The following is a 227,388-nucleotide window of genomic DNA, read 5'->3' as shown; positions in this document are numbered from 1 at the left end:
CGATAAACTGGGGGAAGAGGGGACCGGCGCCCGGCTGCTGGAGGAGGAGTGATAAAACTAAAGCGCCACAACTGGGCGCTTTAGTTGTTTTCCGGTCTTGGTCTTTCGCATTATCTCGTTGGTTCACGAGAGGGTTTCCCCCGACGTCGACGTCCCTCAGTATTGCGCAATCTGTTGATGGAGGTTCCGGTTTGCGTCGACACTTTAACTATGGCATCTGCCGCCGTTTTTTCCTCACTATTTTGCCGAAATTTTCCCGGCAATCAGCGCCTGTTCCTATAGTTAATTTGAACAAACCACGGGAGAGGCCCATGCTGACGGTACATCATCTTAATCAGTCACGATCGCAACGCGTACTGTGGGCGCTGGAGGAGCTACAGCTGCCTTATCAGATAGTCCGCTATCAGCGGGAAAAGTCGATGCTGGCGCCAGCGGCATTGAAGAAAATCCACCCGCTGGGTAAATCGCCAGTGCTGGAAGACAACGGCAATGTGCTGGCGGAGTCCGGAGCGATCCTTGAGTATTTGCAGGAGAGCTGGGACAGCGATGGGCTGCTGAAGCCACAGGGCGCGGATGACAAACTGCAGTACCGCTTCTGGCTGCACTATGCCGAAGGCTCGCTGATGCCGCTGCTGTTAATGAAGTTGGTGTTTGCCAGCCTCGGCAAACCCCCGGTGCCCTTTGGCGTCCGCTCGCTGGGCTCGCTGCTGGGCAAAGGTATCCAGAAAGCGTGGCTCGATCCTCAGCTGGCCACCCATGCGCGGTTCATTGACGACCATCTTGCCACGCGGCCATGGTTTGCCGGCGATCGGCTGAGCATGGCCGATATCCAGATGAGCTTCCCGGTGATGGCGCTGCTGGCCCGCGGCGGCATGCATGATCTTCGCCATATTGAGGCCTGGCGACAGCGGGTGGAGCAGCGCCCGGCCTGGCAGCGGGCTATCGAGCGCGGCGGCCCCTTCACCTTACCCGGCGCCTGAAGTATCAGCGGATCCGATGACGCGGCTAAATGAAAGCAACTCACTAAAAAATTGTTAGCGGATTGCGCATGGACGATAACGTTTGCGCATCGGCTGGTTATTTTCTGTTCGTCATAAGCGAAATTTAGCGAAATACGATAAACATCGGTTGAAAAGGGTTATCTAAAGGCCGGATAATCGTTTGCCTTTCTGTTTTACTCCCTCTTTTTTCTGCTAGCCGGGGGGAGTTGATAAGGTTGACACACCGTAGTGTATGCGCGGAGTTAAACGTTTGCTTTTTTGCGGCCCCCCTGGCGCTGCGATTCGGTACAAGGAGATCGCGTTTAACTGGCAGTGGAAGGTCCACCACGCATATCAACGAACAATAAAAATTTTCAGGGGAAGTTTTCTATGTCTACGCCTTCAGCGCGTACCGGCGGTTCATTAGACGCCTGGTTTAAAATTTCGGCGCGCGGTAGCACCGTGCGTCAGGAGATTGTTGCAGGTCTTACTACCTTTCTGGCAATGGTGTACTCCGTCATCGTGGTGCCGGGCATGCTCGGAAAAGCGGGCTTCCCGCCGGCCGCGGTGTTTGTTTCTACCTGTCTGGTGGCGGGCGTTGGCTCGCTGGCGATGGGATTATGGGCAAACCTGCCGATGGCCATCGGCTGCGCTATCTCGTTGACCGCTTTCACCGCCTTCAGCCTGGTGCTGGGGCAGCACATCAGTATTCCGGTGGCGCTCGGCGCGGTATTCCTGATGGGCGTCCTGTTTACGGTGATCTCGGCAACCGGCATCCGTAGCTGGATCTTGCGCAACCTGCCGCAGGGCGTGGCCCACGGTACCGGGATCGGGATCGGTCTGTTCCTGCTGCTGATTGCCGCCAATGGCGTTGGCCTGGTGATCAAAAATCCGCTGGACGGTCTGCCGGTGGCGTTGGGGAACTTTGACAGCTTCCCGGTGGTGATGTCGCTGATTGGCCTCGCGGTGATCATCGGTCTGGAAAAAATGAAGGTACCGGGCGGTATTCTGCTGACCATTATCGGCGTGTCGATTGTCGGCCTGATTTTCGATCCTAACGTCCATTTCTCCGGGATTTTCGCCATGCCATCCCTGAGCGATGACCAGGGCAACTCGCTGATTGGCAGTCTGGATATCGTCGGCGCGCTGAATCCGGTCGTGCTGCCCAGCGTACTGGCCCTGGTGATGACGGCGGTCTTTGACGCCACCGGCACCATCCGCGCGGTGGCCGGTCAGGCGAACCTGCTGGACAAAGACGGACAGATCATCAACGGCGGTAAAGCGCTGACCACCGACTCCCTGAGCAGCGTCTTCTCTGGCTTAGTCGGGGCGGCGCCGGCGGCGGTGTATATCGAATCGGCGGCGGGTACAGCAGCCGGCGGTAAAACCGGCCTGACCGCGGTGACGGTAGGGGTCCTGTTCCTGCTGATCCTGTTCCTCTCTCCGCTCTCTTATCTGGTGCCGGCCTACGCGACCGCGCCGGCGCTGATGTACGTCGGCCTGCTGATGCTGAGCAACGTGGCGAAGATCGATTTCAATGACTTCGTTGACGCGATGGCTGGCCTGATCACCGCGGTGTTTATCGTGCTGACCTGCAACATCGTGACCGGCATCATGATCGGTTTCGCGACCCTGGTGATCGGCCGTCTGGTCTCCGGCGAGTGGCGCAAGCTGAACCTCGGCACGGTGATTATCGCTGTGGCGCTGGTGGTGTTCTACGCCGGCGGGTGGGCGATTTAAACCCTTTGTGCTCCTCACGGGCGGCTCAGGCCGCCCGTTTTATTTTTAAGCCACATCCTGTTTCCATTTGCGTTAATCTGGGTAGCGTATGATTCAAAGGCAAGACGCCTCACAGGTATAAAAGAAAACGCAGCAAACAGGGAACACATGGAAATATTCTTTACCATCCTCATCATGACCCTTGTGGTCTCACTCTCCGGGGTAGTGACGCGCGTACTGCCCTTTCAGGTTCCACTCCCACTGATGCAAATCGCCATTGGCGCGCTTCTGGCGTGGCCGACCTTTGGTTTGCATGTTGAATTTGATCCAGAGCTGTTTCTGGTCCTGTTTATCCCGCCGCTGTTGTTCGCCGACGGCTGGAAAACGCCAACTCGCGAATTCATTGAGCACGGGCGCGAGATCCTCGGCCTGGCGCTGGCGCTGGTGGTCGTAACGGTGGTCGGCATCGGCTTTCTGATTTACTGGATTGTGCCGGGCATTCCGCTGATCCCGGCGTTCGCGCTGGCGGCCGTGCTGTCGCCGACCGATGCCGTGGCGCTCTCGGGTATCGTCGGGGAAGGGCGGATACCGAAAAAAATCATGGGTATTTTGCAGGGTGAGGCGCTGATGAACGACGCCTCCGGCCTGGTCTCGCTCAAGTTTGCCGTCGCGGTGGCGATGGGCACGATGGTCTTTACCGTCGGCGGCGCCACCGTCGAGTTTCTGAAAGTGGCGATTGGCGGCGTGCTGGCCGGGTTTGTGGTGAGCTGGTCGTATGGCCGCTCGATGCGCTTCCTCAGCCGCTGGGGCGGTGACGAGCCCGCCACGCAGATCGTCCTGCTGTTCCTGCTGCCGTTTGCCTCCTATCTGATCGCCGAACATATCGGCGTCTCCGGCATTCTGGCGGCGGTGGCGGCAGGGATGACCATCACCCGTTCCGGTGTGATGCGTACCGCGCCGCTGGCGATGCGCCTGCGCGCCAACAGCACCTGGGCGATGCTGGAGTTTGTCTTTAACGGCATGGTGTTTCTGCTGTTGGGCCTGCAGCTGCCGGATATCCTCTCCAGCTCGCTGGTGGCGGCGGAAGCCGACCCCAATGTCGAGACCTGGATGCTGTTTACCGACATCATCCTGATCTATGCCGCGCTGATGCTGGTGCGTTTTGGCTGGCTGTGGTCGATGCGTAAGCTTAGCCAGCGCTTCCTGAAGAAGAAACCGATGGAGTTTGGCTCCTGGACCACGCGCGAGCTGCTGATCTCCTCCGTTGCCGGGGTGCGCGGTGCGATTACCCTCGCCGGTGTGCTCTCTATTCCGCTGCTACTGCCGGACGGGAATGTCTTTCCGGCGCGCTATGAGCTGATTTTCCTCGCTGCCGGGGTGATCCTGTTCTCGTTGTTCGTTGGGGTGATTGCGCTGCCGATCCTGCTGCGCCACATTGAATCGAGCGATAATGTGCAGCAGCGGAAAGAGGAGCGTCTGGCACGCGCGGCGACGGCGGACGTGGCGATTGTGGCGATCCAGAAGATGGAAGAGCGGCTGGCGGCGGATACTAAAGAGAATATCGATAACCAGCTGCTGACCGAAGTCAGTTCGCGGGTGATCGGTAACCTGCGCCGCCGCGCCGATGGTCGTAACGATGTGGAAACCTCGATGCTCGAAGAGAGCCTGGAGCGGCGCTTCCGCCTGGCGGCGCTGCGCTCTGAGCGCGGTGAGCTGTACCATCTGCGCGCCACCCGGCAGATCAGTAACGAGACGCTGCAGAAGCTGCTGCACGACCTCGACCTGCTGGAAGCGCTGTTGATCGAAGATCAGTGATCGTCAGACCCGGTGGCGTAGCGCCGCCGGGTGATCTCTCGTAACGCACGTGTGTCCGCGGGCAGCTGACGCCTTACCGGGCCGACAACCTCCGCGGTATCCACCCGATGCGCACCAGCCTGGCGCCGCCAGGCGTTATTCCAGCCAGAACGCTTTACTGCACGCCAGCCAGGCCTCAGCGCTGCGCGACATATACACACCTTCCCGCCAAATCATCCCCAGCTCCCAGCGCAGCTCGCTTTGCAATGGGATCCAGCAAAAGTTCTGCGGGTCGAGACGCTGGCAAATCGGCTCCGGCAGGATCGCCACGCCAATGCCGGCCTGCACCATGGCGGCGAGAAAATCCCACTGACCGCTGCGCACAGCGATCCGCGGCTTCACGTCGTGCTCGCTAAACAGGCGCATCAGCTGCTGGCTGAGGGCAAATTCCTCGTTGTAGATAACCAGCGGATGCGCCGCCAGCTCCGCCGGCGAGAGCGACGTTTTGCCTTCCCACGCCGCGGTCCTGGGCGTCAGGACGCACAGCGGGTGGTTGAATAACGGCAGGGTGGTGAGGCTGCTACCCTCTTCGATGGGCAGGGCGGTCATCGCCATATCAAGTTCGCCATTGCTGACCGCCTGCTGAACCGTCAGGCCGCCAAACTCGGCGATTTTCAGCTCGACGCCCGGGTAGCGCTGGCGGAAACGGCTGATCGGCTCCGCCATCAGCATCCCGACCATCGGCGGAATGCCAAGACGCAGCACCCCCTTATGCAGGTGATTGATATCGCTCAGCTCTGACTCCAGCTGGCTGAACTCGCCGAGGATCGCCTGGCCGCGTTCAAAAACCACGCGCCCGGTATCGGTAAGCAGCAGTTTGCGGCCGTCGCGGATCAACAGCGTGCAGTTCAGTTCATCTTCGAGATTTTTGAGCATCTTGCTGATGGTGGGCTGTGTGACAAACAGCTTTTCCGCCGCGCGAGTAAAACTCTGCTGACGAACCACTTCAACGAAATAGCGCAGCGTTCGGATATCCATAATTATTCCCTGAGACTATACCTGCGATGATTTTAATTCATTTCTGTCCGCGTCGGCGGCTCTCTATACTGCATGCCTGACTTCTTTTTTTCAGGACTATCGCTCATGGCCTTCGCGCCAGCTCGCGTGACGCCCATGGTCATGCAACGTCTTCTGGTACCCGTTCAGGTACTTATCTATGCCGGACTGTTCGTCTGCGCTGAATATTTGGTTAGCTGGCTACGCCTGCCGCTTCCGGCGAATCTGGTCGGGATGCTGATCATGCTGGCGCTGATTGTCTGCCGGGTGATTCCTTTAAACTGGGTGCGGGCCGGCGCCCGCTGGCTGCTGGCGGAAATGCTGCTGTTTTTCGTGCCGGCAGTGGTGGCGGTCGTTAACTATGTGCAGCTGCTGATGGTTGATGGTTGGCGTATTTTTCTGGTGATTGGTTTAAGTACCATGATGGTGCTGGGCGCAACCGCCTGGGTGGTTGATAAAGTGTATCGCTATGAAGTTAGCAGGATGAAACATGAGTGATTTTCAGCTGAGCGTCCTGTGCCTTCTGGTCACACTGGGGCTTTATTTTGCCAACAAGCGGCTATATCGCCGCTTCCATAAACTCCCATTGATGCCGCTGGTGTTAACCCCGATCCTGTTGGTGATGATTCTGGTATTTGGCCATATCTCCTATAAAAGCTATCTGGGAGAGACCCACTGGCTTCTGTGGCTGCTGGGCCCGGCAACGATTGCTTTCGCCGTGCCGGTATATGACAACCTGGCGATTATTAAGCGCCACTGGATGTCACTCACCGCCGGGGTGATCACCGCGTCGGTTGTTGCGGTGACCAGTTCGGTCTGGCTGGCGAGATGGTTGACGCTGCCTGATGAGATCCAGCGGAGCCTGGCTGTGCGCTCGGTAACGACGCCCTTTGCCCTTGCCGCAGCGAAGCCGCTGGGCGGCCAGCCTGATTTAGTCGCTCTGTTTGTTGTTGTCACCGGGGTATTCGGTATGGCGATAGGTGATGTACTGTTTCTGCGACTTTCTATTCGCGCAGGAATGGCGAAAGGAGCGGGGTTTGGCGCAGCATCACATGGCGCTGGTACCGCACGATCTTATGAGCTTGGCCCACAGGAGGGCGTCGTCGCCAGCCTGGTGATGATGCTTTCCGGAGTCGTGATGGTGCTGGCCGCGCCTTTGGTGCGCTGGGCACTGTTTTAAAAGTCACTCCGCGCTCATTTCAGCTATTTTTTACGGATGAACCTGGTGGCATGGTGATTAATGGAACAACTTGATTGGGGATTTATCACTATCTCTGATTGTTGCCAGGGAAAATAATCCTTAATTAGTCTTAGTTCTAATATTATTTATTGATAACCCTAGTCTGGTTTTTCTTTAATCCGCCATGATTATTCTTGATTATTTATCGATAGTTTGTAACCAAATGTTTCTATTTGAATATTGTTTTATTTACTATATTTATTTGTATGTGTTTGAATATTTTAATAATGAATATTTTGATATTATAACTCAATGATTTTATTTGCATATTTTCAATGCATATATGATGGTTATTAATGACAGACATTTATGACTTTGAATTAGCCTTTCTTCTATTGTTGAGAATACTCCTGGTTTCCGTTATCTTGTTTGCGTGAGCTTTTATTATTGAATGGATTCAAGTGGAATTAAAGCTCTTGCATTTGAACTAATGTTAAATGCAAGCCATACATTTCCCTAAGAAATATACCAGCAGTTAAGAACGTTGGTATCCAATCTCATTCGCTAATAGCTTGCCATAAACAATTGATGGATTGATTGTTATTCTGAATAAATAGGGGAATACAAATGAAAGCAAATTTCAAAACGTTAGCTAAGATTTTAGCTTTATCTTCTGGCTGCTCTTTGGTGGCAATGTCTCATGCGAATAATACTATCGACTTCACGGGGACGGTGGCCGAAACCACATGTTCCGCCAGTATTGATAATAATGCTTCATCTATTGAAATGGGGACTGTCTCTGTAGCAGATTTAACAGCGAACGTCTATAGCGCCGCGAAGAACTTCTCTTTCACACTGGCCGGTTGCCCTACGGGCGAAGGTGCTCTGACCAAAGCCCGAATTACCTTTGGTGGTGAAGCAGATAAGTTTAATAGTGATTATTTTCGAAACCAGGCTACAGGAACACCAGCAACCAATGTTGCTGTTGCTATTTTTGATGGCGCTGGCGTATTGCAAAAGAACAATACTGAAGGTTCTGATGTCGATATTTCTTCTGGGGAAGCGACCATTCCGTTTATCGTAAAAATGGCTAAGTCAGGTTCCTCTGCTCCAACTAAAGGCCCAGTGAAGACGACCGTAACCTATAACGTAACCTATTATTAATTAATCACTATATCAAGGGAAAGCAGTTTGCTTTCCCTGTTTGGACAAGGCTATGAACAGATTATTATGTTTAGTGTGTTTTTTTTTCTCTATTTCAGTTTCGCAGGCTAGCGTAGTTGTTGGCGGAACGCGCGTTATCTTTGATGGAACAAAAAAGACAACCACCGTCTCTGTTCAGAATAAAGATAATGTTACAAATATCGTCCAATCATGGTTAGCCATCGTTGATGAGACATCACCCTCGAAAGACTCCTTTATTACCACCCCGCCTCTTTTTCGCTTGAAGGCAGGAGAAAAAGGATTTGTACGCATTCTTCGTACAGGCAAACCGATGCCGGAAGATCGAGAGTCTATGTTGTGGCTCAATATTAAAGGAATTCCTGCAACGGATGACGTATCAGATAAAAATATAGTGCAATTTGCGATTAACTCAAGGATTAAACTCATTTATCGGCCTGCAGCTTTAAAAAATGCTATTCCGGAAGAATTTGCTCAAAAACTGCAATGGTCAAATGATGGCAGAGCCATTAAGGTAAAAAATGATTCTCCTCTCTATATGAATTTCTCTGAGATTTTTATTAATGGTAAAGCAGTACCCGAGGCGTGGTTTGTTGCACCCTATTCAACGATAAGAATACCGGTAGCTAATGCCTCTCCAGCTGGGAAAAAAGAAATCACATGGAGTGTGATCAATGATTATGGTATGTCGGGACCAAAATATAAGGCCATCATTCAATAGCGCTGGATGGAATGATGCATTCTCATTGAAAAGTAGCTATATCGCCATACTTTGCAGTCTTGGCGCTATCCCCTTAACGTCTTTCGCTGGGGAGTATTTTAACCCACATTTACTTGAAGTTAATGAAACTAGTGCGACAAGCGTAGATTTATCTTATATTTCTCGCGAAGCCGTACCTCCTGGTCAGTATAATCTTGATATTTATATTAACGACAAGTTTATCGCTTCTGACACTATCGTCTTTAAGCCACAAAAGGAAGGTAGTGATTCGTCTGCTGAGCCGTGTATTAGCGTTGCGCAACTAAAAGAGTGGTCAATAAAAACGCAGGATTATCCTGAGCTCACGATAGAGGGCTCCGAGTGTGCAAAACTGCCTGCAATACCAGGATGGGAAACGGCGGTTTTACTTTCACAGCAGCGAGTCGATTTTACCGTGCCGCAGGTCGCGATGCTGCGCCACTCTCAGGGCTATGTCCCCGAGAATCAATGGCAGCAGGGCATTACCGCCGGACTGCTTAACTATAATCTTTCGGGGCAAAAAAACGATCCGCGGCACGGAGGCGCATCGACATCCAGTCAGTTTCTTAGTCTGCAGCCTGGGTTGAACGTTGGGCCATGGCGTTTACGTAATTACAGCACCTTTAATCATGATAATGATGGCAACCAGTGGGACTCCGTCTATAGCTATATTTCGCGCGATATCCATGCTCTGAAAGGCCAGCTGATACTGGGGCAGACTTACACCTATCCTGGCATCTTTGACAGCCTCAGCTTCACCGGTGTGCAGATGAATGCAGACAGGGAGATGCTACCGGACAGCATGAATGGCTTTGCTCCGGTGATCAAAGGCATTGCCCGGACGACTGCAGACGTAACGGTATATCAGAATGGATACAGCATCTATAAAACCACGGTCTCTCCCGGGGCATTCGAAATAAATGATCTTTATCCAACGGGGAGTGCGGGCGATCTCTATGTTACGGTGAAAGAGTCTGATGGCGGCGAGCAGAGCTTCGTGGTGCCTTTTGCCTCGCTGGCGATTCTCCAGCGGGAAGGGCAGATAGACTATGCTTTCAGCAGCGGTAAAACTCGCTCGGCGAGCTCAGGCGGAAAGGAATACCATTTTCTGCAATCCACCCTTGCCTGGGGTGCATTGAGTAACGTTACGCTGTACGGCGGTTTTCAGCAACTTGAAGATAAATATAGCAATGCGCTGTTGGGAGCTGGGTTTAATCTGGGATCTGTTGGCGCACTCTCATTGGATGCTTCTCAGTCCTGGGCTGATATAAAAGAAAATCCAACCGCGGATAATACCACTGCCAGCGAGGGGCAGTCTTATCGCGTGCGTTTTAGTAAAGATTTTCCATTAACGGGTACCAACTTCTCCGTTGCCGGATATCGGTATTCAACCCATGGCTATTATTCTCTGCAGAATTTCATTGACCGGGCAAATGCTCATAGCGGGTGTTGTTCATTAACGGGGCGGACTAAAGATCGTTTTGACGCTTCGGCCTCCCAGATTTTCTCCGGGTTCGGTTCTCTCGCCCTCTCGCTGGTCAGTGAATCTTATTGGGATAATTCACGTATGGAGTCGCTGGGGGTGAGCTATAGCAATACCCTGGGTCGCATTTCTTACTTCATTAACTACTCCTACAGCCGAAATGTGCAGAGCACAGGCCAGAACAGCGATAGCTCTCCGACCAGCGATAATATGATATCGCTTACGATGAGCATGCCTTTTGGCGCGGATATATCGGCTAACTACAACCTGAACAGCAGCCGGACGGGCGACACGACCCATAGCCTGGGGTTGAGCGGTTCTGCGTTTGCGGACCGTTCTCTGAACTGGAACGTGCAGGAAGGCTACAACGCCAGCGATAAAAGTACCTCTGGAAACGTCAATCTGAACTATCAGGGTTCCCGGGGCGAAGTCGCCGCCGGATACGGGTATGACAGCTATAGCTCGCACTACAATTACTCGCTTCGCGGCGGGATGGTTGCCCATTCTGGCGGGGTAACCCTTTCTCGCTATCTGGGCGAGAGCGTGGCGCTGGTCGAAGCGCCGGGCGTCAGCGATGTGGCAGTTCGGGGGCAGACGAATATTACGACCGATGCTTTTGGATACGCCGTTGTGCCTTTTGTACGCCCCTACCATGAAAACAATCTCTCTCTTGATGAGCAGCAGGTCTCTGGTGCGGAAATTGATAACATTGTCAGAAAGGTAGTCCCGACGCGAAATGCGATTGTTAAAGTCAAATATGATACCTGGATCGGCTATAAGGCCATGGTCACCATCAACTACAAAAATAAAGCGGTGCCTTTTGGCGCCGTGGTGACGCTTGAGGATGAAAATCTGAATGATAAAGAGCGTCGTAGTTCGATTGTCGGCGATGCCGGGCAAGTCTATATTACCGGGTTACCCAAAAAAGGCCGGCTATTTGTGAAGTGGGGTGATACGCAAAATAGCCAGTGTTATCTCAATTATGATTTTTCATCTGATCAGTCAGTGGATGATATCGTTTTTTATGCAGAGAATTGCCGATGATGAATATCAGGATAAAGGCTTTAATTCATAATCTCAGGATAGCGGCGATGAAGAGGGGGAATGGCCGGCTATCCATAAAACCAAGTTTATTGCTTATTATTAGCATTGGGGTTTTATTCATTTTCGCAAGACCTGCCTGGCCCTTTAACGCCAATAGTGTAGTTAATTTTAATGTCAGCGGTAAGATTGAAGAGCCCGTATGTGAAGTGTCGGTAAAGCCCTCCAGTACTATCGATCTGGGAACGGTTTCCCTTCAACGTCTGACCGGTAAACCAGGCGCGAGTAGTGATGCCACGGCCGTTGCCATTGCCTTTGAGCATTGCTCAACGGGGATGACCTCGGTGACGATAACATTTAACGGTAATTCATATAGTAGTACCTATCCCAGTATTTATCAGGATGAGCTTATTTATGGTGCCAAGAACGTAGGGTTACAGCTGCTAAGTGCGGTGGATCAGAAAAGCCTGGGGCCAAATGATACTTATACCTATGCCCTCCCTGAGGGCGCTGAACGCGTTTTTAATATGATTGCCAGAATGTACACCCCTGACGGGAAAGTAACAGCGGGAAAGGTGGCTTTTACCGTTACTTTCAACGTGACCTACAAATAATAGTGCGCATAAAAACATATAAATGGAGTTAGTATGAAACGGTTTTTTTTACTGCTGCTGTGGCTGTCTCCAGTTTGTGGCTGGGCCTGCAGCAACTATATAAATGGCGGGGATGTCACCATTGCCAACCTGCCGCCAAGAATATTGCTGAGTGCGAATAACTATACGGCTGGGACCATTCTCTATGACTCCGGGAAAATCACCGGGCCGCAAACTTCGATGAATAATTGTAATGGTGGTATTTACGCACAGTTTAAATGGGCTTCCTCAATGGTGGGTTCTCACACCAGCGATCATATCTATACGACTTCAGTCCCGGGGATCGGTATCAGAATAAAAGTGTGGCTTAATGTCACAGGGCAAATGGAGGGTTACAATACCCAAATCAAACCTGACTATAGCGAACATTATATAGGAGATGCGAATTTTCTATTGGGGCAGGGGAGCTTGTTTTATTTTTATAACCACTCTCACTACAACCCTGTCTATCAATTGCAATTGATAGCCACTGGCGGCGCTATCGCCAGCGGTAGTGCTCTGACCTTGGGTAACCCAACCTCAACGGTGTCCATCAAAGATGGCGATGGCACGATGGCAGCTTCCAGTTTGCGCGTCACTGGTTCCACGCAAATCCAGCTGGTGCCGATGGGGTGCGATGTTGACGTGACAAGTCTGCTATTTCAGATGGGCAACGTCAGCGCCTCTGAATTTAATAAGGCGACAAAAGTCGGTTCTGCACAACAAAATCTGACGCTGACTTGCGAACCAGGAACGAACGTCACACTGAAGGTCTCGGCCTCTTTAGCTCAAGGAGATAATCCAGACAATAGCGTGATATCCCTGGGATGGGCTCCTGATGCGGCAACAGGTGTCGGCGTGCAATTAAATCTTAATGGGAAGGCATTACCCTTGAATACGGATCTCACATTGTTTTCATCCAGCAGAACGACAGTTTTGAATTCGGGTGCAGAGGCCAGTTACCGCGTATTCAGCAATCCGGACAACCCGGGAGGGGCTTCAGGTACAGAGAGACTTTCCTTTACGACTAACTATTATAAAACCGGTTCCGAGGTGAAGGCTGGGCAGGCGAACGCCAACGGAACCCTGAACTTTACCTACAATTAACCTAAATGCCGCGGGTTGCTTCCCCGGCCAGCAGGCCGGGGAAGCGAGCTTAATGCGCCTGACCTTTCTCGATACCAATCCCGGTTTGTGAACGAATGAACTGGGCGCGGAACTGCTCGCGCTCGCGCATTCCTTCCGGTGAGTTATCGGTCGCGGAGAAGAGCCAGATACCGATGAACGCGATAGCGATGGAGAACAGCGCCGGGTATTCATACGGGAACAGCGCTTTCTCATGACCGAGGATCTGCACCCAAATGGTCGGGCCGAGGATCATCAGAATCACCGCCGTCAGCAGACCCAGCCAGCCGCCGATCATCGCCCCGCGGGTGGTCAGCTTCGACCAGTACATCGACAGCAGAATGATCGGGAAATTACAGCTGGCGGCAATAGAGAACGCCAGGCCGACCATGAAAGCGATATTCTGATTTTCGAACAGGATGCCCAGCAGAATGGCCACCACGCCGAGGATCAGCACCGTAATTTTGGAGACCTTCAGCTCCTGACGCTCGGTCGCCCCTTTACGGAAGACGTTGGCGTACAGGTCGTGCGACACCGCCGAGGCGCCCGCCAGCGTCAAGCCAGCGACCACCGCCAGAATGGTGGCGAAGGCGACCGCGGAGATAAAGCCGAGGAACAGGTTGCCGCCCACCGCATCCGCCAGATGCACCGCCGCCATATTATTGCCGCCGATAAGCTGCCCGGCCGCGTCTTTGAACACTGGGTTCGCGCCGACCAGCATGATGGCGCCGAAGCCGATGATAAAGGTCAGAATATAGAAGTAGCCCATAAAACCGGTGGCGTAGAACACGCTTTTACGCGCTTCTTTGGCGTCGCTCACGGTAAAGAAACGCATCAGGATATGCGGCAGGCCGGCGGTACCAAACATCAGACCGAGGCCAAGGGAGAGCGCGGATATCGGATCTTTCACCAGCCCGCCTGGGCTCATAATCGCCGCGCCTTTCGGGTGGACGGCCATCGCTTCGGTAAACAGATTATTGAAGCTGAAGCCGACGTGCTTCATCACCATAAAGGCCATAAAGCTGGCGCCGAACAGCAGCAGAACCGCTTTGATAATCTGCACCCAGGTGGTCGCCAGCATGCCGCCGAACAGGACATAGAGCACCATCAGGACGCCCACCAGCACCACCGCAACGTGATAGTTAAGGCCGAACAGCAGCTGGATCAGCTTGCCGGCGCCGACCATTTGGGCGATCAGATAGAGGGCCACCACCACCAGCGAGCCGCAGGCGGAGAGGGTGCGGATCGGTCCCTGTTTGAGACGATAGGACGCCACGTCGGCAAAGGTGTAGCGGCCAAGGTTGCGCAGACGTTCGGCAATCAGAAACAGGATAATCGGCCAGCCGACAAGGAAGCCCAGCGAGTAGATCAGACCGTCGTAACCGGAGGTATACACCAGCGCGGAGATACCAAGGAACGACGCTGCCGACATAAAGTCGCCGGCAATCGCCAGCCCGTTCTGGAAACCGGTGATATTGCCGCCGGCGGTGTAGTAATCGCTGCGCGAACGCACCCGTTTTGACGCCCAGTAAGTGATGTACAGGGTCAGGGCGACGAAAATCAGGAACATGACAATCGCCTGCCAGTTGGTCGGCTGGCGCTGTACCGCGCCGGTAATGGCGTCTGCGGCCTGAACGCCGAGGGGCAGCAGCGTGGCGGCGAGCGCCGTCAGGACTCTCTTGATCATGCTTTTACCTCGTTGAGAACGCTCTTGGTCAAACGGTCGAATTCACCGTTGGCCCGCCAGACATAAATACCGGTGAGAACAAACGAAATGACGATCACCCCGATGCCCAGCGGGATCCCGCGGGTGACGCTGGTCCCGGCGTGCAGCGGCGTGCCGAGCCAGCCTGGCGCGAAGGCGATAAGCAGAATAAAGCCCACATAGATCACTAACATAATCACTGACAGAATGGCGGCAAACCGTTGCCGTGATGCCACCAGCTCCCTGAAATGCGCACTATTTTCTATCCGCTGACAAAGTTGTTCATTCATCTTAGCGTCTCCAGAGGTCTCCCTTTCGTCATCCACGCAGCGGACGCTGGCGACAGCAACCCCTCCGGCGTTAAAGGCCGGGATACGGTTCGCTGACGGCGTTCCTGCGAGTGAAATCCTGGGGGAGGGACTTATTTTTATCCTCTCCCCGGTGGGGGAGAGGGTGTAGGGAATCGGTCCTTATTTAAGAAGGCATGGTAATGGCCTGCTTCTCTTCGAGCAGTTTTTCCACTACGCCAGGATCGGCGAGAGTCGAGGTATCGCCGAGGTTGCTGGTGTCGCCCGCGGCGATCTTGCGCAGAATGCGGCGCATGATTTTGCCCGAGCGGGTTTTTGGCAACGAATCGGTCCAGTGCAGAACATCCGGCGTCGCCAGCGGGCCAATCTCTTTACGCACCCAGTTACGCACTTCCGCATACAGCTCCGGCGTCGGTTCTTCACCGTGATTGAGCGTCACGTAGGCGTAGATAGCCTGGCCCTTGATGTTGTGCGGAATACCGACCACTGCCGCTTCGGCGATTTTCGGGTGCGACACCAGCGCCGATTCGATCTCGGCAGTACCCAGACGGTGGCCGGAGACGTTCAGAACGTCATCCACGCGGCCGGTGATCCAGTAATAGCCATCTTCATCTCGGCGCGCGCCGTCGCCGCTAAAGTACATATTTTTGAAGGTGGAGAAGTAGGTTTGCTCAAAGCGCTCATGATCCCCGAACAGGGTACGCGCCTGGCCGGGCCAGGAGTCGGCGATGGCAAGATTGCCCTCGGTGGCGCCATCCAGCGGCAGCCCTTCGTTATCCACCAGCACCGGCTGAACGCCGAAGAACGGGCGGGTAGCGGAGCCAGCCTTCAGCTCAATCGCCCCCGGCAGCGGGGTGATCATAAAGCCGCCGGTTTCGGTCTGCCACCAGGTGTCCATCACCGGGCACTTCTCGTTACCGATCTTCTTCCAGTACCACTCCCAGGCTTCCGGGTTAATGGGTTCGCCGACCGAGCCGAGAATGCGCAGTGAGGAGCGGTCCGTGCCTTCGATAGCCTTGTCGCCTTCCGCCATCAGGGCACGGATCGCCGTCGGAGCGGTATACAGAATGCTGACCTTATGCTTATCGACGACCTGGCACATACGCGCCGGGGTTGGCCAGTTCGGCACCCCTTCGAACATCAGAGTGGTGGCGCCGCAGGCCAGCGGGCCGTACAGCAGATAGCTGTGGCCGGTGACCCAGCCGACATCGGCGGTGCACCAGTAAATATCGCCCGGGTGGTAATCGAAAACGTATTTAAAGGTGGTGGCCGCGTAGACCAGATAGCCGCCGGTGGTGTGCAACACCCCTTTCGGTTTACCGGTGGAGCCAGAGGTATAGAGGATGAACAGCGGATCTTCGGCGTTCATCTCGACGGGGCGGTGTTCGGCGCTGGCGTTCGCCATCAGATCGCTCCACCACAGATCGCGGCCTTCCTGCCAGTCGATTTTACCGCCGGTACGTTTCAGGACCACGACGTGTTCAATGCTGTTGACGTTCGGGTTTTTCAGCGCGTCATCGACGTTTTTCTTCAGCGGGATGGCGCGACCGGCGCGCAGCCCTTCATCCGCGGTGATCACCAGGCGCGAGCTGGAGTCGATAATGCGTCCGGCCACCGCCTCCGGCGAGAAGCCACCGAAAATCACCGAGTGGATGGCGCCGATGCGGGCGCAGGCCAGCATCGCCACCGCGGCTTCCGGCACCATCGGCATATAGATGGCGACCACGTCGCCTTTTTTAATCCCGAGGCCGAGCAGCACATTGGCGAAGCGGCAGACGTCCGCATGCAGTTCACGGTAGGTGATGTGCTTGCTCTGGCTGGCGTCGTCGCCTTCCCAGATGATGGCGGTTTGATCGCCGCGCTCGGCGAGATGGCGGTCGAGGCAGTTGGCGGCGAGGTTCAGGGTGCCGTCTTCATACCATTTGATGGAAATGTTACCCGGCGCAAAGGAGGTATTCTTCACGCGGGTGTAGGGGCGCATCCAGTCAAGGATTTTGCCCTGCTCGCCCCAGAATGTATCAGGGTCGGTTATGGATTGTTGATACTGCGCCTTGTACTGATCCGGGTTAATCAGGCAACGTTCCGCAATGTTAGCGGGAATAGGGTGTTTGTGTATTTGGCTCATGGCTTTTTTTCTCCTTTGAACTTGTTAAATATATGTCAAACAAACGTTAATAGTAGGGGTTTTGGCAGCTTTGTTTGTTAATTGGGGGGCAGATCACGCAATGATTCAACTGAGTGAAATTTCGTCAAATGAAACTTTGAAGTGAAATAATTGCGTAAATGAATTTATAGAAACGGAAGATGTGAAATATTTTTTATTACAAATACTTATGCATTGTAACTGGGGAAAATTCGTGACTTTATGCAGAAAACCAGAAGAAAGCCCTATTCTTAAAGGCTTGCGCAGCATGCCGTGCAAATGATACTGATATTGCGCGTTAAATAACCCCACAAAGCAACGCAACACAATTCATACCCCCTGCAGTGGGTACCATGACGAAAAGGAATGGTGCCTTTCATTGAGGAAGTCTGTAGTGAAGAAAACAAAAAAAGTCAGTCTGGCCTGGCAAATTTTGCTAGCCCTGGTGCTGGGTATCCTTTTGGGCAGTTATCTGCATTACCACGCCGAAAGTCGCGATTGGTTGATTAGCAATTTGCTGACGCCGGCGGGCGATATCTTTATCCATCTGATTAAAATGATCGTGGTCCCGATTGTTATTTCGACCCTGGTGGTCGGGATTGCCGGCGTGGGCGATGCCAAACAGTTAGGCCGGATCGGCACCAAAACCATTATCTATTTCGAAGTGATCACCACGGTGGCGATCGTGCTGGGTATCACCCTGGCCAACGTCTTCCAGCCGGGAACGGGCATTGATATGTCGCAGCTGGCGGCGGTTGATATTTCGAAATACCAGAACACCACCGCTGAGGTGCAGAGCCATGCGCATGGCCTGATGGGCACCATCCTGTCGCTGGTGCCGACCAACATCGTGGCGTCGATGGCGAAAGGCGATATGCTGCCGATTATTTTCTTCTCGGTGCTGTTTGGTCTGGGGCTCTCCTCGCTGCCGGCGACGCACCGTGAGCCGCTGGTGACGGTCTTCCGCTCCATCTCCGAAACCATGTTCAAAGTCACCCATATGGTGATGCGCTATGCGCCGATCGGGGTGTTCGCCCTGATTTCAGTGACCGTCGCCACCTTTGGTTTCGCCTCGCTGTGGCCGCTGGCCAAGCTGGTGCTGCTGGTTTACTTCGCGATCCTGTTTTTCGCGCTGGTAGTGCTGGGGATTGTCGCCCGCTTGTGCGGCCTGAGCATCTGGATCCTGATCCGCATCCTGAAAGATGAGCTGATTCTGGCTTACTCCACCGCCAGCTCCGAGAGCGTGCTGCCGCGTATTATCGAGAAAATGGAAGCCTATGGCGCGCCGGCGTCAATCACCAGCTTCGTGGTGCCGACCGGCTACTCCTTTAACCTTGATGGCTCAACGCTGTATCAGAGCATCGCGGCGATCTTTATCGCCCAGCTGTACGGCATCGACCTCTCCATCTGGCAGGAGATCACCCTGGTACTGACCCTGATGGTGACCTCGAAAGGGATCGCCGGCGTGCCGGGCGTCTCTTTTGTGGTGCTGCTGGCCACCCTGGGCAGCGTCGGGATCCCGCTGGAGGGCCTCGCCTTTATCGCCGGCGTCGACCGTATCCTCGACATGGCGCGTACCGCGCTGAACGTGGTGGGCAATGCGCTGGCGGTGCTGGTTATCGCCAAGTGGGAGCATAAGTTCGACCGCAAAAAAGCGCTGGCGTATGAACGCGAAGTGCTGGGCAAGTTTGATAAAACCGCGCAATAAAACACAAAGCCCGGCGCGAGCGCCGGGCTTTTTCTTATCCTTTACTGATCCTGTCAAACTCTTCGCAGCCGGTATCAAACCCCTCCAGGCAACTGACGTTAAGCCAGTGCAGCGCCTTCTGCTTATTCGGTTCGATAAAGCCTTTCTCTCCCTGCTGGAACATCATCCCGGCCCAGTATTCGGCATAGCCGGTCCGCGAGAGCGCCGAGCTGCCTTTAAAGTAGGCGCTCGCTTTCCCATCATCTTCCGGACCGTGCACGCCGCTGGCGTAGATCAGCCCCAGCAGCATCTGGGCGTCTACCGCCGCATCGCTTTCGCTGTCCCGGGCGGCATCCTGCAGAAGCGTGATGGCGTGCGCCACGTCGGTGGGGCCAGCCTGACGGTTCACCAGCACCCGCGCGAGGACGATCTCCCCGGATTTACTGCCGGCCTCGACGGCTTTTTCCGCCAGCTGGCGGGCCTGCGGATAGTCCGCCTGCTGCGGATTGCGAATTTTTAGCTGCGCCAGCAGGGCCAGCGCGTCGCCATCGCCCTGCGCCGCTGCTTTCTGTGCCCAGAATTCGGCTTTCTGATAATCGCCGGAGCTAACCCAGGTATCCGCAAGGTAATATTGCGCGCGTCGATCGCCGGCTTCCGCCTGCTGTTGATACCGGCTACCCGGTTCGGTGGCCACCGCTGCGCCGCTGGTAATGACCAGTAAAAATAAAAAGAGGTATTTCATTTGTATTTATTATCAGCAAGGAACATAGCGCGCAGTATAAAGGGAGGTGAAAAAGAAGAAAATGACAGGGATCGGTAGGTAGAGCGGATTCTCTCTACCTACCGCAGGTATGCGGACACGGCGCCGCTTGTAAGCCGGGTGGCGGCTGCGCCTGACCCGGCCTACGCATCGCGCGAGCCGGATCAGGCCGCCGAACCTTAACCCATCGCGCTTTCGCGCAGGCGGGATTTCAGCTTGTTGTACTCGTCGATCACGTACTGTTCCGCCGCGCGCTGATCGGCAATCCGCTCAACGTTGACCGCGCAGTACTTGTACTCCGGCGTTTTGGTTATCGGGCTCAGGTTCTCCGACACCAGCTCGTTACAGGCGCCAATCCACCACTGGTAGGTCATATACACCGCGCCTTTGTTCGGCCGGTCGCTGACCTGCGCGCGGGTGATGATCCGACCCTTGCGCGAATTCACCCACACCAGCGCTTCATCCTCAATGCCTAACCGTTCGGCGTCGGCGGTGTTGATCTGCGCATAGCCAGGCTCATCCGCCAGCGCCGCCAGCGCCGCACAGTTGCCGGTCATCGAACGGCACGAGTAGTGGCCGACTTCGCGCACCGTCGACAGCACCATCGGGTACTCGTCGGTGAGTTTGTCAATCGGCGCGACCCAGTCGCAGGTGAAGAACTGCGCCAGCCCGTTCGGGGTATCGAACTTCTCTTTAAACAGATACGACGTCCCCTGATCGGCGTCGGACTCATCGCGGCACGGCCACATGACGTAGCCAAGCTCACCCATTTTCTCGTAGGTGGCGCCGTAGAAGTCCGGGCACAGATGCCGCAACTCGTCCCAGATCTCCTGGGTGTTGTTGTAGTGCATCGGATAACCCATCCGGGTGGCGATTTCGCTGATGATCTGCCAGTCGGTTTTCAGATCCCACTTCGGCTCTACCGCTTTAAAGAAGCGCTGGAAGCCGCGGTCCGCTGCGGTATACACGCCTTCGTGCTCGCCCCACGAGGTGGACGGCAGGATGACGTCGGCCGCGGAGGCGGTTTTGGTCATGAAAATGTCCTGGACGATAACCAGCTCCAGATCGTCGAACGCTTTGCGCACCGCCGAGAGTTCGGCATCGGTCTGCAGCGGATCTTCACCCATAATGTACGCCGCCCGCACTTCGCCGTGCGCCGCGCGGTGCGGCAGCTCGCTGATGCGATAGCCGGTATGTGCCGGCAGGCTGTCGACGCCCCAGGCTTTGGCGAACTTCTCGCGGTTTTCCGGGAACTTAACGTACTGATAGCCCGGATAAGTATCCGGCAGCGCCCCCATATCGCAGGCGCCCTGGACGTTGTTCTGGCCGCGCACCGGGTTGACGCCGACGCTCGGTTTGCCGAGGTTGCCGGTGAGGATCGCCAGGCTGGTCAGGGAACGCACGGTCTCCACGCCCTGGTAGAACTGGGTCACGCCCATGCCCCACAGAATGGCGGCGGATTTGGCGCTGGCGTACATCCGGGCGCAGGCGCGGATCTCCTGGGCGCTGACCCCGGTGATCTCCTCCACCGACTCCGGCGTATAGCCTTCAACGATTTTGCGATACTCCTCGAAGCCTTCGGAACGGCTGGCGACGAAGGATTTATCGTACAGATCCTCTTCAATAATCACGTGGCCAATGGCGTTGAGCAGCGCGATATTCGAGCCGTTCTTCAGCGCAATGTGCATATCGGCGATGCGCGCGGTTTCAATTTTGCGCGGGTCGCAGACGATAATTTTCGCCCCGTTGCGTTTAGCGTTAATGACGTGATTCGCCACGATAGGGTGGGAATCCGCCGGGTTGTAACCGAAGATAAACACCAGATCGGTGTTATCAATCTCCGTGATGGCATTACTCATGGCGCCATTACCGACCGACTGGTGCAGACCTGCAACCGAAGGGCCGTGTCAGACGCGAGCGCAGCAGTCGACGTTATTGGTACCAATAACGGCGCGCGCGAATTTTTGCATCACATAGTTGGTTTCATTACCGGTACCGCGGGAGGAGCCGGTGGTTTGGATCGCATCCGGGCCATATTTGGCTTTAATGGCGCTGAGGCGAGTGGCGACGTAATCCAGCGCCTCATCCCAGGAGACAGCTTCCAGCTTGCCGCCACGTTGACGACGGATCATGGGGGTTTTCAGGCGCGGCGTCAGGATCTGGGTATCGTTAATAAAGTCCCAGCCATAATAGCCCTTCAGGCACAGGGTTCCCTGGTTGGTTTTCCCCTGCGCCGCTTCAGCCCGAACGATTTTGCCGTTATCGACCACCAGGTTGATTTTGCAACCTGATGCGCAATACGGGCAAACCGTGACGACTTTTTTCATCGGTCTTGCTCCAGTTATTCAATGGGCGCGTTTGCGCTATCGCGCCGTCACTATGCATCTTCTATGCCATATTTTCATTGTGGGTATTCCTTGATGATACGCGGCTTTTTTGGGCGAAATGCTGACGAAAAACAGCCTGTCGACAGATTTGACGTGTCGATACCCTGGAGATGTGACGGCGCTTGAAAAAATGTCACCGGAAGAGGAATTTGTCGGCGCAGCCTTGCAGAATCGATCAGACTGACACTAACTCCCCGCGGGCAGAGGCAAAGATGAAACCGGTCATTTTAGTGGTTGATGACGACATAGCGATGGGCGAGCTGCTCAGCGATGTGCTCGGCGCGCACGCGTTTGAGGTGCTGGTCTGCCAGACCGGCGGCGACGCGCTGGCGACGGTGGCGCAGCGGGCGGACATCGCGCTGGTTTTGCTGGATATGATCCTGCCGGATACCCATGGCCTGCAGGTGCTCCAGCAGCTGCAGCGCACGCGGCCTGAGCTGCCGGTGGTGATGCTCTCCGGCCTGGGCAGCGAGTCCGATGTGGTGGTGGGCCTGGAGATGGGCGCCGATGATTACATCGCCAAACCGTTCAGTTCGCGGGTGGTGGTCGCCCGGGTGAAGGCGGTGCTGCGGCGCAGCGGGGCGCTGGCCAGCGAGGCGCCGGGCGGCGTCGCCGGCCTGACGTTCAACGGCTGGCGGCTGGATACCACCCGCTGTGAGCTGTATAACCCACAGCAGCAGGCGATCCCGCTGACCCAGGGAGAATACGGTTTGCTGCTGGCGCTGGCGCAGAACGCCCGCCGGGTGCTGAACCGTGAACAGCTGCTGGCGCTAACCCATACCGAAAGCACCGAGGTGTTCGATCGCACCATCGATGTGCTGATCATGCGCCTGCGGCGCAAAATCGAGCTGAACCCGCATCAGCCGACGCTGATTAAAACGCTGCGCGGCCTGGGCTATGTCTTTTCCGCCGACGTGACCCACAGCGAGAAGGCGGCGTAGGGCGGGAAGCTGTCTAACCGGCCTGCCCATTGCTGGGGGAGTCAACCCTTCTAATTATTCTGCAACTGAATAAACGCCTGTAGCTCAGTGAGCGTTTTGGCGCCGTCGATCGCATTGGCAGCCTGCAGGCTGGCGCGGGCGCAGGCGTGGGCCAGCTGCAGACTGTCGGTTAACGGCCAGCGTTCGTGGCTGCCGTACAGCAGGCCGGCGCAGAAGGCATCCCCGGCGCCGACGCTGCCGACAATCTCCTCCGGCGGCAGCCGCCATGACGGCACCCAGCGCCCGGCTTCGGTACGGGAGACGCCCCATGCCCCCTCCGGACAGTGGATCACCACCCGCTGGCGCACGCCGGCGTCAAGCAATGCGCTGGCGGCGCGGGCGATATGGGCGACGTGCGGCTCGCCGTTGGGTAGACGAATCTCCAGCCCGCTAAACTCGCTGGCTTCCAGCTCATTGATGGTCAGGTAGTCAAGATGCGCCAGCGCCGGCAGGACCAGCGGGCGGTAGCGCGGGTCGCCCTTGCGCGACACCAGATCGAGGGAAACCTCATAGCCTCGCTCGCGCATCTGCGCCAGCAACCGCGCGCTGCGGGTGCCGTACTCTTCGTCGGGGCGATCGAGACTCTCAAGCAGCAGCAGATAGCCGAGATGGAAAATTTTCAGCGGCGCATCCAGCGGCTCAAAGGCCGGAAGGTCAAGCAGGCGGTTGGCGCCGGGAGAGTGAAAGAAGGTGCGCTGGCCTTCGGCGTCGGTCATCACCTGAGTCATCGAGGTGGGGGCGGAGCTGGTGCGCTGCACAAGCTGGCGATTGATATGGTACTGATCGAGCATGGCGGTAATGTAGTCGCCATCGTTATCCTCGCCAATCAGGCCGACCGCCTGCAGCGGCAGTCCGGCGTGCATTTTGGCCAGGGTCAGCAGGACATTCAGCGGCGCGCCGCCGGTGGCGCGTTCGCTGTGAATAATTTCCACCAGCCAGCCGCGCTCCGGCCACTGTCTGATCTGGTGGACATGATCGACCAGCATGTTGCCTGCGGCAATAATCCCTTTACGTTCCATGATCGCTACTCCGCGCCGTCATACCTGTTAAGCGTAGCGCACAATCGGCGGAACGATTGTGCGCCGGGTTGCGCTTATTTCACGGTCCAGCCTTTGTAGGAACTGACGTTGTTTTTGTCGATCATGGTCACCGGGATCAGCACCGGCGCGGTTGGGGCCGGTTTGCCCTGCAGGATGTTGTAGCCAATTTCCACCGCCTTCGCCGCCATCACCTGCGGATCCTGCGCCGGCGTCGCGACGAACAGCGAGTTCTTACGCTTCAGCGCCTCTTCGCCGTCCGGGCTGCCGTCGACGCCGACGATGAAGAACTCGCTGCGCTGCGCCTGTTTCGCTGCCAGATCGGCGCCAATCGCTGTCGGATCGTTGATCGCGAACACGCCGTCAATCTTCGGATTGGCCGCCAGCAGGGAGGTCATCACCTCCAGTCCGCCTTCCCGGCTGCCTTTCGCGTTCTGGTTGGAGGACAAGATTTTAATATCCGGGTGTTTTTTGAACTCCGTTTCGCAGCCTTCGACGCGGTTTTGTACGGCGGAGACCGGCGGCCCGTTGATGATCACCACGTTGCCTTTGTTGTTCAGACGATCGCTAATGTATTTACAGGCCAGCTCGCCCGCCTGGGTGTTATCGGAGGTGATAGTGGCGTCGGCCCCTTCGGCGGCAACGTCAACCGCCACCACCACGATCCCGGCCTCTTTGGCCCGCTTCACCGCCGGGCCAATGCCTTTCGAATCGGCGGCGTTGAGGATAATCATATCGACTTTAGCGGCGATAAAGTTATCGATCTGCGCCACCTGTTGGCCCAGGTCGTAGCCGCTGGAGACCAGCGTCACTTTGACGTTATCCCCCGCCAGTTTGCGGGCTTCCAGCTCCGCGCCCTTGGTGATCTGCACAAAAAACGGGTTGGCAAGGTCGCCCACCGTCACGCCTATCGCTTTCAGCTCTTTGGCCGACGCAAAGGGGGCGGCGGCCAGCAGCGCGCCAGCACACAGCGCGGTGACTATCGGTTTTAAACGCATTCGCTTTTCCTCGCAGGTAAGATGGTGTTGTTATGCACTTTGATGGTGTCGGGTACGGTATTTGTCGATCAGCACCGCAATGATGATCACCGCCCCTTTGATCACCAGTTGCCAGAAGTAGGAGACCCCCATCAGGGTCATACCGTTATTGAGGGTGGCGATAATCAGCGCCCCCACCAGCGTACCGGTGATGGTGCCGATGCCGCCGACGAAGCTGGTGCCGCCGAGAATGACTGCGGCGATGGCGTCCAGCTCGTAGCCGACCCCGAGATTGCCGTTGGCGCTGTACAGCCGGGAGGCGCTCATCACCCCGCCAAGGCCGGAGAGCAGGCCGCTCATGCCATAGACAAACAGCAGCACCAGCCAGACTTTGATGCCGGTCAGCCGCGCCGCCTGCATGTTGCCGCCCACCGCGTAGATATGCACCCCAAGGGTGGTTCGGCGCAGGATAAACCAGCACACCGCGATAACCGCCAGGGCGATGACCACCAGCCACGGCACCGGGCCGAGGTAGTCATTGCCGATCCACTCGAAGCTGATATCGGAGTTGATTACCGTGGTGCCGTCGGCCAGCAGATAGGCGGCGCCGCGCAGCGCCGTGTAAGTGCCGAGGGTGACGATAAACGGCGGTAGCCCGGCGAAGGCCACCAGCGCGCCGTTGAACAGCCCAAGCAGCAGGCCGAGCATCAGCGCCGCCGGAATCGACAGCAACGCCAACTCCGGGATCAGCGAGACCACCATTGCCGCCACCGCGGTGGTGCCGAGAATGGAGCCGACGGAGAGGTCAATGCCGCCGGTGAGGATGATAAAGGTCATTCCCGCCGCCAGCACAATGTTGATCGAGGCCTGGCGGGTGATATTCAGCAGATTGCTTTCCGTGAAGAAGTTGGGGGCGATAAAGCCGAAAACGGCGACGATCAGGATGAGGATCGGCAGAATGCCGACGGTCTGCATCAGGTCGCCCATCAGCATTTTTTTCGCCGAAGCGGATGTCGCGACCGGCGCGGAGGTCTCTTTCGGTATGCTCATAGTTGCCCTGCCTTAAGGTGAGAATCGTTCACGCCGGTGGCCAGCGTCATGATCTGTTCCTGGCTGATATCGCCGGACTGCAGCTCGCCGGCGATAGTCCCTTCGCGCATCACATAGACCCGGTCGCTCATGCCCACCACTTCAGGCAGTTCGCTGGAGATCATCAGAATAGCGACGCCCTGGCGCGCCATGTCGTTCATGATGCGGTAAATCTCACTTTTCGCGCCGACGTCGACGCCGCGGGTGGGTTCATCGAGGATCAGAATGCGTGGGCCAATCGCCACCCAGCGCGAAATCAACAGCTTCTGCTGGTTGCCACCGGACAGTCCGCCGGCGCGCACCTGGGCGTGCGGCACGCGGATGTTAAGTAACTGGATGGCGTCATCGGAAATAGTTTGCGCCTTACGGCGATTGAGCATCCCCCAGGTCGCGTCGCGCTCCAGCGTCGCCATGGTGATGTTTTCCTGGGCCGCCAGTTCGAGAAACAGGCCCTGCTCCTTGCGATTTTCGGTCAGAAAGCCGATTCCATGGTCGATGGCTTCGCGCGGCGAGTGGATCACCACCGGCTCGCCGTCGATCTCGATCACCCCGCCGGTGGCTTTGCGCACGCCAAAGATCAGCTGCGCCAGCTCGGAGCGTCCGGCGCCGACCAGCCCGGCGAGGCCGACGATTTCGCCAGCATGCACCACCAGGCTGCTGGGCTTAACCTTGCCGCCATCGGTCAGATCCTCGACCCGCAGGCGCGGCTGGCCGCGGGGAATATCGCGCTCTTTATTGAACAGATCGCTGAGCGGACGGCCGACCATCATGCGCACCAGCTCCGGCGCATTGAGCTTGTCGCGCACCAGGCTGCCGACATACTGCCCATCGCGCAGGACGCTGACCCGGTCGGAGAGCTCATACACTTCCGCCATGCGGTGGCTGATATAGATGATCGCCATGCCCTCGTCACGCAGGCGCAGGATGAGGTCGAACAGGCGCTGGGTTTCTCGCGAGGAGAGGGCGGCGGTGGGTTCATCCATCACCAGAATGCGGCTTTGACGGTGCAGAGCGCGGGCGATCTCCACCTGCTGCTGTTCGGCGATGGTCAGGGTCATCACCCGGTCGCTGGCCTTGAACTGGGCGCCGAGACGGTCGATCACCGCCTGCGCCTGGCTGAGCATCGCTTTGCGCTGCACCAGGCCACCGCGCGCCAGCTCGCTGCCGAGGAAGATGTTTTCCGCGACGGTCAGGTTCGGCGCCAGCTGCATCTCCTGGTAGATCAACGTGATCCCGGCGGCCAGCGCGTCCTTGGGGCCGCGGATCGTTTGTGGTTTCCCGTCGATCAGGATCTCGCCGCTGGTGGCGGTATAGGCGCCGGCGAGGATCTTCATCAGCGTGCTTTTTCCGGCGCCGTTTTCCCCCATCAGGGCATGGATCTCGCCGGGCCAGACCGTCAGGTCGACGCCCTTCAGCGCGTAGAATTTGCCAAAAGCTTTGGCGATATGGCGCATTTCCAGTACCGGGGTGGCGGTCATCACGGCGCTCCTGTCTGCGAGAACAATAGCTGCAGTCCACCACCGGAAAATAAATGCAGGATGTCAGAATCCATTCATATTTGTCATAGTGATAAATAGTTAACCGCGATCACAGTTACGCGGCGTCATTTTCTGCACCGTCACGCTTATCTGCCGACCGTTCCTTCACCGGAGTTGCTATGACCGCTCGCCGACACCCGTTTTTCACCAGCGCCCGTGGCCGCCTGCTCTCCTTTAATCTGCTGATGGTGGTCGTCACCCTGCTGGTGAGCGGCGTGGCGGTGTTCGGCTTTCACCACGCCAGCCAGCTGCAGGAGCAGGTGCAGCGCCAGACCCTCAACGATATGCGCGGCAGTATGGATCTGGCGCGGGACACGGCGAATGTCGCCACGGCGGCGGTGCGCCTGTCGCAGGTGGTGGGCGCGCTGGAGTACAAAAGCGAAGCGGAACGGCTGCTGGCGACGCAGCAGGCGCTGAAGCACTCGCTGGCCCAGCTGGCGGCGGCCCCGCTGGCGCAGCAGGAGCAGGCGCTGGTGGCCAGTATTATTCGCCGCAGCAACGCGCTGCAGCAGAGCGTGGCGGAGATGCTGGAGCGCGGCCAGCGCCGCCATCAGCAGCGCAATGCGCTGCTGAGTTCGCTTTACCAGAATCAGAGCAACCTGCGCCATCTCGCCGATCTTAACGATCGCGGCGGGGAGCGGGCGATCGATCCTCGCCGGCTGGCCGAGATGGACCGGCTGATCGTCGCCGCGATCCATACCGTCACGCCGCGGTCGATCGTTCTGCAGCTCGACCAGCTGCGCGGCGACCTGCCGGCCCATAGCGCCGATCCCGCGCTGGCGTTTGTTCTTCCCGACGTCACCCGGGAGCTGGCGAAACTTGCCCCGCTGTCGGCCCAGCTGGAGGAGAGCGACCTGACGATCAGCTGGTACATGTACCACATCAAAGCACTGGTCGCGCTGCTTAACGACGACATCAATCAGTACGTGACCCGGGTGGCGGAAGCCTCCGAACAGCGGGCGGCGCAGAGCCATCGGGAGCTACGCTCCATCAGCATGTTTATTCTGCTTTCCACGCTGCTGGCGCTGGCGATCACCGGCTGCGCCGGGTGGTATATCTACCGTAACCTGGGCTCTAACCTGACCGCTATCTCGCGGGCGATGTCGCGGCTGGCTCAGGGAGAGCCGAACGTCTCGGTGCCGGCCCTGCAGCGGCGCGACGAGCTGGGCGAACTGGCGCGCGCCTTTAACGTTTTCGCCCGCAATACGGCGTCGCTGGAGCACACCACCCGGCTGCTGAAAGAGAAGACCACCCAAATGGAGATCGATCGGATTAAGCGCCAGGAGCTGGAGGAGGCGCTGCTGCACAGCCAGAAGATGAAGGCCGTCGGCCAGCTGACCGGAGGCCTGGCGCATGATTTTAACAACCTGCTGGCGGTGATCATCGGCAGCCTTGAGCTGGTGGAGCCGAATGCGCAGGATGCGCCGCGCCTCACCAGGGCGCTGAAGGCGGCGGAACGCGGGGCGCTGCTGACCCAGCGGCTGCTGGCCTTTTCGCGCAAGCAGGCGCTGCATCCCCAGGCGGTGGCAATGGCGCCGCTGCTGGAGAACCTCAGCGAGCTGATGCGCCACTCCCTGCCGGCGACCTTGAGCCTGGAGATTGAGGCGCAGTCGCCGGCATGGCCGGCATGGATAGACGTCGGCCAGCTGGAAAACGCCCTGATCAACCTGGTGATGAACGCCCGCGACGCCATGGCCGGGCGCGCGGGCGTCATTAAAATTCGCACCTGGAATCAGCGGGTCACTCGCAGCAGCGGCCAGCGGCAGGATATGGTGGCCCTGGAGGTGATCGATCACGGCAGCGGCATGTCGCAGGCGGTGAAAGCCCGGGTGTTTGAACCCTTCTTCACCACCAAAGCCACCGGCAGCGGCAGCGGCCTGGGGCTGTCGATGGTGTATGGCTTTGTGCGCCAGTCGGGCGGCCGGGTGGCGCTGGAGAGCGCGCCGGGACAGGGGACGACGGTGCGGCTGCAGCTGCCCCGGGCGATGACCGAGGTCGGGAAGGCGGTGGCGCCGGTGGAAGACGAACCCATCCCGGCGGGAGAGCGGCTGGCGCTGGTGCTGGAGGATGAAGAGGATGTTCGCCAGACGCTGTGCGAGCAGCTGCATCAGCTGGGCTGGTTGACGCTGGAAACCGCTAGCGGAGAAGCGGCGCTGCAGCTGCTGGAGGCCTCGCCGGATATCGCCCTGTTGATCAGCGATCTGATGCTGCCCGGCGCCCTGAGCGGCGCCGATGTGATCCATACCGCCCGCCGCCGCTTTCCGGCGCTGCCGGTGCTGCTGATCAGCGGTCAGGATTTGCGCCCGGCGCAGAACCCGGCCCTGCCGGAGGTGGAGTGGCTGCGTAAGCCCTTTACCCGCGCCCAGCTGGCGCAGGCGCTAAGCGCGGCGTACGCGAGGATTTGAGATTCCTCCGCTACCCGGGCGGCATGCCGTTGATTAAGGTAGCGGCAGGACTCTGATGAGATTGGCCCCGATGAAACGTTACGCAACCGCACTGCTCTTTTGCACTCTGTCGCTGACCAGCCTGGCCGCTCGCGCCGATATTATCGATGACGCGATCGGCAATATTCAGCAAGCCATTAACGACGCCTATAACCCGGGCAGTAGCCGTTCCAGTGACGACGACGACAGAGACAACGACGATGGCCGTTATGATGACGGGCGCTATCAAGGGAGCCGCCAGCAGAGTCGTGACAGCCAGCGTCAGTATGACGATCGGCAACGCCAGCTGGACGATCGCCGCCGTCAGCTGGATGAACGTCAGCGCCAGCTCGATCGCGATCGCCGCCAGTTAGAAAGCGATCAGCGTCGTCTGGACGATGACTATTGATCGCCCCGCTGCAGACCGACGCTTAATCCAGTACTATTTCCATCCCGTCATAGCCCGCTTCGAAACCTTCCGGTAGCGGGTTATCCATCATCCAGACGTCAAACTGATGGCTGATATGGGTGAGGATCACTCGCGGACAGCCTATCGCCTGGTTAAGGGCGCGAACGGTAGTGAAATCGTTGTGGTTACGCGGGGTCTGCGCGCGCGGCTCATGACTGCAGTCGATGATCATCGCCTGCGGGCGATTGTTGAGTAAAAACTTCAGCGTCTTGTCCGGCAGCCCGGCGGTATCCGAGAGCCAGGCCACCCGACTGTGGGCCGACTCCAGCAGATAACCGAAGGTGAGCTTCGAATGGTTGAGCGGCAGGGGCGTCACCCGCAGGCCCTGCAGCTCAAACACCACAAACGGCGTGACGGTATGGCTGAAGTCGAGCAGGCCGGGGTGCTTGAGCAGATCGTCGCAGCCGGCGTCGTCCGGCGGGCCATAGACCGGGATCGGCCCGCCCACGCCCCAGCGCAGCGGAAACAGCCCCTGCACATGATCCAGGTGATAGTGGGTTAGCAGCACTTGCTGAAAGCTGCCGGCGGGATGATGTTCCATCAGATCCGGCCTGCCGGCGTCCAGCAGCGTCACTGCGCTGTTGAACGTCACCACCCCGCTACAGGGGCGGCGGCGATGGCTTTCCTCACGGCGGGCGCGGCGGCAGGCCGCGCAGTCGCAACCGAAGACGGGTACCAGCTGGGCGCCGCCGGTGCCGGTTAAGCGGATTGTCAGGCTCATCGTGTCACCTTTCACTCATACCGGTTGATTCTCTACGCGTGCCACGTGGCTGCGCAGCAGGCGGAAAAATTCATCGACCGATTGGCGGAGACTGCCGTCGTTATTCAACGTCAGGCAATCGTCCGGCTTATAGCGCGCGGCGCGGTCCAGACGCTGGGCGATGTCCACCGCATTTTCCCGGCCGCGCTGCTCCAGCCGCTGGCGCAGCACCGGCGGCGAGACGGCGAGACAGATCGGCACCAGCACCTCGCCGTAGCGTTCCCGCGCCAGCGCCAGATGGGCGCGGGAGCCATTGGCCACCACGTCGAAGCCGGCGTGCAGCCAGAGGTCGATCTCCACGCCAATGCCATAGTAAGTATGGTTGGCGTGCCAGCTGAGGGCAAAGAGATGCTGCTCGGCGCGGGTAAAAAATTCATGTTCGCTGAGGGCGATATGGTTTTCGTTACCGGCGTTAAAGGGCCGGGTAATGTAACGATGCGCCACCAGCAGCTGCGGGTGCTCGCGCTGGCGCAGAGCCGCCAGCAGGCTGTCTTTACCGGAGCCGGAGGGCCCCACCAGCCAAATCAGTTTCCCCGGCATTAAAAGACCCTCCTTCCCTGGCGCCAGACATGGTCGATGTGGACATGCTCGCCGCGACGGTGCGCCAGCACCAGGTCGGCGCGTTTCCCCTCGGCGATGACGCCGCGATCGTCAAGGCCCAGCGCCTGCGCCGGATGTTTGCTGACCAGACGGATCGCCTGCGCCAGGGTGAAGGCGTTATCCTCGGCGTCGGCGATGCGGAATGCGGCATCCAGCAGGCTGGCGGGGTAGTAGTCAGACGAGAGAATGTCGAGCAAACCGTGGTTCGCCAGCTGGTGGGCGGCGACGTTGCCGGAGTGGGAACCGCCGCGCACGATATTCGGCGCCCCCATCAGGACGTGCATCCCGTGCTGACGTGAAGCCTGCGCCGCGGCCAGGGTGGTAGGAAACTCGGCGATCACGCTACCCAACTGGTGGGATTCAGCCACATGCGCCTCGGTAGCGTCGTCGTGGCTGGCGAGGGCGATACGGCGGGCGCGGCACATGGCGGCGATGGTCTGGCGATTGGGCTGCGACCAGGTGGCGGCCAGGGCCATCTGCTCGGCTTCAAAACGATCCATCTCGTCATGCGTCAGATGGTACTTTCCCTGATAGTAATCGCGGTACTTGCTGCGATCGGCATACTGGCGCTGGCCCGGGGAGTGATCCATCAGCGAGACCATGCTCACCGATTCGCGCTCGATCAGCTTTTCAAACAGCGGCAGCGTGGTGTGATGCGGCAGCTCGCAGCGCAGGTGCAGACGGTGCTCGGCGCGGTTAAGACCACGCTTTTGCGTCTCTTCCACCGCATTGACCATCTTCTCCAGATTCTCAAGACGATCGCCGCCATCGCGCACGTCGCCAATCGCCACGGCGTCGAGCACGGTGGTGATGCCGCTGGCGACCATCATTGCATCGTGGCTGCTCATCGCCGAGTGGGCCGGCCAGTCCACCTTCGGTCGCGGGGTAAAGAATTTGTCGAGGTTATCGGTATGCAGTTCGATAAGGCCCGGCAGCAGCCAGCCGCCTTCGCCATCCAGCGCCTGCGGCAGCCGGCTCTGGCTTTCCGCGAAGGCGAGAATGCGACCGCCCTGGACTTCCAGCGAACCGTGTACCACGTCGTCGTCGAGAACCAGATTTACGTTATTGATAATCATGCTGTCATTCCCATGGGGTGCAGCCGGTCGGCGACCTGGCGGCGTACCCCTTCGTCATGGAAAATCCCGACGATGGCCGCGCCGCGCGCTTTGGCATCGTGGATCAGGTCGACCACGGCAGCACTGTTTTTGGCATCCAGTGAGGCGGTGGGTTCATCGAGGAGCAGGATCGGATAGTCGACCGCAAAACCGCGGGCGATATTGACCCGCTGCTGTTCGCCGCCGGAAAAGGTCGACGGCGCAAGATGCCACAGACGTTCAGGAACGTTGAGGCGGGTCAGCAGCTGGGCGGCTTTGGCGGCGCTCGCTTCACGCGGCGTCCCGAGGTCGAGCAGCGGCTGCATCACCACCTCCAGCGCCGAAATGCGCGGGATCACCCGCAGAAACTGGCTGACCCAGCCGATGGTGGTTTGACGCACTTCCAGCACCTTGCGCGGCGTGGCGGTGACCAGATCGACCCATTCGTCGCCGTGGCGGATATGAATATGGCCGCTGTCCGGCAGATAGTTGGCGTACAGCGAGCGCAGCAGGGTCGATTTGCCGCTGCCGGAGTGGCCGTGGAGCACCACGCACTCCCCGGCGTTAACGGTCAGCGAGGCGTCGGCCAGCACCGGCAGACACACGCCGTGTTGCTGGTGCAGAACAAAGGTTTTATGAATGTTTTCAACGCGGATCATGTTAGCCCTCACGGGGTTGAGTTGCCGGGTGCCGCTTCGCTGACCCGGCCTACGAATAACGCATCTGCAGGCCGGGTAAGGCGCAGCCGCCGCCCGGCAAAACAGCGTCAGTTCTGCAATACCGACGACACCAACAGCTGGGTGTAAGGGTGATGCGGATCGTCGAGCACCCGGTCGGTTAAGCCACTCTCCACCACCTGGCCCTGCTTCATCACCAGCAGTCGGTTCGCCAGCAGGCGGGCGACGCCGAGATCGTGGGTGACAATCACCACCGCCAGATTAAGCTCCACCGCCAGGCAGCGCAGCAGATCAAGCAGCCGCGCCTGTACGGACACATCCAGCCCGCCGGTGGGTTCATCCATAAACACCAGCTTCGGCTGGGTGACGAGATTGCGGGCGATCTGTAGGCGCTGCTGCATGCCGCCGGAAAAGGTGGTGGGCAGGTCGTCGATGCGCGAGGGCGGGATCTCCACCTCCTGCAGCCACTTTTCAGCGGTGGCGCGAATGTTGCCGTAGTGGCGGGCGCCGGTGGCCATCAGCCGTTCGCCGATGTTGCCCCCGGCGGAGACCTGGCGACGCAGGCCGTCCATCGGGTGCTGATGCACCACCCCCCATTCGGTGCGCAGCAGGCGGCGGCGTTCGGCTTCGCTCATGGCGTACAGCGAGCGCTGCTGGTACAGCACCTCGCCCCGCTGCGGCGTCAGGCGGGCGGAAATCGCCTTCAGCAGGGTGGTTTTACCGGATCCGGACTCCCCAACGATGCCGAGCACTTCCCCCGGCCACAGTTCGAAGGAGACGTCGCGGAAGCCTTTATCCGGGGCATAGAGATGGGTCAGGTGATTGACGGCAAGTAACGGCTGGCTCATTTTTTCTGCCCCTCGCTCTGCTGGCGGCAATAGTCGGTATCGGAGCAGACAAACATCCGCTGGCCGCTGTCATCCAGCACCACTTCGTCGAGGTAGCTGTGGCGCGAGCCGCAGATGGCGCAGGGCTCATCCCACTCCTGGACGGTAAACGGATGGTCGTCGAAATCGAGACTTTCCACCGGGGTATAGGGCGGCACGGCGTAGATCCGCTTTTCGCGCCCGGCGCCGAACAGCTGCAGCGCCGGCATCATGTGCATTTTCGGGTTATCGAATTTCGGGATCGGCGAGGGGTCCATCACGTAGCGGCCATTGACCTTCACCGGGTAGGCGTAGGTGGTGGCGATATGGCCGAAGCGGGCGATATCTTCATACAGTTTCACCTGCATCACGCCATACTCTTCCAGGGCGTGCATGGTGCGGGTTTCGGTTTCGCGCGGCTCGATAAAGCGCAGCGGCTCCGGGATCGGCACCTGATAGATCAGGATCTGATCCTCCACCAGCGGCGTCTCCGGGATGCGGTGGCGGGTCTGGATCAGGGTGGCGTCTTCAGTGCGCTCAGTGGTGGCGACGCCGGTCACGCGCTTAAAGAACTGGCGGATCGACACCGCGTTGGTGGTGTCATCGGCGCCCTGGTCAATCACCTTCAGCACGTCGTTCTCGCCGATGACGCTGGCGGTCAGCTGGATGCCGCCAGTGCCCCAGCCGTAGGGCATGGGCATTTCGCGACCGCCGAACGGCACCTGATAGCCGGGAATGGCTACCGCTTTGAGAATAGCCCGGCGGATCATGCGCTTGGTTTGCTCGTCGAGATAAGCAAAGTTATAGCCAGTCAGTGGGTTAGCCACGTTCATTCTCCCGTTGCAGGCGTTTCAGCAGCGCCAGTTCGGCCTGGAAATCGACATAGTGCGGTAGCTTCAGATGCGAGACGAAGCCGGCGGCTTCAACGTTATCGGCGTGGGCCAGCACAAACTCTTCATCCTGGGCGGGACCGGCAATCTCTTCGTCATAGTCCGCCGCCTGCAGGGCGCGGTCGACGAGGGCCATGGCCATCGCTTTGCGCTCGCTCATGCCGAAGGTCAGACCGTAGCCGCGGGTGAAGTGCGGCGGTTCATCCTGCGGGGCGACGAAGCCGTTGACCATTTCGCATTCGGTCAGCAGCAGCTCGCCAATATTGACGCTAAAGCCCAGCTCTTCCGGGACAATCTCCACCTGCACGTAGCCGCTGCGGATCTCGCCGGCAAACGGATGGTTGCGGCCATAGCCGCGCTGAGTCGAATAGGCCAGCGCCAGCAGGTAGCCTTCATCGCCGCGCATCAGCTGCTGCAGGCGCGAAGAACGCGAGCAGGGGTAGACCGGCGGGGTGCGGGTGATATCGTCGGGCGGTGTGCCGCGATCTTCCTCGGCCTTCGCCAGCCCCTGCTGCGTGAGCAGGCGGAAAACATGCGGCGAGGTCGGCGCTTCGCTATCGGCTTTCGGCACAGACGGCGCGTCGCCGTTCGCCAGCAGGGTAAAATCGAGCAGGCGGTGGGTGTAGTCGTAAGTGGGGCCCAGCAGCTGGCCGCCGGGGATATCTTTGTACACTGCCGAGATGCGGCGTTCGAGACGCATTTTGGCGGTGTCGATCGGTTCGCTAACCGCCAGCCGCGGCAGGGTGGTGCGGTAGGCGCGCAGCAGGAAGATCGCTTCGACGTTATCGCCGCTGGCCTGCTTGAGCGCCAGCGCCGCCAGTTCGCGATCGGCGATGCCGCCCTCGGTCATCACCCGGTCCACCGCCAGATTGAGCTGGTCGCTTATCTGGTCAACGCTCAGTTCGGGAAGCCGTCCATCGCCCCGTCGTTTCTGTTCCTGTAAGGCGTGAGCGGCGCGGATCGCCTTCTCGCCGCCCTTGACGGCAACGTACATTTAGCAAACCTCCACGTGGGTGGTGCGCGGGATCGCCAGCAAGCGCTCGCCGCAGGTGAGGATCAGGTCAATGCCCAGCGGGAACGGGTGCGGGCGCTCCGTCAGTTCGTCAATGATGCAGTCCGGTAGCTGAGGGGCGATCATTCGCTCTTCGGCAATGCCTGCCCCGGTCAGGCGCAGCATGCGCCCGCCGCTCAGGCTGGCGAGCTGGACGATCAGCGTGACGCCGGTCTCCGGGGCGGAGACGGTGCCCGCGGAGAGGACGTTGAGCTGCTCGGCGCTGATGCCGTCATTGGCGACCGCAAAGACCGCCTGCTGCGGCTGGTCCACCAGCGGCGCGCCGGTATGGAAGCGCAGATTCTGTCCCACCAGATCGTTATGCAGGGCGCTGGCGAGCCAGACCGGCGTTTCGTGATCGGCAAGGGTCAGCAGCAGGCTGGTGGAGGCGACGTTCAGCGGCTGCCAGCCGTGCTGCAACTGCTGCAGGGAGACAATCACCCCCGGCTCGCTCATCGCTTTCAGCAGGCGACGAAAACTGTGTTGGGCATCCTGCACAGCCAGGGTAAAAGCGGGTTGTAAGGTCATGCGTTATCTCCGCGAACCAGGGTAAAGAAGTCGACCCGGCTGGCGTTGACTTCGGCGCGTCGGGCTTCAGTGCGCGCGCTGCGTAGCGCTTCCAGCGGGGTTATCAGGGTTTCCATTAAATTGTGAAAATGGCGGGGCGACTGCAGCAGGGCGTCGATGGCCGCGCAGCGTTCGGCGTGCGGGCGGTCGCGGCCTAAGATCCAGCTGTAGCCGAGCGTACCATCGGCCAGACGTACCGCCGCCCGGGTGAGCGTGGCGTCGCCGGCGAAGAAACGGTCGCCGATACCGCCCATCCGGGCCTGAAGCTGCACCAGGCCTGTCTCGGGAGAGCGGATCAGCTCATACTCCGGCGCCAGCTGCAGGGCGTGCATGCGTGCCAGAAGATCTTGCGGTTCACTGTGGGCCAGCACGGACATCCAGCGCTGGCGGGTGGCGGTATCGAAGTGCATTCAGTGCTCCATGGTGAATTCAATCATGTCGGCGCGGGTCAGGCTGACGGAGTATTCGGTGACGGCCTGCTCGCCCTGGCGGCTGTTGAGGGTGCGCACGCAGAGCAGCGGCGCCATATTGGGGATCTCCAGCAGCTTGCTCTCTTTCGCCTGCGCGCGACGGGCGCTGATTTTGGTACGCACCCGGGTCAGTTCGACGTCAAGCCGATCGCGGAGCAGGTTGTGCAGCGAGCCGTGGCTGAAGGTCTGCAACACCGGCCAGAAGCGCAGGTCGGCGAAGTAGTGGTCAATCAGGCACAGGGCGACGCCATTGACCCGGCGCAGGGTGCGCAGGTGGATGACATTCTCGCCCTCGCTAATGCCAAAGGCCTCGGCAACGTGCGCGCTGGCGGGGCGCAGTACCGACAGCAGTTTTTCGCTGGTGGGATCGCTGCCTTGTTCCAGCAGGTTCTGGCTGAACCGCGCCTGGGCATTGAGCGGGTAATCGATCGGCCGCATCAGCACCAGCACGCCGACGCCCTGACGGCGTTGTACCCAGCCGCGCTCAACCAGCTGGTCGATAGCCCGACGCAGGGTATGGCGGTTTACGTCGAAGCGCGTCGCCAGCTGCTGCTCGGCGGGCAGATAGTCGCCGCAGCGATAGTGGTGGCGCAGCTCCTGCTCAAGCCGGGCGGCGATTTCCTGATAGCGCGTGGGATAACTGGTCGGATGTCTGGACAGGTGCATGGTCATCAAGCCTCACACAGCATAGGCGAGGAGCCTCCTCGCGTTGTGAGCCGATCCTGACCGGTTTATGTTGCAGTTCTGTTAAGTGATGATGACTAAAGGATGAAGAGTTAATGCCAGACGGATGACAGGGCGGCCAAGCCGCCCTGGCGGGGTCAGCCTTGTTTGACTACGTTGATCATCCATGGGACGCCAAAGCGATCGACGACTTTGCCGAAGCCGTGGGCCCAGAAGGTTTCCTGCCAGGCCATCTCAATGCGCCCGCCGACCGCCAGCGCGTCGAACCAGCGCTGGCCTTCAGCGACATCGTTGGGATCGAGGACGAGGGTGAAGCCGGCGTAATGCACATCGGGCCCGAAGGCGCTGTCGCTTAGCATCAGCTCGCCGTTGCCGATGCGCAGGCTGGCGTGGGCGATGGCGTCATCCGCCATCTTCTGGCCAGACGGGCAGCCGTCAGAAGCTTCCTGCGCCGAAGGCGGCATTTCGCCAAAGGTCATTTTAAACATCAGCTCGGCGCCCAGCGTCTGCTGATAGAAGGCGATCGCCTCGGCGCAGTTGCCCGCAAAGGCAAGGTAGGGACTTAAGGACATGGTGAATACCTCAGTGACCGTAACCCGTAAAGCGTAGTCGCCCACAGCGGGATTGAGCCAGACGGCAGCGCGAAAATGGGGCGGGAATAGTGCTGCAGGCGGCAGCGTAAATAGCGGCGGCTGGCGGGATAAATAACTGGATGCGCAGGGAGGCGAAGGGCAGTGAGGATATCGGGAGCGGCGACGGCGATAGGGGAAAATAATCGCGTCGCCTGCCCGGAAATAAATCAGTTCTTTTTGACGAATTCAGATTTCAGCTTCATCGGGCCAAAACCGTCAATTTTGCAGTCAATATTGTGATCGCCTTCGACCAGGCGGATATTCTTCACTTTGGTGCCGATTTTCAGCATCGATGAGCTGCCTTTAACCTTCAGATCTTTCACTACCGTGACGCTGTCGCCATCGGCCAGTAAATTGCCATTGGCATCTTTAACGATCAGAACGTCGTTTTCTTCCGTGGCTTCGGCAGGGTTCCACTCATGGGCGCATTCCGGGCAGATGTACATGCCGTTGTCTTCATAAGTGTAAGTCGAATCGCATTTTGGGCAGTGTGGCAGTTGCATGACGTTCCTCGTGATGTCGTCGAAAAACAGGACGTTGGTCCTTTAAACAGCGGCTGAGAGCCGAAAGTGGCTATGATTATAGCGCAATCACCCACTTTTGTCGGGTGTTTTTTTGCTAAAAAATAGCCGGGGCGCTATTCCGGGAAGAACCGAATAATTGCTGAAATTAACCGCCGGCGATGGAACAATATCGACGAAATAATTTCCGGGCGATCGGCAGGAAATGAACTTATTTATTTTCTGGGACTCTGTAATTAGGCGGTAAATTTATGTGAAGTTGATCGCAGATATAAACACTGTTAGGGTAAAAAAGGGGAGCAGGTCAATTTCATCAATGATGACGATGAGCCGCTCCATTTATTCACCAGTAGCCACAGCAGGCGTCAACAGGTTCGGTTGTACATTCTGTCAGCAGACAGTGCAGGCAAACCTGCTACGCTTGAAATGAGGAGCACAGCAATTCACCGCTCCTGACGCACGTTGCGAATGGCTTTGCCATTCGGCGAAGAGACGTGCATTCAAGGCGGAGTAGCAGAGGAAAAATATGCTTAAAAGGAAAAAAATAAAGCCCATCACCCTTAAGGATGTGACCATCATCGACGATGGTAAACTGAAAAAGGCGATCACCGCGGCCTCCCTGGGCAACGCGATGGAGTGGTTCGATTTCGGCGTCTACGGCTTTGTGGCCTACGCCTTAGGTAAAGTCTTCTTCCCCGATGCCAACCCAAGCGTGCAGATGATTGCCGCACTCGGTACCTTCTCCGTTCCATTTTTAATTCGTCCGCTGGGCGGCCTGTTCTTCGGGATGCTGGGCGATAAATATGGTCGGCAGAAAATTCTCGCGATAACTATCGTGATCATGTCGATAAGTACTTTCTGTATCGGCCTTATTCCTTCGTATGCCACGATAGGTATCTGGGCGCCGATCCTGCTGCTGCTGTGTAAAATGGCGCAAGGCTTCTCGGTCGGTGGTGAATATACCGGGGCGTCGATCTTCGTCGCGGAATACTCCCCTGACCGTAAACGCGGGTTTATGGGCAGCTGGCTGGACTTTGGCTCCATCGCCGGGTTTGTGATGGGGGCCGGCGTGGTGGTCCTGATCTCCAGCGTGGTGGGTGAACAGAACTTCCTTGAGTGGGGTTGGCGTATCCCGTTCTTCCTGGCGCTGCCGTTAGGCATCATCGGCCTCTATCTGCGCCATGCGCTGGAAGAGACCCCGGCGTTCCAGCAGCATGTGGACACCATGGAGCAGGGCGACCGTGAAGGTCTGCAGGACGGGCCGAAGGTCTCTTTTAAAGAGATTGCCACTAAGCACTGGCGTAGCCTGCTGACCTGTATCGGTCTGGTGATTTCCACCAACGTGACCTACTACATGCTGCTGACCTACATGCCGAGCTACCTGTCGCATAACCTGCACTACTCGGAAGATCATGGGGTGCTGATCATCATCGCCATCATGGTCGGGATGCTGTTTGTGCAGCCGGTTATCGGTATGCTTAGCGACCGTTTCGGCCGCCGCCCGTTTATCCTGATTGGTAGCGTGGCGCTGTTTGCCCTGTCGATCCCGGCCTTCATTATGATCAACAGCAACGTGACGAGCCTGATCTTCGCCGGTCTGCTGCTGCTGGCGGTGGTGCTGAACTGCTTTATCGGCGTGATGGCCTCATCGCTGCCGGCGATGTTCCCGACCCACATCCGCTTCAGCGCTCTGGCCAGCGCCTTTAACATCTCAGTGCTGATTGCCGGTCTGACGCCAACCCTGGCGGCGTGGCTGGTGGAGACCACCCAGAACCTGATGATGCCGGCATACTACCTGATGGTGATCGCGGTGGTGGGTATGGCGACGGGCCTGTCGATGAAAGAGACGGCTAACCGTCCGCTGAAAGGGGCGACCCCGGCGGCGTCGGATATTCAGGAAGCGAAAGAAATCCTTGGCGAGCACTACGATAACATCGAGCAAAAAATCGAAGATATCGATCAGGAGATCGCCGATCTGCAGGCAAAACGGTCGCGTCTGGTGCAGCAGCATCCGCGTATCAACGACTAACTGTTTTCACTGCTAATCATGCCGCCTGGGGAAACCCCGGCGGCATTTTTTATGCCTCCGGCAAGGCCAGACCGTGACGACGCTGTTGGCTAAGTTTACGGTACTGCTGCGGCGGCATCCCCACGTAGCGGGTAAAGGTGCTGTAGAAACGGCTGCTGGAGCGGAAACCGGCGGTGAGGGCGATATCCAGGATGGTCTTGTCGGTATCGCTCAGCAGCGCCCGCACGTGATTGATACGCATGGCGGTAATGTACTGCTTCATGGTTTGCTGCATCACTCTCTGGAATACCCCCATCGCATAGTTCGGGTTGAGCTTAACGTGCTCGGCGACGGCATTGACGGTCAGCGCCTGGTCGTAGTGGGCGGCGATAAATTCCAGCATCTGGCTGACATAAAACTGCGCATGGCGCGAGACGCTGTTCTTATGGGTGCGTGAGGTTTTGTTGACCAGAATCGGCTGCCAGCCGGCGAGGCTCAGCCGCTTCAGCATCAGGGCGATTTCATCGATCGCCAGCTGGCGAATCTGGTCATTGTCGTGGTTCAGCTCCTGCTGCCAGCGGCGCACCTCGAAGGCGCTCAGCTGCTGGGCGGCGAGGGATTTAATCACCATCCCGTGAGTGACGTGGTTGATCAGCTCCCGGTCCAGCGGCCATGAGAGAAACAGATGCATCGGCAGGTTAAAGATCGCCATCTGCTGGCAATCCCCCGGGCGGGTCAACTGATGCGGCGTACAGGCCCAGAACAGAGTGATATAGCCTTTCTCTATGCGCACCACTTCGTTATTAATCAAATATTCCACGTCGCCATCGAACGGCACGTTGACCTCCACCTGGCCATGCCAGTGGCTGGTAGGCATGGCGTGCGGCGGGCGCAGCTCGATATCCATACGCTGATACTCAGAGTAGAGCGCCAGCGGGCTGCGGCTCTGCTTTTCATCGCTGTTGCACATAAAGGGATCGGGGGGCAGGGAGGTGAAGCGGTATTCCATCGTTAGCGTATTCCTGAATTGTCAGAGTGGCTGCATTTTTCGCCAGAACTGACGACAGCTTAGCGGAAGAATCGGCCCATTTTCTCTCCTTTTTGCGCAATCTGTTCCCGAAAACTCAGATTTTGTGGCGCTTAATGGCCGATCTGAGCTTTCGGGAATGCTCCGGTGGGAACAGGGCAGCGCAACGCTGAACGGCGTGCCACTCTGCAAGGGTTCAATGACCTGATGGAGAGAGCGTAATGACCGCCCCAAAAATTACCTTTATCGGCGCCGGTTCGACGGTGTTCGTTAAAAATATTCTCGGTGATGTTTTCCAGCGCCCGGCGCTGAAATCGGCGCATGTCGCGCTGATGGATATCGATGACACCCGGCTGGAAGAGTCGCATACCGTGGTGCGCAAGCTGATGGATTCCGTCGGCGCGAAGGGCGAAATCAGCTGCCATCGCGATCGCAAAACCGCCCTGCAGGGCGCTGATTTCGTTGTGGTCGCCTTCCAGATTGGCGGCTATGAGCCCTGTACCGTCACTGATTTTGAGGTCTGTAAACGCCATGGCCTGGAGCAGACCATCGCCGATACGCTGGGTCCGGGGGGCATTATGCGCGCCCTGCGCACCATACCTCATCTGTGGGCTATCTGCGACGACATGACCGAGGTCTGCCCGGACGCCACCCTGCTTAACTACGTCAACCCAATGGCGATGAACACCTGGGCCATCTACGCCCGCTACCCGCATATTAAACAGGTTGGCCTGTGCCACTCGGTGCAGGGAACGGCGGAAGAACTGGCGCGCGATCTTGACCTCAACCCGGCGGATTTACGCTACCGCTGCGCCGGGATTAACCATATGGCGTTCTATCTCTCGCTGGAGAAAAAGCTCGCCGACGGCAGCTATGTCAGCCTTTATCCCGACCTGCTGCAGGCCTACGCTGACGGGCGCGCGCCGAAGCCTAACCTGCACGGCAACCCGCGCTGCGAAAACATCGTCCGCTATGAGATGTTCAAAAAGCTCGGCTACTTTGTGACCGAGTCGTCGGAGCATTTTGCCGAATACACGCCATGGTTTATCAAGCCGGGCCGCGAGGACCTTATCGCCCGCTATAAAGTGCCGCTGGATGAATACCCGAAACGCTGCGTCGAGCAACTGGCCAACTGGCATCAGGAGCTGGAGAGCTATCAGCGCGGCGAGCGCATCGAGGTGAAGCCATCCCGGGAGTATGCCAGCACCATCATGAACGCCATCTGGACCGGCGAGCCAAGCGTGGTGTATGGCAACGTGCGCAATGACGGCCTTATCGACAACCTGCCGCAGGGCTGCTGCGTGGAAGTGGCTTGCCTGGTGGACGCCAACGGCATTCAGCCGACCAAAATGGGTGCGCTGCCGGCGCATCTGGCGGCGCTGATGCAGACCAACATCAACGTGCAGACGCTGCTCACGGAGGCGATCCTCACCGAAAATCGCGATTACGTCTATTACGCCACGATGATGGATCCGCACACCGCTGCGGTGCTGGGGATCGAAGAGATCTACGCGCTGGTGGACGATCTGATCGCCAGCCACGGCGACTGGCTGCCGTCCTGGCTGCATCGTTAATCTTCTCATGCCGCCGGGGGCAACGACCCGGCGGCGTCCTGCATGCTCTATCAAACACTGAAGGAGGCGCTGGCGACAGCGACCTGTACCCTATGAGTATTTCAATGACAACAAAGCTCAGCTACGGATTTGGTGCCTTTGGTAAAGATTTCGCTATCGGTATCGTCTACATGTATCTGATGTATTACTACACCGATATTGTTGGACTGTCGGTTGGGGTGGTCGGCACCTTGTTTCTGGTGGCGCGGATCCTCGATGCGATAGCCGATCCGATCATGGGTTGGATCGTCAACTGTACGCGATCGCGATGGGGGAAATTCAAACCGTGGATCCTGATTGGCACGATAACCAACTCGGTAGTGCTGTATATGCTGTTCAGCGCCCATCACTTCTCCGGCGGGGCGCTGCTGGCATGGGTGTGGCTGACCTATCTGCTGTGGGGGTTCACCTACACCATCATGGATGTGCCGTTCTGGTCGCTGGTGCCGACCATTACCCTTGATAAACGCGAACGTGAACAGCTGGTGCCGTATCCACGCTTTTTCGCCAGCCTGGCGGGATTCGTCACTGCCGGCGTCACGCTGCCGTTTGTCAGCGCCGTGGGCGGCGCCGACCGCGGTTTCGGTTTCCAGATGTTCACCCTGGTGTTGATCGCCTTCTTCGTGGTTTCCACCCTCGTCACGCTGCGCAACGTCCACGAGGTTTACTCCTCGGATAGCGGCGTGAGCGAGGATGCCAGCCATCTCTCACTGCGCCAGATGGTGGCGCTGATCTATAAAAACGATCAGCTGGCCTGCCTGTTGGGCATGGCGCTGGCCTATAACACGGCGGCGAATATTATCGCTGGCTTTGCGATTTACTACTTTACCTACGTGATTGGCAGCGCGGAGATGTTCCCGTATTACATGTCCTACGCCGGCGCGGCGAACCTGCTGACGTTAGTGCTGTTTCCGCGGCTGGTGAAAGGGCTGTCGCGGCGCATTCTGTGGGCGGGCGCTTCGATCATGCCGGTGCTGGGCTGCGGCGTGCTGTTGCTGATGGCGCTGAGCGGGATCTACAACGTCGCGCTGATTTCGCTGGCCGGCGTGCTGTTGAATATCGGCACCGCGCTGTTCTGGGTGCTGCAGGTTATTATGGTGGCCGATACCGTCGACTACGGCGAATATACGATGAACATCCGCTGCGAAAGTATCGCCTATTCGGTGCAGACGCTGGTGGTGAAAGCGGGCTCGGCGTTCGCGGCCTGGTTTATCGCCATCGTGCTCGGTATCATCGGTTATGTGCCGAATGTGGCCCAGTCGTCCCAGACGCAGCTGGGGATGCAGGCGATTATGATAGCGCTGCCGACGCTCTTTTTTGCCCTGACGCTGTTTCTCTATTTCCGCTATTACAAGCTCAACGGCGATATGCTGCGTCGCATTCAGATTCACCTGCTGGATAAATATCGCCGGGTACCGGAAAATGTGGCTGAGCCGGAACGGCCCATTGTGGTACCCAACCAGGTGTAAAAAGCGTTCGAAAACAGCTGACGAAAGAGGGGAGGGATGCTCTCTTTTTTGGACAAAAATGAGCGTTGAAAGCGGACGAAAAGAAAAAACGTATTTCTCTAATTTGTCTCAAAATATTCTCTCTTTAGGTTCATGTAGTTGTTATTTGCTCCAATTATTCTCAATTAAAACTCAGAATTGTCTCTTTTTCGTGCTCTTGCGCTGCTTTTTAACTCTTGCTACTCTTTTTGGGTGTTACATTTTTCTCTTATTTGTCTCAGTGATGGAGCAATGCGATGCGCATTTTTATCGATGATGGTTCAACCAATATCAAAATGCTGTGGGAGCAAGATGGCGAAACTTTCACCCATATCAGCCCCAACAGTTTTAAACGCGGCTGGTCTGCCACCTTCGGTTCCGGGAAGCCCTTTAACTACACCGTGGATGATGAAAAGTACTCATTCGACCTGATCACTCCCGACGCGCTCCCGACCAATAATATTGACTGGCAGTACAGCCCGTTGAACTCCATCGCTGTCCATCACGCGCTGCTGACCAGCGGTCTTGAGCCACAGGACGTCGAAATAGTTGTGACGCTGCCGCTGACTGAATTTTATGACGAGGATGCGCAATATCGCCTCGACAACATTGAGCGTAAGAAAAAGAGCCTGCTGCGCGAAGTTAAACTGAATAAAGGCGTGGTGTTCAACATCACCAAAGTCACCGTGCGCCCGGAATCGATTCCGGCGGGCATTAGCCTGTGCGATGAACTCAAGCCCTCCCATTCGGTGCTGATTGTCGACCTCGGCGGCACCACGCTCGATATCTCGATGGTCGCCGGGCAGATGACCTCGGTTTCGCGCATTTACGGCGACCCGAAGCTGGGCGTATCGCTGGTGACCGACGCCGTTAAGCTGGCGCTGGCGCGGGCGAATACCGATACCTCAAGCTATAACGTCGACCAGATCATTATCAATCGCCATGACGAAGCGTACCTGACCGATAACATCAACGATCCGGATGCGGTTTCTGAGGTGAAAAAGGTGATCACTAACAGCATAGAACGTCTGACCACCCGCGTCCTGACGGCTATCGATAGCTTTAAAGGCTACTCGCATGCCATCGTGATTGGCGGCGGCGCGCCGCTGGTTGCCGATGCCATTCGTGAACGTATGGGCCTGCGTGAGGACCGTTTCGTGGTGGCTGAAGAGCCGCAGTTCGCCCTGGTGCGTGGTCTGAAAATTATTGGCTAAGGAGCGTCTATGACTCTGGAACGCAGAAAAGTGCTGATTTACCTGCGCCCGGATATCAGCGCCAGCGAGCGCTTCGCGGACGCAAAAATTGAGGCCCACCATCGCGGCGACCGTGGCGATATGTCGCGCACGGCGCTGCTGGCGGGGCTGGCGTTAGGGGAAGTCGATAGCCGCTTGCCGTCGATGCTGGCGGCGCTGCTGGCGGAAGACACGAAACCGGAAACGCTGCGCAAGATGCTGGCCTCGTTCCTTGAGATCCAGCCGGCCTCTTCCGCCCCGACAGCCGCACCAGCGGCCGCCCCGGCTAAGGCGCCGGAGCCGCCCGCGCCGGTCAGCGAGAGCGTTTCGGCGCGCAACCTCGCCGGTTCGCTGCCGGACTAAGCGCTATTCGCGGTTTGCGCTATCCGGGAAACTCCCCGGCTTGCGCTGCGCTTAGCCGGGCTACTGTTTACACTGTCCGGTAGCCCGGGTAAGGCGGAACGCCGCGACTGGGAAATTCCCCGGCTTGCGCTGTGCTTAGTTTGTAGGCCAGGTAAGGCGTAGCCGCCACCCGGCATACAGGCGGCTCCCTGGCTGTGGCCATGCCCGGCGGCGCTACGCTTGCGCGGGCCTACGGATCCAGTGCAATGGGGGGCCTAGTCCGGTAGCCCGGGTAAGGCGGAACGCCGCGACCCGGGAAATTCCCCGGTTTGCGCTGTGCTTAGTTTGTAGGCCGGATAAGGCGTAGCCGCCACCCGGCATACAGGCGGCTCCCTGGCTGTGGCCATGCCCGGCGGCGCTACGCTTGCGCGGGCCTACGGATCCAGTGCAATGGTGGGCCTAGTCCGGTAGCCCGGGTAAGGCGGAACGCCGCGACCCGGGAAATTCCCCGGCTTGCGCTGTGCTTAGTTTGTAGGCCGGGTCAGGCGTAGCCGCCACCCGGCATACAGGCGGCTCCCTGGCTGTGGCCATGCCCGGCGGCGCTACGCTTGCGCGGGCCTACGGATCCAGTGCAATGGTGGGCCTAGTCCGGTAGCCTGGGTAAGGCGGAACGCCGCGACCCGGGAAATTCCCCGGCTTGCGCTGTGCTTAGTTTGTAGGCCGGGTAAGGCGTAGCCGCCACCCGGCATACAGGCGGCTCCCTGGCTGTGGCCATGCCCGGCGGCGCTACGCTTGCGCGGGCCTACGGATCCAGTGCAATGGTGGGCCTAGTCCGGTAGCCCGGGTAAGGCGGAACGCCGCGACCCGGGAAATTCCCCGGCTTGCGCTGTGCTTAGTTTGTAGGCCGGGTCAGGCGTAGCAGCCACCCGGCAGTAAGACGGTACGCCGCCACCCGGGATGTCGCCCCTATCCGTGGGCGAGAAAGCGGGCCAGGCGCTGCTGCAGCAGGCGATTTTCGCGGGTCAGCCGCGCGTTCTCATCCAGCAGCGTCAGCGCCACCGCAATCCCCGGCCAGTCCAGCTCCAGCTCGTTACGCAGGCGCACCGCGCGATGGACAATCGTCACCGCGCTGTCGTCGAACAGCCAGGTGTCCGCCTGCGGCTGGTGCGGTTCAATCATGCCTAAGCCGACAATCTCCGTCAGCTCCTCTTCCGACACCCCGGTACGCAGGCACAATTCGGTAATGGTAAACGTCACTGTTACTGTAGCCATCAGGCTTTCCCCCATGTCTTACGCGGATCGAAGCTGGCTTCGGCGGTGGCCAGCTGTTGCCAGAGCTCACGCGCTTTTTCATCTGGTTTTGGCGGCATCACAATTTTAATAACGGCGAACAAATCGCCGGTGTGGGTTTTGCTCACCAGCCCTTTGCCCTTGATACGCAGGCGCTGCCCTGCCTGGCTACCCGGCGGCACCGTCAGCAGAATGCTCTCTTTCAGGGTGGGCACCGTGACTTTGGCGCCCAGCGCGGCCTCCCACGGCGCCAGCGGCAGGACGATCTCCAGGTTATGTCCCACGATGTCGAACAGCGGGTGCGGGGCGATGTGGATCACCAGCCACAGATCGCCGTTCGGCCCGCCGTTTTCGCCCGGCGTCCCCTGGCCTTTCAGGCGGATGCGCTGTCCATCGGCCACCCCGGCGGGGATCTTCACATTCAGCGTTTTCGGCGTCTCGCTTTCGATCATGCCGAACACGTTATACACCGGCAGGTTATAGCTGATGGTGCGGGTCTGCTCAGCCAGCGTCTCTTCAAGGAACACCGCGACCTCGATCTCCAGGTCGTGGCCGCGCGACGCGTGCTGACGGCGACGCTGATGCGCCTGCTGGCCAAACATGGAGGAGAAGATGTCGTCGAAATCCTGCTGGCTGTAGCTCTGCTCGTGGGTCTGCTGCTGGCGACCGAACCCGGGATCGTTGCGATGCTGCCAGAGCTGATCGTATTCCGCGCGCCGTTGCTCATCTTTCAGGACTTCCCAGGCTTCGGCGAGATCCTTAAATTTGGCTTCGGCATCGTTTTCTTTACTGACGTCGGGGTGGTACTTGCGCGCCAGGCGGCGGTAGGCGGTCTTGATGGTTTTCAGATCGTCGGTTGGTTGCACCCCGAGAATGGCATAATAATCCTTCAATTCCATGCTGTTATCTCATCTATGCTCAGTGCGGTGGTTACATATTCCCTGGATCAGGCGTCTGTATAAAGCGTAGGGCAAATGCGCCCTGAAGGGGAAGAAAAGTGGCGGAAACTTGACGTCGTCGGGGTCAACGGCGTCGTGGGCGCGGCTAATCTTTCACCTGCGGCCGCGGACGACGGCGCCAGCCTGCGAACAGCACCAGCAGCGCGCCGATGGCGCCGGCCAGGCGCGCAATGCCGTCGCCGGCGGTGGGAAACAGCTGGCGAAGGGTAGGGTCGCTGACCAGCATTGACCCGGCAATCCAGCCGATGAGCATCCCGCCCAGCAGCACCACCGCGGGAAAGCGAGTGAGCAGGGCCAGCACCAGCTTGCTGCCGGCGACGATAACCGGAATGCTAATCGCCACGCCGAGGGCGACCAGCGCAATGTGCCCTTTGCCTGCGGCGGCCACCGCCAGCACGTTATCCAGCGACATGATCACATCGGCGACGGTGATGGTGACTGCGGTGCGCCACAGGCTGCCGGAGCTGGCAACCTCGCTCTCGTCCTCCTCATTACTGACCAGCCTGATGCCAATCCACATCAGGAGCAGCGCGCCGACTATCTTCAGCCACGGCAGCGACAGGAGATACAGGGCGATCGCCAGCAGCAGGATGCGCGCCAGGATGGCGCCTACGGTGCCGATGACGATCGCTTTGGTGCGTTTTTGTGGCGGCAGTTTGCGACAGGCCATGGCGATCACCACGGCGTTGTCGCCGCCCAGCAGTAAGTCGATGGCGACAATCTGCAGCATAATCACCGCCATGTCCCATTGTTGAAGAAACGCATACATATCGAGAGAAACCACCTGAAATAAATACCACGAAAAGCCGTTGCGCCGGGGACTCCGCCCGGGGAGCGTTGACCACTGGCGCCGGACCGCGCCGTCGCGCGGGAAACCTGAGCCTGAAAAATAAAGTTACGAATCAACGCGCCGTCGGGCAAGGCTTCGGCGAAAAAGGGTGATATTTTGTCATACAGACTCACCTGCTGTTCACTTATCGCAAGGATCCCCACTATGTCTGGCCACAAGAAATACCTCTCCGTCGCCCTGCTGAGCGCTGTCTTACTGCCAGCGATGGCTTCTGCCGCTGACGCGCCGGCGACTTTCACCGCGGAACAGGAGGCGCAAATCGGCAAAATCGCCGCCGATTACCTGGTCGCCCACCCGGAAGTTCTCCTGCAGGCAAGCCAGAAACTGCAGCAAATTCAGGCTGAGCAGCAGGCCAGCGCGGCCACCCAGGCGGTGCTGAAGAATGCCGCCTTGCTGACCCAGGATAAAAATACCCCGACCTACGGCCCGGCCAACGGCAAAGTCACGGTGATTGAGTTCTTTGACTACCAGTGTGTCTACTGCAGCCGGCTGGCGCCGGTGATGGAGCAGGTGATTAAAGCGCATCCGCAGACCCGCTTCGCTTTTAAAGAGTGGCCTATCTTCGGCGGCCGCTGGGAAAGCTCGCTGGAAGCAGCGAAAACCGGCCTGCAGATCTATCAGCAGAAAGGGGCGGATGCCTATCTGGCCTACCATAACGGGATCTACGCCACCGGACATAACGAAGGCAAGCTGACGACGGCGGATATCCAGCAGCAGGCGAAGAAAGCCGGCTTTGATGCGAAGAAGGCCACCGACGTCGAACCGGTGCTGCAGAGCATTAACGACCTGGCGCAGGAGATTGGTCTCAGCGGCACGCCGGGCGTGATCGTGATGCCGACTACTGGCGCCACGGAAGCCAGCATCACCGTCTTCCCGGGGCTGGCGGATAAAGCCTCGCTCGAAGCCGCCATTAAAAAGGCCGGCGGCTGATCGGCGGCGTCGTTACCCAGTCAGGGCCGCCGGGGGCGGCCCTGCTATCATTCCTGATCCCTCTCCTCGGGCGGCGGCAGCGCGTGGCTTTTTAAATCAATAATCTGGCCAATGTGATCGTGGTAAACGGTCAGCAAATTATAGCGACTCATTTCGGAGATGATCTGCGGGGCGACGTTAAAGCTGCTGGCCAGCTCCTCATCTTGCAGGGTAAGCACCGCGGTGTGACGCCGGGTATGGGCGCGGCGTCGGTTATAGTGGTACCAGAGGATCAGCAACCAGCCGTTCAGCGCGGCAATCAATAAATACACCAGCGCCGTATTCAGGGAGTCCATCAACGACGACCAGCGCGGGGAGGGCGGCGCGATGAACTGCATCAGCAAATTGGCGTAGAGAAAGAACAGAAAACCGAGCCAGGCCAGCAGCGTTAAGCCGGCGTCCACCAGCCGGGGCAGCACGCGGTGTTCGGTTAAGATGAGCGTATTTTCATTCATCGCAGGCTTCCTTTTCCCCGGTCCGGGCTCACCCAGCGCGCGCGGGAACGTTGACGTTTCAACATCACTTTCGGAAAAGCGACCAGCGTGGTCAGCAGGCCGATCATCCAGTAAACCATCGGGAACCAGATCACCCAGAACAGGGATTTGGCGACCTTTTTCTCATAGCGCCGTTCGATATACAGGCTGGCGACGAACTGCAGCAGGCACATCAGGCCGAGCAGCATGCCGGTGAACTCAGGCGGAAACAGGCTGTGCACTGTCAGGTTGTCCGGCAATGGCATCAGGCGGCTGAGGATAAACAGCAGGATGGTGACCGCGTAGGCAAAGGCCCACAGCGTGGAGCAGGCATACTCCAGAAACAGCGGCCACATCCGATGATGCTGCCAGTGAAACAGGCGGCGCAGGTTGACCAGAAAGACTTCGGCCCCGCCCTGGGCCCAGCGCAGACGCTGCTTCCATAACCCTTTTAGGGTCTCAGGCATCAGGATCCAGCACAGCGCCCGCGGCTCGAAAAAGATGTCCCAGTGGCGGAGCTGAAGCTTCCAGCTGATATCAATATCTTCAGTGATCATATCCGGGCTCCAGTAGCCGACGTCCGCCAGAGCCTGACGCCGGAAGGCGGCGATCACGCCGGAGACAGTAAAGACCCGGCCATAGATCCGCTGCGTCCGCTTGATAAGGCCAATGATCGACGAGAATTCCCCTACCTGAATGCGGCCGATCAGCGTGGATCGGGTGCGGATCCGCGGATTGCCGGTGACCGCCCCGACGTGCGGGTAGTGGATCAGCGGGGCGACCAGCCAGGCCGCGGTATCCCGGTCCAGCAGGGCGTCGCCATCGATGCAGACCAGCAGATCGCCGCGCGCGGCGGCGGCGCCCGCTTTGAGCGCCACCGCTTTTCCCTGATTGGCGGCCAGGTGGATCACCCGCAGCCTTGGCTCCTCCTGCGCCAATTGCTGGAGCACCTGGGCAGTGTTGTCCGAAGAGCCGTCGTTAATCGCGATCACTTCGAGGTTGGCGTAACGCTGGGCCAGTGCCGCGCTGATGGTCTCCCGGGCGTTTTTCTCCTCGTTAAAGCAGGGGATCAGGATCGAGATCAGCGGATTGCCCGGCAGCGACGGCGGCGGGGTTTCCTCTCCCCACGGCCAGTGGCGCTCCAGCTGGAACCAGAAGTACAGACCCCCGGTGATCCATAGCACCGACATAAACAGCGGCCAGAAAAAGACAAAGTCGAGGATAAGCTCGCCGGTAAACACCGCTGCGACGCCTAACGGCAGCCCGAAAACGAGGCATAAAATGCACAATGCGATAATGCGATCAGTCATGGTCAGGGTACCACCAGGAAGAAAATTGCGGTCTGATACGGGAGATATCAGGCTGATTGTTAATGAAATCGTCTGGGTAGTAGCCGTAGTTTTTGACGCCGTTTAGCCGCAGCAAATGCATCCAGTCCGCCAGCTGTTGGTCGGGAATGGCGTTGCGTTGGCGTCGATTCCAGTCTCTGGCCTGTAGCTCAAAGATGGTTTTCTTCAGCGCGCCCGGGCGGCGGGCGACGGCCTGCACCAGCCGCGTCAGCCAGGCCTGGCTGGCGTCAATCGGCACGGACTCCATCAGCGGCATCGCCATGGGGACCGTCCAGTCATAGGCGGCAAGGAAGTCATCCAGATTTTGCGCAAACCAGGCTTCGCTCTGCGGCTCAAGGATCGGCAGGGCGAAGAGATTACGCGCCGTTTTTACCTGCGGGCCGCGGATGGCCTGCACCGACTGGCGCAGCTGCAGAGTGAAGCGGGTCAGGGTTTGGCTTTTGAAACGCATCCATGCCTGGCGCTCTTGCGGACTTTGGGGCACCGGGCCGGCATCGTGCGCCAGGCCACTCTGCCGCCAGGCGGCGACCGCCTCCGGGCTCACGTCTTCAAAATCGGTCAGCACGGCGTCGTCGTGGAACAGAATCCCGCTGAAGCTGGCGTGCCGGGCCAGATCCTCATAGATGTCGGTGATCTGCTGGCGAACCCGGGGATCCCATGGCGACAGGCGGACATAGGGCTGACGGGCAAGTAACGCCTTCCCGGTTTGCGGATCCCAGCGCTGAACGCGCGGCAGATCGGACGAGAGATCGAAGGCCAGCACCGGCATCCAGGCATAAACCTTCACCCCGCCGCGGGTTTGCAGCTGCCAGGAGACGAAGTTAAACAGGTCGGCGCGCATCGGCAGCCAGCGGTTGGGGAAATAGAGCGACTTGACCGTGCCGTCACCCTGCGGGTCGGAGAAGGCCTGCAGAAAGACGTGGCTGATTTTCATGTCATAGACGCGCTGCACCAGCTTATCGATATTCTTTGCCTGCTGGACGGGATTGGGGTCATAGACATAGTCCAGATCCACATGCATCACCCGAACAGGATCGGCTTCCTGGATCTGGGTTACGGCGTTAGCAAAGGCCTTGATCGACGGGTTACCGGCGATCAGCATGCGCGGAATATTGTCCAGATCCTTCACGTTGCCCAGGCCGTCGTTCAGCGTAAACGCCAGCTGATACCCCTGCTGTTTGGCGATGGCCAGGGTGCTGCCGCTGGCGGCACCGTAGGGCCACACCCAGGCGCGCGGCGCTTTCCCGGCGACGTCGTGGATTTTCGCCGTTACTTTCTGCACGTCATCGGTCATTCGCTGGGTAAACTGCGCGTCGCTTTCATAGCGGCCGGTGGTTTTATCCCAGCCTCGGTTGGCGGCGGCGGGCTCGCGGCTGCCTTGCGGATTGGCCGGCAGGCCGTAATGCGAGGCCCAGGTGTGCGCGCCGATCTCCACCAGCGGCGAGCGGCTGAGCTCGCGCACCATCTCCCAGGTGGCGAAGCGATCGCGCGGCGTCATCAGGCCACCAAAATTAACGGGCTGGTTGGCGGGGGTGTCCACCCAGCTGCCCACCGGCGCCCACAGCGCCGGAACGTTCCAGGCTTTAAGCAGCGGCCAGACGCGGGTATAAAAACTGCTATAACCATCGTCGAAGCTGAGAAGAAAAGCCTTAGGCGGAAGCGACTTAAGGCCATGATGCGCGTCCAGAATGTCCTGAACGCTCACGGCATGGTAGCCATGATGCAGCAGCCAGGCGATCTGCTCATTAAGCGCGCTGGTCCGCACCGAAAGATAACGCTGATCGGCGGCGTCGTCTTCGACGTCATGATAGGCCAGCACCAGAAAGCGATCCGCCGGCCAGGGGTTATTGGCCTCCAGCTGGGGTCGTTGCTGCGGGGCGAGGAAGGGGACCTCCTCAGCACGCACGCTGAAGATAAGGCACAGCCAGCCGAGAAGCATCAGGCCGTTGCGCAGGGTCGTGTTCAGCATGGTCATCCTTAAAACCGTATGTTTGCATCAACAGTGATAGCGAGGTTGTTTTCACGTTTACCGTCGTAGGGGCGTTTGTCCCAGTTCAGCATCACCCCGGCGTCGACGAGGTTGTTCCAGCGCAGACGCTGCCCGTAGCCCAGCGTCGTTATCGCGCCGGCGGCGTGATTTTTTTGCCAGTAGCTGCCGCCGCCGGCGAGCAACTGCTGACTCCAGACGGTGTCATACCGCTGGTAAAGCGTGTGATCGACCGCCAACGCCGCGGTGGCCGCGAGGTCGCGGGCCGGACTGTAATACGCGGTGTCGGTGCGGCTATTGGCGCTGGCCGACAGACCGGGCTGTAGATCCAGCGTTAGCCACGGGGTCTGCCAGAGGCGCTCTTTACCGGAGAGGGTGTACTCCTGACGACGGTTGTGGTCGGTAAAGCGGCTGGCGGCCGCGCTGACGCGGTACTCCCGGCGCTCGTTTTGATACCAGCGCAGCCAGCCTTCGCCGCGGTTGGCGCTGACGCCGTTGCGTAACGCGCGCAGCGGCGTCTGCTGCGAAATCCGCTCCAGCTCGCCGCCCAGCTGCCAGCGATCGTTGACGTCGTGCGCGGCGGAAAGGCGGACGCCGGGCTTATTCTCGCCGTGAAAATTGACGCTGGAGAGTTCAAGTTCTCCCCAGGCGTCGCGCGGACGCCATTCAATACCGGCGAACAGCTGGCGACGGCTGCCTTTCCCCTCTTCAAAATTGCCTTGGGCAAAGCGGTGGCCGCCGAACAATCGCCAGCTGTCGGCTATCGGCGGGCTGTAGATCGCCGTCTCAAAACTGAGGTCGTGGGTACCGCTCACCGGGTTGTCGGAATGCAGCCCTTTGCCGACGCTCAGGCGCAGCTCGGAGAAATGATGGATTTCGCGGGCTCTGGCCAGGCGCTGGGTATTCAGATCTCGTGGCGAGCGGGCGATAACGTCGTCGGTCAGCAGATCCATCTGCCGCCACTCCTGCAGATCGAGGGCGACCCAGGCCTGCTGGCGCTCCAGCTGCAGGCTGGCGGGCTCCAGGGCTTCCGCCGCTTTCAGCTGGCGTTCGGCTGCCCGCGGCAGCCCTCTGTCCTGCAGCAGGGCGGCATAGTCGATCTGCAGCCCCTGGTTGCCGGGGGCCGTCGCCGCCAGGCGCTGCATACGGGCTTCGGCCTGTGGCAGGGCGTTGGTGGCGGAGAGATAGTGCACGTTAAGCGACTGCGCGGTGAGCCAGTCGTCGTTCGGCTGGGGCGTCGGCGAGCCATAGAGATGACGGATATAGGGCGCATTCCGGGTGAGTCGGGCGACATACCGTTGCGCCGCCGGGTACTGAGCGGTGTCCAGCAGGGCGTAGAAAAGCTCATGTTCTTCATTCTGTTGGCTCGTCAGCCACGAGGGATGCTGATGAATAAGCGCCAACGCAGGCTCAATCTGCTTAAGCGCGATATAAGAGGAGATAACCCAGCCGATAGCCCAGTCGGGAACCGCCTGCTGCTGCGCCATCAGGCTTTGGTATTCGCGGATAACCTGCGCGTAGTCTGCGTTGGCGTACAGCGCGCCCAGACGGTCAATGCGCGCCCGGGTGATGTCCGGGGCGGCCTGCGGGTCGGGACGCCAGGCGGCGATCATCGCATCGTATTGCGCCAGCGCCGTGCGGGCCAGCGCGTAACGCGCCTTTTCTTCACGGGAAGGTGTATCGGCAAGGCGCACCAGTTCGGCGGCGGCGTTCAGCTGCAGGTTGCGCTTTTCCGCGGGCGTCAGTTCGACGCTATTCGCGAGGCCGAGGGCGGGGGAGTCGATCCGGTTGCGGGTCAGGGTCGCCATCAGGCTCGCCAGCGCGGCTTTATTCTGCGGTTCGCGATCGAGGATCTGCGTGTCCACCAGCAGCTGGTCCCAGCTCTTGCCAAGCCGCAGGTAGACATAAGAGAGGGTCTGCAGGTGGGCAATGCTCGCCTGCTCCGCCACCAGGCGACGCGCTTCGCTGAGCGCCTCGCCGTCCTTGCGGGCATCGGCCAGCGTCTTGATATAGCCGATACGATAGTCGTCACTGTCGGCGGCCTGGCTGAGAGCCTGCTGCCAGAGGAGGAGCGAGGCTTGCCACTGTTTCTGGTTGCGCATCGCCTGCGCCGCGGCGGCGGTGCCCCGTGCGGGAAGCGGCATATAGACCTGATAGCGTCGCCAGACTTTCACCACCTCGTCGTCCTGGCCGGCCCAGAGGGCTACCTGCAGCCAGTCTGCAACCTGAGAAGGGGTTAAGGCATGCCGCAGCTGGTATTGCTGAAGATATGAGAGAAAGGGGGCGTACTGGCCTTGACGCGCTTGCAGGATCTGCTGGTCATAGAGCGAGTCCGCTCCCTGAACCAGCGTCGGGAAGAGCAAAAGCACGCCGATTGACAGCGAGAGTTTCGTGTTGCGATTAAACAATAACGTATTTGAATAAGGTGATCTTTCCATTTCTATTTGCCATATGTTCATCAAGAATCCATTGCACAACACGACCGTCCTTTGACGGTGAGTTAAAGGATGAGGATGGTCCCATTTAGCTGACTGGCACTGCGGGTGAATGACTTATTGCAAAGTAATAAACATATCTCCTGTGGATAATTGAATGGATAATTTATACCCGATACCGCAGCGGATAAATATGGTTAAATGACGAACTGCGTTTTAAGATAAATCTGTAAAAATGGTTTAATTCGAATCGCCATGTTGAAGCGAGTTCCTTTAACTTACTGAAATAAATAAAAAATGGAGTTGGCTGAAATTTTGTTTTAATTTTGTTGGGTGGCTTATATTGCAGTGAGGAGAAAGGTTTTTCATGGATATTTAAGATGATTTCTGACAAAAATTCTCAATAGCAAAAAAAGCATCTTTTCTGTGGGATTTTTTTATTTATAATTAATCCGTTTATTTTCTGTCCGCACCCAGGGAGGTTTTTCACAGCCAGATTCAGATGCCGCGCTAATGATAAATCACAGATCTCGTTATTTTTACCGCCATGCGGAGCGTTCCCCAGGGGCAAGGAAAATGTCTGGTTGACGAGAATTTGTTGATTAAATGTTAAAGGGAAGACTTGTGGCAAATTCAATGATATTAATTACCCAGGATCACTATCTTTTTCAAGGGGTTAAGAATTTCTTTCCTGATATCATTCAGTTAGATTCTAGCGGAAAAGCGATTTTAGATAATGAGGTTGATGAACTCTCTCTGCTGGTTGATAGCCGTTCGCCGCTTTGTCATTACGATTATCTGGTCATGGAGGCGGCACAATCCAGAAAGCGAATATGCTGTATTGTCCTCGATATGCGCCATCGGGAAGAGCATTTACTCAGTCTGAAATCGTTTTTAAACATGTCATTATCACCCGCCGATATGGCGACCTTATTTGGGCTTTTTCTGGAGATGAAGAGCAAGCGGCTGACCAAAGAGTGGTTCGACAATCTGCGCTTAAGTATGACAGAGCAGCTGATGCTGCGTTTTCTTGGGGCGGGGATGACAATGGAGGAGGTGGCAGTGAATCTGAATACTTCGCTAAAAAGCCTTTACCGCAAGCGGACCGCGCTTTATGAGCGACTGGGGTTAGATAATTTTAATGAAGCCTGCTTATTTATCTTCAAAAATAAACTGCTGGACCAGTCCGGTCGATCGCCATAAGGCGTGGTTGTACAGGGAACAGGTGATATCGCAAGGTATGTGACGATGGAAATGTAATAAATTAAATAGATATTGATAGGTACAACCGTCGATACCAGTCGGTATCCAGGGCGGCGCCCGGCATATAATTCCGGAGCTCTTTGGAAGTAATTACCGCCATGGCGGTTTGCTATGCACAGCGATTATTATAATGATTATATTCCTTGCGCCGCAGAGGAATAGTTTTGTCATAAATTAACTCTACCATGGTATTCCGACTCACACGTCGGAATACCATGAGATATCGTGAAAGCATCAGAGGAGCGAGGTGGATGAGAATAAGGGACAGTATTGCGGAGCGGTTAGAAGCCTGCGGGCTCTACCGTCGGGCGGCATCCAGATGGATTGAGGTGATGCAGCGTTGCCTGGACGATGAGGACCGCGAGTGGATCCGCCACCATCGCAATCAGTGTCTGAAAAAGGCGCAACGTCCGCCGGCGCCGAAAGAGGAGTTCGCCGATCTCCACCAGGCGGCAAAGGAGACGCAGTATCGCATGGGCATTGCGAAGCCCTATGGCGAAGCGTTCAGGCTGCCCGGCAAAGGGAAAACCGCCGCCGAGTAATACCTTTCTTCACTGCGTTTGCGCAGACGTTTCATTGACCCCCAGGCCCGCGCAAGCGCAGCGCCGCCGGATGATATACATCAGACGCCGTACCCGCGGTTGTGCCGGATGGCGGCATAAATGCCTTATCCGGCCTACGGGTCCTCCCGCAGGCTCCAACAGCGTAGGCCCGCGCAAGCGCAGCGCCGCCGGATGATATACATCAGACGCCGTACCCGCGTTTGTGCCGGATGGCGGCATAAATGCCTTATCCGGCCTACGGGTCCTCCCGCAGGCTCCAACAGCGTAGGCCCGCGCAAGCGCAGCGCCGCCGGGCGATATACATCAGACGCCGTACCCGCAGTTGTGCCGGATGGCGGCATCAATGCCTTATCCGGCCTACGGGTCCTCCCGCAGGCTCAAAAAGCGTAGGCCCGCGCAAGCGCAGCGCCGCCGGGCGATATACATCAGACGCCGTACCCGCGGTTGTGCCGGATGGCGGCATCAATGCCTTATCCGGCCTACGGGTCCTCCCGCAGGCTCAAACAGCGTAGGCCCGCGCAAGCGCAGCGCTGCCAGGGGATCTACATCAGACGCCGTACCCGCGTTTGTGCCGGATGGCGGCATCAATGCCTTATCCGGCCTACGGGTCCTCGCGCAGGCTCAAACAGCGTAGGCCCGCGCAAGCGCAGCGCCGCCGGGCGATATACATCAGACGCCGTACCCGCAGTTGTGCCGGATGGCGGCATCAATGCCTTATCCGGCCTACGGGTCCTCGCGCAGGCTCAAAAAGCGTAGGCCCGCGCAAGCGCAGCGCCGCCGGGCAGGGGATCATAGAGTGGAGTTCGATGAAGAGTCCGGATGCAGAAAAGCAAAAACCCGCCTTTTGGGCGGGTTCTTTAAATAGTGGTGCCCGGACTCGGAATCGAACCAAGGACACGGGGATTTTCAATCCCCTGCTCTACCGACTGAGCTATCCGGGCAACGGGGCGCATTAAACCGTAATCCGCCCACCCCGTCAACCAAATTTCTTAAATTACTTGTCGATTGCTTATCTTTGCGGCAATTCCGCGTTCAAAGGCGCATTTTGACTCAATATCACTGCATGCCGTTATCGCCTTCACGGCTTTTCCAGCCGCTGGTGACGGAGATAACGTGGCGCAACCCGGAGATCAGGTAATCACCAATGACCTCTTCATCTTCCCGCGGCGAGCTCAGCGTAATTTCCGCATCCACGCCGTGACGATAGGCGCCATGATGGCTGAAAATGGTGCCGATATAACATTTTCCGTTCAGCCAGACCGGAATATAGGCCACCGTCTCATAGATATAGTTAACGGCAACGCCGCTGTAATAGTTGTCCGCCTCGTCGGCGGAGGCGCCGGGCGGAATGGGGCAGATCGGCGCATCGTTGTCGCTGGCGGGTTTGTCTTTCAGCAGGTTGCCCTGCATCACCTCCAGCGAGCGCAGCAGATCCGCTTTATCGCTGTCGCTCAGGCTGGGGGTCAGCGGTTGGTCTTTCTCCGGGGAGCGGATGCTGTTCAGCGTATAGCGGTAGCGAACCGTCACCGCGGGCGTCTGGCTGGCGGTGCTGAACGGGCGCAGCAGATAGAGATTATCTTCGCCAAACTGGCCGTTGTACCACAGGGCATACACCTGGCCGTTGATTTTGACCCAGTGGTTCCATTGGTTGGCCCCGCGGCCATTGATCGAAAAGAGGGCGCCGGGCACCCCGGCATCGAAATCATCGCCGTTATCACTGTCGCTATCGTTGACGGCGGCAAAATCATCATCGCCGCGCCGGAGCACCCCGGTGTAGCTGAAGAGCCCGGTGCCGCCCACGTAGCTGTCGATGATCAGATCGCGTTTGCCGTCGCCGTCGAGGTCGATAAGCGTAAAGCTGACTTTACCGTTTTCTGAATCTGCGCTAATTGCGGAGCGCAGAAACGCCTGCCACTCGTCATCGCTGATATCCGGGGACGGTTTGCTGGTCGTCACCAGGCTGTCATCGGCGTAAGTGAGCGTGAAATCGGTAATATGGCCGGTTAACGGAAACTGCTCGGCGACCCGGTTCAGCGCCAGTTCCGGATCGCTTTTTTGCGCTTTCAGCACCGCGTTGTACAGCGTTCGCAGGGCCAGGTTATCCGCTTCTTTCTGCTGCTTCGGGATCACCTGGCTGACAAAGGTCGGCAGCATCCAGGTGCCGCCCGGGGTGATTTCCCGGCACATACCGGTGCTGTACTTCAGGCTGGGAACGAAGGTTTTACCCTCCCAGACGCGCGTCTCGCCGGTTACGCAGTCGGCCATGCCCCGCTCTTTGTGCAGGAAGACCAGCGTGCCGTTGGCGTAGCTGGAGGCCTCGGTAGTGAGCAGCCGCGGTTTGCTCAACTGGGCGTTATCGACCAGCCACAGGGCATAGCCATCGTTATAGGGCGCTCGCCAGCAGAGCGCCTGCGCCAGCGAATGGGTTTTATCCAGCGCGGTGAGGGTGATCTGGCGCTCTGCCGCCGGAATGGCCGGGTTCTGCCAGTCTTCACAGCGCTGGTTCAGCAGCGGCGTCAGGGCGGGCAACAGCTTCTGGCGCTGGAGCATGCTCAGCGGTACAGGTTGCGCGTTGTGGATCACCGGCGCGGCGATGATTTCCGGGGCGGGGGCAGCGGGCAAAATGGCATCGTCGCCCGCGTCGCCTTTATCCAGCAGCGCGTCGGCGGTGCCGGTTCGTCGCTGAAACGCATCCATTTTACTCAGCACCTCGCGGCTGCCGGCGCTGGAAAGCGGCAGGTGCTGGCCGTTAAGCGTGAATTCGATTTTGCGCTGGTTCGCCAGGGCCTGCAGCACGGCGGAGGTCTGATCGCTGTCCAGACGGAAGTGGCTGTCATCCACGGCATCCAGCGAGCCGAGGTCCCGGTCGTCGATCAGCAGGCTGGCGGTGGAGTCGGCGGGGATATCGTGTTCGATCTGCGCGAAGGTGGCCGTGGCGGTGAGGTGCTGTTCGCTGCCGGCGTTGCGGGTCAACAGCACGCTGACCTCGCCCATGCGGACGCCGTAACCTGCCGCCCGGCAGGTGCCAGTGTTATCGCAGGCGAGCTCCCAGTCTTTTTGCGCAAAGGAAAAACCTTGCAGGGGCGCCGCCAGCAGAGGTGTGGAGCACAGCCCCAGCCAGGCAGCCCAAAAGAACGCGCGCATATCAATCCCTGTCAGCAATCAGTGAGGGGGAAATTATAGGCGCGACGTGGCGGTTAGGATATCAGAATCAGGTTAAGGCCCCGCCCATACGGCACTGGGCGAAGCGCAGAATATCTTCTGCCAGCCGCCGCGCCGTATCGACATCCGTCTGGCTACGCTTGATCAGCAGACGGCTCAGACAGCCCTCGACAATCAGCTCCATCTGCTTGGCGACCATTTCCGGATCATCCACCTCCAGCTGGGTCAGCAGCTCATGGGTGTAGGCCAGCGAAGCCTGCTTCTGCTGTTCCGCCAGCTGGTGGATCGGGTGCTGGGCATCCGGATAGAAGGTGCAGGCGGCGATAAATAAACAGCCGGGGTAGCGCTGGTTGCTGACGCAGGTGGTAAGCGCGCTATAGCGCGCCAGCAGCTTTTGCTCTGCGCTTAAGGTGTCGTCCAGCAGCAGCTGACGGCGCCAGGCATCCACCTGGTGGCTCAGATAGCGAAGCGCGTCGTAGAGCAGCGCTTCGCGATCGGGCCAGAAGCGTTTCAGGTCGCTCGTCGGACAGGACACGCGCTCAGCGACCATCTCCAGCGACGTGTTGGCGATACCTTCAATTTCAAGAATTTTAATGGCTTCTGCCAGGACGTCTTCACGTAGCACGGTGTTCTCCTCCATCTTTCCTCCTAAAGTGTCGCTCACGCTTGCCAATCGCGCAAATGGGCGCTGAATGCCGCAGCATCCATAAAGCCGGTGACCCGCCGGTCGGGTTGTTCCTGGCCCTGCGCGTTGAAGAACAGGATCGTCGGCAGACCGAGCACCTGCAGGCGCTTCAGCAGCGCCGCGTCTTGCGGACTGTTTTTTGTCACATCAACCTGTAATAACACGACGCCTTTCAGCGCCTGCTGCACGTCAGGTGAACGAAAGGTGTATTTTTCAAACTCTTTGCAGGCTACACACCAGTCGGCGTAGAGATCGAGCATCACCGGCTGGCCTTTTGCCTGCGCCAGCGCCCGATCAAGCTCGGTTACCGAGCTGACGCGGGTGAAGGCCAGATGCGCCTGCTGCTCGGGCGCCGGGGCGCCAAACGCCCAGTCCTGCAGCGGACGGGCGCTGACCAGCGCGGCGGCAAGAAGAATGATTTGCGCCAGCCGCATCCACGGCCGGGTCGCGCCCAGCGAGGTGATAAACGCCCAGCTGAAGAAGGCGACGCCAAGCATTGACCACAGACGTAATCCCCACTGGTCGCCGAGGATGCGCTCCAGCAGGAAAACGGGCAGAGCCAGGATCACGAATCCGAAGGCGGTCTTCACATGGCTCATCCACGGGCCGCTCTTCGGCAGCAGACGGTTGCCAAACACGGTGACGAGAATCAACGGCAGGCCCATGCCCAGCGCGTAGAGGTACAGCGTGCCGCCGCCCAGCCACAGATTACCGCTCTGGGCGATATATAACAGGATGGCGCTCAGCGGCGCAGTGGTGCAGGGGGAGCAGATCAGCCCGGCAATAGCACCCATCGCAAAGACTCCGCCGGGCGAGCCGCCCTGGCGCTTATTGCTGAGCAGCGCCAGCCGCGTCTGCAGCGAGGAGGGTAGCTGTAGCGTGAACAGGCCGAACATGGAGAGCGCCAGCAGTATAAACACTGCCGACAGACCCACCAGCACATACGGGTGCTGCAGGGCCGCCTGGAACTGCAGCCCGGCGGCGGCCACCACCAGCCCCAGCGCGGTATAGGTTAAGGCCATCCCCTGGACATAAATAAAGGCCAGCAGCAGGGCGCGCGCGGTGGAAAGCCGCTGTTTGCCGCCCAGCACGATGCCGGAAATCAGCGGGTACATCGGCAGCACGCAGGGGGTGAAGGCGATACCAATGCCTATCAGCAGCGCCCACAGGGCGGTGAAAGGCAGGCGGGCGGGGGCGTCAGCGGGCGGCGCTGAGGCAGGCGCAGGTGAAGTGGCGACCTCCGGGGCCGGACGCGGCTCAACCGGCAGCGGCGGGTTGAACGCCGGACGGCTGCTCGCCGGCGGCGCAGGGTCAATGGTGGTCGCCCGGCCATCTGCCGAAGCCGCCAGCACGGCGCTCAGCGGGATCACTTTGGTCTCCGGCGGATAACAGAATCCGGCATCGGCGCAGCCCTGCCAGGTGACGGTGAGGGTGGCGTCTTTGTCCGCCTGCTTCACCGTGACCGGGATAGTCAGGCGCTGACGAAAGATCTCGCTTTTGCCGTAAAACTCATCCTCATGCCACTCGCCCGCCGGCAGCGCCGGTTCGGCGATCGTCGCCCCGGCGGCGTGGAAGGTAAATTGTTGACGATAAAGATAGTAACCATCCTTGATTTGCCAGCTCAGGTTGAGGTCATGCTGTTGCTGCTGAAAGTCAAAGGCGAAGGCCTGGTCAGCAGGCACAAAGTTCGAGCGCCCCGGCGCGTCGAATAACCCGGCGGTGGCTGACGCGCTGCACAGCAGCAGGATCAGCGTAAAGATGCGGTAAGCCATGAGAGGTAATCGTTGTCTCCATACGTGACGGGCAGAACCAGCAGTTCAGGGGTTTGATACGGGTGGTGAGACTTCAGGCAGTCCAGCAGCGCCTGCTGATGGGCAAGATCGGTTTTGAGCAGCATCTGAACTTCATACTCCTGCTCCAGCTTCCCTTCCCAGTAATAGAGCGAGGTGGCGCCCGGCAGGAGCGTGGCGCAGGCGGCCAGCTTTTCGGCCAGCGCTTTTGCCGCCAGATCCTGGGCGGTCGCTTCATCCGGCGCGGTACAGAGCACAACAACAGCATCAGGCGTAGTCATCATGAACCTCGTATCAGCGAAAAGAGGCACTATAGCACGCAAGGTGGGGAGGATTAACGAAACGGGCCAGGATCTGGCCCGAATTTGAAGAGATTTACAGCATGATGCCGCCAAAAATAAACCCGAGGATCACGCACAGCGTAATGGCGATGACGCCGGGGATCAGGAAGGCGTGGTTGAAGACGTATTTACCGATGCGGGTGGAGCCGGTGTCATCCATTTCGACCGCCGCCAGCAGGGTGGGGTAGGTCGGCAGAACGAAAAGGGCGGAGACGGCGGCAAACGAGGCGATGGCCGTGAGAGGGCTCACGCCCAGCATCAGCGCGGCGGGCATCAGCGCTTTGGTGGTGGCCGCCTGCGAGTAGAGCAGCGTGGCGGCAAAGAACAGCACCACCGCCAGCAGCCACGGGTAGTTATGCAGCAGGTCGCCGGCCACGGCCTGGATATCGCTGATATGCGCTTTAACGAAGGTATCCCCCAGCCAGGCGACGCCGAGCACGCAGACGCAGGCGCTCATGCCGGACTTAAAGGTGCTGGCATTGAGCACTTCGCCGGTGTCGATTTTGCAGGTGATGCTGATCAGCGTGGCGATGGTCAGCATAAACACCACGATCGCCTCGTTACGCGGTAGTACCGGGTTTTTGATCAGACCGACGGTATCGCTGATGGCCGTGGCGTAGAACATCACCGCCACGATGCCGATCAGAAACAGCAGAACGGAACGTTTGGCGTGCGGCTTCAGCTCAAAAACCTGGCTGCCGCGCAGTCTGACCTCACCCTTGGCCAGCCGCTCCTGGTAAACCGGGTCATCTTTCAGTTCGCAGCCGAGGAAATTGCAGACGATAGCGGTGAGCATCACCGCCAGCAGGGTGACCGGAATACAGATGGCCAGCAGCATCAGGTAGCTAACGCCCAGCGGCTCCAGGATCCCGGCAAAGAACACCACCGCGGCGGAGATGGGCGAAGCGGTGATCGCTATCTGGGAGGCCACCACCGCAATCGACAGCGGACGGGACGGACGGATGCCTTGCTCTTTGGCCACTTCGGTGATCACCGGCAGCGTGGAGAAGGCGGTATGGCCGGTGCCGGCGAGCACGGTCATAAACCAGGTCACCAGCGGGGCAAGGAAGGTAATATATTTCGGGTGGCGACGCAGCATCCGTTCGGCGAGGCTGACCAGGTAATCCATTCCGCCTGCGACCTGCATGGCGGCGATAGCGGCAATCACCGCCATAATGATTTCAATAACGTCGAAGGGGATCGCACCCGGTTTAATTTGAAAAATAAGCGTCAGGACAAGGACGCCAAGGCCACCGGCAAAGCCGATACCGATGCCGCCGAGCCGGGCGCCGAGATAAATCGCCAGCAGGACAATAACCAGTTCTGCACCAAACATATATGCCTTCCTTGTTTTTTAACAAGTTGATATTGGATTGTTGTATTTTAGTAAAACTAAAAAGCAAAAAGGCATGTCATCGCTGACATGCCTTTGAATGACTATCCGGAAAGATTACTGTTCGCTTTCATCGGTATAACGCTTCGCTTTATAAGCGGGATGCATCAGGTTTTGCGCGGAGAAAATGTCATCCAGCTCCGCCGCCGTCAGCAGCCCACGTTCCAGCACCACTTCCCGCACGCTCTTCCCGGTTTCGGCGCAGATCTTGCCGACGATATCGCCATTGTGGTGGCCGATAAACGGGTTGAGGTAGGTGACGATGCCGATGGAGTTATAGACGTAACCTTCGCACACCGCTTTGTTGGCAGTAATGCCGTTGACGCATTTCTCCAGCAGGTTGTAGCAGGCGTTGGTCAGAATGTGGATAGACTCGAACATCGCCTGGCCGATCACCGGCTCCATCACGTTCAGCTGCAGCTGCCCGGCTTCTGAGGCCATGGTCACCGTGGTGTCGTTGCCGATCACTTTAAAGCAGACCTGGTTGACCACCTCCGGCACCACCGGGTTAACCTTCGCCGGCATAATAGAAGAGCCAGCCTGCAGCTCAGGCAGGTTAATTTCGTTGAGGCCCGCGCGCGGTCCGGAAGAGAGCAGGCGCAGGTCGTTACAGATCTTGGACAGTTTCACCGCCAGGCGTTTCAGCGAGCTGTGAACCATGACGTACGCCCCGCAGTCCGAGGTGGCTTCAATCAGATCTTCCGCCGGAACGACCGGTAAGTTGCTCACTTCCGCCAGCTTCTGCACCGCCAGCTGTTGATAACCGTCCGGGGTGTTGAGGCGTGTGCCGATGGCGGTTGCGCCAAGGTTCACTTCCAGCAGCAGCTCCGCGGTGCGCAGAATGCTTTTGGTCTCTTCATTGAGCAGCACATTGAAGGCATGGAACTCCTGACCGAGGGTCATCGGCACTGCGTCCTGCAGCTGGGTGCGGCCCATCTTGAGGATGTCCTGGAACTCCTCGGCTTTCGCCTGGAAACCTTCGCCCAGCTGCTTAATCGCATCGATTAACTTGAGGATAGAGGCATACACCGCAATGCGGAACCCGGTCGGGTAGGCATCGTTGGTGGACTGGCATTTGTTGACGTGATCGTTTGGGTTCAGGTACTGGTATTCGCCTTTCTGGTGGCCCATCAGCTCGAGGCCGATGTTTGCCAGGACTTCGTTGGTGTTCATGTTTACGGAGGTGCCGGCCCCGCCCTGGAAGACATCGACCGGGAACTGGTCCATGCATTTGCCGTTATTCAGGACTTCGTCACAGGCGGCGATAATCGCATTTGCCGCGCTTTTGGGAATGGTCTGCAGCTCCTTGTTCGCCAGCGCGGCGGCTTTCTTCACCATCACCATGCCGCGCACGAATTCTGGTATGTCGCTGATTTTGCTGTTGCTAATGTAGAAGTTTTCAATCGCTCGCAGAGTATGAACGCCGTAGTAAGCGTCCGCGGGAACTTCCCTGGTGCCCAACAGATCTTCTTCGATACGAATGTTGTTTAACATGTGAACCTTCTTTTCAAGCTGCCAATGAATTCACCAAATACACAGAATATCCAGGATTCAGTATATTTTCTGGCCGACGATTATTTCCTTAACCGGCCCGGTGCCCAAGATCATATGCTGATGATAGCGAATATCAGTAAGCTTGATCACTTATTACATCGCGGGTGCGAGAAGATTTATTAATCTGTGAAATGGGTCACCGCTTTCCTATTCTTGGAAAAAATAAGCATTTCCGCTGATTGAAAAGCCGCTCAGCATCCCCATCTTAGTGGGATGCGATCAGCAAATTGATGACTACGGGGGCCGAATTCGGCGCCTGTCGATGAAGGAGACGCCGGTGCGTTGGATTCCGTTTATTGCCTTTTTTCTTTACGTTTACATTGAGATATCGATCTTTATCCAGGTCGCGCACGTGCTGGGCGTCTTTATGACGCTGATCCTGGTGATCTTTAGCTCGGTGGTGGGGATGTCGCTGGTGCGCAACCAGGGCTTCAAAAACTTCCTGCTGATGCAGCAGAAGATGGCCGCGGGCGAGAGCCCGGCGGCGGAGATGATCAAGAGCGTCTCGCTGATTATCGCTGGCCTGCTGCTGTTGATCCCGGGGTTCTTTACCGACTTCCTCGGCCTGCTGCTGCTTTTGCCCCCGGTGCAGAAGCACCTGACGATGAAGCTGATGCCGCATTTGCGCTTCAGCCGGATGCCGGGCGGCGGCTTTAGCGCCGGGACTGGCGGCGGAGAGACCTTCGAAGGGGAATACCAGCGCAAGGATGAACAGCGCGACCGTCTGGACCACAAGGACGATCGCCGCGATTAACGTTTATCGGCCCGGTCTGCAGACGCGACCGGGCCGCTTTCTTTTTGCGCCTATACGCTTCCTGTCGCCAGCTTACGTCTCGGTAAAAACAACCACAGCACCGCCAGCATCACCAGCGCGTACAGACTCTTCCAGCCGACCATCGCCAGCAGCAGCAGACAGAGAATGCTGCCCACCGCCGCCAGCAGCCGATAGCGGCCGCGCAGCAAACGACAGCCCGCCAGCATGCACAGCAGATAGATCATGATGAAAATGCCGTTGGCATAGACGATCAGCGCGTCCAGATTGATATCGAGAAAATAGATACACAAGGTGCTGACCACGCAGGAGCCCAGCACGGCGTTGAGGGCGTTGCGCGGGATCTGCCGCGGCGACAGCCTCGCGAGGTAGCTCTGTGGCTTATGCTGCGCCTGCGACCAGACCAGGCGGGCGAAGCTCTGAATATAGATGTTGAGGCTGGCGAAACAGGCGAGGTAACCGATGACGCAGGCCACCCACAGCGCTTCGACGCCGAACAGGCGGACCACGATATTCGGTAATGACGCCGCCGCCGCCATCTCCTCGCCAAAGGCGTGGAAGTGCAACACCAGCACGGTGCAGGCCCAGTAGACCGAACCGGCAAGCAGCAGGCCTATCATCAGCGCGCGGGGAAAATCGCGCTCGGGGTGTTTAAACTCCGAGGCGAGGTGGGCAAAGGCTTCCAGGCCGACAAAGCACCAGAACATCACCGACAGCGCGGAGAAGAGCTGGCCGCGGTCGATCTCCGCCGGGGCGGGGAAGGGGATCTGCGCCGGACTTATCCCGCCGCGCCACCAGACGGCGACGATCAGCGCCACGATCAGCACGGCAACCAGCGTCTGCAGGTTGGCGCTGGAGCTGGCGCCACGTGAACCGACCCACCAGACGATGGCCAGGGTACCCAACTCCGCCAGCAGCAGCTGCGCATCATGCCAGCCGAACAGCGCCTGGCCGAAGCCGGTGGCGATGTGCAGGGCGGCGGGGAGCCCGACCGGGATAACCGATAAAAACAACCAGCCGGTGACGCTGGCCAGACGTGGGCCAAAGGCCATATCGACAAAGTGGGCCACGCCGCCCGCGCTGGGGAAATGGCGGCCCAGCAGGGCGAAGACGATGGCAATCGGAAAAACAAGGAGGATAAGCAACGGCCATGCCCACAGGCTGTTATCGCCAGCGACCAGCGCCGCCAGCGCCGGAACGGCGAAAACGCCGGTGCCCAGCAGTGAGGTGGAAAGCAACCCGACTCCCTGTCCCAGCCCTAACTCCTGTTTTAAACCACTCATGATTCCATCCTGCGCCAGTGAAAAGAAAGAGAGTATCACAATCGCTTTTCCTTATGACCGGTTGCCCGGTGGCGCCGCTTTTTGCGCGCCAGCGCAAAGGTAAAAATTTTTTTTAATTTTGCCCTTGAAGCGGGAAATGGCCATCCCCATCTCTCTCTGCACTAGCCGGTAAACCGCGTTCGGCCCGGCGTCACCCATAACTGATAATGACTTTCTCGAAGGAGAGCTATCAATGAGTATTCGTCCGTTACATGATCGTGTGATCGTCAAACGTAAAGAAGTTGAAACCAAATCTGCGGGCGGCATCGTTCTGACCGGTTCTGCAGCAGCTAAGTCAACGCGTGGCGAAATCATCGCTGTCGGTAAAGGCCGCATCCTGGAAAACGGGACCGTGCAGCCGCTGGACGTTAAAGTTGGTGACATCGTGATTTTCAACGATGGCTACGGCGTGAAGACTGAAAAGATTGACAACGAAGAAGTGCTGATCATGTCCGAAAGCGACATCCTGGCAATTGTTGAAGCTTAATTCGCACGACCCTGAACGAATTTGAGGAATATAAGAAATGGCAGCAAAAGACGTAAAATTCGGTAACGACGCTCGTGTAAAAATGCTGCGCGGCGTAAACGTACTGGCAGATGCAGTTAAAGTGACCCTGGGCCCGAAAGGCCGTAACGTGGTTCTGGACAAATCCTTCGGCGCGCCGACCATCACCAAAGATGGTGTTTCCGTTGCACGTGAAATCGAGCTGGAAGACAAGTTCGAAAACATGGGCGCGCAGATGGTGAAAGAAGTTGCCTCTAAAGCGAACGACGCGGCAGGCGACGGTACCACCACCGCAACCGTGCTGGCGCAGGCTATCGTGAACGAAGGCCTGAAAGCGGTTGCTGCAGGCATGAACCCGATGGATCTGAAACGTGGTATCGACAAAGCTGTCGTTGCCGCTGTTGAAGAACTGAAAGCGCTGTCCGTTCCGTGCTCTGACTCCAAAGCTATCGCTCAGGTAGGTACCATCTCCGCTAACTCCGACGAAACCGTCGGTAAACTGATCGCGGAAGCGATGGATAAAGTCGGCAAAGAAGGCGTGATCACCGTTGAAGACGGTACCGGTCTGGAAGACGAACTGGACGTGGTTGAAGGTATGCAGTTCGACCGCGGCTACCTGTCTCCGTACTTCATCAACAAGCCGGACACCGGCGCCGTTGAGCTGGAAAGCCCGTTCATCCTGCTGGCTGACAAAAAAATCTCCAACATCCGCGAAATGCTGCCGGTTCTGGAAGCCGTAGCGAAAGCTGGCAAACCGCTGGTTATCATCGCTGAAGACGTTGAAGGCGAAGCGCTGGCGACCCTGGTGGTTAACACCATGCGCGGCATCGTGAAAGTGGCTGCGGTGAAAGCGCCGGGCTTCGGCGACCGTCGTAAAGCCATGCTGCAGGATATCGCGACGCTGACTGGCGGTACCGTTATCTCTGAAGAGATCGGTATGGAGCTGGAAAAAGCGACTCTGGAAGACCTGGGCCAGGCAAAACGTGTGGTTATCAACAAAGACACCACCACCATCATCGATGGCGTTGGCGAAGAATCCGCAATCCAGGGCCGCGTTGCTCAGATCCGTAAGCAGATCGAAGAAGCAACCTCCGACTACGACCGTGAAAAACTGCAGGAACGTGTCGCTAAACTGGCTGGCGGCGTTGCCGTAATCAAAGTCGGCGCGGCAACCGAAGTTGAAATGAAAGAGAAAAAAGCACGCGTCGACGATGCCCTGCACGCCACTCGTGCTGCGGTTGAAGAAGGCGTGGTGGCTGGCGGCGGCGTAGCGCTGGTTCGCGTTGCAGCGAAACTCGCTGGCCTGACCGGTCAGAACGAAGATCAGAACGTCGGTATCAAAGTTGCGCTGCGCGCAATGGAAGCGCCGCTGCGTCAGATCGTGTCCAACGCCGGTGAAGAGCCGTCTGTTGTGGCGAACAACGTGAAAGCCGGCGACGGTAACTACGGTTACAACGCGGCAACTGAAGAATACGGCAACATGATCGACTTCGGTATCCTGGACCCAACCAAAGTTACCCGTTCTGCACTGCAGTACGCGGCTTCCGTGGCTGGCCTGATGATCACCACCGAGTGCATGGTGACCGACCTGCCGAAAGGCGATGCGCCTGATTTAGGTGCTGCTGGCGGTATGGGCGGCATGGGCGGTATGGGCGGCATGATGTAATCGTGCGCTCTACGGCATAAAAAAGCAGAAACCCCTGGCCAGTAATGGCTGGGGGTTTTTCTTTTGGCGCGCTTTTTAGTATAAGGCTTATACATAAAAATCATTTAAGCTGCATCAGAGCGGCAAGCACCTCCGTATCGGAAGCGACTAACTAGCGCGACCGGCTAAGGAATGAAAGCGGCTCATGCCGACGCAGTTTGAAGGATGACAGGTTTACATCCGGGCCAGTGCGTCCAGCTCATCGATCATGGGGATTAACATGCAGGTAAAATATTTAGCAGGGATTGTCGGCGCAGCCTTACTGTTGGCAGGTTGCAGTTCCAGCAATGAATTAACCTCTGCCGGCCAGAATGTGCGCTTCGTGCAGGAGAAGCCGGGCGCAGAGTGTCAGCTGTTAGGGACCGCGACGGGTAAACAGAGCAACTGGCTCTCCGGCCAGAATGGCGATGAGGGTGGCTCCATGCGCGGTGCGGCTAACGCCCTGCGTAACCAGGCGGCAGCCATGGGCGGCAACGTGATTTATGGCGTCAGCAGCCCGACGCAAAATCTGTTGTCGAGCTTTGTGCCCACCGACAGCGAGATGAACGGCCAGGTTTATAAGTGCCCGAACTGATGCGCGATGCCTCTCTCTGCGAGCGTAGAGAGAGGCGTGACCGGTAGAAGAGGGTCAGGCGTTAAGCTCCGCTTTCTTCTCCAGATAGAAGGCATGCAGGGGACGCAGACACTCTTCCAGGCTGAGCATTCTTCCTGGCTGGGAAGGAATAATGGTACTGAAGATTTGGCATGGCGCCAGCGCCGTGTGCATCGCCTTGAGCTTGGGGCTTTTCTCGATAAGCTGCATCACGACGTTATTTTCCAGTTCCGATAAATGCGGCGCACTGGTTTTGATCACAGCTCCGGAGACAATTTTCTTCCCTTCCTCCGTCTCGCAGCAGTACAGCACGCCCAGGTAATGGGAAAACAGGTTTAGTTTCCAGTCTTCCTGCGGATACTGTTGATAATCAATATTTGGCTGGGTGGTTAAGTCCACGGCATAGCACATTAAAAAATCCATATTTGAACTTAAATACTGGATAAGTTCCTGATCGCCGACTGTTTTTAATGCCTGTTGAATACCAATTATCAGGGCTTCAACCTGTCGGTCATCAATAGTTAACGTCTTAATTTGCTCATCCTGAAATACCAGGATCAGCGTCGACTGCGTTTCGCCAGGTTTAAGCGTAATAGACATTATACGCCGCTCAGGAGAAGGCTGTTGTATTTCAGCCATTTCTACCGTGGGGATATGGGTAACAAGTGTTTCGTTATAAGCGATAATCTCATCTTTGTAAGCCTCGCCTTTATTTTCAAGTCGCTGAAAAATTAAGGCCATTCTACTTTGCAGTATCAGAAGCAGGTCGGCCAGTACGGGTGCCTGAAGATAGAAAATCTCACAGGTATCATTCGCTTTCTTGACCTTAAGTAACAGCGCCAGGAAACGCTCTTCAAAAGTAATTCCTGCAGTATTAAAACCAATAAACGTTCCTTGCATAATCTTCTCCTTTATTAAGCGGTAGCCATCGACTTCGATTGTGAGAGGTCAATAACGCGATCGGCAGATGCAATGGTTGATGGCCGGTGCGCGACAATAATTCGGGTGATACTTAATGATGAGATGGATTGGTTGATAACCGACTCATTTTTTAAGTCGAGGTGACTGGTGGCCTCGTCCATAAACAGGATACTCGGTTTACGGTACAAAGCACGAGCGATCAGGATACGTTGCTTTTGACCGCCGGAAATGCCCAGCCCCAGTTCGCCGACAATGGTTTCGTATCCCATCGCCATCTTCATGATTTCATCATGGATGTTGCAATGTTTGGCACATTCCATTACGAATTCCAAATCGGGGTTATCATCAAAACCACTGATATTATCGATAAGTGAACCTGAAAAGAGACGATCCTCCTGAAGTACGCAGGCGATACCGAGACGATAGTTATTTAAACCAATTTTTTGAATCTCCAGATTATCCGCCAGTATTTCGCCGGAGTCAGGTGAAAGCAAACCGCACATGACTTTCAACAGCGTGGTTTTGCCAACGCCAGATGGGCCAATTAGCGCGACAGACTCTCCTGGGGCAACCGTTATATTCAGATTGGTAAAAATGGGTTGTGAAAAAGGATCGTATTGATAACTCAGGTTCCTGACTTCAAGCATCACGCCGGTGTTTTCTGTAAACACACGTCGGGATGGAAGTTCTTTTTCCGGTTCGCTAAAGGCGATTTCAGATAGACGTTCATTATGAAGCGAGAGCATACGAAGCTGCATCACCAAATCAATGAGATTCGATGCACGTTGAGAAAACTGGCCTCGATAAGCATTAAATGCCATAAACATACCGAGCGTCATCTCGTTATCAATTACCATAATGGCACCCAACCACAGTACCACCACCTGATCGATAGAGGTGATAAAGGTATTAATCCCACCAAACATCATATCAAAGCGAGTTTGCTTAATACCTGCGTTACTGGCATCAACGTTAAGATTCAGCCAATGCTGCGAGCGACGTTCTTTTAAATTTAATGCTTTGATCGTGGAAATGCCATAAAGCGACTCCATAAAGTGAGAGTTAGCACGCGCCCCCTTAACGACCTGCTCTTCCGTTACGCGCCGATAAAAACTATAGGTAGCGAAGCGCATAATCGCATAGCAGACGGTAAAGCCAATGACGACCCAGACTAACCAGCCGCCATATAATGTCAGCATGACTAACAAACCGATCGTCATTATCGAATCGATGATGCCAGTGACGATACTGTTGGTAAAAATTGAACGAATGGTATCCAGAGACGAGAAACGAGACTGGATATCACCTAAGTGTCTCTTCTCGAAAAAAGATAATGGCAAACTTGCTAAATGATCGAATAGCGTTGTTTTCCATTGAATGTTTGTCAACGTATTCAACGTTAACGACGTCCATGCTCGGAGCATGCTAATAAACGTGCGGAATAGCGTGAAAAATATTAAACCAATACAAATAACAGAGAGTAAACTTTCATCGTGCGCCATAATCACATGGTCAGTTACTAACTGTGTACCAATAGGCAACAGGAGGCCAATCGCTTCTACCACAACAGAGAAAGCAAAGATCTTAATCAGCGCCGATTTTAAACCAACAATTTTATGCATTAAATCCAGGAGTCGTAAACGGGATTTCGCCTCCTCTTGTTGGAAGTTATGGTCAGGCCAGAGTTCAAGCGCAACGCCGGTAAAATTATTTGACATCTCACTGATGCCAATGATTCGTTTACCCAGCGCGGGATCGTGAATCACAAATCCGTTTTTCTTTACTTTTGTAAGGACTACATAGTGGTTCATTCCCCAGTGGATGATGCAGGGAAGCTTAAGCTGTTTTATTTCATCGAGGTCGAGCGCTAGCGCACGGTTTTTTAAACCAGCCTGCTCGGCTGTTTTGCTTAGAGACAGCAGTGAGGAGCCCTGTGAGGGGCTACCGAATCGTTGACGAAAATTAAATAAATCGATATTTAACCCATAATAACCACAGACCATCGCCAGACAGGCAACTCCACATTCCGATGATTCTGACTGTAGAATAACAGGCGTTTTGTTAACCAGAGAAAAATTTAGTTTTGCAACAATGGTTTTGAACAATTCGTTAGTCATGGATTGGCCCAGTAATGCTTTGAGTTATCTTATACACAGGGGTAAACATCCACATATAAAGTGGGCGCTCTTCGAGAAATACAACGGCTTGAGCCTTCAGTCCATTAGAAAGCGAAAGCGTTTTACCATTGTAATTAAAGGTTTTGTTTTCAATTTTGACAATGGTTTTATAGAGTGCCAGTTCCTGCTGATTCGTTCCATTATTAACATTAGTGTATTCAGACAGTTCCTGTCGGGATGTCGGGACCGAAGATATTGAAAGTATTTTTCCCGGGAATTGCCCAAATTTATCGGATGGGAACGCATCATAGCGGATGTTAATGACATCACCCGGTTTGACATAAGGTATGCTATTATTAGGTAACCATAAAATAAGATAATACTCTATATCACCAGTGGGTTTGATTTGCGCTAAACTGCTGCCTTTGTCGACCATTTGTCCTTTTGTTACAGCCAGCGATTCAATGCGTCCTTCTGTGGTTGCTTTAATGATGACATTACCATTGGCATTTGATTCAACCAACTGGTTTTTGTAATCATTTATCTGGTTTTCCTGAGATGATATTTGGTTGTCAAAATCTGCCGTTTTTGTGATTTTATCGCTATTCAACTGGGTTACCTGGGATTCCAGTTGCATTTTCTGACTGACCAAAGACTGATAGGTGCTCTGTTGTTGAAAGTATAATGAATGCTGATAGTTATACTGATCTTTGGTGATAAGGCCATCACGAAGATATTTATCGTAACTGGAAAGATTATCATGCATTTTCTTTAAACCAGTCTGCGCATTAACCAGCATGCGGTTAGTTTCTTTTAACGAATCAATGATGGTTTTTAGCTGTTTATCTAAAGATAATCGGGTTTCTTCTTTATTATGAGAAAGTTTGGTGATGATATCTTCAGCGTTCGCAATCTTTTCATTAATGACTTCTATTTGCGCCGTACTGACGTTGCCTGTTGTTGTATTGCGGGAGATGTCAATTTCATATAAAGACTGTCCTTTGGCGACAAGGTCACCGACTTTGGCATATTGGGAAATAACAAATCCTTGCTGTGGCGCATAAACATTGACAGAATGAGGTAAAGTAATAACTTCCCCACGAACATCAATGCGTTGGGTAAAGGTACAAAATATTGTGGTGATTATTAGAATGGCTAGAAAGGCAAATGAAAGTAATGCAATAAGCCATGCCGGAAGCCCTGCTAGCAGCAAAGCCTTTCCTTTCCAGTGATGCTTTTTGTATTCGATCGCTTCCTTGCGATAGATTTTTCTTAACATAATTATCACTTACATAATGAAATGAAAAGGCCCGATATTTCAGGCCCTATTTACTTAATAAAGAATGTCAACAAAACGTTGAGCAACCAGCTGAGGCGTAAATTAATTGCTCCAGAAGTTTAATGTGCCATCATAAACGGCATCCATTACACCTGTTGCATAATCCAGAGTCATATCCCAGCCAACGATACCCGCAGCAATACCAAAACAGACGCCACCAGCTACTAAGCCAAACAACATACCTACACCCTGACCGATTGCGCCAAAGCCGAGAAGACCACCACCAGCCCCGCCCCAACGTCCAGCGAAAGCTGTCCCAAAAATCGCCCCCAGAGAGGCGCCCAGAGCGACGGCGCCTGCTTCTTTAGCAGCCCAGGTCATAATATCGGTAAGAGTATCAGTCAGCGCGCCGCCAGAAATCTCTTCCATTTCAAATACAGTTAATTGATGCATGATTAGTCCTTTAACTAAAATTAAAATTATATGTTCAATCCAGACCAGAAGTTGGTCCGCAGAGAAGATAGTCGTTGCTGTAGTATGAATCAACTCAACTTAATGTGAATTGTTGATGAAATTTCAGATTCATTCTGAATCTAATCTAATTATTTTACAGATTCATAAAGTAATATTAATTTTAGCAAGTTAAATTAAGCTGTTATTATGGGTGTGATTCAAATTGTAGTGTGTTACTTTCATACGTACATATCATAATGCTTTTGATTATGTATGGGCAAATAAAAAAGGTGGATATCATTATCCACCTTTTATGAGATTATGGTTCTCTTTATTCCTCCTGAACTACTACCTCTAGTATCGCTTTTACATGCCCGGCCGAGACTTCAGCGCTGTTGTCGCTCATTCGGTAATAATCGGCGGTAAAGTTAATTTTTTGTGATGCTTGAGCGCTGGCAAAACTGTATGTCTCTGCGTCATAAAATATAACGGGACTATTGTCTTTTTTGAAGATAATGCCAACGTTGCTTGCTGCTCCGCCTCCTGTTAGCAGATTATCGATGATGCCATCCCCCGCAGGACTGGTGCCGCTAACTGGGTTAAACCAATAGTAAAGTTTATTACCAATTGAACCCGCTGGGCATGAAACGTCCATTGTGATAGTTTTCTGTGATGGGGTTGTGCCACCCCGTGGGATTGACATTAATGTGTTTTTTTCAATTGTATTTAAAGTGATTTGGCTCGGTCCAGACACAGAAATATCACAGGAGGTCGCCTTGTAAGAAATACTCTTGAATTTCAGAGACGCAGTCATTAACAGACGATCTGCCGCCCTGGGGTTGGTGCTTAAGTTACCCGCTGAGAATTTAAATACTGGATTGGTACTGACGCCGGATGTATCAATGACAGGTTTTGTTTTTATTAACCATACTGTCATAAATTTGTAGTCATCATTCGACTCTAAAATTGGCACAATCGTAGATTGTGCCACTGCGGGTTTAATTGAACCATGCTTGCTGTCCAGAATATCTGAAAACTGAAAACCAATACCATCAATCCCCGTTTCATAGACCGGTTTTCCCATTATACCCGTGACACCAGAGACCTCGGGTGCGGATGAGGTAATGATATACTGATCACCCATTATCTTGCTGCATTCAAAGGTTTTATAGTGTCCGGTACCAACTTTTTTGGTATACAAAACTGTACCTACGGGTATTGTTGGATCCGTTGCGATTTTAGGACTTAAGTTAAATACTGCTTGCCCAGCGGAACCATCATAATCGCATTTGGCAGCTGCTTCACAACAACATAATAATATAGATAGAAAAATCAGTGTTTTTCTCATTCTTTATTGTCCTTGGTCAATATTAGCGACAAATTGTTTCGATTTGACTGATGCCAGCCGCTTTGCCTTCCCTGGCCGGTAAAGTAAAGGAAGCATTGCACTGCTGCGCCGCGCTTTTGCCCCATTGCACGTTAAGTATTCCGGTTTGCTGCAGGCCGGACATATAGACCATCCCGGCGTCGCTGACGATGCTTGGCTGTGCCTGGCTGCTCCCGGCGAGTAACACCATCGCACCATAAGGTACGTCCTGGCCGCTGGCCGTTTTCAGATGGACAAATGCGCGCTGGCCGATATTACCGGCATAATTGGCCCGTACGATGGCGCCGCGTGTCGGAACGACGCTCTGCGTGGTTTCCGGAAGCTCCATATCTTCGCCAAGCGAAGTACTATCGAGGGTGATATCGGTGCGACGATAAGGCGTGACATAAGGTACGATGGCGTAACCACGATAGTCGGTGGTGATGGTGTTATCGTTGGCCAGCTTGACGTTATCCAAACCTGGGGCCTTAACCAGTACGGCGGCATCGGTGATGTCCTGACCAAGCGTGACCCCATCGGCATGAGCGACAATGCTGCCGTTGGCGCCATAGTCTATACGCTCGCTACCGCGATCGTAGCTGTAACCGGCATTGACGCTGCCGCGAGCACCGTTATAGGTTGCGCGCATATCGCCGCTGTAGTATTCCCGGTTGCTGTATCCTTGCTGCAGGCTCCACTCCAGGCTGTCGTTATCCAGCGCGTTACCACCGATGGAGACCGACTGATCGGTAGACCCCGGATTACTGTTGGTTAACTGATAACTGGTATAGGTGCCCGGTAGCCAGTTGCTCAGCGGCAGCGTGACGGTCAGCGAGATACGCTGATCGTCCTGGGCGTCTTTCCCGGAGTTATTCCCGCTCCAGGTATAGCGGTTATAGCTGTACCCAAGGTAATAGTTTACATTGCGGAAGCCACCGTTGTACCCCACGCTGATCGACTTGTTGGTGCGCTTATCGTCCCAGTAATCTTCAATCAATCCACTGATAGACAGACTGCCGAGGCCTTTACCCAGGCTTTGATTCAGCGTCAGATTGGTGCGGTTGCGCAGCGAGCGAGGCGTATACTTGCCATCATTAGAATAGCTATCTAACACTTCAGAGAGGGTATTAAATCCGCGGGTGGAATAGCGGTAGCCAGCGATAGTCACGTTTGTACCGGTTTCGATAATATTTTTCCCGTAACGGACACGCCATGACTGCCCAGAGGTCTTTTCGTCGTCTTTCATTTTTGACCAGGCCTGGGTGACGTCTGCCGAGGCGGCGCCAAGCTCGCCGAGGTTATAGCCGAGGCCTGTTGACAGGGCCTGATAGCGCGATGCGGCCTGCACCCCGCCATAAAGCGTCAGGCTGCTGGAGACACCGTAGGTCGCGGTAGCTTGCGTAAAGGGCGTTTCATCGACCCCGCCGTCGTAAGGACGATATTTACCAGACGTAATTTCATATTCCAGCTGATCTTCACGGACCATCACCGGCAGCGTAGCGAACGGTACGACGAACTCCTGCTTAGAACCGTCGGACTCTTCCACGGTGACGTAAAGGTCGCCGCTACCGCCGCTCGGGTACATATCGGTGATTTCAAACGCGCCAGGCGCCACGTAGGTCTGGTATACCTGGTAGCCGTTTTGTTTAATGAAGACACGGGCGTTGGTTTTGGCGATACCACGGATAATCGGCGCATAGCCGCGCATACTTTCCGGCAACATTGATGTATCGGTGGCCAGTTGAATACCGGTAAACGGTACACTGTCAAAGATGCCTGAGAGTGACGAGCTCTCACCCATCAGCAGGTTACTGTTGATGGGACGAATGCTGCGCTGCATGTAGAGATAGGCTGAGTCCCAATCACCCGCATCGCCGTTGTTTTTATTCCAGGTGCTGAGATTACGGATACGCCATGGGCCAACGTTGAGGCCAGACTGCAGGTTCAGGCTGTAGTATTCGTCATTGGCCTGCATGTCGTTTGAGCCGCTGAACTGATAGTTCACCAGCAGGGCGTTGATGCCGTCATCAAACTGTTCCGGTGGAATATATCCCTGCGCGGTGGTAGATAGTGCCGCCTGCGGAATGGATATATTCAAGCGCTGGACGGTAAAGTCGAAATCCGCTTTGGTATCCGGGATGACTGAAAGATTGGCGCAGCCGTTTTTATCCTCGACCAGTTCGGGAAAGGCTTTAACCCGTACGCCATACTCTGCCAATGTTTTCAGGCTCAAACAGGGCACCAGGGCGGGCTCTCGATTATTCCCAGTGGCACGGCTATTCGCAACAAACTTCATTGTCCTGGTATCCAGATAGCGACCATTAAACATGATATCTACCCGATAATCCCCTGGCGCCTGTGCGTTCTGCGTCTGGAAAATAGATAAGTCGGGAGTGGTTGATGGATCGCTACCATTCAATGAGCTAATGAATGAGGGATCGAAAAAGTCACGTGCTTGCGCTTTATTATTCAAACCAGAAAGCAATGCCGGAAGCATTGCGAGGAAGACCGCGGATAGTTTGAATAATCCATTATTCTTATTTGGCATAGACACATCCCTATAATGATAAAATAAAATTCTTATTACAGCGATGAGGAATAGAGCGATCCTGCTCCGCCATAATCATTAACTACTTTCCAGTTGACGCTGGAGGCATTGATATTTTCTTTTAATGTCACTTCTTTGGTCGTCATTGGAGCGACCGAGTTGACTTCCGGCTTCACTTCTTTGCTACCAATCTGAACACTATGGAAATAGAAGAAAAACGGTGTCGGATTTTTAATCGTCAGTTTTGTGCCTGATTTCCGCCATTCGAGTTTTTTGGCTTCAATGTTTGGAGAAAGGTCGAAAAGTGCTTTTGGACGATAGACCAGACGCATGCGGTGGCGGACCGCCAGTTGAATAGTATTGGCGTTGGCTTTCTCATCGTCCGCCGGCGGGATGGCCATCACGTTAAAATAGTATATGGATTCCCGGTCGTTCGGGGCATTGACGTTTCCGGTAGAAAATAGACGCACGGTATTCTGCTGCTTACCCTCAAGGCGGAATAACGGAGGTGTAGCCATAAAAGAGGGCGTTTTCCCTGCCGGCGCTTCAACCCAGGATTTAATCAGATAAGGGATGTCATCTTTATTTTCGATTTGCGCGGTGATTTCACGCGCACCTTCTTTATAGAGGTAGCGTGTGGATTCAATCACAATACCAGCATGGGCAATACTACTGAGGAGTAATGCACAGGATGCGGTGATATTTAATAAGTTCCTGAACATGGTTTTTCTCTGAATGCGAAAAAGGGCCCGCTGTGAAGCGGAGCCCTTCGGGGAAAAATTAGAGGGTATAATCGATAGTAAAGGTCGCAACACCTTTAACCGGACCTTCGGTAACCGGAGTCGCGGAGTTCACTTTCACATAACCAGTGGTGTACTTCAGCTGAGTGCCGCCAGCTGCAGTGTAGCTTTCGGTCATGAGGTCAGAACCGTCGAAGCCTACGCGGTGTGCATCACGTACGCGCTGGATACCGATACCAATGCCGGTAGCGCCGCCAGGTGCGGTGTTGTCCAGGATGTTAGCGTTGCTGGAGGCACCGGTCACATTGACGGTTACAGCAGTAACCGGAGTGGCGCTACCCTGTGCGCAGTCTTTCACGTCAAAACCGAAGTCCTGAGTTTTAAACAGAGCACCAGCCGCTTCAGCATTCGCTTCGGTAGTGGTCACGGTCATCAGCTGAACGATACCGTTGTTCAGGGTACCCGTCGGAGTCACGACGCAAGAGTTAGCTGCATCAGAGACTTCACCCAGTACAGTTACCTGAGCGGTGTTGGTTGCCATTACCTGAGCACTCAGAACTGCAGAAGCAGCGACCATTACAGCTACGATTGTCTTTTTCATTTAATTAATCCATATATAGATACTTAGTCCTGTGTAGAATCGATAACAGTTATCATGGGAATGGAGTATACATTCCTATTGATATTGAAAATAAGCGCCAGCATTCCTTATATAGTGCTGAGACCTACCTTCCTGTTGAACGACGCTACAATATCACTTGCCATAGCGAACCATGGAGAAGCGGGGGTAATTTAAAAGTCTGGTGCAAAAAATGCTTGTGAATTCTTGATGAAGTACACGTGAATTTAATAATGACCTTTTCTAATGAGATGTTGAGTTAGGTTGAGATAAATTTAATCCGAAAATGTGGCTTTTAAACAAGATAACTATCGCTTGTCATTTTTTATGCGGTATCCTCAAAGCTGAAGTTCAATGTGAACTGACCCCGCTTCTGTCTGAAGCGATAATGTTCACGCCATGGTTTAGCTGGGATTATTTATTTTTGTTATGGATAATAGGGTTGCGTGGGGCAAGGATATGGATGACATTGCATTATTTAATGGCTGTATAATTAATCAGGAGATTATATTTAATGCCAATATGAATGAGCTGCGACCGCTTGCCGGGAATGGGGAGAGCATCAGCCTCAATGCGCCTACCGCCAGATGCTTGCTGCTGCTATTGCAGAATTGCGGCAAAGTGATTTCTCGGGATGAATTTCTGGCGGCTGTATGGGAAACACGGGGAGTGGTAGTTTCGCAAAATACATTTTATCAAAATATCTCTTTGTTGAGAAAATCGCTGCTCAAAGCCGGACTCTCTGAGGATATCATTATCACCGTCAGGCAAAAAGGCTTTAGCGTCGCCCCGGATACTTTGGTTATCCCGCTCTCGGATGAAGAGTGCGAGAATATGAATCGGGAAAGATTAACGCATTTTCACAGTAGTAAAACTGCTGATATCATTTTCAATGATACGGGAAAAACTGACCATAAATTAAGTCTTCAATTACCAGTGAATTTAGCAATCCAGGAGAGTGGTAAGCGGGAAAATAGTGTAAAGGTGGCAGAGAAAGTATCGGAACGATTACATATAACCTTTAAAGTTCCCACCTGGTTAATCGCGCTGATTGTCGTGATGATAGTTATTAATGTTATCGTACTGATCGTGTTACATCGATAATACGCCGCCATTGGGGTTTATATTGAGAAGGTAACGGTAAAGTGGATTGCCGAGTATTTTAGTCCCAACCTGACGGTGTATTCATATTAAGATGTCTGCCAGCACGACCTGGCAGACAAAGGAGGGGGAGCTAACGCTGCTTCAGTCCTAAATCCAGCGGCGTCTTGCTGGGTTCGCCACCGATCTCTCGCGCCAGCTTCGGCACCATATAGCCGGAGATGAGGGTCAACAGTTCACGCATGATTTCACGGGCTTCATCATCGCTGACCATAAAGTGTGCCGCCCCTTGTACCCGGTCCAGCACGTGCAGGTAGTAGGGCATTACCCCGGCATTGAACAGCGCATTGCTGAGATCGGCCAGGGTTTGCGCGTTATCGTTCACCCCGCGCAGCAGCACGCTCTGATTAAGCAGCGTGACGCCCGCCTGACGCAGCATGGCCATCGCCGCGCGAAACTCGCCGTCAATTTCATTAGCGTGGTTGACGTGGTTAACCAGGATCACTTGCAGCGACGAACGGTGGAAGCGGCTGGCCAGCGTCTCGGTGATGCGCGCCGGGATCACGATTGGCAAGCGGCTGTGAATACGCAGACGCTTAACGTGCGGAATGGCTTCCAGCTGGGTCATTAGCCAGTCAAGCTCATGGTCCTTCGCCATCAGCGGGTCGCCGCCGGAGAAGATGATTTCATCAAGCTGCGGATGCTCAGCGATATAGTTCATTGCCGTCTGCCAGTTGCGCCTGGTGCCCTGATTTTCGGCATAAGGGAAGTGGCGGCGGAAGCAGTAACGGCAATTGACCGCGCAACCGCCTTTCACCAGCAGCAGGGCCCGGTTGCGATATTTGTGCAACAGGCCGGGCACGACGCTGTGCTGTTCTTCCAGCGGATCGGTGGAGTAGCCGGGGGCGACGATAAACTCCTCTTCGGCGGTAAGTACCTGACGAAGCAGCGGATCGTCAGGGTTGCCTTTCTCCATTCGGGCAATAAACGCGCGCGGGACGCGCAGCGGGAACAGGCGTCTGGCCTCACGTCCGGCGAGCAGTTTTTCATCAGCGTCTACATTTAAAAGACGCAGCAGTTCATCAGGACTGGTCACAACATTGGCAAGTTGCGTTATCCAATCTTCTCTGGATGGGGTATTTAGGGTTACAATATGCGCCATTTTGTGGCTTAGCTACCAGTTAAACAATTTCAGAGGGCCTTATGGCGACTTACTATAGCAACGATTTTCGTGCTGGTCTTAAAATCATGTTAGATGGCGAACCTTATGCGGTAGAAGCCAGCGAATTCGTTAAACCAGGTAAAGGCCAGGCGTTTGCGCGCGTTAAGCTGCGCCGTCTGCTGACCGGCACCCGCGTTGAGAAAACCTTCAAATCTACTGATTCTGCAGAAGGCGCGGACGTTGTCGATATGAACCTGACTTACCTGTATAACGACGGTGAGTTCTGGCACTTCATGAACAACGAAACCTTCGAACAGCTGTCTGCTGACGCGAAAGCGATCGGTGACAATGCCAAATGGCTGCTGGATCAGGCTGAGTGCATCGTGACCCTGTGGAACGGCCAGCCGATCGCGGTCACCCCGCCGAACTTCGTTGAGCTGGAAATCGTTGAAACCGACCCAGGTCTGAAAGGCGACACCGCGGGTACCGGTGGTAAACCAGCGACCCTGTCTACTGGCGCTGTGGTTAAAGTGCCGCTGTTCGTCCAGATTGGCGAAGTAATCAAAGTGGATACTCGCTCTGGCGAATACGTATCCCGCGTGAAGTAATTTCACGTCATGATGACTGGCGCAGCCTCTGTGCTGCGCCGCTCTTTCTGTACTGGCACGACGAGCACGACACATGAAGCGCAGCGTAAAACTCCTGGCGTTACTGTTTCTGAGCAGCGCACTGCTGTCTGGCTGCAATACCGCCCGCGGTTTCGGTGAAGATATTCAGGGCCTGGGTCACGCCATCTCTCGCGCTGTAAGCTGACTTCCTTCCGTTTCGCCTGCCGCGATCGCCTTTCGGTGCGCCTGCTTCCTTCACGAATACTCCTTTTCTCTTAAAAAACGCAAAGATCCCTTCATCTGTGGACGGTTTGTCTATGCTTATAGGGCATGAAAACAAAACTGACACTAAGGATGACATTATGGTGAAAAAAACGATTGCAGCGTTCTTTACGGTTTTGGTCCTCTCTTCAGCACTGACCGCTTGTAACACCACGCGCGGTGTGGGTCAGGATATTTCAGAGGGCGGCAGCGCAATCTCTGGCGCAGCAACCAAAGCTCAGCAATAACAGCCTTCGACGGTACGGTTTTGCGCCGTACCGTTCTTCACTTCCCCCATCCTGTTGGATATACTCACTACGACTTTTCATCCACCTTACGGGACGACCCGTAAGCGTTTCTCATCCGGGGACGGCCCCAGCAAAGGAGCCTTATGTCCTGGATAGTCTTATTTATCGCTGGCCTGCTGGAAGTAGTGTGGGCCGTCGGCCTGAAATATACCCATGGCTTTAGCCGCCTGGTTCCCAGCGTCATCACCATCGTCGCGATGGTCGTCAGCATGGCGCTGCTTTCATGGGCGATGAAAACCCTGCCGGTGGGTACCGCTTACGCCGTCTGGACGGGGATCGGCGCCGTGGGCGCCGCTGTGACCGGTATCGTACTGTTAGGTGAATCCGCCAGCGCTATGCGTATCGCCAGTCTTGTCTGCATCGTGGTCGGCATCATTGGCCTGAAGATCAGCGCGCACTAGTTGTAGCGCTGATTGACCCAGACCAGTTTGCTGATATCAAAACCCTGCCGGGTGGCAATATCCAGCATCTGCTGCCTGACTTCCGGGGCGATGGTGGGGGCTCGCGCCAGTAGCCAGAGATAGTCGCGGTCGGGGCCGCAGACCAGCGCGTACCGATACTCCTTATCCAGCGCAATGACGTTATAGCTGCCATAGAAGGGGCCGAAGAAGGAGATCTTCAGCGCGGCGCGGCTGGGCTCGCCGGTAAAATACGCCACCCCGTCCGTTTTCTGCCACATGTCGCGGTCGGGGTTATAGCCTTTATTGACCACGTCCAGACCGCCGTCATCGCGCGGCTGCCAGGCGATCGTGACCTTTTCAAGCCCGCTTTCAAAAGGATGGTCGAAGCGGGCGATTTCGTACCAGGTACCCAGATAGCGCTGAACGTCGAAGGGGGTGACCACGGTGACGCCCGGCGGCGGGGCAGGGGTGCTGCAGGCGACAGACAGGAACGAGACGGCGACCGCGGTGATTATCGGCAGGATACGCATGGTATGCTCCTTGCTGGCTTTTAAGCTAAGTGTAGAGTCCGGCAGGGCAAAGGCGGCAAGATTTTTCTATGAAGCGAGCCCGGTAGCAGAATTGCTGCCGGGCTCTTGCAGGATCAGATAAACAGTACGCCAACGAGAGTAATGACGCTGAGGATCGCCGCCAGACCGTAGAAGACCCATTTGCCGTTTGGCACATGGATTTTCAGGTCGTGCATGGCGTGGTGAATACGATGCAGCCCACACCACAGCGGCAGGACAATCATCAGAAAGATGAACGCGCGGCCGATAAAGCTTTGGGCAAAGGCCAGCACGCGCTCATAGCTGAAGGCGTCGGCCGGGGCGAGCCCCAGCGGCAGCAAAATGCCCACCAGCAGCACCATCACCGGCGCGACAATCGCGCCCCACATGCCGCCTGCGCCAAACAGCCCCCAGAAAACGGGTTCATCGGAACGTTTCGGATTGGGATTAATCATCTCAGCCTCCTTACCAGAACAGGGCGACAAACAGGATCACCACGGTGACCACCGCCGTCACCACCCAGAGTCCTTTAATCACCGGCTCTGGCCCCATTTTTTCGCCTTTGATGATGACGTTGGCGGCTTTCGGCGCCAGCTCGAACCAGGTTTTGGTGTGCAGCAGCGCCGCCGCCAGGGTGATCAGATTGAGGATCACCACCACTGGATTTTGCAGGAATCCGATATATCCCGCCCAGCTTTCGGCGCCGTGCTTGAGGGCAAACAGCCCGTAAATCAGCACAATGCTAAACCAGACCGTCGGTACCGCCGTGCCTTCCCGCACCATGTAGAAGCGATAAAACGGCAGCTTTTTCCACCAGGTGGAGGTCATCGGCCGCACGTAGGGTTTGCGTTTCGTCGTCATAATGCACTCCTTAGCGTGGTTTCAGGGTGGCGATAAGAAAGTCTTTCGAACTTTCCACCTTGCCCTGCTGGATCGCGGCCGCCGGGTCGACGTGCTTCGGACACACTTCCGAGCAGTAGCCCACGAAAGTACAGGTCCAGACGCCGTTCTGGCCGTTAAGCTGCGCCATGCGTTCCTTTTTGCCGTGGTCGCGGCTGTCTTCGTTATAGCGGTGGGCGAGGGTGATCGCCGCCGGGCCGATAAACTCCGGATTCAGGCCGAACTGCGGACAGGCGGCATAGCACAGTCCGCAGTTGATACAGCCGGAGAACTGATGGTATTTGGCCATCTGGGCCGGCGTCTGCTTGTTTGGTCCCTGGTCCGGGGTGCGGTTATTGCCGATGATATACGGCTTAATGGCCTCCAGACTTTCGATAAAGTGGGTCATATCCACCACCAGATCGCGCTCGATCGGGAAGTTGGCCAGCGCTTCAACCTTGATGCCTTTGGTGTAATCCCGCAGGAAGGTTTTACAGGCCAGCTTCGGTACCTTATTGACCATCATGCCGCAGGAGCCGCAGATCGCCATCCGGCAGGACCAGCGGTAGCTCAGGTCGGGCGCCAGGTTGTCTTTAATGTAGCCCAGCGCGTCCAGCAGCGAGGTCTGCTCATCGTAAGGCACGTCATAGAACGCGCTGTGCGGTGCCGTGTCGACCTCCGGGTTGTAACGCACCACTTCGACTTTCAGGTTTTTCATCTCAGCCATGGGTGGTCTCCTTCTTCTCAGCCGCTTCCGCCTCAGCGCCATAAACACGTTTCGCCGGCGGCAGCGTGGTGATCTTCACATCGCCATATTCCAGGCGGGTGGTGCCATCAGCCTCGCGGAAGGCGAGCGTATGTTTGAGGAAGTTGACGTCGTCGCGTTCGGTACAGCCTTCATCCAGACGCTGGTGCGCACCGCGCGATTCTTTACGGGCGATGGCCGAGTGCGCCATACATTCGGCAACGTTTAAACCGTGCCCCAGCTCAATGGTGTAAAGCAGATCGGTGTTGAATACGCTGGAGTTGTCGGTAATGCGCACGCGCTTAAAGCGCTCCTGCAGCTCAGCCAGCTTGTCGATAGTTTTCTGCATCAGCTCTGGCGTCCGGTAGATGCCGCAGCCTTCCTCCATCGAGAGCCCCATTTCGTCGCGGATTTTCGCCCAGTTTTCGTTACCCTCCTGGTTGACGAGATCTTTCAGACGACGCTCCACATCGGCAGCCTGCGCATCAAGGGCGGAGCCGTTCGTCTCGCCCGCTTGCGCGGCGCGCTGCATGGCCTGTTCCCCGGCCAGGCGGCCGAAGACCACCAGCTCGGCCAGCGAGTTGGAGCCCAGGCGGTTGGCGCCGTGCAGACCAACGGACGAGCATTCGCCCACGGCAAACAGCCCTTTGATGCGGGTTTCGCACTGTTGATCGGTTTCGATGCCGCCCATGGTGTAGTGCGCGGTCGGGCGTACCGGAATCGGTTCTTTCACCGGGTCGACGCCGACGTAGGCTTTCGCCAGCTCACAGATAAACGGCAGGCGCTCCAGCAGCTTTTTCTCGCCGAGGTGGCGCAGATCGAGGTAGACCACGTCGCCGCGCGGCGTGGGAATGGTGTTCCCTTTCCGCCATTCGTGCCAGAAGGCCTGGGACACTTTGTCGCGTGGGCCCAGCTCCATATATTTGTTCTTCGGTTCGCCGAGCGGGGTTTCCGGGCCCATGCCGTAATCCTGCAGATAGCGATAGCCGTTTTTGTTGACCAGAATCCCGCCTTCACCGCGGCAGCCTTCGGTCATCAGGATCCCGGAGCCCGGCAGGCCGGTCGGGTGATACTGCACGAATTCCATATCGCGCAGCGGCACGCCGTGGCCCAGCGCCATACCCATCCCGTCACCGGTAACGATGCCGCCGTTGGTGTTGTAGCGATAGACGCGTCCGGCGCCGCCGGTGGCCAGCACCACCGCGTTGGCGCGGATCTGCACCAGCGTGCCTTCCATCATATTCATCGCCACCAGGCCGCGGGCCTGGCCGTCATCGACCAGCAGATCAAGGACGAAATGTTCATCAAAGCGTTGAATTTGGGGAAACTGAAGGGAGGTCTGGAAGAGGGTATGCAGCATGTGGAAGCCGGTTTTATCGGCGGCAAACCAGGTACGTTCGATCTTCATGCCACCGAAGCGCCGGACGTTAACGCTGCCGTCAGGGCGGCGGCTCCACGGGCATCCCCACTGTTCCAGCTGGGTCATTTCCGTCGGGCAGTGGTGAACGAAATAGTCGACGACATCCTGCTCACACAGCCAGTCGCCTCCAGCGACGGTGTCGTGAAAATGGTACTCAAAGCTATCGTGATCCTGGGCAACGGCTGCGGACCCCCCTTCTGCAGCGACCGTATGGCTGCGCATCGGATAGACTTTAGAAATCAGGGCGATTTTGGCATTGGGGTTGGCCTGGGCGGCGGCGATAGCGGCGCGAAGGCCTGCCCCGCCGGCGCCAATTACGGCGAGATCGGCTTGAAAAGTGTGCACGACATTCCTCCAGTTTTAGTGTATTTCGCCGCCGGGCTGGCGAAAAAGTATCACTGCTCCTTTATAGGTACAGGAGTATAGCCGTAGGGTCAGTATGGAAAATTGACGTGTTCGATTTTTTTATCGATATGTGCGGTTATTTATCAGTGATATTTATGCATTTAGGTTAACGATAGATTAATGGCATGTAATCTGCCGGGGATTGCACAAAATTTGTTTCACTCGCCGGTTGCGAGTAGACTTCGTGCCCTTGTTTGCAATCGGAGAAAGTACCATGAGCGAGACGGCAACCTGGCAGCCGAGCGCACCCATTCCCAATCTGTTGAAACGCGCGGCGGTGATGGCGGAAATCCGCCGGTTCTTTACCGATCGCGGCGTGCTGGAGGTGGAGACGCCTTGCATGAGTCAGGCGACGGTAACGGATATCCATTTGTTCCCGTTTGAAACCCGTTTCGTCGGCCCGGGCCACTCACAGGGACTCAATCTGTACCTGATGACCAGTCCGGAATACCATATGAAGCGCCTGCTGGCGGCGGGCTGCGGCCCGGTTTTCCAGCTGTGCCGCAGCTTCCGTAATGAAGAGATGGGGCGGCATCACAATCCGGAATTCACCATGCTGGAGTGGTATCGTCCGTGCTATGACATGTATCGTCTGATCAACGAGGTGGACGATCTGCTGCAGCAGGTGCTGGAGTGCCAGCCGGCGGAAAGCCTCTCCTATCAGCAGGCGTTTCAGCGTCATCTGGATATTGACCCGCTCTCTGCCGATAAAGCGCAGCTGCGCGAAGTCGCGGCGAAGCTGGATCTGAGCAATATCGCCGATACTGAAGAAGATCGCGACACGCTGCTGCAACTGCTGTTCACCATGGGCGTGGAGCCGCACATCGGCAAAGATCGGCCGACGTTCATTTATCATTTCCCGGCGACTCAGGCCTCTTTAGCGCAGATCAGCCCGGAAGATCATCGGGTCGCTGAGCGCTTCGAGGTCTATTACAAAGGAATTGAGCTGGCGAATGGTTTCCACGAGCTGACCGACGCCCATGAGCAGCGCCTGCGCTTTGAGCAGGACAACCGCAAGCGGGCCGCGCGCGGCCTCCCGCAGCAGCCCATCGATAACAACCTGCTGGCGGCGCTGGAGGCAGGTCTGCCGGACTGCTCCGGCGTGGCATTGGGCGTTGATCGCGTGGTGATGCTGGCGCTGGGCGCTGAAAGCATCGGCGAAGTGATCGCCTTTACGGTCGACCGCGCCTGATGGCGCTGTCACCTCCCGCCGCCTGCGGGCGAGGGAGGTGACAGGCCTCTCCTGACCTATCCCTCGCACGGTATCCCGGCATTCGCCCGAATACCCACAATCTCTCTCCGTGCTTTTGCTACTATCCGCGCTCTTTTTATGAGACCAGGCGTTGCCCGTCGGGCGATGCTCACGTTTGGATAGGTTTATGCATCAACAACTCAAGAAGATGAGCCTGATTGGGCTGATTCTGATGATCTTCACCTCGGTGTTTGGCTTTGCCAACAGCCCGTCGGCGTTTTATCTGATGGGCTACAGCGCTATGCCGTTTTATCTTTTTTCCGCACTCTTTTTCTTCATTCCGTTTGCGCTGATGATGGCGGAGATGGGCTCAGCCTTTCGTCGGGAAGAGGGCGGCATTTACTCCTGGATGAACCACAGCGTCGGGCCGCGCTTTGCGTTTATCGGCACCTTTATGTGGTTTGCGTCGTACATCGTCTGGATGGTGAGTACCGCGGCTAAGATCTGGGTGCCGCTATCTACCTTTTTGTTTGGCGCCGACAAAACCCAAAGCTGGGCGCTGGGTAGCCTGACCCCGACGCAGACGGTGGGCATTCTGGCGGCCTGCTGGATGGTCGTCGTGACCTTTATTGCCGTCAAAGGGATCAATAAAATCGCCAGGATCACCGCCGTCGGCGGTATCGCGGTGATGGGGCTTAATCTGGTGCTGCTGCTGGTGAGCGGGGCGATCCTGCTGCTCAACGGCGGCCATTTCGCCCAACCGTTAAACTTCGCCCTTTCGCCTAATCCGGGCTATCAGTCGGGTATGGCCATGCTGTCATTTGTGGTATTTGCCATCTTCGCCTATGGCGGAATTGAGGCAGTCGGCGGCTTAGTGGATAAAACCGATAAACCGGAAAAGAACTTTGCCAAAGGGATTATTATCGCGGCGATCGTGATCTCGGTTGGTTATTCGCTGGCGATTGTGCTGTGGGGCGTGAGCGCTAACTGGCAGCAGGTGCTCGGTGCGCGTTCAACCAACCTCGGCAACATCACCTATGTGCTGATGACCAGCCTCGGGAACACGCTCGGCCAGGCTCTGCACATGACGCCAGAGGCGGCAGCCCTGACCGGGATCTGGTTCGCCCGTATTACCGGGCTGTCGATGTTTCTCGCCTATACCGGCGCGTTTTTCACTCTCAGCTATTCGCCGCTGAAAGCGATTATCCAGGGCACGCCAAAAGCGCTCTGGCCATCGGTGATGACCCGTCTCAACGTTAATGGTATGCCCGCCGCGGCGATGTGGCTGCAGTGTTTGCTGGTCGGGGTGTTTATTGTCATGGTGTCGTTCGGTGGGGACAGCGCTTCCGCGTTTTATAACAAACTGACGCTGATGGCCAATGTCTCCATGACTTTGCCTTACCTGTTCCTGACCATCGCCTTCCCGTTCTTCAAGTCAAAAGCGCATCTCGATCGGCCGTTCGTGATTTTCAAAAACCGCCAGTCGACGCTGCTGGCGACCGGCGTGGTGCTACTGGTGGTGACCTTCGCCAATATCTTCACCATTATTCAGCCGGTCATCGACAGCGGGGACTGGAACAGCACGCTGTGGATGGTCGGTGGGCCGATCTTCTTCTCGCTGCTGGCGTTGGCCATTTACGAAAGCTACCGTCGGCGCCTGGCGTCCGGTGTGCTGGTAATGGAGAGCTAGAAAGCCTGCCCGGCGCCGCCGCCGGGCAGGGTATGGCCTACAGGCTGCCAGCCGTACGTCGGCTGGTTTTCCCGGCCGAGGTCATGGTTTTACTGCTTTGCCTGCCGTCGATACTTTCCAGCCGCATCTGGAACGGAGGGAACGGCATATCAATGCCATGCTCGCGGAAGCCCGCCAGGATCAGCTGATGCATCTCATGGCGTAGCGGCATGCGGTGCCCCATCTCGGCGGCAAAAATACGCAGCTCGAAAATCTGGATCCCCTGCTGCAGGTCGACGAGAAACGCCTCCGGCGCCGGGGTATCGATAACCAGCGAACAGCGATGCGCCGCGGCGATGAGGATCTTGGTCACCTCTTCGGTATCGGCGTCCACCGGAGCCGGCACCGTCAACACCACGCGGGTGACCGAGTCCGACAGCGACCAGTTGATAAACTGTTCGGTGATGAACGCCTTGTTCGGCACGATAATCTCTTTCCGGTCCCAGTCGCTGATGGTGGTGGCGCGGGTATTAATGCGGGTGACGCTGCCCGTCAGGTCGCGGATGGTGACCGTATCGCCGATGCGGATCGGCTTTTCAAACAGGATAATCAGGCCGGAGATAAAGTTAGCGAAGATCTCCTGCAGGCCAAACCCGAGACCCACACCCAGCGCGGCGACCAGCCACTGCAGCTTCGACCACTCAATGCCAATCATCGAGAAGCCCACCAGCCCACCGATCAGCATCAGCAAATACTTGGTGATGGTGGTGATGGCGTAGCCGGTGCCGGGCGTTAAATCGAGGTGCTGGAGGATCGCCAGCTCCAGCAGCGCCGGCAGGTTGCGCACCAGCTGAGTGGTGATGATCAGCACCAGAATGGCAATCAGCACTGCGCCAAGGGTGATGGGCTCGAGGCTTTCCACCCCCTGCACCGTCGAGGTGACGTCCCACAGCGAGATATTCTCGAGGAAGCCAAACGCCGAGTGAATTTCCGACCACAGCACGATGACTGACAGCAGCGCGATCAGCATCAGCAGAGAGCGCACGAGACGCAGCGACTGGGTACTGATGGCATCGAGATCGACCTCGCTGACCTCCGTCTCCACCGACCCTTCCGGGCTGCTGACGTGAACAGGCTCATCTTCGCCGCGGGCGCGCTGGGCGAGAATTTCCGCGCGACGATGGCGGGCCCGGTCGAAGGCCAGTCGGCGCCGCTGGATCAGCATCCAGCGGCGGATAATGTGATAGACCACCAGCAGCAGGAACCAGATGGCGACGGAGGTTTCCAGACGCGCCAGCAGCGCCTGAGCGGTGGCGAGGTAGCCGACGGCGGCCGCCAGCATGGCCACCAGCGGGGCGCCAAGCATCAGGTTCCACAGCAGGCGGTTCACCATGTTGTCGCCATTCCCCTCTTTATCCAGGTAGAGCGGGATGCCGGCATGCTTAAGGCTGAGGGTGACCACCGCCAGCGCGCCGCAGATCAGCAGGAAGCACAGACGGCCCAGCGAGGCGGAAAACTCGCGGTCGTTAAGATTATCGAACATGATCAGCGCCATTATCAGCGGCACAATCAGTCCGATGCTCATCAGGTAGTAGCGCATCGCTTTCGCCACGCGGTTACGCGGCCAGCCGAAGTGGGCGATAAACAGCCCGTTTGGCCGGGCGAAGGTGGCGCAGATCATCACCACCCACAGCAGAGGCACCGTCGCGGTGACCCCATCGCCAATCGCCACCGCCAGCGGGAAGGGCCAGGCGGACTGCAGACCATAGCCGAGCGTCATCCACAGCACCGGCAGCGGCGAAGCCACCAGTATCGACCAGAAGACCGTGCGCAGCGTCAGCCAGAAGTGATCCTGGGTGACTTTCCCCACCCGAGCGCTGGAGCGCTCAAGGAAGCGGGTGAAATGGCGCCGGGAGCTGATGCTGAAGCCAACCAGCAGCAGGGCGGCAAACAGCGGTAGCAGGGTCTCTTTGCTGGTGAGCATCATCGCGCTGGCTTTACCCAGCTCGCTGATGGTATCCAGGGAGATCAGGCGCCGCAGATCCTGGACGATCTCCAGCGGCCAGGAGAAGCCGATGGGGCTGACGTCCGAAGTCCAGAACAGATAGCGGTGGGTGGCTTCGTTGATCTCCTTCAGCGCGTCTTCCAGCTGGCCGTTGGCGACCTTCAGCTTGGTGAGCTCCAGCATCAGGGTATCGCCGCCGCGCAGCAGCGAGTTCAGCAGCTCGTTCTGCGTGCGTAGCTGCGCCTGCAGGATCTTGTTCTGCTCGCTGGTCAGCGGTTCGCCGTCGGCCTGACGGATCTGCCGCAGCTGCGGCTGCTTACTGAGTAAATCCTCAAAGCGCAGACGCTGCACGCGCAGCTGCGCCATCTCCGTATCCAGCTGCTGCGGGCGAGGGCGCTCCGGCAGCCGCGCCACCTGGGCGCGCAGGGCTTCGCCCAGCAGATTAGAGGAGCCCAGCCACTGCGACTGCTCGCGCAGGGTGTTTAACGCCTGGCGCACCTGCAGCGTTTGATTCGTCGCCTGCCGCTGCTGGGACGCCACCAGATCCATACGCTGCGCCTGCTGGTTCAGCGCCTGGGAGAGTTCGCGGTTGACTTTAAACTGGGCGGTGATGTCCGGCGGCAGGTTTTCACTGTTCTCCGCCAGCAGTTCGGTACTCTCCAGCGCTTTTTCCGCCTCCCGCTGGCGCTGGCTGTTCTGCAGATTACGCAGCGCCTGCAGATAGGCATCCAGCTGCTCGCTCTGCTTTTGCGCCAGTTCAGAACGGGCGCGCGACAGCTCCTGGCGGTTATTGGCGGAAAGCTGGGCAAGGTCGAGCTCATCCACCAGCGCCTTCAGGCGTGCCGATTCCGCCTGCAGGGCAAGATTTTGCGCCTGGGCGAGGGCATTGTTGCCGGTTTGCGTGCCGATGCGGCGCTCAACCTCATTGAGCTGACGCCGGGCGTCGGTTTGCTGCTGCGGCAGCTGGTTCAGGGAGTCGGCGATTTCACGCGCGCGATCCTGCTCCTGCTGCGCCTGACGGCTTGACTCCAGCAGCTGGCTGCTGACCTGGAGGATCTCCTGGTTCAGCGCATCGGCGGTCAGGCCGACTGGCACCTGGCGCGGCTCTTCGCTCAGATTGTTGAGCTGGGCACGCAGGCTTTGAAACAGTTTGGGGAAATTGTCGATAACGTCCTGATACTGACGGGCGCGCTCGAGAGACGATTTTCGCTCCTCAAGCGCGTTCAGGGCGGACTGCAGAACTTCAACGGTTTCAGGCTGGGCGGGCTTTGCCGCCTTCGCCTGTTCCAGTTCCTGGGTTATCTGTTTAGCATCCGGGGCTGTCGCAGCGTACGCCCCGAAACTGAGGCTCAAGGCCAACAGGAAAGTGTATATCAGGCGCACGGCATAACCCTTTTGCTGAAGAATTAACCTTGGTCTTGTTTATCGTCAACCAGCGGGCTGGCGCGATGTTCGGCGCGGATCTCTTCTTCCGGTAACGGCGCCGGTTCAGCGGCGGTGGTTGCTTCCACCGTTGTCGCCAGCGGTTGGCCGATTTTAGTCACGGACAGGCTTTGCAGCGTGTCGACCAGCTTCACCTGGCCCGGGGCAAACAGGTTGATCACGGTGGAGCCCAGTTTGAAGCGGCCCATCTCCTGGCCTTTCAGCAGGGCGACGGAGCCTTCGCTGTCGCCAGCGGGCCAGGTCCAGCGTTTAATAATGCCTTCGCGCGGCGGGGTTACGGTGCCGGACCACACGGTCTCGATGCTGCCGACGATAGTCGCGCCCACCAGAATTTGCGCCATCGGGCCAAACTCAGTATCAAACAGGCAGATGACGCGCTCGTTACGGGCGAACAGGTTCGGCACGTTCTGCGCCGTCAGATGGTTAACGGAGAACAGGTCGCCAGGAACGTAGATCATTTCGCGCAGGATACCGTTGCACGGCATGTGCACGCGGTGATAGTCGCGCGGCGACAGATAGGTGGTGGCGAAGCTGCCGTTACGGAACAGGTCGGCCATCTGGTAGTTGCCGGCCAGTAAGGCTTCCAGGCTGTAGTCGTGGCCCTTGGCCTGCAGAATTTTATCGTTCTCAATGGCACCAAGCTGGCTGATCACGCCGTCGGCCGGCATCACCAGTACGTTAGGATCGGTATTCAGCGGGCGAACGTCGTCGCGCAGCGGGCGCACAAAGAAATCGTTGAAGGTGCGATAGGCCGCGGTATCCGGCTTCTGCGCCTCTTTCATATCGACCTTGTAGTATTTCACGAACAGATCGATGACCAGCTTCGTCAGCCAACCTGCGCGTTTGCTCGCACCCCAGCCTGCGAGGCGGGTAAGCCACAGTTTAGGCAGAATGTATTGCAGTGAAAGTTTAAGATCGTTTAACAAAGTAGCCTCCAGGCCATGATATGTCGTTCCTGACCCCGCCTGCGGGCGGGGACCTGAAAAAAGGGGACGATTCTATACGTAAAACTCGCCAAATGGCATCCGCGTAAGCCGCGTCATCACCGCTACCCGGCAGCGCCTGACGTGACGCTCAGCTTAATGGTCAGTCATCGGTCGAGGAAAAGTTTTTACGCGTTTTTACCTGTACCTGCGCCATGCTTTCCAGGATGCGGTGGTAGTTCTCGAAACGGCTTTCGGCGATCTTGCCGCTCTCTACCGCTTCGCGAAGCGCACAGCCAGGATCGGTATCGTGTTTACAGTCGCGATATTTGCAACGGCCTAAATAATCATGGAATTCGACAAAGCCGTTGGTGATTTGTTCCGCTTCCAGATGCCACAGGCCGAACTCACGTACCCCCGGTGAATCAATCACATCGCCGCCGTGCGGGAAGTGGTAGAGGCGCGCCGCGGTGGTGGTGTGCTGGCCTAAGCCGGAAACGTCCGAGACATCATTGGTGAGGATCTGATCCTCATTCAGCCCCAGCAGGGCGTTCAGCAGGCTTGATTTACCCACCCCGGACTGCCCGGCGAAGATGCTGATGCGGTCGGTCAGGGCCGCTTCCAGCGGCTTGAGGCCGTCCTGAGTACGGCTGGAGACCAGCAGTACGCGGTAACCGATGTTGCGGTAGATGTCCATTTGCTCATTGACAAAGCGCAGGCCATCGTCATCCAGCAGATCGATTTTGTTCAGGACGATTAACGGCTCGATATCCTGCGCCTCGCAGGCCACCAGATAGCGATCGATAATATTCAGCGACAGCTCAGGCAGGATCGCGGAAACCACCACGATCTGGTCGATATTGGCGGCGATAGGCTTCACGCCGTCGTAAAAATCCGGGCGCGTCAGGACGGAGGCGCGATCGTGAACCGCTTCGACGATCCCTTTGACGCTTACGCCGTCGGCGGCGTCTTTACCCGGCCGCCAGACCACGCGGTCGCCGGTGACCAGCGAACGGATCGTCCGGCGGATATTGCAGCGATGCACGCTGCCGTCAGCGGATTCGACGTCGGCATGCATGCCAAAGCGACTGATGACAATGCCTTCCGACGTATCGCCAAACAGGTTGTCATCGTAGTCGGCCTTCTCCGCAGTGGTTTTCAGACGGCGCTGGTGGTTGGCTTTGACGCGGCGCTGCTGGCCTTTGGAGAGTTTATTTTTACTCAATCGAACTGGCTCCTGGTCGCCCTGATGGGGCAAAACCTCTATGATACACGCTATTTTAGATGAATATAGTCACGCAAGAAGGGTGGAAAATAGCATGAGTGCAAATGAAAACAACCTCATTTGGATCGATCTTGAGATGACAGGGCTGGATCCGGAGCGCGATCGCATTATTGAAATCGCCACCCTGGTGACCGATGCCAACCTGAACATTCTGGCCGAGGGGCCGACCATCGCGGTGCATCAATCGGATGCCCAGCTGGCGCTGATGGACGAGTGGAATGTGCGGACGCATACCGGCAGCGGGCTGGTGGATCGCGTGAAGGCCAGCGCCGTCAGCGAGCACGACGCCGAACTGGCGACCATTGAGTTTCTTAAGCAGTGGGTGCCGGCGGGCAAGTCGCCGATCTGCGGCAACAGCATCGGCCAGGATCGTCGCTTCCTGTTTAAGTACATGCCGCAACTGGAAGCCTATTTCCACTATCGCTATCTGGACGTTAGCACGCTGAAAGAGCTGGCGCGTCGCTGGAAGCCGGAAATTCTCGACGGCTTTAAAAAGCAGGGTACCCATCAGGCGATGGACGATATCCGCGAGTCAGTCGCCGAGCTGGCTTACTACCGCGAGCATTTCATTAAGCTGTAAACCGCGACCGGGCCCTGTGCGCGGCCCGGTACACCTTTCTGCGTTATTTAAACCACTTCTGCTGCATCTGCTGGAAGTCAGGCGTCGCCATGACCGCAGTCAGGGCATCGTTGATCGCATTCAGCAGCTCCGGATCGTCTTTGCGCACCGCAATTGCATACTGCTTACCGTAATAAACCGGGTCGGTGGCCCGTTCATCCATGATGGCGTAGTCAGGGTTCTCCTGCTGCCAGGCGTCGAGGGTGGCGAAGTCGCCCATGACGCCGGTTATTTGCCCGGCCTTCAGCGCGGCCAGGGCGCTGGCGACGTCGTCGTAAGGAACAGCCTGTACGGCTTTCTGTTTATCACGCAGATAGTGTTGATGCAGTGTGCCTTTCACCACGCCGACTTTTTTGGCTTTCAGGTCGGCAAAGGTATGGGCGACATCTTTGTTGACGATCACCACACCGGAGAGCGCCTGGCGATAGGGACGGCTGAAGGCGACCTGCTTCTCACGCATCGGGATCACTTCCATGCCGGCAATCACCGCGTCAAATTTCTTGAAGCGTAAAGCCGGGATCAGCGTATCGAAACGCTGCGCCGTGAACTGGCACTGCGCCTGCATCTGCTGGCACAGGGCCTGGGCAAGATCGATATCGAAGCCGACAGGCTGATTTTTGCCGTTGGCGGTGACAAACGGCGGATTGGCCGTGCTGGTGCCAAAATGGAGCGTCTCGGCTGACGCGGTTCCGATGGCCAGCGTGCTCAGCAGCAGGACGGTGAGGACTTTTCTCATGCTAATTCCCTGTTTGGCGGCGTGGTGGCCTCGTTTTACGTCGCGCCACCGCTGTATGATGCGAGCGATTTTGCGTCATTCAGGCGGGCGGAAAAAGCGATTTTGCCCGAAATGACGCTTATTTATACAATTCAGCGGCGTAGGTGGCGAGAAAATATCCATTTAAACAAAAAACGCAAAAAAGTGATGAACAGGGGGTTGCAGGGGCATCGAATTCTCGTATAATGCGCCTCCCGTAACGACGCAGAAATGCAAATTACGACGCCATCGAAATATGGCAAAAAATGCAGTAACGCGGGAATAGCTCAGTTGGTAGAGCACGACCTTGCCAAGGTCGGGGTCGCGAGTTCGAGTCTCGTTTCCCGCTCCAAAATTTGAAAGCACCATCCTGATCAAAGGATTTCATCTCGCAGATGCGGGGCGAAAGCCAAAGATTAAGCGGGAATAGCTCAGTTGGTAGAGCACGACCTTGCCAAGGTCGGGGTCGCGAGTTCGAGTCTCGTTTCCCGCTCCAAAATTTGAATGACACACCACACCAGTCGCAGTTTTCAGGTTGCTACACAGTAGCTTGAATGACGATGATTAAGCGGGAATAGCTCAGTTGGTAGAGCACGACCTTGCCAAGGTCGGGGTCGCGAGTTCGAGTCTCGTTTCCCGCTCCAAATTTTCTTCCATCTCTTATTTATCCACAGTGCAATCCAGCGCCGGGGATGATTTTCATTTGGTCTGCAGAAATACTGTGAACAGAGTTATCCACAGGTTGTCGTTTCGTCTCTGACGGCGTAAATGCTTCGCTTTGTAAATAATATCTTTATATCTAATTGAAATTTAACAATTAAATTTCATTTCGAAATGTTAATCCGATCACTTGACCTCGGTCTGCGCCTTGAAACGCAATGTGTTTTAGATTTTATTCACAGCCTGTGAATGAATCAGGCGTCGCGCGGCAGCCCTTTCTCTACCACCCTGACCAGACGTAATTTTTTCGGCAGCTGTACTTCAACGGCGTCGGCGCTCCGTTTTTTCAGCTGCTGGGCCATCGCCCACTCAATGTGTTCGTCGAGAAGCGGGTGCTCGCCCAGGCGACTCTCCAGCGCGCGAAGATGGGCTTCATCCCAGGGCGCATTACCCAGCGCGACGGCGATATTACGCAGCCAGCGCAGGTGACCAATGCGACGAATCGCCGACCCTTCGGTCACCTTCAGAAACCACGATTCGCTCCAGGCGAACAGCTCCACCAGCGGCGGGGCATGCAGCGCCTGGCGCGGACTGAAATCCTCTTCATCGGTGAGCTGTGAGAAACGGTTCCACGGGCAGATGAGCTGGCAGTCGTCACAGCCATAGATCCGGTTGCCGATGAGCGGACGGAATTCCTCCGGGATCGCGCCTTCCAGTTCGATGGTGAGATAGGAGATGCAGCGGCGGGCGTCGACGGTATAGGGCTCGACGATGGCCCCGGTGGGGCAGATGGTCATGCAGGCGACGCAGCGTCCACACTCCTCCGCGACCGGGCTGTCGACCGGCAGGGGCAGGTCAATCAGCAGTTCGCCGAGGAAAAAGAAGGATCCGGCGTCGCGGCTTAAGATAAGTGAGTGCTTACCTGTCCATCCAAGGCCCGCTTTTTCTGCGATGGGCCGTTCCAGGATAGGCGCGGAATCGACAAAAGGTCTAAAATTGAGCGAAGCACACTGTTCCTGAATCTTCTCACCCAGTTTTTTCAGGCGATTACGTAGCAGCTTATGATAATCACGCCCAAGGGCATAACGGCTGACGTAACCCAGCGCGGGATCTTTCAGGGTGCGGGCAAAGGCGGCGTTTGCGGGCAGATAGTTCATCCGCACGCTGATGACGCGTAACGTACCGGGCAGCAGTTCGTGGGGGCGGGCGCGCATCATACCGTGACGGGCCATCCACTCCATTTCGCCGTGGTATTGTTTATCCAGCCATGCCTGCAGTTTGGGTTCACTGGCGCTAAGGTCGGTATCGGCGATACCGACCTGCTGGAACCCGAGCTCTGTGCCCCATTGTTTGATTTGTTGCGCTAACTGAACGAGATCGAGGGGCTGTGACATGATGGACCATACAATGACGAAAAACCCTGACAGTATACCATACAACATTTGGCCTGCGGAGGCGCTGCGCCTGGCCGAACGAGAGGCGGCGGACAGCCTGGGACTGACGCTGTTTGAACTGATGCAGCGCGCGGGCGAGGCGGCGTTCCAGCTGGCCAGCCGCGCTTTTCCTGACAGCGCGCACTGGCTGATCCTCTGCGGGCATGGCAACAACGGCGGCGACGGATATGTCGTCGCGCGTCTGGCCCAGGCCGCCGGGCGGCGGGTGACGCTGCTGGCGGTGGAGAGTGACAGCCCGCTGCCGGAAGAGGCGCAGGCGGCGCGGGAGGCATGGCTTAACGCCGGCGGCGTGATCCATGCGGCCACTGTCCCCTGGCCAGACGATATCTCACTGATTATTGACGGCCTGCTTGGCACCGGGTTGCGCAGTGCGCCGCGCGAATCCATCGCGGCGCTCATCCACCAGGCGAACCACCATCCTGCGCCGGTGGTGGCTCTGGATATCCCTTCCGGCCTGAATGCGCAGACCGGCGCGACGCCGGGGGCGGTCATTCAGGCCGACCATACGCTGACGTTTATTGCGCTCAAGCCGGGGCTGCTGACCGGCAAGGCGCGGGATGTCGTCGGGCAGCTCCACCATCATGCGCTGGGGCTTGAGCGCTGGCTCGCCGGACAAAGTACTCCCCTGACGCGATTTTGCGCCGCCCACCTTGCCGACTGGCTGCCGCCGCGTCGGGCTACCTCCCATAAGGGCGATCACGGCAAGCTGGCGATCGTCGGCGGCGATCGCGGCACGGCAGGCGCGATTCGCATGTGCGGTGAAGCGGCTTTACGCGCCGGCGCAGGGCTGGTGCGAGTACTCACTCACCCTGAGAACGTGGCGCCCATTGTCACCGCCCGGCCGGAATTAATGGTGGATGAACTGACGCCGCAGACCCTGAAAGCCGCGCTGGAATGGGCGGATGTGGTGGCGATTGGCCCGGGCCTGGGGCAGAACGAGTGGGGACGCAGCGCCCTGCGCATGGTGGAAAGTGTTAACAAACCGATGGTCTGGGACGCAGACGCGCTGAACCTGCTGGCATTCAATCCCGATAAACGTCACAATCGCGTGCTGACGCCGCACCCCGGCGAAGCGGCCCGTCTGCTGAACGTCAGCGTGGCAGAAATTGAAAGCGATCGCTTACTTTCTGCGCAGCGTCTGGTAAAACGGTATGGCGGCGTGGTCGTGCTGAAAGGCGCGGGCACGGTGGTGGCCAGTGAAAGCGGGGCGATGGGCATTATCGACGCCGGCAATGCCGGGATGGCCAGCGGCGGAATGGGCGATGTGCTCACTGGCATTATTGCCGCATTGTTAGGACAGCACCTGACGCCGTATGATGCTGCCTGTGCCGGGTGCGTCGCGCATGGCGATGCCGCCGACCGACTGGCCGCCCGCGAGGGCACCCGCGGCATGCTGGCGACCGATCTCTTTTCCACGCTCAGGCGTGTTGTTAACCCGGATGTGATTGACGTAGACCATGATTAACCGAGTGATTCCTTTACCCGATGAGCAGGCCACGCTGGCCCTGGGCGACCGTATTGCGCAGGCCTGTACCGGCGCCACCGTGATTTACCTGTATGGTGACTTAGGCGCGGGGAAAACCACCTTTAGCCGCGGCTTTTTACAGGCGCTCGGTCACCGCGGCAATGTCAAAAGCCCAACCTATACCCTGGTGGAGCCGTACACCCTCGACAAACTGATGGTGTATCACTTCGATCTCTACCGCCTGGCGGATCCTGAGGAGCTGGAATTTATGGGGATCCGCGATTATTTTGCCGACGATGCCATCTGCCTGGTGGAATGGCCGCAGCAAGGCGCAGGTGTCCTGCCTGACCCGGACGTTGAAATTCACCTTGATTACCAGGCACAAGGGCGTGAGGCGCGCATTACCGCGATCTCCTCACGGGGTGAGTCTTTACTGGCGCGTTTAGCCATTTAGCCTGAAGGATGACGGGATGAAGTATCGCATAACCACCTGGCTTGCCGCTGCGCTGATGCTGTCGAGTCTTCACGCCACTGCGGCGAGTTTATCCGATATCCAGGTCTCCAATGGAGACCAGCAGGCCCGTATTACTCTTAGCTTTGTCGGTGAACCGGAGTATTCCTTTACCCCGCAGGGCAAACGACTGGTGGCGCTGGATATCAAGCAGACCGGCGTATTGCAGGGACTGCCGCTGAAATTTAGCGGCAGCAACCTGGTGAAGAGTATTCGCGCCGGTACGCCGCAGGATACGCAGACGCTGCGTCTGCTGGTGGATCTGACGGAAGATGGCAAAACCCGGGCGGTGAAGCAGCAGAACGGGGCGAATTACACGGTGGTCTTTACCATCAACGCCGACGCGCCGCCGCCGCCACCGCCGCCGCCTCCTGTGGTGGTGAAACGGGCCGATCCGCCGCCGGTAATGCCTTCCCGGACGGCGACGGCGGGACGCAATCCGTTTAGCTCGTCGGGCCACGATCGGCAGACGGTGATGACCCCCTCTCAGCCGGCGATGACCAACAATCAGACCGTGACCCGTCCGGCGGCCCGCACGGTGTCGGCGCAGGATAAGGTGATTATCGCCATCGACGCCGGGCACGGCGGTCAGGATCCTGGCGCGATTGGCCCGAATGGCACCAAAGAGAAGAACGTGACTATCGCTATCGCGCGCAAGCTGCGGGCGCTGCTGAACGCCGATCCGCAGTTTAAACCGGTGCTGACCCGTGACGGGGATTACTTTATTTCGGTAATGGGGCGCTCGGATGTGGCGCGTAAGCAAAACGCCAACTTCCTCGTCTCAATCCATGCCGACGCCGCGCCAAACCGCGATGCCACCGGCGCCTCGGTATGGGTGCTCTCGAACCGTCGCGCCAACAGTGAAATGGCCGGCTGGCTGGAGCAGCATGAGAAGCAGTCTGAACTGCTCGGCGGCGCGGGCGATGTGCTGGCGAACAGCCAGGCCGATCCCTACCTGAGCCAGGCGGTGCTGGATCTGCAGTTCGGTCACTCCCAGCGCGTCGGCTACGATGTGGCGACCAACGTACTCAGCCAGCTGCAGCGGATTGGCAATCTGCATAAGCGCCGTCCTGAGCATGCCAGCCTCGGCGTACTGCGCTCGCCGGACATTCCATCGATTCTCGTGGAAACAGGCTTTATCAGTAACAACGGGGAAGAACGGCTGCTGGGGAGCGATGATTACCAGGAGCAGATTGCGGAGGCGATTTACAACGGTCTGCGCAACTACTTTATGCAGCATCCGCTGCAGTCGGCGCCTCGCGGCGAGGCGGCGCAGACCGCCAGCGCCGCAGCGCCAGACGGGATGTTGATTAACTAAGGAGCAGGGGATGCCGATTCAGGTTCTGCCGCCGCAGCTCGCCAACCAGATTGCCGCCGGCGAAGTGGTGGAACGGCCCGCGTCGGTGGTGAAAGAGCTGGTTGAAAACAGCCTTGATGCGGGCGCCACGCGAATTGATATTGATATCGAACGCGGCGGCGCGAAGCTCATTCGCATTCGCGATAACGGCTGCGGCATCAAAAAAGACGAGCTGGCGCTGGCCCTGGCTCGCCACGCGACCAGCAAAATCGCCTCGCTCGACGATCTCGAAGCCATTATCAGCCTCGGTTTTCGCGGCGAAGCGCTGGCCAGTATCAGCTCGGTGGCGCGTCTGACGCTCACCTCGCGCACGGCGGAACAGCAGGAAGCCTGGCAGGCGTATGCCGAAGGCCGCGATCAGGCGGTGACGGTGAAGCCGGCGGCGCACCCGGTCGGCACCACCCTGGAAGTCCTCGATCTGTTCTACAACACCCCGGCGCGGCGCAAATTTATGCGTACCGAAAAGACCGAGTTCGGCCACATTGACGAGGTGGTCCGCCGCATTGCGCTGGCGCGCTTCGACGTCACCATCAACCTCAGCCATAACGGCAAGGTGATGCGCCAGTATCGGGCAGTCGCTCAGGATGGCCAGCGGGAACGGCGGCTGGGAACCATCTGTGGCGCCGCCTTTCTTGAACATGCCCTGGCGATTGAGTGGCAGCATGGCGATCTGACCCTGCGCGGCTGGGTCGCCGATCCGCTGCATACCACCCCTGCGCTGGCGGAAATTCAGTATTGCTACGTTAACGGGCGGATGATGCGCGACCGGCTGATCAACCATGCTATCCGCCAGGCCTGTGAAGACAAACTGGGGGCCGATCAGCAGCCGGCGTTTGTGCTGTATCTGGAGATCGATCCCCATCAGGTGGATGTGAACGTCCACCCGGCCAAGCATGAGGTGCGTTTCCATCAGTCGCGCCTGGTGCATGACTTTATCTACCAGGGCGTACTGAGCGTGCTGCAGCAGCAACTTGACGCGCCGCTGGCGGAAAAAGACGACCCGCCGGCGCCCCGTGCGATGCCGGAGAACCGGATCGCGGCGGGCGGCAACCAGTTTGCGCGGCCGTCGGAAGCGCGTGAACCGGCAACCCGTTTCAGCATCACGCCATCGCGTGAGCCTGCGGCCTCCAGCGGCAGGCCGGGCGGCGCGAGCTGGCCGCACGCGCAGCCGGGTTACCAGAAGCAGCAAGGGGCGCTTTATCGTCAGTTGCTCGACACGCCAACGGCGCCAAAGCCCGCGTTACAGACTCCGGGCACGGCGGAACTGGCCGGTCACAGCCAGAGCTTTGGCAGAGTGCTGACGATTGTGAGCCGCGACTGCGCGCTGCTCGAGCGCGAGGGCGGCCTGGCGCTGCTGTCGTTGACCGTTGCCGAGCGCTGGCTGCGCCAGGCGCAGTTAACCCCGGGAGCAGAGGCCGTCTGTGCCCAGCCGCTGCTGATCCCCCTGCGGTTAAAAGTGACGGAAGGGGAAAAACAGGCGCTGGCCGCCGCGCAGCCGGCGCTGACGCAGCTGGGGATCGATATGCATACCGATGCCCTGCACGTGACAGTGCGCGCGGTCCCTTTACCCTTAAGACAACAAAATTTACAAATCTTGATTCCTGAACTGATAGGCTACCTGGCGCAGCAAAACGCATTTGACGTCGGCAATATCGCCCAATGGATGGCGCGTAATCTGACGAGCGAACAGACGTCATGGAATATGGCGCAGGCGATTGCGCTGCTGGCGGACGTTGAGCGTCTTTGCCCGCAGCTGGTGAGAACGCCGCCGGGTGGCCTGTTACAACCTGTAGATCTCCATTCGGCGATGAATGCCCTGAAAGATGAATGATGTAACCGAGGCGAGCCTGCCCAAGGCAATTTTTTTAATGGGCCCGACGGCCTCCGGCAAAACCGCGCTGGCGATATCCTTACGTAAAGTTTTGCCAGTAGAGTTGATTAGTGTTGATTCCGCCCTCATTTATCGGGGAATGGATATTGGCACCGCCAAACCGGATGCCGCAGAGCTGAGCGCCGCGCCGCACCGGCTGCTGGATATTTTAGATCCTGCAGAGGCCTATTCCGCGGCGGATTTTCGCCGCGATGCGCTGGCGGCGATGGCGGAAATTGTCGCCGCCGGGCGAATTCCGCTGTTAGTCGGCGGGACGATGTTGTATTTCAAAGCGTTGCTGGAAGGATTGTCGCCCTTACCGTCCGCTGACCCAGAGGTCAGAGCGCGGATTGAGCAACAGGCCGCAGAGCAGGGGTGGAACGCGTTACATCAGCAGTTACAGGAGATCGATCCCGTGGCGGCTGCGCGTATTCATCCAAATGATCCGCAAAGGCTTTCCCGGGCACTGGAAGTTTTTTTCATTTCGGGTAAAACTTTAACGGAACTGACGCAAACGTCAGGAGACGCTCTGCCATATCAGGTGCATCAGTTCGCCATCGCCCCGGCGAGCCGTGAACTGCTCCATCAACGCATAGAACAGCGTTTTCATCAGATGTTAGCTTCAGGTTTTGAAGCAGAAGTACGGGCGCTTTTTGCCCGCGGAGATTTGCATACGGATATGCCTTCCATCCGTTGTGTCGGATACCGCCAGATGTGGTCATATCTCAATGGCGAGATCCCATATGATGAGATGGTTTATCGAGGTGTTTGCGCCACGAGACAGTTAGCCAAACGTCAGGTCACCTGGCTGCGCGGTTGGGAAGGTGTGCACTGGTTAGACAGTGAACAACCTGAACAAGCGCTCAACAAAGTATTACAGGTTGTTGGTGCGAGCCAGAACTGAACGTGTACAATTAAACGGTATCGTGCGTAATTTTTTTTGAGAATCGTAAGGTTCTGAGTACAAAACAAGCATACATATAAGGAAAAGAGAGAATGGCTAAGGGGCAATCTTTACAAGATCCGTTCCTGAACGCTTTGCGTCGGGAACGCGTTCCGGTTTCTATTTATTTGGTGAATGGTATCAAGCTGCAAGGGCAAATTGAGTCTTTCGATCAGTTCGTGATCCTGTTGAAGAACACGGTCAGCCAGATGGTCTATAAGCACGCAATTTCTACTGTTGTCCCGTCTCGCCCGGTGTCTCACCACAGCAACAATGCTGGCGGCGGTTCCAGTAACTATCACCACGGTGGTAGCGCGCAGGGCTCTTCTGCGCCACAACAAGACAGCGACGACGCCGAATAAGGCTAGTGCTGTTTTTCCACGCCGGGGAGCCAGGTTTTCTGCGTTCCCCGCTGGTATTTTATAAGGGGTTTACGCTTGTTTGACCGTTATGACGCCGGTGAGCAGGCGGTACTGGTACACATCTATTTTTCGCAAGACAAAGATATGGAAGACCTCCAGGAGTTTGAAACTCTGGCCTCTTCCGCCGGTGTCGAAGCAATGCAGGTGATTACCGGTAGCCGTAAAGCACCGCACCCGAAGTATTTTGTTGGTGAAGGTAAGGCAGTCGAAATTGCGGAAGCCGTTAAAGCGACCGGCGCTTCGGTCGTGCTCTTCGATCATGCCCTGAGTCCGGCGCAAGAACGCAACCTGGAACGCCTGTGCGAATGCCGGGTTATCGATCGTACCGGTCTTATTTTAGATATTTTCGCTCAGCGCGCGCGCACCCATGAAGGGAAACTGCAGGTCGAGCTGGCGCAGCTGCGCCATATGGCGACCCGCCTTGTCCGCGGCTGGACCCACCTTGAAAGACAAAAGGGCGGGATCGGTTTGCGTGGCCCGGGTGAAACCCAGCTCGAAACTGACCGTCGTTTATTGCGTAACCGCATCATGCAGATCCTGTCGCGGCTGGAAAAAGTCGAAAAACAGCGTGAGCAGGGGCGGCGGTCGCGCGCGAAAGCCGATATTCCAACCGTGTCGCTGGTGGGCTACACCAACGCCGGAAAATCAACGCTCTTTAACCAGATCACCGCCGCCGAGGTCTATGCCGCGAACCAGCTGTTCGCGACCCTGGACCCGACGCTGCGCCGCATTGACGTCCCTGACGTCGGCGAAACGGTGCTGGCCGATACCGTCGGCTTTATTCGCCACCTGCCGCACGATCTGGTGGCCGCGTTTAAAGCGACGTTGCAGGAGACGCGTCAGGCGACGCTGCTGCTGCATGTGATTGACGCGGCGGATGTCCGCGTGCAGGAAAACATTGATGCGGTAAATACGGTTCTCGCTGAAATTGAGGCCGATGAGATCCCGGCGCTGCTGGTGATGAACAAAATCGACATGCTGGACGATTTTGAACCGCGCATCGATCGCGACGATGAAAATAAACCGATTCGGGTCTGGCTTTCCGCTCAGACCGGGGTTGGCGTACCACTGCTTTTTCAGGCGTTAACGGAGCGCCTTTCCGGTGAAGTGGCCCAGCATACGCTGCGCTTACCGCCGAAAGAAGGGCGACTGAGAAGCCGTTTCTATCAGCTTCAGGCGATAGAAAAAGAGTGGATGGAGGATGACGGCAGCGTGAGTCTGCAGGTGCGCATGCCGATCGTTGACTGGCGGCGCCTCTGTAAGCAAGAGCCAACGCTTGTTGACTATGTGGTTTGACCTTGCAGCTTGCCTGAAGATATTGACCCCTGTGGGGATATCAAAAACAAATATGGAGCATATACATGGCGTGGAATCAGCCCGGTAATAACGGACAGGACCGCGACCCGTGGGGGAGCAGCAAACCTGGCGGCAACTCTGAGGGAAATGGCAACAAAGGCGGTCGCGAGCAGGGGCCGCCGGATCTGGATGATATCTTCCGCAAGTTAAGTAAAAAACTTGGCGGGCTCGGCGGCGGCAAGGGCGGACTGGGCGGCGGCAATAGCGCGCAGGGACCTCGCGGACCGATGGGCGGGCGTATTGTCGGCATCGTTGCCGCGGCGGCAGTGATTATCTGGGCGGCCAGCGGTTTCTATACTATTAAAGAAGCCGAACGCGGCGTGGTCACCCGTTTTGGTAAGTTCAGCCATCTGGTTGAGCCGGGCCTGAACTGGAAGCCGACCTTTATCGATAACGTGCAGGCAGTAAACGTGGAGTCGGTACGTGAACTGGCGGCGTCCGGCGTCATGTTGACCTCTGACGAAAACGTGGTGCGCGTTGAGATGAACGTGCAGTACCGCGTCACCGATCCGGAGCGCTATCTGTTTAGCGTCACCAGCGCGGACGACAGCCTGCGTCAGGCCACCGACAGCGCGCTGCGCGGGGTGATCGGTAAATACACCATGGATCGCATTCTGACCGAAGGTCGTACCGTGATCCGTAGCGATACTCAGCGTGAGCTGGAAGAGACGATTCGCCCGTACAACATGGGCATCACTCTGCTGGACGTCAACTTCCAGACGGCACGTCCGCCGGAAGAGGTGAAAGCCGCGTTTGACGATGCCATTGCCGCGCGTGAGAACGAACAGCAGTACATTCGTGAAGCGGAGGCTTACACCAACGAAGTCCAGCCGCGCGCGAATGGTCAGGCGCAGCGTATCCTCGAAGAGGCACGCGCCTATAAGACCCAGACCGTCCTGGAAGCCCAGGGTGAAGTGGCTCGCTTTGCTAAGATCCTGCCGGAATACAAAGCCGCGCCGGAGATTACCCGCGAGCGTCTGTACATCGAAACGATGGAAAAAGTGCTGAGCCACACCCGTAAAGTGCTGGTTAATGACAGCAAAAACGGCAATCTGATGGTTCTGCCGCTGGACCAGATGCTGAAAGGCGCCGCTGCGCCGGCAGCAAAGAGCGATAGCAGTGACGCCAGCGATCTGCTGCGTCTGCCGCCTGCATCCAGCACTGGCAGCGCCAGCACCTCATCAACCTCGAGCTCAACCGGGGGTAGCATTATGGACCAACGCCGCGCTAACGCGCAGCGTAACGACTACCAGCGTCAGGGGGAATAACGATGCGTAAATCTGTTATCGCGATCATTGTCATCGTGCTGGTAGTGCTCTACATGTCAGTCTTTGTCGTGAAGGAGGGCGAGCGCGGTATCACGCTGCGTTTCGGTAAAGTTCTGCGCGACGACGAAAACAAGCCGCTGGTATATGCGCCAGGCCTGCACTTCAAGATCCCGTTTATCGAATCGGTGAAAATGCTGGATGCGCGTATTCAGACCATGGATAACCAGGCTGACCGTTTTGTCACCAAAGAGAAGAAAGACCTGATCGTCGACTCCTATATTAAATGGCGCATCAGCGACTTCAGCCGTTACTACCTGGCCACCGGCGGCGGCGACGTCTCCCAGGCAGAGGTGCTGCTGAAGCGTAAATTCTCGGACCGTCTGCGTTCTGAAATCGGCCGTCTGGATGTGAAAGACATCGTCACCGACTCCCGTGGTCGCCTGACGCTGGAGGTGCGTGATGCGCTGAACTCAGGGTCGGCCGGTACGGAAGATGAGGTTAGCACGCCGGCAGCTGACGACGCGATTGCCAAAGCGGCAGAGCGCGTGGAAGCTGAAACCAACGGCAAAGTGCAGGTGATCAACCCGAACAGTATGGCGGCGCTGGGTATTGAAGTCGTCGACGTGCGTATCAAGCAGATCAACCTGCCGGCGGAAGTGTCGGAAGCGATCTACAACCGTATGCGCGCGGAGCGTGAAGCGGTTGCTCGTCGCCACCGTTCACAGGGTCAGGAAGAGGCGGAAAAACTGCGCGCGACCGCGGACTATGAAGTCACCAAGACGCTGGCGGAAGCCGAGCGCCAGGGCCGTATCCTGCGTGGTGAAGGCGATGCGGAATCGGCAAAACTGTTTGCCGACGCGTTCAGCCAGGATCCGGGCTTCTATTCCTTTATTCGTAGCCTGCGCGCCTATGAGAAGAGCTTCCAGAGCAATCAGGATGTCATGGTCCTGAGCCCGGATAGCGATTTCTTCCGCTATATGCGTTCACCGGATTCGGTGCGTAAATAAGTCGAAGATGACGGTAACCTACAGTGGTTAATGCAAAAAGGCGCCTGAGACAGGCGCCTTTTTTATGCTACGACGGCATGAATTAGTTGCCGAGCAGCTTGTTCAGCAGGCCGCCGATCACCGGCAGGCCCGCCAGCGTACTTTCGATGGTGCCGCCGATAGATGAGCCAACGCTTTCGCCCAGGGTTTTGCCCAGGTCCGGCGCCAGATCGGCCAGATTAATGGTGCCAATCAGCGGCAGGTTAATGCTCAGGGCATCGGTGCCCATCGTCCATACGGCGGCACCAACCTTACTGCCTAAGGTTGCCAGGCCATCCTGTAACCAGCCAGCGCCGCTCACATTTTCGATTTCAACTGCGGTTAATTCTCTCATGATAATCTTCCTGATTATGTAGACGTACCGGGTTGTAGTACGCGACGGCATAGTTGCAATTTAAAAAATAGACAGCAATACAACTGGTTATGAATTTTGTTTCACCTTTCCGGTTCATAATGAAGAGGAAATACGGGACAATGTGAATTGAGTGAATGAATTCACTATGCTGGCCGATGACGCCTGCGAAGGCGGCGATGATACTTTTCAATTAGGGTTGACGATGAACTCCACCATTTGGCTGGCGCTGGCGCTGGTTTTAGTACTCGAAGGGCTTGGCCCGCTACTTTATCCGCGCGCCTGGCGCAAGATGGTCGCCAGCCTGAGCCAGCTTCCGGATAATTTATTGCGGCGCTTTGGCGGCGGACTTGTGGTTGCCGGGATTGTGATCTACTACATGTTGAGGAAATCGATTGGCTGATCAAAAAGTGGTCGGATTTGCCTTATTTTGGATGCAAAAAGTGCTGTAACTCTGAAAAAGCGATGGTAGAATCCATTTTTAAGCAAACGGTGATTTTGAAAAATGGGTAACAACGTCGTCGTACTGGGCACCCAATGGGGTGACGAAGGTAAAGGGAAGATCGTCGATCTCCTGACAGAACGGGCTAAATATGTTGTGCGCTACCAGGGTGGTCACAACGCCGGCCATACTCTCGTAATCAACGGTGAAAAAACCGTTCTCCATCTTATTCCATCAGGCATTCTGCGTGAAAACGTCACCAGCATCATCGGTAACGGCGTCGTGCTGTCTCCTGCTGCGCTGATGAAAGAGATGAAGGGCCTGGAAGACCGTGGTATCCCGGTTCGCGAGCGTCTGCTGCTCTCTGAAGCTTGCCCGCTTATCCTTGACTATCACGTGGCGCTGGACGTGGCGCGTGAAAAAGCGCGCGGCGCGAAGGCGATCGGCACCACCGGTCGCGGCATCGGCCCGGCTTACGAAGATAAAGTCGCTCGTCGCGGTCTGCGCGTTGGCGATCTGTTCGATAAAGCAACCTTCGCCGATAAACTGAAAGAAGTGATGGAATATCACAACTTCCAGCTGGTGAACTTCTACAAAGCAGAAGCGGTTGACTACCAGAAAGTGCTGGACGATGTGATGGCGATTGCCGACATCCTGACCGGCATGGTGGTGGACGTTTCCGACCTGCTGGATCAGGCGCGTAAACGTGGCGACTTCGTAATGTTCGAAGGCGCACAGGGCACGCTGCTGGATATCGACCACGGTACCTATCCGTACGTAACCTCTTCCAACACCACCGCGGGTGGCGTGGCGACCGGCTCCGGCCTGGGCCCGCGTTATGTGGATTACGTTCTGGGTATCATCAAAGCTTACTCGACTCGCGTAGGCGCGGGTCCGTTCCCGACCGAGCTGTTTGATGAAACCGGCGAGTTCCTCTGCAAGCAGGGTAACGAATTCGGCGCCACCACTGGTCGTCGTCGTCGTACCGGCTGGCTGGACGCCGTCGCGGTTCGTCGCGCGGTGCAGATTAACTCCCTGTCCGGCTTCTGCCTGACTAAACTGGACGTCCTCGACGGCCTGAAAGAAGTGAAAATCTGCGTTGGCTACCGTATGCCGGATGGCCGCGAAGTGACCACCACTCCGCTGGCAGCCGACAACTGGGAAGGTATCGAGCCTATCTACGAAACCATGCCGGGCTGGTCTGAAACCACCTTCGGCGTGAAAGAGCGCAGCGGCCTGCCGCAGGCAGCGCTGAACTACATCCAGCGTATTGAAGAGCTGACCGGCGTTCCGGTTGATATCATCTCTACCGGTCCAGACCGTACCGAGACCATGATTCTGCGCGACCCGTTCGACGCATAATCACTCGCAAGGGGCGCCGTTCGGGCGCCCTTGTTTTTGCTGTTCGCCCGCCCCATTTCAAATAAATTAGCGGCCTGAGCGCTGGCTGGTTTATCATCAATAATAATGATGTCGCTCGACATACCCTGTTTTCTTTTCCCTGAGGTTTATGTGCAGTTAACGAGTTTCACCGATTACGGACTACGGGCGCTGATTTATATGGCGTCGCTGCCGGAAGGACGGATGACCAGTATCTCGGAAGTGACCGAGGTCTATGGCGTCTCCCGTAATCATATGGTTAAAATAATCAATCAGTTAAGTCGCATGGGCTACGTAACTGCCGTGCGGGGGAAGAACGGGGGCATTCGCCTCGGCAAACCAGCAGGACAGATCCGCGTCGGTGACGTGGTGCGCGACCTTGAACCCTTATCGCTGGTCAACTGCAGCAGCGAGTTTTGCCACATTACACCAGCCTGTCGTTTGAAACAGGCGCTAGCTGAAGCCGCGCAGAGTTTTCTCAAGGAACTGGATAACTATACGCTGGCTGATTTGGTTGAGAAGAATCAACCGCTTTATAAATTATTGCTGGTGGAGTGACGCCACTCTGCCGGAGATGACAACGGAGGAACCGATATGTCACAAGATCCATTCCAGGAACGCGAAGCTGAGAAGTACGCGAACCCAATCCCGAGCCGGGAATTTATCCTCGAACATTTAACCAAACGGGAAAAGCCTGCCAGCCGCGATGAGCTGGCCATCGAGTTAAATATCGAGGGCGAAGAGCAAACCGAAGCGCTGCGCCGCCGCCTGCGCGCGATGGAGCGCGACGGTCAGCTGGTCTTCACCCGCCGTCAGTGCTATGCGCTGCCGGAGCGCCTTGATCTCCTCAAAGGAACCGTTATCGGCCACCGTGATGGCTATGGTTTCCTGCGCGTTGAAGGGCGCAAAGACGATCTCTACCTGTCGTCAGAGCAGATGAAAACCTGTATTCATGGCGACCAGGTGCTGGCCCAACCGCTGGGCGCGGACCGCAAGGGCCGCCGCGAAGCGCGCATTGTCCGCGTCCTGGTGCCGAAAACCAGCCAGATTGTTGGCCGCTACTTTACCGACGCTGGCGTCGGTTTCGTCGTCCCGGACGACAGTCGCCTGAGCTTCGATATCCTGATCCCGCCGGAAGAGATTATGGGCGCGCGGATGGGCTACGTGGTGGTGGTCGAGCTGACCCAGCGCCCGACCCGCCGCACCAAAGCCGTGGGGAAAATCGTCGAAGTGCTGGGCGACAACATGGGTACCGGCATGGCCGTCGATATGGCGCTGCGCACCCATGAAATTCCATACGTCTGGCCGCCGGCGGTAGAAAACCAGGTTTCCGGCCTGAAAGAGCAGGTGCCGGAAGAGGCGAAAGCCGGGCGCGTCGATCTGCGCTCCCTGCCGCTGGTCACCATTGACGGCGAAGATGCCCGCGACTTCGATGACGCGGTGTACTGCGAGAAGAAACGCGGCGGCGGCTGGCGCCTGTGGGTAGCCATTGCCGACGTCAGCTACTACGTGCGTCCAGGGACGCCGCTGGACGCTGAAGCGCGCAGCCGCGGAACCTCGGTCTACTTCCCGTCGCAGGTGGTGCCGATGCTGCCGGAAGTGCTGTCTAACGGTCTGTGCTCGCTGAACCCGCAGGTCGATCGCCTGTGCATGGTGTGCGAGATGACGATTTCGTCAAAAGGCCGTCTGACCGGTTATAAATTCTATGAAGCGGTGATGAGTTCACATGCTCGCCTGACCTATACCAAGGTGTGGCATATGCTGCAGGGCGACCAGGAGCTGCGTGAGCACTACGCGCCGCTGGTGAAGCATATTGAAGAACTGCATAACCTCTACAAGGTGCTGGATGGCGCCCGCGAAGAGCGCGGCGGTATCTCATTTGAAAGTGAAGAAGCTAAATTCATCTTCAACGCCGAGCGCCGTATCGAGCGTATCGAACAGACCCAGCGTAACGATGCGCACAAGCTGATTGAAGAGTGCATGATCCTGGCGAACATCTCCGCTGCGCGCTTCGTTGAGAAGGCGCAGGAGCCGGCGCTGTTCCGTATTCACGATAAGCCGAGCACCGAGGCGATTACCGCGTTCCGCAGCGTGCTGGCGGAGCTGGGTCTGGAACTGCCGGGCGGCAACAAGCCGGAGCCGCGCGATTACGCCGAACTGCTGACCTCCATCGCCGATCGCCCGGATGCGGAAATGCTGCAGACGATGCTCCTGCGGTCGATGAAGCAGGCGGTCTACGATCCGGAAAACCGCGGCCACTTTGGCCTCGCGCTGCAGTCCTATGCCCACTTCACCTCGCCGATCCGTCGTTACCCGGATCTGTCGCTGCACCGCGCCATCAAATATCTGCTGGCCAAAGAGCAGGGGCATAAAGGCAATAGCACGGAGACCGGCGGCTGGCACTACAGCATGGAAGAGATGCTGCAGCTGGGCGAGCACTGCTCGATGACCGAACGTCGTGCCGATGAAGCGACGCGCGAAGTCTCCGACTGGCTGAAGTGTGACTTCATGCAGGATCAGGTAGGCAATATCTTCTCCGGGGTTATCGCCAGCGTGACCGGCTTTGGCTTCTTCGTTCGTCTCAACGATCTGTTTATCGACGGCCTGGTGCATGTTTCCTCCCTGGATAACGACTACTATCGTTTCGACCAGGTGGGGCAGCGTCTGATCGGCGAGTCCGGCGGGCAGACCTATCGCCTGGGCGACCGCGTGGAAGTCCGTGTGGAAGCGGTCAACATGGACGAGCGTAAAATCGACTTTACCCTCATCTCCAGCGAGCGCGCGCCGCGTAATGTCGGCAAAACCGCCCGTGAGAAAGCGAAAAAGAGCACCTCCGGCAAACCGGGCGGCCGTCGTCGTCAGGTTGGTAAGCAGGTGAACTTCGAGCCGGACAGCGCGTTCCGCAAAGAAAAAGACCAGGCGAAAGCGAAGCCGAAAGGCGAGAAGAAAGCGAAAAAACCGTCGGCGAAAACGCAGAAAATCGCCGCCGCGACCAAAGCCAAGCGCGCGGCAAAGAAGAAGAGCGCCGAGTGATTGACCACCCTTCACTCTGAAGTCTGCTGACGCAGGACGGGGTGAAGGGCGGATAACAGAACCTAAAACGAGTACATCAATGAGTGAAATGATTTACGGCATCCATGCGGTGCAGGCACTGCTGGAGCGCGCACCTGAGCGTTTTCAGGAAGTTTATATTCTGAAAGGCCGTGAGGATAAGCGCCTGCTGCCGCTGATCCACGCGCTGGAAGCGCAGGGCGTGGTGATTCAGCTGGCCAACCGCCAGTTCCTCGATGAGAAGAGCGAAGGCGCGGTACACCAGGGGATCATTGCCCGTGTGAAGCCGGGGCGTCAGTATCAGGAGAACGATCTGCCGGATCTGCTGGCGCAGCTCGATCAGCCGTTCCTGTTGATCCTTGACGGCGTGACCGATCCGCATAACCTCGGCGCCTGCCTGCGCAGCGCCGATGCTGCCGGCGTGCACGCGGTGATTGTGCCGAAAGATCGTTCCGCGCAGCTGAATGCGACGGCGAAGAAAGTGGCCTGCGGCGCGGCGGAGAACGTCCCGCTGATCCGCGTCACCAACCTGGCGCGCACCATGCGCCTGCTGCAGGAGGAGAACGTCTGGATCGTCGGAACCGCAGGTGAAGCCGACCATACGCTGTTCCAGAGCAAAATGACCGGGCCGATGGCGCTGGTGATGGGCGCGGAAGGCGAAGGTATGCGCCGCCTGACCCGCGAGCACTGTGATGAGCTGATCAGCATCCCGATGGCGGGCAGCGTCTCCTCGCTGAACGTCTCGGTGGCCACTGGCATCTGCCTGTTTGAGGCGGTACGCCAGCGCAGCTAAGCTGATCCGCTGACGGAACTGAAAAGCCATCCTCCGGGATGGCTTTTTTGTGACCGCTCTCGCGGGCGAGTATCTCCCTGGATAACCATACTTATGGTTATCGCCATTGATGGAGGGAGACACGATGCACTGGCAAACGCACACCGTTTTTAATCAACCGACCCCGCTGAATAACAGCAATCTGTTCCTGTCCGATACCGCCCTGCGTGAAGCGGTGGTCCGTGAAGGCGCCGGCTGGGATGGCGATCTGCTCGCCAGCATTGGCCAGCAGCTGGGGACCGCAGAATCGCTGGAGCTGGGACGCCTGGCCAACAGCAACCCGCCGGAGCTGCTGCGCTATGACGCCACCGGCGCCCGACTGGACGACGTTCGCTTCCACCCCGCCTGGCACCTGCTGATGCAGGGGCTGTGCGCGAACCGGGTGCATAATCTCGCCTGGCAGGAGGAGGCCCGTGAAGGCGCGTTTGTCGCGCGCGCCGCTCGCTTTCTGCTCCACGCCCAGGTAGAGGCCGGAACGCTGTGCCCGATTACCATGACCTTCGCCGCGACGCCTCTGCTGCAGCACGCCCTGCCTGCGCCTTTTGGCGACTGGCTGTCGCCGCTGCTGAGCGACCGTTACGATCCCCACCTCGCGCCGGGCGGCCAGAAGCGCGGCCTGCTGATTGGCATGGGGATGACCGAGAAGCAAGGGGGCTCCGATGTGCTGAGCAATACCACCCGCGCGGAGAAAACGGCCGAAGGGTTTTACCGGCTGGTGGGACACAAATGGTTCTTCTCGGTGCCGCAGAGCGATGCCCACCTGGTGCTGGCCCAGGCGCCTGCGGGCCTGTCGTGCTTCTTTGTGCCGCGCCTGCTGCCCGACGGACAGCGCAACGGCGTGCGGCTGGAGCGCTTAAAAGAAAAGCTCGGCAACCGCTCCAACGCCAGTAGCGAAGTGGAGTTTTATGACGCCTGCGGCTGGCTGGTGGGCGACGAGGGCGACGGCGTGCGGCAGATCCTCAGGATGGGCGGCCTGACCCGCTTTGACTGCGCGCTGGGTAGCCATGCCCTCATGCGCCGGGCCTTCTCGGTGGCGCTGTATCATGCGTTACAGCGCCAGGCGTTCGGTAAAAATCTGGTCGATCAACCGATGATGCGCCAGCTGCTGGGGCAAATGGCGCTCCGTCTTGAAGGACAAACCGCGTTCCTGTTTCGTCTGGCGCGGGCCTGGGACCGTCGGGATGATGCCCGGGAAAGCGCCTGGGCGCGTCTGTTTACGCCTGTGGCCAAGTTTGCCATCTGCAAGGCAGGCATCCCGTTCGTCGCTGAGGCGATGGAAGTCCTGGGAGGGATCGGCTATTGCGAGGAGAGTGAGCTACCGCGGTTGTATCGCGAGATGCCGGTCAACAGCATCTGGGAAGGCTCCGGCAATATTATGTGCCTCGATGTGATGCGGGTGCTGAGCAAGCAGCCGGCGGCGATGGAGCTGCTGGCCGCGGAGTGTGCGGAGGTGAAAGGACAGAACCGCCATCTCGACCGCGCATGGCGTCAGCTGCAGCAATTGCTGAAACGACCCGCCGAAGAGCAGGGCAGAGAGATTGCCCGGCTGGTCTATCGTCTGGGGGCGGGGGCGCAGATGCTGCGTTTCGCTTCGCCGCCGCTGGCCGAAGCCTGGTGCCGGATGATGCTCGACACGCGCGGCGGCATACGTCTTGACGCGCCGACCCTCGACGACCTGCTGCTGCGGGCCATGGGGCGGGGGCGCCAGGCGCCTCAGGCGTAGAGAATGGCCTGCACGCGCCAGCTGTCCGGCTGTTGTTCCTCGTACATCTGAATAATGCGATACCAGGAGGCGCCTTGCTCGTCCGCTTTGCGGGCAATGGCGTGCTCCACATCCTGTTGGCTGCCGGAAAGATTAGCGACGGAGATCAGACCGATTTCATTCAGGCCGGTGACGCAATCCGCGCTGGCGAATTCGGCTGACTGCGCGGAGGTGTTGGCCGTCGCAGTGGTTAACAGCAGGCTGGATAGGGTAAAAGATCGTTTCATCGTCAGCTCCATTTCACGTAGTCCCAAGGGCAGTCCGTTGCTAACGTCCTGCCAGGTGGCTGGCCGAACGTTATTATGCACAGGAGAACGTGAATGGACGCAAAGCTGTGTAAAGCAGATTTAAAGACGCCGTCTCGTCATCGACGATAGAGGATCGCCTGCGAATACCACTGGCCGGGTACCATGGTGTCATCGATCATGATGATGACGTAGTAATCGGCTTTGGCCGCTTCTGCTTTGGCCTTCAGCGCCGCTTCGACATCCATCGGCGAACCGTACATCAGTACGCTCACCGTGGCCATTTTCTGCAGGCCAGCCGTCTGGTTGCGCTGGATCTCCTGCGGATGGTCGGTGGCGGGCGGCGGGGCTTCCGGCGTTCCCTGCAGAGCGCTACACCCGCTGAGGACGATAGCCAGTAACCACGGACAAAACCTGCGCATAACCATATCTCGTTTCCTGATAGTGATAGTGTAGTGGTAGCCTTAACAGGATTTCCGGGGAATGTTCCCGAACTGTTATCTCTGACGCGATTTTCGAATGAAAATGTTGTGAAAGCGTAACCGGGTTCTCAACATTATGAATCGTAGCAAACGGGGTTGCCTGGTGAATGCATTTTCCCATGCCGCCTAACCACCATAGAGAAGGGAGACGATAAATGATTGCACTCGAAATGCGCAACCTCGGCGGTGGCGAAATTTTGCATGCCTGCCCGCAGGAGAGTCTGGATAAGCCACTGCCCTGTATCGTCTTTTATCATGGCTTTACTTCGTCAAAACTGGTTTACAGCTACTTTGCGGTGGCGCTGGCCCAGGCGGGTTTCCGGGTGATTATGCCGGACGCGCCGGAGCATGGCGCGCGCTATCACGGTGATGAGACCGGGCGGATGCAGCGCTTCTGGCCGATCCTGCAGCAGAATTTCAGAGAGTTTCCCGCGCTGCGCGAGGCGATTATCGCCGAAGGCTGGCTGGAAGGAGAGCGACTGGCGGTGGCGGGGGCGTCGATGGGGGGAATGACGGCCCTGGGTATCATGACGCATCATCCCGAGCTGAACAGCGTCGCCTGCCTGATGGGGTCGGGCTATTTTCGTTCGCTGTCGCAAACCCTGTTTCCCTCGCCTGGCTTTGATGGCGACAGCCTCAGCGAGTGGGATGTCAGTCATCAGCTGGCGTCGCTCGCCCGGCGGCCGCTGCTGCTCTGGCATGGCGATGCCGACGATGTGGTGCCGCCGGCAGAGACCTTCCGGCTTGAGCAGGCGCTCAGGCAGGGCGATCTTGCCGCCAGGCTGACCTGCGTCTGGCAGAAAGGCGTCCGCCATCGCATCACCCCGGAGGCGCTGGCCACGACGGTCGCCTTTTTTCAGCAGCATCTTTAAACGCGGATTACGCTGGCGTCCCTCCTCTGATACCGCTACCCATCTGGCGCTCTATCGCCGTTATCCCGGCCTTGGCGGGGTGGTGCATATCCATTCGACGCACGCTACCGCCTGGGCGCAGGCGGGGCTGGCGATCCCGGCGCTCGGCACCACCCATGCGGACTACTTTTTCGGTGATATCCCTTGCACCCGGGCGCTTAGCGCGCAGGAGGTGGATGAGGCCTACGAGCTGAACACCGGGAAGGTGATTATCGAAACGCTGGGCGAGGCAAACCCGTTGCATACGCCGGGGATCGTCGTCTATCAGCACGGGCCGTTCTCCTGGGGGAAAGACGCCCACGAGGCGGTGCACAACGCGGTGGTGATGGAAGAGGTGGCGCGCATGGCGTGGATTGCCCGCGGCATTAATCCGCGGCTGCAGCCGATTGACAGCTGGCTGATGGAAAAACATTTTCTGCGTAAACACGGGCCGAACGCCTACTACGGGCAGAAGTAAACGACGCGCTCCGGGGCTTTCACCGTCACGGTGAAGCAACTGGTCTGGCCCCGGAGCCGTTTTTAGCCCTGACGATAAGCCGACGGCATAGCGCGCATGCCGATGAGCGTGACCACGCAAATTATCGCGCCAGCGTAAAACGTCGAAGCGGCGCCGAAGGTTTCCCACAGCACGCCTGCGCCGGTACTGGCCAGCAACAGCGCCAGGCCGCTCATCAGGTTGAACATACCGAACGCCGTGCCGCGTAGCGCCGGCGGCGCCGTACGGGCGACCATCGCCGCCAGCAGCCCCTGGGTCATCCCCATATGAATTCCCCACAGCGCGACCCCGACCAGCAGCGTGCTCCAGTGGGCGCTGAGGGCCAGCACGATATCGGCGAGGATCAGCACCAGCAGTCCCCACTGCAGCAGTTTGCTGTGGCTCATGCTGTCAGAGAGCTTGCCGAACGGGTAGGCCGTAACGCTGTAGACCAGGTTCATCGCCACCATGACCAGCGGAATGGTAAACAGCGGGATCTCCATCTGCTGGGCGCGCAGCACCAGAAAGGCTTCGCTGAAGCGGGCGAGGGTGAAGATGCTGCCGATGGCGACCACCCACCAGTAGGCGGCGGAGAGCTTTTGCAGATTTTCGCGCTTCAGCGGATTACTGCGTTGATGGTCGATGGCGGATTTTGGCTCCTGCAGGCCAAAACCCAGCAGGAGAATAGAGAGCACGGCGGGAATAACCGCCACCCAGAATATAGCGTGAAAATCGTTGGCCCAGATAAACATCAGCAGCACCGCCAGCAGCGGGCCGAGAAAGGCGCCAACGGTATCCAGCGCCTGACGTAGCCCGTAGGCGGCGCCGCGGATCTCTGGTGGGGTGACGTCGGCGACCAGCGCGTCGCGCGGCGCGCCGCGAATGCCTTTGCCTACGCGGTCGATCATGCGGGCGCTAAACACCACGCCGGCGGTCGGGGCGATGGCAAACAGCGGCTTGCTGAGCGCGCCCAGGCCGTAGCCCAGCAGCGCCAGCCCTTTGCGCTTACCGACGTAGTCGCTGATCGCGCCGGAGAAGATTTTCAGGATCAGGGCGGTGGCTTCCGCCAGCCCCTCGATAAGACCGATGATAATCACGCTGGCGCCGAGGGTGGTGGCCATAAACAGCGGTAAGAGACTGTGGATCATCTCGGACGACACATCCATCAGCAGGCTGACGCCGCCGAGCACCCAAACGCCTTTGGGGATGCGGCCTAAGGTGGCGAAACGCGGAACCATCAATCACTCCTGAATATCAAATGGCGAGTGGCTGATTAAATCAGGTTGCGATGACGCTGATAAGTTGGTTTATAAAATAATTCTCAATTGCGTTTAGCCGCTGGCCTTGCTTCGCCCCTCGCGAGGAGAGGCGAAGAATTGACTTGGCGTTAGCGGTAAATCACCGCGCTGGCGCGAAGCGGGCCGTTGGTTTCTGGTTCGTGCATCAGGATGGGCTGAAAATATTTCGCCCCCTGCGCATCGCTCAACTGGCTAAGGGCCTGTTCGGCCTCGTGCTCAGTGGCCATATTGTGATTGATATAGATAACGCCGAGGCTCTGCACATCGTCCATGTTGCGGGCCTGTCGTTCGGTGATTTGGATAGCTGCCAACGCGTTGGCGCTGAAGAAAAGCGCAGCCATCATGGCGATGATTTTCAGTTTCATATACTACGCTCCTGACTGACAGTCCTGACGCTGACTCGGGGCTCTCCTGTGGTCATTGGGTTTCTGATTTAAGTGTAATCGCTGATTGAACGGCGTATCGCGACCTTTTCTGATGCAGTTGTTCAAAAAAATGCCGCTTCCTTTGCTGGTTAATTTTAAATCACCCACTTAGCGCCACTTGGCGCTTAGTGCGAATTATTTGTGCAAATGCGCTTGTGTTCCTGGGGGGCCGCCATTAGAATGACGCGTCAATTTTTCAGCCGCCCTTTAACACGTTCCTTGCCTCCATGGGCCGCGGCTGACCCAGACAGGAGGCTGAATAATCCGTAAGGAGCAATTCGATGCGTCATTACGAAATCGTTTTTATGGTCCATCCTGACCAGAGCGAACAGGTTCCGGGCATGATCGAACGTTACACTGGTGCAATCACTGCAGCAGCAGGTACGATCCACCGTCTGGAAGACTGGGGCCGCCGTCAGCTGGCTTATCCGATCAACAAACTGCACAAAGCTCACTACGTTCTGCTGAACGTTGAAGCGCCGCAGGAAGCGATCGATGAGCTGGAAACTAACTTCCGCTTCAACGACGCCGTTATCCGCAGCATGGTAATGCGTACTAAGCACGCTGTTACCGAAGCATCTCCGATGGTTAAAGCGAAAGACGAGCGCCGTGAGCGTCGCGAAGATTTCGCCAACGAAACCGCAGATGATTCTGAAGCTGGGGATTCTGAAGAGTAATCCTGATGACCAACCGTCTGGAGCTGTCCGGCATTATTTGCAGGACTCCACTTCGTAAGGTCAGCCCGTCAGGAATTCCTCACTGCCAGTTCGTGCTTGAGCATCGTTCAGTGCAGGAGGAAGCCGGTTTTCACCGGCAGGCATGGTGTCAGATGCCCGTTATTATTAGCGGTCACGAGAACCAGGCCATTACTCACAGTATAACGGTCGGTAGCGCAGTAACCGTTCGAGGGTTCATCTCTTGCCATAAGGCAAAGAACGGCTTGAGCAAAATGGTTCTGCATGCCGAGCAGATTGAATTGATAGATTCTGGAGACTAGCCATATGGCACGTTATTTCCGTCGTCGCAAGTTCTGCCGTTTCACCGCGGAAGGCGTTCAAGAGATCGACTATAAAGATATCGCTACGCTGAAAAACTACATCACCGAAAGCGGTAAGATTGTCCCGAGCCGTATCACCGGTACCCGTGCAAAATACCAGCGTCAGCTGGCTCGCGCTATCAAACGCGCTCGCTACCTGTCCCTGCTGCCGTACACTGATCGTCATCAGTAATCGGTCACGGTCCATTAATACGACTTTGAGAGGATAAGGTAATGCAAGTTATTCTGCTTGATAAAGTAGCAAACCTGGGTAGCCTGGGTGATCAGGTTAACGTTAAAGCGGGCTATGCTCGTAACTTCCTGGTCCCGCAGGGTAAAGCTGTTCCTGCTACCAAGAAAAACGTTGAATTCTTCGAAGCACGTCGCGCTGAACTGGAAGCCAAACTGGCTGACGTTCTGGCAGCTGCTGAAGCTCGTGCTGCGCAGATCAACGCCCTGGAATCCGTAACCATCGCGTCTAAAGCTGGCGACGAAGGTAAACTGTTCGGTTCCATCGGTACTCGCGACATCGCTGATGCTGTCACTGCAGCAGGCGTTAAAGTTGCTAAGAGCGAAGTTCGCCTGCCGAACGGCGTTCTGCGTAACGTTGGCGAGCACGAAGTGGACTTCCAGGTTCACAGCGAAGTTTTCGCTAAAGTTATCATCAACGTGGTTGCTGAGTAATCGGCCTCTGACGTTCTGGTAACAACAAATCGCCGGCCTTGTGCCGGCGTTTTGCTTTTTAGCGCCCTTCATTTTGCGGCGGCGTAACGCTCGCTGTCGTCTTCGCTGCTAGCGCGCACGCACAAAGCTGCCGTTCGACTGGCGGGTAAACAGCACCTGCTGGCCGTTGCCGGTATCAATAGTGAGCCCGGTGACCACGCCGTTGGCGTTCTGCCGAATTTGCACCGTCTGTCCGCTCTGCAACGTGCTTAATGGTTTACCTGCGCCTTCAACCTGCGCCATGGCGTAAACGTCGGTGGCCGGCAGCCCATGATCGCGGAACAGCTGGGCCAGGGTTTTGCCTGACTCGATGCGATAGGTCCGCCATTGCTGTTCAATACCCGGCGCGGACTGCTGCGATGAGGATTGATAGGGCTGGGAGGCGGCGGGCTGCTGCGTCTGCGCCTGATCCGGCTGCTCATCCTGAATCGGCTCCGGGGCGACCGGCGCCATCTGGTCGGCATCGCTCACGGTAGGCGTATTGGTGATCGGCGGCAGCGGAACGGCCTGATTGCCGCCAGCTTGCGGTTGGGACTGCGACTGCAGATTCAGGTTTGCTTCACGGCTGGTGGACGCCGGGTTTTGGCTATCGTCTGAGGGAAGCAGAATGCCGATAATCACCAACAGGAAGCCAGCGATAATTCCCCGGCGGTGCATCGGGGGCAGTGGGTCCAGGAGGCGAAAATGATCCGGGGCGTGCCAGATTTTCGCCAGGGTAGATGTCAGTTCAAAGCGCCCGGGCATGGCTTTCCTCCTGCTCCGCATATTTTTATCCTGCCTATGAGTATAGATGGCTAACGTTCTGATGACCGGAACAAAGTGAAGTTAACCTGATGCCGCCTATTGTTTCTTTTTCGCTGAGATTTGTCATCATCCGCCGACAAAGTTTTACCCATTTCGCTATGGCTGTTATGCTTCCGGACGCTTTTCTCTTGATGTTTATCACCCAAAAAAGGAACAAAGATGGCAACCCCAACTTTTGACACTATCGAAGCGCAGGCAAGTTACGGTATCGGCTTGCAGGTTGGACAACAGCTGAGCGAATCCGGCCTGCAGGGGCTGCTGCCGGAAGCGTTGGTGGCGGGTATCGCCGATGCGCTGGAAGGTAACCAGCCGCAGGTGCCGGTAGAAGCCGTCCACCGTGCGCTGCGTGAAATCCACGAGCGCGCCGACGCCGTGCGTCGCGAGCGTTTCCAGGCGATGGCCGCTGACGGCCAGAAATACCTTGATGAAAACCGCGAGAAAGAGGGTGTGAACAGCACCGAGTCCGGTCTGCAGTTCCGCGTGCTGACCCAGGGCGAAGGCCCGATCCCGGCCCGTACCGACCGCGTACGCGTGCACTACACCGGTAAACTGATCGACGGCACCGTCTTCGACAGCTCCGTCGCCCGCGGCGAACCGGCAGAGTTCCCGGTGACCGGCGTAATCGGCGGCTGGATTGAAGCGCTGACCCTGATGCCGGTAGGTTCCAAATGGGAACTGACCATCCCGCACAACCTGGCCTACGGCGAGCGCGGCGCTGGCGCGTCGATCCCTCCGTTCAGCACTCTGATCTTCGAAGTTGAACTGCTGGATATTATCTAAACAGCAGAGGCTTCCTCTTCCCCGGCGGCGGGGGAAGCCACAAAAATAGCGTAAAATCCTTAAGTTAAAAATTAATTGGAATTATGTTTTGCATTCATCGCGTATGGGTGTATTTTTGTGAGCTATTTCGCGTTAGATGAGTGATATAACACTCACTTTAAACATAAAATTAACATTATATCTAAATCATAGTATTCATCCCTCCGATTCTTACCTAATATCGACTAGCCCTTGCTGGGGTTAATGACAGACGACAGGCCATCAGAGCCTGAACAACACAGACAGGTACAACAGGAAGAAATCACATGGTAGATCAGGTTAAAGTCGCTGCTGTCGAGCAGGAGCCGACTGAACAGTCGCTACGGCGAAATCTCACAAACCGACATATTCAGCTGATTGCAATTGGCGGGGCGATCGGCACTGGATTATTTATGGGTTCTGGCAAAACCATCAGCCTTGCCGGGCCATCCATTATTTTTGTTTATATGATTATCGGTTTTATGCTGTTTTTCGTTATGCGAGCCATGGGCGAATTACTGCTGTCGAACCTCGAATATAAATCCTTCAGCGACTTTGCGGCCGATCTGCTGGGTCCCTGGGCGGGCTACTTTACCGGCTGGACCTATTGGTTCTGCTGGGTGGTGACGGGGATGGCGGACGTGGTGGCGATCACCGCCTACGCGCAGTTCTGGTTTCCCGGACTCTCCGACTGGGTCGCGTCGCTGGCGGTGATCCTGCTGCTGCTGGGCCTGAACCTCGCCACCGTTAAAATGTTTGGCGAAATGGAGTTCTGGTTCGCGATGATCAAAATCGTCGCCATCGTGGCGCTGATCGTGGTCGGCCTGGTGATGGTCATGATGCATTTCAAATCGCCGACCGGCGTCGAAGCCTCTTTCGCGCATCTGTGGAATGACGGCGGCTGGTTCCCGAAAGGGCTGAGCGGCTTCTTCGCCGGCTTCCAGATTGCGGTATTCGCCTTCGTGGGGATTGAGCTGGTCGGTACAACCGCGGCCGAAACCAAAGACCCGGAAAAATCCCTGCCGCGAGCGATTAACTCCATCCCGCTGCGTATCATTATGTTCTACGTCTTTGCGCTGATTGTGATTATGTCGGTGACGCCGTGGAGCTCCGTGGTGCCGAGCAAGAGCCCGTTCGTTGAGCTGTTCGTGCTGGTTGGTCTGCCGGCGGCGGCGAGCCTGATTAACTTCGTGGTGCTGACTTCCGCAGCCTCATCGGCCAACAGCGGCGTCTTCTCCACCAGCCGTATGCTGTTCGGTCTGGCGCAGGATGGTCAGGCGCCGAAGATGTTCGCCAAGCTGTCGAAGCGTGCGGTGCCGGCGAAGGGCTTAACCTTCTCCTGCATGTGCCTGCTGGGCGGTGTGGTGATGCTGATGGTCAACCCGAGCGTGATCGCCGCGTTCACCATGATCACCACGGTGTCGGCGATCCTGTTCATGTTCGTCTGGACCATCATCCTTTGCTCTTATCTGGTCTACCGTAAACAGCGTCCGCAGCTGCACGAGAAGTCCAAATATAAGATGCCGCTGGGCAAATTAATGTGCTGGGTGTGCATGGCCTTCTTCGTCTTTGTACTGGTGCTGTTGACCCTCGAAGATGACACCCGTGAAGCGCTGATGGTCACCCCGCTGTGGTTCGTTCTGCTGGGTGCGGGCTGGCTGTTTGCCGGCAAAAAACGTCTGGCGAAATAAAAGAACATTTTAACGTTGCTTGCAACGGACCGTCATAAAAAAGGCCACCCGGAGTGGCCAAATAAGACGGACAATGTCGAGGGCGCCTGCGGGCGCCTTTTTCGTTATTCTCCTGCGAGGGCACGCGGGAACAGCACGTTATTTTCCAGGCTGATGTGCTCCATCAGATCGTCAATCATCTCGTTGATACCGTTATACATCGCTTTCCAGGTGGTGCACGCTTCCGGCGGCGGCGTCACGTTATGGGTGATATGTTTGATCACCTCCAGCAGTTCACCCGCTTCGTCATGTTCGCTTTCCATCACGCTGATGGGGCCCCCGGCCTGGGCGCCCATCCCCTGTTTGATCATCGGGAACAGGATCTGCTCCTCTTTCATCATGTGGCTGGAGAGCTCCTGCTGCAGCATGGTCAGGTACTTCGTCAGCCCTTTCGGCACGTTCGGTTTATCGGCATGGACCCGTTCCACCTTGGTGGCCTGCAGGATCAGCTCCGGCAGCTGTTCGCGGTGCCGATCATGATAGCGAACGATGATATGGTCGATAATCTCCGCGAGAGGCGCCGCGCGCCAGTCGTGGGTGACGGGCTGCTCGGCCAGTTTCGCCAGCTCGGCTTCAATCACCGCGACATCCAGCGCTTTACGCGATGCGGCGCGCGCCAGCGTCTGTTTGCCGCCGCAGCAGTAGTCCATATCGTATTGACGGAACAGGGCGGAGGCGCGGGGGATGGACAGCGCCAGCTCGCCTAAAGGTTGGTCACGGAAAGCCATAGCAGTTACCTCGTCATCAGGAATATAAGGTGCATTTTAAATGCATCTTTATGGCGAGGGAATACCCCTTAAGAGGGCCCGGCTACTTTTTTTCGTGCGTCAGCGGTTGCAACGTCGGTTTGTCCGGCCTGGCGCGTACGGCGGAGACCACGCCGAGCACCAGCAGCAGGATACCGCTCAGGGTCAGCAGCGGTGGTAAACTTTGCCGCAACAGAAAGGTATACAGTAGCCCGGCCAGGGTTTCGAAAACGATAAGCGGCCCGAGGATCACCGTCGGCAACCGTTGACTGGCAATATTCCAGCACAGCGCGCCGACCCATGAGCAGAGCACCGCGATGGCCAGCATCAGCGTAATGAACACCGCCGGGCGCGGGCCGAAGGGCAGGGGGAACCCGGCCTGCTGACCGTGCAGCCAGGCGCAGGCGGCGAGATAACCTGCCAGCGAAACCGGAAGCGTCACCAGCGCCTGAGCGGTAGCCCACATCATCGGCGGTTGATGCGGATTCTCCCGCAGCCAGCGGGCGTTGCGCAGCGCATACCAGGCCCAGCAGACCACCGACCCCAGCGCCAGCGCAATGCCGGAGCCGTAGCGCCACGGACTAAAATCAGGCAACCCCTGGCGCAGTTCCGCGACGTTAACGCAGATCAGGCCGACGGCGATGCAGACCAGCGCCGGAAACAGGCGCCGCCACGGCAGCTTTCCGTCGCGCTGGCTGTAGAGCAGATTGGCGAAGACCGGCAATACCACCGGCAGCGTGCCGATAATCATGGTGGAGACCGGCGCCCCGGTGCGCTGAATGGCGCTGGCCAGACAGACGTAATAGATAAGATTTCCCATCATCGTCAGACCCAGCGCGGTCCACCAGTCGTTCCGGCTCAGCTGGCGCAAACGCGCGCGCCCGAGCCATGCCAGCGGCAGGGCGATCAGACCCAGCGCCAGATAGCGTCCCATCGACTGGAGCATCGCCGGATACTCGGGCACCAGCAAAGGCCCGACAAAGATTAATCCCCACATCAGCCCCGCCAGCAGGGCGTACAACACACCACTAATCATCATTGCATCCATTGTCATCACGGTTGTCTGCAGTGTAGAAGGAGGGCGGGCGGGAATATTGTATGAGATTGCGCATCAGCGCCTGGCGACCTGCTTCTGATAGCGTACCGGCGTAATGCCGTAACGCTGGGTGAAGGCGCGGGTCAGATGAGACTGGTCGGTAAGGCCGACGGCTATCGCCACCTCGGCGGCGGGCATGCCGTGGGTGAGAAACGCCTTGGCGCGCCACAGGCGGATGGCCATCAACATCTGATGGGGCGTCACATGATAGTGGGCTTTAAACTGGCGCTGAAAGTGGTACGGGCTAAGCGTCGCCACCTGAGCCAGCTCGTCGAGGGTGATGGGGCGCATATAGTTATCGTGCAGGTAGTCGCGCACGCGGTCGAAGCGATGTCCTGTCTCGCCCTGCGCCGAGGCATGGTGGGCCAGAGGGCGGAAGGTGTCGATGAGGTCGAGCAGCATTCCCTGCTGGGCCAGCGCATCGTCGCTGTGCCACAGGCCATATATTAGCTGGCCAATCCGCCGGGACCGCAGGGGATCCTCGCGGACCACCTCGCTGAACCACCAGTCGCGCACCCCGGTGATGGCCTCCAGACGGTCCGGCTCCAGATAAATCATCCGGTAGCGCCAGCCGTCGGCGGTTTCCGCTTCGCCGGTGTGCAGCTCGTCGGGATTCATGGTAACAATGGCGTTCGCGGCGGCGATATGCTGGCTGCCACGGTAGCGAAAGCGCTCGGCGCCTTGCTCAATCACGCCGATGCCGAAGGCTTCGTGAGTATGAGGTTCAAAGGCGTAGCGGGAGATATGGGCGTGGTAAAGCTCCACCCCGGGCAGCTGTTCGAGATGGCGAAAGCGCGCACGATCTTTTTCATCACTAAATTGGGGTGGTACGCCCTGCATGCCTGCCTCCCGACGGTTGATCTCTTCAATATGAGAGAGGAACCGCCGGGACGCAACCGCAAAAGCTGAGAGGGGCGGTTACAGCATGCCTTTCACGCTTTCGGCAAGGGAAGTGGTCGGACGGCCGATCAATGTACTCAGGGTGTGGCTGTCGTCAAACAGCCCGCCTTTCGAGGCGCCGACGTCGGAGTCCGCCAGCATATCCGCCAGACCCGCCGGCAGGCCGACGCTTTTCAGCGCGGCGGCGAAGTCGGCTTCGCTGAGGTTCTGATAGACCACGTTTTTCCCGCTGTGCGTGCTCAGCTCGGCAGCCAGGTCGCTCAGCGTCCAGGCGTTATCGCCCGCCAGTTCGTAAACTTTCCCTGCATGGCCTTCACCGGAGATAACGCGGGCAGCCGCGGCGGCATAATCCGCGCGGGTAGCGGAGGCAATTTTACCTTCGTCGGCGGCGCCGATAAACACGCCGTGCTCCAGCGCCGGCGGCGCGCTGGCCAGATAGTTTTCGGTATACCAGCCATTGCGCAGCAGGGCGTAAGCGATGCCAGAGTCGGCCAGCATCTGCTCGGTTTCAATATGCTCTGCGGCCAGGCCCAGCGGCGAAGTGTCGGCGTGCAGCAGGCTGGTATAGGCGATGAATGTCACCCCAGCGGCTTTGGCGGCGTTGATGACGTTGCGGTGCTGTACGGCACGCTGGCCGACTTCGCTGGAGGAGATTAACAGCAGTTTATTCACGCCCTGCAGCGCGGCGGTCAATGCCGCTTCGTCGCTATAATCGGCCTGGCGGACGACGACGCCCTGCTGGCTGAGCGCCTGGGCCTTGGCCGGGTTGCGGACAATCGCCACAATCTGGCTGGCAGGGACGGTTTTAAGCAGGTCTTGCAGAACGTAGTGGCCAAGCTGGCCGGTGGCACCGGTAAGGGCGATCATGAGGCTTCTCCTTCGTGTTTATTGGCAGTTGTGGTAAGCTAACACCTTAACTAACTTTTAGTAAGTACGTACAAAAAGGTAAGTATGAAAATGGCCGAACCGACGCTGAGCGATAAACTGCGCAACGGCAATCTGTTTGCGGAACAGTGCCCGTCGCGCGATGTGCTTAAACATGTCACCAGCCGCTGGGGCGTGTTGATTCTGGTGGCGCTGCGCGAGGGGACCCATCGCTTCAGCGATCTGCGGCGCAAAATGGGCGGGGTCAGCGAAAAGATGCTGGCGCAGTCGCTGCAGGCCCTGGAGCAGGATGGTTTTATCGACCGCGTCTCTTATCCGGTGGTGCCGCCGCACGTTGAATATAGCCTGACGCCGCTCGGTCTGCAGGTGAGCGATAAGGTGGCCGCCCTGGCGGACTGGATCGAGGTTAATCTGCCCGCGGTGCTGGCGAGCCACGGGGAGTGAAAATGTATCACTCCCTGTAGCCCCGGTAAGCGCAACGCCACCGGGGAACAGGCATTACTGACTCAAATCCAGCTGATAAATGGCGAAGCCGATATCATCGGCGGCCACCTGGCGCATCGGATACTGGGCTTTCTCTTTGATAAACGCCGCGGCTTTGTCGCCAGGCGAGGTCTCAAAACGAATATCCAGCGGCGTCTTACTGTGGATCGGCGCCAGGCGCCAGTTGTTATCCGCCGCCGGATAGATCGCGCCATCCTTCTTCGATTGCGCGCCAATCCACGCCGCCAGCACCGAACGGTTTTCATCCGGCGAGGCAAAGGCGATATGGTTTTCGCCGGTGCCGGCGAATTTACCGCCGTAGGCGCGATAGTTATTGGTGGCGACCAGGAAAGTGGCCTGCGGATCGACCGGTTTGCCATTGAAGGTCAGGCCCTTGATGCGCTCTGCCTGCGGATGGATCATCTGGCACTCGCCGTCGTAGCGGGCCGGCTGGCTAACGTCGATCTGGTAGTTCACCCCGTCAATCACGTCGAAGTTATAGGTGCGGAAGCCGTCCCAGTTGATCAGCGACTGCGGCTTGCTGCTGGCCGGGTCTATCTGGTTAAACTGCCCGGCGGAGCACTCAAGCCACTCCTTGACCTCCTTCCCGCTGACCTTCATCACCACCAGGGTGTTCGGGTAGAGATAGAGGTCGGCGGCGTTGCGGAAGGTGAGCTGGCCTTTTTCCACTTCCACGAAGCTCGCCGGATCGTTTTTACGCCCGCCGACTTTAAACGGCGCGGCGGCGGAGAGCACCGGCAGTTTCGCCAGATCCGGGTCGCCCTGAATGTAGTGTTCGACGTAGGCTTTTTGCGCCATGTTGACCACCTGCACCGTCGGGTCGTCCTGCACCAGCGCCAGATAGCTGTACATGTTGTCGGCGGACTTGCCGATCGGCTGACTGACGAACTCGCGAGTGGCGTCGTGATCGGCTTTCAGCACCGCCACCAGCTTGCCGTCTTCCGCCGCCAGCGATTTCTTCGCCACCGCGTCGTAGATTGGCCGCGCTTCCGCTTTACTCTGAGTCACCTGCCATTTTCCGCTGTCGTTGTTCAGCACCAGATCGACCACCCCGAGGTGATCGCCCCACATTCCCGGCATTACCGCCGGCACGCCGTTCAGCGTCCCTCTGGCGATATCCGCGCCTTTAATGTTGGCGAAGTCTTTGCCGGGGAACACCGCGTGGGCGTGGCCGAACATGATGGCGTCAACGCCGGGCAGTTGGCTTAGGTAGTAGACCGAGTTCTCGGCCATCGCCTGATACGGGTCGGCGGAGAGGCCGGAGTGCGCGACCACCACGACCACGTCAGCGCCTTTCGCCCGCATCTCCGGGATATATTTGCGCGCGGTTTCGGTAATGTCGTTGACCGTCACTTTGCCGCTAAGATTGGCTTTATCCCAGGTCATGATCTGCGGCGGCACAAAGCCGATATAGCCGATGCGCAGGGTGTGGGTTTGACCGTCGCTGTCCTGAACCGGGGTGTCCTGGATCAGGTAGGGGGTGAACATCGGTTTGCCGGTTTTGGCATCGATGATATTGGCGTTCACGTAGGGGAATTTCGCCCCGGCCAGCGCTTTGTGCAGGAAGTCGAGGCCGTAGTTGAATTCATGGTTGCCCAGGTTGCCGACGGCATAATTCAGGGTGTTCATCGCCTTATACACCGGATGAACATCGCCCTCTTTCAGCCCCTTAGCGGCCATGTAGTCGCCCAGCGGGCTCCCCTGGATCACATCCCCGTTATCCACCAGTACGCTGTTTTTCGCTTCTGCCCGCGCCTGTTCGATCAGGGTGGCGGTACGCACCAGGCCGAATTTCTCCGTGGCGGCATCTTTGTAATAGTCAAAGTCCATCATATTGCTGTGCAGATCGGTGGTTTCCATGATCCGCAGGTCGACCGTTGCGGCGCTGACGCTGGCGGCGATCAGCGTGGCCAGGAGCGTTGCGCTAAACTTCATCATCAGAGGCGTCCTTTTTTTATGAGCGATAGCACAGAAGAAAATGTATTTATATTCTGTTGCTTACAGAAATGTGAATCTTGCCAGAAAAGTGGGCAGCGAAACCGCCATCGTTATCACAGATAGCGGAACTTGCGGTGATGCGATATAAATAAAACAACGAGTTAACGCCACTGTAACCAGACGAGGTGGAGAATGTTAGAACAAGTATGTCAGCTTGCACGGAACGCGGGCGATGCCATCATGGAAGTTTACGATGGAAACCAACCGATCAACGTCGCCAGCAAGAAAGATGATTCTCCGGTCACGGCGGCGGATATCGCGGCGCATAAAGTCATTGTCAGCGGCCTGCAGGCGCTGGATGCCACCATTCCTGTTTTGTCGGAAGAGGACCCGCCGGCCTGGGAAGTGCGTCAGCACTGGCAGCGCTACTGGCTGGTCGACCCGCTGGACGGCACCAAAGAATTTATTAAGCGTAACGGCGAGTTCACTGTCAATATCGCGCTGATTGAAAACGGCAAGCCGACGCTGGGCGTGGTCTACGCGCCGGTGATGAAGGTGATGTACAGCGCGGAAAAAGGCAAAGCCTGGAAAGAAGAGTGCGGCGTGCGCAAGCAGATCCAGGTCCGCGATGCCCGCCCGCCGCTGGTGGTGATCAGCCGCTCCCATGGCAACGATCCCGAGCTGCAGGAGTACCTTGAGCAGCTGGGCGAGCACCAGACCACCTCTATCGGCTCCTCGCTGAAGTTCTGCCTGGTGGCGGAAGGTCAGGCCCAGCTCTATCCGCGCTTCGGGCCGACCAGCACCTGGGACACCGCCGCCGGCCATGCGGTCGCGGTCGCCGCCGGGGCGCATGTTCACGACTGGCAGGGGAAAACCCTCGACTACACGCCGCGTGAATCCTTCCTCAACCCCGGCTTCCGGGTCTCTATTTATTAAGCAGCTTACGCAGCAGGTCGATCACCTGCTGCACCTCCTGCTGGGTGAGCGCGCCGTCTTTGGCCCACTGTACGCGCCCGCTCTTATCCAGCACCACAATCGCGGAGCTCTTCTCGTCCAGCTGCCAGGCTTTTCGCACCAGCCCGTTGCTGTCGACGATAAATTGCGACCACGGGAAGAGCTGTTTATTACTCTCGATACTGTTGCGCACGAACATGCCGGTGCCCGGAATGGCATCGTCGGTATTGACAATGGTGGTGGTCTGATAGCGATCGTGTGGGAAGCTCGCCGCTTTAATTGCCTCGATCAGGTTGGCATTTTTCTCTTTTGCTGACGAGCGACCAGCGATGTGCTGGATGACTCGCACTTTTCCCACCAGCTGCGAGCTATTCCAGTTTTTATAGCTAAACTTATCATTATCCAGAATAAGTTCGCCCCGATCCGCGACGCCGACCGGCGCCACGCGCTGGCCGTCGACAAAGTTATGCGCTGAGGCCAGCAGCGGGAAGAGGAGTAACGAGGCGGCCAGTATGCTACGTAGGGTCATGCGGAATCCTTAATCATTTTTGTGCAGGTGATCCGACCACTTGGTCTCGTTTAATGATAAGTGCGATTGGCGACGATTACCCGCAATGAGGATGCCAGTTTGCGTGTTGACGCACAAATTAGTCGAAAAACGGCGACTTATACTTACTTCATCGTATGTCCGAAACGAAAATTCTGAATTATTGTCATCAAACGGTAAATAAACTTATACACACTGGGTCCCTCTGAGATTCTGGACTATAGTTTTAGGGCATTAAAATTTGCGCTCCCGATACGTGGGCTAACTGTGGCACCACAGGAGCGTAACCCTGGCAGGAGAGAAGAATGAAAATTTTCCAACGCTACAATCCGCTGCAAGTGGCGAAGTACGTGAAGATCCTGTTTCGTGGACGGTTGTACATCAAGGACGTTGGCGCATTTGAATTTGATAAGGGCAAAATCCTTATCCCGAAGGTCAAGGACAAGCTGCATCTGTCAGTGATGTCCGAAGTCAATCGTCAGGTGTTGCGTCTGCAAACTGAGATGGCATAACCTGACACGTAGCAGTACGTAGTAGGTAAAAGACGGCTCCCGATGGGGGCCGTTGATGTTTTCAGCCCTTCATCTCCGCATAGCGTTTGCGATACTCCCCCGGTGGAATGCCGTTGTGTTTACGAAACAAGCGGGTGAAATAGACCGGATCGCTGTAACCCACCGATAAGGCAATCTTGTTAAGCGGGAGTGTGGTGCTCTGAATGAGCCACCTGGCGCGGTTGATGCGCTGAGCTTCACGCCAGGCGTAAACCGTCTGCCCCAGCTCATTTTTGAAAAGGTGCGCCAGACGTGAAGGAGAGATAAATACCATCGCCGCCAGGGTCTCGATTTTTACCTCTTGCGCGATATGGGCGTTAAGGTAGTCGCAGACGGCGTTAATTCGCGGATCGTGGGCGTGGCGGTTGCTGATGGGCTGTTGCTGAAAACAGCGGAGGATCAACCTTTCCAGGGCGTTCATCGCCAGCGCTTCCGACAGCGGCGCGGAGGCCGAGTGGTGGCGTATCACTTCATGGAACAGATCGCGCAGGTGCTGGAGCTGGTCGGGGTCAGCAACGGTCGTTTTGCCGATGCCGTGCGTGGTTTGGTCCCATTTTAGCCAGTCTATCCAGTAGGGGCGGGGAATAAAGTAGATCCAGAGATGGTCCCAATACTCGCTGTGTTCGTCTCTGCCGTAATGATGAGGCACGCCGGGGGGAAACAGCAGCAGATCGTTTTCCCGACACAGAAGAAAGCCATCGCCCGCTTTCGCCCGCGCCTGGCCACGCAGGGTCAGATTGATGATGTAACCTTTCATCCCCTGCGGACGATTAATGTAGTAGTCCAGTTTGGAGCCGCGGGTTATCGGCGTGAAGCCCGCGACAACCCAGGCATTGAAGGTAAAGGTTTTCATCAATGGCGAGAAATTAAGTAGCTCATTGATATCAAGTTCCATTCTCTCCCCCACCTGAGCGTCGCAGCGTCATTACCTTTCGATGATAGTAAATTCCCATGCCCTGAGGCGCAACGGCTGGCCGCAGCGCACTGTTTCCCCGCTCAGCAGGTCGTTCCCCGCCGTTTCGCTACCGAAATCGAGCGTCTCGCCAGAGTAATTGAACAGGAAGTGGATGGTTTTCCCGGCACGATTACGCATCTTTTTGACCACTAATGGGTAGCGATAGGCGGAAGTGCGCGAGCGCAATGCGAGATCGGCAGTGAGTACATCAAACAGCTGGCTAATCAATCGCTTCTGCGGCAGGAAGCCAACGTACATCGCTCGTCCCCGGCCATAATCCGCTTCGGTGGCGGCCGCGTACTCGCCCCATGCCGGATGCTGATAGCGCAGCAGAGTGCGGGTCCCGGCATCGGGCGTCAGCAGCTCCATCCACAGCTCAGCCTGATTGTCGTTGCGGCAATCAATATCCGCGCAGCATGAGCTTACCGTTGTCCCTTCCGGCAGGGTGAACTGGCTGTAGCTGACGCCGCAGCTCTGCCGCAGGATCCCAGGCTGCGCGCTGCGGCGCACTTTGACGTTTTCATCGCTAAAGCCCGATTTAAAGCCGATAAGCGCTCTGCCGCCCTCGGCGATATAGTGGTTGATACGCGCCAGCAGGCTATCATCGGCAGCGTACAGGCCGGGAACGATCAGCACCCGGTAGCGAGAGGTCTCCTCGTTGACGTCGTGGATGATATCGAGGCTGATATTGTGGTCATACAGCGCATCGTGGAAGCGGCGGAAAATATCGTTATAAATATTGCCCTCGGCGTCGCCGGGGCGGAACTGGTTAAGGGCGTCCATTGCCTCATTGCTTATCAGCAGCGCAACGTCGTTTTCGGCCTTCAGCTCCGCCAGCTGCGGCGACAGGCGGGCAAAGTCAGCCCCGATAGTGGTGGCCTCCTGCCAGGTCGGATTACGCGAGAAGTCGTGGCTGAGCAGCCCCTTCCAGTAGGTTTCGAAGGCGTTATGAATCGAATGCCAAAGCCAGTAGGAGACCATGGCGGCGCCGGAGGCGATATGGCTGAACGCCTGCAGGCGCAGCTGGCCCGGGAAGGGAGTCCACTGGGCGAAACCCTGCGCCTGCGTTTCCAGCACGAAGTAGTTCTGGCCCGGCTTAAGCGAGCGGGTGATGGCGCCGCCGAAGGCGATTTCCCGCCCGGTCAGGTGCGCCTGGCTCGGGTGATAGATATCAACACCGGCGATATCCAGTGCCTGCGCTGCCGCAAAATGGTCGACCCGCGGCTGCACGCCGTAAGAGTAACCGCGCCATTCAAAATCGAAGTTGTGGGTGACGAACTGGTGCGGCTGGGCGTACTCGCGCACGATCTCCGCCTGCCAGGCCAGATACTCGGTGACCTGCTGGCGCTGATAACGGAAAAAGGCGCAGGCGAGGCTGGCGTTGATGGTATTTTCCACCGGCGGAAAATCCTGCCAGCGGTCAATGCGGTTGCTCCAGTAATCCAGACCGAAATCGTGATTTAGCTGCCGGAGGTCAGGATATTTCTCCTGCAGGCTGCGCACAAAGCCCTCCTGCATATAGCGGCCGATATTGTCGTAATGCTTGGTTTCGTTATCCAGTTGCCAGCCGATAATTGCCGGATGGTGCTGCACATGCGCCATCAGCGTGCGGATAATTTTTTCGGCATAGCGGCGAAAGGTCGGGTTGACGATATCCATGATCTGCCGTGGGCCATACTTTTGCTGCCCTGTGACGGTGGTGACCAGAATATCGGGATGTTTCGCCGCCAGCCAGGCCGGGACCGCGTAGGTCGGCGTCCCGACGATGACCGCGATGCCGGCCTCATGCATCGCCGCCAGCACCCGGTCGATATGGTAGAAATTGTACTGGCCCTCTTCGGGTTCCAGCGTACTCCATGTGGACTCGGCGATACGCACTACGTTAATGCCGGTTTCGCGCATTAAGGCAATATCCTTGGCCAGCCGATCTTCCGGCATATATTCATCGTAATACGCCACGCCATAAAATAACTGAGACATGCAGACTACCTCCTGACATTAATTTGCGGGCACAGGTTGTGAAGAGAACACGCGCGCTTTATCCAGCGTGATAAACGAAATGAGCGTGAAGCACAGGGCGATACTTCCCAGCACGATATAGCTGCTGGTAAAGCCCATTCTCTGGTACATATGGCCGATGCCGGTGGAGAGGAAAATAGAGCTAAAGCTTTTTGAAAACTGAAAACCAATTAAGTAAACCGTCGCAGAAAGCAGGGGGTTAAAGTTAGCGGTAATATATTTAAGCGCCGCGACGAGTAACACCGAGCTTTCGAATCCATGGAGAAGTTTAATCAGGCTGATGGATATCGGGCCAATAGCCCACGCGGAACCGATAATGCGCAAGCTCATAATCAGCCCGCAGTATAACAGCGCATTTTTGGGGCCGATTTTATTCACAAACCACGGCGCAAAGAACATGACGACGGCATCAAGGAAAATCTGCCCTGTCGTTAAATAACCGAAGACTTCTGCGCCCCGGGCTTTACTCTCAAAGAAGTGGCTGTAGTAGATAGCGAACTGCTGGTCATAGGTTTCATAGACCGCGCCCACGCCAATCACATAGAGCGCGAAGAACCAGAATTTTTTAATTTTCAGCAGCGAGGCGGCATCGCGGAGGGTGACCGGAGACGTTTTGCCAGACAGTAGCCCCTGCTGCTGATGGGTGCTGATCTGCATTTTCCAGACAATCACCAGCAGGCAGACACCTGCCGCGCTGGCCAGCCAGAAAATCATGTTCTGATCGATGCCGTAGAGCTTTCCTGCCGCAAAGGTGCCGATCGCGGCGCCGATGCCGCCGAACATCCTCGCCCGACCAAATTCGAAGCCGGAGGCGCGGCTGACCTTATCGATGTAGGCTTCGCAAATCCCGCAGCCTGCGCCGTAGGCCATGCCAATATAGAGGCCGCCAGCCAGTGCGCCGAGGAACACATTTATTTTTAACAGAGGCGCGAAGACATAGATCCAGTATGGGGCGAATAAGGTGATAATGATCGCCAGCATCCACATCAAATTCTTACGATACACCAGCTTATCCGATATAAAACCGAATAATGGCTGAACGCAGACGGCCACAATGGCGGTGAAAGAATAAACCAGACCGACGTCCGTGTAGTTAATACCGATGGTTTCCGTTAACCACAGTGATAAATAGGGGTAGCAGCATCCCCAGCCTATAAAGAAAAACAGGAAAAACAGACAGCTGATAAAGTAATTTTTATTCGACGTTATCATGGTAACCCTCGCTTCCTTTATTCAGGAATATGATCGTGTAGACGCGAGCAACGTTACCTTTTTGCGCACGGGGGAGTCATGAACGTTTCGCTATGGAGCAGTAATAATCTGCTATCGGCAGAGGGGCGTGAGCCGCTTCACATTCGGGCAATAAAAAGGGCGGATGATCATCCGCCCTTAAGAGAGAGAAAAGATGACGCTCAGGCGTTCTGGCTTTCCACCGCTTCCGACTGCTTGGGCACCAGCACCGTTGGCTTGTTATCGATGCGGGTCACCAGCAGCTGGTCGATACGGTAGTTGTCGATATCCACGACCTCGAACTTATAGCCGGAGAACTTCACCGCGTCGGTGCGCTTGGGGATTTTACGCAGCATAAACATCATAAAGCCGCCGATGGTCTCGTAGTTCCCGGACTGCGGAAACTCGTCGATATCCAGCACGCGCATCACGTCATCAATCGGCGTACCGCCATCGATCAGCCACGAGTTTTCATCGCGAGCGACGATCTGCTCTTCCAGCCCCTGGCCGACGAGATCGCCCATCAAAGTCGTCATCACGTCGTTAAGGGTGATGATCCCGACCACCAGCGCATATTCATTCATGATCACCGCGAAGTCTTCCCCGGCGGTTTTGAAACTTTCCAGCGCTTCGGAGAGGGTCAGGGTATCCGGGACGATCAGCGTGTTGCGGATCTGCACGCCGCCGGTCAGCACCAGGCTCTGGTTCGCCAGCACGCGGTTCAGCAGATCTTTGGAATCGACGTAGCCGATAATATGGTCGATATCTTCATTACAGACGAGGAACTTCGAGTGCGGATGCTCGGCCACTTTATTCTTCAGGCTCTGCTCGTCTTCATGCAAATCAAACCAAATGACGCTTTCACGTGGGGTCATGGAGGAAGGAACGGTGCGGGACTCCAGCTCGAACACGTTCTCAATCAGCTCATGCTCCTGCTTGCGCAGCACCCCGGCCAGCGCGCCGGCCTCAACCACGGCATAGATATCGTCGGAGGTGATATCGTCTTTCCGCACCATCGGCAGTTTGAAGATGCGGAAGATCATATTAGCCATGCCGTTAAACAACCACACCAGCGGGCGGAAGACTAACAGGCAGAAGCGCATCGGGTTGATGATGCGCAGGGCCACGGTTTCGGGCGCAATCATACCGATGCGTTTCGGAGTCAGGTCAGCAAACAGGATGAACAAGCTGGTGACCAGGGTAAAAGAGATGATGAAGCTCAGCTGCTCGGAGAGCTCCGGTGACATATACCCGCTGAGCAGGCTATAAAACGCCGGGGAGAAGGCCGCGTCGCCCACGATACCGCCCAGAATGGCGACGGCGTTAAGGCCAATCTGCACAACGGTAAAGAAGGTGCCCGGGTTCTCCTGCATCTTCAGCACCCGCTGTGCGTTGACGTTGCCTTCATCGGCCAGCAGTTTCAGTTTGATTTTACGTGAGGCGGCCAGTGAGATTTCCGATATCGAAAAAAAGGCACTGACGGCTATCAGACAGAGTATTACTAAAATACTGTTTAACATATCTTTTCTGACCGTTGAGGTCAGATCCTCGGAAGGGAAGTTGATAACTCAAATGTGGAATACATAAAAAACCGGTCCGAAGGCGCTGGACCGGCTGTCACACTGGGTAGTATAGCGTAAGGGAATGTAAAGCCGCCAGAGCGTTCATTAACCGCCTCGCTGTTGAGGCGGAAATCAGAATTACGCCTGAGGCGGCAGGCAGACGCCAATGCCGCCGATGCCGCAATAGCCGTGCGGGTTCTTATACAGATACTGCTGGTGATCGTCCTCGGCATAGTAGAACGGTTTGGCGGTGGCGATCTCAGTGGTGATGTGCCGGGTATCGTGCGCGTCGTTCATCGCCGCCTGGAAGCGCGCGAGGCTGGCCTTTGCCGCTTCCGTCTGTTCCGGCGTCAACGGGTAAATCGCCGAGCGGTACTGGGTGCCGTGGTCGTTACCCTGTTTCATTCCCTGCGCCGGGTCGTGATTTTCCCAGAACACCTGCAATAACTGCTCATAGCTGATGACCTGCGGATCGTAGACCACGCGAACCGCTTCCGCGTGACCGGTCTGGCCGCTGCACACTTCGCGATAGGTCGGATTGGGCGTATAGCCGCCAGTGTAGCCGGCGGCGGTGCTGTAAACCCCCGGCAATTGCCAGAACAGACGTTCAACTCCCCAGAAGCAGCCCATGGCGAACAGCGCGACTTCCATCCCCGCCGGGACGTTGGTCATCGAGTGGCCGTTAACTGCGTGGAGCGTCGCCACAGGCATTGGGGTATTGCGTCCAGGCAGCGCATCCGCCTGGGCGACAAGATGCGTTTTATCAAATAGACTCACGGTGGGCCTCTCAATACAGAAATCGTCGTTAAGGTTGTAACGAAGCGTGTCTTTTAACACAATAAATACGCGTAATACGTCTAGATTAATACATAAGAATTATTTGGGTTATTGCCACTTTTTCAACCCTACGTTGTTAGGGTTTTGTTAAGCCGTGGAGCGGCGCCAGTGTTTCCTGTAGGGGGAAACAGGGATATTCAGGAGAAAATGTGCTAAAAATCCGCCAATTATGTGTCACCAGCCTTTTGCTGGTCAGCGGGATCGCCAGCGCAGCGAATGTGCGTTTGCAGGTTGAAGGATTATCCGGGGAGCTGGAGAAAAACGTTCGCGCCCAGCTTTCCACCATCCAGAGTGATGAGGTCACGCCGGATCGTCGCTTTCGCGCGCGCGTCGATGACGCCATTCGCGAAGGTCTGAAAGCGCTGGGGTATTACGAGCCGACGATTGAATTTGATCTTCGTCCGCCGCCGAAAAGGGGCCGTCAGGTGCTGATCGCCAAAGTGACCCCGGGTGAGCCGGTGCGCATTGGCGGCACCGAGGTGATTCTGCGCGGCGGCGCCCGCACCGACAGCGACTATCTGGCGCTGTTGAAAACCCGCCCGGCCATCGGGACGGTGCTCAACCACGGCGATTACGACGGTTTCAAGAGCTCCCTGACCCGCGTCGCCCTGCGCAAAGGCTACTTTGACAGCGAGTTCATTAAAAGCCAGTTGGGGGTCTCCCTCGACCGCCATCAGGCGTTCTGGGATATCGATTACGACAGCGGCGAACGCTATCGCTTTGGCCACGTCACCTTCTCCGGATCGCAAATCCGTGATGAATACCTGCAAAACCTCGTACCGTTTAAAGAGGGCGACTACTACACCTCTCAGGACCTGGCCGAGCTAAACCGCCGCCTGGCGGCGACCGGGTGGTTCAGTTCGGTGGTGGTGGCGCCTGATTTTGCTAAGTCACGGAAAACCAAGGTGCTGCCTCTGCAGGGCGTTGTCTCGCCACGCAAAGAGAACACCGTGGAAACCGGGGTAGGGTACTCCACAGACGTCGGTCCGCGGGTAAAAGCCACGTGGAAAAAACCGTGGATGAACTCCTATGGCCACAGCCTGACCTCCAGCGTCAGCCTCTCCGCCCCGGAGCAGCAGTTCGACTTCACCTATAAAGTCCCGCTGCTCAAGAGCCCGCTCGAGCAGTACTATCTGATGCAGGGCGGCTTTAAGCGTACCGATCTCAATGACACCCAGGCTGACTCCACCACCCTTGGGTTGTCGCGTTTCTGGGAGATGTCGAGCGGCTGGCAGCGGGCGATCAACCTGCGCTGGAGCCTGGACCACTTTACCCAGGCGAACGTCACCAACACCACCATGCTGATTTACCCCGGGGTCTCGGTGAACCGCACTCGCTCCCGCGGCGGCCTGATGCCCACCTGGGGCGATTCCCAGCGCTACTCGGTGGACTACTCCAACACCATGTGGGGCTCGGACATCAACTTCATCGTGATGCAGGCCCAGGATGTCTGGATCCGTACCCTCTATGACCGCCACCGCTTTGTGGTGCGCGGCAACCTGGGCTGGATCGAAGCGGACAACTTTGACAAGGTGCCGCCGGACCTGCGCTTTTTCGCCGGGGGCGATCGCAGTATTCGCGGCTATAAATACAAATCCATCTCGCCGAAGGACGATGACGGCAAGCTGATCGGGGCCTCGAAGCTGGCCACCGGCTCGCTGGAATATCAGTACAACGTCAGCGGCAAATGGTGGGGCGCCGTGTTTGTCGATAGCGGCGAAGCGGTCAGCGATATTCGCGAAAGTGATTTTAAAACCGGCGCCGGGGTGGGCGTGCGCTGGCAGTCGCCGGTGGGGCCGATCAAGCTGGATATCGCCCGGCCAATCGGCGACAAAGAAGAGCATGGTTTACAGTTTTACATCGGTCTGGGGCCTGAATTATGAGTTTATGGAAGAAGATAAGCCTCGGCGTCTTAATCGTGTTGGTCCTCCTGCTGGGCACCGTCGGGTTCCTGGTGGGCACCACCACCGGCTTGCATCTGGTGTTCAAAGCGGCGGATCGCTGGGTACCGGGGCTGGAAATCGGCAAAGTGACCGGCGGCTGGCGTGATTTAACCCTCGATAATGTCCGCTATGAGCAGCCTGGCGTGGCGGTCACCGCCGGCCAGTTTCATCTCAGCGTCAGGTTGCGCTGCCTGTGGGACAGCAGTCTGTGCGTAAACGACATCTCGCTGCGCGATATTTACGTCGCCGTCGATACGAAGAAGATGCCGCCCTCTGCGCCGGTCGAGGAAGAGGACAGCGGGCCGCTGAATCTCTCCACCCCTTATCCGATCGCCCTTAGCCGCGTCGCGCTGCATAACGTCAACGTCAAAATCGACGATACCGCGGTCTCTGTGCGCGATTTTTCCACCGGCCTGAACTGGCAGGAGAAAAACCTGACCCTGACGCCGACCTCGCTGCAAGGGCTGCTGATCGCCCTGCCGAAGGTGGCGAAAGTGGCGCAGGAGCAGGTGGTTGAACCGAAAATCGACAACCCGCAGCCGCAGGAAAAACCGCTCGGCGAGACGATGACCGACCTCTTCTCGCAGCCGGTGCTGCCGGCGATGACCGACGTCCATCTGCCGCTGAACCTCAATATTGAGGCGTTCCGCGGCGAACAGCTGCGCCTCACCGGCGATACCGATATCACCGTGTATAACCTGCTGCTGAAAGTCAGCAGTATCGACGGGCAGATGAAGCTCGACGCCCTCGACATCGACTCCGATCAGGGCAAAGTCACCGCCTCGGGCAGCGCCCAGCTGCAGGATAACTGGCCGGTAGACATCACCCTCGCCGGAACGCTGAACGTCGACCCGATGAAAGGGGAGAAAGTGCAGCTGAAGGTGGGCGGCGAGATACGTAAAACGCTTAAGGTCGGGGTGGACTTAAGCGGGCCGGTAGCGGCCACGCTGCGGGCGGACGCGCAGCTGGCGGAGGCCGGGCTGCCGCTCAATATGGAGCTGAAGAGCAAGCAGCTCGCCTGGCCATTCAGCGGCGAGAAGCAGTTCCAGGCCGACGACGTCCAGCTGAAGTTCAGCGGCAAAATGACCGACTACGCGCTGGCCTTCTCCACCGCGGTGAAAGGCCAGTCGCTGCCGCCGGCGAAAATTGCCCTCAACGCCAAAGGCAATGAGCGGCAGATCAATCTCGACAAGCTGACGGTCAATGCCCTCGAAGGGAAAACCGAGCTGAAGGCGCTCCTCGACTGGCAGCAGGCGATCAGCTGGCGCGGCGAGCTGACCCTCGACGGCATCAACACCGCCAAAGAGGTGCCGGACTGGCCGTCGAAGCTCAACGGCAGGATCAAGACCCAGGGCAGCCTGTACGGCGGCAGCTGGCAGATGTCGGTGCCGGAGCTGAAAATTACCGGCAACGTGAAACAGAACAAGGTGGATGTCTCCGGCTCGCTGCAGGGCAACAGCTATCTGCAGTGGAAGATCCCGGGGCTGCATCTGGCGTTAGGCCCGAACAGCGCCGATATCAAAGGCGAGCTGGGGGTGAAGGATCTGAATCTCGACGCCACCATCGATGCGCCGCACCTGGATAATGCGCTGCCGGGGCTCGGCGGGACGGCGAAGGGGCTGGTGAAAGTGCGCGGCACTGTCGATGCGCCGCAGCTGCTGGCGGACATCACCGCCCGGGCGCTGCGCTGGCAGGAGCTGAGCATCGCCCAGGTTAACGTCAAAGGGGATGTGAAATCCACCGATCAGATTGGCGGCAACCTGGACGTGCGGGTGGATCGCATCAGCCAGCCGGGGGTGAATATCAGCCTGGTGCAGCTCAATGCCAAAGGCACTGAGAAGCAGCATGAGCTGCGACTGCGGGTGCAGGGCGATCCGGTTTCCGGCCAGCTGGCGCTGGCGGGTAGCTTCGATCGTCAGGCCGAGCGCTGGAGAGGCGCGCTAAGCGATACCCGCTTCCAGACGCCGGTAGGGCCGGTAGCGCTGACGCGCAGTATTGCGCTGGACTACCGTAACCAGGAGCAGAAAATCAGCATCGGGCCACACTGCTGGACCAACCCGAACGCCGAGCTCTGCGTGCCTGAGACCATTGACGCGGGCGCCAGCGGGCGGGCGCGGGTGAATCTCAACCGCTTCGACCTGGCGATGCTTAAGCCGTTTATGCCGGAGGCGACCCAGGCCAGCGGCGTGTTTACCGGTAATGCCGATGTCAGCTGGGACACCACCAAAGAGGGACTGCCGCAGGGCAAAGTGACCCTCAGCGGGCGCAACGTCAAAGTGACCCAGGTGGTCAATGACGCCCCGCTGCCGGTGGCGTTCGATACGCTGAACCTCAGCGCCGATCTGCACAACAATCGCGCGGAGCTGGGCTGGCTTATCCGCCTGACCAACAATGGCCAGCTGGATGGGCAGGTGCAGGTCACCGACCCGCAGGGGCGGCGTAATCTCGGCGGCAACGTCAATATCAGCAACTTCTCGCTGGCGATGATCAACCCGATTTTCGCCCGCGGTGAAAAGGCGGAGGGACGGCTCAACGCCCGTCTGCGCCTGGGCGGCAACGTGAAAAGTCCGCAGCTGTTCGGCCAGATGCAGCTAAGCGGGGTGGATATCGACGGCAACTTTATGCCGTTTGATATGCAGCCGAGCCAGCTGGCGATGAACTTCAACGGTACGCGCTCGACCCTGCAGGGGACGGTGAACACCCGTCAGGGGCAAATCGCCCTTAGCGGGAACGCCGACTGGACGCAGATCGATAACTGGCGGGCGCAGATTGCGGCGAAGGGCAGCCGGGTGCGGATCACCGTGCCGCCGATGGTCCGTCTTGATGTATCGCCGGACGTGGTGTTTACCGCCACGCCAAGCCTGTTCAACCTCGATGGCAAGGTGGATGTGCCCTGGGCGCGGATCGTGGTCAACGAGGTGCCGGAGAGCGCGGTCGGCGTGTCGTCGGACGAAGTGATGCTCGACAAAAACCTCAAGCCGATTAAGCAGCAGAGCGCCGGGATCCCGATCAACAGCAACCTGACGATCCACGTCGGCAACAACGTTCGTCTGGAAGCCTTCGGTCTGAAAGCGCGTCTGACCGGCGATCTGAAAGTGGCGCAGGACAAGCAGGGGCTGGGACTCAACGGGCAGATCAATATTCCGGACGGCCGCTTCCACGCCTATGGCCAGGATTTGATTGTGCGCAAAGGGGAGCTGCTGTTCTCCGGTCCGCCGGATCAGCCGTTGCTGAATATCGAAGCGATTCGTAACCCGGATGCCACCGAAGACGACGTGATCGCCGGCGTTCGCGTCACCGGCTCCGCCGATCAGCCGAAAGCGGAGATCTTCTCCGACCCGGTTATGTCCCAGCAGGAAGCGCTGTCTTATCTGCTGCGCGGACAGGGTTTGAGCAGCGGACAGAGCGATAGCGCCGCGATGACCTCAATGCTTATTGGTATGGGGGTTGCACAAAGTGGTCAGGTTGTGGGTAAAATCGGCGAGACGTTTGGCGTAAGCAATTTGGCGTTGGACACCGAAGGGGTAGGCGACTCTTCCCAGGTGGTGGTCAGCGGCTATGTACTGCCGGGTCTGCAGGTAAAATACGGGGTCGGTATCTTCGATTCCCTGGCGACGCTGACTTTACGTTATCGCCTGATGCCTAAGCTATATGTGGAAGCGGTGTCTGGCATCGACCAGGCGCTCGATTTGCTCTATCAGTTTGAGTTTTAGCAATGCGAATATTTGTTTACGGCAGTTTACGACGCAAACAAGGCAACAGCCACTGGATGACCAACGCCCAGTGGCTGGGCGCTCATAGTGTCGACGATTATCAGCTGTACAGCCTGGGCCACTATCCAGGCGCGGTGCCCGGCGAAGGCACAGTACATGGTGAAGTTTATCGTATTGATGCATCGACGCTGGCCGAACTGGATGCGCTCCGCACCAAGGGGGGCGAGTATGCGCGCCACCTGATTCAGACGCCTTACGGCAGCGCATGGATGTATGTCTATCAACGTTCCGTTGAGGGTTGTACGTTGATAGCGAACGGCAACTGGTTGGATCGCGACCAGTATTAACCACGACAGCGCCACCTTCGGGTGGCGTTGTTTTTTCTGCGCCCGCCTCTTACCAGAGCGGCAGATAATCTCTCGCCAGCCACATCGTGGAAGCCAGCGTCGTCAGCGCGAGGAATAATAATCGTCGTGTTGAGGTGCTGAACATTACATGACCTCCTCGGGCGTGGTTTGGGGGGCTGCCTCCCGCAGGTAACGCCGCATCGCCGATCGCAGCTTCAGCCAGTCAGCCACCCGGTGTGACAATAACCAGGCCGTTGGGCCAATCAGCTCCAGTACCGCCAGCATTCCGCCAAAGCAGAGTAACAATAAGGACAGCATGTCCAGCGAATCCTGAACCTGCCACCAGACGCGCCGGCCTGACTGAAGGGCGCTGATGATTTCTATCCCGAGAAATAGCAGATACATCACCAGCGCGAGGCCGTAAAACAGGTAATAAAGCAGCGACAGCTGTCTGCGTCCAGGATAGAGCGGATGGTTTTTTACATAAGCCGCGCCGTCGCTGGCATTGTATAGCGCATGGATCGCCCGGCTGTCGCGCTCGTATACGGCGACGATACGATCGCCAGTGGCAAGAAACGGTGGCTGACGACGATAGAGAACAGGATGCAGCGCGAAATTAGCGCAGCCTGCCTGCCACCAGAAGGCCAGCGGCAGGGAACCGCATTGTATCCCGAGGCCGTGATATTCCCGCGTAGGACTGCCCGCATACCACTTCTTAAAGTGGGTATCGGTGATGATGTCGGTCTTAACCGCATAGCGTTCCGGCAGGGCATGCGTAAAAGGCATTGCCGACCGGCGGACGGCCCGCGGCGTTGCGGGTAGCGGCTGGCAAAAAGAAAAGTCGCGGCGGCGGGCCCGCGCCATCTTCGCCAGCAGATCGCGCATGGCGGGGTGCCGTTTTAGCGCCGGGTGGAACAGTCGCTCGCAGAGCCCGGTTAACAGCGCGATGAAGGCCAGTACCGCGATAATGCCGCAGCCGAACTTTGCCCATTCTGAGGCGCTCACCAGGAGCGGAATAAGGGAGACGATGAGCGTCAGCAGGCTGATAATCAGCAGCGGCCGGGCCCAGCGCTTGACGCGTTGACTGGGCTCAAGGAGCGTTTCACCATCGCTGAGCCAGTGGATCCAGTAACTGCCGTTGTCCAGGCGGCGGGCGCCGAGATACAGAGGCTGATGGGTCTTCAGGCGGTCAAAAAGCGAGGGGTCGTTAAAATAGCGTTTATCGGTATAAAAGACATGGTCGCCGGCGATAAGGCGCAGATACCCCTGTTTTTCAGAGGCGGCGGTTGTGAAGCCAGAAAAGTTAAGAGTGAAATAGCGAACGCTTTTCACGGGACACCCTCCATGGTGTTATCGCGGCTATCCGTGCCGCAATCAGGCAGGGTATGACCCTGCCTGAGACAGAATTACTTCTGCTTAGCGCGCTCGAAAGAGGCAACGATTTCAGCTTTCGCCGCTTCTGCGTTGTCCCAACCGTCGACTTTAACCCACTTGCCTTTTTCCAGATCTTTGTAGTGCTCAAAGAAGTGAGTGATCTGGGCTTTCAGCAGTTCCGGCAGGTCGTTCACATCGTTGATGTGATCGTATTCTTTGCTCAGCTTGGTGTGCGGTACCGCAACCAGTTTCGCATCTTCACCGGATTCGTCGGTCATCTTCAGAACGCCAACCGGACGGCAGCGGATCACGGAGCCCGGCTGCAGCGGGTACGGGGTCGGGACCAGCACGTCAACCGGGTCGCCGTCCAGGGACAGGGTGTGGTTGATGTAGCCGTAGTTGCACGGATAGAACATCGCTGTGGACATGAAACGGTCAACGAACAGTGCACCGCTCTCTTTGTCGACTTCGTATTTGATGGGATCTGCGTTCGCCGGGATCTCGATCACGACGTAGATGTCTTCCGGCAGATCTTTGCCCGCAGGTACGTTGAGTAAGCTCATGTCTGTTTCCTTTAAAATGTATGGCAAACAAGTGCTCGGTATTATAGCCAACTCACATCGAATGTCTTCGCTTCTTTTTCCCGATCTCGCCGTGGAGTGCTCTGAATTTTGCGCGCAATAATGGCATGAAAATCCATAAACATAGCCACATCATGAATAAATTTATGTAACCGTTTTCATTGCATGTGATTGATTTATCAAACCGCTTAAAAAAACGTCATAAACCGCAACAGCCGCGCTCCCTGCGAAGCCTTATCGGCTCTCCACTGGGCAATGGGGCCGTCATTAACATCTCATTTACTTTTTTGAAGTGTGATGTAACGCATTCAGTTACATCACCGATTGTCTATAGTTTGTCCGCAGGTGAGATTTTAACCAACAATAACCCTACGAGGATACCCTTATGTGGAAGCGCTTACTTCTTGTCACAGCAGTTTCCGCAGCTATGTCGTCTATGGCGATAGCTGCCCCGCTAACCGTAGGTTTTTCGCAGGTCGGTTCTGAATCCGGCTGGCGTGCGGCGGAAACCAGCGTCGCGAAAGAGGAAGCCGCCAAGCGCGGTATCACGCTGAAGATCGCCGATGGTCAGCAAAAACAGGAAAACCAGATCAAAGCGGTGCGCTCCTTTATCGCCCAGGGGGTAGACGCGATCTTCATTGCGCCGGTGGTGGCTACCGGCTGGGAGCCGGTGCTGAAAGAGGCGAAAGAGGCCAAAATCCCGGTCTTCCTCCTCGACCGTTCCATTGATGTGAAAGATAAAGATCTCTACATGACCACCGTGACCGCCAACAACGTGCTGGAAGGTCAGCTGATTGGCGACTGGCTGGTGAAAACCGTCGACGGTAAGCCGTGTAACGTCGTGGAACTGCAGGGCACCGTCGGGGCCAGCGTGGCCATCGACCGTAAGAAAGGCTTCGCTGACGCCATCGCCAAAGCGTCGAATATCAAAATCATCCGCTCTCAGTCCGGCGACTTCACCCGCAGCAAAGGGAAAGAGGTTATGGAGAGCTTTATCAAGGCTGAGAATAACGGCAAAAACATCTGCATGGTATTCGCTCATAACGACGATATGGTCATCGGCGCCATCCAGGCCATTAAAGAAGCTGGCCTGAAGCCGGGCAAAGATATTCTGACCGGCTCCATCGACGGCGTGCCGGATATCTATAAAGCGATGATCGCCGGCGAAGCCAACGCCAGCGTCGAGCTGACGCCAAATATGGCCGGCCCGGCGTTTGATGCGCTGGAGAAATACAAAAAAGACGGCACCCTGCCGGAGAAGCTGACCATTACCAAATCGACGCTGTATCTGCCGGATACGGCGAAAGAAGAGTTAGAGAAGAAGAAAAATATGGGCTACTGAGTGAATAGCCCCTCATCCCGACCCTCTCCTCAGCCGGAGAGGGTAACAGGCAGCGTTCCAGCAACCCCGGCAAGCACAGCGCGAACCGGGGCAACCTGACATCATTTGAAGGTGATATCGATTATGAGCGCCGAGGCACACCAGGAGATCCTTCGCACCGAAGGACTCAGTAAATTCTTCCCCGGCGTTAAGGCGCTGGATAACGTCAACTTTAGCCTGCGGCGCGGCGAAATCATGGCCCTGTTGGGCGAAAACGGCGCCGGGAAATCGACGCTGATCAAAGCGCTTACCGGCGTTTACCATGCCGATCGCGGCACTATCTGGCTGGAAGGCCAGACCATTTCCCCGAAAAATACCGCCCATGCCCAGCAGCTGGGGATCGGCACTGTCTACCAGGAAGTGAACCTGCTGCCCAATATGTCGGTGGCGGATAACCTGTTCATCGGCCGTGAGCCGCGGCGGTTTGGCCTGCTGCGGCGGAAAGAGATGGAGGCCAGGGCGACGGCGCTGATGGCCTCCTACGGCTTTTCCCTCGATGTGCGCGAGCCGCTGAACCGCTTTTCAGTGGCGATGCAGCAGATCGTCGCTATCTGCCGGGCCATCGACCTGTCGGCCAAGGTGCTGATCCTCGACGAGCCCACCGCCAGCCTCGATACCCAGGAGGTGGAGATGCTGTTTACCCTGATGCGCCAGCTCAGGGATAACGGCGTCAGCCTGATCTTCGTCACCCATTTTCTCGACCAGGTCTATGCGGTCAGCGACCGCATTACCGTGCTGCGCAACGGCAGCTTCGTCGGCTGCCGCGAGACCCGAGAACTGCCGCAGATTGAGCTGGTGAAAATGATGCTGGGCCGCGAACTGGACCACAACGCCCTGCAGCGGGCGGGCCGAACCCTGCTGAGCGATAAGCCGGTGGCGGCATTTGAAGGCTACGGTAAAAAAGGCACCATCGCCCCGTTCGACCTGCAGGTGCGTCCGGGCGAAATCGTTGGCCTCGCCGGCCTGTTGGGTTCCGGCCGCACAGAAACCGCCGAGGTGATCTTCGGTATTAAAACGGCGGACAGCGGGAAGGCGTGGATCAAAGGCAAACCGCAAACCCTGCGTTCTCCGCATCAGGCCTCCTGCCTCGGGATCGGCTTCTGTCCGGAGGATCGCAAAACCGACGGCATTATCGCCGCCGCCTCGGTGCGGGAAAATATCGTCCTCGCCCTGCAGGCGCAGCGCGGCTGGCTGCGGCCGATACCCCGGCGCGAACAGAACGAGATCGCCGAGCGCTTTATTCGCCAGCTGGGGATCCGCACCCCCAGCGCGGAGCAGCCGATCGAGTTTCTCTCCGGCGGCAACCAGCAGAAGGTGCTGCTTTCCCGCTGGCTGCTGACCAAACCGCAGTTCCTGATCCTCGATGAGCCGACCCGCGGCATCGACGTTGGCGCCCATGCGGAAATCATTCGCCTGATTGAAACCCTCTGCGCCGATGGCCTCGCGCTGCTGGTCATCTCCTCTGAACTGGAGGAGCTGGTGGGTTACGCCGATCGGGTCATTATCATGCGCGATCGCCGGCAGGTGGCCGAGATCCCGCTCGCCGAGCTCTCTGTACCGGCGATCATGAACGCAATTGCGGCATAAGGAGTAACCCATGATGCCTCGATCTCTTTCGCAAACCGGCCCGGAGAAGCGACGCTTCACCTGGCCGAAGGGCACCCCGCAGATCATTGCCCTGCTGCTGGTTCTGCTGGTCGACAGCCTGGTGGCGCCCCATTTTTATCAGGTGGTGCTCCAGGATGGCCGCCTGTTTGGCAGCCCAATCGATATTCTCAACCGCGCCGCCCCGGTGGCGCTGCTGGCCATCGGCATGACGCTGGTGATCGCCACCGGCGGCATCGACCTGTCGGTGGGGGCGGTGATGGCGATAGCCGGCGCGACGGCCGCCTCGATGACCGTCGGCGGTCACAGCCTGCCGGTGGTGCTGCTGGCCTCGCTGGCGGCGGGCGCGCTGGCCGGGCTGTGGAACGGCATTCTCGTGGCGGTCCTGAAGATCCAGCCCTTTGTGGCGACGCTGATCCTGATGGTGGCCGGACGCGGGGTGGCGCAGTTGATCACCGCCGGGCAGATCGTCACCTTTGATTCCCCGGCGCTGGCGTGGCTCGGCAGCGGATCGTTCCTCCTGTTTCCGACGCCGGTGATCATCGCCGCCGCGACCCTGCTGCTGTTCTGGCTGTTTACCCGCAAAACGGCGCTGGGCATGTTTATCGAAGCGGTAGGGATCAATATCCGCGCGGCGAAAAACGCCGGCGTCAATACCCGCATCGTGGTGATGCTGGCCTATGTCCTGAGCGGCGTCTGCGCGGCGATCGCCGGGATCATCGTGGCGGCGGACATTCGCGGCGCGGATGCCAATAACGCCGGGCTATGGCTTGAGCTGGACGCCATTCTGGCGGTGGTCATCGGCGGCGCTTCGCTGATGGGCGGGCGCTTCAACCTGCTGCTGTCGGTGGTGGGGGCGCTGATTATCCAGGGAATGAACACCGGGATTTTGCTCTCCGGCTTCCCGCCGGAGCTCAACCAGGTGGTGAAAGCGGTGGTGGTGCTGTGCGTACTGATTGTCCAGTCGCCGCGCTTTATCGGTTTACTGAAAGGGGTACGCGGCCATGATAAAACGTAATTTACCGTTGATGATCACCCTCGCGGTGTTTGTGCTGGGCTATCTCTACTGCCTGACGCAATTCCCCGGCTTTGCCTCGACGCGGGTGATCTGCAATATCCTGACGGATAACGCCTTCCTCGGGATCATCGCCGTGGGCATGACCTTCGTGATCCTCTCCGGCGGGATCGATCTGTCTGTCGGGTCGGTGATCGCCTTTACCGGCGTCTTTCTCGCCAAAGCGATTGGCTTTTGGGGAATATCACCGCTGGTGGCGTTTCCGCTGGTGCTGGTGATGGGCTGCGCCTTCGGCGCGTTTATGGGGCTGCTGATTGACGCCCTGAAGATCCCGGCCTTTATCATCACCCTCGCCGGCATGTTCTTCCTGCGCGGCGTGAGCTATCTGGTGTCAGAGGAGTCGATTCCGATTAACCACCCGGTGTACGACACCCTGTCCGGGCTGGCATGGACTATTCCCGGCGGCGGACGCCTCAGCGCCATGGGGCTGCTGATGCTGCTGGTGGTGGTGGCCGGTATTTTTGTCGCCCACCGCACCCGCTTCGGCAACCAGGTGTATGCCATTGGCGGCAACGCGACGTCGGCGAATTTAATGGGGATTTCCACCCGCAGCGCCACGATCCGTATCTATATGCTCTCCACCGGGCTGGCGACGCTGGCCGGGATCGTCTTTTCCATTTATACCCAGGCGGGCTATGCGCTGGCGGGCGTCGGCGTGGAGCTGGACGCCATTGCCTCGGTGGTGATCGGCGGCACGCTGCTCAGCGGCGGCGTCGGCACTGTGCTGGGAACCCTGTTCGGGGTGGCGATCCAGGGGCTGATTCAGACCTACATCAACTTCGACGGCACCCTCAGCTCATGGTGGACCAAAATCGCCATCGGCATTTTGCTGTTTATCTTTATCGCGCTGCAGCGTGGGCTGACCGTGCTGTGGGAAAACCGGCAGAATGCGGCGGTCACGCGGGTGAGCGGGGCGGGGAGTCGCTAAGAGAGAGGATCCTCCCGCAGGCGCGGGAGGAGCGGGCAGGGCGCTTAGGCGTCCGGGAACGACTTAATAAAGTTCTCGACGTCTTCCACCATGTGGTTGTTGCCGACGAAGAAGGAGCGGCGCTGGTGCAGGCTTTCCGGAACAATATCCAGAATACGCTCTTTACCATCGCTGGCCTTACCGCCCGCCTGTTCGGCGAGGAAGGCCATCGGGTTGCATTCATACAGCAGGCGCAGCTTGCCGTCCGGGTGGCTGGCGGTGCTTGGATAGAGGTAGATGCCGCCTTTCAGCAGGTTGCGGTGGAAGTCCGCCACCAGCGAGCCGATATAGCGTGAGGTATAAGGACGCTGAGTCGCTTTGTCCTCTTCCTGGCAGTACTTAATGTACTTCTTCACGCCCTGCGGGAATTTGATGTAGTTGCCTTCGTTAATGGAGTAGGTATTGCCCTTCTCCGGGAAGCGCATGCGCTCCTGGCACAGACAGAAGACGCCGAGGGACGGGTCGTAGGTGAAGGCGTGGACGCCGCAGCCGGTGGTATACACCAGCATCGTCGAGGAACCGTAAACCACATAGCCGGCGGCGACCTGGCGGTTACCCGGCTGCAGGAAGTCTTCTTCTGTCACCGGCGTGCCAACAGGCGTCACGCGGCGGTAGATAGAGAAGATCGTACCAACAGAGACGTTAACGTCGATGTTAGAGGAGCCATCCAGAGGGTCCATCAGCACCACGTATTTGGCGTGTTCACACCCTTCGAAGACGACAATCTCATCTTCTTCTTCAGAGGCGATCCCGGCAACAATATCGCGTGCTCGCAGTGCGGCTTTTAATTTTTCATTCGCGAACAGATCGAGTTTTTGCTGCACCTCGCCCTGAACGTTTTCAGCACCGCTGGCACCCAGGATATCGACCAGACCGGCCTTGTTGATATCGCGGTGGATGATCTTGGCGCCCAACTTTATTGCTGACAACAAAGCAGTCAGCTCACCGGTGGCGTGGGAGAACTCGTGCTGCTTTTCAACAATAAACTCACCTAACGTTTTCATAACTCGTTCCCTGCATTTTTATGTTGAGTAAAACGAACGCAACAATCTTAACAAAGAATCAAAAAAGTGCGCACTAGTGAATCGCGCCAGCAAAATACAGATTCGCCTGAAATGCATTTCGCCAGGGCCCGGGATATGGGTAAAATGTGCCCCGGATAAGAGAAGGAAATGACGAATGCGCATTCATATTTTAGGAATCTGTGGCACGTTTATGGGGGGCCTGGCCATGCTGGCGCGCTCCCTCGGTCATGAGGTAACGGGGTCGGATGCTAACGTCTATCCGCCGATGAGCACCCTGCTGGAAAACCAGGGGATCGATTTAATTCAGGGCTATGACCCCAGCCAGCTGGAGCCCCGGCCGGACCTGGTGATCATCGGTAACGCCATGACTCGCGGCAACCCGTGCGTTGAAGCGGTGCTGGAAAACAATATTCCCTATATGTCCGGCCCGCAGTGGCTGCACGACTTCGTGCTGCGCGATCGCTGGGTGCTGGCCGTCGCCGGGACCCACGGCAAAACCACCACCGCCGGCATGGCGACCTGGATCCTTGAAGCCTGCGGTTACCAGCCGGGCTTCGTGATCGGCGGCGTGCCGGGCAATTTTGACGTCTCTGCGCGCCTGGGCGACAGCCCGTTCTTCGTCATTGAAGCGGATGAATACGACTGCGCCTTCTTCGACAAGCGCTCCAAATTTGTTCACTACTGCCCGCGGACGCTGATCCTCAACAACCTTGAGTTCGACCACGCGGATATCTTTGACGACCTGAAGGCGATTCAGAAGCAGTTCCACCATCTGGTGCGCATCGTGCCGGGCAAAGGCAAAATTATCCTGCCGGAGAACGACATCAACCTGAAGCAGGTGATGGCGATGGGTTGCTGGAGCGAGCAGGAGCTGGTGGGCGAGCAGGGCCACTGGCAGGCGAAGAAGCTGAACGCTGACGCCTCGCAGTGGGAAGTGCTGTTCGACGGTGAAAAGGTCGGCGAGGTGAAGTGGGCGCTGGTCGGCGAGCATAATATGCATAACGGCCTGATGGCCATTGCCGCGGCGCGTCACGTCGGGGTACTGCCGGCGGATGCCGCGAACGCGCTGGGCAGCTTTATCAACGCCCGCCGTCGCCTGGAGCTGCGCGGCGAAGCCAACGGCGTCACCGTGTATGACGATTTCGCTCATCATCCGACGGCCATCCTCGCTACGCTGCAGGCGCTGCGCGGCAAAGTGGGCGGCACCGCGCGCATTCTCGCCGTGCTGGAGCCGCGCTCTAACACCATGAAAATGGGCGTCTGCAAAGACGATCTGGCGCCGTCTCTTGGCCGCGCCGATGAGGTGTTCCTCCTGCAGCCGCAGCATATCCCGTGGCAGGTGGCGGAAGTGGCGGAAGCCTGCGTCCAGCCGGCTCACTGGAGCGCCGACGTCGATACCCTGGCGGAGATGGTGGTCAAAACCGCCCATCCTGGCGACCATATCCTGGTGATGAGCAATGGCGGCTTCGGCGGCATTCATCAAAAGCTGCTGGATAAACTGGCGCAAAAAGCGGCCGCGACAGAGTAACGTCCCGCCTCCGGTCACTGCCCTCCGCGTGAGGGCAGTTTTGTTTTTACCAACAGGGATGGTGTGATGCTTACCCGCGAAAGCGTACTTTCTACCGACTCGCCCCATTTCGCCATGCTGGACGCGCTCTACGCGCGCGCCTTTCCGTGGCACGAGCAGCGCGAAAGCGAGGCCAAACGTCAGGCGCTCAGCAACGCGCACTACGCGCTGGAGGCGTGGTTCGATGAGGACGTATTTATCGGCCTCAGCGGCTGCTGGCAGTTTGCCGGCTACTGTTATGTCGAACATTTGGCGATCGACGATACGCTGCGCTCCCGCGGCTATGGTAAACAGCTGCTGGCGCAGATCCTGACGCGCGCGCCGCTGACCATTCTGGAAATCGATCCGCTGAGCAGCGAGATCGCCCATAAACGGCTGCGCTTTTATCAGTCGATGGGATTCCACGCTAACCCCTGGGCGCATCGTCATCCGACCTATCATCAGGGCATCGCGGATCATGAGCTGCTGGTGCTGAGCTACCCGCAGCCGATCGATGAGCGACAGTATCAGCAGTTTGCACGGGATCTCGGGCGCGAGGTGATGGGGCGGGCGTAGCCCGGCGCGGCGTACCGCTCCGGGCGTTCGGCTGGGGTATTTTTACTCTTTGGCGATCGGCGTGTCGTTCTCCGCCACTTTATTGTCGTCCTGAATCTGCGCGATTTTCTGCTCGACGGCGGCCACCTGGGCACTGTCATGCAGCAGGGTGTAGGTCAGATCAAACTGCGCGCTGGCGCCCGGCTGCAGCTGTTTTACGCGTTTTTGCTCGCGTTCAATGGTCACCGGATAGGCGTAGCTGGTCCCCGGCTCGATACCGGTGACATAGCCCTGTTTGACGGTGTCGGTGTTTTTCCACAGCGTCAGGACCGGCAGCTGGCGGGTGTCGAACTGAATGGAGGCTCCTTTATCGCCCGCTTTGTTGACCACGGCGGCCAGCGTCTGGTGATTTTCATCGGCCAGCGGCTGAATATTAAACACCATCTCGTCAAAGTCTTTGGTCGGCCCCTGATAGGTTTGCCAGGTTTTTAATCCGCTCTTAGCGTAATCATTGAACGGGCTGATGCTGGACATCGGGGCGAGGAAACGCGCGCCTTCTTCCAGAATCGGGGTGCCGAAGTTGCTGTGGTAGATGATCTGGTAATCATGCGGATAGTCGGCGTGATTGGTTAAGACATCGTGCAGGCTGAAGCTGTTGCTGCCCGGGATATAGCGCAGCTCGGTCATGGTTTGCAGATCGGCTTTTTTGAAGGTGCTCTCTTTCACCAGCCCGCGGACGCGAATTTCATACGGCGCGCTGTCGGCCACCTCTACCTCCACCAGAGAGGCCGGCGTGTTGCCTGCCTTGCCGTGCAGGGTATAAATTTGCCCGTCCGCGGTCACCGGATGGCCGGTCCACTCATAGCCGCAGCGGACCATCATTTCGTTGAACCCTTCCAGCCAGCCGAGCCCGTTGCGACTCTCCAGGTTGATAAACGCCGGGTTAACAACCTCTTTGACCGGCGAATCCCAACCCATCCGGCTGCCGAAGCCTTCCACTCGCAGCAAGTTCATGCCGCGCGTCGGGCTGAGGGTGATGGTCAGGCCGTCTTTACTGCGAATGGTGAGGATTTTGCTGCCTTCCTGCTTGCCGCCGTGCAGGACTTTCTGCTCAATGCTGAACGCATGGTCTTTCACCTTCAGCTGATCGCTGCCGATCTGCCAGTTTCCTTTATCCATGCCCTCTTCAGCATTCGTCAGCACCCATGTTTTTGCCGCGGCGGAGCCAGAAACCAGCAGAGCGATAGCCGTCAGAACCAATGTCTTTTTCATTTTATTCCCTTTTTGCTGAATCGATTGTGTCATTGACGTGTGAAATCTACCGGCATGGGGGTGATTAAAATGTGAAGCGCCTCACCTGGTGAGAAAGTGGCCGTTTTTAAGATGTTAAATGCGATGATCGTCGTATTATTGTGCTAAACCATGCTTAATTATCACCACAAGATGTGATCTGCATTGCTTTTAGCTTTAACGATTCAGCTGAAGGGAAGGCAATAAACGACAGTCTCTTTGTGCGGACTTGGGGGCTCAGGGGAGGCAGCGGGGAACCCCCTGCTGGCGCGATGCTTGCGTTGAAGAAGGGGAAGGTGGGCCGGATACAGCCTGCCCGGCGGCGCGGCGCTTGCGCGGGCCTGCGGAGTCGAGCAACTGTTTGATAACTCAGGTTCAGCAGCCTTCCGTAGGCCGGATAAGGCGTTAACCACCCACCAGACAAAGCGGAGTAGCCCGGATAAGGCGCAGCGCGCCGCCATCCGGGTGACTTGAGCGGCAAAAGCGGCGGGAATTAGCCTTCGTTTTCCGCCAGTTCGCGCAAATACTGGAAGATCAGGCGCGCGGATTTCGGCGGTTTGTTGCCTTCTTTCTCTTTCTTCGCATTGCGGATCAGGGAACGCAGCTGCTGACGGTCAGCATCTGGCCACAGGTTCAGCACTTCAGCTACGGCGTCATCCCCGTCGTCAATCAGTCGGTCACGGATCTGCTCCAGCTTGTGGAACAGCGCAACCTGCTGGTTGTGGCGGTTTTTCAGCTTATCCAGCGCCTGACGAATCGGATCGACATCGCGATTGCGCAGCATCTTACCGATAAGCTGCAGCTGGCGGCGGCGACCCTCTTTTTTGATTCGCTGGGCGAGTTCGATGGCGTCGCGCAGGTCAGTATCCAGCGGAATTTTATCCAGCGCGTTTTTCCCCAGGTCAACGAGTTCCGCGCCAAGACGCTTCAGTTCTTCCGCGTCGCGCTTAATTTCACTCTTACTGACCCAGATAATTTCATCGTCTTCATCCTCGATATCATCACCGGGAACGTCGTCGAGCCAGTCTTCGGGCTGCTTTGTCATCTCAGGCTCCTTAAAAAAAGAGGCTAATGTTACCAGTTAAGGCGCGCACTGAAAAACGGTTCTCTGTTAGACTTCAGTTAACTCCTTCTTACATTATGGCATTAGCAATGAAAGTGATCTCTCAAGTTGCCCAGCAACGTAAGACGCTGGAAGAGGCCGTGACCACGGCGCTGGAACTGGCGGCAGGTAAATCCGATGGCGCGGAAGTCTCCGTCAGCAAAACGACGGGCATCGGCGTCAGCACCCGCTATGGCGAAGTGGAGAATGTAGAATTCAATAGCGATGGGGCGTTAGGCATCACGGTTTACCACCAGAACCGCAAGGGCAGCGCCTCTTCCACCGATCTCAGCCCGGACGCCATCGCCCGCACCGTGCAGGCGGCGCTGGATATTGCCCGCTACACCTCCCCGGATCCCTTCGCCGGCGTGGCGGATAAAGAGCTGCTGGCCTTTGACGCCCCGGATCTGGACCTGTTCCACCCGGCGGAGGTCTCCCCGGATGAGGCCATCGAACTGGCCGCCCGCGCAGAGCAAGCGGCGCTGAAGGCCGATAAACGCATCACCAACACCGAAGGCGGCAGCTTTAACAGCCACTACGGCATCAAAGTGTTCGGCAACAGCCATGGCATGCTGCAGAGCTACTGTTCGACTCGCCACTCCCTTTCCAGCTGCGTGATCGCGGAAGATGACGGCGACATGGAACGCGACTACGCCTATACCATTGGCCGGGCGATCGAGGATCTGCAGTCCCCGGAATGGGTCGGGGAAGAGTGCGCCCGCCGCACCCTGTCGCGCCTCGCGCCGCGTAAGCTGTCGACCATGAAGGCGCCGGTGATTTTCGCCAATGAAGTGGCGACCGGGCTGTTTGGCCACCTGGTCGGAGCGATTGCCGGTGGTTCGGTATACCGCAAATCCACCTTCCTGCTCGATTCGCTGGGCAAACAAATTTTGCCGGAGTGGCTGACCATTGAAGAGCATCCGCACCTGCGTAAAGGACTGGCCTCCACGCCGTTCGACAGCGAAGGCGTGCGCACCGAGCGTCGCGATATCGTCAAAGACGGCGTGCTGACCCAGTGGCTGCTGACCAACTACTCCGCTCGCAAGCTGGGGATGAAAAGCACCGGCCACGCCGGCGGCATCCATAACTGGCGCATCAACGGCCGCGGCCTGAGTTTTGCAAAGATGCTTAAAGAGATGGGCACCGGTCTTGTGGTTACCGAACTGATGGGGCAGGGTGTCAGTGGCGTCACTGGCGACTACTCACGCGGCGCATCCGGCTTCTGGGTAGAAAATGGCGAAATTCAATATCCTGTCAGTGAGATCACCATTGCAGGAAATCTGAAAGAAATGTGGCGTAATATCGTGACCATCGGCGATGATATTGAAACGCGCAGCAACATTCAGTGCGGTTCTGTGCTGCTGCCGGAGATGAAAATCGCCGGGCAATAACACCTGTTTGCTTAAATAATAAAAAGGAAGTGAGCAATGCGTAAAAAACTGTTAGCGATGCTGGCTGTCTCTGCTTTTGCGCTCGGTTCAGCCTCGGCCTTCGCCGACCTGGGCGAAGACATGGACACTCTGGCAGAAAATCTGCAAGTGGTACAGAAAACCTCTGACGCCGGCGAGCTGAAAGCGGCGCTGAATAAGATGCGTACCGCCGCGGTTGATGCCCAGAAAGAGACCCCGCCGAAGCTGGAAGGCAAAGCGGCCGACAGCGCTGAGATGAAAGATTACCGTCACGGTCTGGATATTCTGATCGGCCAGATCGACGGCGCGCTGAAGCTGGCGAATGAAGGCAAGGTGAAAGAGGCGCAGGCCGCCGCGGAGGAGTTTAAAACCACCCGCAACACCTACCATAAGAAGTACCGCTAACTGTTCTTTTCGGGAGGCATCAGCCGATGTCTCCCGCCTGAAAACCTACCTGTATCACATTTTTCCCTTTTCTTTTTCCGGCCTTTCCGCAGCCGCGGGCGGCTCATTCGCGCGCATTGTTGTGATACGTCTCACGCCATAATTGCTGTTTTTTCATTTTTCCAGTGAATGTGTGGTGTCGATCACGCCTGCCGTCTCCCTTTCCACTTCGAAGTGGAAAACAACTCGCTACAAACTCCCATCCCCCGGCGCTACTTTGATTCCCAGAGACATCAGCGGGGTATCAGAAGTGAATAACGGAGCGGTAATACACGACGTAGGGGAGCAGGCAGCGCAGACCGAACGCCTGGCTGACAAGATGCTGCAGCAGGTTTTTGCCCTGTTAAGCCGTCACGGCATCGTCCCTAACGACGTTCAGGAGCAAATGCTGACCTCCCACGTGCGGGCGATGGCCCACCGGTCAATCAGCGGGGAACCGCTGCCGGAAGTGGATGCCAGCCTGTTCGAAGAGATTTCACCAGATTCAATGACGTTGGCCCGCGAAGTGGTCGCGCAGTTCGGCAACCTGCCTGATGAAGAGGCCTGGCTGCTCTCCGTCCATTTCGAAGTCGCAAAAGAAAACCTGTAAGGAGCAAAACATGGAACAAATCACCGTAGTTATTGGCGACCGTCTGGGTAAAGGCCAAAAAGTCGCCGCAGGCGCAGAGAAAGCCGGCGCACGTGCAGTGGTCGTCCCTGGCGTTGCTGCCGACATGAAGCTTGGCGACATGATGAAAGCGGAAAACGCCACCTTCGGCATCTCCTTCTGCGGCAGCGGCGGCGCCGGCGCCATCACCGCCCAGACCAAATACGGCTACAAAGCGAAATACGGCATGCGTTCCGTGGAAGAGGGCGTCACTGCCATCAACGAAGGCTGCAACGTACTGGGCTTCGGCTTTATGGATAAAGAAGAGCTGGGCGAGCGGCTGGTAGAGGCCTGGAAAAAGAAATACGGCGCATAAGTATGAAAGAGCAATTCACCACCACGGTAAGGGTTGCCGGCAAAGGCGAAAGCAAATCACGGGCCTTCGCCGATGCCCTGAACCATGTGCAGGCTGCGGTGATGAAAACGTCATCGCACATTCTGCTGCGTATTGAGCCACAGGACGTGACGGTTGTTCATGCGCGCGAAGCGGTACGAAAAGAGGCCTTCCTGTTTTTCTTTTTGCGCCGTGAACGACGGACCTACAGCGTGGAGCTGGACGTCACCGTCAACGTGACCGCCATCGATCTCGATAAAGTGGATTTCGTCACGCAAACCTGATTGTTAGCAAAGGGTCTGACTATGTTCCTGATAATATTAATAAAATCGCTTATCATCGGCGGCCTGGTCGGCGTCGGCGTGGGCGCCGGAGCGGCACGCATGTTTCATGCCCCTACCACCCAGGGGATGGGGGCGTTTCGAACCCTGGGCGAGCTGAACTCCTGTGAGGGCGATCCGGCTTCCCACTTCTCCTTTGGCCTCGGTTTCTTCTTTAACGCTTGGGCCTCTTCCGTTGCAGCAGGCTCCTTCACCCAGGATGTTGACCACCGCATTATCCCCAACTGGGGCGCGGCGGCGCTGATGCTGAAAAATCGTAACGTCGGCGAAACGCTGCACGATCCGAAAAAAATGGCCATCTCCTGCGGCATCATCGGCATGATCGTCGTCGCCTTCCTTAACCTCACCGCCTCGTCCGTACCGGAAGCGCTGCAGGTGACCGCGGTTAAGGTACTGGTCCCGGCGGCAAACCTGCTGGTGAACACCGTGATGCCGGTGATCTTCTGGCTGGCGGCGATCGACGCCGGTAAAAAATCAGGCTTCTGGGCGACCATCTTCGGCGGCGCGGCGCAGCTGATTATGGGCAACGCCGTACCGGGGCTGGTGCTGGGCATCCTGATCGGCAAAGGCGTTGAAGAGAGCGGCTGGAACCGGGTCACCAAAGTGATGATGGTGGCCATTGTCGCCCTGTTCGTCCTCAGCGGCTTCTTCCGCGGCTTCGACATGAAGATGATCGAATCCTTCCATCTGACCGTGCCGAACTGGCTGGACATGATCCACAACTCACTCAGCGGCAAGTAACGGGAGCCTGATAATGGAACAGAATAAAGGTTTTTGGTATGCCGACTGGTCGTTCCCGATCTTCGTTGGCCTGCTCTCCTCCGGCGTCTTCGCCGGGACCCACATGTACTACCTGTACGGCATCGGCGCCTTTAACGAAGTCGCCTTCGTGGCGATGCTGAAGTCGGGGATTGATACCGGCGTTTACGGCGCGGTGGCGGCGTTTGGCGCCAGCTTCCTGTTCGCCCGCATCATCGAAGGGTCGCTGGTGGGGATCCTCGATATCGGCGGCGCTATTCAGACCGGGATCGGTCTTGGCGTCCCGGCGCTGCTGCTCGGCGCGGGCTTTGTCTTCCCGGTGGCGAACTTCGCCGCCTCGCTGGCAACCGGCCTGATCCTCGGTCTGGCGGTGGGCTACATCATCATTCTGGCGCGTAAGTTCACCATCAACCAGAGCGACTCCACCTACGGCGCCGACGTGATGATGGGGGCCGGTAATGCCTCCGGCCGCTTCCTCGGCCCCTTGATCATCCTCAGCGCAATGACCGCCTCGATTCCTATCGGGATCGGCTCGCTGGTTGGCGCCCTGCTGTTCTACATCTGGCAGAAACCGATCACCGGCGGCGCCATCCTCGGCGCGATGATCCTCGGCTCCATTTTCCCGGTGGCGATTAGCTAATCGCCCGATGGCGCGGCGCCTATCGGGCCTACACGTCAGCGCGATTGGTAGGCCGGATAAGGCGGTACGCCGCCATCCGGCAACAGATACACTCTTTCATCAGGAGATAGCTATGTTTGATTTACTCCTGCGCCGCGCGCGCCTCGTCGACGATACCCTGACTGATATCGCCATTCAGGACGGGAAAATCGCGGCGCTGGGCGAGATTAGCGCGCCCTCCCGCAAAACCCTCGAACTGCAGGGCAACAGCTACGTCAGCGCCGGCTGGATTGACTCCCACGTTCACTGCTACCCGAATTCGCCAATTTATCACGATGAGCCGGACAGCGTCGGCATCGCCGCCGGCGTCACCACCGTGATTGATGCCGGCAGCACCGGCGCCGACGATGTCGATGAGTTCTATCAACTGACCCGTAAAGCGGCGACGGAAGTCTATGCCCTGCTCAATATCTCCCGCGTCGGGCTGATTGCCCAGAATGAACTGGCCAATATGACCAATATTGACGCCGAGGCGGTGAAGCAGGCGGTGCAGCGTCATCCCGATTTTATCGTTGGTCTGAAGGCGCGGATGAGCAGCAGCGTGGTGGGGGAAAACGGCATTACGCCGCTGGCGTGCGCCAAGGCGATTCAGCAGGAAAACGGCGATCTGCCGCTGATGGTGCACATTGGCAACAATCCGCCGAACCTCGATGAAATCGCCGATCTGCTGAGCCGCGGCGACATCATTACCCACTGCTATAACGGCAAACCGAACCGCATTCTGAATCCTGCCGGCGAACTGCGCAGTTCGATTACTCGCGCCCTGCAGCGCGGCGTGCGCCTCGACGTCGGCCACGGTACCGCCAGCTTCAGCTTTGAAGTGGCGCGCCGGGCGATTGCGCTGGGCATTCTGCCGCACACCATCAGCTCGGATATTTACTGCCGTAACCGCATCGACGGCCCGGTGCGTTCGCTGGCGCTGGTGATGTCGAAATTTCTCGCCATCGGCATGACCCTGTCGCAGGTGATTGCCTGCGTGACCGTCAGCGCTGCCGAGGGGCTGCGCCTGTCGCGTAAAGGGCGGCTGGAAGTGGGTTTCGACGCCGATCTCACGCTATTTCGCCTGGAGCGCCAGCCAACGCTGCTGGTGGATGCCGAAAAAGAGAGCCTCCAGGCAGACAACATTTTGGTGCCGCTGGCCGCGATCCGCGCGGGCAAAGGCTATCTGACCGAACAAGGGAGCGCGGAACATGCCTTCGATTTTTGAAAAATACCATTTAAAACAAGTTATTAACACTTCTGGCCGGATGACGGCGCTGGGCGTTTCCACGCCGCGTCCGGAAGTGGTGGACGCCGCGATGGCCGGCATGAACCAGTACTTTGAAATGAAAGATCTGGTGAATAAAACCGGCGAGTACATCGCCAGGCTGCTGGACGTGGAAGGGGCGACCGTGGTCTCCTGCGCCTCGGCAGGGATTGCCCAGTCGGTGGCGGCGGTGCTGGTGAAAGACAGCGACTGGCTGCTGGAGAACCTGCACGTCACGCCGATAGAGCATAACGAAATCGTCTTGCCGAAGGGCCACAACGTCAACTTCGGCGCGCCGGTCGGCACCATGGTGGCGCTGGGCGGCGGCAGGCTGGTGGAAGCGGGCTACGCCAACGAATGCTCTGCCGAACAGCTGGCGGCGGCGATCACCCCGCGCACCGCGGCGATCCTCTACATCAAATCCCACCACTGCGTGCAGAAAAGCATGCTCAACGTGGCGCAGGCCGCGGAAGTGGCGCGTCAGCATCATTTACCGCTGATCGTCGACGCGGCGGCGGAGGAAGATCTGCAGGGCTACTACCGCATGGGCGCCGACCTGGTGATCTACAGCGGCGCGAAAGCGATTGAAGGGCCGACCAGCGGGCTGGTGATCGGCAAAACGCAGTACGTCGAGTGGGTTAAACGCCAGTCGATGGGGATTGGCCGGGCGATGAAAGTGGGTAAAGAGGGGATCCTCGGCCTGACCTGCGCCATTGAACACTACCTGACGGCAAGCAAAGAGAGCGGCCAAGAGATGGTGGCGAAGATGACGCCGTTTATCGAACAGCTCAATACCCTCAACGGCGTCACTGCCCGCGTGGTCTGGGACAGCGCCGGCCGCGATATCGCCCGCGCCGAAATCAAATTCGACGAAGCGGTGACCGGCGTGAAGACCGGCGATCTGGTTAACGCGCTGAAGCAGGGCGAATACGCCATCTACTTCCGCGGCTATAAAGCGAATGAAGGCATTATCGAAGCCGATGTCCGCAGCGTTGACGCCCAGCAGCTGGCGGTAGTCGCCCGCCGTATCGCGGAAGTTCTGAACAAGGAGAAACAAGCATGAAACTGACCCCAAACTTTTACCGTGACCGCGTGTGCCTGAACGTCCTGGCGGGTAGCAAAGACAACGCCCGGGAAATCTATGACGCGGCGGAAGGTCATGTCCTGGTCGGCGTGCTCTCCAAAAACTACCCGGACGTCGCCAGCGCGGTGGCCGATATGCGCGACTACGCGAAGCTGATTGATAACGCCCTCTCCGTCGGGCTGGGCGCAGGGGATCCGAATCAGTCGGCGATGGTGAGCGAGATTTCGCGCCAGGTGCAGCCGCAGCACGTCAATCAGGTCTTCACCGGCGTGGCCACCAGCCGCGCGCTGCTCGGGCAGAACGAAACGGTGGTCAACGGCCTGGTCTCGCCCACCGGCACCCCGGGTATGGTGAAGATCTCCACCGGCCCGCTGAGCAGCGGCGCGGCGGATGGGATTGTGCCGCTGGAAACCGCCATCGCGCTGTTAAAAGATATGGGCGGCAGCTCCATCAAATACTTCCCGATGGGCGGCCTGAAGCACCGCGACGAGTTCGAGGCGGTGGCCAAAGCCTGCGCCGCGCACAATTTCTGGCTGGAGCCGACCGGCGGTATCGATCTGGAAAACTACAGCGCGATCCTGAAGATCGCCCTTGATGCCGGGGTGAGCAAAATCATCCCGCATATCTACAGCTCGATTATCGATAAGGCCAGCGGCAACACCCGCCCGGCCGATGTTCGCCAGCTGCTGGAGATGACCAAACAGTTAGTGAAGTAGTGCCATCGCCCCTCGCCCTCAAAGGGTGAGGGGCAGCTTATCCCACTGAACCATCAAGGAGTTGCTATGCCTGTCGCTCGTCATCTGCTTGTCGCTTCACTGTCCCTGTTTGCCGCCGCCGGCGCCGCGCAAACTCACTATGCCTGGGTAGGCACCTATAATCCCAATGGCGAAGGTCTGTACCGCTTTACCGTTGATAGCCAAACCGGCGCGCTACGTGACAGGACGCTGGTGAGCTCGTTGCCGAACGCCGCGCAGCTGACCGTCTCGCGCGATGGCAAAACGCTGTATGCCGCCAGCGAAGTGGAGAAAGGCGTGGTGCAGGCGTGGCGCATTGAGAAGAACGGCGAGCTGACCGCACTCAATCAGGTCGCCTCCGGCGGCGCCGGTCCGGTTTATCTCTCCCTGACGCCGAACGGTAAACAGCTGCTGGTGGCCAACTACGTCAGCGGCAGCATCGCCGTGCTACCGGTGAAAGAAGACGGTAGCCTGGGCGAGGCGGTGGACAGGCATCAGGATGAAGGCCCGGCAGGGGCCGAACGCCCGGCGGCGGCCGTCGAGGGCAGCTTCGCCATCAGCGATCACAATGGCCCGCACGCCCATATGATCGCCGCCGATCCCAGCGGGAAATTTGTTTACTCCACCGATCTGGGACTGGATCGGATCTATCAGTATCGGCTGGATAGCGCCAGCGGCAAGCTGACGCCGAACGATCCGCCGTTTATCGCCGCCTCGTCGCCGGGAGCCGGCCCGCGCCACTTCGTCTTCACGCCAAAGGGCGACGGTCTGTGGCTGATTAACGAGGAAGCGTCGACGCTGACCTTCTATCATCTGGATCAGCAAAGCGGCCTGCTGCGCGAAGGCAAAACTGTCTCCGCGCTGCCCAAAGAGTATAAGGGCACCAGCTTTGCCGCCGGCCTGGCGCTGAGCAACGACGGCAAACAGCTGTACGTCGCCAACCGTCTGCATAACAGCATCGCCCACTTTACGGTGCAGGCCGACGGCCGCCTGCGCCACCAGGAGGATATCTGGACGCGCGGAGATTACCCCCGCACGCTGACCCTGGATAATCAGGGGCAGTGGCTGTACGTCATGAACCAGCGTAGCGATAATATTACCCGCTTCAGCGTGGCGCCGAAGGATGGCAAATTGACCTTTGTCTCAGACTACACGCCGGTCGGCAGCCCATCGCAGATGGTGATTTCCGCCCAACCCTGAGCCGTAACCACAAGGAACTGACATGCGATTTCCCAACCAGCGCTTAGCGCAACTCTTCACCCTGCTGCGGAATGAAACGCTGCCGCAGGATGAGCTGGCGCAACGCCTGTCGGTTTCCACTCGTACCGTGCGCGCCGATATTACCGCCCTGAATGCGCTACTGGCGCAGTATGGCGCGCAGTTTATCCTTAACCGCGGCAGCGGTTATCAGCTGAAAATTGATAACCCGGCGAGCTTCCAGGCGCTGGAGGAGACGGCGCCGAAGGCGCAGCATGTCCCGCGTACCGCCCAGGATCGCATCACTTTCCTGCTGGTGCGTTTTCTGACGTCGGCGTTCTCGATCAAGCTGGAAGACCTGGCGGATGAGTGGTTCGTCAGCCGCGCCACGCTGCAAAACGATATGGTCGAGGTGCGCGAGCGCTTCCAGCGCTATCAGCTAACCCTTGAAACCCGCCCGCGCCACGGCATGAAGCTGTTCGGTAGCGAGGTATCGGTTCGCGCCTGCCTCACCGACCTGCTGTGGGAGCTAACCCAGCAGGGCGGTATCGCGCCGCCGATCGGCGCCGAGGCCTTTGCAGAGGAGGTGCCTGCGCTGCTGGAGCCGGTGCTGCAGGAGACGCTCACGCGCCACCATATTCGTCTCACCGACGTCGGCGAGCGCTTTATCTGCCTGTACGGGGCGGTGGTGGTGCGTCGCGTCAGCGAAGGCTACCCACTGGCGGATTTTAGTGCTGAAGATGTGGCGCAGAACGTCCGCGATGCCGCTCACGATCTGGCGGGAGAGCTACAGCGGCTGGCCGGAAAACCTTTATCGCCCGCGGAAGAAGAGTGGCTGTGCGTGCATATCGCCGCCCGTCAGGTACAGGACGTGGACCCGGAAACCATCAGCGCCGACGATGACGAAGCGCTGGTCAACTACATCCTGCGCTACATCAACAGCCAGTATAACTACAACCTGCTGGACGATGCCCAGCTGCACGCCGATCTGCTAACCCACATAAAGACCATGATCACCCGCGTACGTTACCAGATCATGATCCCCAATCCGCTGCTGGATAACATCAAACAGCACTACCCGATGGCCTGGGATATGACCCTCGCCGCGGTCTCCAGCTGGGGCAAATATACTCCGTACACCATCAGCGAAAACGAAATCGGCTTTCTGGTGCTGCATATCGGCGTCGGGCTGGAGCGCCACTACAACATCGGCTACCAGCGTCAGCCGCAGGTGCTGCTGGTGTGCGATACCAGCAATGCGATGGTGCGGATGATCGAGGCGATCCTGCAGCGCAAATATCCGCAGCTGGAGATCGCCGCCACCATTTCCCAGCGCGAATACGAACAGCGGGACGCGATCGAGGCGGATTTTGTTATCTCCACGGTGCGGATCAGCGAAAAAGACAAGCCGGTAGTGACCATCGCGCCGTTCCCCACTGACTATCAACTGGATCAGATCGGCAAGCTGGTGCTGGTGGACCGTACCCGTCCATGGATGCTGAATAAGTACTTCGATGCCGCCCACTTCCGGGTGGTCGATACGCCGATGGATCAGCAAACGCTGTTCGCCGAGCTGTGCCAGCAGCTGCTGGAGGAAGGCTTTGTTGACGCCGAGTTTCATGCTTCGGTGGTGGAGCGTGAAGCGATTGTCAGCACCATGCTCGGCGATGGCATTGCGCTGCCGCACTCCCTGGGGCTACTGGCGAAAAAGACGGTGGTCTATACCGTCATTGCCCCGCAGGGCATCGCCTGGGGTGACGAAACCGCCCATATCATCTTCCTGCTCGCTATCAGCAAGCGCGAGTATGAAGAGGCGATGGCGATCTACGATATTTTCGTGACTTTCCTGCGCGAGCGCGCTATGAGCCGCCTCGCCGCGACCCGCAGCTTCGATGAGTTTAAAACGGTGGCGATGGAGTGCGTCAGCCGGTTTTGAGAGGCGTTTTCCAGATTCGAGTGTAATGCAAATGTAATGCTATAATGCATTACAAAATATCCCTTTCTGGAGGCATAATGGCCACGCTCAACGTTCGACTGGACGATAAACTCAAAAAAGAGGCTTATGCCGTGCTGGAGAAACTCGATATGACGCCAACGGAGGCGGTGCGCCTGCTGTTTCAATACATTGCGGAAAATGGCCGCATGCCAGTGAAAAGTATGACTATCAGCGATAGCGAAGCGGCATTATTACGCACCGTCCGCGAGCGGCTGGAAAACCCGCAGCCGGAGGTGAAGGTGAGTCTGGATGACCTATGAACTGGCGTTTGATCCGCGTGCCTGGCGCGAATGGCAGAAGCTTGGCGAGACGATCAAAAAACAGTTCAAAAATAAGCTCCAGCAGGTTGTGCAGAATCCGCGAATTGCATCGGCCAGTCTGAGTGATTTACCGGATTGCTACAAAATCAAGCTTAAGGCGTCAGGTTATCGGTTGGTGTATCAAGTACGGGATAGTGTGGTGGTGGTTTACGTTATTGCCATTGGCAAAAGAGAGAAAGCGGCCGTTTATCATCAGGCGAATAAACGGCTCTAAACGCTATCGCAAATGATGTACCACCTGGTTGCTGCTGCCGCGCCAGATCAGCGCCGGGTCTTTTAAATCCTGCACAAACTTACCGTCGACCAGCACGTTGATCAGGTTCACCACCTGCATCTGCGCCTCATTCAGCTCATCCAGTTTATAGCCGGTCCAGACCCAGATATCTTTGCCGGGGCATTCGGCACGCACGCGCTGAACCAGTTTGAGGATCTCCGCGACGTTCTGCGGATGCAGCGGATCGCCGCCGGAGAGTGAAATCCCCTGGCGTTTGATGCGGGTATCGTTGAGGTCGGCAATGATGCGGTCGGCCATCTCGGCGGTAAACGGCATGCCGGAGTTCACCCGCCAGGTGCTTTTGTTGTAGCAGCCGGGGCACTCATGGACGCAGCCGGAGACAAACAGGGTGCAGCGGGTGCCGGGGCCGTTGACAATATCTACCGGGTAGTACTGATGGTAATTCATTGTTTCCTCTTCTCATTTGCCGATGTAGCGGCGTTGGCTGCGCTCGCTCGCCCGGGTCACTTACTCCAGTAAGCTCCCCGGGACTTACTCGTTTGCCGCCTTGCTACAACGCCAACTGATTTGAGGAAACCCACCTGGCTGTTTGGGATCCCCTCGTTTGCCGCCTTGCTCTGACGCTAATGGCTTTGCGAAAACGGAGGTGCTGTGCATTTGTAAAGGGAACGGCTCCCGGCGTCGCTGCGCTCGCCCGGGCTACGAAAAGCCGCATACGCGGTTGTAGCCCGGATAAGGCGCTTTGCGCCGCGATCCGGGAACGGCGCCTTAGTGGCCAAACGGCTACGGGGCCGGTCCCTTCTCCCCGTTGGGGAGAGGGGGAGGGGCTAAACCAGCTGGAATTAACCGATCTGCCCGTTGCCCAGATGCTTCACGCGGCGCTTCACTTCTTCCTGCTTGCCGGCGTTGAACGGACGCGCGTCCGGACTGCCAAGGTAGCCGCACACCCGACGGGTAACGGAAACGCGGGAGGCGTCGTGGTTACCGCATTTCGGGCAGGTAAAGCCCTTGCTGGTGCACTCGAACTCGCCGGTGAAACCGCACTCGTAGCACTCATCGATCGGCGTGTTAGTGCCGTAGTACGGCACATGCTGATAGCTGTAATCCCATACGTCTTCCAGCGCCTTCAGGTTGTGCTGGATGTTTGGGTATTCGCCGTAGCAAATGAAGCCCCCGTTAGCCAGCGGCGGATACGGCGCTTCAAAATCGATCTTGTCGTACGGGTTGACCTTCTTCTCCACGTCGAGGTGGAAGCTGTTGGTGTAGTAACCTTTGTCGGTCACGCCCTCCACCACGCCAAACTCGGCGGTGTCGAGACGGCAGAAGCGGTCGCACAGGTTTTCGCTCGGCGTGCTGTACAGGCTAAAGCCGTAGCCGGTCTCTTCTTTCCACAAATCGACGGCGTCGCGCAGGCGCTGGACGATGGCCACACCCTTCTCGCGCAGCGCCTCGCTGTCGTACATATGCTGGTTGCCGTACAGCGCATTGATAGTTTCATGGATACCGATATAGCCCAGCGAAATCGACGCCCGGCCGTTTTTAAAGATCTCGGAGACGTCGTCGTCGGCTTTCAGCCGTACGCCGCAGGCCCCTTCCATATAGAGGATCGGCGCCACGCGCGCTTTTACCCCTTCCAGGCGGGCAATGCGGGTCATCAGCGCTTTGCGCGCCAGCTGCAGGCGCTCGTCCAGCAGCGCCCAGAAGGCGGCTTCGTCGCCTTTCGCTTCCAGGGCGATGCGCGGCAGGTTGAGGCTGATGACGCCGAGGTTATTGCGCCCATCGTGCACCTGCTCGCCGTTCTCGTTTTCCCACACCCCGAGGAAGCTGCGGCAGCCCATCGGCGTTTTGAACGACCCGGTAACCTTCACCACCTGGTCGTAGTTGAGGATATCCGGGTACATGCGCTTGCTGGCGCACTCCAGCGCCAGCTGTTTGATGTCGTAGTTCGGGTCGCCGAACTTATGGTTCAGGCCGTCACGGATCGCGAACACCAGTTTCGGGAACACCGCGGTCTTACGGTTTTTACCGAGGCCGGCAATGCGGTTGCGCAGAATCGACTGCTGGATCAGCCGCGATTCCCAGCTGGTGCCGAGACCGAATCCGAAGGTGACGAACGGCGTCTGGCCGTTGGCGGTATGCAGCGTGTTAACCTCATACTCCAGCGACTGGAAGGCGTCGTAGCACTCTTTTTCGGTACGGGCGCGGGCATAGCCTTCGGCATCCGGGATCTGCCACTCTTCGGCGATTTTACGATGCTTGTTAAAGCTTTCGCTGACGAACGGCGCCAGCACTTCATCGATTCGGTTGATGGTGGTGCCGCCGTAAATATGGCTGGCGACCTGGGCGATGATCTGCGCGGTCACCGCGGTGGCGGTAGAGATAGACTTCGGCGGCTCGATCTCCGCGTTGCCCATCTTAAAGCCCTGGGTCAGCATGCCTTTCAGGTCGATCAGCATGCAGTTAAACATCGGGAAGAAGGGCGAGTAATCGAGGTCATGATAGTGGATCATGCCGCGTTCGTGGGCCATCACCACATCGTGAGGCAGCAGGTGCTGCCGGGCGTAGTGCTTGGCGACGATACCGGCCAGCAGGTCGCGCTGGGTCGGGATGACTTTACTGTCCTTGTTGGCGTTTTCGTTGAGCAGCGCGGAGTTGGTCTGCTCGACGAGGCCGCGGATCTCCTGATTGAGGCGGCCGCGCTTCTCACGCTGGCTATCGCGGTCATGGCGATACTCAATGTAGGCGCGCGCCAGCTGCTTATAGGGGCCGGACATCAGCTGGTTTTCCACCGCGGTCTGGATCTCGTTGATGTCGACCTGAGCGCGGCCCTGCATTTGTTGGCTAACGACTTCTGCGACGGTGGCGCAATAGTCTGCGTCATCGACTCCCGCTGCTTTAGCTGCACGCAGAATTGCTTCCTGAATGCGCTCTGACTTGAACGGCACTTTACAGCCATCACGTTTCATCACATGCGGTGTCATGATCACTCCATATATAGAACAGGTTATCCACAGAGGCGGAGGTTATCCCGAAGGCGCTGTACGCTACGGCTCGTGCTGTTTGCCTTCAGATCCGGCCCGTTTTATCCACATCTCATCACCGCCAGACATCGACAAGATATGGTGACATAATAGACGATTAATACAACATGTAGGGCCGGGACGCATTTTAAGTTCTATATGTAGTGATTTGCATCAAAGATGTTTGCGATTTTATTGACCCAGAACAAGGTAAAAAGGTGAGAGTACGGATGATGGGCGCTGGCGATAAATGTAAATTTATCTGGCTGGAAAATAAGCAAAAATGCCTGGCGTTCGCCACCGGCGCCAGGCATGACCTTCTCATTTCGGGAGGGCAGGGGACACCTTACGCCTGCAGCCACCATACCGCTTCGAACGGCCGCAGCGTCAGCCCGGTTGGGCGGGGCGTGGTCTCGGCATAGTTGCTGATGATCATCTTCCACTCGCCCGGGACGTCCTCAGGCTGCCAGGCCTGCAGGTCGCGGCTTAGGTTGGCGGCGACCACCAGCGTTTGTCCCTGCCACTGACGGCGATAGCACCACAGCGACGGATGGTCAGGCAGGAGATCCTGATAATCGCCCCAGGTCAGCAGCGGCAGGGTTTTACGCAGCGTAATCAGCTGCTGATAGGCATAAAACACCGAATCAGGGTCCGCCAGCGCCGCCTCGACGTTGATCTCCCGGTAGTTATCGCCAAGGCCGATCCACGGTTCGCCATCGCTAAAGCCACCGTTCTCGCCACCATGCCACGGCATCGGCGTGCGGCTGTTGTCGCGCGACTTGCTGGCAAGGATCGCCAGCAGTTCGTCCGGACTTTGCCCCTGCGCCGCACGTTCGATAAACATATTGTGGCTCTCAACGTCGCGATAATCGCTGATGCTGTTGAAGTGCGGATTGGTCATGCCGATCTCTTCGCCCTGATAAATATAGGGCGTGCCCTGCATGCCGTGCAGCACCATCGCCAGCATCTTCGCCGCCGGCACCCGGTACTCGCCTTCGTCGCCAAAGCGCGAGACGATGCGCGGCTGATCGTGATTACACCAGAACAGCGCGTTCCACGCCCGGTTGTGCATCCCCTGCTGCCAGTGGCGGAACAGCGCCTTCAGCGCCACATAGTCCGGGCGGGCGAGGGTCCACTTCTCCCCACCGGGATAATCGACTTTTAAATGGTGGAAGTTAAAGGTCATCGACAGCTCGCGGCCGTCCAGCGCGGCGTACTGCTGGCAGTGTTCCAGCGAGGTGGAAGACATCTCGCCGACGGTCATCAGATGACGCGGCGTGAAGACATCGCGGCTCATCTCCTGCAGGAACTCATGCACCCGCGGGCCGTCGGTGTAGAAGCGGCGGCCATCCCCGTCCGCATCGCAGGGAAAGGCCTGATCTTTCGAGATCAGGTTGACCACGTCGAGGCGCAGGCCGTCGACGCCGCGGTCGGCCCAGAATTCGCAGACCTTTTTCAGCTCGGCGCGCACCGCCGGGTTCTCCCAGTTGAGATCCGCCTGCTCAATGGCGAACAGGTGCAGATAATACTGACCGCTGTCGGCATGCCACTGCCAGGCGTTGCCGCCAAATTTGGAGCGCCAGTTGTTCGGCAGGGCGTCCGGTTCGCCGTCGCGCCAGATATAGAACTGACGGTAGGGGCTCTCCTTATTCAGCGACTGACGGAACCACTCGTGTTCGGTCGAGGTATGGTTCAGCACCATATCCAGCACGATGCGGATCCCGCGGGCCTTCGCTTCCGCCACCAGGGCGTCAAAATCGGCCATCGTGCCGTAGGAGGGATCGATGGCGGTGTAGTTTGCCACGTCGTAGCCGTTATCCACCTGCGGTGAAACGTAGAACGGCGTCAGCCAGATGGCGTCGACCCCAAGCTTTTGCAGATAGTCGAGGCGGGAGGTGACGCCGCGCAGGTCGCCGGTGCCGCTGCCGGTGGTATCCTGAAAACTCTTCGGATAGATTTGATAAATAACGCCGTTTTGCCACCAGTGGGGGAGATGATTCATAGTACTTTCCTGCTGCAACGAGGGGCGCCAAAGGCGCCCCGAAAGAAGAAGTTAGACAATCTGCAAGGTGCCCTGACGGTACTTGCGCTGATACACCACGGTGGTGAGGATAATCGGCACCACCACCGCGATGGCCATCGCCATGGCGTACACCTGCCAGTAGCTCGGCTGGATGGAGAGGATCCCCGGCAGGCCGCCGACGCCGATGCCGTTCGCCAGCACGCCGTTCAGGCCGCACAGCAGGCCGGCGAGGCCGGAGCCGATCATTGCGCACAGCATCGGGAAGCGGTACTTCAGGTTGATACCGTACATTGCCGGCTCGGTGACCCCGAGATAGGCGGAGATCGCCGCCGGTACTGAGATTTCACGTTCATTCTGCTTGCGGCTGGCGATGATGATGCCGACCACCGCCGACGCCTGGGCAATGTTGGACAGCGCAATCAGCGGCCACACCGGGGTCCCGCCCATGCTCTGGATCATCTGCATATCGATGGCGAGGGTGGTCTGATGGACGCCGGTAATCACCAGCGGCGCGTAGAGGAAGCCAAACAGCGCGGCGCCGATCGGCGCGAAGCTGCCGGTTAACAGATGGCGCACTGCGAAGGCCACGCCGTCGCCGATCAGGCGGCCGAACGGACCGATAATGGCATGCGCGAGGAATACCGCGAGGATCAGCGAGCAGACCGGCACAATGACCAGATAGAGGTAGTCAGGCACAATGCGCTTGAGGCGCGTCTCGATAAAGCCTAAGGTCAGGCCCGCCAGCAGGGCCGGGATGACCTGCGCCTGGTAGCCGACTTTAGCAATGGTAAACAGGCCGAAGTTCCACACCTCCGGCACCTGCTGGCCGAGGAGATAGGCGTTCATCAGCTGCGGGGATACCAGGGTCACGCCCAGGACGATCCCAAGGATCGGCGTACCGCCCATCTTCTTCACCGCCGACCAGCAGATCCCCACCGGCAGATAGAAGAAGATCGCCTCGCCAATCAGCCACAGGAAGTCATAGATGGTTTTCAGCGACGGGTGCATCTGGGCCAGCGTCTGGCCGTTGCTCATGGGTAAGTCGCCGATGACGTTGCGGAAACCGAGGATCAGACCGCCGCTGATCAGCGCCGGCAGCAGTGGGAAGAAGATCTCGGCGAAGTGCGAGATCAGCTGTTCATGCCACTTCATATTTTGCCGCGCGGCCTGTTTGACCTGCTCTTTATCGGCGGAAGTCTGACCGGTGGTCGCCAGCAGGGCCTTGTAGTAATCACCCACCTCGGTGCCGATGACCACCTGGAACTGACCGGCGTTAGTGAAGCATCCCTTCACCATGCGCAGCTGCTCAATCTCTTTTGGTCTGGCGATGGCCGGGTCGTTCAGCACAAAGCGCAAACGGGTAATACAGTGGCTGACGGTGGCGATATTGCCGCGCCCGCCCACCAGTTCGATCAGTTTATCGATGTCCTGCTGGTTTACTTTGCTCATGATGAAGCCTCAAAAACAGAGGGGAGAGATGCCGTTTTTACCTTGAGGGCATCCTAACCGTTCCGCTTGATTTGCAAAATGGGAACGTTCCCGAAACCCGGCGACGATCACATAAATCGCCCGAACGAGATTAATTGAGGGCGGCGGGAATGACGATCTGGCGGGGATCGACGCTGCCGGCGATCTGCTCGATCAACTGCCGGGCGGCCCGGCGTCCGGACTCGGCATAGCCAGGATCGACGGTCAATATTTCCGGGTGGAGAAACTTCATCAGCGGCGTGCTGCCGACGCTGGCGAGCTGCAGCGCATCGCGGCCCTGCTGCTGGAGATATTTGCTGGCGCCGAGGGCGAGGGTATCGGTGGCGCAGACCAGGGCGCTGGTCTCGGCCGTCAGCACGCTGGCGACGGTGTCATACCCCTGCTTCATGCCCAGCCCCGGCAGGGCGGCGGTGGGCGTCAGGCGATGCTTTTTACAGAAGGCGAGGTAGGCGAGATGGCGGCGTTCGCCGGTGGTGACGTCGCTGTGCGGTACGCCAAGGAAGCTGATGTGGCGATGTCCGCGCTCGTAGAGCCGCTGCATCAGCAGCGTGATGGCCCCCTCGTCGTCATAGCACACCGAGGCGAAGCCGGGGGCGTCGCGGGCCATCAGCACCAGGGTGTCGCGCCAGGGAGCGAGCATCGCCTCGTCTATGCCGGTAAAACCGAACAGCACCACGCCGTCAATATTACGCCGGGCGAGCATGCCGAGATGCTCCTCCACCAGCCCAGGGGAGAACTGACTCTCCATCATAATCGGGTCGTAACCCTGCTCATAAAAGGCGGGCAGCATGGTCTGCACGGCGAGGTTTTCCGACAGCGAATCGAGACGGGTGACGATAATCGCCACCACTTTATCGCTCTGGCCGCGCATGGCGCGGGCGGAGCGGGAGGGCGAGAAACCGTGCTGCTGCATCACCGCTTCGACGCGCTCGCGGGTCCGTTCGCTGACCCCGCTCTCGTTGTTGAGGACGCGGGATACCGTTGATTTCCCTACGCCGCTTAAGCGCGCGATATCTTTGATGGTCAGCCGGTTCTGCATGCGGAATTCTCGTCAGGGTGGGTAGAAGTGAGCCTAATGCTACTCAACCAAACCGCAATGAGCAAAGTCTGGTTTACGTTCGGTTTAGTTGCGCGGGTTTATCATCGCCATTATTGCCACACAATCCTCAACGAGGGCGCTATAATCCGCGCCGTTTAAATTCACTTACCGGAGATAGTTATGGACCCCGATCCCACTCCTCATCCTCGATGGAGCAACCTTTCTTTCCGGTAAGCCTGTTTAACACTGCTTTACCGGAAAGCGTAAAGCAGTGACGTCCTTGATGTCCCTGCCATAAAAATAACATGCCTGACAGGTAGGTTTTGCTACGCCCGTCGGCAACGCTGCGTTCGCTTGCGCGAGCGCGGAGGGACTGTTTATGCTGAAAAATTATACCCGGCAGCTGTTCGCACAGCTTAGCCGCCATCTGCCACGCCGTTTAGTCCAGCGCGATCCGCTGCCGGACGCCCGCCATCTGGCGAGCGGCCCCATTCCTGAGTCGCTGGGCAAACAGTGCCTGGACGTGGCGGCGATGGACGACCAGGAGATCTGGCGCGCCTTTGACAGCCACCCTGAAGGGCTCAATGAAGGCGAAGTGGCGGCGAAAATCCTTAAACACGGCGACAACCAGATCCCGGCGCAGAAGCCCTCGCCGTGGTGGGTGCATCTGTGGACCTGCTACCGCAACCCGTTCAATCTGCTGCTGACGGTGCTCGGCATCGTCTCCTATTCCACCGAAGATCTGTTCGCCGCCGGGGTGATCGCCCTGATGGTGGGGATCTCGACGCTGCTCAACTTCATCCAGGAGGCGCGCTCGACCAAAGCGGCGGATGCGCTGAAGGCGATGGTGAGCAATACCGCCACCGTGCTGCGGGTGGTCAACGAGCAGGGGGAGAGCCGCTGGCTGGAGCTGCCTATCGACCAGCTGGTGCCGGGCGACATCATCCGGCTGTCGGCGGGGGACATGATCCCGGCGGACCTGCGTATCCTGCAGGCGCGGGATCTGTTCGTCGCCCAGGCCTCGCTGACCGGCGAATCGCTGCCGGTGGAGAAAGTGGCCCACAGCCGCGATCCGCTGCAGCAGAACCCGCTGGAGTGCGACACCCTGTGCTTTATGGGCACCAACGTGGTGAGCGGCTCGGCGCAAGCCATCGTCTTCGCCACCGGCGGCCACACCTGGTTTGGTCAACTGGCCGGCCGCGTCAGCGAGCAGGAGAGCGAGCCGAACGCCTTCCAGAAAGGCATCAGCCGGGTGAGTATGCTGCTGATCCGCTTTATGCTGGTGATGGCCCCGGTGGTGCTGCTGATCAATGGCTATACCAAAGGCGACTGGTGGGAGGCGGCGCTGTTCGCGCTGTCGGTGGCGGTCGGCCTGACGCCGGAGATGCTGCCGATGATCGTCACCTCGACGCTGGCGCGCGGGGCGGTAAAGCTGTCGAAGCAAAAGGTCATCGTGAAGCACCTCGACGCCATTCAGAACTTTGGCGCGATGGACATCCTCTGCACCGATAAAACCGGCACCCTGACTCAGGATAAGATTGTGCTGGAGAACCATACCGACGTCTCCGGCAAGGTCAGCGAGCGCGTACTGCATGCCGCCTGGCTGAACAGCCACTACCAGACCGGGTTGAAAAATCTGCTCGACACCGCGGTGCTGGAGGGCGTTGAGCTGGAGGCCGCCCGCGGGCTGGCGGCGCGCTGGCAGAAAGTGGATGAGATCCCCTTCGATTTCGAACGCCGCCGCATGTCGGTGGTGGTGAAAGAGGAGGACGCCGCGCATCAGCTGATCTGCAAAGGGGCGCTGCAGGAGATCCTCAACGTCTCAACCCAGGTGCGCTACAACGGCGATATCGTGCCGCTGGACGACACCATGCTGCGCCGCATTCGCCGGGTCACTGACACCCTCAACCGGCAGGGGCTGCGGGTGGTGGCGGTGGCGACCAAGTACCTGCCGGCCCGCGAAGGCGACTACCAGCGCGCCGATGAGTCGGACCTGATCCTTGAAGGCTACATCGCCTTCCTCGATCCGCCGAAAGAGACCACCGCCCCGGCGCTGAAAGCGTTAAAAGCCAGCGGCATCACGGTGAAGATCCTCACCGGCGACAGCGAGCTGGTGGCGGCGAAGGTGTGCCATGAAGTGGGGCTGGATGCCGGCGAAGTGGTGATTGGCAGCCAGATTGAAGCCATGAGCGACGACGAGCTGGCGGCGCTGGCGAAACGCACCACGCTCTTCGCCCGCCTGGCGCCGCTGCATAAGGAGCGCATCGTGACGCTGCTGAAACGCGAAGGCCACGTGGTGGGCTTTATGGGCGACGGCATCAACGACGCCCCGGCGCTGCGCGCGGCGGACATCGGCATCTCGGTCGACGGCGCGGTGGATATCGCCCGCGAGGCGGCGGATATCATTCTGCTGGAGAAAAGCCTGATGGTGCTGGAGGAGGGGGTGATCGAAGGCCGCCGCACTTTCGCCAACATGCTTAAGTACATCAAAATGACCGCCAGCTCCAACTTCGGCAATGTCTTCAGCGTGCTGGTGGCCAGCGCCTTCCTGCCGTTTCTGCCGATGCTGCCGCTGCACCTGTTGATTCAGAACCTGCTGTACGATGTCTCCCAGGTGGCGATCCCGTTCGATAATGTCGACGATGAACAGATCCGCAAGCCGCAGCGCTGGAACCCGGCCGACCTCGGACGCTTTATGGTCTTCTTCGGCCCGATCAGCTCGATTTTCGATATCCTCACCTTCGGCCTGATGTGGTGGGTGTTCCACGCCAATACCGTGGAGATGCAGACCCTGTTCCAGTCCGGCTGGTTTATTGAAGGGCTGCTGTCGCAAACGCTGATCGTGCACATGATCCGCACCCGGCGCATTCCGTTCGTCCAGAGCCGCGCCGCCTGGCCGCTGTTCGCCATGACCCTGGTGGTGATGGCGGTGGGGATCGCGCTGCCGTTCTCGCCGCTGGCGGGCTATCTGCAGCTGCAGGCCCTGCCGCTGAGCTACTTCCCATGGCTGGTGGCGATCCTGGCGGGCTATATGGTGTTGACCCAAACGGTCAAAGGCTTCTACAGCCGCCGCTACGGCTGGCAGTGAGGGGAAGGTTTGCGGATGACCCACGTAAAAAAGGCAGCCTGCGGGCTGCCTTTTTTCATGCCGGAGTTCGCGATCAGCGACGCACGGCGATGGCTTCGATCTCGATCTTCACGTCTTTCGGCAGACGCGCCACTTCAACGCAGGAGCGCGCCGGGAAGGTGGCGTTGTGCTCGGTGAAGAACGCTTCGTATGTGGCGTTAACGGTAGCGAAATCGTTGAGATCTTTGACGAAAACGGTGGTCTTGACGATATCGCCGACGGTGAGGCCTGCGGCTTCAACGATGGCTTTCACGTTGTTCAGCGACTGGCGCGCCTGCGCGGACACGTCTTCCGGGACGCTGCCGGTTTTCGGGTCGACCGGGATCTGGCCAGAGGTGATGATCATGCTGCCCAGGTCAACGCCCTGAACGTAGGGGCCAATCGCTGCTGGTGCATTTTCCGTCGCAATAGTTTTGCTCATGTTATCTCCAGATGAACTGAGTAATGTTACGCAAAATCATTCAGGTGGCCGCCAGGCGGTAAGCGCTGTGCCGCCGGGCGCAGACGCCGCCTGAAGGACGAAGCGTAGGGTGGTAGCCATTATAGGGAGGCCTACCACCAATACCAACCGCATTTAGTTGGCCAGCACCACATAATGAGAAAACTCTTTTTCGCAGTATTTACATTTGAGTGCGATGTCATCAGCGCGTTTTTTCACTGCAAAACTGGAAGAAACCGGTTCGGCGTGGCTGATACAGTTGCTGTTCGGGCACACCAGCACGCTGTCGATGCGATCCGGCAGGCTCGGGCGGGATTTGCCCACCACTTCGTAATCATCAATGCGGTTTACCGTCGCCTGCGGGGCGTACAGCGACAGCTGGTTAACCTGCTCGTCGGTCAGGAAGGTGTTCTCGATTTTAATCAAATCTTTGCGGCCCATCTCGCCGGAGGGCAGGTTCAGACCGATGGTGATGCGCTGGTCGGTTTCGGTCAGTTTGAACAGGGTGAGCAGCTTAAAGCCGACCTGCGCCGGAATGTGGTCGATCACGGTGCCGCGTTTGATCGCTTCTACCTGCAGTTTATTGTCGTGTGTCATCTCTCATTTCCCCTTACAGTGCCAGCTCGCTATTCAGTACCAGTGCCAGTAACGCCTGGCGGGCGAAGATGCCGTTACCGGCCTGCTGGAAGTACCAGGCGTGCGGCGTTTTATCGACATCGGTGGTGATTTCATCAATGCGCGGCAGCGGGTGCAGCACCTTCATATTGGCGCGTGCCCCTTCGAGGTCGGCGGCGCGCAGGACGAACTGCGCTTTGACGTTGGCGTATTCCGACGGATCCAGACGCTCTTTCTGCACGCGGGTCATGTACAGAATATCCACTTCCGCCATCACGTCGTCGATGGCGCTATGCAGGCTCCAGGCGATACCTTTTTCATCCAGCATATCGAGGATGTACTGCGGCATGGCCAGCGCGTCCGGGGCGATAAAGTAGAAGCGGTTGCCGCTGAATTTGGCCAGCGCCTGGGTCAGGGAGTGGACGGTACGGCCATACTTCAGATCGCCGACCATCGCCACGTTGAGGTTTTCGAGGCGGCCCTGGGTCTCCTGAATGGTGAACAGGTCGAGCAGGGTCTGGGTCGGGTGCTGGTTGGCGCCGTCGCCGGCGTTCAGTACCGGCACGCCGCCGGAAAATTCGGTCGCCAGACGGGCGGCGCCCTCCTGCGGATGACGCATCACGATGGCGTCAACGTAGGTGCTGATGACGGAGATGGTATCCGCCAGCGTTTCCCCTTTTTTGCCCAGCGAGGTGTTGGCGCTGTCGGAGAAGCCGACCACGCTGGCCCCCAGGCGGTGCATCGAGGTTTCAAAAGAGAGGCGGGTGCGGGTCGAGGCTTCAAAGAAACAGCTGGCGATAACCTTATGCTTAAGCAGCTCGGGTTGTGGATTAGCTTTCAGCTTTGCCGCCGTCGCCAGCACCAGTTCGAGGTCTTCGCGGCTGAGATCGTTTATGGAAATGATATGTTTTTGATATAGCGGGTTAGCCATGCTTATCTCCTGACGCCTGGGCAAAAAAAAAGCCCCTTAAATAAGGGGCTTCGGGAATCCAATGAGCAACGGAAAGAAAAACGGCAGGCCAGCGTCTGCATTGAGACGCGCTAAGACAGAATGTCGTACGCAATTGGCCATGCTTCCTCCCGGCAAAACGACTGGCATTATACGCAGACCGTTATGACGATCAAGCGATTCATTCACAAACAGGTAATCGTTTGCCTGCAGAAAAGTGCGCCAGCGCAAAGAACCGTGAAACTGCACTGGTATGGCAGCGACGATGGGGGTATAAAACGCAAAAATGAAATGTTGTTTTATATTTGAGGTAAGCGATGATTATTGGCAATATCCACCATCTGCAGCCATGGCTACCTGCCGCGCTGCGCGAGGCTATCGAACACATTATCGCCCATGTCAGCGAGGCGACGCCGCTGGGTAAACACGATATCGACGGCAACAACCTGTTTTATCTGATTTCCGAAGACACCACCGAGCCGCAGGCCGCGCGTCGCGCGGAATATCATGCCCGCTATCTTGATATCCAGATTGTGCTCCGCGGCAGCGAGGGGATGACCTTCAGCACCTTGCCGGCAGGAGAGCCGCAGACCGACTGGCTGGCGGAGAAAGACATCGCTTTCCTGGCGGAGGGGGCGCAGGAGCAAACGGTGATCCTTAACGAAGGGGACTTTGTGGTGTTTTATCCCGGCGAAGTGCATAAACCGCTGTGCGCCGTGGGCGCCCCGGCGAAGGTGCGCAAAGCGGTGGTGAAGATGCTGATGGCGTGACAAAGCGTCCTGACGAGCGGTATCCCGGATACGCGCCAAGCGATCCGGGATTTGACGGCGAACGAAGGACTATTTGCTCAGCGTCGCCACCATCACCGCTTTGATGGTGTGCATCCGGTTTTCCGCCTGGTCGAAGACCACGCTTGCCGCCGACTCAAACACCTCGTCAGTCACCTCCATGCCGCCGTGCAGGCCGTAATCGGCAGCCATCTGTTTGCCCAGCGTGGTCTGGTCGTCGTGGAACGCCGGCAGGCAGTGGAGGAATTTGACCTGCGGGTTGCCGGTCAGCGCCAGCATCGCGCTGTTAACCTGATAGTCGCGCAGCAGGGCGATACGTTCGGCCCATTTTTCCTTCGCCTCGCCCATTGAGACCCAGACGTCGGTATAGATAAAATCGGCGCCTTGCACCCCCGCGGCGATATCTTCCGTCAGGGTGATGTTGCCGCCCTGCTGTTTCGCCAGCGCGGTACAGGTTTCCACCAGCGCGGCCTCCGGCCAGCAGGCCGAGGGCGCCACCAGGCGCAGATCCAGACCGGTCAGCGCCGCAGCTTCCAGCATCGAATTGCCCATGTTGTTGCGCGCGTCGCCGGCGTAGACCAGCGTCATCTGGTTAAAGGCTTTGCCCGGCAGGTGCTCTTTCATGGTCAGCAGGTCCGCCAGCAGCTGGGTAGGGTGGAACTCGTTGGTGAGGCCGTTCCACACCGGCACGCCGGCGTATTGCGCCAGGGTCTCCACCACTTCCTGGCCGTGGCCGCGGTACTGAATGCCGTCGTACATCCGTCCGAGCACGCGGGCGGTGTCCTTGATCGACTCTTTATGGCCAATCTGGCTGCCGCTGGGCCCCAGGTAGGTCACGCGGGCGCCCTGATCGTATGCGGCAACTTCGAAAGAGCATCGTGTACGGGTTGAGTCTTTTTCGAAGATGAGCGCGATGTTTTTCCCTGCCAGTTTCTGGACTTCGATACCGTTTTTCTTATCGGCTTTCAGCTTTGCCGCCAGCTCGAGCAGGGCGGTGATTTCTGCAGGCGTAAAATCGAGTAACTTTAAAAAATGCTTCTGGTAAAACGCAGACATGGTTCCCTCACCTGGCATAGGCCACTAATTGAATTAAAATTCAATTTATATGTATGAATATTCATTTGCAAGTCTGTGATCGAAATCTTTCACTGAGAAGTGGAGGCAATGACGGCGGTATGTGACAATAGGGATAACTGCCGCACATTATGAGGAACGAGCCATGGCAAACCCGGAACACCTGGAAGAACAGCGTGAAGAGACGCGTCTGATTATCGAAGAGCTGCTGGAAGATGGCAGCGATCCGGACGCACTGTACACGATTGAGCATCACCTCTCTGCAGACGATTTCGAAACCCTGGAGAAAGTGGCGGTGGAAGCGTTTAAGCTGGGCTACGAAGTGACCGAGCCCGAAGAGCTGGAAGTGGAAGAGGGTGAAGTGGTCATCTGCTGCGATATTCTGAGCGAATGCGCCCTGAACGCAGAACTGATCGATGCCCAGGTGGAACAGCTGATGACGCTGGCAGAAAAATTTGACGTCGAGTATGACGGTTGGGGCACCTACTATGAGGACCCGAACGGTGAAGAAGATGGCGAGGATGACGAAGATTTTGTCGATGAAGACGACGATGGTGTTCGTCACTAAGTCGCAGAAGATGTAGATGATACGGCGGCGCCAGCCGCCGTATAGCAAGGAACCTCCATGGATTACCCGCAGATACTCTCCCCGATTATCAACTTCCTGCACTGCCCGACGCCGCAGGCGTGGATTGACGAAGCCCGCAAGCCGGAAAACCTGCCGCTGCTGCTGACCGACCATATGGTGTGCGAACTGAAAGCGGCGCAGAACGCCATGCTGCTGGTGCGTCGCTATGTCGCGGATAAAGCCGACGCCGACGAGCTGCTGGCCTGCCTGAAGCCGTATGAAGACTTCACCTACCGCCGGGGGCCGGAGCCGGATTTTGTCGCCCTGCATAAGCGGATCAACAAAAGCGCCATGCCGCAGACCGACGACCCGTGGGGCCGTCAGCTGCTGGACAGCATGATTTTGCTGATTAAAGAGGAGCTGCATCACTTCTGGCAGGTGCGGGAGATGATGCTGGCGCGCGATATCCCCTACGTCAAAATCACCGCCAGCAACTATGCCCGCGGCATGCGACGGGAGGTGCGCTCACATGAGCCGGTGATGCTGATCGATAAGCTTATCTGCGGCGCCTATATCGAGGCCCGCTCCTGCGAGCGCTTTGCGGCGCTGGCGCCGTGGCTGGACGACGATCTGCAGAAGTTCTATCTGTCGCTGCTGCGCTCGGAAGCGCGTCACTATCAGGACTACCTGGATCTGGCGCAGAAGATTGCCGGAGAAGATATCAGCGAACGGGTCCGCCAGCTCGGCGAGGCGGAAGCGGCGCTGATCCTCCGTCCGGAGGCCGAGTTCCGCTTTCACAGCGGCGTGCCGGCGGCGGCGTAGCCCACGCTGTTCGGCTCCCGTCGCCCCGGTCGCCACTCACGCCGGCAGTCTCAGTAGCCATGGGGGAGAGATAGCGTTGAGAGCTTCAGCTCGCCATGGTACGGGCCGTAGGTCGGGTAAGGCGTTAGCCGCCACCCGACAAAAAAACGGCACCGCGAGCACGGGTAAGGTGCAAGCGGTGCCATCCGGGACATACCCCGGCTCGCGCTACGCTTAGCCGGGCTACCGGGGAGGCCCAGGGTAGTGATGCGTTACAGCGTTTTCAACATCCGCACTTCGCAGTCCACGTGGCCGGTGCAGCCCAGCGGACCGTCAATATGTTCGAAGCCAAGATGCTCATATAAGCCGATCGCCTCCGTCAGGAAGGCGGTGGTTTCCAGATAGCAGCGTTTAAACCCTTGCTCGCGGGCGTAGTCCAGCGCCAGCAGCGCCAGCTTCTTCGCCAGCCCCTGGCCGCGGGCGCTGGTCATGAAATACATTTTCTGCAGCTCGCAGATATCCGGCTCGCTGCAGGCGAGCGGCGCGACGCCGCCGCCGCCAACCACTTCACCCTCTTTCTCCACCACCCAGTATGCGGAGCCCGGCTGGCTGTACAGCTCATACAGTTCATCGAGATTCGGGTCGGCGACCGTATAGCCTTTATCGGCGGTCAGGCCATATTCTGCGGATACCTGGCGGATGACGGCCGCTATCGCAGCGTTATCCTGTACCGCGATACGGCGTAAAGTAAAGGTCTGTGGCGCGGCAAGATTCATAGAATCACTCAATTTTAGCTTAAATAACCATATATTTCTTTAATACCATTATTCGTTTACAGGCGCAAGGTGCGCGTGAAATGTATTGCCGGGAAAATTCAAAATAATATATTCTGCTCGCTTAATGCCGATGCGCATTATTTATTATTTTTATATATGGTTTAAAGTACAAGGACGACTTTTTTATGAGTATGATTTCAGGGCAATTGCAGCGTTCTGGCCATTCTTTTGTTTTTCATGGTCAGGTCGGGCGCTATTTTATTATTTGTCTGGTTAATATTATTTTTTCTGTAATAACTTGTGGGTTATTTATTCCATGGGCATGGGTACGGAGTCGCCGTTATCTTTGTGAGAATATGGAGGTTAATGGCGCCCGCTTTGCCTATCACGGGCGCGGTATCACGATTTTACTCAGCTGGCTATTGATATTTGTCGTGCTGGTTTTACTCAGCTTAGCGCTTGCCATTTTCTCTCCCGGTAGCGAAGGGCTGGAGACGCTGGCATTTCTTATCCTGCTGCCGGTAATGATAATTAAGGGGTTAAGCTACCATGCGACGATGACCTCTTTCGCGAATATTCGCTTTGGGGTTCAGTGTCATCTGCTGCGCGGATGGTGGATTATGCTCGGCTTACCTTTGCTGATATACGTGCTAACAGCGGTGGTGTTCGCCATGCTGGGAAGTCGGCTCTTTTACAATGGCCTAAATAGCATGCTGCTGGGGATCGTTGTTCTGCTTTTGCTGGCGCTAGTTATTATGGCAATAACCAGCGGTGTGGTTTACAGCCACTGGCTTGATCTCATCGGCAAAGGCGCAACCTTAGGCAAAAATAAATTTAATATTTATGTGAGTACTAAGCGTTGTGTGGTGATTTTTTTATGGGCAACGGCTATTTTGTTGCCGTTTATCGTCATTTTTATTGGCTTTTTATTTTCCGCATTCGCTCAACTGCTGACGGGCTGTATGTTTGGTCTGTGCAGTGAAGGTTCGGCACTGTTTATGGCATTGCGGCATCTTGGGGCGATATTAGGGGGATATATATTCCTCACTATCGGTATCGTGTTATCCATGGCATACCTTCGTGTGGCTTTACGTAATCACGCGATGAATAACCTGGTGCTGGGGGACAGCGTTCATTTTCGTTCCACCCTGACGTTTTTCGGTCTTGCTCCGCGTTTACTGGCGTTGACGTTTCTCACGCCGCTGACGCTGGGGCTGGCCTATCCCTGGTTTAAGATTGATTTGCTACGCTATATTGCTGAAAACACGACGATGGTCGGTGAGCTCGATTCGCTCGATCTGCAGCCGGCGGCGCCACCGCAGCCGACGGTATCTGACAAACTATGCGGCGGTTTTTTTCCGATGCTGCCGTTCCTGTAATGTAAAAAGGCCGGAGCAAGCTCCGGCCTTTTTTCTATCGCGAGCAATTACAGCGCGGCGATCACCGCCTGCTGCTCAATCAGCTTCGCTTTCGCTTCCGCGTAGCCTTCCAGCTTCTCGCGCTCTTTGGCGATCACCGCTTCCGGCGCGCGGGCGACAAAGCCTTCGTTAGCCAGCTTGCTTTCGATGCGGCCAATTTCGCCTTCGATTTTGGCCACTTCTTTCGCCAGACGCGCCAGCTCATCTTCTTTGTTGATGAGGCCCGCCATCGGGATCAGCAGCTCGGCGCCGTCGACGATCTTGGTCACGGAGACCGGACCTTTATCATCGGCAGGCAGCACGGTAATGCTTTCCAGACGCGCCAGATTCAGCAGGAAGCTGCGGTTGTCGTTCACGCGACGCTCGGCCTCTTTGCTGCAGCCGCGCAGCAGCAGTTCCAGCGGTTTGCCCGGGGCGATGTTCATTTCCGCACGGATGTTACGTACGGCGACGATCGCCTGCTTCAGCCATTCGGTGTCGGCCAGCGCCGCGTCATCCACCTGAGAGGCATCATACTGCGGGAACGGCTGCAGCATGATGGTGTCGGCGGTGATCCCGCAGATGACCTTCACGCGCTGCCAGATGGTCTCGGTGATGAACGGAATGATCGGATGCGCCAGGCGCAGCAGACCTTCCAGCACAGTCACCAGCGTATGGCGAGTGCCGCGCAGCTCCGCTTCGCTGCCGCCGTTCATGACCGGCTTGGTCAGTTCCAGGTACCAGTCGCAGAACTGGTTCCAGGTGAACTCGTACAGGATGCCGGCGGCGATATCGAAGCGGAAGTTATCCAGCGCTTCGCGATACGCTTTGACGGTGTGGTTGAATTCCGCAAGGATCCAGCGGTCGGCCAGGGAGAGCACCCTCTCGCCGCCGTTGAAGCCGCAATCCTGATCTTCGGTGTTCATCAGCACAAAGCGGCTGGCGTTCCACAGCTTGTTACAGAAGTTACGGTAACCTTCCAGACGCTTCATATCCCAGTTGATGTCGCGGCCGGTAGAGGCCAGCGCCGCCAGGGTGAAGCGCAGGGCGTCGGTGCCGTGCGGCTCGATGCCGTTCGGGAACTGTTTCTCGGTGCGCTTACGGATTTTCTCCGCCAGCTGCGGCTGCATCATGTTGCCGGTACGTTTCTCCAGCAGCTCCGGCAGGGTGATGCCGTCAACCATATCCAGCGGGTCGATAACGTTACCCTTGGATTTGGACATCTTCTGGCCCTCGTCATCGCGGATCAGACCGGTCATGTAGACGGTCTTAAACGGCACCTGCGGTTTACCGTTTTCATCTTTGATGAAGTGCATGGTCATCATGATCATGCGGGCGATCCAGAAGAAGATGATGTCGAAGCCGGAGACCATCACGCTGGTCGGGTGGAACTGACGCAGGGCGTCGGTGTTTTCCGGCCAGCCGAGAGTGGAGAAGGTCCACAGCGCGGAGGAGAACCAGGTATCCAGCACGTCTTCGTCCTGGCGCAGCGCCACCTCGGCGCCGAGGTTATTTTCCTGGCGTACTTCGTCTTCGGTGCGGCCCACGTAAACGTTGCCGTCGTTGTCATACCATGCCGGGATGCGGTGACCCCACCACAGCTGACGGGAGATACACCAGTCCTGAATGTCGCGCATCCAGGAGAAGTACATGTTTTCGTACTGCTTCGGCACGAACTGAATGTCGCCGTTTTCAACGGCTTCCACCGCCGGCTTGGCCAGCACGTCCGCGCGCACGTACCACTGGTCGGTCAGCATCGGTTCGATAACCACGCCGCCGCGGTCGCCGTAAGGCACGGTCAGGTCGTGCGGTTTGATCTCTTCCAGCAGGCCGAGGGCGTCAACCGCCGCAACGACGGCTTTACGCGCCGCGAAGCGTTCCAGTTTCTGGAACTCCGCCGGGATCTCGCTGGAGTAGACGTCGGATTCATTGCCTTTGGTGTCGTACACTTCCGCGCTTTCGCGGATGTCGCCGTCAAAGGTCAGGATGTTGATCATCGGCAGCTGGTGACGACGACCCACTTCGTAGTCGTTAAAGTCGTGCGCCGGGGTGATCTTCACGCAGCCGGTGCCTTTCTCCATGTCGGCGTGTTCGTCGCCCACGATCGGGATGCGGCGGTTAACCAGCGGCAGCACCACGAATTTGCCAATCAGATCTTTGTAGCGCGGATCTTCCGGGTTTACGGCCACGCCGGTATCGCCCAGCAGGGTTTCCGGACGGGTGGTGGCGACCACCAGGTAGTCTTTACCGTCAGCGGTTTTCGCGCCATCGGCCAGCGGGTAGCGGATATGCCACATGGAGCCTTTCGATTCGCGGTTTTCCACTTCGAGGTCGGAAATGGCGGTGCGCAGTTTCGGGTCCCAGTTAACCAGGCGTTTGCCGCGGTAGATCAGGTCTTCCTTGTACAGGCGAACGAAGACTTCTTTCACGGCATTGGAAAGGCCTTCGTCCATGGTGAAGCGCTCGCGTTCCCAGTCAACGGAGTTGCCGAGACGGCGCATCTGACGGGTAATGGTGCCGCCGGATTCCGCTTTCCACTGCCAGATTTTGTCGATAAAGGCATCGCGGCCGTAGTCGTGACGGGTTTTCCCTTCTTCAGCGGCAATCTTACGCTCAACCACCATCTGGGTAGCGATACCCGCGTGGTCGGTCCCCGCCTGCCACAGGGTGTTTTTGCCCTGCATGCGCTGGTAGCGAATCATGGTATCCATGATGGTTTGCTGGAAGGCATGACCCATATGCAAACTGCCGGTGACGTTCGGCGGCGGGATCATGATGCAGAAGCTCTCCTGGCTTTCATCACCATTCGGTTTGAAATAGCCCTGCTTTTCCCAGTGCTCGTAAAGCGGCTGTTCGATATCTTGTGGGTTGTATGTCTTTTCCATTATTTCCAGGTTGCCGTGTTCAGGTTGAAACCAGCCATGCGGTACGCCTTATAGCGTTCGCGCGCCAGTTGTTTCAGATTTTCTTCGTAAGGGACAAAGTCTATCACTTCTGTGAAAGCGGTGGCAAAATCTGCAAAGTTAAGCCGCAGGCTGATAAGAATATCCCGCGGGCTGCTGTTGCGCTTTTGCGGCCAGGCAATCTCTACCGGCGCGCCGCCTCGCGGGCCTTCGCCCGCCAGATTGTGCGGCACAAAGCTCTCCGGTGGTCGCGACCACAGCGCCTCATCGAGACGAATCGCCTGCTGCTCATCTTCACAGGCGATCAGGACGCGCTTGCCGTTGCGCCAACGTTCTGCGGCAATGTCACACACCAGCTGCTCGACGGCGCTCAGGCCTTCGACGGTGTCTTCGTTGTCCAGAAGATAGAACGTTGCGTTTTTCATATATGGGGCTTCTTGTTGTGGATTTAAATGTAAAGCCGGGCGGCGCTACGCTTACCCGGCTTACAAACGGCATCTTTCCGTAGGCCCGGTAAGCGTAGCGCCACCGGGCATCAGACGGCAATCACTCTTCGCCGTTAAAACCCGCGCGATTGAGCAGGAACTGCGACAGCAGCGCGACCGGACGACCGGTGGCGCCTTTGGCCTTACCGGAACGCCAGGCGGTGCCGGCGATGTCGAGGTGCGCCCAGTTGTACTTGCGGGTGAAGCGCGACAGGAAGCAGCCGGCGGTGATCGCGCCGCCAGGACGGCCGCCAATATTCGCCATATCGGCAAAGTTGGATTCCAGCTGATCCTGGAACTCGTCGGCCAGCGGCAGACGCCATGCGCGGTCGCCCGCCAGTTCAGAGGCGCCGATCAGCTCATGGGCCAGCGGGTTATGGTTCGACATCAGGCCGGTGATGTGATGGCCGAGGGCAATCACGCAGGCGCCGGTCAGCGTCGCGACATCGATAACCGCTTCCGGCTCGAAGCGCTCAACGTAGGTCAGCACGTCGCACAGCACCAGACGGCCTTCGGCGTCGGTGTTGAGCACTTCCACCGTCTGGCCGGACATGGTGGTCAGAACATCGCCCGGGCGATAAGCGCGACCGCCAGGCATGTTTTCACAGCCCGCCAGCACGCCGATCACGTTCAGCGGCAGCTGCAGCTCAGCAACCATCCGCATCACGCCGTACACCGCCGCAGCGCCGCACATGTCGTACTTCATCTCGTCCATGCCTTCGGCCGGCTTGATGGAGATACCGCCGGAATCGAAGGTCAGGCCTTTACCGACCAGCACGATAGGGCGCGCGTCTTCCGACGGGTTGCCTTTATACTCGATGACCGACATCAGCGACTCGTTCTGCGAACCGTTGCCGACGGCGAGGTAGGCGTTCATTCCCAGCTCGCGCATCTGCTGTTCGCCGATTACCCGGGTGATAACATTTTTGCTATAGGTATCGGCCAGCTGGCGCGCCTGGGAGGCCAGATAGGCGGCGTTACAGATGTTCGGCGGCATGTTGCCGAGATCTTTCGCCGCTTTGATGCCGGCGGCGATCGCCAGCCCGTGCTGAATGGCGCGTTCGCCGCTGGTCAGCTCGCGACGGGTCGGCACGTTAAAGACCATTTTACGCAGCGGGCGACGCGGCTCGCTTTTGTTGGTCTTCAGCTGGTCGAAGCTATACAGCGTCTCTTTGGCGGTTTCCACCGCCTGGCGAACTTTCCAGTAGTTGTTACGACCCTTGACGTGCAGCTCGGTCAGGAAGCAGACTGCCTCCATTGAACCGGTATCATTCAGGGTATTGATGGTTTTCTGGATGACCTGCTTGTACTGACGCTCATCCAGTTCGCGCTCTTTGCCGCAGCCAATCAGCAGAATGCGCTCAGACAGAATGTTCGGCACATGGTGCAGCAATAACGTCTGGCCAGGTTTGCCTTCCAGCTCGCCGCGACGCAGCAGGGCGCTGATGTAGCCGTCGCTGATTTTATCGAGTTGTTCGGCGATGGGGGAGAGGCGACGTGGTTCAAAGACGCCGACCACGATACAGGCGCTCCGCTGCTTCTCCGGGCTACCGCTTTTTACACTGAACTCCATGCACTATGCTCCTGAATCTTAAAGACAACAGTGGTGGCTACGGCTATACTCGTCGCCTTTCAAGTTGCAGATGCGCCGGCTGCGCCTGCTTACCCTGACGTGGCACATTGTGCGCGCCAGGGGCCACAGCCCTGCTGCCTTCTTACAACTCGAAATCCATTGAGTATATAATTGCAAGCTTTCGTAACTCATGTCCGCTGTTGCGGTGACTTCGTGTTAATCTTAACGTTAATAAGGCCTGGGTTCGTCAGAAAAGATCCTGACATGCAGAACCGATGAGTCATTTAATCTTAGCGACGTTTTCGACGACCAAAGAGAATAAATGACGTTTAAGCCATGAAACAAGCAATTTTCCTGCACTAAAACGGGTTTTTACGGGCGTATTTATAGTGATAATCATAAGATATCTGGTTCGTGAGACGCTGAAAAGCCAGTTGGCGATCCTATTCATCCTGTTACTGATTTTCTTTTGCCAGAAATTAGTCAGGATCCTCGGCGCTGCGGTGGATGGCGATATCCCAACCAATCTGGTGCTCTCGCTGCTGGGGCTCGGCATCCCGGAGATGGCGCAGCTTATCCTGCCGTTAAGTCTGTTCCTTGGCCTGCTGATGACCCTCGGCAAGCTGTACACCGAAAGCGAAATTACGGTGATGCACGCCTGCGGCCTGAGTAAAGCCGTATTGATCAAGGCGGCGATGATCCTCGCGCTGTTCACCGGCGCGGTGGCGGCGGTCAACGTGATGTGGGCGGGGCCGTGGTCGTCGCGCCATCAGGATGAAGTGCTGGCGGAAGCCAAGGCCAACCCCGGCATGGCCGCGCTGGCCCAGGGCCAGTTTCAGCAGGCCAGCGATGGTAACGCGGTCATGTTTATCGAGAGCGTCAACGGCAACCGCTTCCATGACGTCTTCCTTGCCCAGCTGCGCCCGAAAGGCAACGCGCGCCCCTCCGTGGTGGTGGCGGATTCCGGCGAGCTGTCGCAGCAGAAAGACGGTTCGCAGGTGGTGACCCTCAATAAGGGCACCCGCTTTGAAGGCACCGCGATGCTGCGCGACTTCCGCATCACCGACTTCAATAACTACCAGGCCATTATCGGCCACCAGGCGGTGGCCGCCGATCCGGACGACACCGAACAGATGGATATGCGCACCCTGTGGCAGACCCACACCGATCGTGCGCGCGCCGAACTGCACTGGCGCTTCACGCTGGTGGCGACCGTCTTCATTATGGCGCTGATGGTGGTGCCGCTCAGCGTGGTCAACCCGCGCCAGGGCCGCGTGCTGTCGATGCTGCCGGCGATGCTGCTCTACCTGGTGTTCTTCCTGCTGCAGACCTCGATTAAGTCGAACGGCGGCAAAGGCAAAATGGACCCGGCTATCTGGATGTGGGCGATTAACCTGCTCTATTTTGCGCTGGCGGTGCTGTTAAACCTGTGGGACACGGTGCCGATGCGCCGCTTCCGCGCCCGTTTTAATAAAGGAGCGGCCTGATGCAGGCGTTTGGCGTACTTGACCGTTATATCGGTAAGACGATTTTCAACACCATCATGATGACCCTGTTCATGCTGGTGTCGCTCTCCGGCATTATCAAGTTTGTCGATCAGCTGAAAAAGTCCGGGCAGGGTAGTTACGATGCGCTGGGCGCTGGCCTCTACACCATCCTCAGCGTGCCGAAAGACATCCAGATCTTCTTCCCCATGGCGGCGCTGCTTGGCGCGCTGCTGGGGCTGGGGATGCTGGCCCAGCGCAGCGAGCTGGTGGTGATGCAGGCGTCCGGTTTCACCCGGCTGCAGGTGGCGCTGGCGGTGATGAAAACCGCGATCCCGCTGGTGCTGTTGACCATGGCGATCGGCGAGTGGGTGGCGCCGCAGGGCGAACAGATGGCGCGCAACTACCGCGCCCAGCAGATGTACGGCGGTTCGCTGCTTTCCACCCAGCAGGGGCTGTGGGCGAAAGATGGCCATAACTTTGTCTATATCGAACGGGTAAAAGGTAACGATGAGCTGGGGGGCGTCAGCATTTATGCCTTCAACCCGGAGCGTCGTTTACAGTCGGTGCGCTATGCCGCCTCGGCAAAATTCGATAGCGAGAATAAAGTGTGGCACCTGTCGCAGGTGGATGAATCCGATCTGACCGATCCGAAGCAGGTGACCGGGTCGCAGATGGTGAGCGGCACCTGGAAAACCAACCTGACGCCGGACAAGCTCGGCGTGGTAGCCCTGGATCCGGACGCGCTGTCGATCAGCGGGCTGCACAACTATGTGAAATACCTGAAGTCCAGCGGCCAGGATCCGGGACGCTACCAGCTCAATATGTGGAGCAAAATATTCCAGCCGCTGTCGGTGGCGGTGATGATGCTGATGGCGCTGTCGTTTATCTTTGGCCCGCTGCGTAGCGTGCCGATGGGCGTCAGGGTGGTGACCGGGATTAGCTTCGGCTTTATCTTCTACGTGCTGGATCAGATTTTCGGCCCGCTGACCCTGGTGTACGGCATACCGCCGATCATCGGCGCCCTGTTGCCAAGCGCCAGCTTCTTCCTGATAAGCCTCTGGCTGATGATGCGCAAGGCCTAGCGGACTCGGCCACGGAACGTAAGCCCCCTCAACGATGAGGGGGCTTTTTTTTAGCGCTTGCGGCCGCCCAGCAGACTGCCCAGCATGCCGCGGACGATCTGATTGGTGACCTGGCGAACCGCGCTTTTCGCCGCGGTCTGCACGATACCGTCGCGTTTGCCGCCGCGCGGGCCGGTGCTGCCGAACAGGATATCTTTCAGGCCGCCAAGCAGACCATCGTCATCCCCGCTCTGCTGACCCTTCGCCGGCGGAGTAGACTGCTGTTCCGTGGCGACCTGGACCCCTTGCTGCAGCATTTCGAAGGCCGACTCGCGGTCCACTTCCTCTTCATACTTGCCGTACAGCGGCGAGTGATTCAGCAGGCCATTGCGCTCATCATCGCTGACCGGCCCCATTCGCGAGCAGGGGGCGATAACCATCGCCCGCTCGACCACCGAGGGGCTGCCTTTCTCATCGAGGAAGGAGATCAGCGCCTCGCCGGTGCCCAGCTCCTGGATCGCCTGCTCGGTACTGAAGGCCGGGTTGGCGCGCATGGTCTGGGCGGCGGTTTTCACCGCTTTCTGATCCTTCGGCGTAAAGGCGCGCAGCGCGTGCTGTACGCGGTTGCCCAGCTGGCCGAGCACGGCGTCGGGTATATCCGCCGGGTTCTGCGAGACAAAATAGACGCCGACGCCCTTGGAGCGAATAAGACGGATCACCTGTTCGATTTTATCCAGCAGCACCTGCGGCGCGTCGTTGAACAGCAGATGCGCCTCATCGAAGAAGAACACCAGTTTGGGCTTGTCGAGATCGCCCGCCTCCGGCAGACGCTCGTACAGCTCGGAGAGCATCCACAGCAGGCTGGCGGCGTAGAGCTTCGGCATCTGGTAGAGCTTTTCGGCGCTGAGGATATTGATTATCCCTTTGCCGCTGGCATCGACGCGCATCCAGTCGGCAATATCCAGCATCGGCTCGCCGAAGAAGTGCCCGGCGCCCTGTTGCTCCAGGGTCAACAGTCCGCGCTGGATGGCGCCGACCGAGGCGCTGCTGATATTGCCATACTGGTTCTGGAAAGATTTGGCGTTGTCGCCGATAAACTGGGTGATGGCGCGGAGGTCTTTGAAGTCGAGCAGCAGCAGACCGCGGTCGTCCGCGATGCGGAAAATAATGTTCAGCACGCCGCTCTGCACCTCATTGAGATTGAGCAGGCGCGCCAGCAGCAGGGGGCCAAGATCGGAGACCGTCGCCCGAACCGGGTGGCCCTTCTCGCCAAAGATATCCCAGAGCACCACCGGGTTGGCGTGCGGCTCCCAGTCGCTGACGCCGATCTTCTCCAGCCGCGCCTGCAGTTTCTCTGAGCTCTGCCCCGCGGCGGCAATGCCGGTCAGGTCGCCCTTGACGTCCGCCATAAATACCGGCACGCCAATTTCCGAGAACGACTCAGCCAGCTTTTGCAGGGTGACGGTTTTACCGGTGCCGGTCGCACCGGTGATCAGCCCATGGCGGTTGGCCATCGCGGGCAACAAATAGAGCGCGTTATCCAGCGTGCGCGCAATCAACAGGGGTGAGCTCATGATCGATTCCTCCATTTATCCTGCGACGATTATAGGCAACCTCGTCGTCCGGCGTTGGGGAAATCGTCACGCGCCGCGCACGCTGTCGCGAGAGGCCTCAGGCGCAGTGGCGTTGGATAAGCGCAATGCTCTGCTCAATTTCGCGCTCGATATCCGCTTCGCTCCACTGCGCCAGCTCGGGGGCGAAGGGTTCAAAAGCGTATACCCCCTGATAGCCGCGGGCTTCCAGGGCTTTAACCTGCTCGCAGGTGCCGAGGCGATCCTGCGGCGTCAGCATGATGCGCTCGGCATCGGTGAGCTGCTCGCGCGGACGGGTATCGTCCACCCCGGAGAGGTGCACCAGACCGATGTCCGCCACCTCCACCTGGCTGAACTCGTCCGCCGCCTGCGGGTAGAGATGGTGATGGAAGGTGTCGATCAGCAGCTTAAACGGCACGCGGGCGTCATGGATCAGCGTCTGCGCCTGGTGCGCCGATCGCAGCGAGCTTTGCGGAAAGCCCAGCGGCTCCACCAGGCCGTGGATGCCGTAGAAGGCGAACAGCGGCGCCAGGTCGCGCAGGGCGCCTAAGGTGTCGCTGGCCGGCACCTCGCTGCCGTCGTTGAGCGGGCAGAGCACCAGCGATTTGGCGCCGATGGCTTGGGCCTCTTTCAGCAGCGACTCGGTCAGTTGCCGCACCTCTTCGCTACGGCGGTTAAAGGGATAGACCGCGTTAATCGTCAGGATCTCGATGTGGTAACGCGCCGCCAGCTCGCGCACCTGCTGATGGCTCAGATCGTCGGTCACTTTCCCGCTGGGTAAATCGTTGCGCAGCTCGACTTTATTCAGGCCCAGACGGTTCACCAGACGGAAAAACGCTTCAATGCTGAGCGCTGGCGCGATTTTGCGGTTAATACAAAAACGTTGCATTGCGATGGCCATAGGACACTCCTGACGGAAGAGGGTTGGGTTCGTTCAATTGGCTAACAGTCAAAACGTTTATTCCAAAATAAGCAAGAATGAAAATGATGATTGTTTGAGCTGCCTCGCAAAATATTCCCTGCTTTCGCGGCGGGAGCGACCGGGACCGGGAGCCAGGTATCGCGAGGCGGCGCGGCTCGATGGGGAAAGCGCGTAAGCGATGCGTGATCGCAAAATGCGACTGTTATCACCAAAATGGAATTTCATTTCACAACAATGTTGAAATATAAATTTCATTTTACTACGGTTATAGCACAGCAGAATCAGCGACGGGCCGGCGTGCGCTGGCCCTCTTCACTATGAGGCGAGAACATGACGATCACAGGAAACTTTATTGGCGGGAAAACCGTTATCAGCAGCAGCAACGAAACGATGCCGGTGTACGATCCGGCGACGGGCAAAGCGGTGCGCGAAGTCACGGTATCGACCGCGCAGGAAGTCTCTGAGGCGATTCAGGTTGCTCGCGATGCGTTTGACAGCTGGTCTCGCACCACGCCGCTGCGCCGCGCCCGCGTGCTGTTCAACTTTAAAATGTTGCTGGAGCAGCACGTGGAAGAGCTGGCGGGGATCATCGTCAGCGAGCACGGCAAAGTGTGGTCGGATGCGCTGGGCGAGCTGACCCGCGGCATGGAAGTGGTCGAATTCGCCTGCGGGATCCCGCACCTGATTAAAGGCGAATACTCCTCTGACGTCGGCACCGGCGTCGACAGCTACTCGCTGATGCAGCCGCTGGGCGTGGTGGCCGGGATCACCCCGTTCAACTTCCCGGCGATGGTGCCGATGTGGATGTTCCCGCTGGCGCTGGCCTGCGGCAACAGCTTCGTCCTCAAGCCGCCGGCGCTGGCGCCGACGGCCGCCGTGCGTCTGGCAGAGCTGCTGAAAGAGGCCGGTCTGCCGGACGGCGTGTTTAACGTCGTGCACTGCAGCAATGAAGATGCCGAGCAGCTGTACACTGACCCGCGCATTGCGGCGGTGAGCTTCGTCGGCTCCTCCGGCGTGGCGGAGTATATCTATAAGACCGCCAGCGCCCACGGCAAGCGCGTGCAGGCCTTCGGCGCCGCCAAAAACCACGCGATAGTGATGCCGGATGCCGATCTCGACGCCACCGTTAACGCCATTATGGGCGGCGCCTTCGGTTCCGCAGGCGAGCGCTGCATGGCGCTGCCGGTGGTGGTGGCGGTGGGAGATGAAACCGCCGACAAACTGATCGCTCGCCTGAAGCCGCTGGTGGAAGCGCTGAAAGTGGGCCCGGGCTGCATGCGCGGCCAGGAAGAGAACGAGATGGGGCCGGTGGTTTCTGATACTCACCAGAAAAAAGTGCTCGGCTATATTGATAAAGGCGAAAGCGAAGGGGCAAAACTGGTGGTCGATGGCCGCAAACTGCGCGTGCCGGGCTACGACGCGGGCTATTATATCGGCGGCACCCTGTTCGATCACGTCACCCCGGAGATGACCATCTGGCGCGAAGAGATCTTTGGCCCGGTGCTGGGGATTGTACGCGCGGCGGACTATGACAGCGCCCTTGAACTGGTCAACAGCCACGAGTTTGGCAACGGCAGCGCCGTCTTCACCAGCAACGGCCACACCGCGCGTGAATTCGTCCACGACGTGCAGGCGGGGATGGTCGGGGTGAACGTGCCGGTCCCGGTGCCGATGGCGTTCCACAGCTTCGGCGGCTGGAAGCGCTCAGTGTTTGGCGCGCTGAACGTCCACGGGCCGGATGGCGTGCGCTTCTACACGCGCATGAAGACCGCCACCGTACGCTGGCCGGCAGGGCAGCAGACCGTATCTGAATTCAGCATGCCGACCTTAGGTTAATCGGCGAAGGAGAGCGCCATGTCGTTACTGGCTAAATCGCGAAAAGAGGGACAGATCCAGCATATTACGCCGCAAAGCGCCGGTTGGCGCTATATCGGCTTTGATGTCTGGATGTTGAAAAAAGGGCAGACTGTGACGCTGGAGAGCGGCGATCGCGAGCTGTGCCTGGTGCTGGTTGCTGGCCTGGCGTCGGTGAAAACGCAGCAGGCCGATTTCCCGAATCTCGGTAAACGGATGTCGCCGTTTGAACGTACCCCGCCGTGGTCGGTATACGTGCCGCCGCAGGATCGGGTCGAGGTGACCGCCGATTCCGATCTGGAGCTGGCGGTGTGCAGCGCGCCGGGCAAAGGCAGCTTCCCGGCACGCCTGATTCGGCCGGAAGACGTCGGCGTGGAGCACCGCGGGAAAGGGCGCAACCAGCGCCGGGTGCATAATATTCTGCCGGACAGCGCCGAGGCGGATTGCCTGCTGGTGGTCGAGGTCTACACCGACGAAGGGGCCACCAGCTCGTGGCCGTCGCATAAGCACGATACCGCCCAGCCGGGCAAAGAGACGCAGCTGGAAGAGACCTACTATCACCGCTTCGATCCGCCGCAGGGCTTTGCCTTCCAGCGGGTCTACACCGACGACCGCAGCCTGGACGCCTGCATGGCGCCCTATAACCACGATGTGGTGATGGTGCCGCGCGGTTACCATCCGGTGGCGGCGATTGCCGGTTACGACAGCTACTATCTGAACGTCATGGCCGGGCCGGATCGGAAATGGCTGTTCACCTGGGAAGAGGACCACGCCTGGATCAACACCCCGGAATATCCGCGCCACGACTAACGTGACGCGCAGACGCCGATAAAAAAGGCCGGTTAGCGATGCTAACCGGCCTTCTTGTCTATGGGCTGCGGGTGTTTTTTAGCGAAAGGGTCCGCGGAATCCCACCCCCAGGCCCGGCAAGCGCAGCGTCGCCGGGCAGTCAGGCACCGTACCCGTGGCTGTGCCGGATGGCGCTACGCTTATCCGGCCTACGGGGTCCTCTCACTGGCTCATACCTCGTAGGCCTGGCAAGCGCAGCGCCACCGGGCAGGACACCGCAAACACCGTCGCCGTTTTTATGCAGGATGGCGCTACGCTTATCCGGCCTACGGGGTCCTCTCACAGGCTCATACCTCGTAGGCCCGGTAAGCGCAGCGCCACCGGGCAAGATATCAGGCTCGATACCCGTCATGTTGCCAGGTGGCGGCTGCGCCTGACCCGGCCTGGAGGGTTCGTGCGACCTGTCCTTGATTTACCCACTTGCGCGACTGAAACTGCCGGTGCTGACGGCCTCAAAATCGCTGAGACGTTCCCGGAAGGCCGGGGCAGCCCGCATGGATGCGGGCTGAGGGCCGTGTTTTGCACGGACGCTGCCTCGGCCCGACCCGAAGCCTGCAGGGATAAGTCGAAGGTACCGCGCAGCGGCGATTTTGCTGGCCGGAGCCCGGGGGTACAGGGGGCGGCGGCGACTGGCCGCCCCCTGTGCGCTCCCTGCGCCATGCCAGGCATAACGCAGAAAATTAACCGGGAGCGCAAATTTCACTGAAGTTACACGTGATAAACGCTTTGTCTGGCCGGGAAAGTTGCAAACCGAAAACAGTGTCTACGGCGACCCGCAGGCGCATATATCACACGCCCGGCAAGCGCAGCGCCGCCGGGCAGGACACCTCCGGCGCCATACCCGTCTTGTGCCGGATGGCGCTACGCTTATCCGGCCTACGGGGGGCCTCTCACAGGCTCATACCTCGTAGGCCCGGCAAGCGCAGCGCCGCCGGGCAAGATATCAGTCACGGTATCCGTGGTGTTGCCTGGTGGCGGCTGCGCCTGACCCGGCCTGGAGGGTTCGTGCGACCTGTCCTTGATTTACCCACTTGCGCGACTGAAACTGCCGGTGCTGACGGCCTCAAAATCGCTGAGACGCTCCCGGAAGGCCGGGGCAGCCCGCATGGATGCGGGCTGAGGGCCGTGTTTTGCACGGACGCTGCCTCGGCCCGACCCGAAGCCTGCAGGGATAAGTCGAAGGTACCGCGCAGCGGCGATTTTGCTGGCCGGAGCCCGGGGGTACAGGGGGCGGCGGCGACTGGCCGCCCCCTGTGCGCTCCCTGCGCCATGCCAGGCATAACGCAGAAAATTAACCGGGAGCGCAAATTTCACTGAAGTTACACGTGATAAACGCGTTGTCTGGCCGGGGAAGTTGCAAACCGAAAACAGTGTCTACGGCGACCCGCAGGCGCATATACCCCAGGCCCGGCAAGCGCAGCGCCGCCGGGCGATGAGCGCTGGCACGCAACCTCCTTTGTGCCGGATGGCGGCTTCGCCTTATCCGGCCCACAACGACTACGCTTATCCGGCCTACGGGGTCCCCCCGCAGGCTTATCCCGCTCCGCCGCGCAACCGACGCCAGGCGGCCTATCTCACGCCTTCTGCTTGGCCTCGGACTCCTGACTGCTGTTCAGCGCCAGCGAAACCGCCAGCGTCTGGGCCAGGCACAGGGAAGCAACCTGCGAGCGGAAGCCATCCACCTGCGCTTCCCGCACCACAAAGCAGACATCGCTGAAGGCCGCCAGCGGGCTGACCTGGCTGTCGGTAATGGCGATCTGCCGCGCTTTGCGCTGCGCGCCCAGCTCCACCAGCTCGACCACTTCCCGGGCGTACGGCGAGAAGCTCACCGCCACCACCACGTCTTTCGGGCCGACCAGACTCAGCTGTTCGGTGAACATGCCGCCGAGGCCGTCGATCAGAAAGGCTTTGCGATCGAGGTGGCGCAGCGCATAGGTCAGATAGGAGGCGACGCTGAACGACCGGCGCAGGCCAATGACGTAGATATTTTCCGCCTCGCCCAACAGGGCCACCGCGCGCTCCAGCTCATCGCTGGAGGTCTGCATCGCCAGCTGCTGCAGCGCCTGGTTGTTCACCATTGTGAACATATTGAGGATTTCCGTCGGCGTTTCCGGCGGGCTGGACTCATCGCTGGTGGTCTGGCGGAACAGACGGGCACGCTCGGTATAGTTGGCGGTCTCTTCCATCAAATGCTGCTTGAACATCTGTTTCATTTCGTTAAAGCCGCTGAAGCCGAAGGCGTTGGCAAAACGAATCAACGTGGAAGGGGGAACATCCGCCTGTTGCGCAATGGAGGCCACGGTATCGAAAGCCACGCTATTGCTGTTATCAAGGATATAGCGGGCGACCTGTTTCAGACGTTTGCTTAACGTATCGTACCGACGCCTGATTTCATCCTGCAGGATGGTCAGCTGTGTTGGGTTATTGGCCATAGAGTGCGCTCTGAGAAAATGGAAGGAATATGGCTTCCAGTGTACCAAATGAAGCGAATTTTTCATTTATTGCGACGAAATACGCGATTCATTTCACGAAGAAACAGAAAAACGCCCGCTCCGCAAGGTGACGGAGACGGGCGTTGGGGGATCAGCGGCGGGCTTCGCGCCAGTAGCCAATGAGCGTCAGGTAGTTGCGTTTCACTTCCTCTATCAGCGCCTCATCGCTGAGCTCGCCCTGCATCCAGCGCCGCGACGGCTGGCCAAAGATGGTGCGCCCGACGGCGAAACCTTTGATCATCGGGTGTGCGGCCGCCTCGGCGAAACCGGCGCGCAGTTTGTCGGAAGGCGCGTCGAGGCCGAGGATCAGGATCCCGCGGCTCCACGGATCTTCGCGCTCGATAAGGGCGGTGATCTGCTGCCAGCTGGCGCTGGAGAGCGGCGGCAGCTTCCACCAGTCCGGCTTGATCCCCAGCTGATAGAAGTGCTCCAGCATGGTGTGGTAATGGCGCTCGTCTTTGTCCGGGCCATTTTCCGGGAGGATCACCTCCAGCAGCAGCTCGTGGCCTGATTTGTTACAGGCCTGCCACACCTCGAGCAGCAGAGCGTCCTGCTCTTCTCGCAGCGTCGCCGGGTCGTCCGGGTGATAGAAGACCAGACATTTGACGACATGCTCCAGCGGCCAGTCGATCAGCTGCGAGCCGATGTTGCCATGCTCCAGACGCAGCGGGCGCGAGCTGGGCAGTTCGATAGGGCGCCCGATCCACCAGCCCTTGCCGGTAATGGCGTTCAGCGCACGCTGGCCGTAGGTGCCATCGGCCAGAATGCCGCTGCGCTGGTCAAGACCCGCCTGCTGCGCCGCCGCTTCGGCCGCGGCCAACAACAGCAGCTTGAGCTGCGGAATGCAGGCTTCATCGCGCCCGGTCTCCCGCGCCAGGTCGGCCAGCTGTTTGCGATGGTCGAAGGCGAAAATGCATAGCTCCGGCCACTGCTGGCGGCGGCTGGTCACCCGGTGCAGATGGTTGAGGCGCTCGTCGACGTCCGGGCGCGGCACCGATTCGGCGCGCTGCAGGTAGTCATCGAGTTCGACTTTGGTCGGCATCGCCGGCGCGCAGCCGTGGCGGGAGACCACCAGCGCCCCGCAGGCGTTGGCGTAACGGCAAGCCTGCTCCCAGCCCTCGTCGTTAAGCCAGCCGCGCAGCAGGCCCGACATAAAGGCATCTCCGGCGCCCAGCACGTTGAGCACTTCCACGCGCACGCCCTGCTGCAGCGGCACCTGGTCCCAGCTGTCCGGGATGTCGCCTTCCAGCACCACGCAGCCCATCGGTCCGCGCTTGCAGACGAGGGTGGCTTTGGTGGCATGGCGCACATTTTTTAACGCGGTCAGGGTATCGGTGCTGCCCCCGGCAATATGAAACTCTTCTTCGGTTCCCACCACCAAATCGAACAGATGCAGCACTTCCTGCAGCTGGCTGGTGACCGGCCCGGACTCAATGAAACGGGTTTCGCCATCGCCGAGCGAGGTGAGCCCCCACAGCACCGGACGGTAATCGATATCCAGCGCGGTACGCAGTCCGTGACGGCGAGCGTACTCCAGCGCCTTCAGCACCGCGGCGCGGGTGTTGGCGTGCGACAGGTGGGTGCCGGTCACCGCCAGCGCCCGGGAGGAGGCAATATACTCCTCGCTGATGTCGTCAGGCGTTAAGGCCATATCGGCGCAGTTATCGCGGTAGAAAATCAGAGGGAAGGTCTCCTGATCCTTGATCCCCAGCATCACCAGCGCGGTCAGGCGGGATTTGTCGGTAATCAGATACTCGGTATCCACCCCGGCGCGGTTGAGCGTTTCACGTAGGAAACGGCCGTTGTGTTCATCGCCAACGCGCGCCAGCATGGCCGATTTCAGCCCCTGAATCGCGGTGCCAAAGGCCACGTTGCCGGAGGAGCCGCCCAGATATTTCGAGAAACTGGCAACGTCTTCTAGCCGCGAACCGATCTGCTGGGCATAGAGGTCGACGGCCACCCGACCTATACAGATGACGTCGAGCCGCTTTACTGCTGCATTCATAGCTAGGATTTCCTTTTTGGTGTCTGCTGCCTGGAAGGGTCGGGATCCCGACGTCGACTCCGTGAACAGCCTGAGGGTTATTGGTTACCCTTAGTTTGAGAAATAAATATTTCATTTGCAAACTCGTTCGAAATTAAAAAACCAAAAGTGTGAGGGATCTACCACTCTGCCGCACTGAGCCTCGCGTTAGCGCGGATCGCCCCCTCTGTCGACCCGGAGAAAAATGAAACGCCAAACGACAGCCATTTACCTATGATTTTTAAGGGGATATTGCCGTCTGGCGCCGCCAAAAAGCGCCCGAAAACGTGTCAGGAATGTAAGTGAAACGTATGAAATGGGTAGAGAGTTTGATCCTTCTCGCAAAATGAAATATTTCTTCTGTATTTGTATTTAATGAAAAAAATGTTTGCCTATAATCCACAGGTATTCCAGTGACGTGAACGACGGCCCCGGCGGCATCGGCGCGACGCCACACACAAATACTGAACAATAAGGATTGTGCAACATGGGCAAACTGAGACTGACAACGGCGCAGGCGCTGGTGAAGTTCCTCGATAACCAGTACCTGGAAGTGGATGGCGAAGAGCTGAAGTTCGTGAAAGGCATTTTTGCGATTTTCGGCCATGGCAACGTCCTGGGGCTGGGGCAGGCGCTGGAGCAGGATAGCGGCGACATGCGCGTCTATCAGGGGCGCAACGAGCAGGGGATGGCCCATGCGGCCACCGGTTTTGCCCGCCAGGCCCTGCGCCGGCAGATTATCGCCTGCACCTCCTCCATCGGCCCGGGGGCGGCCAACATGATCACCGCCGCCGGCACCGCCAGCGCCAACCGCATTCCGCTGCTACTGCTGCCGGGCGATGTCTTCGCCACCCGCCAGCCGGACCCGGTGCTCCAGCAGATTGAACAGAGCTACGATCTCAGCATCAGCACCAATGACGCCTTCCGCGCGGTCAGCAAATACTGGGACCGCATTACCCGCCCGGAACAGCTGATGAGCGCCTGCATCAATGCCATGCGCGTCCTGACCGACCCGGCGGAAACCGGCGCGGTGACGCTGTGCCTGCCGCAGGATGTGCAGGGCGAAGCCTGGGACTACCCGGAATCCTTCTTTGCGCGTCGCGTACACCGTCTCGATCGCCGCCCGGCCAGCGCCGCGCAGCTGGCGGACGCCGTGGCGGCCATCAAAGCCAGCCGTAAACCGCTGATCGTCTGCGGCGGCGGGGTGAAATACTCCGGCGCGGGCGAAGCGCTGTCCCGTTTCGCCGAGCGCTACGGAGTGCCTTTTGCCGAAACCCAGGCCGGGAAGGGGACGGTGGTCTCTTCTCACCCCCTGAACGTCGGCGGTGTCGGCGAGACGGGCTGTCTGGCGGCGAACCTGCTGGCGAAAGAGGCCGACCTGGTGATCGGCGTCGGCACCCGTTTCAGCGATTTTACCACCGCCTCGAAATGGATCTTCCAGCACCCGGAGGTGCGTTTCCTGAATATTAACGTCAGCAACTTCGACGCCTGGAAGCTGGACGGCATAGCCATGCTGGCGGACGCCCGGGAAGCGATGACCGCCCTCGACGCGGCGCTGGTGGACAGCGGCTGGCAGGCCGGCTGGGGCGCGCAGATCGAGAGCGTGCAGAGCCGTCAGTTAAAAGAGACCCAGCGCGTGTACCAGGCGGTGTGGCAGGAGAAATCCTTTGTGCCGGAGATCGACGATCATCTCGATCGCGAATCGGTATATCGCGAGTTCCGCCAGATCACCGACTCCACCCTGACCCAGAGCAGCGTCCTCGGGGTGCTGAATGAAACGCTGCCGGCCGAGGCGGTGATCGTCGCGGCGGCGGGCAGCCTGCCCGGCGATCTGCAGCGCGTCTGGCGTAACCGCGCGGAAAACACCTATCACGTGGAGTACGGCTACTCCTGCATGGGATATGAGGTCAACGCCGCGCTGGGGGTGAAGCTGGCGCAGCCGCAGAGCGAAGTCTACTCCCTGGTCGGCGATGGCTCGTTCATGATGCTCCACTCTGAACTGGTCACCTCCCTGCAGGAGCGGGCGAAGATCAACGTCGTGCTGTTCGACAACATGGCCAACGGCTGCATCAACAACCTGCAGATGGAGCACGGGATGGACAGCTTCGGTACCGAGTTCCGCTACCGCCAGCCGGAAACCGGCCAGCTGCAGGGCGGTCTGGTGCCGGTGGACTTCGCCACCATCGCCGCCGGCTACGGCTGCAAAACCTGGCGCGTCACCACCCTGGACGAACTGCGCCACGCGCTGGACGCCGCCCGCCGCGAAACGGTCAGCACCCTGATTGATATTAAAGTGCTGCCGAAGACCATGGTGCACAAATACGGCAGCTGGTGGAACGTCGGGGTCGCCCAGACGGCGCTCTCAGAGCGGATCCGCAAAGTTGCGCAAATGATTAATGAAAAGCGCGCCCAGGCGCGTGATTACTAAAACGAACATCCACCCTGAATCCTACAGACTTACGGAGAAAACCATTATGTCGCTCAAATTAGGTGTCATCGGCGCTGGCGCTATCGGTAAAGAACACATCCGTCGCTGCACCCAGGTTCTGCAGGGCGCCACCGTTGTGGCGGTGTCTGATATCAATGCCGACAACGCCCGCGCGGCGGTTGCGCTGCCGGGCGTGCAGGCGGAAGTCTACGCCGACGGCCACGACGTGATTAACGCCAGCGATGTCGATGCCATCCTGGTCACCTCATGGGACCCGACCCACGAAGAGTACACCCTGGCCGCCATTGCCGCCGGTAAGCCGGTGTTCTGCGAAAAACCGCTGGCGATGTCTGCGGAAGGCTGCCGCCGTATCGTCGATGCTGAAATGAAGGCCGGCCGTCGCCTGGTGCAGGTTGGCTTTATGCGCCCATACGACGAAGGCTATCTGGCGCTGAAAAAAGTGATCGACGATGGCGATATCGGCGCGCCGCTGATGCTGCGCTGCGCCCACCGCAACCAGGCGGTTGGCGAGAACTACACCACCGATATGGCGATCACCAACACCCTGATCCACGAGCTGGACGTGCTGCGCTGGCTGCTGAACGATGACTACCGTTCCGTGCAGGTGCGCTTCCCGCGCTCCACCTCGCACACCCATGCGCGCCTGAAAGATCCGCAGATCGTCTCCTTTGAAACCAAAAAAGGCACCCTGATCGACGTCGAGGTGTTCGTGAACTGCCAGTACGGGTATGACATCCAGTGCGAAGTGGTCGGCGAGACCGGGATTGCCCGTCTGCCGGAGCCGTCTGCCGTCCAGATGCGCAAGTCCGCCAGCCTGTCGACCGCTATTCTGACCGACTGGAAAGACCGCTTTATCAAAGCCTACGACGTCGAGCTGCAGGCCTTTATCAACGACGTCAAAGCCGGTCAGCTGCACGGCCCGTCGGCCTGGGACGGCTACGCGGCGTCGGTAGCGGCGGACGCCTGCATTAAAGCGCAGGGAACCAGCGAGCCGGTTGAGGTGACGCTGCCTGAGTGCCCGGCATTCTACAAACGTTAAGCACGCTTTGCCGACGGAACTTCTTTGCACAGGTAACGACGATGAAAATTGCCTTTGATGTGGATGTGATTAAGGACCTCGGGATCACCCGCATGGTCCATCAGGTAGCGGAGTGGGGCTACAAGTACATTGAACAGTCGCCGCACCCGCAGATAAACCCGTTCTACAAGCACCCGCGCGCCAGCCGGGAGATCATGGCCGAGTACAAGCAGGCGCTGCGCGATACCGGCCTTGAGCTGTCGTCGTTTATCTGCGTCTACCGCTGGTCCGGCCCGGACGAACTGCGCCGCCAGGCGGCGGTGAAAAACTGGAAACGGCTGGTGGAAATTGCGGTGGAGATGGGCGTTCAGGTGATCAACACCGAGTTCTCCGGCGATCCGAATCAGCCTGAGATCTGCGATGAAATGTTCTATCGCTCGATGGAAGAGCTGTTGCCGATTTTTGAGCGGGAAGGCATCCGCGTGGAGATCCAGGCGCATCCCTGGGATTTCTGCGAAGAGAACAATGAAACCGTCGATATCGTGAAGTCGTTCCGCAGCGATAACGTGAAGTACGTCTACAGCGTGCCGCACACCTTTTTCTACGACAAAGGCGTCGGCGACGTGGCGAGCATGCTGCGCTATGCCGGGAGCGATCTCTCCCATGTCCTGATTGCGGATACCCGCAATCATACGAAACATTGCCGCTATATCGTTAACCCGCCGGGCGTGGATGCCGTGGTGCACCAGCACGTAGGCGTCGGGGAAGGGGATGTGGATTTCGACGCGCTGTTCCGCACCCTGCGCGAAATGAAATTCGCCGAGCAGACCTTCAAGGTCGGCGGGGAGCCGATTGTCGCCACCTCGCTGTTTGGCTACCCGGAAAAAATGAAATACCAGGCAGTGGAAACCCGTGAACTTATTGAACGTGAATTGCTGCGCCGGTAAGGCGCAGCGGCAGGAGCCCTACTATGAACAAAGATAACGTCAAACTGGCTATCGCCCCGATCGGCTGGACTAACGATGATATGCCGGAGCTCGGCAGCGAAAACACTTTCCAGCAGATCGTCAGCGAAATGGCGCTGGCCGGCTTTACCGGCAGTGAAGTCGGCAGCAAATATCCGCGCGATCCGGCGGTTCTCAAGCCGATGCTGGACATCCGCGGCATTCAGATCTGCAACGCCTGGTTCAGCACCTTTTTCGCTAACGGCCAGCGGGAAAAAACCATTGATGAATTCGTCAATCACATGAACTTCCTTCATGCGATGGGCGCGAAAGTGATTGGCTGCTCGGAGCAGAGCGGCAGCATCCAGGGGCTGGATAAACCGATCCTCGGCGATGCGAAGCCGTGCTTCAGCGACGAAGAGTGGCAGCGGGTGGCGGAAGGCTACAACACCCTTGGTCGCCTGGCGGCGGAGAAGGGGATGCAGGTCTGTCTGCACCACCACATGGGCACCGGCATCCAGACCACTGCGGAAATCGACAAGTTTATGTCGCTGGTGGACGAGCGCGTCTTCCTGCTGTTCGACACCGGCCACGCCTGGTACTCCGAAGGCGGCGAAGCGCCGATGCTGGCGATCCTCAAAAAGTATCTGCCGCGCATCAACCACGTTCACCTGAAGGACGTCCGCCCGCCGGTGATCGACCAGGTGCGCCGCGACGGCCTGTCGTTCCTCGACGGCGTGAAAAAAGGCACCTTCACCGTCCCGGGCGATGGGGTGATCGATTTCCGTCCGGTGTTCAAGCTGCTGGACGACTTTGGCTATAAAGGCTGGATGGTGGTGGAAGCCGAGCAGGATCCTGCCCTGGCCAATCCTTTCGAATACGCCGTAAAAGCGCGCAAATATATCCGCGAAACGGCAGGGATCTAATCGTTGTGACATTTTCAGGCCATACCGGGTATGGCCTGCTTTTTTTCCTTTCTCAATCCCTGTTCCCGCTTGCAAACCGCCTGACTGGATCTTAACCCCGGCGCCGGACTGTCCCCTTTCTCTCAGGGAGAGGGCCGGGGTGAGGGGGACAATGACGGGTAAAGCGTCACTTCACTTCCGCCAGCGCGGTTTTATCCACATAAGGTTTCATCAGCGCGTCGGCTTCCTTCTGCGCCGCCTGAACCGCCGCTTCCGGCGTCACTTTGGCATCGTTAACCACCGCCGCCAGCTGGTTCTCCATCGCCTTACGCACCGCCACGGTCTCCCAGGTGGAGTACCACGGATGGGCGTACTTCAGCTGCTCAAGCGCGATCGCCGCCCGCGGATCCTGCTGCAGATAGGCCTTCATCTCCGGCGTATCGTATGACGCCTTGCGCGGCGAGAAGTAGCCGGTAAAGCGGCTCCACGCGCCGTTCACGTCGGGGCTCACCAGATAGGTCAGGAACTGATACGCCGCTTTCTTCTGCGCCTCGTTGATGCCTTTAAAGCTCACCAGGCTGGCGCCGCCGATCGGCACCGCGCGCTGCTCTTTGGCCGGCAGCATCGCCACCCCAAGCTCAAAGTCTTTGCTGTTCTCGCGCATAAAGCCCAGCGCGCCGGTGCTGAGCATCGCCATCCCGAGCTTGCCGGAGAAGAACGCAGCGCTGATCTGCTTCGAGTTCAGCACTCCGGACGGCATCACCTTGTCCTTGTAGATCAGATCCTGCCAGAAGCGCAGGGCGCCGATGGCGGTCGGCGAGTTGTAATAAACTTCGCCCGGATAGTCTTCGTTAAAGTATTTCCCGCCGTTGGCGCGCACCAGCGCCGAGAAGATCCAGCCGCCGTAGTCGTCGTTGGTCGACGGCAGCATGATACCCCACTGGCCGGTGCTCTCGTCGGTCAGCTTTTTGGCATCGGCCAGCAGCTCGGCCCAGGTCTGCGGCGGCTGTTTGATCCCGGCCCGATCGAACATCGTCTTGTTGTAGTAGAGGATCGGCGTCGAGTTATGGAACGGGATCGCATAAGTGGTGCCCATCACCTGGGCGTTCTTATGCATCGCGGGCCAGAATTCCTTTTGCAGAAAATCGCCGGCCTGTTGATCGCCATATTTAAACAGCTCATCCATCGGCAGGATCTCATCCTTCAGCGCCAGATCGGTGGTGAAGTTGGCGGACATGATCACCAGCGCCGGCGGCTGGCCGGCCTTCTGCGCCGATTCGGCTTTGATCTTGGTGGTGTCGTAGTTGCCGGTGAAGATCCCGCGCACATCCACATCCTGCTGGGAGTCGTTGAATTGCTTAATGACGCGGGTCATCTCCATGGTCAGCTTGCCGTCTACCGGCGCCGGGAACATGAAGTCTATTTTCTCTTTCGCCAGCGCCGCGCCGCTCAGGGCGAGGCTGAGGCTAACCGCGACTACCGTAAGAGGTTTAAACATGATTACACTCCATCAGTAAATTATGCTGGGTCTCAGCATGAAAAAGATGCACATCGCCAGGCGAGAAGCCGATCGGTAGCGACTCGCCTTTCTCCGGCACCGTGCCGCGGTGGCGGCGGCTAAAGCGCAGGGTGCCGATCGGGGTGCTGACGTGGAGCAGGTAGTCGGCCCCCATCAGTTCTCGTTGCAGAACGGTGGCCGGCAGGCGCAGATGGCCCTCCTCCACGCGGTCGGTAATATGTTCCGGGCGAATGCCCAGCCAGACGCGGGTCTGATCCCGGTGGCGCGGCGGCAGCGGATGACGCTGTTCTCCCAACAGTACTTCACCGTTGGCGCAGGGCAGCGACAGCAGGTTCATCGCCGGCGAACCGATAAATCCGGCGACGAACAGGTTGGCCGGGTTGGCGTAGAGATACTCCGGGCGCCCGACCTGCTGCACGTGGCCGCCGTTCATCACCACGATGCGGTCGGCCATCGACATCGCCTCGGTCTGGTCGTGGGTCACATAGATGGTGCTGGTTTTCAGCTGCTGATGGAGCGCCATAATGCTGTCGCGCACTTCGCTGCGCAGGCGGGCGTCGAGGTTGGAGAGCGGCTCGTCCATCAGGAACAGCCGCGGATTACGCACAATCGCCCGGGCCATCGCCACCCGCTGGCGCTGGCCGCCGGAGAGCTTCGCCGGTTTGCGATCGAGCAGCGCCTCCAGCTGCAGCATCTGCGCCACGTTGTCCACCCGCGGCTGCCAGCTGCTTTTCTCTTCCTTGCGCACCTTCATGCCGAAGGTGATGTTGTCGCGCACCGACAGATGCGGAAACAGGGCATAGTTCTGGAAGATCATCGCGAAGTTGCGCTCGCGCGGCGTGGTGGCGGTGATGTTCTCATCATGCAGCCAGATTTGGCCTTCGCTGACCGGCTCCAGGCCGGCGAGCAGGCGCAGCAGGGTGCTTTTCCCGCAGCCCGACGGGCCGACCAGCACCACGAATTCGCCTTCGTGAATATCCAGCGACAGGGCGCTGAGCGCCGGCTTGCCGTCGAAACGTTTACTGATGTTTTGCAGACTGAGCATGGCGGTTAGCGCTCTTCCGTTGGGCAACTGATGTTTTCGTCGTACAGCCACGGCCCGGCGTAGTGGGCCAGCGAGTGCTGGTAGCTCACCCACTGCTCGCCGACCTGGCGGTGCATCAGACACGAGGCCGGAGAAAGGTCGTAATAGGGCCGGGTGTCTTCGTGGCAGTACGGCACCTGATGGACGGTGCCGGGGATAGTGGAGATCAGCGCCTGGCGATACTGGGTCATGGTCAGGCTGTGGTTGTGGCCGCAGAAGATGCGCGTCAGCGACGGGAAACGCTCCACCAGCGCCAGCAAACGGTGGCCGTTTTCGCAGGCGATCGGGTCCATCTGCGCATTGCCCAGCGGCAGCGGCGGGTGGTGCATAAACACCGTTGCCGGTTTGTCGCCGCCCTCGAACAGCTGGGCTTCCAGCCAGCCGATGGTCTCGTCGGTCAGCCAGCCCTTCGAGGTGCCGGCGCGGCTGGAGTCGATAAACAGCAGGCGGGTGGCGAAGTCATCCACCGCATAGCGCATATTTTGCGCATCGTTGCCCAGCTGCGGGCACAGCGGGTGAAGATGCTCCAGAAAATGGGCTTTGTCGTCGTGGTTGCCGGGGATCAGATACAGCGGATAGTTCAGGCTGCCGAGGATCTGGCGGGCCACCTGATACTCCGCCGGGCGGCCGCAGTTGACGATATCCCCGCTCACCACCACCGCGTCCGGGCGCTCGCGCAGCGCGTTAAGCTGGGAGACCACCTCGGCGTTGGCGGCGTTGACGTCGATAAAGCCGTACAGCTTTTCGCCGCGGCTGCGGAAATGGGTATCGGAAATGTGCGCTAACAGCATGAATCACTCCTTATTTGATCCCGGAGAAGCCGAAGCTCCGCAGGAACTGTTTCTGAAAAAGGATGAACGCCAGCATCAGCGGCAGACAGACCATCAGCGTGCCGGCGCCGATGGTGCCCCACTGGCCGCCGGATTCGGCGCCCATGGCGAAGGAGACCAGCCCGACGGTCAGCACCTGCTTATCGGGATCGTTGAGCATCATCAGCGGCCACAGGTATTCGTTCCAGTGGTAGGTAATGCTGACGGTGGCGAAGGCCAGCACCGACGGCCAGGACATCGGCAGCAGCACGCGGAACAGCACCTGCCACCAGCGGCAGCCCTCCATCAGCGCCGCCTCCTCCAGCTCTTTCGGAATGGCGAGAAACGCCTGACGCATCAGGAACACGCCGAACGCCGAGGTGAAGTAGGGCATCATCACCCCGGTGAGGGTGTTGAGCAGGCCGAAGGTTTTCAGGGTCAGCATGTTCGGCACCATCATCACTACCGGCATGATCATCAGCTGCACCAGGAACAGGAGAAACAGCGTCTGCTTGCCGCGAAACTCGTGGCAGGCGAAGACGTACCCGGCGGTGGTGATGGTCAACAGCTGCACGAAGAAGGTGCCGAAGGTGAAGATAAGGGTGTTGGCGTACAGGCTCAGCCAGTCGGCGCTGTTCCAGGCGTCGCGGAAGTTATCGAGGGTCAGCGGCAGGCGCGGCAGCAGCGAGGCCATATCTTCCCCGAAGGTGGTGGCGCTGAACGAGGTGGCCAGCATCCAGATAAACGGGCTGATCCACAGCAGCGCCAGGCAGCACATTAATACCGTCAGCGTAAAGGGCGACGAGCGGCGCAGGCGCAGCCACAGCGGACGGGCGGCGGCGGGCGTGCGGACCAGCAGCGGCGAGATGTCAGCGCTCATAGTGGGCTCCTTTCTCCAGCAGTTTCAGGTTAATCAGCGAGAAGGCGAACAGCCCGGCCAGGGTCAGGAAGGTGGCGGCGGAGGCTTTACCGAGGTCATGGGTATCCCAGGCGAGATTCTGGATGTAATAGAGCAGCACGGTGGTGGCGTTGTCCGGCCCGCCGCGGGTCATCACCGCCACGTGGTCGATCTGGGTGATGGAGTAGATCAGCGCGGTGGTGATCACAAAGCTCAGGGTCGGGCGCAGCAGCGGTAGCGTAACCTTAAAAAAGACCTGCGTGCGGGTAGCCCCCTCCATCAGCGCCGCTTCCCGCGTCGAGGCCGGAATGCTCTGCAGCCCGGCGAGGAAAAACAGCATGTAGTAGCCAGCGAACTTCCATACGCCGATCAGCGCCAGGGCCAGCAGCGCGCTGTTGCTGCGCCCCAGCCAGTTGTTGTTCATCGGCCCGAACAGCTTCGCCAGATAGTGGTCGAGCAGGCCGAGGCCGGGCATAAAGATAAACAGCCACAGCGCGGCGGCGCTGACCATCGGGATAATCATCGGGAAGAAAAAGGCTGTGCGCAGCCAGCGGTTGACGCGATGGTTCTCGCTCAGGGCGACCGCCAGCAGCAGGGCGAGGGTCACCCCGGGCACCACCGTCAGCAGGATATAGAGCAGGTTATTGCCCAGCGACTGCCAGAAGACGTTATCGGCAAACAGGCGGGCGAAATTATCCAGCCCGACGTACTGCGCGCCGTCGCTGGCCATGCGGGTATCAAACAGGCTGTCATACACCGAACGCCCCAGCGGGAACCAGGTAAACAGCAGTAAAAACAGCAGGGAAGGCGACAGGATCAGCCAGGGAAGCCAGGTCTTTCTCATGGTGACGCGCATCTCGTTCAGCCATTTATCGAAGCCCGGATTGTGGGAAGCAATGACTACAGAGGCATGGCGGGGAGATGACGGTTTGATGAAGCGACGGGAAAAACGCCGGGCGAGCGGGCCGCCCGGCGGGAGAGAACCATCAGAAGTCGGCTTTCAGCACCGCGCGGTAGCGGGCTTTGCCTTCGCGAACGTGCTTCAGCGCTTCGTTAATCTGCGACATCGGGAACAGCTCGGTGGTCGGGGCCACCTTGCTGCGCCCGGCGAACTTCATCAGCGTGCGCAGTTCGGACGGGTTACCGGTCGCCGAGCCGGAGATGCTGCGGTCGCCGCCGATAAGGGTAAAGGCCGGCACCGGGAACGGCTTCATTACCGCGCCGACGGTGTGGAAGTTGCCGCCGTACGCCAGCGCTTCAAAGTACGGCTGCCAGTCGAGGTCGACGGCGACGGTGTTGATGATCAGGTCGAACTGACCGGCCAGCGCCTTTAAGGCTTCCGGATCGCGGCTGTTCACCACGCGATCGGCGCCCATCGCCAGCACTTCCTGCTCTTTGGCCGGGTTGGAGCTGAAGGCGGTCACTTCCGCGCCCATCGCCCGCAGCAGCTTAATGGCGATATGGCCGAGGCCGCCGATGCCGATCACCCCGACGCGGCTGGTGGCGGTGACGTGGTGGGTCAGCAGCGGTTTAAAGACGGTGATGCCGCCGCACAGCATCGGGCCGGCGGACGCCAGATCGATGCTCTCCGGCAGGGGGATCACCCACTGCCAGTCGGCGCGCAGCTTATTGGCGAAGCCGCCGCGGTTGAGAATGGTCGGCACCGAGCCTTCCAGACAGTTGATCTGGTTGCCGCTGATGCAGGCGTCGCAATGGCCGCAGCTGCGCGCCGTCCAGCCGATGCCGACCTTCTGGCCAATCTTCAGCCCTTTATCCTGCGCCGCGCTGCCCAGCGCCGCCACCCGGCCAATCACCTCGTGACCGGCCACCAGCGGGTAGCTCGACATCCCCCATTCGTTGTCGATCATCGACAGATCCGAATGGCAGATCCCGCAGTATTCAACCTCAACTTCGACATCTTCCGGCTGCAGCTCGCCGGCATCGTATTCCCACAGCGACAGATCGGCGCCCGCTTCTTTGGCGGCGTAGCTTTTAATGATGCTCATGTTTATTTCCTTGGGGTTGGCGTGATAACCCAGAAAGTGTAGAGCATGGTATTCCCCGGCGCTTGGCAATCGGAGGGGTCGCGAAGCGGGCGGACCAGCCGCCCGTTAAGGTCAGCGGCTGGCCAGCGGCCACTGATTAAGGCGGATGCCGCGCTGCGGGGCGTTCTCGGCAAAATCATCCAGCACCGCCTGCACGTCCGGGTCGAGATAGCCGACGCTGTCGTGCTCGACGATCACCACGCTCTTTTCCGGAATTTTCGCCAGCAGGGCCAGCAGATGCGGATTGTGCATAAAGGTCAGATTCTGCTGGATGCGCAGCACGTAGTGGTCATCGTAGCGCGCCAGCTGCAGCGAGTGGCGATGGCTGCGCCAGAGGCTGAACGCCATCTGGGTGGCAAGACCAATCCCTATCCCCGCCAGCATGCCGAAGGCGATAATCCCGCCGATGGTGGCGAGGAAGGGGACGTACTGCGCCGCCCCCTGGCGGAACTGCTCGATGAACAGCCGCGGCGTCGCCAGCTTATAGCCGGTATAGAGCAGCACGGCGGCGAGGCTGGCGAGCGGGATCAGGGTCAGCAGGCCGCTGAACCACAGGCCGCAGATCAACAGCAGCACGCCGTGGATAAAGATCGACAGTTTGCTCTGCGCGCCGTTGCTGACGTTCACCGAGCTGCGGACGATCACCGCGGTGATCGGCATCGCCCCCAGCACGCCGGAGAGCAGGTTGCCGACGCCCTGGGCGACCATTTCGCGGTTCGGCGAAGGGGGCGGATTTTGCGGGCGCAGCTTTTTCAGCGCCTCCTGGCTGAGCAGGGTTTCGAGGCTGGCGACCAGCGCCAGGGTCACCGCCACCACCCACACCGACGGATTGCGCCACGCGCTCCACGCCGGAGACTCCAGCTCGCCCAGCAGGTCGCCGAGGCTGCCGAACGCCGGCAGGGTAATCCGCGGCAGAGCGACCAGCTGCTGCGGCGCAAAATGGGTCAGCAGCAGGGTGGTCACGCAGCCGAGCAGGACGGCGATCAGCGGCCCGGGGATCCAGCGCAGGCTCTTCACCCGGCGGATAAGCGGCGAGCCCCAGAGCCAGAGCACCAGCAGGCCGCCCGCGGCGACGGCAATCGCAGTGACGGAGAAAGCGGCATTGCCCTGAACCACATCGGCAAGCCCGGTCTCTTCCGCCGTACCGAGCGCGACGGGGATCTGCTGCATAATCAGCAGGATGCCGATCGCCGCCAGCATGCCTTTGATGACGCTGGCGGGAACCAGCGAGATAAAACGCCCGGCCCGCAGAATACCGAACAGCAGCTGCAGCACGCCGGCCAGCACCAGCGCCATCAGGAAGACGGAGAAGGAACCCAGGGATTCGATGGCGGCGACGACGATGGTGACCAGTCCGGCGGCGGGGCCGCTGACGGCGAAGCGGGAGGGGCTGAGGGCGGTGACGACCAGGCCGCCGATGATGCCGGTCAGCAGGCCAACGAAGGGCGGTAAGCCGCTGGCCTGGGCGATGCCGAGGCACAGCGGCAGGGCGACAAGGAAGACGACGATGCCGGCGAGGGAGTCCTGACGAAGTGTGTTCATGGGGCGTGCTCCTGCAGTGAGAGGTGTTCGACGAGGGTGGTTAAATGGCCGGAAGCCAGATCGTAGACGCAGCCGTGCAGGCTGAGCGGCCGCCCGCTGGCGAGCACCGTCTGCACCGGTTCACTCTCCAGCAGACGGGCGAACTGGGCGCGAACGTTGGCTTCCACCAGGGCGTCCAGCGCGTGGCGAGAGGGCTCCGAATCGGTGCTGGCGCTGGCGCCAACACCGGGGGAGGCCGCAACACCACATCCATCGGCGATCTGCGCAATTTCTTGATGCAGGGTGTGGCGCAGCTGGCCGATGCGGCGAGCCAGCGCCGAGGATTCCTGCGCCAGCGGCAGGGTGGGCAGAGAGAGCGCCGCCTGCACGCCGCCGCAGCCGTAGTGGCCGCAGAGCACCACCCGCTCCACCTCAAGGTAGTGGAGGGCATACTGCAGGACGCTCATGACGTTGTCGTCGGCGGGATCGAGCATGTTGGCGATATTGCGGTGGACAAAGAGCTCGCCGGGCTGGCTGCCGGTGAGCACCTCGGCGGGAACGCGGCTGTCGGAGCAGCCGATCCACAGCGAGTGGGGCCGCTGCCCGTCGACCCATTTTTCGAAATAGTCCGGGTCATGCTGACACTTCTGCAGCGCCCAGCTGCGGTTGCGGGCCAGCAAAGGTTTTAACGTCGTCACAAGTATTCTCCTGAGTTAATTCATCGAGTGAATATGTCCATCAAGACTCGTACAGCGACTAGTAAAAATAGTGTTTACCGGAACCCTTCACGCCTGAGGAAAATCCTGGAATAAACGGCAAAAAGAAAACTTTTCATTAATGTAAAGTTATAAAAATATTGATGAAATTAATATTCTGCTGCGGAGCGAGTGAATAACAAAAAGGTATTGGCTAAAACTTTCTGGAATATATGGGAATGGTGGTGGGTGGGGTTGGGGGAATAGTTGGGGAGTGGATTTTGGGGATTTGTTTGGGGAGAGATGGATTGTGATGGGGATGCGGGTGAGAGTGAGGTGAGAAAAATTTGAGATAAGTTTGAGTGGGGTTTGGGAGTGCTGGGGGAGAAGGTTGATGGCTGGAAGGTGGAGTTGGGTTTGCGGGAGGGGGAGAGGAGGGTTGCTGGTGGCCGTCGCGCGATGGAACGGCGGCAAAAGGTGACGCCGCGCAGGATAGCGCTGTTTTTTTCAACACTTAGCGCAATGACGACACGCTGTCGCTTGCATGACCGCCGCCGACAGGTATAATCCAGAACGTTTCCGCATCCCCTTCAGTGCCGAAGTGGCGAAATCGGTAGACGCAGTTGATTCAAAATCAACCGTAGAAATACGTGCCGGTTCGAGTCCGGCCTTCGGCACCATCGGAACATCAATAGACGTCAACGGACGTCTTTTTTTGTGCCTGAAATCCAGTATCCGCAAGGCTTTCCTCGCTTTTTCACTCAACCTAAGTCAACCTGATTCAATCTACATCAACTTACTGATGCGGGTACAACTGCGGGTATATCCCGGTTCGATAATGTTTGTACCCACACAGAACCCTTGAAAGGATACTCATCATGGCTCTGAGTGATGTGAAGGTTCGTTCGGCTAAGCCTGAAGCTAAAGCCTATAAACTTACTGACGGTGAAGGCATGGTTTTGCTGGTTCACCCTAACGGCTCCAAATACTGGCGGCTTCGTTATCGCTTCGGCGGCAAAGAGAAAATGCTGGCATTGGGAAAATATCCTGAAGTTTCGCTGGCGGATGCGAGGGCACGCCGGGATGAAGCCCGTAAGCTGTTAGCTAATGGTGTCGATCCCAGTGAGAACAAGAAAGCCGTTAAGGTAGAGCATGAACAAGATGCGATAACGTTTGAATTGGTTGCCAGAGACTGGCATGCCAGCAATCAGAAGTGGTCTGCATCGCACAGTACCCGTGTTTTGAAAAGCCTTGAAGATAATCTCTTTGCTGCTATTGGTAAGCGGAACATTGCGGAGCTGAAGACACGAGATTTGCTTGTACCCATTAAGGCGGTGGAATCATCCGGACGACTCGAAGTTGCCGCCCGTTTACAACAGCGTACTACCGCGATTATGCGCTTTGCTGTGCAGAGCGGCTTAATCGACTATAACCCCGCGCAAGAGATTGCCGGTGCGGTTGCTACGGCGAAAAGACAGCATCGTGCTGCATTGGAACTTAACCGCATTCCTGAATTACTTCACCGCATCGATCACTACTCTGGCAGACCGTTAACCCGACTGGCTGTCGAACTCACGTTGTTAGTTTTCATCCGTTCAAGCGAACTGCGTTTTGCCCGCTGGTCAGAAGTGGATTTTGATACTGCCATGTGGACGATTCCAGGGGAGCGTGAACCGCTGGAAGGCGTTAAACATTCTCAGCGTGGTTCAAAGATGCGGACTCCACATCTTGTTCCTTTGTCGCGGCAGGCTCTGGCTATTTTGGAAAAGATCAAAAGCATGAATGGGAACCGTGACCTGATCTTCGTAGGAGATCACGATCCGCGTAAACCCATGAGTGAGAACACGGTGAACAAGGCTCTACGAGTGATGGGTTATGACACAAAAACAGAAGTATGTGGACATGGTTTCAGGACGATGGCTTGTAGCTCATTGATTGAGTCGGGGCTGTGGTCGAGGGATGCGGTGGAGCGGCAGATGAGTCATCAGGAGCGTAGCTCTGTGCGAGCAGCTTACATTCATAAGGCGGAGCATCTTGGGGAGCGTAGGCTGATGTTGCAATGGTGGGCTGATTATCTTGATGCTAATCGGGAGAAGGCAGTGAGTCCGTTTGATTTTGGGAAACTAGAGTCTACATGGTAGCACCGGCTGTCCTGGGATAAATTTCCGCTGAGGATTAAGTACTCTGAGCAAAGCCTGCCGCCTTGCGGTGGCAGGCATAGGACTAAAGTTATTTATTTTTTTGATACACCCCAAGTAACGCATTGGAACTACTTGATAAAATTTTCTTCGGTTAGAATGAGTGCATCATCCTCTACGGGTACTGTATTTTTTAGGAAAAATAATGGCTGTTAATCAGGCGAAAATTTTTGAACATCTCGAACAACTGGTTGAAAACCCTGAGCAAGACGAATTTATCTACGGCTTTTTAACTGCTTTTGAGTTCCCTAAATCTACCCTGAGTCAGATTCGGCAAGGTGGGACGCGTAATGTTGCGAAAGAGCCAGGACACGTTGCATTAAAAAATAAACTTTACTACCAGCCAGTGGCGGATACTGATGATTTCGAATCTGCTTTTGAGCAACGTATTGCCGATTCTGCTGTAGCAAAAAATAAGATCCGCTTTGTTCTAGTAACAAATTTTGTTCGCTTTTTAGCATTGGACACACTGACACAGGAACGTCTCGATATTGAGTTTGAAGAGTTACCACGTAACTACGGTTTTTTCTTACCGCTGGTAGGGTTGGAAAAGGCTATTCTCAATAGTGAAAACCCGGCCGATGTAAAAGCCGCTGAGAAGATGGGAAAGCTGTTTGATCTTATCAAGGAGCGTAATGATTTAAGCAAAGCAGAAGATATTCACGCTCTTAATGTTTTCCTCACTCGTTTGTTGTTTTGCTTTTTTGCCGAAGACACAGGAATCTTTGAAAAAGGTCAGTTTACTTCCTCAGTTAAGAGCTACACCGCCGAAGATGGCAGTGATTTAGATCAGTTTCTGACAGACCTTTTTGCCGTGATGAACAGCAAACCGAATAGTAAATTACGCCTGTCACTTCCGATTCATTTAACCGCATTCCCTTATGTTAATGGTGGCTTATTTGACAGTGATGAGCCTGTTCCAGAGTTGGGGTTGAAGGGTAGACGTATCTTACTTGAATGCAGTGCAATGGACTGGAGCGAGATTAACCCTGACATTTTCGGCAGTATGTTCCAGGCCGTGATTGATGTGGAGCAGCGTAGCCGTTTAGGACAGCATTACACTTCATACAGCAATATCATGAAGGTTATACAACCATTATTTCTTGAACCATTGCGTTCAGAGCTTGAAAAACAACGCACAAATACGAATGGTCTCAAACGGTTGCTTCTCCGTCTGGGGAAAATGAAAGTTTTTGATCCTGCGTGTGGTTCAGGGAACTTCTTGATTGTCGCCTATAAAGAACTACGTCTTTTGGAAATGGACGTGATTCAAGCTCTTTTGCAATGCGATCCACAATCCATTTTTATGAGCGGTATCCATCTCGACCAGTTTTACGGCATTGAGATTGATGATTTTGCCTGCGAAATAGCCCGCCTTTCCCTGTGGCTTGCAGAGCATCAGTTAAATAAACAGTGGGAAGAACATATTGGTTCAGCACCACCAGCGTTGCCGTTGCGTTCATCCGGTAAAAGGTTTTGTTGAATAAATCGAACTTTTGCTGAGTTGAAGGATCAGATCACGT

205 protein-coding genes, 5 tRNA genes and 2 pseudogenes (1 of these 212 only partly in view) are annotated in these 227,388 nt (G+C 58.0%); 105 read left to right on the top strand and 107 right to left on the bottom strand.

Going from position 1 to position 227,388, the window contains the following annotated elements:
- The 4 genes from soxR to ACOI7Z_RS19075 all read left to right on the top strand — a co-directional run.
- Positions 1-52 carry the final stretch of a redox-sensitive transcriptional activator SoxR gene (gene soxR, locus ACOI7Z_RS19090; protein ID WP_004206331.1) on the top strand. It extends 407 nt beyond the left edge of the window, so the window shows 52 of its 459 coding nt (coding positions 408-459); the start codon falls outside the window, past its left edge; the stop codon is at positions 50-52.
- A gap of 259 nt (positions 53-311) precedes the next feature.
- The gene (locus tag ACOI7Z_RS19085) at positions 312-980 is read left to right on the top strand and encodes a glutathione S-transferase family protein (protein WP_080901798.1); all 669 of its coding nucleotides are present in this window, start codon (positions 312-314) and stop codon (positions 978-980) included.
- 390 nt (positions 981-1,370) lie between these two features.
- Positions 1,371-2,720: an NCS2 family permease gene (locus tag ACOI7Z_RS19080; protein ID WP_004206333.1), complete on the top strand. Its 1,350-nt coding sequence runs from the start codon at positions 1,371-1,373 to the stop codon at positions 2,718-2,720.
- A gap of 147 nt (positions 2,721-2,867) precedes the next feature.
- On the top strand, positions 2,868-4,514 hold the full coding sequence (locus tag ACOI7Z_RS19075) for a Na+/H+ antiporter (RefSeq protein WP_004206334.1): 1,647 nt from the start codon (positions 2,868-2,870) through the stop codon (positions 4,512-4,514).
- 135 nt (positions 4,515-4,649) lie between these two features.
- Here ACOI7Z_RS19075 and ACOI7Z_RS19070 read toward each other — a convergent pair whose 3' ends face one another.
- On the bottom strand, positions 4,650-5,531 hold the full coding sequence (locus ACOI7Z_RS19070) for a LysR family transcriptional regulator (protein ID WP_017900105.1): 882 nt from the start codon (positions 5,529-5,531) through the stop codon (positions 4,650-4,652).
- Positions 5,532-5,636: 105 nt separating this feature from the next.
- On the opposite strand from ACOI7Z_RS19070, the gene ACOI7Z_RS19065 reads away from it, so the two are divergent.
- The 7 genes from ACOI7Z_RS19065 (at position 5,637) to ACOI7Z_RS19035 (ending at position 12,913) form a co-directional block, all read left to right on the top strand.
- A complete protein-coding gene (locus tag ACOI7Z_RS19065; protein ID WP_017900104.1) occupies positions 5,637-6,047 on the top strand; it encodes a CidA/LrgA family protein in 411 nt (136 codons plus the stop codon).
- Positions 6,040-6,729, top strand: a complete 690-nt coding sequence (locus ACOI7Z_RS19060; protein ID WP_087848890.1) for an LrgB family protein — start codon at positions 6,040-6,042, stop codon at positions 6,727-6,729. Before ACOI7Z_RS19065 ends, ACOI7Z_RS19060 begins: the two co-directional genes overlap by 8 nt.
- 627 nt (positions 6,730-7,356) lie before the next feature.
- The gene (locus ACOI7Z_RS19055) at positions 7,357-7,893 is read left to right on the top strand and encodes a fimbrial protein (protein ID WP_017900102.1); all 537 of its coding nucleotides are present in this window, start codon (positions 7,357-7,359) and stop codon (positions 7,891-7,893) included.
- A 52-nt stretch (positions 7,894-7,945) separates the two neighbouring features.
- Positions 7,946-8,632, top strand: a complete 687-nt coding sequence (locus ACOI7Z_RS19050; RefSeq protein ID WP_087848889.1) for a fimbrial assembly chaperone — start codon at positions 7,946-7,948, stop codon at positions 8,630-8,632.
- Complete coding sequence (locus ACOI7Z_RS19045; protein ID WP_087848888.1) at positions 8,586-11,177, top strand: fimbria/pilus outer membrane usher protein; 2,592 nt, start codon at positions 8,586-8,588, stop codon at positions 11,175-11,177. Before ACOI7Z_RS19050 ends, ACOI7Z_RS19045 begins: the two co-directional genes overlap by 47 nt.
- Positions 11,174-11,788 (top strand): fimbrial protein, encoded by a 615-nt coding sequence (locus ACOI7Z_RS19040; protein ID WP_087848887.1) that lies wholly within the window; start codon positions 11,174-11,176, stop codon positions 11,786-11,788. The genes ACOI7Z_RS19045 and ACOI7Z_RS19040 overlap by 4 nt, the downstream gene beginning before the upstream one ends.
- Before the next feature lie 33 nt (positions 11,789-11,821).
- Complete coding sequence (locus ACOI7Z_RS19035; protein ID WP_087848886.1) at positions 11,822-12,913, top strand: type 1 fimbrial protein; 1,092 nt, start codon at positions 11,822-11,824, stop codon at positions 12,911-12,913.
- A gap of 49 nt (positions 12,914-12,962) precedes the next feature.
- Here the strand turns inward: ACOI7Z_RS19035 and actP are convergent, their stop codons facing one another.
- The 3 genes from actP to acs all read right to left on the bottom strand — a co-directional run bounded on the left by actP (position 12,963) and on the right by acs (position 17,069).
- On the bottom strand, positions 12,963-14,615 hold the full coding sequence (gene actP, locus ACOI7Z_RS19030) for a cation/acetate symporter ActP (protein ID WP_025999225.1): 1,653 nt from the start codon (positions 14,613-14,615) through the stop codon (positions 12,963-12,965).
- A complete protein-coding gene (locus ACOI7Z_RS19025; protein ID WP_004206350.1) occupies positions 14,615-14,926 on the bottom strand; it encodes a DUF485 domain-containing protein in 312 nt (103 codons plus the stop codon). Before ACOI7Z_RS19025 ends, actP begins: the two co-directional genes overlap by 1 nt.
- 184 nt (positions 14,927-15,110) lie before the next feature.
- Complete coding sequence (acs, locus tag ACOI7Z_RS19020) at positions 15,111-17,069, bottom strand: acetate--CoA ligase (RefSeq protein ID WP_004206352.1); 1,959 nt, start codon at positions 17,067-17,069, stop codon at positions 15,111-15,113.
- Between the two features lie 100 nt (positions 17,070-17,169).
- Between acs and ACOI7Z_RS19015 the strand changes: the two are divergent.
- Together ACOI7Z_RS19015 and gltP are read left to right on the top strand one after the other, a co-directional pair.
- Positions 17,170-17,370: pseudogene (locus ACOI7Z_RS19015) on the top strand (hypothetical protein).
- Between the two features lie 111 nt (positions 17,371-17,481).
- Positions 17,482-18,795 carry a glutamate/aspartate:proton symporter GltP gene (gene gltP, locus ACOI7Z_RS19010; RefSeq protein ID WP_087848885.1) on the top strand — a complete coding sequence of 438 codons (1,314 nt, stop codon included), beginning with the start codon at positions 17,482-17,484 and terminating at the stop codon, positions 18,793-18,795.
- Positions 18,796-18,829: 34 nt separating this feature from the next.
- On the opposite strand, the gene ACOI7Z_RS19005 is transcribed toward gltP, so the two are convergent.
- Positions 18,830-19,516: a tetratricopeptide repeat protein gene (locus tag ACOI7Z_RS19005; RefSeq protein WP_023291654.1), complete on the bottom strand. Its 687-nt coding sequence runs from the start codon at positions 19,514-19,516 to the stop codon at positions 18,830-18,832.
- A 197-nt stretch (positions 19,517-19,713) separates the two neighbouring features.
- Positions 19,714-21,861: a formate dehydrogenase subunit alpha gene (fdhF, locus tag ACOI7Z_RS19000; RefSeq protein WP_077598907.1), complete on the bottom strand. Its 2,148-nt coding sequence runs from the start codon at positions 21,859-21,861 to the stop codon at positions 19,714-19,716.
- A 272-nt stretch (positions 21,862-22,133) separates the two neighbouring features.
- On the opposite strand from fdhF, the gene ACOI7Z_RS18995 reads away from it, so the two are divergent.
- Entirely contained in the window at positions 22,134-22,862 is a 729-nt protein-coding gene (locus ACOI7Z_RS18995) for a response regulator (RefSeq protein ID WP_044525150.1), read from the top strand.
- 50 nt (positions 22,863-22,912) lie between these two features.
- On the opposite strand, the gene ACOI7Z_RS18990 is transcribed toward ACOI7Z_RS18995, so the two are convergent.
- The 4 genes from ACOI7Z_RS18990 to ACOI7Z_RS18975 form a co-directional block, all read right to left on the bottom strand.
- A complete protein-coding gene (locus tag ACOI7Z_RS18990) occupies positions 22,913-23,920 on the bottom strand; it encodes a carbohydrate kinase family protein (protein WP_086075954.1) in 1,008 nt (335 codons plus the stop codon).
- Positions 23,921-23,994: 74 nt separating this feature from the next.
- On the bottom strand, positions 23,995-24,936 hold the full coding sequence (locus ACOI7Z_RS18985; protein ID WP_023319512.1) for an ABC transporter substrate-binding protein: 942 nt from the start codon (positions 24,934-24,936) through the stop codon (positions 23,995-23,997).
- A gap of 30 nt (positions 24,937-24,966) precedes the next feature.
- On the bottom strand, positions 24,967-25,965 hold the full coding sequence (locus tag ACOI7Z_RS18980; RefSeq protein ID WP_023291658.1) for an ABC transporter permease subunit: 999 nt from the start codon (positions 25,963-25,965) through the stop codon (positions 24,967-24,969).
- Positions 25,962-27,482, bottom strand: a complete 1,521-nt coding sequence (locus ACOI7Z_RS18975) for a sugar ABC transporter ATP-binding protein (protein WP_048296446.1) — start codon at positions 27,480-27,482, stop codon at positions 25,962-25,964. Before ACOI7Z_RS18975 ends, ACOI7Z_RS18980 begins: the two co-directional genes overlap by 4 nt.
- Before the next feature lie 179 nt (positions 27,483-27,661).
- On the opposite strand from ACOI7Z_RS18975, the gene ACOI7Z_RS18970 reads away from it, so the two are divergent.
- Complete coding sequence (locus ACOI7Z_RS18970; protein ID WP_087848884.1) at positions 27,662-29,947, top strand: ATP-binding protein; 2,286 nt, start codon at positions 27,662-27,664, stop codon at positions 29,945-29,947.
- Between the two features lie 70 nt (positions 29,948-30,017).
- Entirely contained in the window at positions 30,018-30,374 is a 357-nt protein-coding gene (gene yjdP / locus ACOI7Z_RS18965) for a DDRRRQL repeat protein YjdP (RefSeq protein ID WP_032429059.1), read from the top strand.
- A 22-nt stretch (positions 30,375-30,396) separates the two neighbouring features.
- On the opposite strand, the gene phnP is transcribed toward yjdP, so the two are convergent.
- The 12 genes from phnP to ACOI7Z_RS18905 all read right to left on the bottom strand — a co-directional run bounded on the left by phnP (position 30,397) and on the right by ACOI7Z_RS18905 (position 39,228).
- A complete protein-coding gene (phnP, locus tag ACOI7Z_RS18960; protein ID WP_086075957.1) occupies positions 30,397-31,155 on the bottom strand; it encodes a phosphonate metabolism protein PhnP in 759 nt (252 codons plus the stop codon).
- A 15-nt stretch (positions 31,156-31,170) separates the two neighbouring features.
- The gene (gene phnN / locus ACOI7Z_RS18955) at positions 31,171-31,734 is read right to left on the bottom strand and encodes a ribose 1,5-bisphosphokinase (protein ID WP_087848883.1); all 564 of its coding nucleotides are present in this window, start codon (positions 31,732-31,734) and stop codon (positions 31,171-31,173) included.
- Complete coding sequence (gene phnM, locus ACOI7Z_RS18950; protein ID WP_072421210.1) at positions 31,734-32,870, bottom strand: alpha-D-ribose 1-methylphosphonate 5-triphosphate diphosphatase; 1,137 nt, start codon at positions 32,868-32,870, stop codon at positions 31,734-31,736. The genes phnN and phnM overlap by 1 nt, the downstream gene beginning before the upstream one ends.
- Entirely contained in the window at positions 32,867-33,547 is a 681-nt protein-coding gene (gene phnL / locus ACOI7Z_RS18945; protein WP_087848882.1) for a phosphonate C-P lyase system protein PhnL, read from the bottom strand. Before phnL ends, phnM begins: the two co-directional genes overlap by 4 nt.
- Before the next feature lie 107 nt (positions 33,548-33,654).
- Positions 33,655-34,413, bottom strand: a complete 759-nt coding sequence (gene phnK, locus ACOI7Z_RS18940; RefSeq protein ID WP_080901634.1) for a phosphonate C-P lyase system protein PhnK — start codon at positions 34,411-34,413, stop codon at positions 33,655-33,657.
- Entirely contained in the window at positions 34,410-35,258 is an 849-nt protein-coding gene (locus tag ACOI7Z_RS18935) for an alpha-D-ribose 1-methylphosphonate 5-phosphate C-P-lyase PhnJ (protein ID WP_002885202.1), read from the bottom strand. The genes phnK and ACOI7Z_RS18935 overlap by 4 nt, the downstream gene beginning before the upstream one ends.
- Positions 35,251-36,315 carry a carbon-phosphorus lyase complex subunit PhnI gene (locus ACOI7Z_RS18930; RefSeq protein ID WP_087848881.1) on the bottom strand — a complete coding sequence of 355 codons (1,065 nt, stop codon included), beginning with the start codon at positions 36,313-36,315 and terminating at the stop codon, positions 35,251-35,253. The genes ACOI7Z_RS18935 and ACOI7Z_RS18930 overlap by 8 nt, the downstream gene beginning before the upstream one ends.
- On the bottom strand, positions 36,316-36,900 hold the full coding sequence (gene phnH / locus ACOI7Z_RS18925; protein ID WP_087848880.1) for a phosphonate C-P lyase system protein PhnH: 585 nt from the start codon (positions 36,898-36,900) through the stop codon (positions 36,316-36,318). It lies immediately after the preceding gene.
- Positions 36,897-37,349: a phosphonate C-P lyase system protein PhnG gene (gene phnG / locus ACOI7Z_RS18920; RefSeq protein ID WP_080901631.1), complete on the bottom strand. Its 453-nt coding sequence runs from the start codon at positions 37,347-37,349 to the stop codon at positions 36,897-36,899. Before phnG ends, phnH begins: the two co-directional genes overlap by 4 nt.
- Complete coding sequence (gene phnF / locus ACOI7Z_RS18915; RefSeq protein WP_023291670.1) at positions 37,350-38,075, bottom strand: phosphonate metabolism transcriptional regulator PhnF; 726 nt, start codon at positions 38,073-38,075, stop codon at positions 37,350-37,352.
- Positions 38,076-38,230: 155 nt separating this feature from the next.
- Entirely contained in the window at positions 38,231-38,665 is a 435-nt protein-coding gene (gene yjdN / locus ACOI7Z_RS18910) for a VOC family metalloprotein YjdN (RefSeq protein ID WP_023291671.1), read from the bottom strand.
- Positions 38,666-38,892: 227 nt separating this feature from the next.
- Positions 38,893-39,228: a zinc ribbon domain-containing protein YjdM gene (locus ACOI7Z_RS18905; protein ID WP_023291672.1), complete on the bottom strand. Its 336-nt coding sequence runs from the start codon at positions 39,226-39,228 to the stop codon at positions 38,893-38,895.
- A 544-nt stretch (positions 39,229-39,772) separates the two neighbouring features.
- On the opposite strand from ACOI7Z_RS18905, the gene proP reads away from it, so the two are divergent.
- The gene (proP, locus tag ACOI7Z_RS18900; protein ID WP_023291673.1) at positions 39,773-41,275 is read left to right on the top strand and encodes a glycine betaine/L-proline transporter ProP; all 1,503 of its coding nucleotides are present in this window, start codon (positions 39,773-39,775) and stop codon (positions 41,273-41,275) included.
- Between the two features lie 49 nt (positions 41,276-41,324).
- On the opposite strand, the gene melR is transcribed toward proP, so the two are convergent.
- Complete coding sequence (gene melR / locus ACOI7Z_RS18895) at positions 41,325-42,263, bottom strand: transcriptional regulator MelR (protein ID WP_087848879.1); 939 nt, start codon at positions 42,261-42,263, stop codon at positions 41,325-41,327.
- A gap of 239 nt (positions 42,264-42,502) precedes the next feature.
- On the opposite strand from melR, the gene ACOI7Z_RS18890 reads away from it, so the two are divergent.
- The 4 genes from ACOI7Z_RS18890 (at position 42,503) to ACOI7Z_RS18875 (ending at position 46,976) form a co-directional block, all read left to right on the top strand.
- Positions 42,503-43,855 carry an alpha-glucosidase/alpha-galactosidase gene (locus ACOI7Z_RS18890; RefSeq protein ID WP_086075961.1) on the top strand — a complete coding sequence of 451 codons (1,353 nt, stop codon included), beginning with the start codon at positions 42,503-42,505 and terminating at the stop codon, positions 43,853-43,855.
- Between the two features lie 92 nt (positions 43,856-43,947).
- The gene (gene melB / locus ACOI7Z_RS18885) at positions 43,948-45,363 is read left to right on the top strand and encodes a melibiose:sodium transporter MelB (RefSeq protein ID WP_087848878.1); all 1,416 of its coding nucleotides are present in this window, start codon (positions 43,948-43,950) and stop codon (positions 45,361-45,363) included.
- 275 nt (positions 45,364-45,638) lie between these two features.
- The gene (gene parM / locus ACOI7Z_RS18880) at positions 45,639-46,595 is read left to right on the top strand and encodes a plasmid segregation protein ParM domain-containing protein (protein ID WP_080901628.1); all 957 of its coding nucleotides are present in this window, start codon (positions 45,639-45,641) and stop codon (positions 46,593-46,595) included.
- Positions 46,596-46,604: 9 nt separating this feature from the next.
- Positions 46,605-46,976, top strand: coding sequence for a plasmid partitioning/stability family protein (locus ACOI7Z_RS18875; protein WP_017900087.1), 372 nt, complete (start codon positions 46,605-46,607; stop codon positions 46,974-46,976).
- Between the two features lie 945 nt (positions 46,977-47,921).
- On the opposite strand, the gene cbpM is transcribed toward ACOI7Z_RS18875, so the two are convergent.
- The 3 genes from cbpM to ACOI7Z_RS18860 all read right to left on the bottom strand — a co-directional run bounded on the left by cbpM (position 47,922) and on the right by ACOI7Z_RS18860 (position 49,973).
- Positions 47,922-48,227 (bottom strand): chaperone modulator CbpM, encoded by a 306-nt coding sequence (cbpM, locus tag ACOI7Z_RS18870; RefSeq protein ID WP_002885324.1) that lies wholly within the window; start codon positions 48,225-48,227, stop codon positions 47,922-47,924.
- Entirely contained in the window at positions 48,227-49,144 is a 918-nt protein-coding gene (gene cbpA / locus ACOI7Z_RS18865) for a curved DNA-binding protein (protein ID WP_023291678.1), read from the bottom strand. The genes cbpM and cbpA overlap by 1 nt, the downstream gene beginning before the upstream one ends.
- A gap of 145 nt (positions 49,145-49,289) precedes the next feature.
- Positions 49,290-49,973, bottom strand: coding sequence for a TerC family protein (locus tag ACOI7Z_RS18860; protein WP_032454594.1), 684 nt, complete (start codon positions 49,971-49,973; stop codon positions 49,290-49,292).
- A gap of 225 nt (positions 49,974-50,198) precedes the next feature.
- On the opposite strand from ACOI7Z_RS18860, the gene ACOI7Z_RS18855 reads away from it, so the two are divergent.
- Positions 50,199-50,984, top strand: a complete 786-nt coding sequence (locus ACOI7Z_RS18855) for a DsbA family protein (protein ID WP_023291680.1) — start codon at positions 50,199-50,201, stop codon at positions 50,982-50,984.
- Positions 50,985-51,031: 47 nt separating this feature from the next.
- Here the strand turns inward: ACOI7Z_RS18855 and pgaD are convergent, their stop codons facing one another.
- From pgaD to pgaA, 4 genes are read right to left on the bottom strand one after another with little or no spacing between them, the layout of a single operon-like run.
- Positions 51,032-51,478, bottom strand: coding sequence for a poly-beta-1,6-N-acetyl-D-glucosamine biosynthesis protein PgaD (gene pgaD / locus ACOI7Z_RS18850; protein ID WP_080901627.1), 447 nt, complete (start codon positions 51,476-51,478; stop codon positions 51,032-51,034).
- On the bottom strand, positions 51,475-52,806 hold the full coding sequence (gene pgaC / locus ACOI7Z_RS18845; RefSeq protein ID WP_080901626.1) for a poly-beta-1,6-N-acetyl-D-glucosamine synthase: 1,332 nt from the start codon (positions 52,804-52,806) through the stop codon (positions 51,475-51,477). Before pgaC ends, pgaD begins: the two co-directional genes overlap by 4 nt.
- Positions 52,799-54,814 (bottom strand): poly-beta-1,6-N-acetyl-D-glucosamine N-deacetylase PgaB, encoded by a 2,016-nt coding sequence (pgaB, locus tag ACOI7Z_RS18840; RefSeq protein WP_087849578.1) that lies wholly within the window; start codon positions 54,812-54,814, stop codon positions 52,799-52,801. Before pgaB ends, pgaC begins: the two co-directional genes overlap by 8 nt.
- An 8-nt stretch (positions 54,815-54,822) precedes the next feature.
- Positions 54,823-57,270 (bottom strand): poly-beta-1,6 N-acetyl-D-glucosamine export porin PgaA, encoded by a 2,448-nt coding sequence (pgaA, locus tag ACOI7Z_RS18835; protein WP_165476249.1) that lies wholly within the window; start codon positions 57,268-57,270, stop codon positions 54,823-54,825.
- A 633-nt stretch (positions 57,271-57,903) separates the two neighbouring features.
- On the opposite strand from pgaA, the gene ACOI7Z_RS18830 reads away from it, so the two are divergent.
- Together ACOI7Z_RS18830 and ACOI7Z_RS18825 are read left to right on the top strand one after the other, a co-directional pair.
- A complete protein-coding gene (locus ACOI7Z_RS18830) occupies positions 57,904-58,470 on the top strand; it encodes a helix-turn-helix transcriptional regulator (RefSeq protein ID WP_087849579.1) in 567 nt (188 codons plus the stop codon).
- A gap of 245 nt (positions 58,471-58,715) precedes the next feature.
- Positions 58,716-59,072 (top strand): PerC family transcriptional regulator, encoded by a 357-nt coding sequence (locus tag ACOI7Z_RS18825; protein ID WP_305953346.1) that lies wholly within the window; start codon positions 58,716-58,718, stop codon positions 59,070-59,072.
- Positions 59,073-59,958: 886 nt separating this feature from the next.
- Here ACOI7Z_RS18825 and ACOI7Z_RS18820 read toward each other — a convergent pair.
- The 7 genes from ACOI7Z_RS18820 to aspA form a co-directional block, all read right to left on the bottom strand.
- Positions 59,959-60,034 (bottom strand) — tRNA-Phe (locus tag ACOI7Z_RS18820).
- A 115-nt stretch (positions 60,035-60,149) separates the two neighbouring features.
- Positions 60,150-62,237, bottom strand: coding sequence for a DUF1176 domain-containing protein (locus ACOI7Z_RS18815; RefSeq protein ID WP_048336471.1), 2,088 nt, complete (start codon positions 62,235-62,237; stop codon positions 60,150-60,152).
- Positions 62,238-62,304: 67 nt separating this feature from the next.
- A complete protein-coding gene (locus ACOI7Z_RS18810; protein ID WP_032429251.1) occupies positions 62,305-62,880 on the bottom strand; it encodes a transcriptional regulator in 576 nt (191 codons plus the stop codon).
- A gap of 35 nt (positions 62,881-62,915) precedes the next feature.
- Positions 62,916-64,712, bottom strand: a complete 1,797-nt coding sequence (locus ACOI7Z_RS18805; RefSeq protein WP_087848654.1) for a protein-disulfide reductase DsbD — start codon at positions 64,710-64,712, stop codon at positions 62,916-62,918.
- Positions 64,688-65,011: a divalent cation tolerance protein CutA gene (gene cutA / locus ACOI7Z_RS18800; RefSeq protein WP_004206404.1), complete on the bottom strand. Its 324-nt coding sequence runs from the start codon at positions 65,009-65,011 to the stop codon at positions 64,688-64,690. The genes ACOI7Z_RS18805 and cutA overlap by 25 nt, the downstream gene beginning before the upstream one ends.
- Before the next feature lie 94 nt (positions 65,012-65,105).
- Positions 65,106-66,407, bottom strand: coding sequence for an anaerobic C4-dicarboxylate transporter (locus tag ACOI7Z_RS18795; RefSeq protein WP_023291690.1), 1,302 nt, complete (start codon positions 66,405-66,407; stop codon positions 65,106-65,108).
- A gap of 114 nt (positions 66,408-66,521) precedes the next feature.
- On the bottom strand, positions 66,522-67,958 hold the full coding sequence (aspA, locus tag ACOI7Z_RS18790) for an aspartate ammonia-lyase (RefSeq protein WP_004177762.1): 1,437 nt from the start codon (positions 67,956-67,958) through the stop codon (positions 66,522-66,524).
- A 337-nt stretch (positions 67,959-68,295) separates the two neighbouring features.
- Between aspA and ACOI7Z_RS18785 the strand changes: the two genes are divergently transcribed.
- The gene (locus ACOI7Z_RS18785; RefSeq protein ID WP_023291691.1) at positions 68,296-68,772 is read left to right on the top strand and encodes an FxsA family protein; all 477 of its coding nucleotides are present in this window, start codon (positions 68,296-68,298) and stop codon (positions 68,770-68,772) included.
- Positions 68,773-68,822: 50 nt separating this feature from the next.
- On the opposite strand, the gene yjeH is transcribed toward ACOI7Z_RS18785, so the two are convergent.
- Entirely contained in the window at positions 68,823-70,073 is a 1,251-nt protein-coding gene (yjeH, locus tag ACOI7Z_RS18780; RefSeq protein WP_086075967.1) for an L-methionine/branched-chain amino acid transporter, read from the bottom strand.
- Between the two features lie 232 nt (positions 70,074-70,305).
- On the opposite strand from yjeH, the gene ACOI7Z_RS18775 reads away from it, so the two are divergent.
- From ACOI7Z_RS18775 to ACOI7Z_RS18765, 3 genes are all read left to right on the top strand, one after another.
- Positions 70,306-70,599 carry a co-chaperone GroES gene (locus ACOI7Z_RS18775; protein WP_004152420.1) on the top strand — a complete coding sequence of 98 codons (294 nt, stop codon included), beginning with the start codon at positions 70,306-70,308 and terminating at the stop codon, positions 70,597-70,599.
- A 37-nt stretch (positions 70,600-70,636) separates the two neighbouring features.
- Positions 70,637-72,283 carry a chaperonin GroEL gene (gene groL / locus ACOI7Z_RS18770; protein WP_023291693.1) on the top strand — a complete coding sequence of 549 codons (1,647 nt, stop codon included), beginning with the start codon at positions 70,637-70,639 and terminating at the stop codon, positions 72,281-72,283.
- 259 nt (positions 72,284-72,542) lie between these two features.
- The gene (locus tag ACOI7Z_RS18765; protein WP_004152419.1) at positions 72,543-72,896 is read left to right on the top strand and encodes a DUF4156 domain-containing protein; all 354 of its coding nucleotides are present in this window, start codon (positions 72,543-72,545) and stop codon (positions 72,894-72,896) included.
- A gap of 54 nt (positions 72,897-72,950) precedes the next feature.
- Here ACOI7Z_RS18765 and yjeJ read toward each other — a convergent pair whose 3' ends face one another.
- The 8 genes from yjeJ to ACOI7Z_RS18725 all read right to left on the bottom strand — a co-directional run bounded on the left by yjeJ (position 72,951) and on the right by ACOI7Z_RS18725 (position 82,939).
- Positions 72,951-73,814, bottom strand: a complete 864-nt coding sequence (gene yjeJ / locus ACOI7Z_RS18760) for a YjeJ family protein (protein WP_080901619.1) — start codon at positions 73,812-73,814, stop codon at positions 72,951-72,953.
- Between the two features lie 14 nt (positions 73,815-73,828).
- Entirely contained in the window at positions 73,829-75,952 is a 2,124-nt protein-coding gene (locus ACOI7Z_RS18755) for a peptidase domain-containing ABC transporter (RefSeq protein WP_087777365.1), read from the bottom strand.
- The gene (locus ACOI7Z_RS18750) at positions 75,945-77,231 is read right to left on the bottom strand and encodes an HlyD family secretion protein (protein WP_087848684.1); all 1,287 of its coding nucleotides are present in this window, start codon (positions 77,229-77,231) and stop codon (positions 75,945-75,947) included. The genes ACOI7Z_RS18755 and ACOI7Z_RS18750 overlap by 8 nt, the downstream gene beginning before the upstream one ends.
- A gap of 102 nt (positions 77,232-77,333) precedes the next feature.
- On the bottom strand, positions 77,334-77,684 hold the full coding sequence (locus tag ACOI7Z_RS18745; RefSeq protein ID WP_023291697.1) for a hypothetical protein: 351 nt from the start codon (positions 77,682-77,684) through the stop codon (positions 77,334-77,336).
- A gap of 331 nt (positions 77,685-78,015) precedes the next feature.
- Complete coding sequence (locus ACOI7Z_RS18740) at positions 78,016-79,032, bottom strand: fimbrial protein (protein WP_080901616.1); 1,017 nt, start codon at positions 79,030-79,032, stop codon at positions 78,016-78,018.
- Between the two features lie 22 nt (positions 79,033-79,054).
- Positions 79,055-81,598 (bottom strand): fimbria/pilus outer membrane usher protein, encoded by a 2,544-nt coding sequence (locus ACOI7Z_RS18735; protein WP_087848655.1) that lies wholly within the window; start codon positions 81,596-81,598, stop codon positions 79,055-79,057.
- Between the two features lie 35 nt (positions 81,599-81,633).
- Complete coding sequence (locus ACOI7Z_RS18730) at positions 81,634-82,320, bottom strand: molecular chaperone (RefSeq protein ID WP_004206417.1); 687 nt, start codon at positions 82,318-82,320, stop codon at positions 81,634-81,636.
- Positions 82,321-82,378: 58 nt separating this feature from the next.
- Positions 82,379-82,939 (bottom strand): fimbrial protein, encoded by a 561-nt coding sequence (locus ACOI7Z_RS18725; RefSeq protein WP_004206418.1) that lies wholly within the window; start codon positions 82,937-82,939, stop codon positions 82,379-82,381.
- A gap of 477 nt (positions 82,940-83,416) precedes the next feature.
- On the opposite strand from ACOI7Z_RS18725, the gene ACOI7Z_RS18720 reads away from it, so the two are divergent.
- Positions 83,417-84,061 carry a winged helix-turn-helix domain-containing protein gene (locus tag ACOI7Z_RS18720; protein WP_087848685.1) on the top strand — a complete coding sequence of 215 codons (645 nt, stop codon included), beginning with the start codon at positions 83,417-83,419 and terminating at the stop codon, positions 84,059-84,061.
- A gap of 130 nt (positions 84,062-84,191) precedes the next feature.
- Here the strand turns inward: ACOI7Z_RS18720 and epmB are convergent, their stop codons facing one another.
- A complete protein-coding gene (gene epmB / locus ACOI7Z_RS18715) occupies positions 84,192-85,220 on the bottom strand; it encodes an EF-P beta-lysylation protein EpmB (protein WP_023291702.1) in 1,029 nt (342 codons plus the stop codon).
- Between the two features lie 41 nt (positions 85,221-85,261).
- On the opposite strand from epmB, the gene efp reads away from it, so the two are divergent.
- From efp to sugE, 4 genes are all read left to right on the top strand, one after another.
- Entirely contained in the window at positions 85,262-85,828 is a 567-nt protein-coding gene (efp, locus tag ACOI7Z_RS18710) for an elongation factor P (protein WP_004206421.1), read from the top strand.
- 73 nt (positions 85,829-85,901) lie between these two features.
- Positions 85,902-86,033: an entericidin A/B family lipoprotein gene (locus tag ACOI7Z_RS18705; RefSeq protein WP_004206422.1), complete on the top strand. Its 132-nt coding sequence runs from the start codon at positions 85,902-85,904 to the stop codon at positions 86,031-86,033.
- Positions 86,034-86,190: 157 nt separating this feature from the next.
- Positions 86,191-86,337: a lipoprotein toxin entericidin B gene (gene ecnB / locus ACOI7Z_RS18700; RefSeq protein WP_004206423.1), complete on the top strand. Its 147-nt coding sequence runs from the start codon at positions 86,191-86,193 to the stop codon at positions 86,335-86,337.
- Between the two features lie 143 nt (positions 86,338-86,480).
- Positions 86,481-86,798 carry a quaternary ammonium compound efflux SMR transporter SugE gene (gene sugE, locus ACOI7Z_RS18695; RefSeq protein ID WP_004206425.1) on the top strand — a complete coding sequence of 106 codons (318 nt, stop codon included), beginning with the start codon at positions 86,481-86,483 and terminating at the stop codon, positions 86,796-86,798.
- Here sugE and ACOI7Z_RS18690 read toward each other — a convergent pair.
- From ACOI7Z_RS18690 to frdA, 5 genes are all read right to left on the bottom strand, one after another.
- Complete coding sequence (locus ACOI7Z_RS18690) at positions 86,795-87,328, bottom strand: lipocalin family protein (RefSeq protein WP_032454621.1); 534 nt, start codon at positions 87,326-87,328, stop codon at positions 86,795-86,797. The genes sugE and ACOI7Z_RS18690 overlap by 4 nt on opposite strands.
- Before the next feature lie 113 nt (positions 87,329-87,441).
- Positions 87,442-87,801 (bottom strand): fumarate reductase subunit FrdD, encoded by a 360-nt coding sequence (gene frdD / locus ACOI7Z_RS18685; protein WP_002885526.1) that lies wholly within the window; start codon positions 87,799-87,801, stop codon positions 87,442-87,444.
- A gap of 10 nt (positions 87,802-87,811) precedes the next feature.
- Positions 87,812-88,207: a fumarate reductase subunit FrdC gene (frdC, locus tag ACOI7Z_RS18680; protein ID WP_002885530.1), complete on the bottom strand. Its 396-nt coding sequence runs from the start codon at positions 88,205-88,207 to the stop codon at positions 87,812-87,814.
- Positions 88,208-88,217: 10 nt separating this feature from the next.
- Positions 88,218-88,952: a fumarate reductase iron-sulfur protein gene (gene frdB, locus ACOI7Z_RS18675; protein ID WP_004177729.1), complete on the bottom strand. Its 735-nt coding sequence runs from the start codon at positions 88,950-88,952 to the stop codon at positions 88,218-88,220.
- Entirely contained in the window at positions 88,945-90,735 is a 1,791-nt protein-coding gene (gene frdA, locus ACOI7Z_RS18670) for a fumarate reductase (quinol) flavoprotein subunit (protein WP_032454622.1), read from the bottom strand. The genes frdB and frdA overlap by 8 nt, the downstream gene beginning before the upstream one ends.
- Before the next feature lie 274 nt (positions 90,736-91,009).
- On the opposite strand from frdA, the gene epmA reads away from it, so the two are divergent.
- Together epmA and yjeM are read left to right on the top strand one after the other, a co-directional pair.
- On the top strand, positions 91,010-91,987 hold the full coding sequence (gene epmA / locus ACOI7Z_RS18665) for an elongation factor P--(R)-beta-lysine ligase (RefSeq protein ID WP_004206428.1): 978 nt from the start codon (positions 91,010-91,012) through the stop codon (positions 91,985-91,987).
- Between the two features lie 187 nt (positions 91,988-92,174).
- Positions 92,175-93,677, top strand: a complete 1,503-nt coding sequence (gene yjeM, locus ACOI7Z_RS18660; RefSeq protein WP_048336483.1) for a glutamate/gamma-aminobutyrate family transporter YjeM — start codon at positions 92,175-92,177, stop codon at positions 93,675-93,677.
- Positions 93,678-93,714: 37 nt separating this feature from the next.
- Here yjeM and mscM read toward each other — a convergent pair whose 3' ends face one another.
- The 3 genes from mscM to rsgA form a co-directional block, all read right to left on the bottom strand.
- Positions 93,715-97,044: a miniconductance mechanosensitive channel MscM gene (gene mscM, locus ACOI7Z_RS18655; RefSeq protein WP_017900929.1), complete on the bottom strand. Its 3,330-nt coding sequence runs from the start codon at positions 97,042-97,044 to the stop codon at positions 93,715-93,717.
- A gap of 23 nt (positions 97,045-97,067) precedes the next feature.
- Positions 97,068-98,030, bottom strand: coding sequence for an archaetidylserine decarboxylase (gene asd, locus ACOI7Z_RS18650; RefSeq protein ID WP_004206431.1), 963 nt, complete (start codon positions 98,028-98,030; stop codon positions 97,068-97,070).
- 160 nt (positions 98,031-98,190) lie between these two features.
- Positions 98,191-99,252, bottom strand: coding sequence for a small ribosomal subunit biogenesis GTPase RsgA (gene rsgA / locus ACOI7Z_RS18645; RefSeq protein ID WP_023291707.1), 1,062 nt, complete (start codon positions 99,250-99,252; stop codon positions 98,191-98,193).
- Positions 99,253-99,346: 94 nt separating this feature from the next.
- Here rsgA and orn point away from each other — a divergent pair, with 94 nt between their 5' ends.
- Positions 99,347-99,892 carry an oligoribonuclease gene (orn, locus tag ACOI7Z_RS18640; RefSeq protein WP_004206435.1) on the top strand — a complete coding sequence of 182 codons (546 nt, stop codon included), beginning with the start codon at positions 99,347-99,349 and terminating at the stop codon, positions 99,890-99,892.
- A 43-nt stretch (positions 99,893-99,935) separates the two neighbouring features.
- On the opposite strand, the gene ACOI7Z_RS18635 is transcribed toward orn, so the two are convergent.
- The gene (locus tag ACOI7Z_RS18635) at positions 99,936-100,667 is read right to left on the bottom strand and encodes a transporter substrate-binding domain-containing protein (RefSeq protein ID WP_086076015.1); all 732 of its coding nucleotides are present in this window, start codon (positions 100,665-100,667) and stop codon (positions 99,936-99,938) included.
- A gap of 294 nt (positions 100,668-100,961) precedes the next feature.
- Between ACOI7Z_RS18635 and ACOI7Z_RS18630 the strand changes: the two genes are divergently transcribed.
- From ACOI7Z_RS18630 to ACOI7Z_RS18620, 3 genes are all read left to right on the top strand, one after another.
- A tRNA-Gly gene (locus ACOI7Z_RS18630) sits at positions 100,962-101,037 on the top strand.
- 68 nt (positions 101,038-101,105) lie between these two features.
- Positions 101,106-101,181: transfer RNA gene (locus ACOI7Z_RS18625), tRNA-Gly, on the top strand.
- A gap of 72 nt (positions 101,182-101,253) precedes the next feature.
- Positions 101,254-101,329, top strand: a tRNA-Gly gene (locus ACOI7Z_RS18620).
- 270 nt (positions 101,330-101,599) lie between these two features.
- On the opposite strand, the gene queG is transcribed toward ACOI7Z_RS18620, so the two are convergent.
- Entirely contained in the window at positions 101,600-102,739 is a 1,140-nt protein-coding gene (gene queG, locus ACOI7Z_RS18615) for a tRNA epoxyqueuosine(34) reductase QueG (protein ID WP_080901610.1), read from the bottom strand.
- Positions 102,740-102,752: 13 nt separating this feature from the next.
- Between queG and nnr the strand changes: the two genes are divergently transcribed.
- The 9 genes from nnr (at position 102,753) to hflC (ending at position 112,998) form a co-directional block, all read left to right on the top strand.
- A complete protein-coding gene (gene nnr, locus ACOI7Z_RS18610) occupies positions 102,753-104,264 on the top strand; it encodes a bifunctional ADP-dependent NAD(P)H-hydrate dehydratase/NAD(P)H-hydrate epimerase (RefSeq protein ID WP_170927804.1) in 1,512 nt (503 codons plus the stop codon).
- Positions 104,257-104,718 (top strand): tRNA (adenosine(37)-N6)-threonylcarbamoyltransferase complex ATPase subunit type 1 TsaE, encoded by a 462-nt coding sequence (gene tsaE, locus ACOI7Z_RS18605; RefSeq protein WP_004206439.1) that lies wholly within the window; start codon positions 104,257-104,259, stop codon positions 104,716-104,718. Before nnr ends, tsaE begins: the two co-directional genes overlap by 8 nt.
- A 16-nt stretch (positions 104,719-104,734) precedes the next feature.
- Entirely contained in the window at positions 104,735-106,093 is a 1,359-nt protein-coding gene (gene amiB / locus ACOI7Z_RS18600) for an N-acetylmuramoyl-L-alanine amidase AmiB (RefSeq protein WP_080901608.1), read from the top strand.
- Between the two features lie 10 nt (positions 106,094-106,103).
- The gene (gene mutL, locus ACOI7Z_RS18595; RefSeq protein ID WP_086076019.1) at positions 106,104-107,963 is read left to right on the top strand and encodes a DNA mismatch repair endonuclease MutL; all 1,860 of its coding nucleotides are present in this window, start codon (positions 106,104-106,106) and stop codon (positions 107,961-107,963) included.
- Positions 107,956-108,906: a tRNA (adenosine(37)-N6)-dimethylallyltransferase MiaA gene (gene miaA, locus ACOI7Z_RS18590; protein ID WP_087848657.1), complete on the top strand. Its 951-nt coding sequence runs from the start codon at positions 107,956-107,958 to the stop codon at positions 108,904-108,906. Before mutL ends, miaA begins: the two co-directional genes overlap by 8 nt.
- 92 nt (positions 108,907-108,998) lie before the next feature.
- A complete protein-coding gene (gene hfq / locus ACOI7Z_RS18585) occupies positions 108,999-109,307 on the top strand; it encodes an RNA chaperone Hfq (RefSeq protein ID WP_002885659.1) in 309 nt (102 codons plus the stop codon).
- Between the two features lie 75 nt (positions 109,308-109,382).
- Positions 109,383-110,663: a ribosome rescue GTPase HflX gene (gene hflX / locus ACOI7Z_RS18580; protein ID WP_004146725.1), complete on the top strand. Its 1,281-nt coding sequence runs from the start codon at positions 109,383-109,385 to the stop codon at positions 110,661-110,663.
- Between the two features lie 65 nt (positions 110,664-110,728).
- A complete protein-coding gene (gene hflK, locus ACOI7Z_RS18575) occupies positions 110,729-111,991 on the top strand; it encodes an FtsH protease activity modulator HflK (RefSeq protein WP_004206443.1) in 1,263 nt (420 codons plus the stop codon).
- A gap of 2 nt (positions 111,992-111,993) precedes the next feature.
- Positions 111,994-112,998, top strand: coding sequence for a protease modulator HflC (hflC, locus tag ACOI7Z_RS18570; protein ID WP_004192484.1), 1,005 nt, complete (start codon positions 111,994-111,996; stop codon positions 112,996-112,998).
- 82 nt (positions 112,999-113,080) lie between these two features.
- On the opposite strand, the gene ACOI7Z_RS18565 is transcribed toward hflC, so the two are convergent.
- Positions 113,081-113,371: a hypothetical protein gene (locus ACOI7Z_RS18565; protein WP_087848658.1), complete on the bottom strand. Its 291-nt coding sequence runs from the start codon at positions 113,369-113,371 to the stop codon at positions 113,081-113,083.
- 223 nt (positions 113,372-113,594) lie between these two features.
- Between ACOI7Z_RS18565 and ACOI7Z_RS18560 the strand changes: the two genes are divergently transcribed.
- The 6 genes from ACOI7Z_RS18560 (at position 113,595) to ACOI7Z_RS18535 (ending at position 120,817) form a co-directional block, all read left to right on the top strand.
- Positions 113,595-113,792: a DUF2065 domain-containing protein gene (locus ACOI7Z_RS18560; RefSeq protein ID WP_002885664.1), complete on the top strand. Its 198-nt coding sequence runs from the start codon at positions 113,595-113,597 to the stop codon at positions 113,790-113,792.
- Positions 113,793-113,894: 102 nt separating this feature from the next.
- Entirely contained in the window at positions 113,895-115,193 is a 1,299-nt protein-coding gene (locus tag ACOI7Z_RS18555; protein ID WP_012543110.1) for an adenylosuccinate synthase, read from the top strand.
- A gap of 150 nt (positions 115,194-115,343) precedes the next feature.
- Positions 115,344-115,769 (top strand): nitric oxide-sensing transcriptional repressor NsrR, encoded by a 426-nt coding sequence (gene nsrR / locus ACOI7Z_RS18550; RefSeq protein ID WP_002885667.1) that lies wholly within the window; start codon positions 115,344-115,346, stop codon positions 115,767-115,769.
- A 36-nt stretch (positions 115,770-115,805) separates the two neighbouring features.
- On the top strand, positions 115,806-118,244 hold the full coding sequence (rnr, locus tag ACOI7Z_RS18545) for a ribonuclease R (RefSeq protein WP_023291716.1): 2,439 nt from the start codon (positions 115,806-115,808) through the stop codon (positions 118,242-118,244).
- Between the two features lie 79 nt (positions 118,245-118,323).
- Positions 118,324-119,055 (top strand): 23S rRNA (guanosine(2251)-2'-O)-methyltransferase RlmB, encoded by a 732-nt coding sequence (rlmB, locus tag ACOI7Z_RS18540; RefSeq protein WP_002885669.1) that lies wholly within the window; start codon positions 118,324-118,326, stop codon positions 119,053-119,055.
- 124 nt (positions 119,056-119,179) lie between these two features.
- Entirely contained in the window at positions 119,180-120,817 is a 1,638-nt protein-coding gene (locus ACOI7Z_RS18535; RefSeq protein WP_087848660.1) for an isovaleryl-CoA dehydrogenase, read from the top strand.
- Here ACOI7Z_RS18535 and yjfN read toward each other — a convergent pair.
- A complete protein-coding gene (gene yjfN, locus ACOI7Z_RS18530; protein WP_004206450.1) occupies positions 120,808-121,083 on the bottom strand; it encodes a DUF1471 family protease activator YjfN in 276 nt (91 codons plus the stop codon). The genes ACOI7Z_RS18535 and yjfN overlap by 10 nt on opposite strands.
- Positions 121,084-121,220: 137 nt before the next feature.
- Positions 121,221-121,529 carry a biofilm peroxide resistance protein BsmA gene (gene bsmA / locus ACOI7Z_RS18525; protein ID WP_023291718.1) on the bottom strand — a complete coding sequence of 103 codons (309 nt, stop codon included), beginning with the start codon at positions 121,527-121,529 and terminating at the stop codon, positions 121,221-121,223.
- A gap of 209 nt (positions 121,530-121,738) precedes the next feature.
- On the opposite strand from bsmA, the gene yjfP reads away from it, so the two are divergent.
- A complete protein-coding gene (gene yjfP / locus ACOI7Z_RS18520) occupies positions 121,739-122,455 on the top strand; it encodes an esterase (RefSeq protein ID WP_085551707.1) in 717 nt (238 codons plus the stop codon).
- Between the two features lie 10 nt (positions 122,456-122,465).
- Positions 122,466-122,951, top strand: a pseudogene (locus tag ACOI7Z_RS18515) (L-ribulose-5-phosphate 4-epimerase); the annotation flags it as partial.
- A 62-nt stretch (positions 122,952-123,013) separates the two neighbouring features.
- On the opposite strand, the gene ACOI7Z_RS18510 reads toward ACOI7Z_RS18515, so the two are convergent.
- Together ACOI7Z_RS18510 and ACOI7Z_RS18505 are read right to left on the bottom strand one after the other, a co-directional pair.
- Positions 123,014-124,207: an MFS transporter gene (locus ACOI7Z_RS18510; RefSeq protein ID WP_087848661.1), complete on the bottom strand. Its 1,194-nt coding sequence runs from the start codon at positions 124,205-124,207 to the stop codon at positions 123,014-123,016.
- A 149-nt stretch (positions 124,208-124,356) separates the two neighbouring features.
- Complete coding sequence (locus ACOI7Z_RS18505; protein ID WP_004206463.1) at positions 124,357-124,632, bottom strand: DUF1471 domain-containing protein; 276 nt, start codon at positions 124,630-124,632, stop codon at positions 124,357-124,359.
- A 341-nt stretch (positions 124,633-124,973) separates the two neighbouring features.
- Between ACOI7Z_RS18505 and rpsF the strand changes: the two genes are divergently transcribed.
- Genes rpsF through rplI form a run of 4 tightly spaced genes read left to right on the top strand, consistent with a single transcriptional unit; the run spans position 124,974 to position 126,412 of the window.
- Positions 124,974-125,369, top strand: a complete 396-nt coding sequence (rpsF, locus tag ACOI7Z_RS18500; protein WP_008807174.1) for a 30S ribosomal protein S6 — start codon at positions 124,974-124,976, stop codon at positions 125,367-125,369.
- 5 nt (positions 125,370-125,374) lie between these two features.
- On the top strand, positions 125,375-125,689 hold the full coding sequence (gene priB, locus ACOI7Z_RS18495; protein WP_002885722.1) for a primosomal replication protein N: 315 nt from the start codon (positions 125,375-125,377) through the stop codon (positions 125,687-125,689).
- A 4-nt stretch (positions 125,690-125,693) separates the two neighbouring features.
- Positions 125,694-125,921, top strand: coding sequence for a 30S ribosomal protein S18 (rpsR, locus tag ACOI7Z_RS18490; protein WP_000135199.1), 228 nt, complete (start codon positions 125,694-125,696; stop codon positions 125,919-125,921).
- Between the two features lie 41 nt (positions 125,922-125,962).
- Positions 125,963-126,412, top strand: a complete 450-nt coding sequence (gene rplI, locus ACOI7Z_RS18485) for a 50S ribosomal protein L9 (RefSeq protein WP_004206464.1) — start codon at positions 125,963-125,965, stop codon at positions 126,410-126,412.
- A gap of 108 nt (positions 126,413-126,520) precedes the next feature.
- On the opposite strand, the gene ACOI7Z_RS18480 is transcribed toward rplI, so the two are convergent.
- A complete protein-coding gene (locus tag ACOI7Z_RS18480; RefSeq protein WP_023291729.1) occupies positions 126,521-127,195 on the bottom strand; it encodes a LysM-like peptidoglycan-binding domain-containing protein in 675 nt (224 codons plus the stop codon).
- Between the two features lie 219 nt (positions 127,196-127,414).
- On the opposite strand from ACOI7Z_RS18480, the gene fklB reads away from it, so the two are divergent.
- Positions 127,415-128,035 (top strand): FKBP-type peptidyl-prolyl cis-trans isomerase, encoded by a 621-nt coding sequence (gene fklB, locus ACOI7Z_RS18475; protein WP_002886687.1) that lies wholly within the window; start codon positions 127,415-127,417, stop codon positions 128,033-128,035.
- A gap of 305 nt (positions 128,036-128,340) precedes the next feature.
- Positions 128,341-129,744, top strand: a complete 1,404-nt coding sequence (gene cycA / locus ACOI7Z_RS18470) for a D-serine/D-alanine/glycine transporter (protein ID WP_080901605.1) — start codon at positions 128,341-128,343, stop codon at positions 129,742-129,744.
- A gap of 104 nt (positions 129,745-129,848) precedes the next feature.
- Here the strand turns inward: cycA and ytfE are convergent, their stop codons facing one another.
- The 4 genes from ytfE to ACOI7Z_RS18450 form a co-directional block, all read right to left on the bottom strand.
- A complete protein-coding gene (gene ytfE / locus ACOI7Z_RS18465) occupies positions 129,849-130,511 on the bottom strand; it encodes an iron-sulfur cluster repair protein YtfE (RefSeq protein ID WP_048296476.1) in 663 nt (220 codons plus the stop codon).
- Positions 130,512-130,593: 82 nt separating this feature from the next.
- A complete protein-coding gene (locus tag ACOI7Z_RS18460; protein ID WP_044525189.1) occupies positions 130,594-131,565 on the bottom strand; it encodes a DMT family transporter in 972 nt (323 codons plus the stop codon).
- 75 nt (positions 131,566-131,640) lie between these two features.
- Positions 131,641-132,465, bottom strand: coding sequence for an AraC family transcriptional regulator (locus ACOI7Z_RS18455; RefSeq protein ID WP_085551701.1), 825 nt, complete (start codon positions 132,463-132,465; stop codon positions 131,641-131,643).
- Positions 132,466-132,543: 78 nt separating this feature from the next.
- Entirely contained in the window at positions 132,544-133,392 is an 849-nt protein-coding gene (locus ACOI7Z_RS18450) for an SDR family oxidoreductase (protein WP_087848662.1), read from the bottom strand.
- Positions 133,393-133,482: 90 nt separating this feature from the next.
- Between ACOI7Z_RS18450 and ACOI7Z_RS18445 the strand changes: the two genes are divergently transcribed.
- Complete coding sequence (locus tag ACOI7Z_RS18445; RefSeq protein WP_032429258.1) at positions 133,483-133,854, top strand: winged helix-turn-helix transcriptional regulator; 372 nt, start codon at positions 133,483-133,485, stop codon at positions 133,852-133,854.
- 54 nt (positions 133,855-133,908) lie between these two features.
- Here the strand turns inward: ACOI7Z_RS18445 and cpdB are convergent, their stop codons facing one another.
- Positions 133,909-135,852, bottom strand: a complete 1,944-nt coding sequence (cpdB, locus tag ACOI7Z_RS18440) for a 2',3'-cyclic-nucleotide 2'-phosphodiesterase (RefSeq protein WP_087848663.1) — start codon at positions 135,850-135,852, stop codon at positions 133,909-133,911.
- Positions 135,853-136,044: 192 nt separating this feature from the next.
- Between cpdB and cysQ the strand changes: the two genes are divergently transcribed.
- A complete protein-coding gene (cysQ, locus tag ACOI7Z_RS18435) occupies positions 136,045-136,788 on the top strand; it encodes a 3'(2'),5'-bisphosphate nucleotidase CysQ (RefSeq protein WP_023291737.1) in 744 nt (247 codons plus the stop codon).
- Here cysQ and ACOI7Z_RS18430 read toward each other — a convergent pair.
- Positions 136,778-137,335, bottom strand: coding sequence for a YtfJ family protein (locus ACOI7Z_RS18430; protein ID WP_023291738.1), 558 nt, complete (start codon positions 137,333-137,335; stop codon positions 136,778-136,780). The genes cysQ and ACOI7Z_RS18430 overlap by 11 nt on opposite strands.
- A 323-nt stretch (positions 137,336-137,658) precedes the next feature.
- On the opposite strand from ACOI7Z_RS18430, the gene ACOI7Z_RS18425 reads away from it, so the two are divergent.
- Positions 137,659-137,865 (top strand): DUF1107 domain-containing protein, encoded by a 207-nt coding sequence (locus tag ACOI7Z_RS18425; RefSeq protein WP_002886707.1) that lies wholly within the window; start codon positions 137,659-137,661, stop codon positions 137,863-137,865.
- A gap of 61 nt (positions 137,866-137,926) precedes the next feature.
- On the opposite strand, the gene araC is transcribed toward ACOI7Z_RS18425, so the two are convergent.
- The 5 genes from araC to msrA all read right to left on the bottom strand — a co-directional run bounded on the left by araC (position 137,927) and on the right by msrA (position 144,447).
- Positions 137,927-138,799 (bottom strand): arabinose operon transcriptional regulator AraC, encoded by an 873-nt coding sequence (araC, locus tag ACOI7Z_RS18420; protein ID WP_023291739.1) that lies wholly within the window; start codon positions 138,797-138,799, stop codon positions 137,927-137,929.
- Positions 138,800-138,829: 30 nt separating this feature from the next.
- The gene (locus tag ACOI7Z_RS18415) at positions 138,830-140,839 is read right to left on the bottom strand and encodes a beta-galactosidase (protein WP_087848664.1); all 2,010 of its coding nucleotides are present in this window, start codon (positions 140,837-140,839) and stop codon (positions 138,830-138,832) included.
- Positions 140,840-140,857: 18 nt separating this feature from the next.
- Positions 140,858-142,090, bottom strand: a complete 1,233-nt coding sequence (locus tag ACOI7Z_RS18410) for an oligosaccharide MFS transporter (protein WP_032454642.1) — start codon at positions 142,088-142,090, stop codon at positions 140,858-140,860.
- 200 nt (positions 142,091-142,290) lie between these two features.
- Positions 142,291-143,628 (bottom strand): hemolysin family protein, encoded by a 1,338-nt coding sequence (locus ACOI7Z_RS18405; RefSeq protein WP_086076026.1) that lies wholly within the window; start codon positions 143,626-143,628, stop codon positions 142,291-142,293.
- A gap of 180 nt (positions 143,629-143,808) precedes the next feature.
- Positions 143,809-144,447 carry a peptide-methionine (S)-S-oxide reductase MsrA gene (msrA, locus tag ACOI7Z_RS18400; RefSeq protein WP_087848665.1) on the bottom strand — a complete coding sequence of 213 codons (639 nt, stop codon included), beginning with the start codon at positions 144,445-144,447 and terminating at the stop codon, positions 143,809-143,811.
- A gap of 209 nt (positions 144,448-144,656) precedes the next feature.
- Here msrA and tamA point away from each other — a divergent pair, with 209 nt between their 5' ends.
- Genes tamA through ACOI7Z_RS18385 form a run of 3 tightly spaced genes read left to right on the top strand, consistent with a single transcriptional unit; the run spans position 144,657 to position 150,510 of the window.
- Positions 144,657-146,390, top strand: coding sequence for an autotransporter assembly complex protein TamA (gene tamA / locus ACOI7Z_RS18395; RefSeq protein ID WP_032454648.1), 1,734 nt, complete (start codon positions 144,657-144,659; stop codon positions 146,388-146,390).
- On the top strand, positions 146,387-150,163 hold the full coding sequence (gene tamB / locus ACOI7Z_RS18390) for an autotransporter assembly complex protein TamB (protein ID WP_048296487.1): 3,777 nt from the start codon (positions 146,387-146,389) through the stop codon (positions 150,161-150,163). Before tamA ends, tamB begins: the two co-directional genes overlap by 4 nt.
- A 2-nt stretch (positions 150,164-150,165) precedes the next feature.
- Positions 150,166-150,510, top strand: coding sequence for a gamma-glutamylcyclotransferase family protein (locus ACOI7Z_RS18385; RefSeq protein ID WP_002886724.1), 345 nt, complete (start codon positions 150,166-150,168; stop codon positions 150,508-150,510).
- A gap of 144 nt (positions 150,511-150,654) precedes the next feature.
- Here the strand turns inward: ACOI7Z_RS18385 and ACOI7Z_RS18380 are convergent, their stop codons facing one another.
- Together ACOI7Z_RS18380 and ppa are read right to left on the bottom strand one after the other, a co-directional pair.
- The gene (locus ACOI7Z_RS18380; RefSeq protein ID WP_087848666.1) at positions 150,655-151,842 is read right to left on the bottom strand and encodes a hypothetical protein; all 1,188 of its coding nucleotides are present in this window, start codon (positions 151,840-151,842) and stop codon (positions 150,655-150,657) included.
- Between the two features lie 74 nt (positions 151,843-151,916).
- Entirely contained in the window at positions 151,917-152,447 is a 531-nt protein-coding gene (ppa, locus tag ACOI7Z_RS18375) for an inorganic diphosphatase (protein ID WP_002886766.1), read from the bottom strand.
- Positions 152,448-152,850: 403 nt separating this feature from the next.
- Between ppa and ytfQ the strand changes: the two genes are divergently transcribed.
- The 4 genes from ytfQ (at position 152,851) to yjfF (ending at position 157,454) form a co-directional block, all read left to right on the top strand.
- Positions 152,851-153,807, top strand: a complete 957-nt coding sequence (ytfQ, locus tag ACOI7Z_RS18370; RefSeq protein WP_008807147.1) for a galactofuranose ABC transporter, galactofuranose-binding protein YtfQ — start codon at positions 152,851-152,853, stop codon at positions 153,805-153,807.
- A gap of 123 nt (positions 153,808-153,930) precedes the next feature.
- Positions 153,931-155,433, top strand: a complete 1,503-nt coding sequence (ytfR, locus tag ACOI7Z_RS18365; protein WP_032736727.1) for a galactofuranose ABC transporter, ATP-binding protein YtfR — start codon at positions 153,931-153,933, stop codon at positions 155,431-155,433.
- 10 nt (positions 155,434-155,443) lie between these two features.
- Positions 155,444-156,469 (top strand): galactofuranose ABC transporter, ATP-binding protein YtfT, encoded by a 1,026-nt coding sequence (gene ytfT, locus ACOI7Z_RS18360; protein WP_087848667.1) that lies wholly within the window; start codon positions 155,444-155,446, stop codon positions 156,467-156,469.
- Positions 156,456-157,454, top strand: coding sequence for a galactofuranose ABC transporter, permease protein YjfF (gene yjfF / locus ACOI7Z_RS18355; protein WP_002886825.1), 999 nt, complete (start codon positions 156,456-156,458; stop codon positions 157,452-157,454). Before ytfT ends, yjfF begins: the two co-directional genes overlap by 14 nt.
- Before the next feature lie 44 nt (positions 157,455-157,498).
- On the opposite strand, the gene fbp is transcribed toward yjfF, so the two are convergent.
- Positions 157,499-158,497, bottom strand: a complete 999-nt coding sequence (gene fbp / locus ACOI7Z_RS18350; RefSeq protein ID WP_065882706.1) for a class 1 fructose-bisphosphatase — start codon at positions 158,495-158,497, stop codon at positions 157,499-157,501.
- Positions 158,498-158,672: 175 nt separating this feature from the next.
- Here fbp and mpl point away from each other — a divergent pair, with 175 nt between their 5' ends.
- Both mpl and ACOI7Z_RS18340 read left to right on the top strand, forming a co-directional pair.
- Positions 158,673-160,046: a UDP-N-acetylmuramate:L-alanyl-gamma-D-glutamyl-meso-diaminopimelate ligase gene (gene mpl, locus ACOI7Z_RS18345; protein WP_048296492.1), complete on the top strand. Its 1,374-nt coding sequence runs from the start codon at positions 158,673-158,675 to the stop codon at positions 160,044-160,046.
- Positions 160,047-160,112: 66 nt separating this feature from the next.
- Positions 160,113-160,640, top strand: coding sequence for a GNAT family N-acetyltransferase (locus tag ACOI7Z_RS18340; RefSeq protein WP_023291749.1), 528 nt, complete (start codon positions 160,113-160,115; stop codon positions 160,638-160,640).
- A gap of 42 nt (positions 160,641-160,682) precedes the next feature.
- Here ACOI7Z_RS18340 and ACOI7Z_RS18335 read toward each other — a convergent pair whose 3' ends face one another.
- Both ACOI7Z_RS18335 and yjgA read right to left on the bottom strand, forming a co-directional pair.
- A complete protein-coding gene (locus tag ACOI7Z_RS18335) occupies positions 160,683-161,891 on the bottom strand; it encodes an aldose 1-epimerase family protein (RefSeq protein ID WP_087848668.1) in 1,209 nt (402 codons plus the stop codon).
- A 511-nt stretch (positions 161,892-162,402) separates the two neighbouring features.
- On the bottom strand, positions 162,403-162,954 hold the full coding sequence (gene yjgA, locus ACOI7Z_RS18330) for a ribosome biogenesis factor YjgA (RefSeq protein WP_004206498.1): 552 nt from the start codon (positions 162,952-162,954) through the stop codon (positions 162,403-162,405).
- 95 nt (positions 162,955-163,049) lie between these two features.
- Between yjgA and pmbA the strand changes: the two genes are divergently transcribed.
- From pmbA to ACOI7Z_RS18260, 14 genes are all read left to right on the top strand, one after another.
- Positions 163,050-164,402, top strand: a complete 1,353-nt coding sequence (gene pmbA, locus ACOI7Z_RS18325; RefSeq protein WP_032429082.1) for a metalloprotease PmbA — start codon at positions 163,050-163,052, stop codon at positions 164,400-164,402.
- Positions 164,403-164,438: 36 nt separating this feature from the next.
- The gene (cybC, locus tag ACOI7Z_RS18320) at positions 164,439-164,825 is read left to right on the top strand and encodes a cytochrome b562 (protein WP_002886893.1); all 387 of its coding nucleotides are present in this window, start codon (positions 164,439-164,441) and stop codon (positions 164,823-164,825) included.
- A gap of 289 nt (positions 164,826-165,114) precedes the next feature.
- Positions 165,115-165,453: a PRD domain-containing protein gene (locus tag ACOI7Z_RS18315; protein WP_004206500.1), complete on the top strand. Its 339-nt coding sequence runs from the start codon at positions 165,115-165,117 to the stop codon at positions 165,451-165,453.
- A 10-nt stretch (positions 165,454-165,463) separates the two neighbouring features.
- On the top strand, positions 165,464-165,826 hold the full coding sequence (locus ACOI7Z_RS18310) for an SFCGS family glycine-rich protein (protein ID WP_004206501.1): 363 nt from the start codon (positions 165,464-165,466) through the stop codon (positions 165,824-165,826).
- A 2-nt stretch (positions 165,827-165,828) separates the two neighbouring features.
- On the top strand, positions 165,829-166,128 hold the full coding sequence (locus tag ACOI7Z_RS18305) for a DUF4312 family protein (protein WP_004206503.1): 300 nt from the start codon (positions 165,829-165,831) through the stop codon (positions 166,126-166,128).
- 21 nt (positions 166,129-166,149) lie between these two features.
- Positions 166,150-166,926: a DUF4311 domain-containing protein gene (locus ACOI7Z_RS18300; protein WP_002886897.1), complete on the top strand. Its 777-nt coding sequence runs from the start codon at positions 166,150-166,152 to the stop codon at positions 166,924-166,926.
- Between the two features lie 13 nt (positions 166,927-166,939).
- Positions 166,940-167,584 (top strand): DUF4310 family protein, encoded by a 645-nt coding sequence (locus ACOI7Z_RS18295; protein ID WP_004206504.1) that lies wholly within the window; start codon positions 166,940-166,942, stop codon positions 167,582-167,584.
- Positions 167,585-167,696: 112 nt separating this feature from the next.
- The gene (locus tag ACOI7Z_RS18290; RefSeq protein WP_087848669.1) at positions 167,697-168,830 is read left to right on the top strand and encodes an amidohydrolase/deacetylase family metallohydrolase; all 1,134 of its coding nucleotides are present in this window, start codon (positions 167,697-167,699) and stop codon (positions 168,828-168,830) included.
- Positions 168,814-169,932 (top strand): DgaE family pyridoxal phosphate-dependent ammonia lyase, encoded by a 1,119-nt coding sequence (locus ACOI7Z_RS18285; RefSeq protein ID WP_086075671.1) that lies wholly within the window; start codon positions 168,814-168,816, stop codon positions 169,930-169,932. The genes ACOI7Z_RS18290 and ACOI7Z_RS18285 overlap by 17 nt, the downstream gene beginning before the upstream one ends.
- A complete protein-coding gene (gene dagF / locus ACOI7Z_RS18280) occupies positions 169,929-170,669 on the top strand; it encodes a 2-dehydro-3-deoxy-phosphogluconate aldolase (RefSeq protein ID WP_087848670.1) in 741 nt (246 codons plus the stop codon). The genes ACOI7Z_RS18285 and dagF overlap by 4 nt, the downstream gene beginning before the upstream one ends.
- A gap of 66 nt (positions 170,670-170,735) precedes the next feature.
- Positions 170,736-171,887 (top strand): lactonase family protein, encoded by a 1,152-nt coding sequence (locus ACOI7Z_RS18275; protein ID WP_087848671.1) that lies wholly within the window; start codon positions 170,736-170,738, stop codon positions 171,885-171,887.
- Positions 171,888-171,909: 22 nt separating this feature from the next.
- Positions 171,910-173,820, top strand: a complete 1,911-nt coding sequence (locus tag ACOI7Z_RS18270) for a BglG family transcription antiterminator (RefSeq protein ID WP_087848672.1) — start codon at positions 171,910-171,912, stop codon at positions 173,818-173,820.
- A 77-nt stretch (positions 173,821-173,897) separates the two neighbouring features.
- A complete protein-coding gene (locus tag ACOI7Z_RS18265; protein ID WP_023291757.1) occupies positions 173,898-174,140 on the top strand; it encodes a type II toxin-antitoxin system RelB/DinJ family antitoxin in 243 nt (80 codons plus the stop codon).
- Complete coding sequence (locus ACOI7Z_RS18260) at positions 174,130-174,414, top strand: type II toxin-antitoxin system RelE family toxin (RefSeq protein ID WP_048336510.1); 285 nt, start codon at positions 174,130-174,132, stop codon at positions 174,412-174,414. The genes ACOI7Z_RS18265 and ACOI7Z_RS18260 overlap by 11 nt, the downstream gene beginning before the upstream one ends.
- A 3-nt stretch (positions 174,415-174,417) precedes the next feature.
- Here the strand turns inward: ACOI7Z_RS18260 and nrdG are convergent, their stop codons facing one another.
- The 5 genes from nrdG to treR all read right to left on the bottom strand — a co-directional run bounded on the left by nrdG (position 174,418) and on the right by treR (position 182,005).
- Entirely contained in the window at positions 174,418-174,882 is a 465-nt protein-coding gene (nrdG, locus tag ACOI7Z_RS18255) for an anaerobic ribonucleoside-triphosphate reductase-activating protein (protein WP_012969085.1), read from the bottom strand.
- A 395-nt stretch (positions 174,883-175,277) separates the two neighbouring features.
- A complete protein-coding gene (gene nrdD, locus ACOI7Z_RS18250; RefSeq protein WP_004206513.1) occupies positions 175,278-177,416 on the bottom strand; it encodes an anaerobic ribonucleoside-triphosphate reductase in 2,139 nt (712 codons plus the stop codon).
- A 385-nt stretch (positions 177,417-177,801) separates the two neighbouring features.
- Positions 177,802-179,457, bottom strand: coding sequence for an alpha,alpha-phosphotrehalase (gene treC / locus ACOI7Z_RS18245; protein ID WP_087848673.1), 1,656 nt, complete (start codon positions 179,455-179,457; stop codon positions 177,802-177,804).
- Between the two features lie 51 nt (positions 179,458-179,508).
- A complete protein-coding gene (gene treB, locus ACOI7Z_RS18240) occupies positions 179,509-180,927 on the bottom strand; it encodes a PTS trehalose transporter subunit IIBC (protein ID WP_023291762.1) in 1,419 nt (472 codons plus the stop codon).
- 130 nt (positions 180,928-181,057) lie between these two features.
- Positions 181,058-182,005 (bottom strand): trehalose operon repressor TreR, encoded by a 948-nt coding sequence (gene treR, locus ACOI7Z_RS18235; RefSeq protein ID WP_004206520.1) that lies wholly within the window; start codon positions 182,003-182,005, stop codon positions 181,058-181,060.
- A gap of 180 nt (positions 182,006-182,185) precedes the next feature.
- Between treR and mgtL the strand changes: the two genes are divergently transcribed.
- Together mgtL and mgtA are read left to right on the top strand one after the other, a co-directional pair.
- Positions 182,186-182,239 (top strand): mgtA regulatory leader peptide MgtL, encoded by a 54-nt coding sequence (gene mgtL / locus ACOI7Z_RS18230; protein ID WP_219340445.1) that lies wholly within the window; start codon positions 182,186-182,188, stop codon positions 182,237-182,239.
- 145 nt (positions 182,240-182,384) lie between these two features.
- Positions 182,385-185,093, top strand: coding sequence for a magnesium-translocating P-type ATPase (mgtA, locus tag ACOI7Z_RS18225; protein WP_065805916.1), 2,709 nt, complete (start codon positions 182,385-182,387; stop codon positions 185,091-185,093).
- A gap of 73 nt (positions 185,094-185,166) precedes the next feature.
- Here the strand turns inward: mgtA and ridA are convergent, their stop codons facing one another.
- From ridA to ACOI7Z_RS18200, 5 genes are all read right to left on the bottom strand, one after another.
- A complete protein-coding gene (gene ridA, locus ACOI7Z_RS18220; protein WP_002886926.1) occupies positions 185,167-185,553 on the bottom strand; it encodes a 2-iminobutanoate/2-iminopropanoate deaminase in 387 nt (128 codons plus the stop codon).
- Positions 185,554-185,706: 153 nt separating this feature from the next.
- Positions 185,707-186,168 (bottom strand): aspartate carbamoyltransferase regulatory subunit, encoded by a 462-nt coding sequence (gene pyrI, locus ACOI7Z_RS18215; RefSeq protein ID WP_002886927.1) that lies wholly within the window; start codon positions 186,166-186,168, stop codon positions 185,707-185,709.
- Between the two features lie 13 nt (positions 186,169-186,181).
- Positions 186,182-187,117 (bottom strand): aspartate carbamoyltransferase, encoded by a 936-nt coding sequence (pyrB, locus tag ACOI7Z_RS18210; protein WP_004206522.1) that lies wholly within the window; start codon positions 187,115-187,117, stop codon positions 186,182-186,184.
- Between the two features lie 2 nt (positions 187,118-187,119).
- A complete protein-coding gene (locus ACOI7Z_RS18205; RefSeq protein WP_227650304.1) occupies positions 187,120-187,179 on the bottom strand; it encodes a pyrBI operon leader peptide in 60 nt (19 codons plus the stop codon).
- The gene (locus tag ACOI7Z_RS18200; RefSeq protein WP_002886930.1) at positions 187,154-187,258 is read right to left on the bottom strand and encodes a pyrBI operon leader peptide; all 105 of its coding nucleotides are present in this window, start codon (positions 187,256-187,258) and stop codon (positions 187,154-187,156) included. The genes ACOI7Z_RS18205 and ACOI7Z_RS18200 overlap by 26 nt, the downstream gene beginning before the upstream one ends.
- A 194-nt stretch (positions 187,259-187,452) precedes the next feature.
- Here ACOI7Z_RS18200 and ACOI7Z_RS18195 point away from each other — a divergent pair, with 194 nt between their 5' ends.
- Positions 187,453-187,905 (top strand): YhcH/YjgK/YiaL family protein, encoded by a 453-nt coding sequence (locus ACOI7Z_RS18195; protein WP_087848674.1) that lies wholly within the window; start codon positions 187,453-187,455, stop codon positions 187,903-187,905.
- A 69-nt stretch (positions 187,906-187,974) separates the two neighbouring features.
- On the opposite strand, the gene argF is transcribed toward ACOI7Z_RS18195, so the two are convergent.
- Together argF and argL are read right to left on the bottom strand one after the other, a co-directional pair.
- Positions 187,975-188,979, bottom strand: coding sequence for an ornithine carbamoyltransferase (argF, locus tag ACOI7Z_RS18190; RefSeq protein ID WP_048296511.1), 1,005 nt, complete (start codon positions 188,977-188,979; stop codon positions 187,975-187,977).
- The gene (argL, locus tag ACOI7Z_RS18185; protein ID WP_370736902.1) at positions 188,949-189,044 is read right to left on the bottom strand and encodes a putative translational regulatory protein ArgL; all 96 of its coding nucleotides are present in this window, start codon (positions 189,042-189,044) and stop codon (positions 188,949-188,951) included. Before argL ends, argF begins: the two co-directional genes overlap by 31 nt.
- Positions 189,045-189,142: 98 nt before the next feature.
- Between argL and rraB the strand changes: the two genes are divergently transcribed.
- Positions 189,143-189,565 (top strand): ribonuclease E inhibitor RraB, encoded by a 423-nt coding sequence (gene rraB / locus ACOI7Z_RS18180; RefSeq protein ID WP_023291768.1) that lies wholly within the window; start codon positions 189,143-189,145, stop codon positions 189,563-189,565.
- 57 nt (positions 189,566-189,622) lie between these two features.
- Positions 189,623-190,387 carry a tRNA isopentenyl-2-thiomethyl-A-37 hydroxylase MiaE gene (gene miaE, locus ACOI7Z_RS18175; RefSeq protein ID WP_023291769.1) on the top strand — a complete coding sequence of 255 codons (765 nt, stop codon included), beginning with the start codon at positions 189,623-189,625 and terminating at the stop codon, positions 190,385-190,387.
- A 251-nt stretch (positions 190,388-190,638) separates the two neighbouring features.
- On the opposite strand, the gene ACOI7Z_RS18170 is transcribed toward miaE, so the two are convergent.
- A complete protein-coding gene (locus tag ACOI7Z_RS18170; protein WP_032454663.1) occupies positions 190,639-191,142 on the bottom strand; it encodes a GNAT family N-acetyltransferase in 504 nt (167 codons plus the stop codon).
- A 185-nt stretch (positions 191,143-191,327) separates the two neighbouring features.
- Here ACOI7Z_RS18170 and ACOI7Z_RS18165 point away from each other — a divergent pair, with 185 nt between their 5' ends.
- Complete coding sequence (locus tag ACOI7Z_RS18165; protein WP_087848675.1) at positions 191,328-192,521, top strand: YjgN family protein; 1,194 nt, start codon at positions 191,328-191,330, stop codon at positions 192,519-192,521.
- 47 nt (positions 192,522-192,568) lie between these two features.
- Here ACOI7Z_RS18165 and ACOI7Z_RS18160 read toward each other — a convergent pair whose 3' ends face one another.
- From ACOI7Z_RS18160 to pepA, 3 genes are all read right to left on the bottom strand, one after another.
- Positions 192,569-195,424, bottom strand: a complete 2,856-nt coding sequence (locus ACOI7Z_RS18160; protein WP_087848676.1) for a valine--tRNA ligase — start codon at positions 195,422-195,424, stop codon at positions 192,569-192,571.
- Positions 195,424-195,867 (bottom strand): DNA polymerase III subunit chi, encoded by a 444-nt coding sequence (gene holC, locus ACOI7Z_RS18155; RefSeq protein WP_048296514.1) that lies wholly within the window; start codon positions 195,865-195,867, stop codon positions 195,424-195,426. Before holC ends, ACOI7Z_RS18160 begins: the two co-directional genes overlap by 1 nt.
- A gap of 121 nt (positions 195,868-195,988) precedes the next feature.
- Positions 195,989-197,500, bottom strand: a complete 1,512-nt coding sequence (gene pepA, locus ACOI7Z_RS18150) for a leucyl aminopeptidase (protein ID WP_004206531.1) — start codon at positions 197,498-197,500, stop codon at positions 195,989-195,991.
- A gap of 389 nt (positions 197,501-197,889) precedes the next feature.
- On the opposite strand from pepA, the gene lptF reads away from it, so the two are divergent.
- Both lptF and lptG read left to right on the top strand, forming a co-directional pair.
- Positions 197,890-198,987 (top strand): LPS export ABC transporter permease LptF, encoded by a 1,098-nt coding sequence (lptF, locus tag ACOI7Z_RS18145; RefSeq protein WP_023291773.1) that lies wholly within the window; start codon positions 197,890-197,892, stop codon positions 198,985-198,987.
- A complete protein-coding gene (lptG, locus tag ACOI7Z_RS18140; protein WP_087848677.1) occupies positions 198,987-200,069 on the top strand; it encodes an LPS export ABC transporter permease LptG in 1,083 nt (360 codons plus the stop codon). The genes lptF and lptG overlap by 1 nt, the downstream gene beginning before the upstream one ends.
- A 50-nt stretch (positions 200,070-200,119) precedes the next feature.
- Here lptG and ACOI7Z_RS18135 read toward each other — a convergent pair whose 3' ends face one another.
- Together ACOI7Z_RS18135 and ACOI7Z_RS18130 are read right to left on the bottom strand one after the other, a co-directional pair.
- On the bottom strand, positions 200,120-201,622 hold the full coding sequence (locus ACOI7Z_RS18135) for a helicase HerA-like C-terminal domain-containing protein (RefSeq protein ID WP_087848678.1): 1,503 nt from the start codon (positions 201,620-201,622) through the stop codon (positions 200,120-200,122).
- Positions 201,623-201,719: 97 nt separating this feature from the next.
- Positions 201,720-202,541, bottom strand: coding sequence for a TIM barrel protein (locus ACOI7Z_RS18130; protein WP_017900562.1), 822 nt, complete (start codon positions 202,539-202,541; stop codon positions 201,720-201,722).
- Between the two features lie 351 nt (positions 202,542-202,892).
- Between ACOI7Z_RS18130 and ACOI7Z_RS18125 the strand changes: the two genes are divergently transcribed.
- Together ACOI7Z_RS18125 and iolB are read left to right on the top strand one after the other, a co-directional pair.
- Positions 202,893-204,398 (top strand): CoA-acylating methylmalonate-semialdehyde dehydrogenase, encoded by a 1,506-nt coding sequence (locus tag ACOI7Z_RS18125; RefSeq protein ID WP_023291776.1) that lies wholly within the window; start codon positions 202,893-202,895, stop codon positions 204,396-204,398.
- A gap of 18 nt (positions 204,399-204,416) precedes the next feature.
- On the top strand, positions 204,417-205,226 hold the full coding sequence (gene iolB / locus ACOI7Z_RS18120) for a 5-deoxy-glucuronate isomerase (RefSeq protein ID WP_023291777.1): 810 nt from the start codon (positions 204,417-204,419) through the stop codon (positions 205,224-205,226).
- Positions 205,227-206,839: 1,613 nt separating this feature from the next.
- Here the strand turns inward: iolB and ACOI7Z_RS18115 are convergent.
- Complete coding sequence (locus ACOI7Z_RS18115; RefSeq protein WP_004206536.1) at positions 206,840-207,697, bottom strand: MurR/RpiR family transcriptional regulator; 858 nt, start codon at positions 207,695-207,697, stop codon at positions 206,840-206,842.
- Positions 207,698-207,848: 151 nt separating this feature from the next.
- A complete protein-coding gene (locus ACOI7Z_RS18110) occupies positions 207,849-209,762 on the bottom strand; it encodes a bifunctional 5-dehydro-2-deoxygluconokinase/5-dehydro-2-deoxyphosphogluconate aldolase (RefSeq protein WP_087848679.1) in 1,914 nt (637 codons plus the stop codon).
- Between the two features lie 505 nt (positions 209,763-210,267).
- On the opposite strand from ACOI7Z_RS18110, the gene iolD reads away from it, so the two are divergent.
- From iolD to iolE, 4 genes are read left to right on the top strand one after another with little or no spacing between them, the layout of a single operon-like run.
- Positions 210,268-212,208, top strand: coding sequence for a 3D-(3,5/4)-trihydroxycyclohexane-1,2-dione acylhydrolase (decyclizing) (gene iolD, locus ACOI7Z_RS18105; RefSeq protein ID WP_087848680.1), 1,941 nt, complete (start codon positions 210,268-210,270; stop codon positions 212,206-212,208).
- Positions 212,209-212,254: 46 nt separating this feature from the next.
- A complete protein-coding gene (locus tag ACOI7Z_RS18100) occupies positions 212,255-213,268 on the top strand; it encodes a Gfo/Idh/MocA family protein (RefSeq protein ID WP_032454672.1) in 1,014 nt (337 codons plus the stop codon).
- Between the two features lie 41 nt (positions 213,269-213,309).
- Positions 213,310-214,194 carry a sugar phosphate isomerase/epimerase family protein gene (locus ACOI7Z_RS18095; protein ID WP_004152193.1) on the top strand — a complete coding sequence of 295 codons (885 nt, stop codon included), beginning with the start codon at positions 213,310-213,312 and terminating at the stop codon, positions 214,192-214,194.
- A 23-nt stretch (positions 214,195-214,217) separates the two neighbouring features.
- Positions 214,218-215,117, top strand: a complete 900-nt coding sequence (gene iolE / locus ACOI7Z_RS18090; RefSeq protein WP_002886970.1) for a myo-inosose-2 dehydratase — start codon at positions 214,218-214,220, stop codon at positions 215,115-215,117.
- 166 nt (positions 215,118-215,283) lie between these two features.
- Here iolE and ACOI7Z_RS18085 read toward each other — a convergent pair whose 3' ends face one another.
- The 8 genes from ACOI7Z_RS18085 to ACOI7Z_RS18050 form a co-directional block, all read right to left on the bottom strand.
- The gene (locus ACOI7Z_RS18085) at positions 215,284-216,594 is read right to left on the bottom strand and encodes an ABC transporter substrate-binding protein (RefSeq protein ID WP_087848681.1); all 1,311 of its coding nucleotides are present in this window, start codon (positions 216,592-216,594) and stop codon (positions 215,284-215,286) included.
- On the bottom strand, positions 216,587-217,660 hold the full coding sequence (locus ACOI7Z_RS18080; RefSeq protein WP_065882694.1) for an ABC transporter ATP-binding protein: 1,074 nt from the start codon (positions 217,658-217,660) through the stop codon (positions 216,587-216,589). The genes ACOI7Z_RS18085 and ACOI7Z_RS18080 overlap by 8 nt, the downstream gene beginning before the upstream one ends.
- A 5-nt stretch (positions 217,661-217,665) precedes the next feature.
- Positions 217,666-218,490, bottom strand: coding sequence for a phosphodiesterase (locus ACOI7Z_RS18075; protein ID WP_064155463.1), 825 nt, complete (start codon positions 218,488-218,490; stop codon positions 217,666-217,668).
- A 10-nt stretch (positions 218,491-218,500) separates the two neighbouring features.
- Positions 218,501-219,388: a carbohydrate ABC transporter permease gene (locus ACOI7Z_RS18070; protein ID WP_048294078.1), complete on the bottom strand. Its 888-nt coding sequence runs from the start codon at positions 219,386-219,388 to the stop codon at positions 218,501-218,503.
- Positions 219,378-220,262 carry a carbohydrate ABC transporter permease gene (locus ACOI7Z_RS18065; protein ID WP_004146807.1) on the bottom strand — a complete coding sequence of 295 codons (885 nt, stop codon included), beginning with the start codon at positions 220,260-220,262 and terminating at the stop codon, positions 219,378-219,380. The genes ACOI7Z_RS18070 and ACOI7Z_RS18065 overlap by 11 nt, the downstream gene beginning before the upstream one ends.
- A 130-nt stretch (positions 220,263-220,392) precedes the next feature.
- Positions 220,393-221,412, bottom strand: coding sequence for an NADPH-dependent aldehyde reductase Ahr (ahr, locus tag ACOI7Z_RS18060; protein ID WP_004178400.1), 1,020 nt, complete (start codon positions 221,410-221,412; stop codon positions 220,393-220,395).
- 111 nt (positions 221,413-221,523) lie between these two features.
- Positions 221,524-222,993, bottom strand: a complete 1,470-nt coding sequence (locus ACOI7Z_RS18055) for a SulP family inorganic anion transporter (protein ID WP_087848682.1) — start codon at positions 222,991-222,993, stop codon at positions 221,524-221,526.
- Positions 222,990-223,670, bottom strand: coding sequence for a carbonic anhydrase (locus tag ACOI7Z_RS18050; RefSeq protein ID WP_087848683.1), 681 nt, complete (start codon positions 223,668-223,670; stop codon positions 222,990-222,992). The genes ACOI7Z_RS18055 and ACOI7Z_RS18050 overlap by 4 nt, the downstream gene beginning before the upstream one ends.
- Before the next feature lie 592 nt (positions 223,671-224,262).
- Here ACOI7Z_RS18050 and ACOI7Z_RS18045 point away from each other — a divergent pair.
- The 3 genes from ACOI7Z_RS18045 (at position 224,263) to ACOI7Z_RS18035 (ending at position 227,348) form a co-directional block, all read left to right on the top strand.
- Positions 224,263-224,347 (top strand) — tRNA-Leu (locus ACOI7Z_RS18045).
- Between the two features lie 198 nt (positions 224,348-224,545).
- A complete protein-coding gene (locus ACOI7Z_RS18040) occupies positions 224,546-225,808 on the top strand; it encodes a tyrosine-type recombinase/integrase (protein WP_087849749.1) in 1,263 nt (420 codons plus the stop codon).
- Between the two features lie 202 nt (positions 225,809-226,010).
- Positions 226,011-227,348 (top strand): DNA methyltransferase, encoded by a 1,338-nt coding sequence (locus ACOI7Z_RS18035; RefSeq protein ID WP_420702433.1) that lies wholly within the window; start codon positions 226,011-226,013, stop codon positions 227,346-227,348.
- Positions 227,349-227,388 lie beyond the last annotated feature (40 nt).

This window comes from Klebsiella sp. C283, assembly GCF_048822555.1.
Lineage (GTDB): Bacteria > Pseudomonadota > Gammaproteobacteria > Enterobacterales > Enterobacteriaceae > Klebsiella > Klebsiella quasipneumoniae.
This window is presented reverse-complemented; position numbering and strand designations above follow the sequence as displayed.

Excerpts from the sequence above, each read along its gene's own strand:
- miaE (WP_023291769.1), top strand. The coding sequence starts at position 189,623 with ATGGATTACCCGCAGATACTCTCCCCGATTATCAACTTCCTGCACTGC.
- phnG (WP_080901631.1), bottom strand. The coding sequence starts at position 37,349 with ATGCACTTCGATACCGCCACCCGCCAGCGCTGGATGTCCGTGCTGGCC.
- hflC (WP_004192484.1), top strand. The coding sequence starts at position 111,994 with ATGCGTAAATCTGTTATCGCGATCATTGTCATCGTGCTGGTAGTGCTC.
- yjdP (WP_032429059.1), top strand. The coding sequence starts at position 30,018 with ATGAAACGTTACGCAACCGCACTGCTCTTTTGCACTCTGTCGCTGACC.
- ACOI7Z_RS18055 (WP_087848682.1), bottom strand. The coding sequence starts at position 222,993 with ATGAACACACTTCGTCAGGACTCCCTCGCCGGCATCGTCGTCTTCCTT.
- ACOI7Z_RS18705 (WP_004206422.1), top strand. The coding sequence starts at position 85,902 with ATGAAGCGCAGCGTAAAACTCCTGGCGTTACTGTTTCTGAGCAGCGCA.
- iolD (WP_087848680.1), top strand. The coding sequence starts at position 210,268 with ATGGGCAAACTGAGACTGACAACGGCGCAGGCGCTGGTGAAGTTCCTC.
- ACOI7Z_RS18285 (WP_086075671.1), top strand. The coding sequence starts at position 168,814 with ATGCCTTCGATTTTTGAAAAATACCATTTAAAACAAGTTATTAACACT.
- rpsR (WP_000135199.1), top strand. The coding sequence starts at position 125,694 with ATGGCACGTTATTTCCGTCGTCGCAAGTTCTGCCGTTTCACCGCGGAA.
- fklB (WP_002886687.1), top strand. The coding sequence starts at position 127,415 with ATGGCAACCCCAACTTTTGACACTATCGAAGCGCAGGCAAGTTACGGT.
- cycA (WP_080901605.1), top strand. The coding sequence starts at position 128,341 with ATGGTAGATCAGGTTAAAGTCGCTGCTGTCGAGCAGGAGCCGACTGAA.
- rnr (WP_023291716.1), top strand. The coding sequence starts at position 115,806 with ATGTCACAAGATCCATTCCAGGAACGCGAAGCTGAGAAGTACGCGAAC.
- cybC (WP_002886893.1), top strand. The coding sequence starts at position 164,439 with ATGCGTAAAAAACTGTTAGCGATGCTGGCTGTCTCTGCTTTTGCGCTC.
- phnN (WP_087848883.1), bottom strand. The coding sequence starts at position 31,734 with ATGCCGGGGAAACTGATTTGGCTGGTGGGGCCCTCCGGCTCCGGTAAA.
- ACOI7Z_RS18765 (WP_004152419.1), top strand. The coding sequence starts at position 72,543 with ATGCAGGTAAAATATTTAGCAGGGATTGTCGGCGCAGCCTTACTGTTG.
- ACOI7Z_RS18875 (WP_017900087.1), top strand. The coding sequence starts at position 46,605 with ATGACTCTGGAACGCAGAAAAGTGCTGATTTACCTGCGCCCGGATATC.
- rplI (WP_004206464.1), top strand. The coding sequence starts at position 125,963 with ATGCAAGTTATTCTGCTTGATAAAGTAGCAAACCTGGGTAGCCTGGGT.
- ACOI7Z_RS18405 (WP_086076026.1), bottom strand. The coding sequence starts at position 143,628 with ATGTTAAACAGTATTTTAGTAATACTCTGTCTGATAGCCGTCAGTGCC.
- dagF (WP_087848670.1), top strand. The coding sequence starts at position 169,929 with ATGAAACTGACCCCAAACTTTTACCGTGACCGCGTGTGCCTGAACGTC.
- hflK (WP_004206443.1), top strand. The coding sequence starts at position 110,729 with ATGGCGTGGAATCAGCCCGGTAATAACGGACAGGACCGCGACCCGTGG.
- ahr (WP_004178400.1), bottom strand. The coding sequence starts at position 221,412 with ATGAGCATCATTAAAAGCTACGCCGCCAAAGAAGCGGGCGCCGATCTG.
- ACOI7Z_RS18985 (WP_023319512.1), bottom strand. The coding sequence starts at position 24,936 with ATGCGTTTAAAACCGATAGTCACCGCGCTGTGTGCTGGCGCGCTGCTG.
- ACOI7Z_RS18460 (WP_044525189.1), bottom strand. The coding sequence starts at position 131,565 with ATGATTAGTGGTGTGTTGTACGCCCTGCTGGCGGGGCTGATGTGGGGA.
- pyrB (WP_004206522.1), bottom strand. The coding sequence starts at position 187,117 with ATGGCTAACCCGCTATATCAAAAACATATCATTTCCATAAACGATCTC.
- orn (WP_004206435.1), top strand. The coding sequence starts at position 99,347 with ATGAGTGCAAATGAAAACAACCTCATTTGGATCGATCTTGAGATGACA.
- ACOI7Z_RS19045 (WP_087848888.1), top strand. The coding sequence starts at position 8,586 with ATGATTATGGTATGTCGGGACCAAAATATAAGGCCATCATTCAATAGC.
- ACOI7Z_RS18905 (WP_023291672.1), bottom strand. The coding sequence starts at position 39,228 with ATGCAACTGCCACACTGCCCAAAATGCGATTCGACTTACACTTATGAA.
- ACOI7Z_RS19050 (WP_087848889.1), top strand. The coding sequence starts at position 7,946 with ATGAACAGATTATTATGTTTAGTGTGTTTTTTTTTCTCTATTTCAGTT.
- ACOI7Z_RS18995 (WP_044525150.1), top strand. The coding sequence starts at position 22,134 with ATGAAACCGGTCATTTTAGTGGTTGATGACGACATAGCGATGGGCGAG.
- cpdB (WP_087848663.1), bottom strand. The coding sequence starts at position 135,852 with ATGATGAAGTTTAGCGCAACGCTCCTGGCCACGCTGATCGCCGCCAGC.
- queG (WP_080901610.1), bottom strand. The coding sequence starts at position 102,739 with ATGTCACAGCCCCTCGATCTCGTTCAGTTAGCGCAACAAATCAAACAA.
- ACOI7Z_RS19040 (WP_087848887.1), top strand. The coding sequence starts at position 11,174 with ATGATGAATATCAGGATAAAGGCTTTAATTCATAATCTCAGGATAGCG.
- ACOI7Z_RS18410 (WP_032454642.1), bottom strand. The coding sequence starts at position 142,090 with ATGATAACGTCGAATAAAAATTACTTTATCAGCTGTCTGTTTTTCCTG.
- ACOI7Z_RS18110 (WP_087848679.1), bottom strand. The coding sequence starts at position 209,762 with ATGAATGCAGCAGTAAAGCGGCTCGACGTCATCTGTATAGGTCGGGTG.
- ACOI7Z_RS18720 (WP_087848685.1), top strand. The coding sequence starts at position 83,417 with ATGGATGACATTGCATTATTTAATGGCTGTATAATTAATCAGGAGATT.
- ACOI7Z_RS18275 (WP_087848671.1), top strand. The coding sequence starts at position 170,736 with ATGCCTGTCGCTCGTCATCTGCTTGTCGCTTCACTGTCCCTGTTTGCC.
- ACOI7Z_RS18415 (WP_087848664.1), bottom strand. The coding sequence starts at position 140,839 with ATGTCTCAGTTATTTTATGGCGTGGCGTATTACGATGAATATATGCCG.
- ACOI7Z_RS18115 (WP_004206536.1), bottom strand. The coding sequence starts at position 207,697 with ATGGCCAATAACCCAACACAGCTGACCATCCTGCAGGATGAAATCAGG.
- frdC (WP_002885530.1), bottom strand. The coding sequence starts at position 88,207 with ATGACGACGAAACGCAAACCCTACGTGCGGCCGATGACCTCCACCTGG.
- ACOI7Z_RS18795 (WP_023291690.1), bottom strand. The coding sequence starts at position 66,407 with ATGTTTGGTGCAGAACTGGTTATTGTCCTGCTGGCGATTTATCTCGGC.
- ACOI7Z_RS18830 (WP_087849579.1), top strand. The coding sequence starts at position 57,904 with ATGATATTAATTACCCAGGATCACTATCTTTTTCAAGGGGTTAAGAAT.
- cutA (WP_004206404.1), bottom strand. The coding sequence starts at position 65,011 with ATGACTACGCCTGATGCTGTTGTTGTGCTCTGTACCGCGCCGGATGAA.
- phnK (WP_080901634.1), bottom strand. The coding sequence starts at position 34,413 with ATGAGCCAGCCGTTACTTGCCGTCAATCACCTGACCCATCTCTATGCC.
- holC (WP_048296514.1), bottom strand. The coding sequence starts at position 195,867 with ATGAAAAACGCAACGTTCTATCTTCTGGACAACGAAGACACCGTCGAA.
- parM (WP_080901628.1), top strand. The coding sequence starts at position 45,639 with ATGCGCATTTTTATCGATGATGGTTCAACCAATATCAAAATGCTGTGG.
- melB (WP_087848878.1), top strand. The coding sequence starts at position 43,948 with ATGAGTATTTCAATGACAACAAAGCTCAGCTACGGATTTGGTGCCTTT.
- treR (WP_004206520.1), bottom strand. The coding sequence starts at position 182,005 with ATGCAGAACCGGCTGACCATCAAAGATATCGCGCGCTTAAGCGGCGTA.
- epmB (WP_023291702.1), bottom strand. The coding sequence starts at position 85,220 with ATGGCGCATATTGTAACCCTAAATACCCCATCCAGAGAAGATTGGATA.
- ACOI7Z_RS18860 (WP_032454594.1), bottom strand. The coding sequence starts at position 49,973 with ATGTATGCGTTTCTTCAACAATGGGACATGGCGGTGATTATGCTGCAG.
- groL (WP_023291693.1), top strand. The coding sequence starts at position 70,637 with ATGGCAGCAAAAGACGTAAAATTCGGTAACGACGCTCGTGTAAAAATG.
- nrdG (WP_012969085.1), bottom strand. The coding sequence starts at position 174,882 with ATGAATTACCATCAGTACTACCCGGTAGATATTGTCAACGGCCCCGGC.
- yjfN (WP_004206450.1), bottom strand. The coding sequence starts at position 121,083 with ATGAAACGATCTTTTACCCTATCCAGCCTGCTGTTAACCACTGCGACG.
- ACOI7Z_RS18740 (WP_080901616.1), bottom strand. The coding sequence starts at position 79,032 with ATGAGAAAAACACTGATTTTTCTATCTATATTATTATGTTGTTGTGAA.
- ytfQ (WP_008807147.1), top strand. The coding sequence starts at position 152,851 with ATGTGGAAGCGCTTACTTCTTGTCACAGCAGTTTCCGCAGCTATGTCG.
- rraB (WP_023291768.1), top strand. The coding sequence starts at position 189,143 with ATGGCAAACCCGGAACACCTGGAAGAACAGCGTGAAGAGACGCGTCTG.
- ACOI7Z_RS19080 (WP_004206333.1), top strand. The coding sequence starts at position 1,371 with ATGTCTACGCCTTCAGCGCGTACCGGCGGTTCATTAGACGCCTGGTTT.
- treC (WP_087848673.1), bottom strand. The coding sequence starts at position 179,457 with ATGAATCATCTCCCCCACTGGTGGCAAAACGGCGTTATTTATCAAATC.
- ACOI7Z_RS18855 (WP_023291680.1), top strand. The coding sequence starts at position 50,199 with ATGTCTGGCCACAAGAAATACCTCTCCGTCGCCCTGCTGAGCGCTGTC.
- frdB (WP_004177729.1), bottom strand. The coding sequence starts at position 88,952 with ATGGCTGAGATGAAAAACCTGAAAGTCGAAGTGGTGCGTTACAACCCG.
- yjeJ (WP_080901619.1), bottom strand. The coding sequence starts at position 73,814 with ATGCAAGGAACGTTTATTGGTTTTAATACTGCAGGAATTACTTTTGAA.
- yjeM (WP_048336483.1), top strand. The coding sequence starts at position 92,175 with ATGCATCAACAACTCAAGAAGATGAGCCTGATTGGGCTGATTCTGATG.
- efp (WP_004206421.1), top strand. The coding sequence starts at position 85,262 with ATGGCGACTTACTATAGCAACGATTTTCGTGCTGGTCTTAAAATCATG.
- cbpM (WP_002885324.1), bottom strand. The coding sequence starts at position 48,227 with ATGGCTACAGTAACAGTGACGTTTACCATTACCGAATTGTGCCTGCGT.
- ACOI7Z_RS19055 (WP_017900102.1), top strand. The coding sequence starts at position 7,357 with ATGAAAGCAAATTTCAAAACGTTAGCTAAGATTTTAGCTTTATCTTCT.
- ACOI7Z_RS18165 (WP_087848675.1), top strand. The coding sequence starts at position 191,328 with ATGAGTATGATTTCAGGGCAATTGCAGCGTTCTGGCCATTCTTTTGTT.
- phnP (WP_086075957.1), bottom strand. The coding sequence starts at position 31,155 with ATGAGCCTGACAATCCGCTTAACCGGCACCGGCGGCGCCCAGCTGGTA.
- tsaE (WP_004206439.1), top strand. The coding sequence starts at position 104,257 with ATGATTAACCGAGTGATTCCTTTACCCGATGAGCAGGCCACGCTGGCC.
- ACOI7Z_RS18535 (WP_087848660.1), top strand. The coding sequence starts at position 119,180 with ATGCACTGGCAAACGCACACCGTTTTTAATCAACCGACCCCGCTGAAT.
- ACOI7Z_RS18040 (WP_087849749.1), top strand. The coding sequence starts at position 224,546 with ATGGCTCTGAGTGATGTGAAGGTTCGTTCGGCTAAGCCTGAAGCTAAA.
- pyrI (WP_002886927.1), bottom strand. The coding sequence starts at position 186,168 with ATGACACACGACAATAAACTGCAGGTAGAAGCGATCAAACGCGGCACC.
- ACOI7Z_RS18310 (WP_004206501.1), top strand. The coding sequence starts at position 165,464 with ATGGAACAAATCACCGTAGTTATTGGCGACCGTCTGGGTAAAGGCCAA.
- ACOI7Z_RS18200 (WP_002886930.1), bottom strand. The coding sequence starts at position 187,258 with ATGGCCAATTGCGTACGACATTCTGTCTTAGCGCGTCTCAATGCAGAC.
- ACOI7Z_RS18135 (WP_087848678.1), bottom strand. The coding sequence starts at position 201,622 with ATGAGCTCACCCCTGTTGATTGCGCGCACGCTGGATAACGCGCTCTAT.
- treB (WP_023291762.1), bottom strand. The coding sequence starts at position 180,927 with ATGAGCAAAGTAAACCAGCAGGACATCGATAAACTGATCGAACTGGTG.
- ACOI7Z_RS18290 (WP_087848669.1), top strand. The coding sequence starts at position 167,697 with ATGTTTGATTTACTCCTGCGCCGCGCGCGCCTCGTCGACGATACCCTG.
- ACOI7Z_RS18160 (WP_087848676.1), bottom strand. The coding sequence starts at position 195,424 with ATGGAAAAGACATACAACCCACAAGATATCGAACAGCCGCTTTACGAG.
- ACOI7Z_RS18300 (WP_002886897.1), top strand. The coding sequence starts at position 166,150 with ATGTTCCTGATAATATTAATAAAATCGCTTATCATCGGCGGCCTGGTC.
- ACOI7Z_RS19025 (WP_004206350.1), bottom strand. The coding sequence starts at position 14,926 with ATGAATGAACAACTTTGTCAGCGGATAGAAAATAGTGCGCATTTCAGG.
- ACOI7Z_RS18775 (WP_004152420.1), top strand. The coding sequence starts at position 70,306 with ATGAGTATTCGTCCGTTACATGATCGTGTGATCGTCAAACGTAAAGAA.
- araC (WP_023291739.1), bottom strand. The coding sequence starts at position 138,799 with ATGGAACTTGATATCAATGAGCTACTTAATTTCTCGCCATTGATGAAA.
- ACOI7Z_RS18745 (WP_023291697.1), bottom strand. The coding sequence starts at position 77,684 with ATGCATCAATTAACTGTATTTGAAATGGAAGAGATTTCTGGCGGCGCG.
- ACOI7Z_RS18450 (WP_087848662.1), bottom strand. The coding sequence starts at position 133,392 with ATGATCGCCCTTACCGGTGCCACCGGCCAGCTTGGCCACTACGTTCTG.
- ACOI7Z_RS18095 (WP_004152193.1), top strand. The coding sequence starts at position 213,310 with ATGAAAATTGCCTTTGATGTGGATGTGATTAAGGACCTCGGGATCACC.
- ytfT (WP_087848667.1), top strand. The coding sequence starts at position 155,444 with ATGATGCCTCGATCTCTTTCGCAAACCGGCCCGGAGAAGCGACGCTTC.
- argL (WP_370736902.1), bottom strand. The coding sequence starts at position 189,044 with ATGAATATTCATACATATAAATTGAATTTTAATTCAATTAGTGGCCTA.
- ACOI7Z_RS18555 (WP_012543110.1), top strand. The coding sequence starts at position 113,895 with ATGGGTAACAACGTCGTCGTACTGGGCACCCAATGGGGTGACGAAGGT.
- hfq (WP_002885659.1), top strand. The coding sequence starts at position 108,999 with ATGGCTAAGGGGCAATCTTTACAAGATCCGTTCCTGAACGCTTTGCGT.
- pgaB (WP_087849578.1), bottom strand. The coding sequence starts at position 54,814 with ATGCTGAACACGACCCTGCGCAACGGCCTGATGCTTCTCGGCTGGCTG.
- ACOI7Z_RS19065 (WP_017900104.1), top strand. The coding sequence starts at position 5,637 with ATGGCCTTCGCGCCAGCTCGCGTGACGCCCATGGTCATGCAACGTCTT.
- ACOI7Z_RS18560 (WP_002885664.1), top strand. The coding sequence starts at position 113,595 with ATGAACTCCACCATTTGGCTGGCGCTGGCGCTGGTTTTAGTACTCGAA.
- ACOI7Z_RS18980 (WP_023291658.1), bottom strand. The coding sequence starts at position 25,965 with ATGAGCATACCGAAAGAGACCTCCGCGCCGGTCGCGACATCCGCTTCG.
- ACOI7Z_RS18075 (WP_064155463.1), bottom strand. The coding sequence starts at position 218,490 with ATGCTGTTAGCGCACATTTCCGATACCCATTTCCGCAGCCGCGGCGAA.
- nnr (WP_170927804.1), top strand. The coding sequence starts at position 102,753 with ATGACGAAAAACCCTGACAGTATACCATACAACATTTGGCCTGCGGAG.
- ACOI7Z_RS19005 (WP_023291654.1), bottom strand. The coding sequence starts at position 19,516 with ATGAAATACCTCTTTTTATTTTTACTGGTCATTACCAGCGGCGCAGCG.
- ACOI7Z_RS19035 (WP_087848886.1), top strand. The coding sequence starts at position 11,822 with ATGAAACGGTTTTTTTTACTGCTGCTGTGGCTGTCTCCAGTTTGTGGC.
- epmA (WP_004206428.1), top strand. The coding sequence starts at position 91,010 with ATGAGCGAGACGGCAACCTGGCAGCCGAGCGCACCCATTCCCAATCTG.
- yjeH (WP_086075967.1), bottom strand. The coding sequence starts at position 70,073 with ATGAGTGGTTTAAAACAGGAGTTAGGGCTGGGACAGGGAGTCGGGTTG.
- miaA (WP_087848657.1), top strand. The coding sequence starts at position 107,956 with ATGAATGATGTAACCGAGGCGAGCCTGCCCAAGGCAATTTTTTTAATG.
- cbpA (WP_023291678.1), bottom strand. The coding sequence starts at position 49,144 with ATGGAATTGAAGGATTATTATGCCATTCTCGGGGTGCAACCAACCGAC.
- ACOI7Z_RS19075 (WP_004206334.1), top strand. The coding sequence starts at position 2,868 with ATGGAAATATTCTTTACCATCCTCATCATGACCCTTGTGGTCTCACTC.
- ACOI7Z_RS18480 (WP_023291729.1), bottom strand. The coding sequence starts at position 127,195 with ATGCCCGGGCGCTTTGAACTGACATCTACCCTGGCGAAAATCTGGCAC.
- ACOI7Z_RS18430 (WP_023291738.1), bottom strand. The coding sequence starts at position 137,335 with ATGACCCTACGTAGCATACTGGCCGCCTCGTTACTCCTCTTCCCGCTG.
- ACOI7Z_RS18130 (WP_017900562.1), bottom strand. The coding sequence starts at position 202,541 with ATGGCCATCGCAATGCAACGTTTTTGTATTAACCGCAAAATCGCGCCA.
- ACOI7Z_RS18265 (WP_023291757.1), top strand. The coding sequence starts at position 173,898 with ATGGCCACGCTCAACGTTCGACTGGACGATAAACTCAAAAAAGAGGCT.
- phnF (WP_023291670.1), bottom strand. The coding sequence starts at position 38,075 with ATGCACCTGTCCAGACATCCGACCAGTTATCCCACGCGCTATCAGGAA.
- iolE (WP_002886970.1), top strand. The coding sequence starts at position 214,218 with ATGAACAAAGATAACGTCAAACTGGCTATCGCCCCGATCGGCTGGACT.
- bsmA (WP_023291718.1), bottom strand. The coding sequence starts at position 121,529 with ATGGTTATGCGCAGGTTTTGTCCGTGGTTACTGGCTATCGTCCTCAGC.
- ACOI7Z_RS18065 (WP_004146807.1), bottom strand. The coding sequence starts at position 220,262 with ATGCGCGTCACCATGAGAAAGACCTGGCTTCCCTGGCTGATCCTGTCG.
- ACOI7Z_RS18505 (WP_004206463.1), bottom strand. The coding sequence starts at position 124,632 with ATGAAACTGAAAATCATCGCCATGATGGCTGCGCTTTTCTTCAGCGCC.
- ACOI7Z_RS19070 (WP_017900105.1), bottom strand. The coding sequence starts at position 5,531 with ATGGATATCCGAACGCTGCGCTATTTCGTTGAAGTGGTTCGTCAGCAG.
- ACOI7Z_RS18825 (WP_305953346.1), top strand. The coding sequence starts at position 58,716 with ATGGTATTCCGACTCACACGTCGGAATACCATGAGATATCGTGAAAGC.
- ACOI7Z_RS18455 (WP_085551701.1), bottom strand. The coding sequence starts at position 132,465 with ATGCAGGGCGTACCACCCCAATTTAGTGATGAAAAAGATCGTGCGCGC.
- frdD (WP_002885526.1), bottom strand. The coding sequence starts at position 87,801 with ATGATTAATCCCAATCCGAAACGTTCCGATGAACCCGTTTTCTGGGGG.
- ACOI7Z_RS18340 (WP_023291749.1), top strand. The coding sequence starts at position 160,113 with ATGCTTACCCGCGAAAGCGTACTTTCTACCGACTCGCCCCATTTCGCC.
- aspA (WP_004177762.1), bottom strand. The coding sequence starts at position 67,958 with ATGTTAAACAACATTCGTATCGAAGAAGATCTGTTGGGCACCAGGGAA.
- yjfP (WP_085551707.1), top strand. The coding sequence starts at position 121,739 with ATGATTGCACTCGAAATGCGCAACCTCGGCGGTGGCGAAATTTTGCAT.
- mutL (WP_086076019.1), top strand. The coding sequence starts at position 106,104 with ATGCCGATTCAGGTTCTGCCGCCGCAGCTCGCCAACCAGATTGCCGCC.
- ACOI7Z_RS18805 (WP_087848654.1), bottom strand. The coding sequence starts at position 64,712 with ATGGCTTACCGCATCTTTACGCTGATCCTGCTGCTGTGCAGCGCGTCA.
- tamB (WP_048296487.1), top strand. The coding sequence starts at position 146,387 with ATGAGTTTATGGAAGAAGATAAGCCTCGGCGTCTTAATCGTGTTGGTC.
- proP (WP_023291673.1), top strand. The coding sequence starts at position 39,773 with ATGCTTAAAAGGAAAAAAATAAAGCCCATCACCCTTAAGGATGTGACC.
- ACOI7Z_RS18195 (WP_087848674.1), top strand. The coding sequence starts at position 187,453 with ATGATTATTGGCAATATCCACCATCTGCAGCCATGGCTACCTGCCGCG.
- ACOI7Z_RS18260 (WP_048336510.1), top strand. The coding sequence starts at position 174,130 with ATGACCTATGAACTGGCGTTTGATCCGCGTGCCTGGCGCGAATGGCAG.
- iolB (WP_023291777.1), top strand. The coding sequence starts at position 204,417 with ATGTCGTTACTGGCTAAATCGCGAAAAGAGGGACAGATCCAGCATATT.
- ACOI7Z_RS18635 (WP_086076015.1), bottom strand. The coding sequence starts at position 100,667 with ATGAGAAAAGTCCTCACCGTCCTGCTGCTGAGCACGCTGGCCATCGGA.
- rlmB (WP_002885669.1), top strand. The coding sequence starts at position 118,324 with ATGAGTGAAATGATTTACGGCATCCATGCGGTGCAGGCACTGCTGGAG.
- ACOI7Z_RS18100 (WP_032454672.1), top strand. The coding sequence starts at position 212,255 with ATGTCGCTCAAATTAGGTGTCATCGGCGCTGGCGCTATCGGTAAAGAA.
- sugE (WP_004206425.1), top strand. The coding sequence starts at position 86,481 with ATGTCCTGGATAGTCTTATTTATCGCTGGCCTGCTGGAAGTAGTGTGG.
- ACOI7Z_RS18565 (WP_087848658.1), bottom strand. The coding sequence starts at position 113,371 with ATGAGAGAATTAACCGCAGTTGAAATCGAAAATGTGAGCGGCGCTGGC.
- ACOI7Z_RS18730 (WP_004206417.1), bottom strand. The coding sequence starts at position 82,320 with ATGTTCAGGAACTTATTAAATATCACCGCATCCTGTGCATTACTCCTC.
- ACOI7Z_RS18425 (WP_002886707.1), top strand. The coding sequence starts at position 137,659 with ATGAAAATTTTCCAACGCTACAATCCGCTGCAAGTGGCGAAGTACGTG.
- ACOI7Z_RS18750 (WP_087848684.1), bottom strand. The coding sequence starts at position 77,231 with ATGTTAAGAAAAATCTATCGCAAGGAAGCGATCGAATACAAAAAGCAT.
- ytfE (WP_048296476.1), bottom strand. The coding sequence starts at position 130,511 with ATGGCTTTCCGTGACCAACCTTTAGGCGAGCTGGCGCTGTCCATCCCC.
- ACOI7Z_RS18270 (WP_087848672.1), top strand. The coding sequence starts at position 171,910 with ATGCGATTTCCCAACCAGCGCTTAGCGCAACTCTTCACCCTGCTGCGG.
- ACOI7Z_RS18085 (WP_087848681.1), bottom strand. The coding sequence starts at position 216,594 with ATGTTTAAACCTCTTACGGTAGTCGCGGTTAGCCTCAGCCTCGCCCTG.
- yjdN (WP_023291671.1), bottom strand. The coding sequence starts at position 38,665 with ATGTCCTTAAGTCCCTACCTTGCCTTTGCGGGCAACTGCGCCGAGGCG.
- phnL (WP_087848882.1), bottom strand. The coding sequence starts at position 33,547 with ATGATCCGCGTTGAAAACATTCATAAAACCTTTGTTCTGCACCAGCAA.
- phnH (WP_087848880.1), bottom strand. The coding sequence starts at position 36,900 with ATGACCTTACAACCCGCTTTTACCCTGGCTGTGCAGGATGCCCAACAC.
- ACOI7Z_RS18080 (WP_065882694.1), bottom strand. The coding sequence starts at position 217,660 with ATGCTCAGTCTGCAAAACATCAGTAAACGTTTCGACGGCAAGCCGGCG.
- mgtA (WP_065805916.1), top strand. The coding sequence starts at position 182,385 with ATGCTGAAAAATTATACCCGGCAGCTGTTCGCACAGCTTAGCCGCCAT.
- ACOI7Z_RS18755 (WP_087777365.1), bottom strand. The coding sequence starts at position 75,952 with ATGACTAACGAATTGTTCAAAACCATTGTTGCAAAACTAAATTTTTCT.
- nrdD (WP_004206513.1), bottom strand. The coding sequence starts at position 177,416 with ATGACACCGCATGTGATGAAACGTGATGGCTGTAAAGTGCCGTTCAAG.
- ytfR (WP_032736727.1), top strand. The coding sequence starts at position 153,931 with ATGAGCGCCGAGGCACACCAGGAGATCCTTCGCACCGAAGGACTCAGT.
- ACOI7Z_RS18990 (WP_086075954.1), bottom strand. The coding sequence starts at position 23,920 with ATGGAACGTAAAGGGATTATTGCCGCAGGCAACATGCTGGTCGATCAT.
- ACOI7Z_RS18070 (WP_048294078.1), bottom strand. The coding sequence starts at position 219,388 with ATGAGCGCTGACATCTCGCCGCTGCTGGTCCGCACGCCCGCCGCCGCC.
- ACOI7Z_RS18510 (WP_087848661.1), bottom strand. The coding sequence starts at position 124,207 with ATGGTTCCGCGTTTCGCCACCTTAGGCCGCATCCCCAAAGGCGTTTGG.
- ACOI7Z_RS18970 (WP_087848884.1), top strand. The coding sequence starts at position 27,662 with ATGACCGCTCGCCGACACCCGTTTTTCACCAGCGCCCGTGGCCGCCTG.
- ACOI7Z_RS18735 (WP_087848655.1), bottom strand. The coding sequence starts at position 81,598 with ATGCCAAATAAGAATAATGGATTATTCAAACTATCCGCGGTCTTCCTC.
- ACOI7Z_RS18170 (WP_032454663.1), bottom strand. The coding sequence starts at position 191,142 with ATGAATCTTGCCGCGCCACAGACCTTTACTTTACGCCGTATCGCGGTA.
- ACOI7Z_RS18930 (WP_087848881.1), bottom strand. The coding sequence starts at position 36,315 with ATGTACGTTGCCGTCAAGGGCGGCGAGAAGGCGATCCGCGCCGCTCAC.
- ACOI7Z_RS18125 (WP_023291776.1), top strand. The coding sequence starts at position 202,893 with ATGACGATCACAGGAAACTTTATTGGCGGGAAAACCGTTATCAGCAGC.
- fbp (WP_065882706.1), bottom strand. The coding sequence starts at position 158,497 with ATGAAAACGTTAGGTGAGTTTATTGTTGAAAAGCAGCACGAGTTCTCC.
- cysQ (WP_023291737.1), top strand. The coding sequence starts at position 136,045 with ATGTTAGAACAAGTATGTCAGCTTGCACGGAACGCGGGCGATGCCATC.
- priB (WP_002885722.1), top strand. The coding sequence starts at position 125,375 with ATGACCAACCGTCTGGAGCTGTCCGGCATTATTTGCAGGACTCCACTT.
- ACOI7Z_RS18445 (WP_032429258.1), top strand. The coding sequence starts at position 133,483 with ATGGCCGAACCGACGCTGAGCGATAAACTGCGCAACGGCAATCTGTTT.
- ACOI7Z_RS19060 (WP_087848890.1), top strand. The coding sequence starts at position 6,040 with ATGAGTGATTTTCAGCTGAGCGTCCTGTGCCTTCTGGTCACACTGGGG.
- lptG (WP_087848677.1), top strand. The coding sequence starts at position 198,987 with ATGCAGGCGTTTGGCGTACTTGACCGTTATATCGGTAAGACGATTTTC.
- ridA (WP_002886926.1), bottom strand. The coding sequence starts at position 185,553 with ATGAGCAAAACTATTGCGACGGAAAATGCACCAGCAGCGATTGGCCCC.
- ACOI7Z_RS18335 (WP_087848668.1), bottom strand. The coding sequence starts at position 161,891 with ATGAAAAAGACATTGGTTCTGACGGCTATCGCTCTGCTGGTTTCTGGC.
- amiB (WP_080901608.1), top strand. The coding sequence starts at position 104,735 with ATGAAGTATCGCATAACCACCTGGCTTGCCGCTGCGCTGATGCTGTCG.
- yjfF (WP_002886825.1), top strand. The coding sequence starts at position 156,456 with ATGATAAAACGTAATTTACCGTTGATGATCACCCTCGCGGTGTTTGTG.
- pgaD (WP_080901627.1), bottom strand. The coding sequence starts at position 51,478 with ATGAATGAAAATACGCTCATCTTAACCGAACACCGCGTGCTGCCCCGG.
- ACOI7Z_RS18725 (WP_004206418.1), bottom strand. The coding sequence starts at position 82,939 with ATGAAAAAGACAATCGTAGCTGTAATGGTCGCTGCTTCTGCAGTTCTG.
- pgaC (WP_080901626.1), bottom strand. The coding sequence starts at position 52,806 with ATGACTGATCGCATTATCGCATTGTGCATTTTATGCCTCGTTTTCGGG.
- ACOI7Z_RS18690 (WP_032454621.1), bottom strand. The coding sequence starts at position 87,328 with ATGCGTATCCTGCCGATAATCACCGCGGTCGCCGTCTCGTTCCTGTCT.
- pepA (WP_004206531.1), bottom strand. The coding sequence starts at position 197,500 with ATGGAGTTCAGTGTAAAAAGCGGTAGCCCGGAGAAGCAGCGGAGCGCC.
- ACOI7Z_RS18035 (WP_420702433.1), top strand. The coding sequence starts at position 226,011 with ATGGCTGTTAATCAGGCGAAAATTTTTGAACATCTCGAACAACTGGTT.
- ACOI7Z_RS18975 (WP_048296446.1), bottom strand. The coding sequence starts at position 27,482 with ATGACCGCCACCCCGGTACTGGAAATGCGCCATATCGCCAAAGCTTTT.
- yjgA (WP_004206498.1), bottom strand. The coding sequence starts at position 162,954 with ATGACAAAGCAGCCCGAAGACTGGCTCGACGACGTTCCCGGTGATGAT.
- ACOI7Z_RS18305 (WP_004206503.1), top strand. The coding sequence starts at position 165,829 with ATGAAAGAGCAATTCACCACCACGGTAAGGGTTGCCGGCAAAGGCGAA.
- argF (WP_048296511.1), bottom strand. The coding sequence starts at position 188,979 with ATGTCTGCGTTTTACCAGAAGCATTTTTTAAAGTTACTCGATTTTACG.
- rpsF (WP_008807174.1), top strand. The coding sequence starts at position 124,974 with ATGCGTCATTACGAAATCGTTTTTATGGTCCATCCTGACCAGAGCGAA.
- ACOI7Z_RS18890 (WP_086075961.1), top strand. The coding sequence starts at position 42,503 with ATGACCGCCCCAAAAATTACCTTTATCGGCGCCGGTTCGACGGTGTTC.
- phnM (WP_072421210.1), bottom strand. The coding sequence starts at position 32,870 with ATGATTATCAATAACGTAAATCTGGTTCTCGACGACGACGTGGTACAC.
- mpl (WP_048296492.1), top strand. The coding sequence starts at position 158,673 with ATGCGCATTCATATTTTAGGAATCTGTGGCACGTTTATGGGGGGCCTG.
- ACOI7Z_RS18295 (WP_004206504.1), top strand. The coding sequence starts at position 166,940 with ATGGAACAGAATAAAGGTTTTTGGTATGCCGACTGGTCGTTCCCGATC.
- melR (WP_087848879.1), bottom strand. The coding sequence starts at position 42,263 with ATGGAATACCGCTTCACCTCCCTGCCCCCCGATCCCTTTATGTGCAAC.
- ACOI7Z_RS18815 (WP_048336471.1), bottom strand. The coding sequence starts at position 62,237 with ATGCGCGCGTTCTTTTGGGCTGCCTGGCTGGGGCTGTGCTCCACACCT.
- ACOI7Z_RS18385 (WP_002886724.1), top strand. The coding sequence starts at position 150,166 with ATGCGAATATTTGTTTACGGCAGTTTACGACGCAAACAAGGCAACAGC.
- acs (WP_004206352.1), bottom strand. The coding sequence starts at position 17,069 with ATGAGCCAAATACACAAACACCCTATTCCCGCTAACATTGCGGAACGT.
- pmbA (WP_032429082.1), top strand. The coding sequence starts at position 163,050 with ATGGCATTAGCAATGAAAGTGATCTCTCAAGTTGCCCAGCAACGTAAG.
- ppa (WP_002886766.1), bottom strand. The coding sequence starts at position 152,447 with ATGAGCTTACTCAACGTACCTGCGGGCAAAGATCTGCCGGAAGACATC.
- ecnB (WP_004206423.1), top strand. The coding sequence starts at position 86,191 with ATGGTGAAAAAAACGATTGCAGCGTTCTTTACGGTTTTGGTCCTCTCT.
- pgaA (WP_165476249.1), bottom strand. The coding sequence starts at position 57,270 with ATGGAAAGATCACCTTATTCAAATACGTTATTGTTTAATCGCAACACG.
- ACOI7Z_RS19085 (WP_080901798.1), top strand. The coding sequence starts at position 312 with ATGCTGACGGTACATCATCTTAATCAGTCACGATCGCAACGCGTACTG.